Origin of the sequence: Candidatus Methanoplasma termitum, assembly GCF_000800805.1 — an archaeon.
Taxonomy (GTDB): domain Archaea; phylum Thermoplasmatota; class Thermoplasmata; order Methanomassiliicoccales; family Methanomethylophilaceae; genus Methanoplasma; species Methanoplasma termitum.
In genome coordinates this window covers 1325552-1488669 of record NZ_CP010070.1, presented here as the reverse complement: position 1 = coordinate 1488669, position 163118 = coordinate 1325552, and the positions used below count along the sequence as shown (strand labels likewise).

The 163118-nt window shown below is 49.9% G+C and carries 154 protein-coding genes and 6 tRNA genes (1 of these 160 cut by a window edge); 94 read left to right on the top strand and 66 right to left on the bottom strand.

Annotated elements, in window-relative coordinates; genetic code table 11:
- Positions 1–285: 285 nt before the first annotated feature.
- The 4 genes from Mpt1_RS07210 to Mpt1_RS07195 all read left to right on the top strand — a co-directional run bounded on the left by Mpt1_RS07210 (position 286) and on the right by Mpt1_RS07195 (position 4487).
- Positions 286–594, top strand: coding sequence for a hypothetical protein (locus Mpt1_RS07210; RefSeq protein ID WP_048113518.1), 309 nt, complete (start codon positions 286–288; stop codon positions 592–594).
- Between the two features lie 21 nt (positions 595–615).
- The gene (locus Mpt1_RS07205) at positions 616–1947 is read left to right on the top strand and encodes a tRNA(Ile)(2)-agmatinylcytidine synthase (RefSeq protein WP_238603119.1); all 1332 of its coding nucleotides are present in this window, start codon (positions 616–618) and stop codon (positions 1945–1947) included.
- A 54-nt stretch (positions 1948–2001) separates the two neighbouring features.
- Complete coding sequence (locus Mpt1_RS07200) at positions 2002–3180, top strand: thiolase family protein (RefSeq protein ID WP_048113516.1); 1179 nt, start codon at positions 2002–2004, stop codon at positions 3178–3180.
- A gap of 86 nt (positions 3181–3266) precedes the next feature.
- Positions 3267–4487: a M20 family metallo-hydrolase gene (locus tag Mpt1_RS07195; RefSeq protein WP_048113513.1), complete on the top strand. Its 1221-nt coding sequence runs from the start codon at positions 3267–3269 to the stop codon at positions 4485–4487.
- 21 nt (positions 4488–4508) lie between these two features.
- Here the strand turns inward: Mpt1_RS07195 and ftsY are convergent, their stop codons facing one another.
- The 7 genes from ftsY to priS all read right to left on the bottom strand — a co-directional run bounded on the left by ftsY (position 4509) and on the right by priS (position 12452).
- A complete protein-coding gene (gene ftsY, locus Mpt1_RS07835; protein ID WP_082007297.1) occupies positions 4509–6209 on the bottom strand; it encodes a signal recognition particle-docking protein FtsY in 1701 nt (566 codons plus the stop codon).
- A gap of 7 nt (positions 6210–6216) precedes the next feature.
- Positions 6217–6642 (bottom strand): prefoldin subunit alpha, encoded by a 426-nt coding sequence (pfdA, locus tag Mpt1_RS07185; protein WP_048113511.1) that lies wholly within the window; start codon positions 6640–6642, stop codon positions 6217–6219.
- Positions 6643–6644: 2 nt separating this feature from the next.
- On the bottom strand, positions 6645–6869 hold the full coding sequence (gene rpl18a, locus Mpt1_RS07180; protein WP_048113508.1) for a 50S ribosomal protein L18Ae: 225 nt from the start codon (positions 6867–6869) through the stop codon (positions 6645–6647).
- A 67-nt stretch (positions 6870–6936) separates the two neighbouring features.
- Entirely contained in the window at positions 6937–8775 is a 1839-nt protein-coding gene (locus Mpt1_RS07175; RefSeq protein WP_048113507.1) for an ABC transporter ATP-binding protein, read from the bottom strand.
- Positions 8772–10604: an ABC transporter ATP-binding protein gene (locus tag Mpt1_RS07170; RefSeq protein ID WP_048113505.1), complete on the bottom strand. Its 1833-nt coding sequence runs from the start codon at positions 10602–10604 to the stop codon at positions 8772–8774. The genes Mpt1_RS07175 and Mpt1_RS07170 overlap by 4 nt, the downstream gene beginning before the upstream one ends.
- Positions 10605–10705: 101 nt before the next feature.
- Complete coding sequence (locus Mpt1_RS07165) at positions 10706–11146, bottom strand: MarR family winged helix-turn-helix transcriptional regulator (RefSeq protein WP_052399339.1); 441 nt, start codon at positions 11144–11146, stop codon at positions 10706–10708.
- A gap of 82 nt (positions 11147–11228) precedes the next feature.
- The gene (priS, locus tag Mpt1_RS07160; protein WP_048113503.1) at positions 11229–12452 is read right to left on the bottom strand and encodes a DNA primase catalytic subunit PriS; all 1224 of its coding nucleotides are present in this window, start codon (positions 12450–12452) and stop codon (positions 11229–11231) included.
- Positions 12453–12504: 52 nt separating this feature from the next.
- On the opposite strand from priS, the gene Mpt1_RS07155 reads away from it, so the two are divergent.
- Positions 12505–13341: a TatD family hydrolase gene (locus tag Mpt1_RS07155; protein ID WP_048113500.1), complete on the top strand. Its 837-nt coding sequence runs from the start codon at positions 12505–12507 to the stop codon at positions 13339–13341.
- A 40-nt stretch (positions 13342–13381) separates the two neighbouring features.
- Positions 13382–14143 carry an MBL fold metallo-hydrolase gene (locus Mpt1_RS07150; protein ID WP_048113498.1) on the top strand — a complete coding sequence of 254 codons (762 nt, stop codon included), beginning with the start codon at positions 13382–13384 and terminating at the stop codon, positions 14141–14143.
- Positions 14144–14301: 158 nt separating this feature from the next.
- Here Mpt1_RS07150 and Mpt1_RS07145 read toward each other — a convergent pair whose 3' ends face one another.
- Positions 14302–14682: an AlbA family DNA-binding domain-containing protein gene (locus Mpt1_RS07145; RefSeq protein WP_052399338.1), complete on the bottom strand. Its 381-nt coding sequence runs from the start codon at positions 14680–14682 to the stop codon at positions 14302–14304.
- A gap of 146 nt (positions 14683–14828) precedes the next feature.
- Here Mpt1_RS07145 and Mpt1_RS07140 point away from each other — a divergent pair, with 146 nt between their 5' ends.
- Positions 14829–15746 carry a zinc metalloprotease HtpX gene (locus Mpt1_RS07140; protein ID WP_048113496.1) on the top strand — a complete coding sequence of 306 codons (918 nt, stop codon included), beginning with the start codon at positions 14829–14831 and terminating at the stop codon, positions 15744–15746.
- 2 nt (positions 15747–15748) lie between these two features.
- Here Mpt1_RS07140 and hxlA read toward each other — a convergent pair whose 3' ends face one another.
- Complete coding sequence (gene hxlA / locus Mpt1_RS07135) at positions 15749–17041, bottom strand: 3-hexulose-6-phosphate synthase (protein ID WP_048113494.1); 1293 nt, start codon at positions 17039–17041, stop codon at positions 15749–15751.
- A gap of 258 nt (positions 17042–17299) precedes the next feature.
- On the opposite strand from hxlA, the gene Mpt1_RS07130 reads away from it, so the two are divergent.
- The 4 genes from Mpt1_RS07130 to Mpt1_RS07115 all read left to right on the top strand — a co-directional run bounded on the left by Mpt1_RS07130 (position 17300) and on the right by Mpt1_RS07115 (position 21351).
- Positions 17300–18541: an ATP-binding protein gene (locus tag Mpt1_RS07130; RefSeq protein WP_048113492.1), complete on the top strand. Its 1242-nt coding sequence runs from the start codon at positions 17300–17302 to the stop codon at positions 18539–18541.
- Between the two features lie 173 nt (positions 18542–18714).
- A complete protein-coding gene (locus tag Mpt1_RS07125) occupies positions 18715–19191 on the top strand; it encodes an arsenate-mycothiol transferase ArsC (protein ID WP_048113490.1) in 477 nt (158 codons plus the stop codon).
- Positions 19188–19706, top strand: a complete 519-nt coding sequence (locus tag Mpt1_RS07120; RefSeq protein WP_048113488.1) for a DUF367 family protein — start codon at positions 19188–19190, stop codon at positions 19704–19706. The genes Mpt1_RS07125 and Mpt1_RS07120 overlap by 4 nt, the downstream gene beginning before the upstream one ends.
- Positions 19707–19788: 82 nt before the next feature.
- Positions 19789–21351, top strand: coding sequence for a hypothetical protein (locus Mpt1_RS07115; protein ID WP_048113486.1), 1563 nt, complete (start codon positions 19789–19791; stop codon positions 21349–21351).
- A 124-nt stretch (positions 21352–21475) separates the two neighbouring features.
- Here Mpt1_RS07115 and Mpt1_RS07110 read toward each other — a convergent pair whose 3' ends face one another.
- Entirely contained in the window at positions 21476–22105 is a 630-nt protein-coding gene (locus tag Mpt1_RS07110) for a (Fe-S)-binding protein (protein ID WP_158386805.1), read from the bottom strand.
- Between the two features lie 191 nt (positions 22106–22296).
- Here Mpt1_RS07110 and Mpt1_RS07870 point away from each other — a divergent pair, with 191 nt between their 5' ends.
- The 8 genes from Mpt1_RS07870 (at position 22297) to Mpt1_RS07070 (ending at position 28968) form a co-directional block, all read left to right on the top strand.
- The gene (locus Mpt1_RS07870; RefSeq protein ID WP_048113482.1) at positions 22297–22659 is read left to right on the top strand and encodes an ArsR/SmtB family transcription factor; all 363 of its coding nucleotides are present in this window, start codon (positions 22297–22299) and stop codon (positions 22657–22659) included.
- Complete coding sequence (locus Mpt1_RS07100) at positions 22632–23723, top strand: methyltransferase domain-containing protein (protein ID WP_048113480.1); 1092 nt, start codon at positions 22632–22634, stop codon at positions 23721–23723. The genes Mpt1_RS07870 and Mpt1_RS07100 overlap by 28 nt, the downstream gene beginning before the upstream one ends.
- Positions 23724–23827: 104 nt before the next feature.
- The gene (locus Mpt1_RS07095; protein WP_048113478.1) at positions 23828–24067 is read left to right on the top strand and encodes a hypothetical protein; all 240 of its coding nucleotides are present in this window, start codon (positions 23828–23830) and stop codon (positions 24065–24067) included.
- A gap of 4 nt (positions 24068–24071) precedes the next feature.
- Entirely contained in the window at positions 24072–26183 is a 2112-nt protein-coding gene (locus Mpt1_RS07090; RefSeq protein WP_048113476.1) for a minichromosome maintenance protein MCM, read from the top strand.
- 1 nt (position 26184) lies between these two features.
- Positions 26185–26478, top strand: coding sequence for a DUF424 domain-containing protein (locus Mpt1_RS07085; RefSeq protein ID WP_048114051.1), 294 nt, complete (start codon positions 26185–26187; stop codon positions 26476–26478).
- A complete protein-coding gene (locus tag Mpt1_RS07080; RefSeq protein WP_048113474.1) occupies positions 26475–27500 on the top strand; it encodes a 60S ribosomal export protein NMD3 in 1026 nt (341 codons plus the stop codon). The genes Mpt1_RS07085 and Mpt1_RS07080 overlap by 4 nt, the downstream gene beginning before the upstream one ends.
- Positions 27501–27535: 35 nt before the next feature.
- The gene (locus tag Mpt1_RS07075; protein ID WP_048113472.1) at positions 27536–28405 is read left to right on the top strand and encodes a fumarate hydratase; all 870 of its coding nucleotides are present in this window, start codon (positions 27536–27538) and stop codon (positions 28403–28405) included.
- Entirely contained in the window at positions 28405–28968 is a 564-nt protein-coding gene (locus Mpt1_RS07070) for a FumA C-terminus/TtdB family hydratase beta subunit (RefSeq protein WP_048113470.1), read from the top strand. The genes Mpt1_RS07075 and Mpt1_RS07070 overlap by 1 nt, the downstream gene beginning before the upstream one ends.
- Here Mpt1_RS07070 and Mpt1_RS07065 read toward each other — a convergent pair.
- Positions 28955–29818, bottom strand: coding sequence for a carboxypeptidase-like regulatory domain-containing protein (locus Mpt1_RS07065; protein WP_048113468.1), 864 nt, complete (start codon positions 29816–29818; stop codon positions 28955–28957). The two genes, Mpt1_RS07070 and Mpt1_RS07065, sit on opposite strands and share 14 nt — an antisense overlap.
- Before the next feature lie 124 nt (positions 29819–29942).
- Between Mpt1_RS07065 and Mpt1_RS07060 the strand changes: the two genes are divergently transcribed.
- Positions 29943–35306: an ATP-dependent helicase gene (locus tag Mpt1_RS07060; protein WP_048113466.1), complete on the top strand. Its 5364-nt coding sequence runs from the start codon at positions 29943–29945 to the stop codon at positions 35304–35306.
- 54 nt (positions 35307–35360) lie between these two features.
- Here Mpt1_RS07060 and Mpt1_RS07055 read toward each other — a convergent pair whose 3' ends face one another.
- Positions 35361–36710, bottom strand: a complete 1350-nt coding sequence (locus Mpt1_RS07055; RefSeq protein WP_048113464.1) for a hypothetical protein — start codon at positions 36708–36710, stop codon at positions 35361–35363.
- A gap of 179 nt (positions 36711–36889) precedes the next feature.
- Here Mpt1_RS07055 and Mpt1_RS07050 point away from each other — a divergent pair, with 179 nt between their 5' ends.
- Both Mpt1_RS07050 and Mpt1_RS07045 read left to right on the top strand, forming a co-directional pair.
- Positions 36890–37702 (top strand): hypothetical protein, encoded by an 813-nt coding sequence (locus Mpt1_RS07050; RefSeq protein ID WP_148305861.1) that lies wholly within the window; start codon positions 36890–36892, stop codon positions 37700–37702.
- Positions 37686–38213, top strand: a complete 528-nt coding sequence (locus tag Mpt1_RS07045; protein ID WP_048113460.1) for a hypothetical protein — start codon at positions 37686–37688, stop codon at positions 38211–38213. The genes Mpt1_RS07050 and Mpt1_RS07045 overlap by 17 nt, the downstream gene beginning before the upstream one ends.
- Positions 38214–38229: 16 nt before the next feature.
- Here Mpt1_RS07045 and Mpt1_RS07040 read toward each other — a convergent pair whose 3' ends face one another.
- Positions 38230–39042 (bottom strand): DNA-3-methyladenine glycosylase family protein, encoded by an 813-nt coding sequence (locus tag Mpt1_RS07040; protein WP_048113458.1) that lies wholly within the window; start codon positions 39040–39042, stop codon positions 38230–38232.
- Between the two features lie 55 nt (positions 39043–39097).
- On the bottom strand, positions 39098–39604 hold the full coding sequence (locus tag Mpt1_RS07635; RefSeq protein ID WP_048113456.1) for a DUF1697 domain-containing protein: 507 nt from the start codon (positions 39602–39604) through the stop codon (positions 39098–39100).
- Positions 39605–39709: 105 nt separating this feature from the next.
- On the opposite strand from Mpt1_RS07635, the gene Mpt1_RS07030 reads away from it, so the two are divergent.
- Both Mpt1_RS07030 and Mpt1_RS07025 read left to right on the top strand, forming a co-directional pair.
- Positions 39710–40522: a TIM barrel protein gene (locus tag Mpt1_RS07030; protein WP_048113454.1), complete on the top strand. Its 813-nt coding sequence runs from the start codon at positions 39710–39712 to the stop codon at positions 40520–40522.
- 62 nt (positions 40523–40584) lie between these two features.
- Positions 40585–40659: transfer RNA gene (locus tag Mpt1_RS07025), tRNA-Thr, on the top strand.
- Positions 40660–40664: 5 nt separating this feature from the next.
- Here Mpt1_RS07025 and thiC read toward each other — a convergent pair.
- Positions 40665–41957, bottom strand: coding sequence for a phosphomethylpyrimidine synthase ThiC (gene thiC / locus Mpt1_RS07020; protein ID WP_048113452.1), 1293 nt, complete (start codon positions 41955–41957; stop codon positions 40665–40667).
- Positions 41958–42175: 218 nt separating this feature from the next.
- Here thiC and gyrB point away from each other — a divergent pair, with 218 nt between their 5' ends.
- The 7 genes from gyrB (at position 42176) to Mpt1_RS06990 (ending at position 48380) form a co-directional block, all read left to right on the top strand.
- Complete coding sequence (gene gyrB / locus Mpt1_RS07015; RefSeq protein WP_048113451.1) at positions 42176–44077, top strand: DNA topoisomerase (ATP-hydrolyzing) subunit B; 1902 nt, start codon at positions 42176–42178, stop codon at positions 44075–44077.
- A gap of 4 nt (positions 44078–44081) precedes the next feature.
- A complete protein-coding gene (gene gyrA, locus Mpt1_RS07010) occupies positions 44082–46559 on the top strand; it encodes a DNA gyrase subunit A (protein WP_202965146.1) in 2478 nt (825 codons plus the stop codon).
- On the top strand, positions 46540–46860 hold the full coding sequence (locus tag Mpt1_RS07005; RefSeq protein ID WP_048113440.1) for a hypothetical protein: 321 nt from the start codon (positions 46540–46542) through the stop codon (positions 46858–46860). The genes gyrA and Mpt1_RS07005 overlap by 20 nt, the downstream gene beginning before the upstream one ends.
- Before the next feature lie 18 nt (positions 46861–46878).
- Entirely contained in the window at positions 46879–47463 is a 585-nt protein-coding gene (locus Mpt1_RS07000; protein ID WP_048113438.1) for an NAD(P)H-dependent oxidoreductase, read from the top strand.
- 81 nt (positions 47464–47544) lie between these two features.
- A tRNA-Phe gene (locus Mpt1_RS06995) sits at positions 47545–47620 on the top strand.
- A 51-nt stretch (positions 47621–47671) separates the two neighbouring features.
- The gene (locus Mpt1_RS07745) at positions 47672–47833 is read left to right on the top strand and encodes a hypothetical protein (RefSeq protein ID WP_158386803.1); all 162 of its coding nucleotides are present in this window, start codon (positions 47672–47674) and stop codon (positions 47831–47833) included.
- 4 nt (positions 47834–47837) lie between these two features.
- Positions 47838–48380 (top strand): DUF531 domain-containing protein, encoded by a 543-nt coding sequence (locus tag Mpt1_RS06990; RefSeq protein ID WP_048113436.1) that lies wholly within the window; start codon positions 47838–47840, stop codon positions 48378–48380.
- Here the strand turns inward: Mpt1_RS06990 and purM are convergent.
- Entirely contained in the window at positions 48374–49393 is a 1020-nt protein-coding gene (gene purM / locus Mpt1_RS06985) for a phosphoribosylformylglycinamidine cyclo-ligase (RefSeq protein WP_048113434.1), read from the bottom strand. The two genes, Mpt1_RS06990 and purM, sit on opposite strands and share 7 nt — an antisense overlap.
- 436 nt (positions 49394–49829) lie before the next feature.
- Here purM and Mpt1_RS06980 point away from each other — a divergent pair, with 436 nt between their 5' ends.
- Positions 49830–50513, top strand: coding sequence for an RlmE family RNA methyltransferase (locus Mpt1_RS06980; protein WP_048113432.1), 684 nt, complete (start codon positions 49830–49832; stop codon positions 50511–50513).
- Here the strand turns inward: Mpt1_RS06980 and Mpt1_RS06975 are convergent, their stop codons facing one another.
- Positions 50514–53258 (bottom strand): DEAD/DEAH box helicase, encoded by a 2745-nt coding sequence (locus Mpt1_RS06975; RefSeq protein ID WP_048113430.1) that lies wholly within the window; start codon positions 53256–53258, stop codon positions 50514–50516.
- Positions 53259–53298: 40 nt separating this feature from the next.
- Positions 53299–55038, bottom strand: a complete 1740-nt coding sequence (locus tag Mpt1_RS06970) for a heterodisulfide reductase-related iron-sulfur binding cluster (protein WP_238603118.1) — start codon at positions 55036–55038, stop codon at positions 53299–53301.
- A gap of 298 nt (positions 55039–55336) precedes the next feature.
- Between Mpt1_RS06970 and Mpt1_RS07360 the strand changes: the two genes are divergently transcribed.
- From Mpt1_RS07360 to Mpt1_RS06950, 4 genes are all read left to right on the top strand, one after another.
- Positions 55337–58567: a ferritin family protein gene (locus tag Mpt1_RS07360; protein WP_158386801.1), complete on the top strand. Its 3231-nt coding sequence runs from the start codon at positions 55337–55339 to the stop codon at positions 58565–58567.
- Positions 58530–59921, top strand: coding sequence for an InlB B-repeat-containing protein (locus Mpt1_RS06960; RefSeq protein ID WP_048113429.1), 1392 nt, complete (start codon positions 58530–58532; stop codon positions 59919–59921). Before Mpt1_RS07360 ends, Mpt1_RS06960 begins: the two co-directional genes overlap by 38 nt.
- 176 nt (positions 59922–60097) lie before the next feature.
- Positions 60098–62305, top strand: a complete 2208-nt coding sequence (locus Mpt1_RS06955; RefSeq protein WP_048113428.1) for a CDC48 family AAA ATPase — start codon at positions 60098–60100, stop codon at positions 62303–62305.
- A gap of 4 nt (positions 62306–62309) precedes the next feature.
- The gene (locus tag Mpt1_RS06950) at positions 62310–62549 is read left to right on the top strand and encodes a PRC-barrel domain-containing protein (RefSeq protein ID WP_048113427.1); all 240 of its coding nucleotides are present in this window, start codon (positions 62310–62312) and stop codon (positions 62547–62549) included.
- Here the strand turns inward: Mpt1_RS06950 and Mpt1_RS06945 are convergent.
- The 5 genes from Mpt1_RS06945 to trxA all read right to left on the bottom strand — a co-directional run bounded on the left by Mpt1_RS06945 (position 62542) and on the right by trxA (position 66303).
- Positions 62542–64092 carry a tRNA uridine(34) 5-carboxymethylaminomethyl modification radical SAM/GNAT enzyme Elp3 gene (locus tag Mpt1_RS06945; protein ID WP_048113426.1) on the bottom strand — a complete coding sequence of 517 codons (1551 nt, stop codon included), beginning with the start codon at positions 64090–64092 and terminating at the stop codon, positions 62542–62544. The genes Mpt1_RS06950 and Mpt1_RS06945 overlap by 8 nt on opposite strands.
- Positions 64089–64511 (bottom strand): winged helix-turn-helix domain-containing protein, encoded by a 423-nt coding sequence (locus tag Mpt1_RS06940; RefSeq protein ID WP_082007287.1) that lies wholly within the window; start codon positions 64509–64511, stop codon positions 64089–64091. Before Mpt1_RS06940 ends, Mpt1_RS06945 begins: the two co-directional genes overlap by 4 nt.
- An 87-nt stretch (positions 64512–64598) precedes the next feature.
- Entirely contained in the window at positions 64599–65111 is a 513-nt protein-coding gene (locus Mpt1_RS06935; RefSeq protein ID WP_048113422.1) for a transcriptional regulator, read from the bottom strand.
- Complete coding sequence (locus Mpt1_RS06930; RefSeq protein ID WP_048113419.1) at positions 65108–65995, bottom strand: NAD(P)/FAD-dependent oxidoreductase; 888 nt, start codon at positions 65993–65995, stop codon at positions 65108–65110. Before Mpt1_RS06930 ends, Mpt1_RS06935 begins: the two co-directional genes overlap by 4 nt.
- Positions 65992–66303 carry a thioredoxin gene (gene trxA, locus Mpt1_RS06925; RefSeq protein ID WP_048113417.1) on the bottom strand — a complete coding sequence of 104 codons (312 nt, stop codon included), beginning with the start codon at positions 66301–66303 and terminating at the stop codon, positions 65992–65994. The genes Mpt1_RS06930 and trxA overlap by 4 nt, the downstream gene beginning before the upstream one ends.
- 75 nt (positions 66304–66378) lie before the next feature.
- Between trxA and Mpt1_RS06920 the strand changes: the two genes are divergently transcribed.
- On the top strand, positions 66379–66624 hold the full coding sequence (locus tag Mpt1_RS06920) for a PRC-barrel domain-containing protein (RefSeq protein ID WP_048113415.1): 246 nt from the start codon (positions 66379–66381) through the stop codon (positions 66622–66624).
- Positions 66625–66630: 6 nt separating this feature from the next.
- Here Mpt1_RS06920 and Mpt1_RS06915 read toward each other — a convergent pair whose 3' ends face one another.
- From Mpt1_RS06915 to Mpt1_RS06905, 3 genes are read right to left on the bottom strand one after another with little or no spacing between them, the layout of a single operon-like run.
- Positions 66631–67194, bottom strand: coding sequence for an HDIG domain-containing metalloprotein (locus Mpt1_RS06915; protein WP_238603117.1), 564 nt, complete (start codon positions 67192–67194; stop codon positions 66631–66633).
- Positions 67175–67693, bottom strand: a complete 519-nt coding sequence (locus tag Mpt1_RS06910; protein ID WP_048113413.1) for a tRNA 2'-O-methylase — start codon at positions 67691–67693, stop codon at positions 67175–67177. Before Mpt1_RS06910 ends, Mpt1_RS06915 begins: the two co-directional genes overlap by 20 nt.
- Before the next feature lies 1 nt (position 67694).
- The gene (locus tag Mpt1_RS06905) at positions 67695–68195 is read right to left on the bottom strand and encodes an ArsR family transcriptional regulator (RefSeq protein ID WP_048113411.1); all 501 of its coding nucleotides are present in this window, start codon (positions 68193–68195) and stop codon (positions 67695–67697) included.
- A 112-nt stretch (positions 68196–68307) separates the two neighbouring features.
- On the opposite strand from Mpt1_RS06905, the gene Mpt1_RS07765 reads away from it, so the two are divergent.
- Entirely contained in the window at positions 68308–68475 is a 168-nt protein-coding gene (locus Mpt1_RS07765; RefSeq protein ID WP_193354114.1) for a hypothetical protein, read from the top strand.
- A gap of 65 nt (positions 68476–68540) precedes the next feature.
- Positions 68541–68843 (top strand): hypothetical protein, encoded by a 303-nt coding sequence (locus Mpt1_RS06900; RefSeq protein WP_082007286.1) that lies wholly within the window; start codon positions 68541–68543, stop codon positions 68841–68843.
- Positions 68844–68852: 9 nt separating this feature from the next.
- Here the strand turns inward: Mpt1_RS06900 and Mpt1_RS06895 are convergent, their stop codons facing one another.
- Entirely contained in the window at positions 68853–69767 is a 915-nt protein-coding gene (locus Mpt1_RS06895) for a DMT family transporter (RefSeq protein ID WP_048113409.1), read from the bottom strand.
- A gap of 115 nt (positions 69768–69882) precedes the next feature.
- Here Mpt1_RS06895 and Mpt1_RS06890 point away from each other — a divergent pair.
- The 13 genes from Mpt1_RS06890 to Mpt1_RS06830 all read left to right on the top strand — a co-directional run bounded on the left by Mpt1_RS06890 (position 69883) and on the right by Mpt1_RS06830 (position 82384).
- Positions 69883–69958 (top strand) — tRNA-Asn (locus Mpt1_RS06890).
- Positions 69959–69971: 13 nt separating this feature from the next.
- Positions 69972–70045: transfer RNA gene (locus tag Mpt1_RS06885), tRNA-Ile, on the top strand.
- Positions 70046–70208: 163 nt separating this feature from the next.
- Positions 70209–70282, top strand: a tRNA-Lys gene (locus Mpt1_RS06880).
- Positions 70283–70403: 121 nt separating this feature from the next.
- Complete coding sequence (locus tag Mpt1_RS06875) at positions 70404–70670, top strand: DNA-directed RNA polymerase subunit H (protein WP_052399373.1); 267 nt, start codon at positions 70404–70406, stop codon at positions 70668–70670.
- A 4-nt stretch (positions 70671–70674) separates the two neighbouring features.
- Positions 70675–74274, top strand: coding sequence for a DNA-directed RNA polymerase subunit B (locus Mpt1_RS06870; RefSeq protein ID WP_048113402.1), 3600 nt, complete (start codon positions 70675–70677; stop codon positions 74272–74274).
- Complete coding sequence (locus tag Mpt1_RS06865) at positions 74274–77072, top strand: DNA-directed RNA polymerase subunit A' (RefSeq protein ID WP_048113400.1); 2799 nt, start codon at positions 74274–74276, stop codon at positions 77070–77072. Before Mpt1_RS06870 ends, Mpt1_RS06865 begins: the two co-directional genes overlap by 1 nt.
- A complete protein-coding gene (gene rpoA2 / locus Mpt1_RS06860; RefSeq protein WP_048113398.1) occupies positions 77072–78514 on the top strand; it encodes a DNA-directed RNA polymerase subunit A'' in 1443 nt (480 codons plus the stop codon). The genes Mpt1_RS06865 and rpoA2 overlap by 1 nt, the downstream gene beginning before the upstream one ends.
- On the top strand, positions 78511–78795 hold the full coding sequence (locus Mpt1_RS06855) for a 50S ribosomal protein L30e (protein ID WP_048113396.1): 285 nt from the start codon (positions 78511–78513) through the stop codon (positions 78793–78795). The genes rpoA2 and Mpt1_RS06855 overlap by 4 nt, the downstream gene beginning before the upstream one ends.
- A 5-nt stretch (positions 78796–78800) precedes the next feature.
- Positions 78801–79229: a NusA-like transcription termination signal-binding factor gene (locus tag Mpt1_RS06850; RefSeq protein WP_048113394.1), complete on the top strand. Its 429-nt coding sequence runs from the start codon at positions 78801–78803 to the stop codon at positions 79227–79229.
- 199 nt (positions 79230–79428) lie between these two features.
- Entirely contained in the window at positions 79429–80493 is a 1065-nt protein-coding gene (locus Mpt1_RS06845) for a hypothetical protein (RefSeq protein WP_048113392.1), read from the top strand.
- Positions 80494–80516: 23 nt separating this feature from the next.
- Positions 80517–80990 (top strand): hypothetical protein, encoded by a 474-nt coding sequence (locus tag Mpt1_RS06840; RefSeq protein WP_048113390.1) that lies wholly within the window; start codon positions 80517–80519, stop codon positions 80988–80990.
- Between the two features lie 49 nt (positions 80991–81039).
- A complete protein-coding gene (locus Mpt1_RS06835) occupies positions 81040–81678 on the top strand; it encodes a S1C family serine protease (protein WP_158386799.1) in 639 nt (212 codons plus the stop codon).
- A 106-nt stretch (positions 81679–81784) separates the two neighbouring features.
- Positions 81785–82384, top strand: a complete 600-nt coding sequence (locus Mpt1_RS06830; RefSeq protein ID WP_148305860.1) for a hypothetical protein — start codon at positions 81785–81787, stop codon at positions 82382–82384.
- Here the strand turns inward: Mpt1_RS06830 and Mpt1_RS06825 are convergent.
- Entirely contained in the window at positions 82375–83433 is a 1059-nt protein-coding gene (locus Mpt1_RS06825; RefSeq protein WP_238603116.1) for a radical SAM protein, read from the bottom strand. The genes Mpt1_RS06830 and Mpt1_RS06825 overlap by 10 nt on opposite strands.
- 58 nt (positions 83434–83491) lie before the next feature.
- Here Mpt1_RS06825 and pyrF point away from each other — a divergent pair, with 58 nt between their 5' ends.
- The 3 genes from pyrF to Mpt1_RS06810 all read left to right on the top strand — a co-directional run bounded on the left by pyrF (position 83492) and on the right by Mpt1_RS06810 (position 90763).
- Entirely contained in the window at positions 83492–84136 is a 645-nt protein-coding gene (gene pyrF / locus Mpt1_RS06820; protein WP_048113387.1) for an orotidine-5'-phosphate decarboxylase, read from the top strand.
- A gap of 106 nt (positions 84137–84242) precedes the next feature.
- A complete protein-coding gene (locus tag Mpt1_RS06815; protein ID WP_048113385.1) occupies positions 84243–89981 on the top strand; it encodes a hypothetical protein in 5739 nt (1912 codons plus the stop codon).
- A complete protein-coding gene (locus Mpt1_RS06810) occupies positions 89939–90763 on the top strand; it encodes a CARDB domain-containing protein (RefSeq protein ID WP_148305859.1) in 825 nt (274 codons plus the stop codon). The genes Mpt1_RS06815 and Mpt1_RS06810 overlap by 43 nt, the downstream gene beginning before the upstream one ends.
- Positions 90764–90783: 20 nt before the next feature.
- Here the strand turns inward: Mpt1_RS06810 and Mpt1_RS06805 are convergent, their stop codons facing one another.
- Genes Mpt1_RS06805 through hypB form a run of 4 tightly spaced genes read right to left on the bottom strand, consistent with a single transcriptional unit; the run spans position 90784 to position 94143 of the window.
- Complete coding sequence (locus tag Mpt1_RS06805) at positions 90784–91368, bottom strand: translin family protein (protein ID WP_052399334.1); 585 nt, start codon at positions 91366–91368, stop codon at positions 90784–90786.
- A 25-nt stretch (positions 91369–91393) separates the two neighbouring features.
- Entirely contained in the window at positions 91394–92170 is a 777-nt protein-coding gene (gene truA / locus Mpt1_RS06800) for a tRNA pseudouridine(38-40) synthase TruA (protein ID WP_048113380.1), read from the bottom strand.
- Between the two features lie 2 nt (positions 92171–92172).
- Positions 92173–93483, bottom strand: coding sequence for a phosphoribosylamine--glycine ligase (gene purD, locus Mpt1_RS06795; RefSeq protein ID WP_048113379.1), 1311 nt, complete (start codon positions 93481–93483; stop codon positions 92173–92175).
- A gap of 9 nt (positions 93484–93492) precedes the next feature.
- Positions 93493–94143 (bottom strand): hydrogenase nickel incorporation protein HypB, encoded by a 651-nt coding sequence (gene hypB / locus Mpt1_RS06790; RefSeq protein WP_048113377.1) that lies wholly within the window; start codon positions 94141–94143, stop codon positions 93493–93495.
- A gap of 70 nt (positions 94144–94213) precedes the next feature.
- Here hypB and gatD point away from each other — a divergent pair, with 70 nt between their 5' ends.
- Complete coding sequence (gene gatD / locus Mpt1_RS06785) at positions 94214–95512, top strand: Glu-tRNA(Gln) amidotransferase subunit GatD (RefSeq protein WP_052399333.1); 1299 nt, start codon at positions 94214–94216, stop codon at positions 95510–95512.
- Positions 95505–97370 carry a Glu-tRNA(Gln) amidotransferase subunit GatE gene (gene gatE / locus Mpt1_RS06780; RefSeq protein WP_048113375.1) on the top strand — a complete coding sequence of 622 codons (1866 nt, stop codon included), beginning with the start codon at positions 95505–95507 and terminating at the stop codon, positions 97368–97370. The genes gatD and gatE overlap by 8 nt, the downstream gene beginning before the upstream one ends.
- Here gatE and Mpt1_RS06775 read toward each other — a convergent pair.
- The 4 genes from Mpt1_RS06775 to Mpt1_RS06765 all read right to left on the bottom strand — a co-directional run bounded on the left by Mpt1_RS06775 (position 97360) and on the right by Mpt1_RS06765 (position 99571).
- On the bottom strand, positions 97360–97926 hold the full coding sequence (locus Mpt1_RS06775) for a HemK2/MTQ2 family protein methyltransferase (RefSeq protein ID WP_048113373.1): 567 nt from the start codon (positions 97924–97926) through the stop codon (positions 97360–97362). The genes gatE and Mpt1_RS06775 overlap by 11 nt on opposite strands.
- Positions 97927–98010: 84 nt before the next feature.
- Positions 98011–98232 (bottom strand): membrane protein insertion efficiency factor YidD, encoded by a 222-nt coding sequence (gene yidD, locus Mpt1_RS07940; protein WP_394295798.1) that lies wholly within the window; start codon positions 98230–98232, stop codon positions 98011–98013.
- Positions 98233–98251: 19 nt separating this feature from the next.
- Entirely contained in the window at positions 98252–98746 is a 495-nt protein-coding gene (locus Mpt1_RS06770; RefSeq protein WP_048113371.1) for a tetratricopeptide repeat protein, read from the bottom strand.
- A gap of 132 nt (positions 98747–98878) precedes the next feature.
- Positions 98879–99571 (bottom strand): hypothetical protein, encoded by a 693-nt coding sequence (locus Mpt1_RS06765; RefSeq protein ID WP_048113369.1) that lies wholly within the window; start codon positions 99569–99571, stop codon positions 98879–98881.
- 33 nt (positions 99572–99604) lie between these two features.
- Here Mpt1_RS06765 and Mpt1_RS07505 point away from each other — a divergent pair, with 33 nt between their 5' ends.
- The 3 genes from Mpt1_RS07505 (at position 99605) to Mpt1_RS06755 (ending at position 101095) form a co-directional block, all read left to right on the top strand.
- Positions 99605–99766 carry an AbrB/MazE/SpoVT family DNA-binding domain-containing protein gene (locus Mpt1_RS07505; RefSeq protein ID WP_082007282.1) on the top strand — a complete coding sequence of 54 codons (162 nt, stop codon included), beginning with the start codon at positions 99605–99607 and terminating at the stop codon, positions 99764–99766.
- 85 nt (positions 99767–99851) lie between these two features.
- Positions 99852–100427 carry an MBL fold metallo-hydrolase gene (locus Mpt1_RS06760; protein WP_048113367.1) on the top strand — a complete coding sequence of 192 codons (576 nt, stop codon included), beginning with the start codon at positions 99852–99854 and terminating at the stop codon, positions 100425–100427.
- Positions 100428–100432: 5 nt separating this feature from the next.
- Positions 100433–101095 carry an HVO_0476 family zinc finger protein gene (locus Mpt1_RS06755; protein ID WP_048114032.1) on the top strand — a complete coding sequence of 221 codons (663 nt, stop codon included), beginning with the start codon at positions 100433–100435 and terminating at the stop codon, positions 101093–101095.
- Here the strand turns inward: Mpt1_RS06755 and Mpt1_RS06750 are convergent.
- Both Mpt1_RS06750 and Mpt1_RS06745 read right to left on the bottom strand, forming a co-directional pair.
- A complete protein-coding gene (locus tag Mpt1_RS06750; RefSeq protein ID WP_048113365.1) occupies positions 101092–101751 on the bottom strand; it encodes an HAD family hydrolase in 660 nt (219 codons plus the stop codon). The two genes, Mpt1_RS06755 and Mpt1_RS06750, sit on opposite strands and share 4 nt — an antisense overlap.
- 47 nt (positions 101752–101798) lie before the next feature.
- Positions 101799–103049, bottom strand: a complete 1251-nt coding sequence (locus tag Mpt1_RS06745) for an ArsB/NhaD family transporter (RefSeq protein ID WP_052399332.1) — start codon at positions 103047–103049, stop codon at positions 101799–101801.
- A 141-nt stretch (positions 103050–103190) separates the two neighbouring features.
- Here Mpt1_RS06745 and mgtA point away from each other — a divergent pair, with 141 nt between their 5' ends.
- Complete coding sequence (gene mgtA, locus Mpt1_RS06740) at positions 103191–105848, top strand: magnesium-translocating P-type ATPase (protein WP_048113363.1); 2658 nt, start codon at positions 103191–103193, stop codon at positions 105846–105848.
- 18 nt (positions 105849–105866) lie between these two features.
- Here the strand turns inward: mgtA and Mpt1_RS06735 are convergent, their stop codons facing one another.
- Together Mpt1_RS06735 and Mpt1_RS06730 are read right to left on the bottom strand one after the other, a co-directional pair.
- A complete protein-coding gene (locus tag Mpt1_RS06735; RefSeq protein WP_048113361.1) occupies positions 105867–106535 on the bottom strand; it encodes a hypothetical protein in 669 nt (222 codons plus the stop codon).
- Positions 106532–107137: a hypothetical protein gene (locus tag Mpt1_RS06730; RefSeq protein ID WP_048113359.1), complete on the bottom strand. Its 606-nt coding sequence runs from the start codon at positions 107135–107137 to the stop codon at positions 106532–106534. The genes Mpt1_RS06735 and Mpt1_RS06730 overlap by 4 nt, the downstream gene beginning before the upstream one ends.
- 103 nt (positions 107138–107240) lie before the next feature.
- Here Mpt1_RS06730 and Mpt1_RS06725 point away from each other — a divergent pair, with 103 nt between their 5' ends.
- The 4 genes from Mpt1_RS06725 to Mpt1_RS06710 all read left to right on the top strand — a co-directional run bounded on the left by Mpt1_RS06725 (position 107241) and on the right by Mpt1_RS06710 (position 110336).
- Complete coding sequence (locus Mpt1_RS06725; RefSeq protein WP_048113357.1) at positions 107241–107693, top strand: GNAT family N-acetyltransferase; 453 nt, start codon at positions 107241–107243, stop codon at positions 107691–107693.
- A gap of 228 nt (positions 107694–107921) precedes the next feature.
- A complete protein-coding gene (locus Mpt1_RS06720) occupies positions 107922–108266 on the top strand; it encodes a double zinc ribbon domain-containing protein (RefSeq protein ID WP_148305858.1) in 345 nt (114 codons plus the stop codon).
- A 24-nt stretch (positions 108267–108290) separates the two neighbouring features.
- Positions 108291–109052, top strand: coding sequence for a zinc ribbon domain-containing protein (locus Mpt1_RS06715; protein ID WP_082007281.1), 762 nt, complete (start codon positions 108291–108293; stop codon positions 109050–109052).
- Between the two features lie 48 nt (positions 109053–109100).
- Positions 109101–110336: a hypothetical protein gene (locus Mpt1_RS06710; protein ID WP_048113355.1), complete on the top strand. Its 1236-nt coding sequence runs from the start codon at positions 109101–109103 to the stop codon at positions 110334–110336.
- A gap of 36 nt (positions 110337–110372) precedes the next feature.
- On the opposite strand, the gene Mpt1_RS06705 is transcribed toward Mpt1_RS06710, so the two are convergent.
- Positions 110373–111548, bottom strand: a complete 1176-nt coding sequence (locus Mpt1_RS06705; RefSeq protein ID WP_048113354.1) for a ComEC/Rec2 family competence protein — start codon at positions 111546–111548, stop codon at positions 110373–110375.
- Between the two features lie 166 nt (positions 111549–111714).
- Positions 111715–112314 carry a transglutaminase-like domain-containing protein gene (locus Mpt1_RS06700; RefSeq protein ID WP_048113351.1) on the bottom strand — a complete coding sequence of 200 codons (600 nt, stop codon included), beginning with the start codon at positions 112312–112314 and terminating at the stop codon, positions 111715–111717.
- A gap of 164 nt (positions 112315–112478) precedes the next feature.
- Here Mpt1_RS06700 and Mpt1_RS06695 point away from each other — a divergent pair, with 164 nt between their 5' ends.
- Positions 112479–112838, top strand: coding sequence for a cupin domain-containing protein (locus Mpt1_RS06695; protein WP_048114024.1), 360 nt, complete (start codon positions 112479–112481; stop codon positions 112836–112838).
- 14 nt (positions 112839–112852) lie between these two features.
- On the opposite strand, the gene Mpt1_RS06690 is transcribed toward Mpt1_RS06695, so the two are convergent.
- The 6 genes from Mpt1_RS06690 to Mpt1_RS06670 all read right to left on the bottom strand — a co-directional run bounded on the left by Mpt1_RS06690 (position 112853) and on the right by Mpt1_RS06670 (position 116958).
- Positions 112853–113326 (bottom strand): GNAT family N-acetyltransferase, encoded by a 474-nt coding sequence (locus Mpt1_RS06690; RefSeq protein ID WP_148305857.1) that lies wholly within the window; start codon positions 113324–113326, stop codon positions 112853–112855.
- Positions 113327–113355: 29 nt separating this feature from the next.
- Positions 113356–113532: a hypothetical protein gene (locus Mpt1_RS07740; protein WP_158386797.1), complete on the bottom strand. Its 177-nt coding sequence runs from the start codon at positions 113530–113532 to the stop codon at positions 113356–113358.
- 204 nt (positions 113533–113736) lie between these two features.
- Complete coding sequence (locus Mpt1_RS06685) at positions 113737–114738, bottom strand: homoserine dehydrogenase (RefSeq protein WP_052399330.1); 1002 nt, start codon at positions 114736–114738, stop codon at positions 113737–113739.
- A 134-nt stretch (positions 114739–114872) separates the two neighbouring features.
- Positions 114873–115673, bottom strand: a complete 801-nt coding sequence (locus tag Mpt1_RS06680; protein ID WP_048113347.1) for a hypothetical protein — start codon at positions 115671–115673, stop codon at positions 114873–114875.
- A gap of 23 nt (positions 115674–115696) precedes the next feature.
- On the bottom strand, positions 115697–115930 hold the full coding sequence (locus Mpt1_RS06675; RefSeq protein WP_048113345.1) for a hypothetical protein: 234 nt from the start codon (positions 115928–115930) through the stop codon (positions 115697–115699).
- Positions 115931–116355: 425 nt separating this feature from the next.
- On the bottom strand, positions 116356–116958 hold the full coding sequence (locus Mpt1_RS06670; RefSeq protein WP_048113342.1) for a GrpB family protein: 603 nt from the start codon (positions 116956–116958) through the stop codon (positions 116356–116358).
- 158 nt (positions 116959–117116) lie between these two features.
- Here Mpt1_RS06670 and Mpt1_RS06665 point away from each other — a divergent pair, with 158 nt between their 5' ends.
- From Mpt1_RS06665 to Mpt1_RS06655, 3 genes are all read left to right on the top strand, one after another.
- Positions 117117–118304, top strand: a complete 1188-nt coding sequence (locus tag Mpt1_RS06665) for an ATP-binding protein (protein WP_052399329.1) — start codon at positions 117117–117119, stop codon at positions 118302–118304.
- Between the two features lie 102 nt (positions 118305–118406).
- Positions 118407–119372: a hypothetical protein gene (locus tag Mpt1_RS06660; RefSeq protein ID WP_048113339.1), complete on the top strand. Its 966-nt coding sequence runs from the start codon at positions 118407–118409 to the stop codon at positions 119370–119372.
- A gap of 518 nt (positions 119373–119890) precedes the next feature.
- Positions 119891–121153, top strand: a complete 1263-nt coding sequence (locus Mpt1_RS06655) for an ATP-binding protein (RefSeq protein ID WP_048113336.1) — start codon at positions 119891–119893, stop codon at positions 121151–121153.
- A gap of 27 nt (positions 121154–121180) precedes the next feature.
- Here Mpt1_RS06655 and Mpt1_RS06650 read toward each other — a convergent pair.
- Positions 121181–121254: transfer RNA gene (locus tag Mpt1_RS06650), tRNA-Lys, on the bottom strand.
- Between the two features lie 114 nt (positions 121255–121368).
- Here Mpt1_RS06650 and Mpt1_RS06645 point away from each other — a divergent pair.
- Positions 121369–121854, top strand: coding sequence for a CBS domain-containing protein (locus Mpt1_RS06645; protein WP_238603115.1), 486 nt, complete (start codon positions 121369–121371; stop codon positions 121852–121854).
- Positions 121855–121859: 5 nt separating this feature from the next.
- Positions 121860–122621: an MBL fold metallo-hydrolase gene (locus Mpt1_RS06640; protein ID WP_048113334.1), complete on the top strand. Its 762-nt coding sequence runs from the start codon at positions 121860–121862 to the stop codon at positions 122619–122621.
- Here the strand turns inward: Mpt1_RS06640 and Mpt1_RS06635 are convergent.
- The gene (locus Mpt1_RS06635; RefSeq protein ID WP_048113332.1) at positions 122605–123429 is read right to left on the bottom strand and encodes a hypothetical protein; all 825 of its coding nucleotides are present in this window, start codon (positions 123427–123429) and stop codon (positions 122605–122607) included. The two genes, Mpt1_RS06640 and Mpt1_RS06635, sit on opposite strands and share 17 nt — an antisense overlap.
- A 175-nt stretch (positions 123430–123604) precedes the next feature.
- Here Mpt1_RS06635 and Mpt1_RS06630 point away from each other — a divergent pair, with 175 nt between their 5' ends.
- From Mpt1_RS06630 to Mpt1_RS06610, 4 genes are read left to right on the top strand one after another with little or no spacing between them, the layout of a single operon-like run.
- A complete protein-coding gene (locus Mpt1_RS06630) occupies positions 123605–123904 on the top strand; it encodes a DUF167 domain-containing protein (protein WP_048114015.1) in 300 nt (99 codons plus the stop codon).
- On the top strand, positions 123897–124943 hold the full coding sequence (gene tmk, locus Mpt1_RS07500) for a dTMP kinase (protein WP_082007279.1): 1047 nt from the start codon (positions 123897–123899) through the stop codon (positions 124941–124943). Before Mpt1_RS06630 ends, tmk begins: the two co-directional genes overlap by 8 nt.
- Complete coding sequence (coaBC, locus tag Mpt1_RS06615; RefSeq protein ID WP_048113330.1) at positions 124943–126133, top strand: bifunctional phosphopantothenoylcysteine decarboxylase/phosphopantothenate--cysteine ligase CoaBC; 1191 nt, start codon at positions 124943–124945, stop codon at positions 126131–126133. Before tmk ends, coaBC begins: the two co-directional genes overlap by 1 nt.
- Complete coding sequence (locus Mpt1_RS06610) at positions 126130–127014, top strand: pantoate kinase (RefSeq protein WP_048113328.1); 885 nt, start codon at positions 126130–126132, stop codon at positions 127012–127014. Before coaBC ends, Mpt1_RS06610 begins: the two co-directional genes overlap by 4 nt.
- Here the strand turns inward: Mpt1_RS06610 and Mpt1_RS06605 are convergent.
- Positions 126998–127291, bottom strand: a complete 294-nt coding sequence (locus tag Mpt1_RS06605; protein ID WP_048113326.1) for a DUF357 domain-containing protein — start codon at positions 127289–127291, stop codon at positions 126998–127000. The genes Mpt1_RS06610 and Mpt1_RS06605 overlap by 17 nt on opposite strands.
- A 93-nt stretch (positions 127292–127384) precedes the next feature.
- Here Mpt1_RS06605 and Mpt1_RS06600 point away from each other — a divergent pair, with 93 nt between their 5' ends.
- The 3 genes from Mpt1_RS06600 to Mpt1_RS06590 are packed head-to-tail and all read left to right on the top strand — an operon-like array spanning position 127385 to position 130521.
- Complete coding sequence (locus Mpt1_RS06600) at positions 127385–128332, top strand: ribose-phosphate diphosphokinase (RefSeq protein ID WP_048113323.1); 948 nt, start codon at positions 127385–127387, stop codon at positions 128330–128332.
- 4 nt (positions 128333–128336) lie between these two features.
- Positions 128337–129740, top strand: coding sequence for a proline--tRNA ligase (proS, locus tag Mpt1_RS06595; protein ID WP_048113321.1), 1404 nt, complete (start codon positions 128337–128339; stop codon positions 129738–129740).
- Between the two features lie 4 nt (positions 129741–129744).
- Positions 129745–130521 carry a tRNA (adenine-N1)-methyltransferase gene (locus Mpt1_RS06590; protein ID WP_048113319.1) on the top strand — a complete coding sequence of 259 codons (777 nt, stop codon included), beginning with the start codon at positions 129745–129747 and terminating at the stop codon, positions 130519–130521.
- A 38-nt stretch (positions 130522–130559) separates the two neighbouring features.
- Here the strand turns inward: Mpt1_RS06590 and purL (Mpt1_RS06585) are convergent, their stop codons facing one another.
- A complete protein-coding gene (gene purL / locus Mpt1_RS06585; protein ID WP_048113317.1) occupies positions 130560–132860 on the bottom strand; it encodes a phosphoribosylformylglycinamidine synthase subunit PurL in 2301 nt (766 codons plus the stop codon).
- Between the two features lie 205 nt (positions 132861–133065).
- Here purL (Mpt1_RS06585) and purS point away from each other — a divergent pair, with 205 nt between their 5' ends.
- The 3 genes from purS to purQ are packed head-to-tail and all read left to right on the top strand — an operon-like array spanning position 133066 to position 136497.
- A complete protein-coding gene (gene purS, locus Mpt1_RS06580) occupies positions 133066–133305 on the top strand; it encodes a phosphoribosylformylglycinamidine synthase subunit PurS (RefSeq protein WP_048113315.1) in 240 nt (79 codons plus the stop codon).
- Positions 133306–133309: 4 nt separating this feature from the next.
- Entirely contained in the window at positions 133310–135688 is a 2379-nt protein-coding gene (gene purL / locus Mpt1_RS06575; RefSeq protein WP_048113312.1) for a phosphoribosylformylglycinamidine synthase subunit PurL, read from the top strand.
- Positions 135661–136497: a phosphoribosylformylglycinamidine synthase subunit PurQ gene (gene purQ, locus Mpt1_RS06570; protein ID WP_048113310.1), complete on the top strand. Its 837-nt coding sequence runs from the start codon at positions 135661–135663 to the stop codon at positions 136495–136497. The genes purL (Mpt1_RS06575) and purQ overlap by 28 nt, the downstream gene beginning before the upstream one ends.
- Here the strand turns inward: purQ and Mpt1_RS06565 are convergent, their stop codons facing one another.
- From Mpt1_RS06565 to Mpt1_RS06555, 3 genes are all read right to left on the bottom strand, one after another.
- Complete coding sequence (locus Mpt1_RS06565; protein ID WP_048113308.1) at positions 136498–137154, bottom strand: DUF120 domain-containing protein; 657 nt, start codon at positions 137152–137154, stop codon at positions 136498–136500.
- A 91-nt stretch (positions 137155–137245) separates the two neighbouring features.
- Complete coding sequence (locus tag Mpt1_RS06560) at positions 137246–137620, bottom strand: hypothetical protein (protein ID WP_048113306.1); 375 nt, start codon at positions 137618–137620, stop codon at positions 137246–137248.
- 21 nt (positions 137621–137641) lie between these two features.
- Positions 137642–138217 carry a DUF998 domain-containing protein gene (locus Mpt1_RS06555; RefSeq protein ID WP_158386795.1) on the bottom strand — a complete coding sequence of 192 codons (576 nt, stop codon included), beginning with the start codon at positions 138215–138217 and terminating at the stop codon, positions 137642–137644.
- A 142-nt stretch (positions 138218–138359) separates the two neighbouring features.
- Between Mpt1_RS06555 and Mpt1_RS06550 the strand changes: the two genes are divergently transcribed.
- Complete coding sequence (locus tag Mpt1_RS06550; protein WP_048113301.1) at positions 138360–139124, top strand: ATP/GTP-binding protein; 765 nt, start codon at positions 138360–138362, stop codon at positions 139122–139124.
- Between the two features lie 5 nt (positions 139125–139129).
- Here the strand turns inward: Mpt1_RS06550 and Mpt1_RS06545 are convergent, their stop codons facing one another.
- Positions 139130–140326 (bottom strand): proteasome-activating nucleotidase, encoded by a 1197-nt coding sequence (locus tag Mpt1_RS06545; RefSeq protein ID WP_048113298.1) that lies wholly within the window; start codon positions 140324–140326, stop codon positions 139130–139132.
- Between the two features lie 86 nt (positions 140327–140412).
- Between Mpt1_RS06545 and Mpt1_RS06540 the strand changes: the two genes are divergently transcribed.
- Positions 140413–140925: a multiprotein bridging factor aMBF1 gene (locus Mpt1_RS06540; protein ID WP_048113296.1), complete on the top strand. Its 513-nt coding sequence runs from the start codon at positions 140413–140415 to the stop codon at positions 140923–140925.
- Here Mpt1_RS06540 and Mpt1_RS06535 read toward each other — a convergent pair whose 3' ends face one another.
- The 3 genes from Mpt1_RS06535 to Mpt1_RS06525 form a co-directional block, all read right to left on the bottom strand.
- Complete coding sequence (locus Mpt1_RS06535) at positions 140926–141432, bottom strand: DUF2240 family protein (protein WP_048113295.1); 507 nt, start codon at positions 141430–141432, stop codon at positions 140926–140928.
- A gap of 58 nt (positions 141433–141490) precedes the next feature.
- Complete coding sequence (locus tag Mpt1_RS06530) at positions 141491–141826, bottom strand: DUF1266 domain-containing protein (protein ID WP_048113294.1); 336 nt, start codon at positions 141824–141826, stop codon at positions 141491–141493.
- A 69-nt stretch (positions 141827–141895) separates the two neighbouring features.
- A complete protein-coding gene (locus tag Mpt1_RS06525) occupies positions 141896–142378 on the bottom strand; it encodes a membrane protein insertase YidC (protein ID WP_048113290.1) in 483 nt (160 codons plus the stop codon).
- Positions 142379–142594: 216 nt separating this feature from the next.
- Between Mpt1_RS06525 and Mpt1_RS06520 the strand changes: the two genes are divergently transcribed.
- From Mpt1_RS06520 to Mpt1_RS06505, 4 genes are all read left to right on the top strand, one after another.
- Positions 142595–142765: a DNA-directed RNA polymerase subunit K gene (locus Mpt1_RS06520; RefSeq protein WP_048113288.1), complete on the top strand. Its 171-nt coding sequence runs from the start codon at positions 142595–142597 to the stop codon at positions 142763–142765.
- 11 nt (positions 142766–142776) lie between these two features.
- On the top strand, positions 142777–143400 hold the full coding sequence (gene rpsB, locus Mpt1_RS06515) for a 30S ribosomal protein S2 (protein WP_048113286.1): 624 nt from the start codon (positions 142777–142779) through the stop codon (positions 143398–143400).
- 53 nt (positions 143401–143453) lie between these two features.
- Positions 143454–144269, top strand: coding sequence for an AmmeMemoRadiSam system protein B (amrB, locus tag Mpt1_RS06510; protein ID WP_048113284.1), 816 nt, complete (start codon positions 143454–143456; stop codon positions 144267–144269).
- A 166-nt stretch (positions 144270–144435) separates the two neighbouring features.
- Positions 144436–145569 carry an IS110 family RNA-guided transposase gene (locus tag Mpt1_RS06505; RefSeq protein WP_048111096.1) on the top strand — a complete coding sequence of 378 codons (1134 nt, stop codon included), beginning with the start codon at positions 144436–144438 and terminating at the stop codon, positions 145567–145569.
- Positions 145570–145941: 372 nt separating this feature from the next.
- Here Mpt1_RS06505 and Mpt1_RS06500 read toward each other — a convergent pair whose 3' ends face one another.
- The 3 genes from Mpt1_RS06500 to Mpt1_RS06490 form a co-directional block, all read right to left on the bottom strand.
- Positions 145942–146847 carry an RPA family protein gene (locus Mpt1_RS06500; protein ID WP_048113282.1) on the bottom strand — a complete coding sequence of 302 codons (906 nt, stop codon included), beginning with the start codon at positions 146845–146847 and terminating at the stop codon, positions 145942–145944.
- Positions 146844–148169 (bottom strand): single-stranded DNA-binding protein, encoded by a 1326-nt coding sequence (locus Mpt1_RS06495; protein ID WP_048113278.1) that lies wholly within the window; start codon positions 148167–148169, stop codon positions 146844–146846. The genes Mpt1_RS06500 and Mpt1_RS06495 overlap by 4 nt, the downstream gene beginning before the upstream one ends.
- A gap of 232 nt (positions 148170–148401) precedes the next feature.
- Entirely contained in the window at positions 148402–152934 is a 4533-nt protein-coding gene (locus Mpt1_RS06490; protein WP_148305856.1) for a beta strand repeat-containing protein, read from the bottom strand.
- Between the two features lie 360 nt (positions 152935–153294).
- Between Mpt1_RS06490 and Mpt1_RS06485 the strand changes: the two genes are divergently transcribed.
- From Mpt1_RS06485 to Mpt1_RS06455, 7 genes are all read left to right on the top strand, one after another.
- Positions 153295–154368, top strand: a complete 1074-nt coding sequence (locus Mpt1_RS06485) for a formate--phosphoribosylaminoimidazolecarboxamide ligase (RefSeq protein ID WP_048113274.1) — start codon at positions 153295–153297, stop codon at positions 154366–154368.
- Between the two features lie 40 nt (positions 154369–154408).
- Positions 154409–155563 (top strand): pyridoxal phosphate-dependent aminotransferase, encoded by a 1155-nt coding sequence (locus tag Mpt1_RS06480; RefSeq protein WP_048113271.1) that lies wholly within the window; start codon positions 154409–154411, stop codon positions 155561–155563.
- A gap of 86 nt (positions 155564–155649) precedes the next feature.
- A complete protein-coding gene (locus Mpt1_RS06475) occupies positions 155650–156720 on the top strand; it encodes a pyridoxal-phosphate-dependent aminotransferase family protein (protein WP_048113265.1) in 1071 nt (356 codons plus the stop codon).
- Positions 156717–158303, top strand: a complete 1587-nt coding sequence (serA, locus tag Mpt1_RS06470; RefSeq protein ID WP_048113261.1) for a phosphoglycerate dehydrogenase — start codon at positions 156717–156719, stop codon at positions 158301–158303. The genes Mpt1_RS06475 and serA overlap by 4 nt, the downstream gene beginning before the upstream one ends.
- Before the next feature lie 9 nt (positions 158304–158312).
- Positions 158313–158702: a DUF6015 family protein gene (locus tag Mpt1_RS06465; protein WP_048113258.1), complete on the top strand. Its 390-nt coding sequence runs from the start codon at positions 158313–158315 to the stop codon at positions 158700–158702.
- Positions 158702–160609 carry an ATP-dependent DNA helicase gene (locus Mpt1_RS06460; RefSeq protein ID WP_048113257.1) on the top strand — a complete coding sequence of 636 codons (1908 nt, stop codon included), beginning with the start codon at positions 158702–158704 and terminating at the stop codon, positions 160607–160609. The genes Mpt1_RS06465 and Mpt1_RS06460 overlap by 1 nt, the downstream gene beginning before the upstream one ends.
- A gap of 393 nt (positions 160610–161002) precedes the next feature.
- A complete protein-coding gene (locus tag Mpt1_RS06455; RefSeq protein WP_048113254.1) occupies positions 161003–161254 on the top strand; it encodes a hypothetical protein in 252 nt (83 codons plus the stop codon).
- A gap of 6 nt (positions 161255–161260) precedes the next feature.
- Here the strand turns inward: Mpt1_RS06455 and Mpt1_RS06450 are convergent, their stop codons facing one another.
- The 4 genes in view from Mpt1_RS06450 to Mpt1_RS06440 are tightly spaced (at most 6 nt apart) and all read right to left on the bottom strand, a layout consistent with a single transcriptional unit that may run on beyond the window.
- Positions 161261–161887 carry a tRNA sulfurtransferase gene (locus tag Mpt1_RS06450; RefSeq protein ID WP_048113251.1) on the bottom strand — a complete coding sequence of 209 codons (627 nt, stop codon included), beginning with the start codon at positions 161885–161887 and terminating at the stop codon, positions 161261–161263.
- Entirely contained in the window at positions 161884–162063 is a 180-nt protein-coding gene (locus Mpt1_RS07630; RefSeq protein ID WP_148305855.1) for a hypothetical protein, read from the bottom strand. Before Mpt1_RS07630 ends, Mpt1_RS06450 begins: the two co-directional genes overlap by 4 nt.
- A complete protein-coding gene (locus tag Mpt1_RS06445; protein ID WP_048113247.1) occupies positions 162060–162620 on the bottom strand; it encodes an exosome complex RNA-binding protein Csl4 in 561 nt (186 codons plus the stop codon). Before Mpt1_RS06445 ends, Mpt1_RS07630 begins: the two co-directional genes overlap by 4 nt.
- Positions 162621–162626: 6 nt before the next feature.
- On the bottom strand, positions 162627–163118 hold the 3' portion of the coding sequence (locus Mpt1_RS06440) for an METTL5 family protein (protein ID WP_048113246.1). It continues 102 nt past the right edge of the window; the window shows 492 of its 594 coding nt (coding positions 103–594); its start codon lies off the right edge, out of view; it ends in the stop codon at positions 162627–162629.

Below are 163118 nucleotides of genomic sequence, written 5' to 3'. Positions count from 1 at the left end.
AATACTGTATTACATAGATTGATAATAATCACCAATCAAGGAGAATATCAATGAAAGGATACTTGGTCATGGCCGGTTGTGTACTCGGGATAGCGGCGTTCATTCTGATAATTTGGGCCATCGGAAACTTCAGTTAATCATATCTTTTAATAAATTTACAATATTTTTCTTTTATATCGGTAATAAAAAAAGTTCCACTGGAAATAAAGGGGGGAGGGCGTAAATTAAAAGGTAGTATACTTGTAGCTTTATACCTTTAAATCCATCAAAAAAATCAAGCGGTCCATGAAGACATTCGATCGTTATTCTCTGCTTTGTTTTTCGGTTGCGCTGATATTGGTCCTGACCCTGTTCATCGGCGGCGAGGGCCAGGAGAACAAGAAAGAAAGTATAATCGGTATTGTTTATGATATCCACACAACACAGAATGGATACACCTTTTTGCTGGAGGACTGCGATGGCACGGACATAAAGTGTTTCGCTCGCATCGAGCCCACCGGCATGGGAATATATTCTATTGAAGGATCATACTCTGATGACGGCGGTATGTTATTTGTCAGTTCTATGTCGGCTGCCGCCGATAACGAGCTTTAAAGAGTATACGGTAATTAAAGGATGACCGGAATGTATGTTGCAGTCGATGATACCGATTCCCTCAGGGGCAATTGTACAACATTCCTTGCCACCGAGATACTTTCCGTGTTGAGCAAGGAGATGGATCTGATAGGATATCCTAGACTTATCCGCCTAAATCCCGCCGTCCCGTGGAAGACGCGGGGCAACGCCTCACTGTCAATGAGGTTCGGTAAGGGGAGAGGAAAGAAGACGCCGGTAGGCAGCATATCCGGCAGGGACATATTCTGTTTTGAGAGTGCGACATCATACGAACCGGAAGAAGACCACATCCTTGACCGAATCATTCCCGTAATAGATCGGCGCAGAGAGCCGGACTCCGATACCGGCCTGATCGTAAGCAGAAGGAAGCCTAACCCGTCTTTGTATTGGAAAGGGGTCAGGACGATATTGGACAAGAGTGCGGTCGAAGACGAGATAGAGCGGATAGGTGCATTCAAATTCGAGGCCGGGTGCGGAAGAGGGATAATCGGCGCAGCTTGCGGGATGGCGTGGAGGCCAAGAGCCAGCACATTAGAATTGTTGACGTACAGGCCGGAGGCAAGATGGGGCACCGAACGCATCTTCGACCCATTATCGATAAGGGAGGCCGACAGGGTTCTGCCGTCGACTTTCAACAGCTGGGAAGAAAGGACGGAGAAGGTTGCAATGGTTCCCGGGACACCATGCCCGATAATGTACGGTCTTCGCGGAAATGACCCTTCAGAGCTTATGAAAGGCAAGGAAATAATCAACAGCGAACCCATTGAGAGATGGATGGTATTCCTGACCAATCAGGGGACAGACGACCACATAATATATGGGGCGGAAGAATTGATCCCGAACCGATCCTACTATGTCGAAGGACGGATCGTCAAGAGCCGGCACATCTCCGGAGGACATGTGTTGACAGATATGGACACGAGATACGGCAGAATAACGGTCGGCGCATACGAGCCGTCAAAAGAGTTCCGATATCTCTTTGATAACCTGTCGGAGGGCGACACGATCGGAGTGATGGGTGAACTCCGAGAAGAGCCCAGGACCCTCAATGCGGAGAAGGTACATGTCCTCGGGGTCTCAGATAAGTATGAAAAGGTCTCAAACCCGATATGCCAGAGCTGTGGAAGGACAATGGAATCCATCGGAAAGGGAAAGGGCTATCGCTGCAGAAAATGCCACACTTCAGCCGAAACTCCTCAGACGGAAAAGGCGTTGAGGTGGATAAGAGAGGGGTGGTATGAGCCTCCTGCGGCCGCCAGACGGCACTTGTCAAAGCCGCTGAAGATGACAGGGACCGAACCGCCGCTTGAGTTCGTCAATATGCGTATGTGACCCCCGACACCAATATATACTCTTTTTTAATAGGATACGGTAGGTTCGGGCACTATGGAAGAAGTTGTAATACTCAGCGCAGCAAGGACTGCGATAGGAAAATATGGTAAATCGCTCAAAGGCATAAAGGTAACAGAACTCGGAGCGACAACCCTCATCGAGGCTATAAAAAGGGCGAAGCTGAGTCCCGCAGACATTGAAGAGTGCATAATGGGAAACGTTGTTTCAACAGGGGTCGGGCAGAATCCCGCAAGGCAGGCCGCCGTCGCAGCGGGGATGCCGGTAGAGATCGGTTCGTATACCGTTAACGATGTGTGCGGTTCGGGCCTTAAATCGGTGATGAATGCAGCAGACGCCATCAAAGCCGGCGAATACAATGTTATCGCCGCAGGCGGAATGGAAAGCATGAGCAATGTTCCGTACCATGTCGATAATATGAGGTGGGGGGCCGTGATGGGCGACCAGACAATGGTCGATACCATGATCCACGACGGCCTATGGGATATTTTCAGTAACCAACACATGGGGATCACTGCGGAGATCGTCGCAGAAAGATTTGGTATCACAAGGCAGGATGCCGACAAACTGTCGTTCGACAGCAACAAAAATGCCGCAGCCGCGATCGCTTCAGGCAAATTCAAAAAAGAGATCGTCCCATATGTAATAAGATCCAAGAAGGGCGACACAGTGTTCGATACCGACGAAGGAGTGAGGGCAGACACAACAATGGAGGCTCTTGCCAAGCTGAGGCCGGCGTTCAAAGAAGGCGGAATGGTCACCGCCGGCAACTCTTCCCAGTTGAGCGACGGGGCAGCGGCAGTTATCGTAGCTTCCAGATCTTGGGCGGACGAACGCGGCCTCAAACCGCTGGCAAGCGTAGTGGCATACGGCGAGAGGGGGGTTAAGCCGGAATTTGTTATGGAGGCCCCTATTCCCACTACAGAGCACGTCCTCAAGAGGGCCGGGATGAAGATGGACGACATTGACCTGTTCGAACACAACGAAGCCTTTGCGACAGCGTCCTGCGCCGTCAAGAAAGCACTCAATGTGCCAGATGAGATATTCAATGTGAACGGGGGGGCTGTCGCGCTCGGCCATCCGATAGGATGCTCGGGATCGCGCATCCTGACATCCCTGATATATGAGCTTAAACAACGGCATAAAGAGACAGGACTCTGTACGCTGTGCCTCGGCGGCGGGAACGCCGTGACAATGATCATACGCAGAGAATGATCATACGCCACAAAACAGCTTAACCAAACCCCATCTTTGTTCGTTGATAGCAAATCTATATTATCAATATCAGACAATCTCCAATCATGGAACTGGAGCGGATCCTTGCTAAGATCGAAAGGTCTCGGGATGACATGGTGCGGGTGATGTCAGAGATGATCCGCATTCCTGCAATTGCTCCGGAGAATGGCGGAACGGGCGAAGGCAAAAGGGCAGACATGTTGACCAAATATCTGGAAGGGTACGACAGTGTCATAAGGATCGACGCACAGGATGATTTCGACCCCAACGTCATGAGGCCGAACATACTCGCAAAAAAGAATGGTAAAGGTAAAGGGACCGTTTGGATCATCGCTCACACAGACACCGTGCCGGTAGGCGATTTTAATGATTGGGAGACAGATCCGTTCGACCCGGTAGTAAAGGACGGAAAGATATATGGGCGCGGGACGGAGGACAATGGTCAGGCAGTGATCTCGTCGCTGTTCGCTTCCAAGTTCATTCCGAAAGAGATGCTGTCAAAGAGATCCATAGGCATAGCATATGTTGCCGACGAAGAGATGTCCAGCAAGATGGGCATAGACTATCTGATCAAAAAAGGATGCTTCTCCAAAGATGATGTTTTCATAGTGCCGGACTGGGGAAGCCCAGACGGAGATCTTGTCGATGTGGCCGAGAAGAATCTTATATGGCTACAGTTCAACGTCACAGGCAAGTCCACGCACGGATCGACCCCGGACAAGGGCATAAACGCGTTCAGAGTGGGGAACGTATTCCTTACGGACCTGCTCGCAAGGTTCGAAAAAGAATTTCCGAATGAGAACGGCATGTTCATTCCGAAGATGTCCACATTCGAGCCGACCAAATGCAGCAGCACCGTGATGAATGTGAACACGATACCGGGCAACTTCGAGTTCTCATTGGATATCAGGGCCCTCCCGGAATACAAGCAGGACGACATCCTCGCCGTCGCAAAACGTGTCGCAAAGGAACACGAGAAAAAGACCGGGGCGAAGATAGAGATAATCGAACTGCAGAGGCACACCGCAGGCGGCGCATCATCTACAGAGGGGGAGGTGTTCGAAGCCCTTATGGACTCCGTAGAATCGGTCATCGGAATAAGGCCGAGGCCGGTCGGTGTCGGAGGGGCGACATGCGCTAATTTCTTTAGAAAAGAAGGGTACGACGCATATGTATGGCAGAACGGAGGCGGGACACTTCACGGGCCGAACGAGTATGTTGTCATTGACAATATAGTGATAGATGCGAAGGTCTTTGCAACGCTGTTCTTTAAACTCTGTGTTTGAACACTCATAGAGCCAGATGTTTTATTCTTCAAAAAGACGCTCAAGCATCCAATTTGAATCGAAGACCTGAAGGTCCTTATATTCCTGTCCGTTTGATACGAAGGCGATCGGTTTTCCGATGGTATGTGCGATAGAAAGCGCCGCACCGCCTTTTGCATCGGTATCGATCTTTGTAAGGACTATCGCATCGATCCCGATCGCAGCATCGAACACCTTAGCCTGTTCGATAGCATCGTTGCCCGCCAAAGCATCCCCGACGAATACTTTCAACGCCGGCTTTGAGATCCTTGCGATCTTTTTCATCTCGTCAATGAGGTTGTTGTTGGTCTGCATGCGGCCGGCGGTGTCAATGAGGACCGCATCTTTCCTCTTGGATTTGGCGTGCTCTATCGCATCGTATGCGACCGCCGACGGGTCCGCATCCTGCTGATGCTTAACGATCTTCACATTGAGTCTGTCGGCGTGTATGCTCAGTTGTTCGATCGCCCCCGCCCTGAAAGTGTCGCACGCTGCGAGAACGACGCTTCTCTCATGATCCAGCAGCCTTTTCGCGATCTTCGCGATAGTTGTTGTTTTCCCAGTCCCGTTTATTCCGACGAACATTATCACGACGGGTTTAGGCTGTTCTTCGAACCATCTGTCAAAGTCGAACTCGTTGATCTTCAGAACCCTCCTTACGGATTCTTTTACGGCCGTCTCGACGACCTCTTCGAGAGTGTACTGTCTTCCGTATTTTTTGTTGATCAGGTTGTCCCTTACGCCGAGAATTATGTCCTGTACGACTGGATAAGCGACATCGGATTCCAGAAGTATGACCTCTAATTCATCGAGGAGGTCATCAAGTGGGTCATCTTTGATCCTTTTACCCGAGTCGCCGACCATCTCTCCCGCAGGATAGACTTTCTTCTCTCTGGTCTCGGCGGGGTTCTGTTTATTGCGTTTGAGCCACTCTTTCCTCGAGATCGGTTTTTCTTCAACTGCCTCAGGCTTCTTTGGTTCTGCGGCGGGTTTCTCCTTCTCTTTAGCCGGTCTGGCCTTTTCTGCCTCAAGGGCAGCCATCTCTGCGGCAACTCTCTTCTTCTCTGCCGCGGCCTCTTCCTCCGCCCTTTTCTGGGCCGCTAACCTTTCTCTCTCAGCCGCTTCGGCATCTTCCTTTGCCTTTTTCTTGGCGGCTAATCTTTCTTCTTCCGCAGATGCGGCAAGTCTTTTCTTCTCGGCTTCGGCATCTTCCTTTGCCTTTTTCTTGGCTGACGACTTCTCTTTTTCCGCCGCCTTGGCAAGTCTCTTCTCTTCTGCAGCGGCCTCTTCCTCCGCCTTTTTCTTGGCTGCCAACCTTTCTTTCTCCTCTGCCGCCGCTCTTTTTTTCTCGGCAGAGTCGTCGACCTTTGGTGCTACTTTTGCCTTCTCTTCTTTCTTTGGCTGAGGTTTTTCGGACTTTGCAGGGTTTGAGGGGGTCGTCTTTATCGGAGTATAAGTGGAACCGGATTCCTTTGCCCGCTCCTCAAGATAATCATTTTCCAATTTTTCGAAGAAGGCATCGTCGTCGAGGTCCTCATCGGGAACATCAACTTCATCGGCATGGAGTTCTTCTTCTTCATCGGGGGGCTCCTCCTCAATAATTTTATCCTTCTTTTTCGGAGTTTCTTCATAGATCTTCTCGGAGTCCAACTTCGAAGCTGATTTGCCCAGACCTTTGAGCTTGGATTTCAGAGAATCGAACATACCGGTATCACTGTACAGATTGCTCTCTGTATCTATATTCGTTCTGGACGGCGGCCGTCAGTTCAGCGGCCGTTCTCTCTATCTCGCTGATGGCGCCGACAACTTCTCTTAAAGACTTTGAGAGGTCGCTCACCAGATTCTCCATGAAAGTTATGGCTTCATCAAGATCTTTTTCTGTGGATAGCCTGTTGCCGATGCCCACGATCGCCTTCTTGTTGCCGGTGGCCTTTGCGTGAACGAATGAGGATGCACCGACGGGGATCAGAAGGTCATCCCCTTCTTTTGCATCGACCAGTGCTTTGAACGCCTCTTTTGCTCTTGTAGTATCCTCAAGAGAGACCTGAAGCAGTCTGGCCTGCCTGTTAAGAGCCTCTAGCTGGGCGCTGTATGCCTCTAAGACCGCCATCGCCTGACGAAGCTCATCATCTTCCATTTTTATGCCTCGATATCGTATTTTACAACGTGGTTCGTGACCTGATCGGGAGAGAGTTCGACGATCTCTGTGATGTCGATCTCCCATCTCTTGAGTCTGTGTTTGCTGCCGAGAGTGGACAGTGTCTTCTCCCTGCATGCATCCTCATTCTCAGCGGAGACCTCGATGGAGAAAGACTGTCTCTTCCTGGGGTCAGCATATGTGCCTGTTACGCGGAATGCTTTCATAAGGTCTGTGATTTATATTATATTAATAAAGGTTTGGGAAAAAGGTTTGGTTCTTCGCATAGCCGTGTTATCCGTCGCATCCTTCGAATTGGCTGTTGTAAAGTCCGGCATAGAAGCCGTTCTTTGCAAGCAGCTGATCGTGACTGCCGCTTTCGACGACATCCCCATCCCTTATAACCAGGATCTTGTCGGCGTTCTTTATCGTCGACAATCTGTGTGCGATGACGAATGAAGTTCTGCCCACGGTCAACTTATCCATTGCTGCCTGAACTATGCGTTCGGTACGCGTGTCGACCGAACTCGTCGCCTCGTCCAATATCAGCAGAGGCGAGTCCTTGATGATCGCACGCGCGATCGTCAGCAGTTGTTTTTGGCCCTCGGAGAGGCTCATTGATTCATTGAGAACCGTGTCGTACTTGTCGGGGAGGGTCTGTATGAAGTGATCCAGCCCTACAGTCTTGCAGGCATTCTCAACTTGTTCGTCTGTAATGTTCTTTTCCGAATAGATGATGTTCTCCTTGATGGTGCCTTCAAATAACCAGGTGTCCTGCAGGACCATGCCGAATTGATTATGCACGTCTTCGCGAGGGACCTCCGAAGTAGGTACGCCATCGATCAATATCTCTCCGCCGTCTACCTCATAGAACCGCATCAGAAGGTTGACCAATGTGGTCTTTCCCGCGCCTGTCGGACCCACAATGGCTATCTTCTGTCCGGCCTTGACATCGGCCGAGAAGTTATGGATGACGGTCTTTTCTGGAACATATCCGAACTTGACATTCTTGAATTCCACATGTCCTTTCACACCGGTCAGGCGCTTTACTTTTTGGCTTTCATCCTCCATCTCTTCTACTTCAAGGAAGGTGAACACGCGCTCGCTTGCGGCCGCTGTTCTCTGGAGGGTAGTAACTGCCTGCGCCAATTGAGCCAGAGGCTGTGTGAACAATCTTACGAATATCATGAACGTTACGATCGTTCCGAAAGGGATCGAGCCATTCACAACGAGCACGGCTCCGACAATGCTGACCATCACATAACCGAAGTTTCCGACGAAAGACATCAGAGGGAACGTCAGTCCGGAGAAGAATTGGGATTTCCATCCGCTTACGTAAAGCTTGTTGTTTATATCTTCGAATTTTTGCCTGAACGCTTTGCTGTTGTTGTAGGCCTTTATTATCGTGTGGCCTGTGTACGCTTCCTCGACGTGGCCGTTCACGTTTCCGAGATCGCGCTGTTGAGCGGCAAAGTATCTTTGAGACCTTTTTATGATCACTGCCATCAGCGCAAACCCGGCCAAGCTTGACAATATAGCTGTAGCGGCCATTATCCAGTTGGTGAAGAGCATCGCTATCACCGAACCGACAAGCAGCGCTACCGATGTGAATAGTCCAGAAAGGCTCTGGTTCAGGGTCATTCCGATGGTGTCGATGTCATTTGTCAGATAACTCATGACATCGCCGTAGCTTGTCTTATGGAAGAAGCGGAACGGCAGACGGTTGATCTTCTTCGAGACATCTGTCCTCATCTGTTTTGATATCTTTTGAGTGACAGTTGCCAGTATCCACCCCTGAGTGAAGTTGAACATGGCAACGAACGCAAACATGAATATCAGCAGCATTCCTATGCCCACTATGTAATCCATGTCCAAAGGCTTAAGGAAATTCGGACTGTGGAGGTTGATGATGTCGCTGATCGCTGTTGCCATGTCTCCGAGGTAAATTGGAGATATGACCTGTAATGCAGTCGAAACGCACACCACCGCCATCACGATGATAATGAGCGGAAGGAAATTCTTACCATACCTGATCAGTTTGACCCATGTTCCTTTAAAATCTTTTGGCTTTTCTGTTACACGGTTTCGTCCGGGACCGCGGTTGGAGTTGTTTATAGGTCTTTCATCACTCATATTGCCAACTCCTCCTCGCTTAGTTGAGACATAGCAATCTCTTTGTAAATGCTACAGGTCGACAGAAGTTCTCTGTGTTTCCCAATCCCCATAACCTTGCCTTCATCAAGCACAACGATCTTATCCGCATCCATTATGGTACCGATGCGTTGAGCGATGATCATGCTCGTCACACCCCTTGTTTCCTTTTTTAATGCCGTTCTTAGGGCGCGGTCGGTCTTGTAATCGAGAGCAGAGAAACTGTCGTCAAAGATATATATCTCCGGCTTTCTGCAAACCGCTCTCGCGATCGAAACACGTTGTTTCTGGCCGCCTGAAAGGTTCGCACCTCCGCGTACGATCTCGGAGTCATAACCGTCCTTCATGTTTTCGACAAAGTCCTGTCCCTGAGCGATCCTGACGGCCGTCTTCACATCCTCTTCGGTTGCCTGCTCTTTTCCATTCTCACCGAATGCCACATTGGATGTGACTGTTCCAGTGAACAGTACACTTTTTTGGGGAATGTATCCGATCTTGTTGTAAAGTGATTCCAATTTATAGTTTCGAACATCCACTCCGTCAACAAGGACCGAACCCTCACTCACATCATAGAATCTGGGGACAAGATTGACCAAGGTGGTCTTTCCACTCCCTATAGAACCGATAAACGCAATGGTTTCTCCTTGCTTGGCAGAGAAGCTTATGTCCTTCAGAACGTAATCAGACGCCCCCGGATATTTGAAGCTTACATTTTTGAATTCGATAGTGCCCTTCAGACCGGTATCCGGCTCAACAACACCTCCATCTTTGATAGAAGGTTCTGTTTCGATGACCTCATAGATACGCCTTCCAGCCACCTGTGCTCTGGGCAACATTATGAAAAGAATAAGGAGCATCATTACTGCCATCATTATCTGCATGGCGTAAGACGAGAACACTATCATGTTGCCAATAGATGCGCCGACAGCCTCTCCGTAGTCTTGCATAGACGCAAAATCCGCGGGGTTGATTCTGCCGATGATTATCGCACCTATCCAATAAATGGCCAGCATCAGGCAGTTCATGATAACCATTATGAACGGGAACATCACCGCCATGCCGTGTGTAGTGTATAGTTGGGTCTTCACAAGCTCGTCATTCGCTCTCTCAAATTTTTCTTCCTGATATTTCTCTGCATTATAGGCGCGCACAACGGGAAGTCCCATCAAGTTCTCCCTCGCCCGGTCATTGACATTATCTGTAAGGGTCTGCATCTTTTTGAACTTCGGAATCACCGCCTTCATGACAATGACGAACATTACAACGAGCAGAAGCATAGCCATGCTTGTCGCAAGCGTCCATTCGTAATTAGCGACCGTGATCTTGAACAAGGCCCCTATTGCCAGCATTGGTGCGTAAATTATAAGCTGCAATCCAAAGGTGAATATCATCTGTACTTGTGTGACATCATTTGTTGAACGTGTGATCAGACTTGCGATGGAGAACTTATTGATGTCTCCCATCGAGAAAGAGTCCACTCTGTTGAACATGCGGCTTCTGCAATCCTGCGACAATCTTGAGGCCACTCTTGATGCGATGTAGCAGATCACAATAGTTGTGATCAAGCTCCCTATTGAACAAAGGATCATTAATTCTCCATAGGAATAGACCTGGTTCATTACCTCATCCTTCCCAATAAAGAGAGGGTCTCCGGGCGTAATATAGCTGGAATTAGTGATATATCGTGTTATTATGCCCATGTATTCAGGAATCTTAAGATTGAGCCAGACCTGAATTACATTGATAATGCCGATTATCACTATCAAGCCCCATTCTTTTTTCGTTAGGTATTTTAATATACTTTTGAACATAGTTTTACCCTGTTTTTTGTCGTTGTTTAAAGTCAGTATGGAGTCCCGGTCGCAATATCATCCTCTAACGCCGGGTTGTGTTGTGAATATGCATCATCGGATCATCTGTCGCAAAGCGTCGAATCTTTTGAAATGATATCCGACAATCTGCCGACGATCCTTACGAGCTCTGCCGAGTCCTCCTCTCCCAGCAGCGCAAGCATTGCTCCGATCCTCTCAGTGTGCGCCTTTTTGCGTTCTTCCGCAAGCTTCATGCCTTCCGGGGTCAATTCCACGATGATCTTGCGTCTGTCGTCGCTGTCGATCCTCCGAGTGATGAGTCCTTTATTCTCAAGGCTGTTCAATGCGGTCGCGACACGCGCAGAGCTGACACCGATAGCATCACTGATGTCACTGGGAATGATCTTACCATGTCTTTCTTTTATGAAAATAAGAACGAACGTCTCGCCTTGGATGCTGTCCGGAATGCGCCCTTTATGGGTCGCCTTCCGGATCAGTTGCATATTGCGTATGAATTCCGTGGTGAGATCATCGTAATTCATTTCATTCCCTTTTTACTAACGCCATTAGCAATTTACTATATAAGTTATTTTATTGTTGAACTGTTAATCTTGTTAAGAAAACTCAGAACAAGGATTCTTTCTTCTCTGACAGATATCCATAATCAGCGACCCGTCTGCCGACCAGGAATATTGCGGCGAACTCCGGTACTTCCGTCTCTCCGGACAGTTTGAAGTGTTCTCCCTTCATGTCGAACTCATAACCCTTCTTCAGTGTTATCTTGACCGGTTCATCTGAGTATGCGGAAGGTACGGCACTTTGGAGGGGATCGAAATCTGTCAATTCGTCACGTGTGATCGGCGTCACTCTGAGCCCTGTCTTTCCGTGTATCGACCCCGGAAGGCGGATGATCCTTTTGATATCCGGAGTGACCGGTTTATCCACCTCTGCCGTAAGGGTCGGTGCGATATCCTCTTTCATTATCTTTACGAGGGTCTCTTGGTTGTTGCGGTCAAGCGTTGCCATAGTATTCTTTTCGAAGAGCACTTTCCTCGACGCTTTCACGTCCTCCTGCAGTTTTATCACAGTGGCGGTCTTCGATGCCGAGATCGACGGATAGATCTTCCTCAATACTTTCGGGTCAAGGTCGCAGACATCGTTCACAAGGTCCATCAGCCCGACCCGCATCCTTCCTCTCCATCCGCCGGCCTCTGAGTCAGGTATCAGGCGGTCCTTTGCAACGTTGGTCCTGGTACCGGTCGCGGTCTTGACCTGAGATGTTGCGACCTTGTGGAACGGGAATACCCAGTCTATGTTAAGACCGGAACATGTGATGTAGTCGACAAGCTCTCTTCTTTCGTAGGTCCCAAGCGTAAGTACCTCCTGCGAAGGGATGTGGGCATGATATCCGCGGCCACCCGAGAATGTTATGTGCACATCCTTCTCTGAAAAGCCCAGATCGGAGAAAAGGAACGAATCGGTAAGATTGATCATCTCGTCTCTGATCTTGATCATCATCTCGGAATAGGACATCTTGTCCGCGCCTTCAAGGTGATCCGCGTCCAGATCGAATATCAGTTCCGCACCCAGCCACTCCTTCTCCTCCATGGTCGGGGCGCTCGGTTTTCTGTAATATGCGGTGGAATAGTAACTGTGGCTGGGCACCTGCGCGATCATGAATCTGTTCAATTCCTCCGGTGTGGGGAAACCCATATGCCTTTGCACCATCTGTCTATCGAAGAACATGAAACCGAATTCCCTTTTTGTGAAACGGTCCGGCATTATCGGAGGGTTCTCCTTGTAATATTTCCTGAAGGATTTCAGCAGGAAGCGGGAATTGGCGTCCATAGCATACTCGAATCAGGTAATGTATAATTATATTGTCTGCCGCTTTACCGATATGGCCGAAAAGATCCCAGTTTATGACAATCATATCCACATGGACCCGTCCGGTAGGAATGTGGACGCCGTCAGGGAGTTCGAGTCGGCCGGAGGCACAGGATTCACTCTTGTCACGTTGCCGTACAAACAGGTCAAAATAACAAAAGGGAACGATTTCATCGACTCTTACGGCATAACCTTCTCTCTCGCCGAAAAAGCGAGAGCGGCAACAAAGCTGGAAATAAACATCGCCGTCGGCCCGTATCCGGTATTGATCCTGCCGCTTGCAGAGAGATACGGTCTCGAAAAGGCGGAAGAGATCCTGATGGAAGGAATGGATATAGCGGCTAAGCTGGTGGGTGAGGGGAAGGCTTGTGCATTGGGAGAGATAGGAAGGCCTCATTTCGATGTGCCAGCAGACATTTTGGAAGCTTCAAACAGGATCTTGTCAAGAGGTATGGAATACGCAAAAGAACTGGACTGCCCCGTGATAATCCATTCCGAATCCAGGGAAGATACGGATCTGTCGCTTTCAAAAATGGCGAAGAGCGCGAGCCTCGAACCGAGCATGGTGATCAAACATTCATCCCCGCCGTTTGTCACGGACGGGGAGACGCACGGCGTGATGCCATCCATGCCGGCCTCAAAAAAGAATATCAACGAAGCTCTCGGAAAAGGGTCAAAGAGGTTCATGCTCGAGACCGATTACATCGACGATCCCGAAAAACCCGACATGATGATGCCTATAACGACCGTCCCGACGAAAATAAAGATGTTCCTTGCGAACGGTAAGCTCACGGAAGAAGATGTGAACAGGATATGTTCGGACATTCCGAATAGATACTATCGCCGTTGAAACATTATTCAATGAAAAGAGGAATACGGAGGCGAAGGACATGGAGGCAAAGATAACCAGCGTCTACGACGAAGGTGCGGTAGAAGGCACCCCGCTCATCGGAGCGGAAGGATTTTCGGTGCTGATAGAGATAGGCAGCAATAAGATACTTTTTGATACAGGCAGAAGGGGAAGGTACCTTATGCACAATCTTTCGTTCCTTGACATAGAGCCAGAGATGATAAACACGGTTGTGATCTCCCATGGGCACAAAGGCCATGCGGGAGGGCTGGACACCCTGCTCCGGGAAAGGGAGACGCCGTTGCTCATATATGCTCCGAGATTTGCAATGGGCACAAAGACCATGTTCGGTACCGGCGGCGGGATACAGATCGGAGAGGACATCGCAGATAAGGCGGACATCGTCGAGATCAACGATTGGAAAGAAATAGCCGACAAAGTATTCGTCTCCGCTCCGATGGACATCGGCAAAGAAGAGACGGAATCGTTCATTGTGATAAGATCGAGGAAGGGGCCGATCGTGATCTCCTCGTGTTCCCATGCAGGTGCTGACAAAGTTATGGAGGCCGTGAAAAGCAAATTCGGGGCGTACCCGCACGGATACGTCGGCGGACTGCACATGGGCAAAAAAGAAAAGACCAAAGCGGAAGCGGTCGCAAACCTGTTCTCCGAGAAGAATTGTAATTCCCTTTATATCAATCACTGCACCGGCGTCAACGGGATCATGTACATGAGAGCCGTCCTCGGTATCAAAGGAGTTAATAATTTCTACGTCGGTTCAAGCATAAGCGTCGATCTTTGAAAGCGGGATCCGGCGCAACAGATCTCTGTTTACAGCTACTGCCCGATGCCGGCAAACTACGACTCGAAGTAACGAACGGAAACTGCCCCAGACGGTATTGAGCGCATCTGTGTTGGCGCAACACCGTCAACAGATCGCATCGGCAGTCGCCTAAACCATCAAGGTTCCTTGCGCCGTCTCTTTGTCGGTCGTTCCGAAAGCAATGCCGGTTTTATGTCGATTATCCATTCCCCCTTCTTTCTGATGTAGTAAGGGCGCTGCTGTCCGCATGAGACTATCACGCGAACAATATCGTTGTCATCTATTTTATCCGCAACAACGTCGAAAAGACCGAGGGTCTGCGGGCGGATATTGTTGCGTATGAGGTCGACCGCTTTTCGCTGTACGGTGTCTGGGTCATCCACCCCGATTGCTGCGCCGTTATCATCGATGCCGACGATGATCTCACCGCCTCCTGTGTAATTCAGGAAAGAAACAACAGTACGTACAAAGCGTTCGTTCAGCTCTCTCTCGAATTCGATCCTGTTTGTTTCTTGCATCTTTATCACCTTTATGTCATTATAAAACTAATTTATCATCCCATTTAGCAATATAAACACTGTTCACATTAACATTTGCTTTTTGAGCAGTTCTTTTCAAAGATATATTCAAATACGCTCGGAATAGTACCAAGCTGAGTGATACCATGATTTGGCAGGTCAGGACCGCAGTTATGTTCATCGTGATGACAATCATACTTGTTGCCGTAGGATGGCTGGTAGGATGGTTTTTCGGTCAGATGTGGATCGGCATGATCGCAATGTTATCATTGGCGGTCGTGTTCAACGTATATGCGTATTTCTTCTCCAAGAAAAGCGCGCTGAGAGCTAACAAAGTACGCATCGTGTCCGAAGCGGAAGAGCCGAGGCTGTACGCTATAGTTAGGAAAGTATCAGAAAAAGCCGGGGTCCCGATGCCGGAGGTCGGAGTTTCCGAACTGGCTATGCCGAATGCGTTCGCAACGGGAAGGAACCCGAAGAATGCGGCGGTCGTTGCCACAAGAGGCATCCTCGGACTTCTCAAAGATGATGAACTGGAAGGCGTGATAGCACACGAGATCTCCCACATAAAGAACAGGGACATCCTAGTAATGACGGTGGCATCGACTATGGCGGCCGTGTTGTCATTCCTTGGAAGATGGGCGTTCTGGATGGCCTTCACGGGTAATCAGAGGAGCATCTATATGGTCATCGTCGCACTTGTCGTCAGCGTAACCATCCCTATCGCAGCCATACTTGTGCAGCTCGGCATATCAAGAAATCGGGAATACCTTGCCGATGAATCGGGGGCGAAGATCACCGGCAACCCGCGTGCGCTTGCGAGGGCCCTTCAAAGTATCGAGGGTGGTGTAAAAGCACCGAGCAGTGATTACAGCAACACAAGTTATGAGAGCCTGTGGATATCAAACCCAATTTCCAATAAGAATTACTTCAGGAAACTCTTCAGCACCCACCCCCCGATGGATGACAGAATAGCCAGGCTCATGGATCTCGCTGCAAAGATGGACAGCGAAAGGACCCCGAGGCAGACAGACCCCTTCAGCAAAAAGGACAGGCCTTACTGATCCTACTTTACAGGTTCCCACTTTGCGAGTTCGTTGACCTTCGAAAGTGTGGAACCTCTTTTGATCTCTTCCCTGGTCCTGTTCTCCCTTTCATTGATATCAACGGTCCGGTTGGCAACTTCGACAGCGACCTCTTTCGGTACGACCATGAGCCCGTTCTCGTCGCCGATGATCCAGTCTCCCGTACGTACGGTCTGCCCCCCGATGGTGACCTCCATGCCGATCCCGCCGTAACCTTTAGGCTCTCCCGCACACGGTACCACAGATCTTGCGAACGCCGGGAATTTCATTTTCTTTATGTCGTCAATGTCCCTTATCGCACCGTCGATGACAACACCGACAACGCCCATGGTAACTGCAGAGTTGGAGGCAAGTTCTCCCCACACCGCCATCGGAGCATTCCCAACATCGATGACAATGACATCGCCGGGTTTCGCTCTGTCAATCGCTTCCACGGGCTTTGCCCAGTCCCCGTTCGCAGTTTGGACGGTAAGCGCCCTGCCGACCATCCTAACGCCTTCGGCTATGAACGGCCTCAGACCCATTATCACTCCTTTTTTGTGGAATGCGTCGGATATGTTGCAGGTCGAAGCCTTTGAGAATGCCTTGAACAGCTCCTCTTCCCCATATTTCTTTGAGAGTACGGTGCTGACCTTCTGCCCGGACATGGATGATAACATGTCCTTAGCAGATTGTTTCACATCGGCAGCTTTGATGATCCCGCCGCCGACTATTATGATCGAGGCCCCCGCTTTAACGTATGCAGGTGCGGTCTCAACGGTTATTCCTCCGGCTGCCGCAACAGGGATCGATACCTCCTGAGCGATCTTTCTGAGAATGTCGACAGGTGCTCCTTCTCCTTTCATTTGGGTATCGATACCCATGTGAAGACAGATGTATGAAACGCCGAGCTTCTCTACCGCTTTTGCTCTCAAAACACGGTCTGGCACATTGATCATGTCTACCATGATCTCGGCGCCGTACTTCCTTCCGGAGGAAACCGCTTCCGCTATTGTAGAATCGTCGGCAAGGCCCAGGACAGTTACAACATCCGCACCCGCCTTTGCCATCATTTCAACCTCGAGCCCGCCGACATCCATTGTTTTTGTGTCGGCAATGAGCTTCCTGCCGGGGAATTCCCTGCGCAGTGTTCTGACAGCTTCGGCGCCCTCGCTTTTGATCAGCGGAGTGCCCACTTCGATCCAATCCGCGCCGCCCTCTACCGCTTCATGTGCGATAGTGACAGCACGGTTCAACTGCATAAGGTCCAAAGCTACCTGCAAGACCGGTTTCATATCGTAGTGATTAACGGGGCGTTATTTACAGTTATTGAGTGTCGATTAACGAACATGAAAAACAGTATAATTGTGTGGCATTATGCCGACACGACTGTATTTTGAATGGCATATTGCAAGTGTTACACTTGCATGAATGCTGATAATTGTGTTTTGTGCAAGTGTAACACTTGCATTAACGCTAATAATTATGCTTTATGCAAGTGTAACACTTGCACAATAAATACAATAATATACTGCAAAAGTCATATCAAAAATATGGCAGAGATGGAAAAGCTTGTTGAAAGGGAAGTATACACAACTCAGTTAAAGGGATTTATTGATAAGCCGCTGATCAAGGTCATCACGGGCGTAAGAAGGTGTGGGAAGTCGGGGATACTCAATCTAATAAAGCAAGAGATAATGAAGACAGTAGATGAAGATCACATAATCTTCATCAATTTTGAAGACTCTGATTTTGATAACATTGTTTCATACAAGGATCTTAATCAATACATCAAGGAAAAAATGAAGGATGATAAGAGGTACTACATTTTTTTAGATGAGATACAAGAGGTGACAGGTTGGGAGAAGGCCGTAAACTCGCTGAGGCTCAAAAATACCGACATCTATATTACAGGTTCCAACTCAAAGCTTCTGTCGGGGGAACTGGCAACCTTGCTGGCAGGAAGATACGTTTCTTTCGAGGCACGGACTCTGTCCTTTAAAGAGTTCATCAATTTCAGAAAGGAATTTGGCCTCGATGAGGGCATCCAGTACGGCAGGTATGGCCTGTTGGACGAATATATACGTTCCGGGGGATTCCCCTTGCTGTCTTCGATAAGGTTCACAGATGAGCAGGCCAGACAGGTCATTTCAGACATACAATCCGCGGTTGTTCTGAAAGACGTGATCGAAAGAAATAAAATAAAAAACGCACCGCTTTTGGAAAAGATCGTTTCTTTCCTCTATGATAACGTTGGGTTTTTCATTTCAGACAGAAAAATCGCAGACTATATCAAAAGTGGCGGCGGAGGGGTCGACTATGAGACGATAAGCAGTTATATCGGGCATTTGGAGAAAGCCCTTCTGATAAAACGCGTCAGCAAATACGACGTCAAAGGAAAAAGGCTTTTGGACAGTAACGACAAGTATTATTTGGCAGATCATTCGCTGCAATATGCTGTCCGCGATATGAAAACAACAAATAGGTCAGGGGTTTTGGAGAATATTGTCCACAACGACCTAGTCCGCCGTGGTTACAAGGTATATGTCGGCAAGATGGGTACAAAGGAAATAGACTTCGTTGCGGAGAAAATAAACGGCGGTGAGAAAGTCTATGTCCAGGTATGCGCGGAGCTCAAGAGTGCCGAAACTATCGAGAGGGAGTTCTCTCCCTTGGAAGATATACAGGATCACTATCCGAAATATGTTGTAACAACGGACACGTTCTGGAATGAGGACAGGAACGGTGTCAGAGGCATACACTTACACGATTTCCTTCTCAGAGAAAAACTCTGAAAGAAGTATGGGATAAAAAGCCACTCAGCTCGCCCGTCTATCATCAGATATCAGCTCGAAAATGTTCATCATCGTGGCATCTCCCCATCGAATGACGAAGATAAATGATTGTCTGTTCGGGTAAGTGCTAAATCTCTTTAGTTTATACACAGAGGTGCTCAAAGAGGGATCGAATGTTCGGGAAGAAGGAAAAGAAGGTCCGGGTGCTGTTCGTCGAAGAGAAGAACGATCTCGTCTCACAGCTTGCGGAGCATTTCACAAAGGAATATTTCGGAAATAAATATGATGTGTACAGTGCGGGGCCGAAGAAGGACATAATCGACTGTGAACTGATATCTGTGATGTACCAGATGGGAAATGATATGAGGCGGCAGGTCTCGAAGGACTTCAAGGACAGGGACTACTTGAGGGATGAGGAAGACTATGATTTGATCATTTTCCTGCAGAAAAGCACATTCGACGAATGGGCGAAGAGGACACCGTGGCAGGGGAAACAGATACTCTTTGAGTTAGAGAGGACAGAGAACTTCCAAGCGACCGACGACCTTGAGCTTGCGAACTGTTATTCCGAACTGATCGACAGGGTAAGTTCATGGGTCAAAGAGAATATGGCCGATCCCGGAAAACTGAGAACGATGATAAGCGCATGATCCCGGTAATAATACACGACAAATGTCAATGCGACCCGAAGAAATGCACAGCGAAAAGAATGTTGAAATTCGGGCTTGGAAAGGAAGCAAAAACTCTCTCGGCAATACCGTCTGGCTCTATAGTACTGTCTCCGTTTTCAAAGATAGCGCTTTCTCCTGCGGATATCGTTCACGCAAGGAAAGGATTGGTGGTCATGGACCTCACTTGGACGAACATAGACGAATTCCCGAGAGTGAGGGGGACTAACGAGCGAGTCCTGCCGTATCTTTTGGCATCCAATCCGGTCAACTGGGGTAGGCCGATGGAACTTAACAGTGCGGAAGCCGTCCTCGCATCGCTTATGATCCTGGGTGAGAAGGAACAGGCGGAATCATTCCTGGGAAGATTCAACTGGGCGCCGGAATTCATCCGACTGAACGGATCGATGCTTGAGGATTATTCCAAAGCAAAGGACAGTTCCGAAGTTGTGAGGATACAGAACGAATATCTCGAGAGCATACGCGGCAAAGATTGACGATTCTAATGATTCTCTATCGTTTTACTGTCATATCTCTTTATTAATCAAGATAGCGATGTTAATTATCCGAGGAATAAACATGATGAAAAAACCATTGAAAGCATTATCTTTGATGTTAGTGGCGGCGGCAGTCCTGATCCTTCTTTTCGGGGTGCCGACAACAATATCAAATGGAGCAGACGACGCGATCGTCATTGACACACCGTCAAAATGGGCCGATCTCGGAACAACGATAACTTTGGAAAACAACAAAGAGCTTTTCATTTATCCGGCCGCAGGGTCGCCTGCATTTCCCACGGTGATACAGATCGCCGCTAATGCTAATGTGAAGATCAATTCCTTTAGCCAGCTTATTGAAAACCTGCGGATCGCAGAAGGTGCGGACACTGCCGCACACACGGTCAGACTAAGCAACCTTACAATTACAGCCAGCGGAGGAGTAGGGTATCTCCACAATATGGGAGTGATAGAACTTATCGGGGACAACTTGATCAACGGCAACGGTAACATAGCCTTGTACTCAGCCGCCCCAGGCTCCGTTCTTACGATCACATCTTCGAACGGCGGTACACTGATCGCGAACGGTGTCGACCAGACAGGAATACATGCAATGGAACTGAGTATAGAAGGAAATGCGGATGTTTCCGCCGAGACTAGTGGCTCCGCGAAAGACGCACTCGTTTTGGACGGCCCAACGCTAAGATTAAGTGTGGCAGAAAATGCAAAACTGACCGCCACAGGCTCTGAATGGAGAGGAATATTCTTCAACATCACCACCATCCACAGCGTCGAGTGTAAAGGCACGATAATCGCTTCCGGCAAAGCCTACGGAATTGTCAGCCTAGGAAATATGTCAATAACCGGAAGCGGGACGATCATCGCAAGCGGAAGCACAGGCATTAGTACAAATCAAATGGCCGTCAGCGAAACGAATATCGTCGCTAACGGCACCGCTCAATACGGCATCTATCTCGCTACTCCGACAGACATCATCCTGTCGAACAGTGCAAAGATCAATGCGACCGGAGCTAACGGTGCCATGATGACGTTTGGAGCAAAAGGTTTCACGATGAGCTTGGGTACCACCGTTACCCTGAAGAACAGCCTGGCGGCGTGGGAGGTCCATCCGTTCACAATGGGCAGCTCCGGCAATCAATGGGTGCTGTCGGGTAATGCAAGCTTTGGTTCGTCACAAACCCCCGAAAGTTCACCCGCGACAATAGAGATATCGCCGAGCGGAAGAGGCACTGTTGTGCTGGCATCCGTTCCCGGGATCGACGGCCCCACGACCATGACCTTGACCGAGGGTTATGCCGCCGCTTCGTCTGGTGTTTTCACATTGACAGGCACCCCGACACCCACGGTCACGACCACCGGCGATGAAAAGATCACATGGAATGCCGATACAAAGAAGCTCAACATCGCGGCCGGTCTCGCCGCAGGAAGTTATGAAGTGGTGCTGAAAGCAAGCAACGGCGCTACGCCGGATGCGACCGTAACCTTCACTTTGACAGTGACGGAACCCGTTGTCAACGACAGCTCAGGTACCAGCATATGGCTGTGGATCAGCATTGTTGTGGTAATAATCATCGTGGTGGGATATGTTCTGTTCAACTTCGTCCTGAAGAAAAAGGGCGTGTGATACACAACCGCAAATAAACCTTAACAAACAACGCCCTCCGGCAAGGCTGCCGGGGGGTTTAAAATTATTTGACTGCCCGCATCACGGAACCCCTTCTCAACGGAGCAAACTGTAAATTTCTGCCTTAATCATCTGTATTTGCCAGCTGCGTCAAAAATGCGGGAAGTTCGAAACCGCTCTTTGGTCCCACGATGACCTTCCATTTGGTCATGACCTCTATGTTGCGCTCAAGGCCCTCGCAAAGTCCAGGGATTATCATGACCCTTGAATCCACTTTTTGAGAGATCCCCGAATCCGTGAGTGCCCTCATCACGGTCATCGGCGTCATGACCTTCATGGTCATAACATGGTCGATAGTGAAGCCCTTAGTATCGCTCGGTATGATCCAGGCACTCACATCAGGCGCTTTCTCAAAGATCAGCCTCAAGACATACAATGTCACTTCGCAATTACCCGTCAACAGGACCGGCGAATCCCGCGTCGGTTTATTCACAGGGATGATCGACTCCGAGACAGTCGACATAGAAAAATCCGCTTCATGGACCACAAGCCGTATCGACAACCCGCCCTCAAGGGACTTTTTCAGTTTCAGACCGATCTCGGGGCATTCTGTTATTTTTGCCTCGCCTTTGCTCAGGGCTCCTGCGAAATCCTCGCAGCTGTCCTTACCGCAACCTCCGCAATTCTTCCCCGGAAGATATTTCAGGATATCTTCCGGCGGCATCTGATAGAAATCGACTGGCTCTACTACCATATTCTCACTGAAAAGATATTTCTTTATGTAGTATAAATAGATAAATATCAATATGATAAATCGTAGCCAAAGCATTGGAACGGCTATGCAACAGTACTGGAACTATGAGCTGAAACTACAAGCGACACTCAGCAGAGCATAATTTTATAATCCGAAATTAACATATCGAGATGTGTCTATATGAGGCTCACATGACAAGAACAAACACCGAGTGCGCAACCACCTTCAAGGCTTTCTGCGATGAAACCCGCTTGACGATCATCTCTCTTCTGCAAAACGGAGAGAAGTGCGCATGCGTGCTGTTAGAGCGTTTGGACATCAGCCAGCCGACGCTGTCGCATCATATGAAAATTCTTGTCGACAGCGGCATAGTCGATGCCCGCAAAGAGGGAAAGTGGACATTCTATTCTATAAGCGAAGAAGGCAGCACGGCGGCAGCAGAGATGTTGCGCGAGCTCACATCTGTCGTGATCGATGATGACGATGACAGTAATAATGTCTGCTACGAGGCGGGGCCTCCCTGCGGATGTGCGCAGAGAAGGGATTGCTGGTAAAAGAAGGAGGGAGAAACACGGACAAGATAATCGAGGATGTGAAAGAGTATTATGGGAAGAGACTGCAGACAAAGGATGATCTGAAAACAAGCGCATGCTGCTGTTCGGACAGCCCTCCGGCCCTGATCAAACCTATCCTGCCGCTCATCGCTGATGAGATAAAGGACAGGTTCTACGGCTGCGGCTCACCGCTCCCTCCGCTTCTCGAAGGTATGACGGTGTTGGATCTCGGGTGCGGTACCGGCAGGGACATCTATATCGCATCTAAATTGGTAGGAGAATCAGGGTGTGCGATCGGCGTCGATATGACAGACGAACAGATCCGGACCGCAATAAAATATCAAGAGGAACAACGCAAGCGTTTCGGGTACAAAAAGTCCAATGTGAAGTTCATGCAGGGATACATCGAGGATCTGAGGTCTCTGGGAATAAAAGATAACAGTGTCGATGTGGTGATATCCAACTGCGTGATCAATCTCTCACCGGCGAAAGAACAGGTGTTCAGGGAGATATATCGTGTCCTCAGACCCGGCGGCGAACTGTATTTCTCTGACGTATTCGCAGACAGGCGCATACCGGAGGAACTGGCGACAGACCCCGTTCTTCGCGGTGAATGCCTCGGGGGCGCAATGTATGTAGAGGACTTCAGAAGGCTCATGGCAAGGGTCGGATGGAAGGATTTCAGATATACGAGCATACGCGAACTCGAACTGGCCAACGAAGAGATAGAGAAAAAGGTCGGGTTTGCAAACTTCTCGTCAAGGACGGTAAGGGCCTTCAAGCTCGACTGTCTTGAAGACATATGTGAAGATTACGGGCAGGTCGCATGGTATGACGGCAGCATCCCCGGGAACCCCCATTATTTCGATCTGGATGATCATCACAGGTTCTTTACCGGCAAGCCGATGCTGGTCTGCGGGAACACCGCGGCAATGGTATCCGAAACGCGCTACGGTAAGGCCTTCAAGATCGATGGGGACAGAAGCGTGCACTATGGGAAATTCGACGGCTGCGGCGATGAAGGTAAGAAGAAAGATTCCAAATCAACATCCTGCTGTTGCTGAATCGAAATAGCACTACCAGTCCCTCCGAAAGAAAAAGCTTTTTTACTTACCCCTCCACTGGAAGTGCACGTTATATATCCTATTCGGCAATATAGAAGTTTGCGATGCCCGACGATGTAGTTGCGCTTATTTGGGAAGCCCTCGGAAATGATAGGATCACAACCAGAGAAGCGGCAGACAGGCTCGAGTATCTGTTCGGCTACAGGTGCCCGGACGATCTGGCCAAGACCCTTTCCAAACTAAGGAAAGCGGGATCGGTCAAAGGAGAGATCGACATGGATGCCGGAGGATGGATGTGGTGGGCGGACGAAGAGTGCAAAAAAAGCAGAAATCAGGGGGAATGAAGAGATGACGGTAAATTTCCAAGATAGCGAGATAGTGGCAGGATGGGAGGACATCCTCAGTAAGGACAAATACCGCATTATGTTTGCTGACATTGCGGCAAGTTACCCCGACAAAAAGAGTATTTATGTCGATTATGAGGACATTGATGCATACAACCCGGACCTGGCAATGTTCTTTTTGGACAATCCGAGTAAATGTCTGCACAAAGGGGCTGAAGTTGTAAGATCATCGCTCCCGCCGACATGGGATATGAAGGACACGGTCAACCTCAGGATAACCTGTCTGCCGAGAGATGCAAAGGTGGAGGTAAGACACCTCAGAGCAAAGCACCTTGGGAAGCTTGTCGCCGTTGAAGGGCTGGCAAGAAAGGTCACTACAGTTAAGCCGAGGATGACACAGGCGCTGTTCAGATGCAGCAGGTGCGGTGCGGAGATATGGGAGAAACAGCGCGGCGTTCTTATGAAAGAACCGCTCATGTGCTCAAACCCGGACGGCAGTTGTAACAAACAAGCAACCCATTTCGAACTCGATTCAAAGGCGTCCGTTTACATCGACACACAAAAGATCGAGATCCAAGAGAGTCCGGAGGGCCTCAGGGGCGGGGCACAGCCGGAAAGGATATCCGGATTCCTGGAAGACGACATAGCAGGGATCGTGACCGCAGGGAACAGAATAACGATCAATGGGATAGTCAGATCCGCGGAGAAACCCGATAGGGATAAAACAACGATATTCGAGACATTCATGGATGTAATTTCCATTGAGTTCGAAGAGCACGAATACGATGAGATCCAGATAACGGAAGAGGATGAACTTCAGATATTAGAGATGTCGCAGGATCCGAAGCTCTTCGATAACATCGTGGCATCGATCTCCCCCACGATCTTCGGAATGACAGAGGTCAAGGGAGCGATCGCACTGCAGCTGTTCGGCGGATGCAACAAAGAGATGGATGACGGCACCGTAATAAGGGGAGACATGCACGTTCTCCTTGTCGGAGACCCCGGAGTCGCAAAGTCTCAAATATTGAGGTATATGAGCACTCTCGCACCCAGAGGAATATATGCGTCAGGTAAATCTGCATCAGCAGCGGGGCTTACAGCTGCAGCGGTAAAAGACGAATTCGGCGACGGAAGATGGACGCTGGAGGCAGGGGCGTTGGTCCTTGCGGACAAGGGGCTGGCATGCATCGATGAGTTGGACAAGATGACGCCGCAGGACCGTTCTTCGCTTCACGAAGCGATGGAATCGCAGAGGATATCTGTCGCAAAAGCAGGAATAACGGCAACGCTTCAGTGCAGGTGTTCGATGCTTGCCGCCGCAAACCCGAAATTCGGAAGGTTCGAAACGACGGGGACATCGATAACCAGCCAGATCGATCTGCCGCCCGCACTCATGTCCCGTTTCGACCTGATATTCGTTCTGACCGATAAGCCGAATGCAAAGACGGACATGAAACTGACCTCGCACATACTCAATGTTCACAGGAGGGGGGAGGCCAGGCATGTCAAGGACGACGCACCGATGGTCGTGGGCATAGATTTGAAAAAGATAAAAGAGAACACTCAGGCGATCAAACCGGTCTATGACCAGGACATGCTCAGGAAATATGTCGCATATTCGAAACGCATCGTACCGGTTATGACCGATGAGGCCATGAGCATAATCGAGAAAACATATCTTGAGATCAGGGCGCAGGGTGCGGGAGAGAATGATTCCGTACCTATAACAGCAAGGCAGCTGGAGGCCTTCGTCAGGCTGTCGGAAGCTTCGGCAAGGATGAGGCTCAGCTACATGGTCGAGGGTGCTGATGCTCAAAGGGCGGTGGATCTGGTGCAGTATTATCTCGATAAGATCCTGGCACCTAACGGCGGGCAATGGGATATTGATAACTTATCTGCTGACTATACCAAAAAGGACCGCAACGAGCTTAATATTATCTTAGATGTCATAAGAGAGTACGGATCGATAGACGGGCTGTCAGAGGAAGAGATAATATCCCATTCACTGAATGAAGGGCTGTCAGAGGATAAAGCGAAAAGAAGGCTGAGGATGATGAAAGAGGACGGCACACTATTCAGCCCGCGCAATGACGGCCGCTATAAAGGTGCATAAAATGATACGCTGTAAGATCCACACGCATGAAAAAGACAGGATACTCGCCGCATGCGACGAAGAGATCCTGGGTATGACGTTCCGAGGCGACGGTGTGAAGATAAAGGTATCTGAGATATTCTACGGCGGGGAGTCGGTGACCGAGGAAGTTTTCATTGAAAGGACAAAGTCGGTCACGATAATGAATCTCGTCGGCAATCGTGTTGTAGATAAAGCAATAAAGGAAGGGCTGGTATCCGAGCAGAGCGTGATGATCATCGGAGAGGTGAAGCACGCTCAAGTGGTGATAATGTGAACTTCTGTGTAAAGTGCGGGAAAGAGACAGAGAACATCATCGACGGCCTATGTACAGAGTGTTTCCTCGACGGAAAGAAACTGATATCCCTTCCGCACCACGTCAACGTGTTCGTTTGCACTAACTGCGGGGATACCGGCACAGGGGAGTTCTGGGAGACGAAGGATCTTCGGGACGCCATCTTGGATGCCGCCGAAGGCGCATTGAATATCAACAAAGAGGCAAAGAAGCTTGACATCGAGTCGGTCTCTTTGGAACAGGACCCCTATACATTTGTTGTAGAGGTCACAGCGAAACTTGATGTAAAAGGCTGTCCGGCCGAAGACTCGGCAACCACGATCATCAGACTGAAGAATACAGTCTGCAAAAGATGTTCCAGGCAGCTTGGGAATTACTATGAAGCAATACTCCAGATAAGGGGGTCTAAAGAGGTCCCGCATAAGACGATGAAAGAAGCGCTGAGGAAGGTAGAGAACCTTGTCGACGCTCAATCGATAACCAACCGAAGGCTGTTCATCACAAAGGCCGAAGAGGTGCAGGGCGGAATCGACATCTATCTTTCGTCCATATCGATGGGGAAAGCGGCATCAAAAGAACTTACCGATACGTACTGCGCCGAGACAAAGGAAGCCTCAAAACTCGTCGGGCTGACAGAGGAGGGGACTGAGATGTACAGGGTGACGTATCTCGTCCGCCTTCCGGATTTCCAAGCCGGCGACATTGTACAATTCGAAGGGCGCTATTTCAAGCTCGTTCGATTATCCAGCACCGGTGCAAAGGTCATCGACATCACTAACCACCGAGAAAGGTCGGTCAAAAGGTCGGACATCCCCATGTTAAAAGTATTTGTAAAAGCGGGGGACCTGCGCGAAGCGGTGGTAATCAGCAAAGGTAAGGGAGAGGTACAGATCCTCGAACCGTCGAATTACTCAACGGTCGATCTGAAGATCCCGGAAGATGCAGAGATAGGCGATGCTGTCAAAGTGGTAGAGATCAACGACTCGCTTTACTATGTTCCCTGAGTGCATTTTTTATCGGGAACCGCTATAAAGGTATCATGATAAAATTGCCGGAACCCATCGATCAGATAGTCGTCAATCTTCTGAAAGCGGCCAATACGAAACTTCCCAGAGATATCGGCTGGGCGCTGGAGGCCGCTGCGGGATGGGAGGCGGACCCTCTTGCCAAGACACAGCTCGGAGCAATAATGGATAATGTGAAAAAGGCAGAGGTCCTGGGACGCCCGATGTGCCAGGATACCGGTATACCTACTTTTTTTGTTAAGGGGAAGTTTGATCATTCCATCGGCAACGAGATCGCAAAGGGGCTGAAGAGAGCGACCGAGGCGATTCCTCTCAGGCCAAACACCGTGGATCCGCTGACAAGGAAGAATCCGGGCGACAATCTCGGCAAAGGGATGCCTGCGATCCATTACATCCCGACGAACGATAACTTCCTGGAAATAGCCGTTCTGATAAAAGGGGCCGGTTCTGAGAACATGACCAAGTTGGCAATGCTGAACCCGTCAGACGGCATAAACGGGGTGAAAAAGTTCATTGTGAACTCAGTTCTGGACGCCGGCGGAAAGCCGTGCCCCCCCGGTATCATCGGCATCGGCATCGGCGGAACAGCTGATGAATGTGTCATAATGTCAAAAGAGGCCCTCATATCCTCGCTGGACTCAGAGAATGATGACCCGGTGCTCAAGGACCTGGAGGAAGATCTGTTCGTCAGGCTGAACGGCAGCGGCCTCGGTCCGATGGGACTAGGTGGGTCGACAACAACGCTCAGGGTCAAAATAAAGACCGCATACTGCCACACAGCAAGCCTTCCGGTCGCAGTCAGTATTGGTTGCTGGGCCACGAGAAGGGCGGTAGCCCGCATCACCGACACAAATGTCGAGTACAGCCAAGGAGTTGATCTCTGATGGAACTAAGAACCCCCCTCAGTGAGAATGCCGTAAGGAGCCTCAGGATCGGTGAGACCATCCATCTGACAGGTGATGTTATAACCGGGCGGGACGAAGTCCACATCAGGGCAATGGAGTATCTGCATAAGAAAGGGTCAATTCCGAAAGAGATCGATAATTCGGTACTGTATCACTGTGGCCCGATAATTGTGAACGAAGGCAAAGGATGGAAGGTCTTGGCAGCAGGCCCCACTACAAGCGCAAGGATGAATTCTTTAGAGCCAGATATGATAAGGAAATTCAATATCAGAGCGATAATCGGTAAGGGAGGAATGTCCAAGGAGGTCGGAGACGCAATGCGTGAGGCGGGGTGCGTTTATCTCGCCGCGGTCGGAGGAACGGCCGTATCTCTTGCAGAGGCCGTGAAAGAAGTTCGCGGCGTTGAATGGGCGGACCTCGGAATGGCAGAAGCGTTGTGGTTTTTCAGAGTAGAGAGAATGGGGCCTTTGATTGTCGCAGTGGACTCAAAAGGCAACAGTCTTTATGAGAATGTCAGGTCGAAATTGATCAGAGGCCTCTGAGCTCTTCATTATCCTCATTATCATCGATTATTTCGAGCCTGTTCGGTTCGTTCACGCGTCTGCTGAGGAGCCACGCGGCAACCGCCATCAAAATGCCTACAATGACTCCGATCAACATCAATAAATGGGCCACATCCACCCCGGTGTGCGTAGTCGAGTCGGCTTTATCTAAGACAATGTTCTGCACCAGCGGGACTTGTTCGGTATTATTGTTTTTTACTGTTATGGTGTAGTTTCCGCTCGTTATGAAACCTTGTCTGCCGGCACTCACATTGTACGTTCCGGTCGGACAAGATGTCAGATAATCTCCGTTATCATTTGTGGAGACTGTGATATCGCTCCCTCCGGATGTAGGCGTCAGAGTAACAGTGGCATCTTTCACCGGACCGTTGACATAAGAGACGCGACCGCCGACCCATCCGTCCGTGGCGCTCATTATCACATAAAGTCCTTCTGAAATGTAGCCGGTTATTGTGTATGTGTGATTGGCACTGTTGTAATTGTCCTTTGTCAGATTAAGGATAAAGCTGCCGTTTTGCTGCTTCGGACAACTCATGCAGGATATCGCGGTGTATCCATATGCCGTGAAAGATATCGAGAGGCCGGTGTTCACTGCGACGCCGACGCTGAAGAATCCCGTTTCCGAGTCATATGTGCCCGGGTACTGAGTGCTGGAAGCGTCTGTTACAACGATTGTTACGTTGTCGAGCGGCCTGCCAAGCGTATCCGCTAAATACCCCTCGATGTAGTAGTTCGAGGCGTTGACGTTGTCTGCGCCGTCCGACACGAAAGATGTAAGCGGAACCAGGACCGATACTGCGACCAACACTAACAGAAGCTTATACCTCATCGCCTTTTAATGGTCAACTGCATTTAATATATTTTCGCGGTAAAAAGGGCTCCGGAAGTGGTTGCTGTACAGACCTCTTAAATACCTCCTGATTGTAATGGTAAGAAATTTACGGTGAATAATATTGGAGAAGGTCACTAAAGCATACCCGATGGAGGAGGTAATGGGTCTCATGGAACCGCTCATTGCAACGTGGTTCAGAGAAAAATTCGACACCCTTACCGAGCCGCAGGCGAAAGCGATACCGGTAATACATCAAAGGAAGAATGTATTGGTATCATCGCCGACAGGTTCAGGCAAGACCCTCACAGCATTCACAAGCATCATCAATGAGCTTTCTAAGTATGCGGCGGAAGGAAAACTCGAGGAAAGGATCTACTGCATCTACATATCTCCGCTTAAAGCTCTGGCAAACGATGTCAACAGGAATCTGAACACTCCTCTCGCCGAGATGAGAGATGTAGCGGCGGCGCACGGCATGAAAGTTCCCAACATCAGGGTCGCCGTAAGGTCCGGCGATACACCTCAGAACGAAAGACAGAAGATGGTCAAGCACCCGCCACACATTCTTATAACAACCCCGGAGTCGCTTGCGCTTATTCTCGCCGCACCGAAGTTCAAGGAGAGCTTCAAGAAGGTCGAATGGCTGATCTTAGATGAAATACACGACATTTGCGACTCAAAAAGAGGCGCATTCCTATCCCTGACCCTGGAGCGCCTCAGAGACCATTGCGAGACCGACTTTACAAGGATAGGGCTCTCCGCCACATTGGCGCCCATCGAGGAGATCGCCGGTTACTTGGTCGGGTGCGACCCCAATGGCGAAAAGAGAGAGGTAACGTTAATAGAGGCCGACTCGAAAAAGCAGCTGGACCTCGAAGTGGTATGCCCGACAGAGGACATGACCACATTATCCTCCGATATCGTGAACTCTATGATGTATGATAAGGTCAAAGAGATGGTCGACACGCATGAGACCACTTTGATCTTCACCAACACCAGGTCCGGGGCCGAGAGCGTGGTATACAAGCTTAAAGAAAGAGGGCTTGAGAACATCGAGGTTCATCACAGTTCGCTGGGAAGAGAGACAAGACTGGACGTCGAAGAGCGGCTGAAAAGAGGGGAGATCAAGTGCGTTGTTTCATCAACGTCCCTCGAACTGGGGATAGACATAGGCTCCATCGACCTGGTGTGCCAGATAGGTTCCCCCAAGTCGGTCGCAAAGGGATTGCAGAGGATAGGGAGGAGCGGCCACAGTTACGGAAAGGTCGCAAAGGGAAGACTCATTGTTTTCGATCCAGATGATCTTGTGGAATGTGCGGTCATGTGCCGTGCGGCACACAGAGGGGACATAGACAGAGTCGGAATACCGGAGAACTGTTTGGATGTACTGTCCCAGACCGTTGTGGGTATGAGTCTCGATCAAAGATGGGACATCGATGCGGCGTATGATCTGGTTAAAGGGTCGTATTGTTACAGGAACCTCAGGAAGGACAGTTTCATCGACGTTCTGAGATATCTCGGAAGCAAAGACGAGCACGAAGGCGTCTACTCAAAGATATGGTACGACGAGGATGAGAACCAATTCGGCAGGAAGAAAGGCGCCAGAATGATCTATCTGATGAATCTGGGTACGATACCGGAAGAGGCGAATTACAGAGTGGTGACCAACCACGGCACCACTGCCGGCGAGCTATCTGAGAAATTCGTTGAAAGGCTGGCGCCGAGAGATGTTTTCGTTCTCGGCGGGAGGTCTCTCGAGTTCGTAAGGTCCAAGGGGATGGTCGCACATGTCAAAGAGGCAACGGGAAGGAAACCAACTGTGCCATCGTGGGCCGGAGAGATGCTTCCGAGAAGCTTCGACCTGTCAATGGACATCGCCCTATTCAGGAAAGAAATGGCAGAATGGGTACAGGACGACAAGGCCGATCTTATCCCCAAACTCTGCCACGATTTCGACATCGACGGCGGTTCCGCGAAAAGCTTGGTATCATATTTCAAAGAAGAGAAAGCGGTGACCGGAACGATACCGGACATCGACCATCTGGCTATTGAAGAATATATTGACCCGTCAGGCAACCAGAGGATAATATTCCACTTCCCCTTCGGAAGGAGGGTCAACGACGCACTGTCGAGAGGATACGCATATAGATTATCGAACATCATCGGCTCGAACGTCTCTGTCACGATGTCCGATGATAACTTCATGATCGGAACGCCCAGAAAGGTGGACATTGAACAGATCCCGGGGCTTCTGACGTCGAGGGAACTCGACTCGATCTTAAGAAAGGCCATCAAGGATTCCGAGATCTTCAAACTGAGGTTCAGGCACAATGCGGCGCGCAGCTTCATGATACTCAGGAACTATCTCGGCCGTCCGATCTCGGTCAACAGGCAGCAGGTCAGATCGTCTTACTTGTTGGACGCATTAGGCAACATGGAGAATGTTCCAGTTATAGAGGAGACATACCGAGAGGTTCTGGAAGATGATATGGATATCAAGAACGCCGCCATCGTGCTGGAGATGATAGAGAACGGAAAGATGGGGGTCGAGGTTTTCCATTTCAACGGAACTCCTTCTCCCTTCGCACACTCGATAATATTGTCAGGGTTCTCAGACATCGTTCTGATGGAGGACAGATCAGAACTGCTCAAAGAACTGCACCGTAAGGTACTGTACAGGGCGCTCGGAGACTCGGTGAAAGACTTTGAGTTCAACGAGGACCAGGTCATCCCGTATTTCAGGCAGAAAATAGGGCGCGTGGTGTCCAAGAACGACATCGTCCCGCTCCTGAAGAGGACGGGGCCGCTTCAAGCCATAAGGGAAAGAGGGCGCAATATCTATTCGTATTGCGACGAGGACAAGAAGGTCGTCGACGAATGGGTCCATGAGCTGATAAAAGAGGGAGAGATCGGGACCGTGTTCATGGACGAACCGCACATCATGATCAAGAGCGAGATCCCGGCATATGCCGCGGCGACCGCAAAAGAGCGTGAGTTGAACGATATCGATCTGAAGGTTCTGGAGAAGGTCGGCGAGAAGACCGCACTAAGCGACATCACAACGGCCTTGGAGATAAGCGAGGATGTGACATTCAGATCGATGAGGAAGCTCGAGTCGATGTATCTTGTCACAAGATCGGATATCACAGCAAATAACAAATGGTACTTCTCCAGGGCAGAGTATCCCAAGCTCGATAAGAACAAGTGTTTGGATGAGATCGTCCTCAGATACCTGAACTGTTTTGCGCCGGCAACTGTGCCGGAGGTAGCATTTGCCCTCTCGATAACCGAGGACGAAGCACAGAGCGCTTTGGATTCTCTGGTCAACAGCGAAGAGGTCGTCAGAGGACAGTTCCTGATATCTCAAAGCCCGCAGTACATGAAGGTACTCGACCGTATGAGGCTCAGGGCGGGAAAGGAGAACGTGTTCGATTTCGATACCGTCGAGGAATACAGAAGGACAAAGGGAGAACAATTCAAGACGATCGAGGACTACTTCAAATTCTACGGGTCGGCGGGAAGCGAGATAGATGTTTTCAACAGGGTAAAGGACTTCAGTCTTGAGGAATGGTATAAACTGAGGGAATCGGAGAGGCTCCTTTTGGGGAGGTTCGTCAGAGGAAGGGTCAGATACGTACTCTCCGAGGACGGAGGCAGACTCGCCGCATTAAGGCCTTCCGAGATGAACGAATCGGATGAGGAGATCCTCGACCTGATAAAGGGAATGGGTCAGACGACAATGAGGCACCTGGTCTCTGTGACAGGCAGGGATAAGAACGAGATCAAAGAGTCCATACAAAGGCTCGACCGTTCGTTGAAGATAATACGCGCATTCACCGAAAGGGAGGACTGGGGTACCGAGAACACATACAAACCATATTATCCCCAGATACCGGACAGGGATCCGACCGAAGGGCTGATCAGAGAATGCATCAGGTCGTACGGGCCGATACCTGCTCAGGCCCTGCGTTTCCTTGTCGGAGTTACGGGGGATGAGGCAGAGAAGTACGCAGCGTCGGTCGGAGCGGCAACGATATTCGTCGGAAGCGGACAGAGCCAGATGTTCGTTATGCCGGAAGAGGTGCCGCTGATCACGAAGGTAAGGAACAGGAAAGAGAATGTTACGATAAGATCCCTTTTCGACCCGGACCTGGGATCGAAATGGGCGGAACTCGCGGCAAGGTACGGCGACAGATGGATATATCCTATAACAAAAGCGAACAGTGTCATCGGTGCGCTGGAGATATGGGAGATGTCCGGATGCATAGAAGTAAGAAGAATGGACATCGACTCCCCCGGACTCCTCGACGATGTGCTCAAGGCGTTGGACCGCCTGATGGTATTCTTTAACATGAAAGGCGTAGACATCGTAAGAGTAAGGGAAGTTCTAACCAAGGATGCGGCAGAGCTCGACGAAGAAACCGCGAAGTGCCTCAAAAACAACGGATACAGATTCGTCAACGGATTCTATGCCAAAGGAGAATTCATCGAAAGGACGATGTCGGACGAGGAGCATCTGAACTATGTTTTCCAAAAGCAGAGGGTGTCGTATGCATACAAATTCTCCACAGTGGACGAGGCCGTAAAAACAAGAGGATACATAAGGAACGATCAGGAAGCGGTCACCAGAGTTATACAGAAGATATCCTTCAAAAAGATCCTCGGAAAGGGGAACCTCTTCAAAATGTCATTGCTTCCTGGCTATGTAGGATATACTTTAGCGGAATTCGCCCCGATATATCGTGCGGCCAAGCTGGGCGAGATCGGCAAAGATGCCAACTCTCTGTTGGAACTGATCCGCGACAGGCAACCCATATCGAGGAAAGAGATAATCGCGGGATCGCCGTTCTCAGAGGAAAAAACTCTGGAACTGGTATCGGAGCTGTCGAAGGTCTCGGCGATATGCCAGGATCAAGATTCATTTTATTACATTGTCCCGCCGAGCCGCATGGGCAAAGAAGAAGCACTCAAAACAATAACAAAAAAACATTTCAAAGACTTCGGAACATTCTCCGCAGAAGAGCTGGCACAGTTCCTCGGACTCAGAATGGCAGTTGTCAGGAAAATGCTGAAGGACCTTGAGGAAGAAGGGTTCCTTGTCAAAGGGTTCCTTGTAAAAGACGATCCTACATTAAGGTGGATGCTTAAGGACGATGTGGGTCTCAAACCCGAAAAATTCAAGGAGACATTCCTTCTGAACACGCAGGACAACCTGCATATTTATCTCAGAGAGATGATAAAAAGAGAGTGCGGCGCGACCGAGTGCGTTGTTTTTGACGGTATAAATATAATAGGTTCCTTTGAGGGGAAAGTAGCGTCGTCCGGTGCGAAGGTCGAGAACTTCAAAGGCGGCGACAAGGCATACAAATGCATCAGGGACACCGCAAAATCACTCGGAGTGAAGATAGAGGAAAAGAAGTCCCAGGAGGACGACGATTGGGATGTGTCCGAATTCTACTTGAAGACCAATCCCGGAGCGGTTTGATCCCGGGTCGGATAAAAGAATAAAAGTTAAGGGTGGGGGATGCCCCCGGTTTTATTAAGGTGCCTGTTTGGACTTGTTCTTCTTGGATCTCATGTACAACAAAACGGCAACAACGATCACGATGATCACTATTATGATTATCAAGATGTATATCAGCGTCCCAGAACTCAGAGACGAGTTGCTGGAATCATTAGAATGGATTTGATCTCCGCCTATATTGTAGTACCAGCTCAGACCGTTACCCTCGAGGTAATCCACGGAATCATTTGCAGCTGTCATATATGCTGCAAAGGGTGCACGGATCTGATTCATCGTTTGATTGTAGTCGGTTTGGCTGATCTGGCTGCTCATTTCTGACCCAAAGGCATCGATGAATTGAGCATAAGTGGGCAAAGTGCCGTTGTTCCATGCTGTTTTTATAATGTTATTGATCTTTTTGCTGTCTGCAGAACTTGTTCCTGATGTACTGGGAACTGCACTGTTTTTAAGATTGAACGATGTTGTGTCACTGACATTTATGGGTGTGGAGGGGTATCCATTACTTGTTTCCGTCATCCTGATGCTGTATGCCATATCAACGAAAACATCTTCTCCGTTAAGCGCTCTGTCATAATCGGCATTTGTCATATCGGATCCATTGACACTTATTGCAAAACTTGTCGATGCAGTCACATGTTCTGATATATTGTCCACGGTGTTGGGCGTATATGTGTAGTAAGAGGTGTAGGGATAATAGTTGTTGTATCCATATGTATAGTTGCTTGTGCTTTTTCCACTTATGGTGATCGTTGTCTGGGCATCAATCGTTCTGGGTATAAACTCAGATGTAAGATTGATATTCAGGGAACCGCCGGCTTCAATGGACATAGATATTGCATCCGTCGGCTTGACGTTATTGGGGAAGCCGATCAATTGGTAGTACGGGTCGTTATTGACCTCGGTAATGCCAAGATCCCCCCTCAGTGAATATGTCAGGGTCATCTTGTATCCGTTGGAGTTTTTCTCTTTGACCAGGAAATCAATGGAAAGCGAGAGGTTTCCCGAATCAATACTGACGGCATATCCGGAGCCTGACAACTTATTTAATGCTTCATTGAGGTTTTTGCTTGAAGATATCGCATCGACTAATTGTGCCATCGAAGGGTCTTCCTGGACAATGTAGTTTCCTGCGTCTGCCATAATGATCTTTGCTACTTGGAAAGCTTTATCCGAGTTCAAGTTCAACGATATTCCGGCCTTATCGCCTTGGTTTATGTCCGGAAGCATGTTGTTGGCGGAGTTGCCGTTCGCTGCGGACGAGTCTGTGTTTTCATGCAAAGTAAAGGGAATGAACACGAACATTGCCACAATGAATGCCGCTATTATCCATCTGCTGCGTGAAGATGATTTTCTTGTTTTTGACATAAATTATCCTCCTACTTTTTGTAATCAATCGGGGCCATATATAATGCCTCTTTTTAGGTAAAATAAAGGAACAAATATTCAAAATAAAACACACAGAAAAACACCTGTGCACGCACCGTTCTGACAAAAAATATTATTCTAAGTGAAGCTATGTGCAACAGTGTCCAAAAAAAACGCTCGTGCTGAAGGCGTTGCCGTATGCTCTCGTCATAATAATCGCGGCCCTGATACTCTCGGCGGTAGTACCCATCCTGAAAGGGGGTTTGGACATCACGGCGGAAGGCAATATAAATGTCAGCATCAACGGCGCATACATTGTCGCAAACGGCACCTACGTGATAGATTCCGATCTTTCATATGATATCAAGGGTGTTACCGTCAGAGTATATATTGTGGATGAAGTAATGAATTCCAGAGTGAACATCCTTACTATGGACGGGATCACGGTCAAAGCGCACTCGATAACAGAGTTGGAACTGAGGTCGCGCGCATTCATTCCCTCCACTTATCTTATCCTGAGGGATCTCGCTTCCAGAGATGGGTCGGAGATACCGATAAGAGCGGAGTTCAGCGGGAAATACATCTACGGGCTTATCGGGATGGACGTGAGATTGGACACGAACGTGAGATTATCCGAGCCCGGGAGCAAGCTGGAATACAGCATGGGTAGCGACGAAAGCTCGCTTACATTCGGGTTGCGGAATCTGAGTTCCGACATACCTGTCAGCGACTATAACATCTCGATCAAAGGCGGCGGAACAACGCTGAACGTCTCGGTTGCAAAAGAGGGCAACAATGTTTTTGCCTCGGTGGAGGCGGGCGGAAGCTTCGCCGAGTCCGTGAACAAGATAATCGATTCAATGTGGATCGCCCCTCCCGAAGTGATCGATAATCTGACCGGAAAAGCTCTGCGGGTCGATCCTAACGACCTTAAGCTCGTGCTGGATTTTCTTGAATATGTTTGGGAGGGTGCCTATGAGCCAGGCAGTTAATGAACGATTGAAAGAATTTATTGGAGAGGGGGACCCCCGTTCGGCGTTCATATCCGTTGTGATAGGTATCGCAAAGATCGCCGCCGTCGTTTTTTTCATGGTGGCCCTCGCCTACATTCTGCTTTATACGTTCGCAGGGACGCAGGACATCAGTATCAGGATGATCGATATTCTCAAGTCGGCAAAAAATCCGATCCTTCTGTTGATCCCGTACTTCATACTGTCTGGGGTCTGCGGATATTACTACAAAGGAACGAAAAGAAGACTTTATTTTATGATCATCGCCAATATGTATCTTATTCTTGCGATACTCTTCTTCTCGCATACGTTCAGATATGTGATATACAATATTTCGGTGGACGTCGGGATGGAGCTGAACATCGATGCGGTGCACCTTGGTCTGGATATAAGCCTCATTGCATTCATCATGTGCATAATACCGCTAAGTTCAATGTTATTGGCTTACATCGAATACAAAGAGAACAAAAGCGATGCCGCAACATCATATTAGGGATCGGTTCGCAGGGTCAGTCACCATTTTTATTTGTGATGAACGGGCTGTGGTAAAGGAACTCTTGTGCGTATCCGGCATATCTTCCGAACTTCTTCCTGCCGAATTCCGACATCACTTTGTAGCTTCCTGTCACGCCGTACATCTCGTTTAGGCACTTTGAGATCCTGGCGTCCACAGGGAACGCTTCGAGGTGGCCGAACCCGAAAAGGGCTACGCAGTCAGCCACTTTTGGGCCCACGCCGTTTATTTCGATCAGTCTTCCAACACATTCCGAATAGCCCGCCTCCCCTATTGCTTCAAGGTCGATAGCGCCGTTCTCAGTTCTTTCCGCAAGTTCGATGAACCGATCCTGGCGATATCCGAGCCTGCAGCACGGTATCTCTTCCTGTTTATCGAGTATCTGTTTCGGTGTGGGAAAAGCTCTTCTCTCTCCGAGGTTCTTTCCGAATGTGTCGCACACAGACTCCACCATCTTTGCGATCCTTTTGACGTTGACGTTCGTAGCAAGGACATAGGTCGCAAGGCACTCCCACGGCTCCTGTTTCAGGATCCGCATACCCGGGCAGGATGATGATAATGATGCAACATAAGCATCGGCATCCGAGATCTCTCTTATTATTTCCGAAAGGTCGTCCCCGCTTCTGAAGTATTCATTCAGGACACCTTTGTCGGAACAGCCTTCCGCATCGAAGCCGTACGCGTTCTCCCTGAGGTTGACTATGCTCTCTCCGAGGACGCCGTTCCAGCGGTCGCCGACCTTCCTCCACCTGTGGGCTTGGCCGCATCCGAGGGTAGGATCCAAAGAGACATCAAGTTCGATCTGCACAGTCGGGAGTATAGCAGAGCCGACTAAAGGATTTACCGTCTGATCGCACGAAAGTTCACAAATTCAATATTTTACTCACCGTATTCCAGTTGCGCGCTGTGCAGACCACACCCAATTCTTTCTCGAAGAAATTGTTGGACAGTTTTGTTTCATGGTATGGCCCTTTGCAATTCAGATAAATGCAGCCCCCAAGCAGTTTTGCGGCATCTCCGTTGTTCTCCCATTCTCCCGTCCTTTTTGACGCCGTTCCGCTCGTGAGTATGAAATACAATTGCTCAACGGAGGCATCCCGGAAAGGGTTATTGTCGAAGACCGCAGATAATTCATCTTTTGTCAGCACGACGCATGGTATTTTTAAAGCAAGGTTCTTCTCGAGCTCATCCTCGATCATCCCCGCAATGCGCCCATTTCCTAATTCAGAGATGAGGACGAAGTTCCCGCTTCGACCATACGGTCTCACATTGCCGAAATGTCTTTCCAGTATCTGTGTTATTTCCGAGACCTTCACTCTTTTTGTTCTGCCTACATTTATGCCTCTGAGGAACACGGCACATTCTACCATGAACGCACAACCGCAGCAATACTCTTAATGGATTCCTCAGAACGCTGCCGCAGAGCCCGTAAAACGGCTAAGAACTCTGAAATACACGTAAGATATCGGGGATTCATGCGTTTTGGTCCGGCAGGATACCCAAGCGAGGGGAAGACTCCAGAAGGCTCTCTGAAATATACCAAAGGACTCGGTCTTGATGCCCTTGAGGTAGAGTTCGTAAGAGGCGCAAGGATCAGTCAGGAGAGGGCCGAAGCTGTCGGAAAAGCGGCAAAGGATCTGGACATCAGGCTGAGCTGCCATGCGCCATACTTCATAAGTTTCAACTCCGAGGAGCAGGAAACAAGGAACAAAAGCATCGACTGGGTCATGGACACCGTAAGAGCGGCGCATGCACTCGGAGCATATATAATCGTGATACACGCAGCGTCATACGGGAGATCTCCGGGCACGGCAACGGCATCGGCGATCGAAGGGTTGGCCAAGTGCAAAGAGAAGATGGATGACGAAGGTATCAGGGATGTCATCCTCGGCGTGGAAACGATGGGTAAGAAAGGTCAGTTCGGAACACTGAAAGAGATCGCAGAAGTTATGAAAAGCGTGGATGGAGTAAGGCCGGTATTGGATGTTGCACACGTCCACGCAAGAGGTGTGGGATGCCTTAAGACCAAAGCGGATATGGAGAAGCTTGTCAATGAATATTTTCCGTTATGCGGGGAGATAGCGCATTTTCATGTGAGCGGAATTAAGTACGGCGACAGGGGAGAGATATCCCATCTTCCTCTGAGTTCCAAAGAGCCGGACATGCAGATGTTGGCCGATGTTCTTAAGGACTCTAAACAGGACTGTACATTCATATGCGAGTCACCGCTTATCGCCGCCGATGCGGTGGTGTTCAGAGACATGTTCCCGAAATACAGAATATCATGACGTTGCCTGCGAACGAAAGATAGTAAACCTTTTTATCTTAGGTCTCAATCAACGGTTCCGATGCCACTGTGGCTCAGCGGTAGAGCGGCAGTTTCGTAAACTGTAGGCCGGGGGTTCGATCCCCTCCAGTGGCTCCAAATCCTCAACAGTCCTCGTTCGGACCGTTCTTTATGAGATATTTGTTGACTATCTTGACGGCACAGACATCTCCGCACATTGAACATCCGTCCTCTTCTTTGGTGCACCCTCTGGCTCTGTATCGTCTTGCTTTTTCCGGATCGATACAGACCTCGAACATCGTGTTCCAGTCGAGCGCCTTCCTGGCCTTTGCCATCTTTGTGTCCATCTCTCTTCCTCTGCCGAAGCAGAGGTCTCCGACATGCGCTGCGATCTTCGATGCTATGAGGCCCTCTCTCACATCTTCCTCATCGGGAAGGCCGAGGTGCTCGGCGGGCGTAAGATAACAAAGGAAATCCGCACCGTGTTGCGCGGCGACCGCGCCGCCTATCGCACCGACGATGTGGTCGTATCCCGGTGCGATGTCTGTCACGAGGGGCCCGAGCACATAGAACGGCGCGTTGTGGCAAAGCCTTTTTTCCAGATGTATGTTCATCGGAACTTGGTCCAACGGGACATGCCCCGGACCCTCCACCATGCTCTGCACGCCTGCTTCCCTGCACCTTGTGACCAAATGACCCAGCGTCATTAATTCCGACAGCTGCGCCTGATCGGAAGCATCGTCTATGCAGCCGGGTCTGAACCCGTCGCCGAGGGAAAGGGCGAATTCGTATTTGCGGGCCAGTTCCAAAAGATAGTCGAAATTCTTGTAGAGAGGGTTCTCCTCTTCGTTATGGAGGATCCACGCCGTCAGGAACGATCCTCCTCTGGAGACCACATCGGTCTTTCGTTTGCTCTTTTTCAGCCAGGCCACGCTTTCTTTTGTTATTCCGCAGTGAACGGTCATGAAGTCCATCCCGTCCTTTGCGTGCTTCTCTATTCCGTCGAAAATATCGTCTTCCGTCATATTGACGATGGCATCTTTCCTTGCCGCGGTCAATCCTGTCTGGTATATCGGGACCGAGCCCATCATCATCGGGGCCTTTTTGATCAGTGTCTTTCTGATGCGGTCGATATCTCCTCCTGTGCTCAGATCCATCACGGCGTCGGCACCATACTTAATTGCAATGTCTAATTTTTTGAGTTCGCTGCATATGTCCGCAAGGTCTCTGGATGTTCCGAGATTCACATTGACCTTGACCCCCATCCCTTCGCCGATCGCAGCCGGCTCCGGGTTGTGCTTCGGGTTGCAAGGCACCACGATCCTTCCGGAGGCAATGCCGTTCCTTACGAACTCTTCGCTGACCCCCTCCTTCTCTGCGATCCTCTTGATCATCGGGGTGGTCCCGCGGCGGGCCTCTTCCATTATGGTGCTCATGTACCCGTGCATGGGTTGTCAATATTTCAGATTTGCCAAAGATAGGGGGTTAATGAATTATCTGACACAGTTGGCAACATGAAAAATTATTATTTGAATAATAATTATCCAAATAATAATCTTTGCGAGACCGTGTCGCTGGACGCACGCACGCGTACGTGCGTATTTATACGAGATGTGCATAGGTAACGACAGTTTTATAGCAGGAGCTAACAGAAATGGATGGGGAAAAACAGCAGGGGCTATACGATGCAGACAGTATTGTCGCCCTAAAAGGATTAGAAGCGGTCAGAAAAAGACCCGGAATGTATATCGGGAGCACCGACAGCAGAGGCCTTCATCATCTTGTTTATGAAGTGGTCGACAACGGAATAGACGAAGTGATGGCAGGCTATGCCGACAAGGTCAACGTCTACATAAACGAGGACGGTTCGATCACCGTTAACGATGACGGAAGAGGGATACCAGTCGGCCTCAACAAAGAAGAAGGCAAGGATGCGTTGGAGATGTGTCTGACCGAACTCCATGCTGGAGGAAAATTCGATCACAACTCTTACAAGGTGGCCGGAGGGCTGCACGGAGTGGGAGTATCCGTTGTCAACGCATTATCGAAACATCTCATAGCTCTCGTTGAAAGGGACGGGAAGCTGTACAGGCAGACATACCATATCGGCATACCGGACGGGCCGGTCGAGGCGATCGGCGTGTCCGACAAGACGGGAACGACGATAACATTCTGGCCGGATCCGGAGGTATTCGAGACCACAGTCTTCGAGTACGACATTCTTCAGAACAGATTCAGGAATCAGGCATTCCTGAACAAAGAGGCCACGATCTACTTTGAGGATAAAAGGACCGGAAGGTCAGAGACATTCCACTACGAAGGCGGTGTGTCGGAGTTCGTTCAATACCTCAACAAATCAAAGAAAGCTATACACGAACCGCCGATCGCTCTAGCGGGAGAGAAGTACAGCGTGATGATGGACATCGCACTCCAGTACACAGACGGTTACAACGAAGCCATAGACTCCTTTGTGAACACCATCTATACTCCGGAAGGCGGGACCCACATGACCGGGTTCAGAACCTCATTGACAAGGGTCATCAACAACTACGGCAAAGAGAACGGGCTGCTCAAGGACCTTACGCTGACCGGCGATGACGTGAGGGAAGGGCTCACGGCGATCGTCAGCATCAGAATGCCCGATCCGCAGTTCGAAGGCCAGACCAAGGCGAAATTGGGAAGCAGCATCGCTCAGACGGCCGTAACGGAATTCATGAACGAGAAGCTCGCAGAGTACCTCCTGGAGAATCCGGCGATCGCCTCGATAGTCGTAAAAAAAGCCATCTCCGCATTGGAAAGCAGGGAGGCGGCAAGGAAAGCGAGAGATGCCACAAGGAGAAAGAGTGCCCTCGAGTCCGGCAGCCTTCCCGGAAAATTGGCGGATTGTTCGGAGAGGGACCCATCAAAATGCGAACTGTATATTGTGGAAGGAGAGTCTGCGGGCGGAAGCGCAAAACAGGGGAGGAACCGTGCGTTCCAAGCCATACTCCCGCTGCGCGGAAAGATCCTGAATGTGGAAAAAGCAAGGCCTGACAAGATCCTCGACAGCGAGGAGATAAGGAATCTTATGATCGCAATAGGCGGCGGCATAGGGAAAGATTTCGACGTATCCAAAATAAGATACCATAATGTTGTGATAATGACCGATGCGGATGTTGACGGCGCACACATCGGGACATTGCTGTTGACGCTCTTCTATAGGCAAATGAAGCCGCTCATCGAGAACGGCCATGTATATCTGGCTATGCCGCCTCTTTACAGGGTCTCCAAAGGGAAGAAAGAGATATATGCATACACCGAAGCAGAGATGGCAAAGGCTGTGGAAGAGCTCGGACAAGGAGCGAACGTGAGCAGATACAAGGGGCTGGGTGAAATGAACCCGCAGCAGCTTTGGGAAACGACCATGGACCCGGAAACAAGAATGATGAAGAAGGTCGAGATCGAGGACGGAATGCTTGCAGATCAATTATTCTCGATACTGATGGGCGACGACGTCGAACCGAGGAGAGAATTCATCATAGAACACGCTCACGAAGTGGTCAACCTGGATGTGTGATATCATGGAAGAACAGCAAGAGCGTAAGAAGATCATACCCCAGAGTATTGAAAAAGAGATGAAAAGGTCGTACATCGACTACTCGATGAGCGTTATTGTCGGAAGGGCGCTTCCGGACATACGCGACGGCCTCAAGCCGGTCCACAGGAAGATCCTGTATGCGATGTCAGAACTGGGACTGCCGTACAACCGGCCACACAAGAAGTCCGCAAGGGTCGTGGGAGAAGTGCTGGGTAAGTACCATCCCCACGGTGATTCGGCGGCGTATGAATCAATGGTCAGAATGGCCCAGACATTCTCGCTCAGGTATCCGCTGGTGGACGGACAGGGCAACTTCGGTTCGGTCGACGGCGATTCTCCTGCGGCCATGCGTTACACAGAGGCCCGCCTGTCGAAGATCTCCAGCGATATGCTTGCGGACATCGACAAGAACACCGTCGACTTTGTTGATAACTTTGACGGCTCCCTCAAAGAGCCAAGCGTCCTCCCGGCGAAGATACCGAACCTTCTGGTGAACGGTTCCGACGGAATAGCGGTGGGAATGGCGACCAAGATGCCCCCGCATAACTTAACAGAGGTATGCGATGCGATCATTCATGCGATAGACAACCCCGAAGCTGACGTGTTCGAGCTGATGAGGTTCATAAAAGGCCCGGATTTCCCCACAGGAGGAACGGTATACGGCCTGAACGGCATAATATCGGCCTACGCGACCGGCCGCGGAAAAATAAAGGTCAGGGCGAACACCCACTTTGAAGAGATAGGGAACGGTAAGAGCAGCATCATAATCGACGAGCTTCCGTATCAGGTCAACAAGGCCGCACTTCTCGAGGCGATCGCAGAACAGGTCAAGGATAAGGTGCTCGAGGACATCACCGACCTCAGGGATGAGTCCGACAGGGACGGAATGAGGGTTGTGATCGAGCTTCACAAAGACGCCATAGACAATGTAGTCCTGGAGAACCTTTTCAAGAAGACGCAGATGCAGATCACATACGGAATAATCAATCTGGCACTTGTGAACAACAAGCCAACCGTGCTCACACTGAAAGAGATGATCGACAACTACATCTCATTCAGGACAGAGATAGTCGTGCGCAGAACGCAGTTCGATCTGGAAGAGGCGGAAAAGCGTTATCATATCTTAGAGGGTCTGATGAAAGCGCTCGGCATGCTCGACGAGACCATCGCTCTCATCCGTGCATCAAAGGATGCGGCGGAAGCGAATACCGGTCTGCAGGGCCTTCTCAAGATCGACGAGGAGCAGGCAAAAGAGATATTGGCCCTGAGGCTGCAGAAGCTAACAGGATTAGAGATAGATTCGCTCAGGGAAGAGACCAATCAAAAAATAATGCTGATGAAGGACCTCCGCGACATCCTCGGCGACCACTCCCGCGTACTTTCCATTATAAAGGACGAACTCAAGAAGATGAAGGACGACTACGGCGACGAGCGTAAAACGATCATCAACGAGAATGCCCTGGATGTAGACGAAGAGGACCTCATCCCGATGGAGGATGTTGTGATAACGATCTCCGCAGACAACTACATCAAGAGGATCCCGCTCAACACATACAGGCAGCAGGCCAGAGGAGGGGTAGGATTGATCGGCATGCAGACCAAAGAGGAGGACTACGTTTCAAGCATGTTCGTTGCCTCCTCGCATGATTATCTGATGTTCATCACCAATCACGGAAGGCTCCACTGGCTCAAGGGATACCGCGTCCCGGAGGGAAGCAGGCAGTCCAAAGGAAAACCGATAATCAACATGATCTCCGACCTCGAAGAAGGGGAGATGGTTGTCAGCACTATCTGCGTACACGAATTCCCGGAGAATGAGTATCTCGCATTCTGCACAAAGAACGGTTTGCTGAAGAAGACAAGCCTCAGCGCATACAAGAACGTCAGAGCAAGAGGGATCAAGGCGATCAAATTCGACGAAGGCGATGAGCTGATAGAAACATCCATCACCGAGGAGAACGACCAGATCATCATCGCGACCAAGAACGGCCAAGCCGTGAGATTCAACGAATCGGACGTCAGGTCGACCGGCAGGGATACGATGGGTGTCAAGGGAGTAACTCTCAACGAAGGCGATGCCGTCATCTCAATGGCGGTAGTCCGCCCGGAAGATAAACTTCTGACTGTCACAGAGAACGGCTACGGGAAGATATCCGACGTTGCCGATTACAGGCAAACGAACCGCGGCGCAAAGGGAGTGATCACCATAAAGACCGACGAGAGGAACGGCAAGGTCGTCTCTGTCAGGAAAGTCTCGGCAGGGGATCAGCTGATGGTCACAAGCATGTCCGGAAAGATGATACGCATGAGCGTCGACGAGATCAGAGAGACCGGGCGCAACGCGAAAGGCGTGCGCATAATGGACATGAGGGACGGGGACAAGGTCACGGCGGTACAGCCGATAATCTCGGAAGGCGAAGGAGAGGGAGCGGAAGAGAAGAATGAAACAACTGCCCCCTGAGAGGATCTGGCTCATAGTGATGGTCGCCTCTGCGATTGTAGCGGCGATATCTGCGGCAGAACTGATATTGTCGGTCATGAACGGGAACGTGATCCTTGCGGCCCTCTCCGGGGCGGCGCTTGTGGTCTTCGCGGCGTGCGCCGTCATGGCATGGATGATATGGTCCAAGATCGACACAATGAACAGGACGGTCTACTGTCTGCGGCTGAAGAAGCCCGGTCTTGATATTGTGTACAACGAGGAAGACGGCTATGACCGTGAGGACGAGATCGTTCCCAAAGGAAAGATGCCGAAAGAATGATATGGGGAGATGTCGTCAATGAAAGTGTATATTATTGTGGCCTATCCTAACAAGAAAGGCTTGAATTATGCCGCCTTTGAAAAAGCCAGACAGGGATTTCAGAATGCGGGTCATGAGATCAGGACCACAAACCTATATGAGGAAAGATTCAACCCGACCTTAACATTTGATGATGAGCACAGACGGCGCGATATGCAGTTCGATGAAGAAACCAAAGCATATCGCGACAACATCATATGGGCTGACCACTTGGTCTTCGTTTTTCCGATATGGTGGAGCGGCATGCCGGCCATATTGAAAGGCTTCATAGACAGGGTGTTCGCTAAAGGATTCGCATACGACTATGAGGGAGTAAGACCCGTCGGTCATTTGAAGAACAAGACGGCCTGGATCATAAACACGTATGATACCTCGGCAATATATGCAAAGCTTTTCCAGCAGGATTACGGCAGAGTACTGAAAAAGCAGGTCCTGTCAATGTGCGGGGTCAAAACGCTGAAGCACACATCTATGCCTCACACCAGGAACAGCAGTTCGGAGAAGAGGTCAAAATGGTTGGACGAGGTCGAGTCGACCGCGCAGCATCAGCTGCGCACAAAATAAATGCCATATGTTATTGTCGACAAAGCAAATTGCGAACAATCAGGAAACTTTATAATAGGAAACCAGAATAGGGGGAAGTACGCCGTGGTAACTCAGTTGGGAGAGTGCATGACTGAAGATCATGAAGTCGCTGGTTCGAGCCCGGCTCACGGCACCATACTTTCTTTTTATGTAGTACTGATACATTCTATGAAAAGGAGGATATCTCTTGGAATCAGATAAGATCTTCATCGACATAAGGACGAGCGAGCTGACGCTCACACAGGTCCTGCAGGAGATCCAAAAGATACAGGCGGAGAATCCGGATTACGAGATATTCCTGGACGGGGATGCGCATGCCATAGCGGGCAGGATAAAGGCCAGGAGATGAAGGGATGAGAGGAAGGATCACCATCGCATTGTACAACTCATACGACCCCAATAAATTCAGGGAGCCGCACAGAAGGGTCATCGCAAGAACAGGCGATCTCGCAATGGCGTTCGGCATGAATCTTGCTTTGTTGGGATTCCCGATCCCCGAGGATGTAAAGACCCCCGTAGAGATAGCGGAATGGGTTGCTGGCACTACGAGTATCGGCTCCCACGGGGACTACTTTGTGGAACTGGCCGAGAAAGGCAGATTCAATAAATTCCCTTATCCGTCAAAGGGATTCCCCCCGCAGCTTGGGGAACCTATACTAACAACAAGCAAGCCCGACGAGAAGAAAAGAGCAAGCGTCAACGATGTGGCGGAAATGGTCAAAAGCGGAAAAAGCATACTCTTGGTGTTCGGAATAGGGCCGAACGGCGTCCCGAAGGATGTTGCGGCAATACCGAAGTACCACATGGACGTTACCAACGGCGGCGGGTTCTCTCTGGAGACATGCACCGCTCTCGGCGCAGTGTGCGGCGCGCTCAGCTCCAAGCTGGATCAGTAAGAGTCGTAAAAGAGGTTGCCGGGTTCCAACAGAACGCCGTTGCCCTTCTCGACCCTTCCGACGATGTCCGCATTCTTGTATCTCTTGACTATGTCTTCCGCATCCGATTCCGGTGCGATGATCGTAAAGCCCATGCTCATGTTGAAGGTCTTGTACATCTCCCTCTCTTCAATACCTCCGAGGTCTTGAATGATGCCGAAGATCGGAGCGGGCTTTACCGGATCGGATATGATGTACTTCAGCCCCTTCCTCATGCGGTATATGTTCTTGAGACCTCCCCCGGTAATGTCCACAAGGCCATGGATCTCGTGGTTCCCGGTGATCTCAAGCACCTGTTTAACGTATATCTCGGTGGGGGTGAGAAGTTCCAGACCGATCTTTTTCGAGAGACCTTTGACCTTATCGTTCAGGGATACATTGGAAGACTCCAAGACCTTTCTGGCCAATGTGTATCCGTTCGAGTGCATACCGGATGACCTCAGGCTGATTATGACGTCGCCGTCCTCACATTTCTCCCCGGTGATCTCCTTTCCTTTTTCGACGAATCCGAGACATGTGCCGGAGAGATCAAGGCAGTTCACTATCTCCGGCAGAACGGCGATCTCTCCGCCAACGATCTCCATGTTGGACATCTCCGCCCCCTTCTGTAACCCTATCCCGATCTCTTTTGTAACGGCATCGTCCGGGTGGTCAATCGCTATGTAATCCACGAACGACATCGGCTCTGCGTTGACGCATATGGTATCGTTGACATTCATTGCGATGCAGTCTATACCTACGGTGTTCCAGATGTTGAGCTCTTTTGCGATCATCAGCTTCGTTCCGACGCCGTCCGTTGCCAGCGTGAGATATTTGTCGCCGAAGTCGATCAGGCTTGCAAAGAGGTTCGGAATACGGACCATCTGTCCGATGCCTTCCCTTCTGAACTTGAGTTCTTTCACGAGAGAGCTTATTGCCCTTGATTTATCGTCTATATTGACGCCGGCTTGAGAATACGTCCACCCTTTTGGCATTGTTACGATAATGGGCTCATCCTCTTATTAGTTTTCACATGAGTGCCTTGCCCCCTGCTGTTTCGCACAGCTTTATTATTTGTACAGAAGGCCTTCACACAAGAGTTCTAAATGTCTGGACGATGAGATTTGTAGATGTATGCAAAGCGGCAGAGGTTGCTTGCAGCATCTGTTTCCGGAGGTCTGAACTTTGATGACATCAAACTTTACTCCAAAAAATCAAAGTATCATTTAAAGTGTCAAAGTATTACTTTAAGCATCAAAACTTCATTAAAACTTCAAAACTTCATTTAAAGCATCAAAACTTCATTAAAACTTCAAAACTTCATTTAAAGCATCAAACCTTCTTTTTATTTTGACCATTTATGGAACTACCCATAAACTAAACCGACCCCACGCAAAACGGTTTATCGGAAAAGCACATCCCCCTATCGAAATGAGTCTGCACGATCGTTGGGTAGAGGAAAGGAAACATGAGCATTATTACAAATTAGCTAAGAAGCTCAACTACAGGTCCAGGGCATCCTTTAAACTCATCCAGATAGACGACCGCTTTAATGTTTTCAGGGAAGGAGACTCCGTCGTCGATCTCGGAGCATCGCCCGGAGGATGGCTTCAGGTCGCAAAAGAAAGGGTAGGCGATAAAGGGAAGGTCATCGGAGTGGATCTCCGCCCGATAAAGTACCTTGAGGGAGTCACCACTATATTGGGGGACATCACCGAAGACAGCACAATGAGGGAACTGCTGGAGAAATTCGGCGGAAGGGCTGACGTCGTACTTTCCGACATGGCGCCGAACGTCGGCGGTGCATATTCAATGGATCACGCACGGTCCGTGGATCTATGCACGTACGCTTTGAACGTATGCGACAGGATCTTGAAAAAGAACGGAAAGTTGGTAATGAAAGTGTTCATGGGAGACATGATGGACAGCCTCAAAAAAGAGGTCGAGTCCAGATTCGTTTCCGTGAAGGTGCACTCTCCGGATGCATCCCGCGACGAATCGTCTGAATTGTACATAGTGGCGAAAGGGTTCAAAGCATCCAGGAATGTCAAACTGAAGGACATTTCCGAAGAAGAAGAGAGACCGGAATTCACCGTAAAAGGCGGGAAGATCTGATCAGTCCCAGAAACGCTTGTTCTTGGCGTAGAGGACCTCTGCATTCATAATTTCGCGTAGGAAATCATCCTCGTCCGAGTGCATGCTCCTCAGGATCCTTGATGCATTGTCGGGACCTATCCCTCTCCCAGCCAGCACGATGGCCGCTCTTTTCCCGTATTCGTTGACAAGGTTCGCATTCCGCGATACTCTGAGGGCATCTTTCTTTTCCTGTTCGTTGCGTTCCCTCATCTTGATGGTCTTGATGCTCTCTCTTTCGTAGCTCTTCAGTAATGCGACCATGTTCCCCTCGCATCTGGGGCATCTGAAGCGTTCGGGTGCATCCCTGACGGCGACCCTCCATTGGCTTTGGCAGTTGAGGCAGGATGCGAACAACACTTCCTCTTCCAATCTTTTCTTAAGAGCCATCAGAATGGAATGGTCTGCTCTTCTGGGCTGCATGAGCTCTTTCGATCTTACTATTCCTTCGAGGCCGATATGAGATACTCCACCCGTCTCCATCCGGATCTTGCCATCCGAGATCATCTTCACAACAAGTTCGGTATTGTCTATATCCAGATCCTCGAATAGCACCATGCTGATCGCTTCGTTGTATGCGGGGGTATCCTTATGCAGATCGAAAAGCCGGTTGAAGTTTATGAAGCGGTGGTCCGCTCCTTTTTCGATGATGCCGAACTTCTTCGCAACATGAACGAAACGCCATTTCAGGTATGTCGAGTTCAGGATCGTGATCCTGGCGAGTGCCTCTACAGTTCCTGGTTTTATTGATCGGAACGTATCTTCCAGAAGTTTTCTGTCGACGTTCCTGGGAAGTTCAAGTATTATTCTGTACGGGTCTGTGGAAACGCCTACGCTTTCTCCGAGACGAGCCGTTATCAAAGCGGAATAGATCTTGCCGATCGTTTCGTTCACTCTGCTGCCGAAACAGCAGTTGACGATAGCTAATCTGTCCCCGATCTCCAGGGTGATGGTCTCGTCCGTGGGGACCGTCCACTTATCTTTCTGTTTGCTGATGTATTCGTTCACTTTCTTTGTGCAGTTCTTGTCGCCCGGGTATCTGTCGAAGTTCATCTTGCGGCGCATCCTTCCGACCTCCATTGCCACCTCGAAAGGTACGGGGATATCCGAACCCGCCCACGACGGAACGGAACCGACGTCCTTCGCCTCTTCGACAAGGAGCTCATCCTCACGCATTTCGATTATCCTCCACGTTCTTCCCTTTGCGATGAACATGGCGTACGGTTCTGCGAAAGATGCGACAAAACTTTCGTCAAGCGTTCCGATTATTCCTCTGGTGCTGATGTCCCGGATGAGGTATGTCCTCTCATCGGGGATCATTGATATGTTATCGTAGAAGTACTGCATCCCCTTCTTCGAACGCCTGAACCCGTTGTCGTCCTCGAATATCATCTTTATCGATTTCAGCTGTTCGAGAACATCATCCATGTCCGAGCGTGAGAGGGTGCTGAATGAATTGGATCTTCTGAATATCTTATATGCCAGATCCCGATCCATACGTCCTGCCATGGTCATTGCAATAAGTTGATTGGCAAGCACGGTGAACGGATTCTTCCTTCCTTTGAAATATTCCAATTCTTTCGCGTCGCTTCTTCTTGCGACCACAAGCGATTCCGCCACTTCATCGGGGGCGGTCGCAAGAATGACCGAGTGTATCACTTCCCCCATCCTGTGTCCCGCACGCCCGGCACGCTGTATCATTCTGGATACTTCCCTCGGTGAGTTGTATTGTATCACAAGATCGGCGGAGCCGATGTCTATACCCAGCTCAAGGGAGGATGTGGCGATCACCGTTCTGAGATCACCGTTCTTGAAGCGGTCCTCGATGCTCATTCTGTTCTCTTTTGAAAGGGACCCGTGGTGCACATCGATGGAAAAGTCCTCGTCCCACATGTGGTATCTTGCTGCTAACCATTCCGCCGTCTCCCTGGTGTTCACGAAAAGCAAAGTGGACCTTCCCACCTCCATAAGATGTCTGGCCCTTTTCATTACCGCCAGGATGTCGGGGTCGCATTGAAGTCTATCGAGAAGTACGGAATCCTTATCATCGGGCTCCGGGCATTCGACCGCGATATCGAACTCTCTGTGCGTATCGTGTTTGCAAAGCACCACTTCTCTTCCGACGCCCGAAAGGAAACTCTTGACATCATCCACATCTCCGACGGTCGCTGACAGCCCGATCCTCTTGAATTCACCGCACAGCTCCGCGAGCCTCTCAAGGGCGACGCCGAGCTGTGCGCCCCTCTCCGTGCTGGAGAGATCGTGTATCTCGTCGACAACGACCCACTCTATCTTCTTCAGATGCTCCCTCAAACGCTTTCCGGTGAAAAGCACCTGCAGGGTCTCCGGGGTCGTGATAAGGATCTCCGGCGGGGTCTGGGACTGTTTGTTCCGCTCGGCTTGTGTGCTGTCCCCATGCCTTACTCCCACTGAGATGCCGAGGGCCGCGCCGTACTCCTCCATCCTCTTCAGCATATCCCTGTTCAGCGCCCTCAACGGCGTTACGTAGAGGCAGCGTATGCCCGGTTTACCTTTTGTTCTGAATATTGAGTCAAAGATAGGAAGCATTGCCGCTTCCGTCTTGCCGATGCCCGTCGGAGCGACAAGCAGTATGTTCTTCCCGGAAAGTATCTTGGGGATAACGTCTTTCTGAGGGTCGGTTGGTTGCGTTATGCCTTTGTCCTTAAGGGCAGAGACCAATTCGGGACAGAGTTTATCGAACGACATTTTTAAAAAAAAGGATATGCCGGGGATCCCGGCAAATAGTTTACTTTTTCTTCTTTTTCATGGCCTTGAGGTTCTCTTTGACGGCCGCTTTTATCTCAAGCGCTTCCTTCTCGGCATCGGTGACATCTTTCTCAAAGAAAGTGAGGATGGCCCATCCTTCCTCTTCGAGCTTCTCCCTATCCTTGGGGTCGACCTCCCCGTCTTCGGCGAAGACGTATACCGCAACCTTCGGTTTTACGAATGCCACAGGTATCGCCCGCGCTCCGTAGTCCAACCGGCATCTGAGGCCTTTGTTCCAAGCGGCCCTTCTGATAAGAGCCTTGGGAGAGTTATCAGTCCATATGTCATCGCCCATCCCTTCATCCTCGTCATCCCCGTATACGATGATCGGTTCGTCCTCGGATGCCTTGGCAGCCAATGCGGCAGCGATTCTCGCCTTTTCTTCCGCCATCTGTTTCTCTTTTTCAAGCCTTTCTTTTTCAAGTGCGGCGGCCTTTGCCTTCTCTGCCGCAAGTCTCTCCTTCTCGGCTATCTCGGCGGCGCTTGGCTTCGGCGGCTCCGGCTTTGCCTCCGGAGGCGCAGTCACTTTCAGGAGTATCTCCATAAGATCCATGACCTTTATCTTGGAGCCGATCTGTTTCGCACCCTGCGAAAGGTTGACGACGCAGAACGGGCAGCATGTCACAAGTATCTCGGCGCCTGTCTCCTCGGCGTCCCTGATCCTCTCCGCCGCGATGTTAATGGCCATCTCGCCATATTGGCTTTTGTACCCTCCGCCTGCGCCGCAGCATCTGGAGTTCTCCTTTTTGCGGTCCATCTCTACGAGCTCGATACCTTTTACTTTCTTCAGGACATTCCTCGGCGGGTCGAACACTCCCATATGCCTCCCCAGATGGCAGGGGTCATGGAATGTTACCTTCGCTTTGTATTCGTTGTTGAGCGGGAGTCTCTTCTCCGCAATGAGTTTCTCAATATATTGTGAGATGTGGTAGACGTTCTGTCCGGCCTTCGCATAGAATTTTCCGAAGTCGGTCGAAACGGTCTTGTAACAACCGGAGCAGGTCATGACCATGTCCTTTGCGCCTATGCCGTCCGCCCTCTCGACGGTGTGCTGTGCGCAGTCAAGCGAATATTTGTTGATGCCCGTTCTGAGCAGAGGCGATGTGCAGCAGTACTCCTCCGGGCCTAGCGTGTTTATAGTCACGCCGGCTCTCGCAAGTACCTGTACGCCCATCTGCGGTACCTTCTGCTCTCTGTATGAACCGGTGCATCCGGCGAAGAACAATACTTCGGGGACCGCCGTTTTCTCTACTTCCTTAGGCCACCAGTCCCCCCTCTTTGAAGGTCTTTCCCCGTAGGGGTTGTGGACCTCCTCTATTTTCCTGGCCATTCCTTTGTGTGCGGACATCGGGCCCACGCCCTCATCCACCAGCCATTTTCTTACCGTTTCCCAGAACTCTACAAGCGGAATATTCGCATGGCAGACCGCTTCGCAGTTGCCGCATCCGGTGCATCTGTACATCGCATCGATGAAATAGGGACTCAACGAGACCTCTCTTCCGAGGACCTTGTCGGATTGTCCGCCGCCTTGGATAGCTCTGAGATAGTAGATCTTCCCTCTTGGCGTCACCGACTCCCATGGCGACTGTTCGTGCGCCTCGCAGACATCGATACAGTATCCGCATTGGAGACAAGCGGTAAGTTCCTGCTGGATGCGCGGCATTTTCTTTGGCTTCATGTCGCGCATCATCTTTGAAAATGGATTCTCTATCGCTTTCATAATAGGTGAGCGAAGGCGCACGCACATATATTAAGGCTTTTGAATAGTTGCCATGTGCCACCACAGTAATTTTTGCCTAAAACATATGTTTTTTTGTCGCATGCTGTCCGTTCAAGAACATCGTCAATCATCGATCGCATATAGCCTAAGGATTTGTCATGATCGTCTGTGATAAAGAGTAAATGCATAAGGTCTTACATCGAGACGCGGCGCCCTTCTATTCTTTATACCAATAAATATTATTATATATCTCCGAAAAGGGTATGATACTTTAGACGATTTTATGATAACAAAAACGATGAAGATTTTGGCTCTTTTGCTCATAACTGCGATGGCTGTCGGGCTTTTTGTAGGATTGGTACACACTACCGATTCGGAAGGGGCCAACACAATAAACATTACCACACAATCAGACTGGGGTTCTGGATCGATAATGCTGAATGATGGCGACAAATTGATCATTAATCCTGATGCCGGAAACCCAATTTACAACGATGAAATAATCAATGTGATAGGGAACGCCAGCATCGACGGCGGAGGGGGCACATATGATAATCTTCATATAATGGTGCAACCCAGCGTACAACTTGTGCTGGAAAATTACAATTTGGATTATAACTACACTGCGCCAGCGATCGCTCTATCAGACAATTCCAGTCTGGTGGTGAATGGGAGCTGTAACATCACCTCATACATGGCAAGCTCGGTAATATCTGCTGGTTCATCAAATATTGTCCTGTCGGGCGTAATGATAATCAACAGTAACAATGGATGCATATCTTCAACAGGCAATCTGACGATCTCCGGTAGCGGCGCATTGATATCCGTTGCTGGAAGCGGATCGTGCATTCAAGCTGCAACATTATCCGTTGACGGGGCGACAGTCAGCGCCAAAAGTTACAGCGGCAACGGTTTATTGGTGGGGGCATCATCCGACACTGCTGTCAAGAACGGCGCCACACTGAATCTGACGGGTGGCGAGGCATTCTCAAACAGTGCGGGTACATCCTACGGCTTCATAATGGATGTCGGCACGACAGTCGGTATCAATAACAATTATGGATACGACGAAACCCATCAATTAAAAATGGCATCATCCGCGGTCGGGAGCAGCAAGTGGGTCTTAAGCGGTGCTTCCTGGGCCATGCCTGCACTTGACACCGGTCAGACAGCTTCGGACCCATCGGTAGATGTTCTATTCACATATGGGTTTGCGGGAATGGTAAAACTGGTCCCGAGCGGAGGCACACCGATATGCAGGATCGGAACGGCAATGTATTATTCACTAGATGCCGCGATTGCGGCAGTTCCTGCCGATCAGAGCGGAACCTCGCCGACAACAATCACTCTTCTGACCGATATAACATATGCCGGTGAATGCCAGATACTTGAAAAAACCATAACTTTTGACTTGAACGGCCACAATCTGATTTTTAGTAATCTCTGCGGAACTGCGCTTTACGTGGATTATAATAGTGCAGTTGATTATGTGGACGCATCCAACATGGGAACATTCCAGACCTTCGGAGGTCTGCCCTCGTATATGTCGGGAGGCATGGATGTCTACGCGGGCGGTTTGGATGTTATGAGGGGTAGGTGCAGTCTAACATATGCCGAAACAACCGACGGAATAGCGGCATATGCCGAGGACGGCGGACACATCACTGTGAACGGAAATGTGGTCGCGACCGGCAACGGGATCGGTGCCTCTGCGATCGGCTATGCCGACGTTACCGTAGAAGGTACAATTACCGCACCGGTGTATGTTGTTGTGAATCAAAAGGAATTTGCCTTTGGAGATGGTGTTCAAGATCCATACTATCCTGGCTATTTAACGTATGAAAATATTGGCGGCTACGTGTGGGTGAAAGCAACAACAGGTGCCGCACCGACGATCACAACGACAACCCTGCCCGACGGCAAAGTCGGAGTTTCCTATAGCTATACAATTACAGCAACAGGCGATGTGCCAATAACCTGGAACGTGTCTGCAGGTAGCCTGCCCGCAGGTCTGAATATAGATGCGGCCACAGGTGCAATAACCGGGACGCCGAACGGCACACCGGGAACAGCGAACTTCACAATAAAGGCATCTAACGGGGTGCTTCCCGATGCAACTATGTCGCTATCGATAACGGTCGCTGCGGCCTTTGTTCCAGTAACTAATATAACCGGTATCCCGACGACGGCAACGGCGGGAACGCCCCTGACTCTGGTGGGAACGGTGGCGCCACCCAATGCAACGAACCAGAGTATAATCTGGTCTATCAGCTCTGCGGGGACCACCGGAGCAACGATAACCGGTAGCACGCTTAACGCTACTGCAGCAGGGACTGTCATTGTGACAGCAACTGTTGTCAATGGCCAGACCTCCACTACCGATTACACGCAGAACTTCTACGTTGATGTTGTACTCTCACCCATCGCCCAGACGTACGAAGATCTCTATGTTGCCATGCAGGGCGAGCTCAATGCTAACGCGCATTTCACGGCATTCGCAGCCAAGGCGAAGGATGAAAGCTATCCGATGGTGGCACGCATATTCCAAGCGATGGCAGATGCCGAGGCCAAGCAAGCCGAGGACGCATGGGTGATCCTGCAGAGCATGGGCGCAACGGTCAAGCCGGTGGCAGCGACCCCCACAGTGGGAACGACGGCCGAGAACCTTCAGGCGTCGATCGACGGTGCGACCTATGAATATACTGTCATGTATCCGGGTTTCCAAACGAACGCACAGGCAGCCGGCCTGACGGCCGCAGCCGATTTCTTCAAGTTCGCCGGCAAAGCAGCCCAGACGTATGCGACCATCACCACCGACGCGTTGCAAAACCTGAGCGATTGGTCCTATATGGAGTCCAATTTCAACGCGGTATACCGCTGTCCGACATGCGGGGAGGTTGTAAAGGCCCGTCCGACAACATGCCCGATCTGCGGAACGGCAGGCACGGACTTCGTGTTGTACAGCCAAACTTATGACGATCTCTATGTTGCCATGCAGGGCGAGCTCAATGCTAACGCGCATTTCACGGCATTCGCAGCCAAGGCGAAGGATGAAAGCTATCCGATGGTGGCACGCATATTCCAAGCGATGGCAGATGCCGAGGCCAAGCAAGCCGAGGACGCATGGGTGATCCTGCAGAGCATGGGCGCAACGGTCAAGCCGGTGGCAGCGACCCCCACAGTGGGAACGACGGCCGAGAACCTTCAGGCGTCGATCGACGGTGCGACCTATGAATATACTGTCATGTATCCGGGTTTCCAAACGAACGCACAGGCAGCCGGCCTGACGGCCGCAGCCGATTTCTTCAAGTTCGCCGGCAAAGCAGCCCAGACGTATGCGACCATCACCACCGACTGCGTTGCAAAACCTGAGCGATTGGTCCTATATGGAGTCCAATTTCAACGCGGTATACCGCTGTCCGACATGCGGGGAGGTTGTAAAGGCCCGTCCGACAACATGCCCGATCTGCGGAACGGCAGGCACGGACTTCGTGCAATATATAGAAATAACACACGCCGTCACCTTTGACTACGCCGACGGCACCGCAGCTGTTACAGTAACGGTAAGCGATGGTTCCACGGCGGCAAAGCCCGCCGACCCCACCAGAACGGGATACACCTTCGCAGGGTGGTTCAACGGTACAGCTGCATATGTATTCAGTACACCCGTGACAGGCGACCTTACGCTGACCGCTCACTGGATCCAGATAACGTACACAGTGACCTTCGATTCCGACGGCGGAAGTTCGATCGTGTCCGCCACAGTGAACTACGGTTCCGCCGTGGCAAAGCCGGCTGATCCGACCAAGACGGGATACACCTTTGCGGGATGGTTCAACGGTGCGGCCGCATATGACTTCAGCACGATCTTGACCGGGGACATTACGCTGACCGCTCACTGGACGGCCGTTATATCTGTTGCTCCGGGTATAACCGGCCCCATGACACTGACGCTGGCAAAGAATTACACAGCAACCTCCACGGGCGTGTACACAATAACCGGCACAGCCCCGGTCACGGTGGCAAAGACGTCCGGAGATGCGAAGATAACCTGGGACAGCGGCACAATGAAACTGAACATCGCAGCAGGCCTGCCGGTCGGAACATATGTTGTAGTATTGACAGCAAGCAACGGAACATCACCCGATGCAACGCTTACGTTCACATTGACCGTCCAGCCCGGTAACAGCGGCACGGCGGTCGTGATCTCAAGCGTTTCTGTGTCGCCATCGACAGCAAATGTGAAGACAGGTTCAACGCAGCAATTCAGTGCGTCGGTAAAGGTATCTTCCGGAAACCCGTCAAAAGATGTTATCTGGAGCATATCCGGCAACAACAACGCCGGCACCACAATATCTTCCACGGGGCTGCTTACAATAGCGGCAGGCGAGACCTCGACCACAATAATTGTCAAAGCGACATCTCTTGTGGATCCCGCAAAGTCGGGAACTTCTTCGGTCTCGGTGAGTCCGGCGAGCGGCAACGCAGGAGGGAAGAAGTTACCAGATCAGATCATGGTGATAACAAGCGGCGACCCCGCAAGCTTTGTGATCGACGTGCCACTGAGCGAGTTCCTGTATTTGTCGTATAACGATTCCATACTCCCCGGCGAGAACTATGTTCTTACAAGCGGCAGTACGATCATCACCTTCACAGAAAGCTATCTGAACTCTCTTGCTCCCGGTACATATGTGTACAACGCAGTATTCAACAGCGGAACGGCCAACCTTACGTTGACCGTGGAACCCGCCGGTGCAGGGCCGGACAACGTTAGCGACAGCAGCAACGACAGCAACGTTGTGCTGTGGGTTGCGATAGCGGTCGCGGCAGTGCTCATCGTCGCCGGACTGGCGGTAGCGGTATCCAGGAGGGCTAAGGCGTAAGCAAGGTAAGTAAAACCATAATAAAGAACACCAACCCGGGTCGTGTGTCGGTTGGTGTTCCAGCTCTTTTTTTCAATACGACAAAGCAATGAAAAGCAATTATAAGGGTTAGGCGGAGCAGATTTGTTCAACTGAACAATTAAATGAAATAATTTGAACAGCATGTCATTCTCGAGATGGAAAAATTTCTTGAACTCAAGGTCGCAATGGCGCAGAGGCAATCCGAGGCAGGATACGGCAGGGCCAGGTTGGACAATGATGCCCGTAAGAAACTCGGTCTCGACCTCGGGGACGTCATCGAGATAATAGGAAAGAAGACCGCCGTTGCAAAGGTGTTCAAAGGCGAGGCGGGCGATGATGGCATGAAGCTCATCCGAATCGACGGATTAACAAGGACAAGCGCAGAGGTCAGCGTCGACGAGACTGTGAAGATAAAAAAATGCATCCCTGAAACAGCTCAGAAAGTGGTACTTTCCCCGAACATCTCCGAGAACAAAAGGATAAGTTACGAGGCAGGCATCGACGATGTGTTCAGAAGCGGACTGGAAGGAAGACCGCTCATTGTCGGCATGGATGTGATGATACCGAACATAGCCCTTATGGGGAACCGAGCAACGTACCATGTGCAGTCCACCGTCCCCAGAGGTCCCGTCATCGTCAGCACCGCCACGGAAATAGTAATAAAAAGCGAGCCGGTCAAAGCAGAGAAGGACTCTGAAACCCCCGTGCGCACAGGCCGCACAACATATGACGACATAGGCGGATTGGATGACGAATTGAAAAGGATAAGGGAGATGATCGAGCTCCCGCTCAAGCATCCGGAACTGTTCGACAGGATGGGGATATCGGCGCCGAAAGGTGTGCTCCTTTACGGGCCGCCCGGTACCGGAAAGACCCTGATCGCAGAAGCCGTCGCCAATGAGTCAGGCGCATCGTTCTACTCGATACGCGGGCCGGAGATCATGGGCAAATACTACGGCCAAAGCGAAGAAAGGCTTAGGAAGATATTTGAGAACGCCGAGGACAAGGCTCCGAGCATAATCTTCTTGGATGAGATAGATTCGATCGCACCGAACAGGGATTCCACATATGGGGAAGTGGAAAGGCGCGTAGTTGCTCAACTCCTTACGCTGATGGACGGCATGGGCGGCAGGGGGAACGTGATCGTGATAGGGGCGACCAACAGAGAGGATTCCATAGATCCGGCACTGAGAAGGCCGGGAAGATTCGATCGGGAGATTGAGATCGGTGTTCCGAACATGCAGGGAAGGAAGAGCATCCTCGAAGTCCATACAAGGGACATGCCGTTGGCCGATGATGTGAAGATAGACGAGATCGCCTCGATGACACAGGGGTTCGTGGGCGCGGATCTTGCGTCGCTTGCAAGGGAATCCGCAATGAAGTGTCTCAGCAAGCACATGTCCAAACTGGACCTTGACAAGCCGGTGCCGCAGTCCACATTAGAAGCTATGAAGGTCGACATGGCGGACTTCGCCGACGCTCTTGCGGAAGTTGAACCTAGCGGAATGAGAGAATTGTTCGTTGAGATCCCGAAGGTCCGCTGGAAGGATATCGGTGGGTTGGAACACATTAAAAAGGAGATACAGGAAGTGTTCATCCCCATAGAGGGCCAAAAATCATTCGAGAGACTCGGCATAGAGCCGGGCAAGGCCGTCCTTCTATATGGCCCCCCGGGTACCGGTAAGACGCTGATCGCCAAGGCCGTGGCGAACGAGTCCGGCGCGAACTTCATTTCGATCAGCGGCCCGGAGATAGCCAGCAAGTGGATGGGAGAGTCGGAGCAAGCCATCAGAAAAATATTCAAAAAAGCCAAACAGATGGCTCCGTGCATAATCTTCTTCGACGAGATCGATTCAATAGCGCCCATAAGGGGGGAGGGTGACTCCCAGACTTGGGAAAGGGTCGTTGCGCAGCTCCTTACTTCAATGGACGGCATTGAAAGCATGAACAGAGTGATGATAATGGCGGCCACCAACCGTCCTGACATGATAGATCCGGCGCTTCTCAGGCCAGGCAGGATGGACCGCATGATACTGGTTGGGAAACCGGACCTGGAAGCAAGGAAGAGCATACTCAAAGTACACACTGAGAAGATGCCGCTGAAGGACGTGGATCTTGTTGCAATAGCAAAGATGACCGATGGGTTTGTGGGAGCGGACATCGCCGCATTGTGCAGAGAGGCGGGATTATCCGCATACCGCAGGGACAACAACGCACAGTATGTGACCGAAAGGGATTTCAAGGACGCAATGGAAAGGGTGCACCAATCTGTCGACGAATCAACGTTCGTCAAGTATGAAACACTGAGCAAAGAGATGAGAAAGCTTCACACTGGCTGGAAGGACCAGCCATTCTATGGGTGATCCAATGGACAATAAGATCTTCAGCAGAGAAATTATCGGCAAGGAAGTGGAGACCATCACCGGACGGACGGTGGGAAAGCTCGAGGATCTGGTCATCGATACCGTCGATGGTTCGATCAAATATCTCCTGGTCTCGGCATCCGGGAAAGTCATCGGAGAAGAGCACAAGGTCGACGACAAAGGCAGGTTGGTGGTCGAGACGGACCGTATAAGATTCGACGGGAACAAAATAATAATCAACTGAGGTCCTTGACCATATACGGCTCTTCCAACACGTACCCCAATGCCCTGTAGTATCCTCTTACGCCGATGCCGCTGTTGATCCTCATCCTTTTCTTACCGTCAAGAACTGCTAGACGTTCAGCCTCAAGCATCAGCTCCTTTCCGAACCCTCTGTGCTGCCAGTCCTCTCCTTCGGAGCCGATAGAGGCGATCTTTCCGAAAACTTTCAATTCTCTGATCGTTGCGGTATCGGTATCATCTGTTCTCAGTCTGACATAACCGATGAGCGAATCATTGTATTCCAACGAGACGAACCTTTCAAACCCCTCGCTCGCTTCATACTCCATAGCCTTTTGGTTGACAAGATCTGGGTCATCAAGAACTTGGTTAGTATGTCCCACTTCTCTGCACCTGATGCACCTGCAGGACATCCCATGGGCGGCCATGTTCTCCTGGACCACCTGGCGTATGTTACTGGTCTTTATACCCGCTGTTATCTGCGGTGCCGGGATGTCCCTTTCCACCCTCTGTATCCTGGTGTATTCGGGAACGATCGACTTCATCTTTGACAGGAGGTCGACCGCCGTACTCTCGTCGTATGGAGTGTATTCTCCTTTCTTCCACAGGTCAAAAAGTTCTGTGCCGGATATAACAAGCGTCGGGTAGAATTTCAGCATATCCGGGCGGAAGTCCGGATCTTCGAACACTCGCTTAAAACATTCCAGGTCCTTTTCCGGGGTCGAGCCCGGCAGTCCGGGCATTATGTGGTAGCAGACCTTCAGGCCATGGTCCTTACACGACCTGGTGGAATCGATTATCTCTTTTACACCATGGCCTCTTTTTGACAGTGCCAGGACATCATCGTCAAGTATCTGTACGCCGAGTTCAACCCTCGTCGCGCCGAGCATCATCGCCATTTCAATTTGTTCATCGCCGAAGACATCCGGCCGGGTCTCCACTGTCAGGCCGATGCACCTGTGTTCGGAGGTCTCGTTCCTTTGCTTTGCATTTTTGATATCCTCCGAATCCTCTCCGTTCATCGCATCAAGACATCTTTTTACGAACCACTCTTGGTATTCTCTTTCTCTCGAAGTAAAGGTGCCGCCCATTATGATAAGGTCTATTTTGTCAGTCTTATGGCCGATGGCGGTCAGTTGGTCTATCCTGTCCTTTACCTGAAGGAACGGATCGAAGTTGTTCCGCTCCGCTCTTCTTGCGGCAGGCTCTTTCCCTGTATATGATTGAGGAGAGCCGCTGTCGACCCCTCCCGGGCAGTATGCGCATTTTCCGTGCGGGCACGGATGGGGGGAGGTCATAACGGCAACGACGGCAACGCCGCTCATGGTCCGCATCGGCTTTTTTATTAAGAAGGGCTCTATCAACTTTCTGTCCTGCGGAGCAACCTCTTTGAGGATGCTTGAGTTAGCTGGCACATCGGTGAGACCGAGTTCTCCGCAGAGCTCGATCTTCATTCTTTGGACGGCTTCCCGATCCTTTACATCCCCCTTCTTGATTGCCGTGATGATCCTCAGGCCGAGTTCTTTGATCTTTTCATCCTGGCTCATTCTTTCTCTGCCTTCGCAAGGGATTGAAAATGAGACACGGTCCGCTTATAGTTCTCCATTGCCATGTTCACATTGGCCTCGGTGAAACTCCACGCCTTGGAGAGATCCCCGTATCTGATCCTGTATCCTTTCCTCATCGCCCCGTCGAATTCAACGTCGATGCTTTCCAAAAGATCCATTGATTTCAGTTTGTTTATGTGGCGGTAGATCGTAGGTTTCGTTGTTTCCAAAAGAGCGGCAAGCTCTTCGACCGCCCACGCTTTGCCCATGTTCTTCATGAAGAAATCCATAAAAAGTCTGTAAGGGACGCTGTCCCTCACGCTCGAGGCCGATGTTTTCGGATCATATCCTTTAGGTATGTACCCGATCTGTACCAAGAAGGTCTCTGCGACAATGTCTTTGTCCGCTACTGCATTCATCGGTGTATTGCTGACAACCTGTAATTCGAACAGAATTACACACTCCCCTATTGTCGATTAAATAGTTAAGCTGGTATTTTAATTTGTTCAGACCAGACCTTTAACGATATCAAGTGCTTTGAGGACGCTTCCGAGGGGCATGACCGGCGAGACCGGGATGCGCAGGATCTTCTTCACAGTGACCGCTATTATGGGCGCACACACTATAGCCAGCGCGCCGTCGCGCTCTGCTCTCACGGCCGCTATTATTGCGTCCTCCACTGTTGAAATGGGGTATTCTTTGATCTTTATCGTCCGGCCTTCAACCTCCATTGTCTTCGGAAGGGACTCAAAGAAAGTGGACGATGCGATGACCGCAACGAAATTATCGTCCTCGGACCTGCTGATGACATTCAGGGCATGGATTATCTGCCGTATGGTTCTCAGATTTGGCTCGCGGTTCTCTTCAAGTATCTTGTACATCGTGCTTTGGGAGATGCCGGATATCGAGCAGAACTCGCTCAGCGATATTTCCAATTCTTCGTCAAGCATGCTCTTGAAGGCTTTCTGGAACCCGCCTTCTTCCCTGAGCATGCTGGAGATAATGTCCTCGACGGTCATTTTATGCCCTTTGCTCTGCCTGCGGCGTTGTTTCCGGCAACCGCCCCCTCGCCGACGGCTTTGGCCAGCTGCCACGGTTCTCCCGTTATGTCCCCGCATGCGAATACGCCCGCAACCGAGGTTTCTGCTTTTTTGTTGACTTTGATCGAGTCATCGACCTCCGGCACAACTCCCAGATCCATCGCTATATCGGAGGACGATCTTCCTCCCAATTCAATGAACACGCCGTCGACGCCGATCGCACTGCCGTTGTCGAGAAGCAGGGAGCTCACATTCTCTTTTCCGATGATCTCTTTTGCCCCCCTGTCGATGATCTCAACTCCTGCGGCCAATGCTTTGTCCACAAGCTTCCTGTCTGCCGAGCTGTTCTTAGTTACCCAGTACACCTTTGAGGCATACTTCGTCATGAGCTCGGAAGATATCGCAGCCTTTGACTCGTTTCCGATCACAGCAACCCTCAGGCCTTTAAAGAAATTGCAATCGCACTCTGCGCAATAGCTAACTCCCTTGCCGAAGAATTCTTTCTCACCGGGGATGTTCAGTTTCATTCTGGAGACGCCCGTTGCGATCACGACCGATCTGCAGTGTATATTCTCTCCGGATTCGATCGTCACTCTGAATCCATCGCCGTCCGCACTGGCGCCGATGACATTTCGGTCGATGTGTCTGCATCCGAAAGATAATGCCTGTTCTAACCCGGCCTTTAACAGTACCGAGCCGTCGGTCTTCCCGCCGAGTCCGAAGTAATTCTCGATATGTGCGCCGGAAAGAGCGCTGTTCTTCAGCTTGCCGACTATCACTGTATCCGCTTTCCTTCGGGAAGAGTGTATGCCCGCCTGCAGACCCGCGGGACCGCAGCCTATCACCACGACGTCTGCGTTCATAACGAACGTATGATGTCAAGGAAGTCTTCTTTCCCTCTCAGTCCGACGAGGGTCTCAACCGGGACGCCGTCCTTGAACAGAAGGACGGTAGGTATGGCCCTTATACCGAACCTTGCCGATATCGCCTGGTTATTGTCAACGTTGAGTTTCGCAACGCCGGCTTTTCCTTTAAGATCGTTCGAAAGTTCTTCGATTATGGGGCCCATTCTTCTGCACGGGCCGCACCAAGGTGCCCAACAGTCTATTACCGCTATTCTGTTATCTTTGACAAATTTGTCAAAAGTGCTGTCTGTAAGTTCTGTTACCATATGTTTTCGCCTCTTCTGAGTGATTATTATTAATAGTTAAATAAGTTTAGAAGGGACAACAAAAGAGGAGAGAGGATGCTGGAGAGCGTCGGCAACATAAAAGGGTTGGAAATATACACCCCCGAAGGCATATTCGTAGGGATAGTCGATGAGGTAGTGATCGACATTTCGGAGATGGGCATAAAAGGGTTATTCGTTTCCGATGCGAATCCGGCGCTCGTCGAAGATGATGTTTCGATCAGCATCCCGTTGAGATGGGTCCAGAGCATCGGCGACGTGATCATTCTTAACAGATTTCCGAATGAGAGGATATGCGGCTGACCGGTTCTATATCCACTTGAGCTTCGGGTATTCTCCGATAATGTCGCGGATGATGTCCAGATCCATTCCGTAAAGCTTTGAGAGTTCCCAATGAAGGGCCTCCATCCTGTCGGCGCCTCTGAGCGCACCCCTCTCCCTTAATCTGTCGACGGATTGTTTATGCGATATCACTCTGTTGTCGCTGACGAGGTTATCCGCATGTGCGACGAGCTTCTCTTCTATAGTCCTCGGAATATAATCGCCGGGAGGGAGGTTCATTTCAGCAACGTCAATGGAATCCAGCCCGGCGCCTGTGTGCTTTTTTACGATCTTGACCAGATCCTCTGGGAGCCCCAGGCTGCTTAACATATCCCCGCCGGTCATCGCATGCGTAATGCTGTGGTCTTTGGAACGCCCTATGTCATGCAGGAGAGAACCGGCAATCACCAGTTCTTTGTCGGCATCGATCTTACCGAGCATCTCTTCCGCTACGGCGCAGACCGTACAGCAGTGGATAATCACTCTGTCTCTGCATCCTGCTTTTTTGAGGATGTTGACGCAGCTCGGTCCGTCAGGAATGTTTTTCGACAACTGTCTTCCCTCTTTCGTTCGGTATTACCGTCAGGTTCCCATTGCGGTCTGAGTATAGATTTCTGCCGTCCGTGAATGAGTAAAGTAATATCGCCAGCGCCGCGATCTCCGAGTGCGGCTGATTCCCGACAGATATGTTGAAATCCGCCGCTTGATATACCTCGGGAGGGACCTTCTCCGCTCCCACAACGATAAGCAGATCCTTTTCTCTGGATATTTTCGGCAAAGACTCATCGAACCTCTGCCCGTACATTGTGAGATGCACTATCTCTCCGTCGAAATCCTTCAGCAATTTTTTCCATTGGATGCCGGTCTCAATAGTGTAATCCCCTCCGAACCTGTCCACCACGCTGCGGATGTTCTCTTCAAGAACACGATCCGCTGTGTCAACATATATTCCGGAGGCGCCAAGCGCACGCGATGAGAGGGCAACATGCGTTGTAACTCTTTTATCTCTCTGCGGACGATGGCCAATCCTCAATATCCAGATGTTCGGCATCTTACTCTTCTCTGATAGGTTCTATCCTGTGGCCGCGATAGTCCATTTTCACAGACCTTCTTACGAGGCTCTTCAGCATTGTCGAAGAGAGCCCGAGGACCTCCGCCACATCTCCCGAGAAACGACCGCTCTTCCCCACTTCCGCAAGGATCTTTGTTTCTATCTCCGCATATTCTTCATCATTCATCATCGCCGCGGTCAGAACGTCGCTTATCTCATAGACGGGCCACTGTGCGTTTATGTTGAACGATGTGTAATATGTGTGGTATGATTTTTCTGGATATCCGCCGTTCACGGAAAGCCAACGTGTTTCAACAAGTTTCATCTTCTCAAAAAATACCAAGGCATCCCTGCCCGCCGGGCCGAACTTTTTCTCAATGTCGTCCGCGGTCCTCCATTCCAAGGTCACCTCTTTCAATACATCTCTTTTTATGGGAGTATCAACTGACCTCAGCATCGGAACAAGCTCTGACGGTTCATTAATGACCTTGATTCTGTTCATAAAGGTTCTCCCTAATCTGAATAAACGTATATAACAGTTCTTAAATAAATTACTATATTTTTGGTAGGACAGCTTGCCAAGTTTTATTAACGGAATCAATGATTTAGGGACGATGGCGAAGAACAAGCCCCTTGAACTGAGATGGCAGTGCTTAGGCTGCTATAAGACCCACCGCGGTCCGAATGCCGAGAAGAAAGCATTGGACTGCTGCGGATCGTTCACGCAAGGATATTGGGTGAATTATACGAAGTGGGGCACACAGAAGTGGTACGGCCGCTGAAGATCGTCAAGCGGGCGTTACACCGTTGGCACTATGATTAATAACAAACAGTGCTATTCATTATCATGGCGGGAGTGGCATCTATCTTCGATCGTGCTTTTGAAGAGGTCGACCTTATCGAAAGGCACATCGAGATGCTCAAGGTCACCAAAGAGAAGCAGCCGATCGGGATAATCAAGCTTTCAGAGGTCCTTGGGATACCTAAACATAAAGTAAGGTATTCGCTCAGGCTCCTTGAACAGGAAGGTCTGATCATTGCGACGAACGACGGTGCGATGGTGTCCGATAAGTACGAAGAGTTCATGGAAGAAGTGTCTGTCAGATTTGACGAGTTGATAGAACGGATCAACAAAATAAAACAGAAATGATCTTAGTTTTTAGGAAATAAGAGTTCTTCTCTCATATATCGACGAAAGGACGGTGGAGGCGACGATCAGAACAGCGCCTACGAACAGAGGTATGGTTATGATGTCGTAACCGAGCGCCCATGAGAATATCACTGCGAAGACCGACTCTGTGCAGCACATTATCGCTATCGTCGTCGAAGGGATCTTCTTTTGGGCCGCGGTCTGCACATAGAACCCAAGACCGGTGACGATGAAACCCATGAAAACAAGACCGAGCCAGGACCCTATCAGGCCCATATTGTTGTATTGGCCGTTCTCGAAGACCAGACTGACGGCTATACCTATGGCCGCGGCCGTGATCATCTGCACCAGCGTAAAATTCACGGCATTAAGGCGGGGAGAATATTTCTCAAGGGCTACGAACTGCATGGCGAACATCACGGCGCAGATTATCGTCAGAACATCCCCGATGTTCATCGAAGCATCACCGCCGGTGATCCCGGACATGATCAGCACTCCCATGAAGCCAATTAACGCAAATAAGACGGAAAGCCATGATATTTTTTTCTGGATCAACGCGATTATTATCGGAACGAACAGAACATACAGTACGGTCAAAAGGCCGCTTTTGGCAGGTGTCGTATACAAAAGTCCCACTGTCTGGAGCCCGAAGGCCAGGAAGATTATCGCCCCGACCAACGCTCCGTATCTCCATTCGTCCCTGCTTATTTTCGGGACGGACCTGAATGCGAACTTCGCGGGAATAAGGGTCACCGCACCGAGGCCGTATGTCACCGCTATCAAAAATATCGGCGGGATCCCGGTATCGAGAAGGTCATATGCAACGACGAGGCTGAGGCCCCATACCATACATATCGTCAGAAATGCTGACAGATACGGCAGTCTTTCCTTTTCAAAGATCAAATATTCACTTGGGGTCAGCATCACGGAACCTTTATTTTAATGTGCATATTGTTGGGTTTATGTATTTTTTAATGCTCAAGGTGCCGGCGGTGAACGTAATTATTTAATATGCGGCACACTTTCGCTTTTTCCACAGGCCGTTGTAGCTCAGTAGGTAGAGCGTGTGACTGTTAATCACAAGGTCCACGGTTCGATCCCGTGCGACGGCGCCATACTCCTTTTAAGGGGCTCATAGCTTAGACAGGTAGAGCGCTCGGCTCATAACCGAGTGGTCGCCGGTTCAAATCCGGCTGGGCCCACCTAATCTTCCTGTTAAGCGAATTGTAAGAAACAGAGGTTGACGATAAAAGATGTCCTCGGTGGCGCTTTACTTTGTTTTGTTTGCATGGAACGGCAAAAACTTCAGCGAGATATTATATACAATGAAGGATTGCTCACGCATTACAAGCTTAAGATATCTAAGGGCCTGTAGCTCAGCTAGGTAGAGCATCTGACTTTTAATCAGGTGGTCAAGGGTTCGAATCCCTTCAGGCCCGCTGAGAGTCTTCATGAGCGATCAGTGGCAAGATCAAGTATGAGGAAAGGAATGACAAAAGCGTATTTCTTAAACGGGGGTTCCCGCTGACAAAGCGGATATTAATAGTGGCAGGTGTAAAAGTGGCAGCAGACAATATTTCATTTAACGTGCTCAAGCACGACCTTGTACCCGAACACCATCTTTTATCGGAGGAAGAGGCCAAGAAGATCCTTACAGAAATGGGGATGACTTACGACCAGCTTCCGAAGATAAGGAACAATGATGCGGGCATCAGGGTGCTTGAAAGCATACATGGGCCGATAGCCGAAGGGCGCGTGGTCAAGATCGTGAGAAAAAGCGAGACAACGCAGGAATTTGTGGCCTACAGGCTTGTGACGAAGGGGTGATCATTTGAGAGAGTTGGTTAAGTTATATTTCGCAGAGAAGAACATTGTGAACCACCATATCGCATCGTTCGATGATTTCCTCGCCACAAACAGGAACCCGAACAGCAGGATGCAGAAGATCGTGGACGACATCAGGGTCCCCACGGACGACGCCGAGCGCGGTGTAATTAAGTTAGATCCCGAACGCACAGGCGGGAAGAACATAGAGATAAGGATCGGAAGGAAGAGGGATGAGGACGGACACATCGACCCCCAGTCGAAGCCCACTATCAAAATAGACCAGCCGAAGGTCATGGAGGCCAACGGCTACAGCCACGAGCTCACACCTATGGAGGCCAGGCTCAGGAACCTCAACTATCTTTCGCCTGTTTTCGTCAGATTCGAAGTTTACGAGGACGGCGTTGAAAAAGAAATGCCGGAGAACGAGAGATGGGTCCATGTCGGCGACCTTCCGATGATGGTGAAGTCGAACGGATGCAACCTCAACCACAAGGTCATGGAGGAGAACATGGAACGCAAACTCTCCGAGGATGAATATCTGGCCGAGTTGGTGAAACAGAAAGAGGATCCCAAAGAACCCGGAGGGTACTTCATTATCGGCGGGACAGAGAGGGTCCTGATCACGCTTGAGGATCTGGCCCCCAATAGAGTGATGGTCGAATACAACGACAAGTACGGAGCCTCCGTAGAGCTGGCAAAAGTGTTCTCCCAGAAGGACGGATACCGTGCGCTGACGCTCGTCGAGAAGAAGAAGGACGGGATGGTCATGGTATCTGTCCCTGTCGCATCCGGCTCGATACCTCTTATCGCTCTTATGAAAGCGCTCGGAATGGAGTCCGATGCGGAAATTTATGATACAATAGTCTCGGACGATGCGATGGCCAACATAGTCTATGCGAACATCGAGAACTCGCTTGACAAGAAAGCCTACCCGCCGAACGGATACCACACAAAAGAAGATGCGATACTCTTCCTTGAGAGGAACTTCGCCGCCGGGCAGGCAAAGGAATACAGGACAAAGAAGGTCGAAAGCATCCTGGACCGCTCGCTTCTGCCCCACCTCGGGGACACAGAGGCCGACCGCATGAAGAAAGCGATCTTCCTCGGACGCATAGCCAGATCAGTACTCGAGCTGTCGCTCAAAAAGAGGAAAGAGGATGACAAGGACCACTATGCGAACAAGAGGCTGAAACTCTCCGGCGATCTGATGGAAGACCTGTTCAGAACAAGCTTCAGCAGCTTGATGAAGGACCTTAAATATCAGCTGGAAAGGAACTGGGGCAGGAAGAAGAGCGAGTTGAACATATCCTCATCGATAAGGCCGGATCTTCTGACGCACAAACTGCTTCACGCGCTCGCAACGGGTAACTGGGTGGGCGGACGCGCCGGTGTATCTCAGCTTCTGGACAGAACATCGAATCTGTCGGCGATGTCCCACCTGAGAAGGGTGACATCCTCCCTTACAAGAAGCCAGCCTCACTTCGAGGCTCGTGACCTGCACCCCACTCAATGGGGCAGACTGTGCCCGTCGGAGACCCCCGAAGGACAGAACTGCGGTCTTGTCAAGAACGTTGCATTGATAATAGATGTCTCGGAAGGATTCTCCGAGAAAGATGTGAAATGGATGCTCAGGGAGCTCGGTCTCGGTCCCGTTAAAGAGGAAGGGACCAGGATATACATCAACGGTGACCTGGTCGGAACACACAGGGATGCCGACAAACTCGTGTCGGAGATAAGGGACCGCAGAAGATACGGTCTCCTTTCGAACTGCATCAACATACGCCACGACGATGAAATGAAAGAAGTGATCATCAACTGCGACGAGGGACGTCTGAGACGTCCGCTCCTGATCCTAAAGGACGGCAGAACCATGCTCACGAGGAAGCACCTCGAGGGAATACGCGAAGGAAAGGTCACATGGAACACCCTCTTCAAAGAAGGGATAGTCGAGTGGATGGACGCCGAGGAAGAAGAGGACACACTCGTTGTCGTGGACGCCTATGACGTACCTAAGAGATGCGAGCACTGTAAACATGCCCTGTCGGAAATGGACGTCGACTGGCTGAACCCCGGACAGGAGGAATCCCCCGTTCTCAGGTGTAAGTGGTGCGGAGAGGATTTCGCGGTCAAAGCGAAGATAACAAGGGACCACACGCACATGGAGATAGACCCGATGGTCATACTCGGCGTTGCGTCGGGAATAGTCCCGTATCCGGAATACAACTCCGCACCCCGTGTGACAATGGGGGCGGGAATGGCGAAGCAGGCTCTCGGTATACCCGCATCGAACTACCGTATCAGGCCGGACACAAGGGGACATGTTATGCATTACCCGGAGGTACCGATGGTACAGACCCAGACAATGGAGTTCATGGGATACAGCCACAGGCCCGCGGGGCAGAACTTCTGCGTTGCCGTCCTGTCATACCACGGCTACAACATCGAAGATGCATTGGTCATGAACAGGAGCTCGGTGCAGAGAGGTCTCGGAAGGTCAAGCTTCCTCAGATCGTACCGTGCGGAAGAGCGCCGCTACCCGGGCGGACAGGAGGATCATTTCGAGATCCCGTCGCCCGACATAATGGGTGCGCGTGCCGACTTCGCATACGCGTCGCTCGGCGAGGACGGACTCATATCTCCGGAATCGGAAGTTTCCGGAAGCGATGTCCTGATAGGAAAAACATCTCCCCCCAGATTCCTGGAGGAAGAGACGGACTTCCTGACCCCTCAGAAAAGAAGGGAAACATCCGTGACCGTAAGGCCCGGAGAAAAAGGATACGTCGACTCTGTGATGGTGACTGAGTCGGAGAACGGTTCAAGACTTGTGCGTGTTAAAGTAAGGGACGAAAGGATCCCGGAGCTCGGCGACAAGTTCTGTTCCAGATTCGGACAGAAAGGTGTCATTGGAAGACTGGTGGACCAGTGCGACATGCCGTTCACAGCGGAAGGTGTGACTCCGGATCTTGTTGTCAACCCCCACGGGATACCGTCCCGTATGACCATCGGACACGTACTGGAAATGATAGCAGGTAAGGTCGGTGCGATGGAAGGCCGCATCATCGACGGAACGGCATTCTCCGGAGAAAGAGAGGGTGCGATACGCGATGCGTTGGTAAGGAACGGTTTCGGCATGCACGGGAAGGAAGCGATGTACGACGGAAGGACAGGAAAACTGATCCAGACCGAGGTCTACACGGGAGTGATCTTCTACGAGAAGCTGCACCACATGGTCAGCGGAAAGCTGCATGTACGTTCCAGAGGGCCGGTCCAAATACTCACAAGGCAGCCCACCGAGGGACGCTCCAGACAGGGAGGTCTAAGATTCGGTGAGATGGAGCGTGACTGTCTGATCGGTCACGGCGCCGCAATGGTGATCAAGGACCGCCTGCTCGATGAGTCGGACGGCACACAGCAGTACATCTGCGGCAACGCCACATGCGGGCACATCGCAATAATGGACAGGCACGGCTCGCTGTACTGTCCCGTATGTAAGAACAATTCAAGCATATATCTCGTGCAGACATCCTATGCCTTCAAACTGCTGATGGATGAACTTCTGTCTCTCGGTGTTGCTATGAGGCTTCAGCTGGAGGACCTAACATGATGCGCGGTATAACGAAAAGGATAGGGTCGATAAAGTTCTCCTGCGTCTCGCCCGACGAGATAAGGAAGATGTCCGCAACGAAGATCATCACCGCGGACACGTACGATGACGAGGGATACCCCATCGAGATGGGATTGATGGATTCGCACATGGGTGTGATCGAGCCCGGACTCAGGTGTAAGACCTGCGGACGCAAGGTCGACGAGTGCCCCGGACACTTCGGCCACATCGATCTGGCCATGCCGGTGATCCACGTCGGTTTCATAAAAGATATAAAACTGATGCTTGAGAGCACATGCCGCAACTGCGGCAGGATCATGCTCACAGCCGAACAGATAGAGTCCCGCAGAGACGACATGTCCGAAATGAAGGACCTCGGCGGCGGAACGATCGATCTGAAGAACTTCTCCAAAGAGACGGCAAAGGACGCATCGACCAAAGGCATCTGCCCGCACTGCGGAGCAGAACAGATCAAGATCAAACTCGACAAGCCCACGACATTCAGGGAAGTGGACGATAACCACAAACTCACACCGAAAGAAGTGCGCGAAAGGTTGGAACGCATTCCCGACGAGGATCTGAAGACGCTCGGAATGGACCCGGCGACCTGCAGACCTGAATGGATGGTGCTGACAGCTCTCGCCGTGCCCCCGGTGACGGTAAGGCCGTCGATCACTCTGGATTCCGGAGACAGGTCAGAGGATGACCTCACGCACAAGCTCGTGGATGTCCTGAGGATCAACCAGAGGCTGAGAGAGAACCGTGACGCAGGCGCGCCTCAGCTGATCGTCGAAGATCTTTGGGAGCTTCTGCAATACCACGTTACAACATACTTCGACAACCAGACATCGGGAATACCTCCGGCAAGGCACAGGTCCGGCCGTCCGCTTAAGACGCTGGCACAGAGGCTGAAAGGCAAAGAGGGGCGTTTCAGGTCGAACCTATCGGGTAAGCGTGTCAATTTCTCGGCCCGTACAGTGATATCTCCCGACCCCCTTCTTTCTATTAACGAAGTAGGAGTCCCATACCTTGCGGCGAGGGAGCTGACCGTTCCGGTACATGTCAACGAGCACAACATCGGAAAACTCAGGACGCTCATCGCACGCGGGCCCGAACCCTCTATGGAGAAAGGCTATGTTCCCGGCGTGAACTATGTGATAAGGTCCGACGGAAGGAGGATCAGGGTCACGGAACGTAATGCGGCGGAGGTCGCCGAGAACATCGCCGTCGATTATGTGATAGAGAGGCAGCTGATGGACGGGGACGTTGTTCTGTTCAACAGGCAGCCGTCGCTTCACAGGATGTCCATGATGGCGCATCGCGTCAGGATAATGGACGGAAGGACCTTCAGGTTCAACCTTTGCGACTGCCCGCCGTACAATGCGGATTTCGACGGGGACGAGATGAACCTTCACGTCCTGCAGTCGGACGAGGCACGCGCGGAGGCACGCATTCTGATGCAGGTCCAAGAGAACATCCTCTCTCCGAGATACGGCGGACCGATCATAGGCGCCATCCACGATCACATCACCGGGGCGTATTTCCTTACACACAACAACCCGAAGTTCGGCAGCGCAGAGGCTATGGACATACTCTCTAAGCTCAAAGACATAGAGATACCCAAGCCTATGGTCGACGAAAAAGGGAATGAGTACTGGACCGGGAGGCAGTTGTTCTCGATAGTACTTCCCAGCGACTTCAGGACCACCTTCAAAGCGAACATCTGCCAGAACTGCAACGTATGCAAGAGGGAGAACTGCGAGTTCGATGCATATGTGAAGATACGCAACGGACAGCTGCTGTGCGGTACGATCGATGTAAAGGGGATAGGTAACAGTAAAGGAAAGATCCTGGACAGGATCGCACGCGACTACGGCTCCGAAAGAGCGGCCAAGTTCATCAACGAAGTAACGAGGCTGGCTCTCGGCGCACTTATGAACCACGGGTTCAGCACAGGCATCGGGGACGAGGACATCCCGGAAGAGGCGGCGCTGCAGATAGCGATCAACATCCAGGAACGCGTCGACAGCGTGACGGAACTCGTCGAATCATATCAGAACGGGACCCTCGACCAGATGCCCGGACGTTCTCTCAGGGAGACGCTTGAGGTAAGAGTGATGAGCGAACTCGGCCAGGCGCGTGACCAGGCGGGAAAGATCGCAGGAACTCATCTGGGTCTTTCCAACCCCGCAGTAGTGATGGCGAAAGCGGGCGCCCGCGGATCGATGCTCAACCTATCGCAAATGGCAGGCTGCGTCGGTCAGCAGGCAGTTCGTGGAGAAAGGCTGTCCAGAGGATACTGGAACAGAACACTCCCCCACTTCCAGAAAGGGGATCTCGGAGCACATGCGAGAGGCTTCTGTTCGAACTCATATAAATCGGGTCTGACGCCTACGGAGTTCTTCTTCCATGCTATGGGAGGAAGAGAGGGACTTGTCGATACCGCGGTCAGGACGTCAAGGTCCGGTTACATGCAGAGAAGGCTTGTTTCCGCGCTTGAAGATCTCAAACTGACAGCGGACGGCACCGTCAGGAACACAGTCGGCACGGTCATACAGTTCAAGTACGGAGAGGACGGAGTGGATCCGTCCAGGACCGTAAGGGGAAAAGCGATAGATCTCGATGATCTATTCGCGGAAGTGCTCGGCGACGAAGCGGACACCCTTCTCAAGATAGATAATTCGGCCTCCGGGGACGACTACGGATCGAGGGAGAAGGACGAAATGGAATATACGGAAGAGGAAGAAGGGGAAGAGTACGACGACATCGAGACGGACTTTGAAGGAGGGAGCGAATAATGGCAAAGAAGGATACGCTTAAAGCACTTACAAGCAGAGATATCAGCGAAGAGGTCGCAGTGCTTCTTCTGACCAAATACAGCACCCTGAGCGCCATTTCCGCGGCAAGCATCGAGGAACTCGTCGCTCTCGGAATATCGGAGGCGGAAGCGGAGGCGACCCAGTCAAAGATAGGCAAGCGCACCACACGCACTGCCGCAGCACCCGTGAAGACTAAGAAACCGGTACCCGAACCGAAGAACGAGGTAATGGAGGAGGTTTACCGCGAGTATGTGTTCTCGGTAACCGAGAACAGGCTCAATGCCATCATCAAAAAGCTTGGGATATTCCTCCCGATGAAGATCGTAACCGACATTTCGAGTGCGATCGAGGCGGCGGATCTCAGCGATGAGATATGCGAAAAACTGATCGTGACCGCTAACCGTATGTACACATCCCACCTGATGGACAAGAACGAGTCCACCGGAGTGATGGCGGCGCACTCGCTCGGAGAACCGGGTACACAGATGAACATGCGTACCTTCCACTACGCCGGTGTGGCGAACATCAACGTTACTCAGGGTCTGCCCAGGCTGATCGAGATCGTGGATGCGAGACGCGTTCCCAGCACGCCGTCCATGGACATCCCGCTTACGGGAATGGCCGCAGAGGATGAGGGAGTGGCAAGGCACGTAGCATCGGAGATAGAGGTTACGTCGCTCCTTGATATCGCTTCTGTCGAGACGGACATAACGAATATGCGCTTAGTTGTCACGCCGAACACAAGGAAGATGGAGCAGCGCGGCCTGGAGGCCGAGGACATAGTCGACCGCCTGAATAAAATAAAACAGGTACGCGGAATGGTAAAACTTTCGGGATACCAGATAGTGATAACCTCCGACGAACCTTCATACAAAAAGCTGCAGGCGATGTACGATGCCGTCAAGACCGCCAAGATAAAGGGAATAGACGGAATATCCAGAGCGGTCCTCAGCAGGGTCGGGGGATCCTGGAAGATCATCACCGAAGGAAGCAATCTGAAAGAAGTTCTCAAGATAGAAGGGGTGAACGCCAACAAGGTCATGACTAACAGCATACTCGAAGTGGCCGACGTCCTGGGAATAGAGGCGGCGAGGAACTCCATCATCCGCGAGGCCATGGGAACTCTGGGCGAAGCCGGTCTGGATGTGGATATAAGACACATCATGCTGGTGGCAGACCTCATGACCAATGACGGTCAGGTCAAAGCGATCGGAAGGCACGGAGTATCCGGAAAGAAGTCATCGGTCCTGGCCAGAGCGGCATTCGAGATCACCGCCGCGCACTTGTTGCATGCGGCGATGGTCGGAGAGGTCGACAGTCTGGAAGGAGTGACCGAAAACATCATAGTAGGACAGCCGGTAACGTTAGGGACCGGCGCAGTAAACCTTATTTACACACCCAAAAAGGGGGAGAATGAATGAGCGAGAAAATCGATATAAGCAGAGCATTGAAGTCCGCGATCACCACCGGAAAGGTGGAGTTCGGGATCGACCAGACAGAGAAAGCAATAAAGGCGGGAAAGGCCCAAATGGTCATCCTGTCAAGGAACTGCCCCAGCAAGATGCTGACGGGGGACATAGACGTGAAAGTCCACGTCTTCGAAGGAAACAATATGGAGTTGGGAGCCCTTTGCGGTAAACCATTCTCAGTTTCAGCCCTGGCCGTCATTGACAAGGGTTCTTCCAACATCTTAACGCTGTGAGAGCCATGTCAACAGATATCGTACTAAATGAGGATACCCTCAGATACATAGCGCTGTTCTCAGCAATAACCAAGGCCAGCCCGATCGACTGCATGGATGCCGATGATAAATTGGTGTTCGTGGTGGAGAAAGGACAGGGGAACATCGCGGTCGGAAAGAAAGGGGAACACGTCATAAAACTGAAAGAAAAGACCGGGAAGAACATCCAGGTCGTAGAGTATTCGGAGGATCCCGAGCAGTTTGTGAAAAACGTGTTCCACATATACAATCCTCAAAAGGTCGTTATCGAGCAACGCGGGAACATCACCCATGCCACGATCACAGTGGACCCCAAGCTCAAGGGGCGTGCGATCGGTAAGGCCGGAAAGAATCTTCGCATCGCAAGGGATATCGTGAACAGACACCACGAGATCCAGAGCATCAGCGTAGATTGAAGGACTCCCCCGCCGACCGGTGTGAAAAACCTCTTTCAATACCTTTCTTTATTTCTACGTTTCTCTTTATCCAGCATGGCCTTAGGCGGCAAATTGCTTGCGCATAATTTACTTTAAGGATTATCACAATTATGGTGGTTATTGTTTTTGGTAAACACAATAAGATTATATATATATATAATATAGTTCTATAATTATCATGAAGGCAACCACCGTCAACTTCACGATTCTTGCCTCCGTGTTGCTGCTTTCAGCAGCATTTCTTGGAGCAATAGTACCGAATATCAACAATGAGAATATTGTTGGCGAACAATATGTCAAAACAGTAGATTTTGACACACCTATACAACAAATCGATCCATCTGCATTTGAAAAATTCACAGAATACGATCTCTCAACAAACGATGACGGCTCAATGACCTTTGTTGGAAGCACGCCGTCAAACCCTTCAGACCTATCAACGGAACAAATGAAGAATGAAAAAACAAACAACGATAAAAATCATATCGATGTCAAATTGAAAACCAGCTCAAAAAGAACAAGTGCCGAAGGAAGTGCGGATGTTTATCAGGATGGAGAACTCCTCGAGACAGTATCCTTCATAGCATGGAGCGTCCCCGACGACGTTCTATTCTCAATAGGCGGGGTCACATACTCTGTTAAAGAGGTTCAATTACAAGAAGGCGTTGAAGAGTGCTTTGCATTTCTTATTGTTCTTATACCAGTAATTGTGGCAGTTTTGGCTCCTATAATTGTCCCGTTAGTTGTCGTTGCAGTTGTAGCAGCTATCGCTTACGTGGCAACCGGATACATCATTGAACAAAAAGAAAAATATAACGATGGTTCTGAAAAGACAGTTGCAAAGCTTAAAGTGAATTTTTCCGACAATACTGCAGAAGTAGATGGCGTAAAGTATAATCTAGTAACGATTCAAAGCAGTAACCCACAGACAGGAAAATACTATTTTGCTGCGATTAATACAGCAAATGGCTTTGTATACATTTCAACTGTGAGTATTTCCGAACAAGCTGCACTCTCGATCATGAAGATTGAGCTAACCGCTGATTTGATAGGAGTTTATTCGCTAAAGGAAATGGATGCCAGGAATATAGCCCTCAGGGCAGCAAATTTGGGCGCTGATTTAGTTGGGCCAGAAAATCACTATTTTAATAATACGAACAAAGGGTATTATTATGACCACTACCATAAGAGCCGCACTAACCATATACATGCATTCTTTGGATTCCCAAAAATAAGGAGTTAAGATAGTAGATGTCTTCACAAGTAATGTTCTTTACAGACGAATCCGTGACGGAACTGGCAAGGTATATTGGGGGGGAGTACCCAAACTATGATTACAAGGGCATGGTGTTCAGTCAGCCTGGTTTGATAGAGCCTGTAGAGATAATTCCGGGCATGATACAACATGGTTTAGCATTATGGGCAGATGTTCTGCGTATATTCGATCTGGCTAAAGAATATTATGAAAAAAATAAAGGACAATTTATTGTGGTTGAAATTTGGTTGGGATATCCCATACCGCCCCACACTCTGATGCACGAGACTACAATTGATTTAAAAGATCATGTTTCAGGTAAATGGCCGAAGCCTCTAATAGACACACTACCTGATGAAAAATTGTTGAAAGATTATAGGCTAGAAAAAGGTGCTGAAGATTTCTTTGGGTATACTCCAACAAAAACAAATCCATATTTTGAATGGTTCACAAAATATCGTTTAATCGACTCGGGGATCAAGTGATATGAAAAAAGATTATTTGATCCCCATTTCTATTTTTTTATCCGCAATCTTGGTTTCCTGTGTAATTGTTTACGTGACAAACAATGATGAGAAACCTTTCTCCGGCAATGATGCGATGGCATCCGCCGTTGAGATCATATGCGGAGAGGGGATAAACGAAGTAACTGGGACAGGGTTCATTATCGACCACAACGGACCGATCGTCATTTCCAACAGTCACGTTGTTGTTACGAACGGAGTTGTGAATGAAAATATCTTTGCTGTGTTTTACAACAGTGAAGAAAAGTATCCTCTTTCCGTAATATCGTTCGATGAGGCCTTAGACATTGCAGTGTTAAAGTTTGACAACGCAATCAAAACCAATGTATTCATTTTCGGAGAGAGCGGCAGACTTAGCTACGGTCAGAACGTTTATGCGATAGGCAACTCAATGGGTTATGGACTGTCTCTTTCTAAAGGAATAATATCTGTTCCTCTGATAAATGTCAAATATTCAGGGAATGAAAGACTGATGATACAGGTCGACATAGGACTCAACAGGGGAGGGAGCGGCGGACCGTTGCTTGACGAAGGAGGGAAAGTGATCGGAATGATGACTTTCAGGCTCAACGGCGGCGATTACTTAGTACAAGGAATGAGCTACGCAATACCCTCAGACGTTATTCAAAAATATCTCGATTCGTTATGAAATAAAGAGGTTCATTCCATTTTTTTCCAGAACGAATCTTATTTCTGATGCTTATACGTATGTTTATTTATGTACGATTAAATCATTGTGCGTGACTTTTCAAATAGTGTTCTTAACCGATAAACAAGTGGATGATGTGGCATCACTAATCGAAAAAAATGATGACTATACGCTTTTTGAGTACAGAGATACGAGATTCCATACTGCAAGCATAAACGATATTACTCCCGATCAGATTGAATACTGGAACCCAAACGGCATTAGAGATAGATCCATTCCTGATATGTTTGAATACTGGATCGCATACGGATCAACAAGTTGGTCAATTTTTGATTTTGCAAAGGAATATCTGAAAAGAGTAGGTGATACAGTTATTGTTATCGAGGTGTGTCTAGGGCACCCAATACCCCCGTACTCCATTATGCCGGAGATAACTGTAGACATAAGGGATTTTGAGCCAGTCCCTTCATCCGCCTATGAGCCAAAGGTGGTTTGGATGATAGATGTTAATGGCGAAGGTGATCATTGGCATTGTCCGCAGTCTTTCATTGATACGTTCCCAGACGAAATGACTTTGAATAACAACTGGCCCGATGATACTAACTATTTTGAAGCTTATTCTTATTCAAAAAGTCACCCTTACTTCAGTGCATTTAAAAGATACCGTCTTATTGATACAGGAGTCAAACGAACAAGTCATTCATGACCCAAAGGCATCCTTTCAACTTCCATCCTATCGAAGGTCGGATACTCTTCTACTATGTACGACTTGTATGGCAGCTTTTTCGCTATCTTTTTCAATTTCCAAGACGCCACCTCTATCCTGTTCCTTTCCTCATCAACGAACATCAGATCCTTCGGGACCCTCAATCTTATCAAAGCTTCGGCGGCCTCCCGCAGATCATCGGCATAAACAACACCTTTCAGGATTGTGCCGTCCTCTGTTATGACATCATATTCCTTTGCGATCACGTTGGCCCTTCTGATGAATCGGTTCCTAAGCTGTACGCCGTCCTTGAATGTGGATGAGCAGAAATGGATCGGTATCTCGGGATATTTCTTCATCAAAGCTATTGTCATCTCTTCTGAACCGGCAACCGCCGAAGACAGGTCGTCTTTGACCCTGAAGCCCAGATCTTCCATCATATTCCAGTTGCTTTCGGAGAACTCGAACTCATTGATATTGATGCAACCGATGCCTGCCTTTGCCGCAGCGACGACGACCTTCTCGAGTTTTTCTTCGTTTCCGGGTATCGCCGGCACTTCCATACCGACATCCAATGAAGTATCCGAGATGATCTTTGACACAACGTCGAAGCTCATTGTCTCCCACTGGCTCATGGGAGGATGGAACCTTATCTCATCAAGGCCCGCGTCGCAGAGCTTCTTCGCTTTGTCAAGGTCGATCATCGAAGTGTAAAGGTGGATATGGTGTTCCGACCCGAAATGTTCTTTGAGCATTTTTATTGCCGTTATGGTTCGATCCATATTGGAAAGAGGATCTCCGCCGGTTATCCCGGTGCCTGCGGCATCCATTGATTCCGCCTCTTCCAGCATTTCGCTCAGTTCAGAGATCCTTCTTTCGTTGGCGAATATGACATCCTTCCCTTTCTTTTCCGGAGAAACTGGACAGTAGAAACAATCCGTGCCGCATTTTCCTGTAATGAAAAGGACCATCTTCGATCCGTTCACACAGTGTTTGCACCCTTCCGGAAGAGGGCAGTTGGAGGCTGAGCCATAGTCGTAGATCTTCAACTCGATCGATATGAGATGGTGCGATGTCTTAATAAATATTGGAGGGATTGAGATAGCAATGAGGAGAGAGACGGGACTCATAATCGCATTGGACGAGACCGATCCGGCAAAGGCGCTCAAGACAGCGAAGGCGGTCTCCGGTATGGTCGATGCGATCAAGATCAATTGGCCGCTCGTTCTGTCTGCGGGACCGAATATGATTACCCAGCTGTCTGAGTTCTCCGACGTTATATGTGATTTCAAGGTCGCCGATATCCCGAACACGGTGCGCCTGATCGTCGAAGGAGCGGTGTCAAGGAAAGCTTCCGGGGTGATAGTGCACGTATTCACGGGAGAGGACTCTCTCAGAGAGGCCGTCAAAGCGGCGGGAAAGGCCGATATATTCGCTGTGACGGAGATGAGCCATCCCGGCGGCGCGGAGTTCACCGCACTCCACGCGGAGGAGATGGCGGAGTTAGGTGTAAGGTGCGGAGTGGCGGGTTTCATCGCTCCGGCGACCAGGCCCGAAAGGGTCCAGGCCATAAGGTCGATGATAGGGGATCTGAAGATACTTTCTCCCGGTGTTGGGGCGCAAGGAGGAAGCGCAGCTTCGGCGATATCCGCAGGCGCGGATTATGTGATAGTCGGAAGGACGATATACGGTGCAAAAGACCCAGCACGCGAGGCGGCCGTCATAAGAGATGAGATAAAGCCGTTCTTGTGAAGGTCGCGGCAGGAGTTTTGTTAAAATTAATGCGCGCGAATCTCTATAAAGCTATAAATACGCAGTCAGGTATGAGCCACCACTCTAATAAACGGAGACAATTAGAATGCGCAAATCTACAACTAAGTCAGCCAAACCCACTTCGGATGGGGGCTTCCTGCCGGCATCGGATGATTCCCAGGAGTCATGGTTCAAAAGAGAGTGGCGCCTGATAGCACTTTTAGCGATAATGGTGGTGGCCTTTATCATAAGGTTCATTTTCGCTTTCGGCATTTCTGCGGGCAACGATTTTGCTCTGTCCGGCGGAACCGGTGCATCAAGCCACGCACACATAATCGGAAATATGCTGAACGGTTCGTTCTCTTTCACCGACCCGGCACTTAACTATCCGTACGGATCAACCGTCGTCTACCCTGTGTTCATGGATGTCATCCTCGCAGGCGTCGCAGGCGTAGTGTCCATGTTCGGTGTATCCGCAGGAACCGCTGCGGCGGGAACTCTGGCATTTGCGGCGCCCATATTTGCGGCCCTTACATGCTGGCCGGTCTATCTGATCGGAAGGAAGATGTTCAATGATGAGAAGATAGGTCTCCTCGCAGCGCTCTTGTACGCATTCTTTGCGCTGATGATAATGACAACCGTCTTCTCCAACGGTACGGAATTCGCATTTGTCGGGTTCCTGTTCGCATTCATGATATACTTCGTGCTCAAAGCTCTGGAAGGCGTCGATAAGGATCAGCCGAGCGGATTCGGCGTGTTCGCAAGCAGAGGAGTACTAAAATACACGATCATCGCAGGAGTGTTGTTCCTGCTTATAGCGCTTTCATGGAGCCAGTTCCGCGTGATACTCCTGATGCTTCTGTTGTTCATGGTCTTCCAGGCGATAGTTGACCGTATCAGGGGAAAAGAGGTCATGCCGACGGTCATGGTCTATTCGGTGATCGTACTGATCGGACTTTTGATATCTCTCCCGTACTATCTTATGGCGGGCCTTTGGAACCTTGCGTTCTCGGGGCCGTTCGTACTTGGAATAATTACTGTCGCACTCAGCTTGTTCTTCGCACTCACCGCAAAAAGGTCGTGGGTGATTATGATCCCGGTGACGATAATAATCGCCGTGGTCGTGTTCGCTGTTCTTGCTGTCTTTGCCGGGGACATATTCTCCGCCGTCATAAACGGCAATTCATTATACACTAATCCGTTGATGGCCAGCCTGTCGTCGCGGTCAACGACCACATCGGTCTCATCAATGGCGGCATTCTTCGGATGGGTAACTGTCTGGTTACCTCTTGTGATGTTCCTGTATATGTTGTACAAGTACCGCAAGAACATGGACTCGAGAAAATACACTTTCATCATGCTGTGGATTATGGCAATGTTCTGCATCGGATGGTATTCGTCATCCTATGCGGCGGTAGCAGGCGCCGGGTTCGCAGTAGCAGGCTCGGCGCTGATACTCATGGTCATGAGAATGGCCGGCCTGAAGACCTACTTCCACGACATGAGAGGTAACGGAGTGAAATTCGCTTTGAAGAAAGCTCTGAAGCCTATACCGCTTGTAACGGTCATTGCGGTCGTCGCATTGATCGCAGCACCCAATCTCATATATGCTGTGGATGCAAGCACCCCGACGAACTCTGAGAACGGCGGGTACTTCGGCGGTCTCGGATATACGATAATGACAGACGATGTGAATTCTATCAACAAAATGTGGAGCGACTTCCAAGGCACAGACACAGAAGGCGCAATAATAACCTGGTTCGGTAATTCCACCACCGCGGTCTCCAACGGCGGATTCGATTCCGTTACGGATGCATACGGGGGCGGTGCATCAGCCATGTCGGCAGTATTGCTGGCAAGCAGCAGCGCCGCAGCCACGGCAGCCATGGCCGTGCGTTTGCTGATGAGTAAGAATCTGTCAGATTATTCAGGGATCATAACCGATGCAGGCCTGTCGTTCGATAAGATAAACGGATACATCAGCGACCCATCTTCCGCCGCTCAGTTCGTTAAAGACAATTTTGACGTATTCAGCGGAATAAGCCCCAACGTAACGGATGAGAATGCCGTTTATCTTGCGGTCACGAACTACATCACGACCACCATCCCGGAGCCGAGCATAGGCACACTTTATGATAAGATATGCGACAAGAGCGGCGAGTCGATAAGATATGTGGCGGTCGACATGACAATGCTTCCGCTGTACTACAGGGACAACTCGAACTTTGCGACGGTCGCATACTTGGGAAGCTATACCATCGGAGCATACGGTGCGCCGACACAGTTCTTCTCATACGATACAACAACAGGTTATGCAACCTACACAGACGCAATGTACACAACGTTCTTCTGGAAGTCGCTGATCGGAATGTCCCCATCTGAAGCGGGATACTCCTCAGCCGTGGCATATCTGAATGCTCTTGCGGTCAGCGATGGGACGGTGAAGGCCAACCCCGGATATGGGCTCTCCAACTACAAGATCTCTTACTGGCATGTTTACTACAACCCAGACAAAAATGCGACGGGCGCATCAAGCGGGTGGGTCGACATGGACGCACTCGGTCCCGAGGGCGCGATAGCACTCCAGAGCGAAAAGGGAGGGCTGATCAACTATGTTAACGGAGTGGTCGTGCTTGAGTATGACACTTCTGCAACCAATACGGTCACTGGGACAGTGAACTACGAATCGTCGACAGGAAACATCGGTGCAAACGGAATACAGGTCTCTGTATTCGTCGAGTCTGCCTCCGGCTCTTCGGCATCCGGAGAGGCCGGATACGTGAAGAGATCGACCGCATTCACCGACTCAAATGGAAACTATGCAATATCGGTTCCGAATGACGGCACCTCTTATTATGTAGTATTCTCATCAGGAACAAGCACGATTGCAACAGGTTCCATAATCGAGACACGCTGGAACATGACCCAGTCCAATGCAAATCTGAACATCCCGGCAACAAACCTGTCAGGTACGGTCACCGTCAAAGACGGCCTATACACACAAAACTCGTATGTTGTTATAGAAGGAAAAGCATCCGGAATGAAATATCAGTCTAACGTCAACACGGCGACAGCAGGATTCAGTTTCGGCAACATCGTTCCAGATATATACAAGATTACGGTGTTCTCTCCCAACGGGACGGTGATCAACTCCGCAACCGTTACAGTGAACGTAGGGGACAACTCAGGGTATCAGATATCCGCAACGTCCGGTACCATAACTGTGACCGTGACAAACGACGTAGGTGCGAGCGCACCAGACGGAACGGTCATTTCGGCTAAAGATACTCTCACGGGTATCGTGTACACCGGAACCGTGGCCGACGGCAAGGCAACGATCCAGGTCGTGCCGGCAACATATATTGTGTATGCGGCAGGTTCAAAGATCTCGACCACAAACCCGTCATCGACGGTGTCCAGCGGCGGGTCATCGTCGGCATCCCTGACAGTGTTCGATGCAAAGAACATATCTGTCTCAGGGGCCCCGGCCGGAAGCCTTGTGACGGTCATGTCATACGGATTCACCACATCTTCGACAACATCGCCGATCGCAGTACCGATGAGCGGCGGAAGCACCAACGAGACATACACCGCATACGCAGTAAGCGGCGGCAATGTTTACTATGGCGTGACCAACGGCACCAGCATATCACTCAGCCAGGCAACCGGATATAATGTATCAGGTACTGTGAAGAGCAGCAGCGACGGTGTGTTCACAGGAACCGTTTCATTCATAATGTCGAACGGTACAACGTTCATATTTGCCACAGGCTCGGATGGTAAATTCAATGTCACTCTGCCTGCCGGAACATATACGATGTATATCTTCAGTTCCACTAGCATGAGCGCATCGCTGTCGACAGTGACCATTTCCGGTAATCAGGATATGGGCAACATTTCGACATCGAGATCACGCGACCTGACCGTTACGGTGAACTACAAGACGAATATGTCATCCCCGTCGACAAGAGGGATCGGGTTCGTCGATCTCACTCTGCTGGTACTCAACGTCGATGGCCATGACTACAGCATAGTCGCGAAGACCGACTCGACAGGAAAAGCAGTATTCACCATCCCACAGAATGTTGCCGCAAAGGTGACATCCGCAGGATTCAGCACAGAAAAATTCAATATGCCTGCCAGATCGAACGACTTCGTTCCAGGCACAGGGGCGGCATCATATACGTTCACACTCGAAGCGGACGGTTCAAGCACAAACACCAATGCCGCAACGAACGGATATGTTAGGTCGGTCAGCGTGACAAACGGCGTAACGGTGAAGTTAACGCTTTACGGCAACTCAAACGTCACCTACACAGGTACAAGCTTTGCAAACATCCAACCGGGACAGTACACCGCGGTCATCGACGGCAGCACCGGTTCCTATTTCAACGGAACGGTCTATATTTATCCCGGACAGAAAGGATCCCTCAACATACAGGCTACTAGCGTGGCGAAGGTCACGCTCACCGGGACCTCGGACACGGACAAAATCGCAGTAACGCCAACAGACGATGATAAAGGAGCATATTATAAAGACGCAAACGCTCCATCCGTTTACTATCTCCAAAGGGGCAAGAGTTTCTACTTCACCTCAGTATCTAACGACAATAAGAAGATCGCTTATGCGACCGCAACAAATGTCTCGGGTCCGCTGACCCTGGATCTTACAGGCGTGGCCAAAGCGGAGATAAAAGGATATATGGGAGTCATTGCGGACGGAACGCTTACAATGACATATGGCAACGTAAGGGTCCCGTTCACAGTGTCCGGAGGAACATTCGACATTGTTGTGCCTTCCGGAACAGCGATGACGCTCACTTCGAACCTAAGCCAGACGATCGGCGGCATGAAATATACATACACAGGAGCAAAATCATTGACAGCCAGCCAAGTGAAGGACGGTGCCGATGTGCGCTTCCACTCGACGACATCCTCATCTGTCAGCACAGTCCCCGAACTTACCGGAACGGGATTCAACTTTGCCGATGGGCGCGGTTCGTTCACACTGAGCATAAAAAACACTGGTACAGTCAAAGCTACATACAATATTACTGCGGGGCCGGCATGGGTTCTTAACAAAGCGTATTCGGTCGTTGTAGACAAAGGGCAGACTGCCACAATATTGATTGAAGGTCGTTACGATGCCAGAACAGTAGGTGCGGGCAACCCCAATCTTTCTGTAACGGTAACATCGATAAACGGAACATCGGTCGGAACATATGTGTTGGATGCCGGTGCGTTCCCGAGAACCGGTACCAATGTAACAACAACGGATACATACGCAGACATAAGAGGGACCGCAGGAGCCAGTGCAGATGCGGTTAACAGCTTTGAATACATGTATGCAGTGACGATAACCAACAACGACAGCTATCTCAAGGCAGTGTCAGTCACTGCAACAATGGTAGGTGCTAGCGGCAGCTGGTCGATGGTATACTCCGACAAAAACGGAGGCAACATTGCGCCGGCGACAGGAACGAACACGTTCAATGTCAACGGCTTCGGAGCCACCGTTGTATATGTGAAGGTCATGTCAACGGATGCATCGGATACAAGCGTCCCGAAGGTCAATATATCGGTCACAATGCTGACGCCCGGTCAATCTCTTAAGACCAGCAGCATCGGCGGAACGTCTGACGGCACAACTGTCAGTATAAGCGGACTGGAAGCGCTTCCCGCTACGCTGGAGGTGCAAGAAATGTCTGCATCAGGGGACAACATATACAACGAACCGAGCGGAGTGCCGATCCTGACACTCGTGTTGATAGTGCTGTTAATCGTATTGGTGATTGCAATGGTATGGCTCGGGATGAAGAAGGGGGTGTTCGTACGCAGAAGATAATCGCTGCTATCGCAGTTCTGGTAATGATCTTCGTAGCAGGAGCGGTCCTGGTCGAAGAATCATCGAATGTAGATGCATCGACATCTTACATCCACGGAGATACAAATGTGGTGGCGGTCAAAGGCAGTCTGACACATCAGATAATGTTCTTTGAACCGGAAGCCACAACGATCAGCATTAACTATACGGCTGTGCTGAATGACAGTAGAGGTAATGCTCAACCCAATGCAGTATCTCCCTCATCTGGGTCGCTGACCAACGGCGTGGAGTCGACCCTTACCATCACCGCACCCGCGACAGCAGGAAAGTACACTCTTGTGGTCACATTCAAGGTTGCCATCGATGGAGCCGCTGCAGAGAACACAGAGAGGACCCAGACAATATCGGTCGTGAATCCGATCGTGTTGAGTGCGCCAGCGCGTAACAATGGCAATGTGGACTTTACCGACTTTGCCGTCTACTTCAAATTAGACGGAAAGTTGTTGGAAGAAAGCAAGACCTTGGTATCAGCCACTGCGGGCAGTACGACCACAGTGACATACAATCTGGTAGTGGACAATCTGTCAAGCGGCAGGCACGACTATGAACTCGTGGCGGGGACCGAGAACATCGGAGGGCAAGCGTCATTCGTCGGCGGGCACGACACATTCTATGTCGGTCACTCCGACTACGGTCTGTTCAACATCCTGTTGTTCATACTGTTGATAGTGCTTCTCATTGTTGTGATCTATCTGTACCGCAAACCGGTCAAGAACTACGGCAAGCCGAAGTCAAGGCGCTGAACGCGCCCCTTAAAAACATTTTAACTTTTTACTTTCAGCATGATTATTGCATTTGTGATGTCGGTGCGTGTTCTTTCCATAACACCTCTGGCTATGTCCTGTTTCCTTCTGATTGGAAGTATTTGGTCAGGTATGTCGAACATCATTATCACATAGAATATCTCTTCCATTTCCGAAAATACCGACGTTGCACGCTGCATATCCTCCGAGACAAGCGACGTTAATACAATACGTCTCATCTCGCCGAGGCAATCAGCAAGGCCCAGGATCCACGGCCCGGGACCGATCCCAAGCTCTTTGAACGAAGGCATATCATCGCCATTGATGACAGACTCGAATATGATCGCTTCGGCATATTCTGCCAACGCATCATCTGCAGGACCGTTCTCAAACAAACCTCCGTCCATATATCCGACGAGATCGGCGACAAGTTTGCGCAGGTTCTCTTTGTTGACAGAACAATCTTCGGAGTTGTGTATCGAATGGATCATTCTCTTTGTCTCTCGGATTATCGATCTGGAACATCGGATCGTATTCTCTCTTTTAGATTCGGCATTGCGAAATATCGCAACCGCTTCCTCGGCGGTCTCTGCAAGTTTATTCATGAAGCGATAATCGCATCCGGGATTATTACAATGATGCAAAGAACAGATTCTTTAATTTATCTTTGAACATCTCTTCTTCGATCCTTCGATCCAAAACATCTGCCGAAGGCGTCATGAATTCAACATTTTTGTAATAGACATCGGTGAGTGTAAGCGCATCTGGTCTTGCGATGCCGAAGGTCATGTCCTTTCCGTCAAGCACATCCTTTACGTCGGACAAGGACGAATCCCCCCCTCCCACCGATGCGATGGCGGCAACTATGCGACGCACCATGTTCCAAAGAAAATACCGGGCGGCGAAGTCCAAAATGATCACACCATCTTCTTTCCGTATGTCGACGGAGTTCAGCACAGCTGTTGTGGACTTCCCGTCAGGCTTGCAGAATCTTACGAAATCATGTTCCCCCACGAACAGCTCGGCGCATTCTCTCATTGCAGGCAGATCCATTCCGTCGGAACGGAGAACATATCTGTACCGCCTCATTTCGGCGAATCTCGGATTGAAATCGTCATTGACGAAGGCGACGCTTCTGTAGAAAATGTCCTTTGAAACCGCATTCAACGCCTTCAGTATTATGTCTGGGTCTTCGATGTTACTGCTGAACACAGCGACGTTGCCCAGAGCGTTGACTCCTTTGTCTGTTCTGCTTGCGAGTTTAAGATCTATCTCTTCATCATGCATCTTTGTGATCGTCTTCAGGTCGGAGAGGATGTCGCCCCCGACAGTCCTGAAGCCGGGCTGCATCTGGGAACCGGAGAAGCATTCCCCGAGATAGGCTATTTTCACAGCGGTTCTGATCATGATCAGAGACTCTTCATGTGATCCACTCTTTTCTGGATCAAACTGCGTTTGCCTATGTCATGACGTACGCAGATGCCGCTGCCTGAAATGAATTTCAGGGCAGATTCGCATCTTTGCTCAGCTTCCTCGATCGTCGCACCGATCCCGACCAAACCGATCGCTCTGGATGTCCCTGTCAGAAGTTTACCGTCGACCATATCCACATTGGCATAGAACATTTCCGCACCGCATTCACTGACGCCTTTCTCGTTAACGCTTATCTCATGCCCGGACTGGGGAGATGTCCCGTAGCCGATAGGGACAATGTATTTGCACACTGTGGCAAGAGGCTTGAACTTTATGTCATCCTTGAGCTTTCCGGATACCATATCCTTGATGATGGAAAAGAACCCGGTCTCCAATATGGGAAGGACATTCATTGCCTCCGGGTCTCCGAATCTTGCGTTGATCTCTATGATCTTTGGGCCGTTCTTTGTGAGCATGAACTGACCGTACATCGGGCCGACATAAGGGCATCCTTCGGCACTCATTGCGTTGACTATTTGCTGAAGTATCGCCAGGGACTTCTTCCTGGCTTCTTCGGGAACGAACGGAAGAAGGTGGTTCGCATCAGAATATGAACCCATTCCCCCGGTGTTGGGGCCGACATCTCCCTCATAGGCCCTTTTGTGATCTTGTACCAAAGGCATCGGCGCTATGTGCTTGCCGTCGACGAAGACCATCTGGGTGAACTCTTCACCGACCGCCTTCTCTTCGATGATAACGCCGCCCATACTGCTTACGCTCAGAACTTCTCTGACGTACGCCATCGTCTCTTCATGGTTGTGGAGGTGTTCTCCCTGGACCTTCACTCCCTTCCCCCCCGTCAATCCGATCGGCTTGACGACGATCTCGGAGGCCTGCGCTCTGATGTATTTCTCGGCATCGCTCGCATTGTTGAATGATGCGTATTTGAGGTTACCATCGATGTTATGCTTCGAAACAAGCTCTCTCATGAAAGCCTTGGAGGTCTCTATCCTTGCCGCCGCTTTCGTAGGTGCGGCACATTTCACCCCTATATTCTCCAGGGCATCAACGAGGCCGACCTCTAAGGGAGCTTCCGGTCCGATGAATGCGTAATTGATATCGTGTTCTATTGCAAACTCGCAGATGTCGTCGATACGTTTTTCGTCGACGATCTTATATTTTTTTGCTCTGCCTATTATTCCGGGGTTGACATTCCTCATCACCGAATATATCTCGGCGCCGGAGCGGAACAATGCCTCAACAGCGGCATGTTCTCTCCCTCCTCCGCCGACAGTTAAGATCCTCATAGTTCCACCTCACAATCCCAGCGCAGACATTATCTCGTCCAGGCCGTCCTCTGTTCTCACACTGCATCTGTACATGGTCTTCAGTCCGCCGGTGAGTTTTCTGTAATCGTTCAAAATGATCTCCGGGTCGACTCCCACGGCATCGGCAATGTCCATTTTATTCAAGATCGCAACATCCGAATGCAGGAATATGTCGTGGTGTTTTCTCACCATGTCGTCCCCTTCCGTCGTTGAGATAACAACGACCCTGTAATCAGCCCCCAACGGAAAGTCGGCGGGACACACCAAATTCCCTACGTTCTCGATAAGTATGACATCATATCTGTCCAGATCTATTTTCTCAAGGCTCTTCTTGATCAGGTTCGCATCAAGATGGCATTCGTGGCCGGTGTTGCAGTTAACGGATTCGAGGCCGGACGCTTTCATTCTCCTTTGGTCATCGTCCCCCGTAACGTCCCCTGCGATAGCACATGCTTTGAGGCCCTTCTTTCTCATCTTCTCTGCCAATTTTATTATCAGAGCGGTCTTGCCGGATCCGATCGAACCCATGAACTCTATCGTCTTGATGCCGTGATCCTTAAGCAGGCGGTAATTGGAATTAGCGATCTTGTTGTTCTCTCTGAGAACATCGTATTCCATACCTACTTGGACAATGTGCATAAGGGTAGGATGTCTTCTATAATAAAAACACTATCCTTATACATTAGACAGTACTACGCGAAGTGAGCAAATGAGCTATTCGGTCTCTTTATCCAAATTGCTGGAAGGCATCGGAGCTAAGGAAGGTTCCAAACTATCGGTGGCATCCAAAGGCAAGACATACACAGGCATACTTATGCCGCATCATGATTTCAGCGGCAAAGATATCATCGTACTGAAACTAAGCAGCGGCTACAACGTAGGCGTAAAGGTAGAACCGGGAACTGAAATAAAGGTCCTGGGACAGCAGGAGCCCCGCCGGATAAAGGAAAGCAAAGAGGAGGGCAAACCCGGACTTCCAAAGATATCTTTCATCGGTACAGGCGGCACCATAGCATCTAATACAGATTATAGGACAGGGGCACTGCATCCCGCACTCTCAGCGTCGGAGATCGTTGACATCGTGCCGGGACTAAGAGATGTTGCCAACATCTCGGCAAAGATGCTGTTCTCGGTATTCTCAGAAAATATGAGTGTGGAACATTGGCAGAAACTTGCCGAAGCTGTGGCAAGCGAGATTAACGGCGGCGCAGACGCGGTCATCATACTTCATGGGACGGATACCATGGGATACACAGCCGCCGCACTATCTTTCATGCTCGGAGACGTCCCGAAACCGGTCGTACTCGTCGGAGCGCAGCGTTCTCCGGACAGACCGTCCTCGGACGCTCCGTCCAACATACTCGCTGCGGCAAGGTTCTGCGTCAGCGGAAGGACGGCAGGTGTGTTCGTTGTAATGCATAAAGGTCTCGGGGACGATCTGTTCGCGGTCCATGCGGGAACAAGAGTAAGGAAGATGCACACGTCCAGGCGCGACGCGTTCGAAAGCATTAACGTTCCGCCGGTTGCGATCGTCGACGAGAACGGAAAGATCGAATTCAAAATGAAAGGAAAGGATGTCACTTCGGAGAAGGTTGTCGCAAAGACGAAGATGGAGAGATCGACGATACTCCTGCAATATTATCCCGGTATGGATCCCGCACTCTTTGAAGGGATCATGATGAAGAGCAAAGGTATCGTAATTTCAGGAACAGGCCTCGGGCATGTGGGTGAAAGCATGGTCCCGCTGATAAAGAAGGCCTGCGACAACGGCTCGGTCGTAGTGATAACATCGCAATGCCTGAACGGCCGCACCAATCTCAATGTATACGACACGGGAAGGGACATGCTCACCGCGGGTGCGATAGCGGTACTCGACATGCTCCCCGAAACAGCTTACGTAAAACTCATGTGGGCATTGGCCAACTCAAAGAACGCCGAAGGAGCGAAGAAGCTTATGATGGCCCCTATCGCAGAGGAAATGGGAGACAGGAGGTTCGTCGATGAGTAAAGAGAGAGAGCTCAAATGCGGCATAGAGATCCATCAGCAGCTTGACACGAAAAAGCTGTTCTGCGACTGCGAAAGCACCCTTATGGATGAAGGGTACGGCGCATTCTACCGCAGACTGAGGCCCACGGCAGGCGAGTCCGGAGAGATCGACAGAGCCGCGCTGGCACAATACGAAAAAGGCGAAGGTTTCAGATACCAATGCTGCGAGAGATGTACCTGTCTCTGCGAGCTTGATGAAGAGCCGCCGCACAATGTGAACGAGGAGGCTATGGACACTTCGCTGACATTCTCGATGATGCTGAACGCTAACATTGTGGATGAAGTGCATTTCATGAGGAAGATCGCCATAGACGGCTCCAACACCACAGGCTATCAAAGAACGGCACTGATATCAATGGACGGAGCTGTCGAGGTCAATGGTAAGAAAATAGGGATATCATCGGTCTGTCTGGAAGAGGATTCCGCAAGGAAGGTCGAAGCATCCGGGAATGTCGTATTATGGAGGATGGACAGGCTTGGGATACCGCTTATCGAAGTGGCGACGGCACCGGACATGGAGACCCCCGAGGAGGTCATGGAGGTCGCACTCAGACTCGGTTCCATTCTGAGAGCGACGAAGAAGGTAAAACGCGGAATAGGAACAATAAGAGAGGACATAAACATCTCGATCCCGGGAGGGGCAAGGGTCGAGATCAAAGGAGCTCAGGAGCTCAGGCTGCTTCCAGACTATGTAAGGAATGAGATGGAGAGGCAGAAGATGCTCATAAAAATAAAGAGCATCCTGAGCGAGAGGAAAGCGAAGACCGTCGAGTTCCTGCCCGTCGATGTTACTGAAATGTTCTCAAGGAGTTCCTCCAAAGTTATCAAAAGCGCACTCAGTGACAAGGGAAAGGTCATCGCCGTAAAACTTCCGGGGTTCGCCGGCGTACTGAACGGAGACAACGGAAAACTCAGACTCGGTTCGGAGATGGCCCAATATGCCAGGACCAGAGGAGTGAAAGGAATATTCCATTCGGACGAACTTCCCAATTATGGGATAGAGAAGGAATATGTCGACGCGCTGAGAGCACATTTCAAACTGTCTTCCGAAGATGCGTTCGTAATATGCGCAGAGAAAGAGAAGAAAGCCACCGATGCGTTGAAAGTAGCGGTTATGAGAGCGAACTTCGCCATTAACGGCGTGCCCGAAGAGACCAGGGATCCTCTCCCGGACGGTACGACAAGGTTCTCAAGGCCGCTTCCCGGAGCCGCAAGGATGTACCCGGAAACGGATGTTCCGCCGATATCGATCACCGAAGAAAGAATGAAACGCCTGAAAGAGAATATGCCGGAGTATCCCGAAGAGATAGCCAAGAGGCTTGGATCGACATACGGTATAAACATACAACAGGCCGCACAGATAGTAAGGCAGAGCCGCGATGAGTTGTTCGTAAAGGTTGCCGAGAAGACAGGAATGACCGCGGCGGCGGCCACCACGCTGACGAACACTTACACTGAGCTGGAACGCGAGAATATAGATCCGGATTCGATAAGCGAAGCAAAGATCATAGAACTGTTCAAACTGTTGAAAGAGAACAAATTCTCGAAGGAAGCATTGCCGTCTTTATTGAGAGAGATCGCCGAAGGGACAGAGATAAAAGAGGCGGTCTGTAAGTTAGGATTGGAGGCTGTCGATTGCGGCGAGGCCTCGAAGATCATCGCATCGATCATAAAAGAACGCGAGGAATTCGTGAGATCGAAAGGCATGGATGCCATCGGACCTCTGATGGGACCGGTAATGGCCGCTCTGAGAGGAAAGATAGACGGCAAGCAGGCGAACGAGCTGCTGGCACAAGAGATAAAGAAGCTCATGGGATGATCTCAAGGACGCTGAGTTCCTCAAAGAAGAGAGGCAGCTCCGCCAAGGTCCTTACCTCAAAGCCTTCAAGTATAGATCGCAGAGCTTCCTGGTCCATCAACGACGAGACAACAACAATTATCCGCCCGCCGGGCAGAAGGTGGCTCGGCGCACCATAGAGCAGCTTCGGAAGCGGCCCGAGACCGTCCTCTCCCCCGGACCATGCCTTTGCCAATTTTCCCTTCTCATTGACCGGAAGATACGGGAGATTGAATATGATCGTGTTGAATCTTGAATTTACGCCGGAATATACGTCGGTCTCGACGACGCTTGCATAAAGCGAATTGAGTTTCATGTTCTTTTTTGTCAAGGCCACGGCTTTTTCGTTGATATCCCCGCACGTTACAACTCCGCCGTAAAGAACACAATGCATCGAAACAATCCCGGAACCGCACCCGATCTCCAGTATCCTTTCTCCTTCTTTCACATCAAAAGATCCTATCAGGAGGATGCTGTCATCTGAAGGAGGGTAGACCTCATCATCCTTTTCCACGATAAGATCTGGGCGGTATTCCATGCTAAGTAATGAAATTCCAGAGATAAAAAAGAACATAACGGCAAAGTCGCTTAATTAATCTACAATTTGTTGTTTGGATAATTTTTATGGCCAATCTTCATAGGGGATATCTGCCTTTGAATCTGGCCTACAATTCATCCATCGGTAGATTGATTTATACAACGCCTTAAGGAACCCATATTTTTTCCATGCAAGTATCATATATTCAGTACACGAGGGATAATGCAAACACCTATGGTCCCTATCATGAGTTAGTAGTTGATACATCTTTATTAATCCAATTGCATAATAATTTAAAGGATTCATCATTGAGCTTGCATCCATATTATTTATTGCTAGCAAAACCAGCGCGATCTTCGAAGCAATCTGGCATTTCTACTTTTAACAGATCAAAAATGCTGTACACATCTTCCTTGGAAATGCCAATCGAGTGTGCACGATCGAGGTGATGTTGGTAATCAGGCTTTATGTTGAGAAATTTACGGCTATAATAATCATATTTGATATACGCCATCAAATATTGAAAAATCCCAAAATCTTCAATCATTATTGCTGCGTTTAGATATTCTATCGACTTATCTATTGTTTTCTTCTCACACAAAAATGCTGGCTTTCCCTTTAATAAGCATATTGCCATGGCATAGTATCCGAAACTCCCTTCTGGGTTGATATCAATGACTTTTTCAAAGCACGCACATGCTTTTTCGTATAGTCCAAGGTAAGTAAAGCAAATACCCATTGATCGATTCAATGTAGAATCTATCGGATTGTTAGCTAATGCTTTGGAAAACGCATCTCCAATTTTTTTGATTTCCGACATGCTATTTTTTGAAAGTGAAGAAAAAGAGGAGATAACATATTCTCTACCACAATATTCGCATTTTATTGAATTGTTGGATATTGGTGCAGCACAGTAGGGACAAACAAGCGTAAAGACATTCAAGCTAAACACTCATTGCATCTTTTTGTCGCGTATTAGATTCTTTACAGCCTGGATGTGCCGGTCATTCAATTTTCCTTGGGGCACATAGCCGGATGAGAAACTATCACTCCCTGGCACTTGCAGTGTAAGTATACAATATTTTCTATCACCCACAGTTTCATCCCTTACATTAATTGATACAACATCTCTGTAGAATATTTCCTCTGTTCTGACACTAATGTCGAAATCTTCAACGTTCCAAACCTTAATGTATAATGCAATTTGTTTTTCTGTAAATCCCATAATGTATGTGCTCGAGGAATACCCCCTCATTATGCCATCTCGTCCTACTTTAAAAAGAGCCCTTTTTTTTATTCCACCGTTTTGTAAATGGATGGTTTCAGTAGCTTCTATCGGACCCGTAATGACGATTGGTTCGATGAGGTTCATCTCCTTTCTATCAAAACCCCATTTGTTGAGCGCATCAATGAATTTTGGAGCCTCAGATATATTTATTAAATCAATATCTTTCTCAATCCTTGAATTGCCTCTGCTTGAAAAGCCGCACCCTCCGCCATAAAAATATTTTTTATTTCTAAGTCCTCCAGGCCTTAATGTCATGTCCTCAACTTCCTTTGTATTAGATATGCTCCAATCTAAAACATGAAGGGAAACAAAGTATAAATTTATTACTTGTTTATTTGTTTCTTTGTTACTTTGCATTTAAAATATCAGTAGGAAGTGCGATAGCCTCCTATGGACGAACATATCGCTCAGGCGCTTGTCTCTGGGAAACTTCAGATAATGATACCTAAGAAGATAAAAGATATGTTGAACGTTGAAGAAGGAGATTACATCCTGTTCTTCGAAGAGGACGGGAAAGTTTACATCGATGCAGGGAAACTTGTACGAAAATGATTCTTCTGCAGTGGTTTATAGGTCTCCAGACTTATTTCCGTAAAGTCAACAACACACTTCTATATGCAAAGACATTCAGAGTGCGATGATAAAACTGGACGTACTGGCGATCGGGGGTCTCAAAAGAGATGAAGAGGGGAAGGTGTATGATGCGTTCTCCACATCCGTCCTGATACGAACCGATGAAAGGATCATCGTGGTCGACACCAGCACGCCGTTCATGAAGCCTGCGATAAAAACCTCATTCAAGCAGATAGGTGTTTTTCCGAAGGACATTGACACGATAATATTGACGCATTCCCACCACGATCACATCGGAAACAACGACATGTTCGAGAACGCTGAGATCCTAATGCATCCGGCCGAACAAGGCAACGTTAGCGGAGCGAAGCCGATAGAGATAAACAAAGAGATACTCCCCGGAGTGAAGATCGTTCACACACCCGGGCACACGGAAGGTTCGATAAGCATTTTCGTAAAAGCGGATCAGAAGTACGTGATCTCGGGCGACGCATTACCCAGACACGGAAATTATGAGAAAATGACACCACCCATGATCAACATCGACCCCGGCCTGGCGATGGAAAGTATAAAGATGATAACCAAGTATGCCGATGTGATAATACCGGGGCACGACCCCCCCTTCTTGGTGAACAGGTGATAAAAATGAAGAACAGAGAGATGCCGGAGAGTCTGTACATAAAATGTCCCGACTGTGAAGACATCACAGAGCATGATATACTGAAGGGGAGGATGGGTAAGGACAACATCACCGGAACATTCAGGTGCACCGAGTGCGGCAGGGTATTCTCGGATACGGTCAGGATCCCGAGGATCCTGAAGGTGAAGGTGCTTTTCAGCGATGCAGATAAAACAGAGACGATCGATACGGAACTGGAATCGAACGAGATCCTGAGGATCGGCGACGAATTCTATCTCGAGGACGGAAGGAGAGTATGCATCACTCAGATCGAGGCGATCGACGGCAAGAACGGTAAAAAATTCCAAGCGGACCAGATAAAGGCCCTTTGGGTAAAGCAGTTCGATGTGCTCAGCGTCAAGGTGTCCGTCAACGACGGGCAAAAGACATATTCGGTAAGAACTCCCGCAGAGCCGGACGATGAGTTCGCCACAGGCATGATCCTATCCTTCGAGAACTTTGACACTATTGTCCACGCGATAAAAACGAAGGAAAAACTCATCAAGAACGGGACCGCAGAGGCAAGGGAAATCACGAGGATATACGGAAAGATGCGCAAGAAGAGATACGAGGTACTCGATCTCGAAGAGGACAATGATCCCGACGGTTTTGACTTCGACGATGATTAAGGCTCTTCCTGCGGAATAATATAATCGAGAACGTCCGAGATGTTCTTCGATTCCACAACGTACGTGGCGGCCTCTCTAGTGGAGTCGTCGGTGGGGTTGAAAGCTATCGACATCCCGGAGTTCCTGAACATCGGTATGTCTGTGTGCGAATTTCCGATGGAGACCGTCCTTTCCTTCGTTGTGCCGTACTTTTCGATGAAATGTCTGACCGTGATGCCCTTGTCTTTCAGATCCACGTGGAGCTTGCCCTCGCCGACAAGGACCCCGTTGGCAGTACAGCATATCTCGTCCGCTGCGTAGTCGTCGAATCCGAATTCTTCTTTGATCATTCTCGCCGCAAGGTCAATGCCTCCGCTGACTATCACGCACTTTATTCCGCTGCTGTTCAGGCATGCGATCGTTTCCTGTATCCCCTCGTTGAGCGGAAGTTCCTGAAGGAATCTTATGATGTCCAGAACCCGGATATCAGGCTTGACCTCTTTCCATCTGGCTATATCCCTTCTCATGAATTCGGATTGATCGATCTGACCTGTGACGAAAGCAAAGAAAGTATCATCGTTATTGATGTTAAGGCACAGGTTGATCCAATGCCACGAGCTCCTTATGGATGTCAAGACTCCATCCATGTCGAAGCATACAAGGTCGTATTTCCTCATTGGCGGGGTTATTGTCTGAGAGAGATAAAATTATTGGCCGGATGTGTTCAGAACATCAGCGTAAGAAGGCCGATTGCAATAAGCAAGGTCACGAAAGCGACCGGAACACCTATCAATGCGAACTTCCAGAAGTTGAAATGGACGTTGTGGCTCTCTGCGCGTTCGGAAACGATCACGTTGGCGGCGGAGCCGATGATCGTTGCGTTGCCCGCAAGCGTCGAAAATGCAGCCAAAGCGAACCAAAGCATTGTGTCATTGGGAGGGATCATACTTCCGAGAAGCATTACACCGGGAACATTGCTTACAAGGTTGGAAAGAAGCGCTGAGAATCCTGCCACACCGACCAGTGAAGGCGTCTCGCCCGGTCCGAACCCCGGGAAAAACGATGCGATCTGAGCCAGCAATCCTGATTTTTCGACAGCGCCCATTATTATGAACAGACCAATGAAGAACAAAAGAATGCGCCAGTCCACCTTCTTTGCGACCCAAACGATGTTCTTCGGAGCCCTCGTCATAACTACTACAAGTGCCAGAATGCCCGCGACAAGGGCTATTGCTCCGGTAGAGATCCCGATACTGCTTGAAACGATAAAGCCGGCCAGCGCGCCGAGCAGGATAATAATGACCGCCCAGAGTCTGTTGCGGTCGACCTCCATCTCTATGTCGGCAGGCGGAACGATCTCTTCTGAGGAAAGCTTCTTTCTGAATATCAGGTATATCATCAAGAATGCTACCGGCAGACACACCAATGATATCGGGAGAGCGTGTGCGGAGAACTGGATGAAGGAGAGCCCCGCCTTGGAGGCGATGTATGCGTTCTGCGGATTGCCGATAGCTGTGGAAAGGCTTCCGATGTTCGCGGAGAACATAACGCCGATCAGGTAAGGGATGGGGTTGGAATCGGTGATACGGCAGCATCTTATGACGATCGGAGTGAATATCAGGACAATAGCATCGTTCAGAGCGACGGCCGAGAGCACCGCACACAGGACCATGACGTATCCGAGCAATTTCACCTTGCTTCCCGAACGCGCCACAAGCATGTTGGAAACAATGTGGAAAAATCCGGAGAACTCAAGGCCCGCAACGAGCATCATCATGCCCAGCAGAAGAAAGATCACGTTGAAATTAATGAGACCGAGCACATCGAAGATCGGAACTATGCCGAGCAGGATCAGCAGGATGCCGCCCAGAGCCGCCGCAAGACCGCGGTTGATCCTTAACTTAGGAACGTTACCCATTGAAATAAGAGCGTAAGTGAAGAGGAATACTGCCGCCGTAACAAGTATCGCGTCCAAAATGTGTGCCCAGACAGGATAAATGTAACATCGATGATTAATCTTTCCAGAGCACGTGCCACATCGGCTCAGAGAGCGTATATATGTTCAGGGAATACAGGGTTACACACACGAGGTGCGTTCAAAAAGGGAGGAGTCTGAATGCTGGGGAGGAAAACTATTGCCAAGACCGCTACGCAAGCGGGATCAAACAAGAATCTCCTCTCTGCGGCGCATAAGACCCCAGACGATGTTCTGAGCGAGTACGGAAACACTTTTGACGGATTCACGGAAGAATCGGTAGAGGCCTCGCGCGACAAGTACGGAAGGAACGTGATTACAAAGGCAAAAAGGACCTCCGTACCCGTGCAGTTGTTCGGGGCGTTCGTCAGCCCATTCACAATGGTCCTCATCGTCCTTGCGGTGATATCTTTCGTTACGGAACGGGACATCCCGACCGTCTCCATTATAACCGTCATGGTCGTGTTAAGCGGAACGCTCAGGTTCATCCAGGAGGGCAGGAGCAACAAGGCCGCCGACAAACTGTCGGAGATGGTCGAGACCACCATCGCAACTTACCGCGGCTCCTCAGAGTACCATGAGATACCTATTGATGAGCTTGTTGTGGGTGACGTAATACGGCTTGTTGCCGGAGATATGATACCCGCCGACGTGCGAATACTCAAAGCAAGGGATCTTTTCGTAAGCCAGTCATCGATGACAGGTGAGAGCGAGCCCGTCGAAAAGTTCTCGAAGATATCAGAAAAGTTATCAAAGAATCCTCTTGACTATGATAATTTGGCATTCATGGGGACCACCGTTGTGAGCGGCTCCGCCATAGCCATCGTGTGTTCGGTCGGGGATTCGACAATATTCGGAGGAATAGCGAAAAAGCTCGTCGCTAAGAAGGAGCCGACAAGCTTTGAGAAAGGAGTATCGTCGGTATCGTGGGTGTTCATACGCTTTATGCTGGTGATGGTGCCTATAGTGCTTTTCATTAACGGTTTCACAAAAGGGGACTGGACGCAGGCCCTTATGTTCGCTTTGTCTGTTGCGATCGGCCTTACGCCGGAAATGCTCCCTCTTATCGTCTCCACAAACCTTGCAAAGGGAGCGGTCTCCATGTCAAAGAAAGACGTGATCGTGAAGGACCTGAACTCCATCCAGAACTTCGGCGCCATGGATATTCTGTGCACCGACAAGACAGGAACGCTCACTTATGACAAGATAATATTGGAGCTCCATCTGAACATAAACGGCGACGAGGATCTGCGAGTATTGCGTCATGCTTACCTCAACAGCTATTATCAAACAGGCCTGAAGACGCAGATGGACATAGCGATTATAGAGCGCGCCATTGCCGAGAATCTGTCGAACGTATTCGAGAAATACAAAAAAGTGGACGAGATCCCTTTTGACTTTAACAGAAGAAGGATGAGCGTCGTCGTATCAGATGGAAAAGGTAAGACCCAGCTTATCACTAAGGGTGCGATAGAGGAGATGCTGATGATATGTTCGGATGCCGAATATAAGGGTGTGTTGGAGCCAATGACGAACAGTCTCAAGGAAGAGATAATGAAGAAGGTCAACGGCTACAACAGAGGCGGGATGCGGGTGCTCGGACTTGCCCATAAGAATAATCCGCCGTCGGCAGGCACATTCAACTCCGACGACGAGACAGGCATGACGCTCATCGGGTATCTGGCCTTCCTTGACCCGCCGAAAAAGAGTGCCGCAGAGGCAATACGCTCTCTGAACGAGTACGGCGTAGGGGTAAAGGTGCTGACCGGGGACAACGATGCGGTCACAAAGTGCATATGCCAGCATATAGGCATACTCTCCGAAACGGTCACTCTGGGGTCGGATATTGAGAACATGGACGACAAGACGCTCAGCGAAGTTGTCGAAAGGTCGGACGTGTTCGCAAAGTTATCTCCCGATCAAAAATCGCGCATCGTGACAACGCTTCGCAAAAACGGTCACACGGTCGGGTTCATGGGTGACGGGATCAACGATGCGACCGCCATGAAGGCGGCGGACGTCGGGATATCTGTGGACACGGCCGTTGATATCGCAAAGGAATCAGCGAACATAATCCTGCTCAAGAAGGACCTGATGGTGCTTGAGAAAGGGGTGATCGAAGGACGCATAATCTATGCGAACACGATCAAATACATCAAGATGACCGCGAGCTCGAATTTCGGGAACATGTTCTCCGTTCTGGTCGCAAGCGTCTTCCTGCCGTTCCTGCCGATGCTAGCGATACAGATACTGATGCTCAATCTGATCTATGATATATCATGTATTGTGATCCCCTGGGACAATGTGGATAAAGAATACCTCAAGGTCCCGAGGAAGTGGGACGCCTCTTCTATAAGCAGATTCATGCTTTGGATAGGCCCGACCAGCTCTGTTTTTGATATTACCACATATATTCTGTTATTCTTCGTTGTATGCCCCGCGGCAATAGGCGGCGCCTACGGTGCTATCGGGGCCGAACAGCAGGCGGCATTCGCAGTGCTGTTCACGACCGGATGGTTCGTCGAATCACTTTGGACGCAGATGTTCGTTGTACACATGATCCGCACGCCGAAGATCCCCTTCCTGCAGAGCCGTGCTTCGCTGCCGCTCCTCCTCGGAACAACAATAGGGATCACCGTAGGCACGGTCATCCCGTATACGGCCGTGGGCGATGCCCTCAACATGTCGCCGCTTCCGGGAATGTTCTATCCTCTCTTGCTGCTGACGATACTCGGGTATATGATACTTGTAACGATCGTGAAGAGGCAGTTCGTAAGAAGATATTCGGAATTGTTGTGATCAGCGCAGTCGGATCGATCAATGTTCGATGTGCTTTCTGCCAAGGCGCACCATAATCGCGATCTCTTTTGGGGTTCTGATGCCAAGCATCAGCCACGCAATGCCCGTCATAAACACCGCGCCCAAAGCATCCGCGGCAAGGTTGCCCATCGTATGCTGTGCGCCGTACGACATGTAGTCGATGCCAGTGAGGATATCCGTCATACCTTCCATTACTTCCCAAACGGCTCCGAAGCTAAGTGCCAGCATGAGCATCATCAGTATGGTGCCGCCCCTTGTTCCCTGAGTAACATGCGAAGGCGAGCGGGCCTGCACGGCACACAATGCGATGAAGATTATCGATGCAACGACCATTGTGGAGATCACATGCGTGAAGTTTGCCCACCATTCAAGATTAAAGTAGAAACCCTCGCAGAGACTGATAACATACAGATACATATTCGCATACAACAACGCCAGGAACCAGTACGGAAGCGCGACCAATCGGATGAGGCGCATAATCGGCAGGATCGTCATGATCACTCCCCATAGGAAGCAGGTCATTTGCAGATACTCTTCGGGATGTCCGGCGGCGAGACCGCGGGCATATCCCAGTGTCACATATATGAACATCAGGGCCATGGTCAGCGGACAAAGGATGAGCATCGCCCAAGCGACGCGCCTTTCTTTTTTATCAAAGGCGTTCATTGTCTTCTCACCAACCCGTTCTTTGTTATGAGGTATAAGTTCTTCTTGAAAACCCGGCGGAGGTATAGAGAGAATACAATGAACATGACCATGTTCACTAACATAGTTAATGTGAGGGTGGTGTTCGAGATGACCCCGCTTTCAAAATCCGAATATTGCACAACGTAGACCATAAGATACTTAGGGACCTGGAAACCCGTTCCCACTAACCAACTCAGTCCGGGCATCAACACCCAGTTGTATGATGCGTCGAAGAGAGCCGCGGTCACGAAAAAGAACATGACGGTGAGCGGGATCATCGCCGCTCCGTGGATGGCGCCAGACAGGTATATCCACCAATAGTCAGACATCGCCTTCCCGTTCACAAGCGTATCGTATGAGGCGACAGTGATCATCAGGATAGTGCAGATGAGCACGGACACGGACATTATCACGGAATATTTGTAAACGGTCTCGGAACAGCGCATCAAAGACACGATCGAAAAGACCACGGCAAAGCATGACAGGGCGATCATCGCACCGTCCCGCCCCCATATTCCAAACGCAAGGGCTATGATAGCGGCAAATATGCTGAATATGGCCCAGGCCTTAGTGCTTTCCATGTACACATGATATGGTGTCAATATTTTTGAGTTTCGTTGAATAAGCTGAAAGGGTGCGTCGTATCCGGTAAGTCTTTATAAACAGGCATAAGAATGAACCTTCATGCCCGCAGGGAGCACCGATGCGATAAAGGTGAAGGAAGCCGAGAAAGCGGATTTTGAGAAGATCTTCCCGCTTCTGGAACAGCTTTGGCCGGATAGGAAATTAAACTACGATGCGCTTGGGCAGATATACAAAAACGAACTCGCCAACGATAAAGCGATCATGCTTTGTGCATGGTCAGGCTCGGACATCGTCGGATATCTGGCGGGAAACACGAACGAGAATTTCTACCACGTGGGGAAATACATTCACTTACACGTCCTCATTGTGGACGGGACAAAAAGAGGTACGCACGTCGGCACTCGTCTTTTAGATGAGGTCATTGAATATGCAAAGAAGAACGGCTGTAATTCGGTCGAGCTCGACTCGAACTTCCACAGACTCGCGGCGCACGAGTTCTATGAGCACTATGGCTTCCACAAGCGCGCCTTCACCTTTACGATAGATGTCTGAGACATCAGGGCAATGTCAGAACCGAAGGCGGAGAGAATGGTATTATATCTGCTATGAAGATTACATATTGAGATAACCAATGTTCCAAGTTTTCCGGCCAAATATGGAGCAAAGTACGGGGTCTTTTGATGAAGCCGAACGCCTTTTTGGGAGTTCTTATCAACGATATAGGGGGAGACCGAGAGTTTCAACAAACGTAAAAAATTCACAGGGAGGTCTCAAAGGAAAATGGCAACATATAAACAACCATGTATCCGCTGCGGCGAGATGATAGAGAGAGACGGCCACTACTGCCCCAAATGCGGCAGCAGGAGTCCGTTCGGATATCACTGCCCGACATGTCTGAAACCGATTGTAAGAGGCGATGCGATATGTTCGGGATGCGGCAGGGCACTGACAGTAAAATGTCCGTTCTGCAGCGGAAGCCTGTTCGCAGGCGATGAGAAATGCGGCAGTTGCGGCAAATCGATTTTGATAAAGTGCGAGAACAAACGCTGCGGGGAGTTGCAGTTCTTCGAGAACACAAAATGCACTGTATGCGGAAAGAAGATCAAAAAGAAGGAATTCGTTTAAGAAATAAGAAAAGGGGACCAAAACATGCTTCAAGCATTCACAAGAAATTATCAAGACAACAGTACGGATGCGGGATTCCAGTTCACGTTCTATTGCGACGTATGCAATGACGGCTATAAATCCAGTTTCATTGAGTCAGAGACATATAAGAAAAAGAAGGCAAGCCGCCTATTTGGGCAGAGTGCCAGCGTTATAGGGAGCGCCATTGGCGGTGCAGTGGGCAGGGCCGGCAACACCGCCAGTCAGAGTTCAAATGTTTTGTCCGAACGCTTCGAGAATAAAACCCCAGAATGGCACAAAGAGCATGAGAATGCGTTCGTAAAGGCGCAGAACGAGGCAAAAGAACACTTCCACCGCTGCCCCAGCTGCAATCAATATTCATGCGACCAATGCTGGAATGAGGACGCAACGCTTTGTACGAAATGCGCCCCAAGGACTGAAGTATATGTAGCTAAGGTGCACGCCGACGCCACAAGGCGCAACATCGACGAAGCGGGCAAGGATGCAAAGGTCTGGGAAGGGAAGATCGAGAGCAAGACCACCATGTGCCCAACATGTGGCAAACCTGCGGGATCCGGCAAGTTCTGCAACAACTGCGGAGCAAATTTGGAACTGAAAACATGTCCGAAATGCGGTGCCAAGAATGCACAGTCCGTCCGTTTCTGCAACAACTGCGGCGAGAACCTTCAGCAGACGTCAGCCCCAGCGGGAAAATGCTCGGCCTGCGGACAAGCGAATCCTCCCGGAACAAAGTTCTGCGGCGGATGCGGGAATAAACTGAGCTGATGAGCCAGATACACTGTCGGCGAAGCATCGGACAAAGAGGTTGAACACATGGCATCAGCACCAAAGGACGAACAAAAACCTGGATTCAAATATACAGCACAGCTAGAATCATCACTCGTAAAAGGCGAGGTCAAGATGGAGGTCGGGGAGAATGCGCTGATCGTAACGGCATTGTTCGATGTGTTCGAGATACCTTATGCAGAGCTGAATGCGCTTTTGCTTGCGAACTATGTGATCACTGTCAAAGCGGACAGCGGGGACTATGCCTTCTCAAAGATGGGGAGCTGGTGCCAGCCATTCTATGATAAATTGTACGAGGCGTACAACAAAGCCGTTCTACGCTCTCTTTTTGTAAAAGGCAGCCCGATCGTAAGAACGAACGGCGAGGTAAGATTCACCGAATCGGGAGCAAAGAGCAGCAATGCAGCTCCTGTGCATGTATATGGGAACAGCGTGGTCTCGCTCCCGCCGAACCTTGAGGCCAGGCGCGTACCTTTGTGTTTTCTCACCGGAATGGAAAAAGGAAGCTACGAGCTTACACTGAAAGTGGACGCGGATGAAACATACACCTACAGTAAGATGGGATATGACTTTGAGCCCGTGGCGGACGCAGTGGAGAAGGATCTGCGTGAGATACGCGATAGGTCTCTGGCTGATGTCAAGGAGATATGTCCATCTCTGACGTCAATGCAGGCGTCGCAGATCGCAAAGATCATGCCGAAAGGTGCCGCTGCATCCTTTGGCCAAATAACCGCAATAGCGCCGCCCTTTGCGGCCGCGATGGAAGAAAGAATCTCAAAGACAAGGGCCGCGGAAACATACAAAGCGTTCAAAGAAATGTGTAATCCATCCCAGATTTACGTAGGGTTCAAGAAGAAAGAAGGTTCGGCGGAGAATACAACGGAAGCAAGCGAGGGGGAAGAAACCGAAGCGCAGAAACCCAACGATTTCTTGCTCTGGCTCATCGCACCGTCCCAGGACGGAAGATTTGTCGCCGTTGAGTTTGCCGTAACAGATGCGGCAACATTCGTCTACCGCACCGGCGGCGACTTTAACAGATTCGCAAGACAGCTGAACAGGGCGCTGGAGGCCATCGACTTCAAGCGCGAGGTGATCTGGATGTCTGATGCGGATCTTAGGAAACCGGAGAATGTGGACTATTTCATGGCGGCTAAGCGTACAGCTGCTCTGAGATACGTGCGTTCCAGCTTTGTCGGAAGAGTGATCCACTTGGGCGCCGAAGCATGGAAAAACAATTTGAAAGAACTTTGGAGCGGAAAGTGACGTTACTGCGGGTTGTGCACTCAAAACAAGCTACCGTCAGGTCCAGGCCGCAGGGGCCGCCCTGTTCTCTTTGAACCAATCCGTATCTTTCAGCACTTTGTCGCTGCCGCTGCACGTAACTGTCGGCTCCCCGTCCTTGACCGAAAAGATGACATTGCCGTTGAACGACTCATAGACGCCTTTGCTGAAATCCACCATAAGCGTTGTGATGTAGACTTTATCCGTATACGATGCGATCCTATTGATGAATTCCTGTGTTGGGAACTGATTTGACTTGGTAGAGGAATATTCAGGTGAGCCGGCACAAGTACAGATTATGACATAATCGGGAGTGATAGCATCCAACAACTTTATGTTGGAAGATGTCGACGAGCCGTGATGTCCCCCTTTGTAAAGTACGCAATGACCCAGGCCGCCGCGGTCGTTTTTATAGAAGTCCACCATCGCATCTTCGCCCGCCTTTTCAAGATCGCCCGTGAATAGGTATTGTTTACCGTTTTCTGTGATCATTATGCAAACAGAATAATTATTTTCGGTGGTTGCTTTTTTCTCATAGAATGGTTGGTATAAGACCTCCATTGTCACACCGGGACCCAACTCGTATACACGCTGTGCACCGTCCTCGTTGTTGTAACATTGCAGTGCAGTATAGTGAGCGGTGCCATCCTCTGCGACCAGTTTATCTCTTGTAGTCTCATAGTTGCCGCGGACGGTAAGATTGCCGGCAGAGGTGAGAGTACTGTTATCCGAACGGGGATAATCGATTATTGTCCCTATTTCAAAAGCGTCGAGGACCCCTGTTGTGGTTTTTGTGCTGTAGAATCCAGAAATATGGTCTTCATGTGCATGGGTCGCGATAACGTATTCTATTTTGTTGTCTTGTATATAAGGTCTAATGTAATTGATGATCGTGGGTGATGAAGCGGTCTTCGAACCTGCGTCGATCAGGATATCGATGTCCCCATAATCAATAAAGACGCAATCTCCCGTATATTTGGTGCCCAACTCTAAGAAATGGATGCTCATGCCGTTGCCATCGATCACTGTTGTACCCGGATCCGTGTCGCCGGGATCCAAGTGTCCCGGGTCAGTGTTATCTGCCGACTCGGGGCTATCTGTTTCGTTAGGCAAAACATCTGTGGCCAATACGGCACCGCCCCCTACCAGAGCGAGCACCAGAACAACAGCGACAGACGCAGATTTCTTCTTCATGTTTGCCTCTTACCGCCCATGAAAATCCCACCTCGATATTCAGCAGGCATATGCAATATATCAATATCATTCAATACATATTTAAGCGGCATTCGACAGATATGAATGAACAGTTGTTATGGCGATCGTATTTTCACCGTTGCCACAGTGCCAGCAATAAAGTGGGTCACAGATCGATGCTGTCAAAGCTGTATTCCATCGGGTTCTTGCATTTATCCAGCGCTTCGATCACAGACAAAGGCGGCTTTGCATATATCATCGGGAAATCCATCTCTCCGTATCCGATCCGAACGGTATAGGCGATCATTTCATTCTCTGTGGAGAATTGGGCATTTACATTTTGCTTATTCCCTCTGGCATCCAAACGTATCCATCTCTCCTCATCTGAGAGAAATACCGCATTCAATCCGTGAACGAAGTATCCTGCTCTGGGGCTGCTGCCTGCGACCAATCTTTGGTAGCAAAGGCCGGCAGGTATACCGCTACACCTTAACAAAGCGGCCAGAAGCATTGATTTTGAAAGACATAGCCCTTCTTTATGAGCCAGCACCTCGGAGGCGCACCTCGTTACCCTGTCGCTGTTTATGTCTCTTGAGTGTCGTATCTCATCGCGCACGAACTCGTACGCTGTTTTGATGTTCTCCATATCCGAAGGTGAAACGAACAGTTCATCTGCCTTTTGCCGTATCGACTTATTTGTGAAATCGATGTGTTCGTCTGCCTTAAGGTAATCTTTTATCTCCATGCTTTCTTGTATGAATTTCATAGACGAACACCGTTAGATTCCTGATGGCATTGTTGTTTTGGTTATTTAACTTCAACAACATATTTTCTATTTTGGGAAGTTGGGGTTGAAAATATGTAACCATCACAAAAACCTGTAGTTTCACAATGATTATAACTCCCAAAAAATATCAGAAAACGATACCGATGGAAAAACTAATCAAAAATATCGATCACCGCACGGTACTGCCCTTGGCAGACCAGGTCGGGTACCAAACGGGTCAGGTCGTAAGCAAAACGCTGGCGCAGAACAGCCGCCACAGTTTGACATTGTTCGCTTTTGATAAGGGCGAAGAGATCAGCGCCCACAAATCGGGCGGCGACGCCATGGTGTTCGCGCTTGACGGCGTCGGGAAGATCACGATAGACAAAAAAGAATACATCCTCAAAAAAGGCGAAGCGATCATTATGCCTGCCGGGATCCCGCATGCTGTCTTTGCGGAAGAGAGATTCAAAATGATGTTAACGGTATCATTCCCCGAACCCAATGTAACGACGGTAAAATAATCTTTTTGAAAAGATCACGGGGGACTGTTCTTTTCTTTTCTCATACGGACGAAGCAAAGCGTTTCGGTCTCCCAGAACTTCTCGCCGGTGAGAACGTAACCCACTTTCTTGTAAAGATGGATGTTCTTATCGTCCAGATATCCGGTCTTGAGCTCAAACACCCGCACTCTGAATTCATCCTCGATCGCATCCAGGAGTTTATGCGCTATGCCTCGGTTCTGGTGGTCAGGAAGGACCATAACCTTACTTACTCTGCATATCTCTCCATCCATATGGCCTCTGATGGTGCCTACTATCTTACCGTTCTCAATGGCTTTGAGAAACACTTTACCCTTGGATTCCGCACGCAATTCGTCAAGGGTCTGCGGCATCGGAGGCATGTTCGGGTCACCGTAACGTATGCTGTTATCGTAGAATGCCAGCCTCTGCAATGCGAGTATCTCTGGAAGATCGTCTTCGCAAGCCCTCACTATCTCCAAACGTAACACCTGGGTCGGGTATGCGGCTCTCCTTTAAATCATTTATAGGTGCAGGTCACTGGCGCTGATAATTTACAACGAAAAATTTCATTTTGCCGGTGAACGGATTCATCGTTAGCTGAATTTTTTTCTTTGTCTTTTTTTGCCGAGTAAGTGCATTTTCTGAAGCTGCATTTTGCGGTGATGATGCAATCTTCCTTGATCTCAAGTTCCATGTGCCCCCTTTTTCTAAATTCACGGGGTATGTATTGTCTTTGTATGTCTGTACATTTGGGGTTGAAAGGAAATCATCTCTGTAGCCATAAATATGCAGCTTTTCTTTTTCGGGTGAATCATTAATGACGAAACCACAGTGTATGCACTGTTTTACGGTGTCTGATATTTCCTTTTTGCATTCGGGTCGGGCATGAGTGTAATATTCACTTGTTCTTGCTGTGTGCGGCTGTGATCCTGGCGATCTCGATGACATCGCCCATGACCGCGCTGGCGGTCGCTGCCCCGCCGGCACCCGGCCCGTAGAACATCACGTCGCCGATAAAGTTGCCTCTGACGGCAATGGCGTTGTAAACATCGTCGGCAATGGCCATCGGATCGTTCAGAGGTATGACTTCGGGTGCGACCGTGCAGCGGACCTTTCCGCCAGTGAACTTGGCCCTGCCGATCAATTTGATCACTTTACCGGCGGCTTTTGCTTTTTTAATGTCCTCAACGGTGATATTCGAGATCCCTTTCCTGTCGATCTTTTCAATAGGGACAAGCTGTCCGGAAACGGTCCAGGCCAAAATGGCTATTTTTCTGCCTGTATCATAACCTTCGATATCAGCGGTGGGGTCGTTCTCGGCGTAGCCTTTGGCTTGTGCTTCCTTAAGAGCTTCTTCAAAGGATTTCCCTTCCTCACGCATCATTGTGAGGATATAGTTGGTGGTTCCGTTAAGTATGCCGTATATCTCTTCAAATTCGTTAGCGGCCAAGCATTGTTTGAGCGGGCGGATTATGGGGACACCGCCGCCGACGCTGGCCTCGAAAAGGTAGTGGACGTTGTTCTTCTTCGCGAGGTCCGTAAGTTCCACGCCGTGCGTCGCAACAAGCTCTTTGTTGCTTGTTACAACGCTTTTGCCGCCTGCCAGCGCACGTTTTGTAAACTCGTAGGCGGCCCGCACTCCGCCGATCGTTTCGATAACGATCGATATCGTGGGGTCATTCATAACATCGTCAAAGTTCTTACTCAAAAGTTCCGGTGCAGGGTGATTAGGAAAGTCGAGTATATCTACTATTTTTTTAACTTTGACCGAATCGCCTACACGTTCCCTGATCAACTTAGCGTTCTTAACCGCAAGTTCATATGAGGCGGAACCGACTATACCAAACCCGATTATCGCAATGTTTATCATGATGCCCACTTCAATTTTTCCACTTACCAAAGCGTATTAGCCAGTTGCGTATGTGTTTTTGATATATATTGTCAACTCTGCCGCGGGATGAACATTCGCATCATTTTGCGGACGCAAACTCGGCCCGAACCGGTTCGGACACTGATTATGCACGGTCCGAATCTTTAGAACAGAACGATCGCTAAGACAGCAATGATCAACGAAGCTGCGGCGATATAGAAACGGCGGCGGTTGAGTCTGTCAGACGCTTTCTTGAATCCGAACTCGGACTCGCGCATATTGTCGTCGTACGCTATTTTTGCTTTGTCGCACCAAGCGTTCATCATTCTATTCAGTTCGTCCACTCTTTGGGGCGTGAATTCATTGCGGTATATGTCCAAAAATCTTCTAAAGTAAAGTTGGTTCGCATTTGAGACATTTTGCAGATTCCTTGATTTGTTCCACAAGGTCTCCCACCCGCTGGTGGTTTTTGTATTCTTTTCTCTTATTATGCGCCCGACTATGCGGTTTGCAAAGTCAGTTTCGTGCTCTATTGTCTCAATGAACACCTCAGCGATCTTTTCGTAGAGCGATTCGCCAGGATTCAGATAGATCGGTACCATGGCGGTACAGTCACAAACGGTGTCTGAGCACCCATCTATCATCTCTCTGAATCCCCTCCAGACCTCTGCGATCCAGACTTTTGTTCCCTTATCGTTTTTTATTTTATTCTTTGTTATGTTAAGGGAACAGAGGCCGCCTTCATGGAGGATATTGATCTCGACAGTTCCGCATAGGTCATTCGAGACCACTATCTTATTTCCGGAAATGTCGTATTCATATTCACAAAAAATATTCAGGACCGACGTATTCTCTCTTTTGGGATAACTCAAAGAGGCTTCGTCAATCTTTGATTTAATATTTGCCGGGTTACAGACATTGCCTCTTATGTTGGGAACCCAACCGTATATGTTTTCCACCGACATTGTAAATCCACCACATCAAAATCTCAGGAAGTAGTTTTTTGCGAACCGGACAACAGCTCTTTTCCCAATTGGTTCGTTTTGGCATAGACGATGCCGCCCTCTTTGAGCGAATATTCAATGCATTTTGCCTGGACCAGCAGGTCCAATATTTCTTCGTCAGCTTCATCGACCACACTTTCCTCAATGTATTTGGAGAGGATCTCAAGCATCTTGTCTCCCTCTCCTTTGAACTGCATGGTCTGTTCCTCCTGAAGCATTACGTCACTGTCAAAATAATTTGTATAGCTCGTATTAACGCAATCTCATCAGAGAGTGGATATTTAAGGTTTGTTGACCTATATTAACAGCATCCGACGGAGTGCCAGATATGTTAAGGATCGTATGTCTGGCCGGAGATTTTAGTGATACGATCGCGATAGATAGGTCGAAAAATATATGTTAAGATAAAACACTCATTATGTTGAAGTGCACATTATGACACTGGCAGTAAGGGTTGTTATCATTGTGGCGGTCACCTTGATCATCATCGCGGCAGTAACCCCAATGAAAAGCAGATATAAGAGATCAGACCGTTGACGATCAGGGAAAATTGTTGACCCAGACATGCACACTCCGGTCGTATGTGAATACAGGAATAAAGGCATCATTTGAGATAAAAGTGAGGAGTTGAGAGTAAGTTAGCTTAAGGCGGTCTACTTTCTTCTTTAATGATGCTTTTCGCTTCCTCTCTGGCTCTGTTTGTATGTTCTTTTACAAACTCCCCCTTTGCTGTCGTATATCCGTCGCGGTCATGTTCATAAGCATTGAGTAATCTTCGCTTCAAAGCAGCGTATTCGGAGGCGATGTCGGGGCGGGCTGCCAAATAATCACGGAAATACAACTCATCCCAATCGCCGGGGTTTCTCACATGGATGTGGAACACTCTTTCAGAGAAGCCAGTATTGGCATATCCTTTCAGGAAAATAACGCGGTCAACAGTTGGGATCGTCTGTTGCCGAAGGCAGATATACTCATGCACCGGCAAAGCGGCGATCAGATCTTCAATATCAACACTTTCGGCGACCTCCAACAAAATATCCACCGTTGGCTTTGCCGTCATTCCCGGGACGGATGTGCTTCCGATATGTGTAATTCGGATGATATTTTCGCCACCGATCAAGCTGATCAGCCGCGTCCTTTCTTCGGCGTACCATTGCGACCATTTAGGATCGTACTCACTCAATATGATAGGATAGATTCGGGCTCGCCGTCCCTCATCGGTCTCAAGGTCCGGGTGATTATCCACAGGTTGTCATCCGCTCTTATCTATAATATTTTTTAGAAAGCGGGGCCCTATTCTGATAAAAATGAAATTTTTAGGAAACATTTCCTATCTTTTTCATTTTTTAAAACTTTTAGGAAAGATATCCTAATATTTATATCATTGAAAGCATGTCTCCAACTATGGCAAAAGATATCGTCATCCGCAGCGACTATCTGGAAAAATTATCAAGGTATAAGGATCAGGTCGACCTTGTAAAAATAATCACGGGGATGAGAAGGTGCGGAAAATCGACGCTTATGCGCCAATACAGAGATCTTCTTGTCAAGAATGGTGTCAGTAAAGAGAGCATACACAACATAGATCTCAACTCGAAGACCAACGAACATCTTCTCGATGCGGACACGCTGTATGAACATCTGATGTCAAAGGTGTCTGTTGAAAGAAGCTATTTCCTTTTGGATGAGATACAGAACGTGACCGGATGGGAGAGAGTGATCGACTCTCTGCTGGTCGATACAGACGCGGACATCTATCTCACCGGATCGAACGCACGTCTGCTGTCGGTTGAGCTGGCTACACATTTGACAGGAAGGTCGGTCTCGATCAATATGCTTCCTCTTTCATTTAAAGAGTTCAAAGAACTGAATGCTCTCAAAGATGACGAGAGTGCATTCAATGACTACCTTTCGATAGGTTCTATGCCGATCATAAGGAAAAGTATGTCCGGAGAAGACGCATTCGACATCCTCGGCGCAATACGTTCGGACATAATGGTCAACGATATCTCTGTTAGAAAGAAAATGACCGACGTGTCAACGCTTCGGAGGGTCATTGATTATCTTTTTTCTGAGATAGGCAACCCGATATCAGGGAACTCCATTTCAAAGCAGCTGAGAATAGACAACAAAACCGCTGAGAGTTATCTGGAGGCGATATGCGAGGCTCTGATGTTCTATCAGGCGAAACGATATGATATGCGCGGAAAGATGATTCTGACGACACCGTCAAAATATTACTGCACGGATATGGGAATGAGGAACGCTTCAATAGGTGAATATTCCCGGGACATTGGTCGATCCATAGAGAATCTGGTCTTCCTGGAACTTCTCAGAAGGGGATATAACGTACAGGTCGGAAAGCTTGGCGATGCAGAGATCGATTTTGTTGCGGACAAAGGCGGACAAAGGGAGTATTACCAGGTATCCATGACTGTTCTGGATGAGAACATAGAAAAAAGGGAGACCAGGCCGCTGGCAGGAATGAATGACGGGAACGCAAGAGTGATCCTGACAATGGACCGGGTAGGTCTCGGAACTTATAATGGGATACAGCGTGTGAACATCATAGATTGGCTGCTTAGCAAATAACAACAGTTCTGCAAAATGAATCCAAGTCGTCCGGAAAACGGATAACAAGCGGGATCGAAGGGACTTACCATATTTTTATAGTTACAAACGGTACATAATCACATGGGCGATCTCAGGACGGAAAAGCTTCTATCTGTAAGTGAGCCGTGGCTTCAATTCTCAATAAGACATAATCTTCTGAATGAAGATAAAAAGATGTTATCAGAACTGAAAAGTGAAGCACTGAGAGACAAGAGGATCCGAGCGTACCTCAAAGGCGTTTCAGACTTTCATGGTATACTGGTAAGCAATCACAAAGCGCCCGATCTCCCGATAAATCAGCTTCTGTTCCTACTCGACAATGGCTTCAACACAGAGATCACGGAAATAGAGAACGCAGTGAAACAGATAATGAGCCACAAGGATAAATTTGGAGTTTATAAGTCCAAGACCAACATCCCTAAACATTACGGCGGAAAGGGCGAGGATGTGTTCGGATGGTGCTTGTGCGACGCACCTTTGCTGCTCCGTGCGCTTCTCCTCGCCAAAATCGACTACAGAGAGCATGTAAAACAGGGGGTCGATCATTTAACGACACTGATCAACGAACAAGGGTTCCCCTGTTCGGTCTCCGAAGAGCACGGCTCATTCAGAGGACCCGGACGGAAAGGAGACTGCTGCCCCTTTGCAACGCTTTCGATGCTGAATCTTTACGCAGAGATCGATGAATACAGAAAAAGCGATGTCGCAAAAAGAGGGATAGATGCTATTCTGTCCCTTTGGGAGAACAGTCTCGAAAGACATCCGTACATGTTCTACACAGGCACGGATTTCAGAAAACTGAAAGCTCCCGCCATGTGGTATGACATCGTGAGCGTCACAGACTGTCTCAGTAAGTTCGAGTGTGCGAGGAAGGATACAAGGTTCTGTGAAATGATCGAGATCATAAAAAGCAAACAAGATCCGGACGGATTGTTCATTCCGGAATCCGTATATCAGAAATGTAAGGATTGGGACTTTGGGCAAAAGAAAACTGTGTCGCCGTATCTTTCATTCCTATGTATCAGGCTGTTAAGCCGTCTTGAGTGACGAAATATGTCAAAATATAGGCGGAACGTTTTGTGTTAATTCGCCAGAAGGGATTTAGTACAGTATAGAATCTGGTGGAGTTGAGGCTGCGCTTTTATTGGTGAGTTTGACACATTATTCGTGGGAAAAAATAGTAATAATTACTATTGGCAAAATATTTGTTGAGTGGAGGGGAGTAGAGCATTATCCTTTGTCTGCTGCGGTGCTTCTTTTTGAAATCGAAATGAAATGATCTTTGGTGGTCGACAAGCGAGCCTGAAGGGATTTGACCTTCGACTCCATTTTGGAGTCAACTAAACATTAATTGGATACACATTCCGCAGTCAGAAAATATTTTCAAAATGCATAATATTTTATTGTCAATTACAACAACAAAACATTGTCAATTACAACAACAAAACATTGTCAATTACAACAACAAAACATTGTCAATTACAACAACAAAACATTGTCAATTACAACAACAAAACATTGTCAATTACAATAATTATATATGTCTGGATATTAATGACAGATATATGAAAGACTACAGGCCTAGAATAGCGGATCGGCAGCTGAGAGATATGTTGGAAGCATTCGGTGCCGTATCTATTGTTGGGCCGAAATATTGTGGCAAGACCACGACCGCCGAGCAGGTCGCAAAGAGTGCCGTCTATATGCAAGATCCTGATAAAAAAGAAACATACAAACTGATGGCCGCCGTCAAACCTTCTCAGCTTTTGGACGGGGAAAAACCGAGACTGATCGATGAGTGGCAGGATGAAACTAACATCTGGGATGCGGTGAGGTTCAGTGTGGATAAGCTGTCTGAGGAGGGCCTGTATATATTGACAGGGTCCGTCACTATCGACGAGTCGAAGATAATGCACTCCGGCGCTGGAAGGATCAGCAGGATGCGTATGTATACGATGAGTCTTTTTGAATCGGGTGATTCCACAGGAGAAGTTTCCCTATCGGAAATGTTCTTGGGGAAAGAAGTGTCCGGTATCTCTCGTCTTTCCTTAGAGGATATTGCTGAACGGATCACAAGGGGAGGATGGCCGAATTCGGTCGGAAAAAGCCCATCCGTTGCACATAATCAGATAAAAGGTTACTGCGAGACCATACTCGGATCGGAAGTCAAGACAGCAGACGGAGTGGAACGTGACCGGGACAAGATGCGTCTGGTGCTGAGGTCGATTTCAAGGAACATATCCACATCGGCAACGGATACGACTATTGTGGCAGACCTACAAAAAAAGGATAAAGGGGCGGTTCACATCAATACTCTGAGGTCATACGAAAAGGCTCTGAGAAAGATACACGTCATAGATGACCTGCCAGCATGGACGCCGAATCTGCGTTCCAGAACAACAATCAGAGTGACAGACACCAGACATCTCACGGATCCGGCCATTGCAGCATATTTTTTAGGCGCATCGGCGAGAGACCTGATGAACGATCCGAGAACATTCGGACTTCTTTTCGAATCACTTGTCATTAGGGATCTGAGGGTCTACGCAAGTTCGCTGGGAGGCGAAGTGTTACATTATCACGACCGCAACGGGCTGGAAGCGGATGCAATAATTCATCTTCATAACGGAAAGTGGGGGGCGGTTGAAGTCAAGCTCGGAGCCGGAATGATCGAAGACGCGGCGAACAACCTTCTGAAAATAAAAGAAAAGGTCGAGAGCGAGACGATGGGTTCACCATCATTTCTGGCCGTTGTAACAGCCACAGAATATGCATACACACGCAAGGACGGGATACACGTCGTGCCGATAGGGTGCTTAAAAGACTAATGCAGAAAAAACAAGATTTTGTAAAAGCGGGCCTGAAGGGATTCGAACCCTTGGCCGATCGATTAAGAGTCGATCGCTCTACCTAGCTGAGCTACAGGCCCCGTGAGCCTCTTGATTACATTATTGTAGATAAAACTGTCTGTTTTTATTTATTCAGGGGGTACGGCAATCAGCGTATACAAACTCATATATTGTCGAGGTTATATTACGAATCAATGAAGGAATTAAGGGTTAGGGATCTAATGACCACACAGGTGCTGACCGTCAAACCGACGGATACAGTTAAACGTGCCATAATCAAGCTTGCAGTCGATAATGTGACCGGCGCAGCGGTAGTGGACAACAGGAACCATGTCATTGGAATGATAACCGAGTTCGATGTTCTCAGCCTCATAATAAGGTATCAGGACAAGTTGGACAAAGACCCGAGCACCACTCAGTCCCTTCTGAGCGTTCCCATGGACGGTGACGTTGCCGATCCGGCCTTGGTGGAAGCGAATAAAGAGATCTCCGAGATGAAGGTCGAGGACATAATGATAAGAACGGTCCTCTGCACAGCACCGGATGAGGTGATCTCCCGTGCCCTTCAAAAGATGATGAAGCTCAACGTCAATCGCCTGCCGGTACTGGAACAAGGTATTCTGGTGGGTATCCTGTCCAGGTCTGACATCATATTCCACATTTACAAGAAAAAGATCTGAAAGCGATGTTTGAGGTACACGTACTCGCAAGCGGAAGCGATGGGAACTGCACCATTATACAGTTCGAGGACGAAGCCATAATGATCGATGCCGGCATCAGCTGCAGGAGGACCAGAGAGCTGATGGAGAAAGAAGGCATAGATCAAAGGGCGTTGAAAGCGCTGCTTATCACCCACGAACATTCCGATCACATCGCAGGCGCCGGTGCGGTATCAAGGAAGTTCAACATCCCGGTTTTCTGCAACAAAGCCACATACGACAGCAGCGGTCTCAGCAATGTCGAGTATTCCGAGATAAAAACGATGGGGTCGTTCTGTATCGGGAATATGGTCGTAATCCCACTTCCCACCTCCCATAACGCGGTGGATCCGAACGCCTTTTTTGTCGAGGCAGAGGGGAAAAAGGTCCTGGTCGCGACCGACACTGGAAAGATTACGTTCCAGGTGGAACATGCATTGAAACAGGCGGATGTGGCCGTCATCGAATCCAACTATGACAAGAAGATGCTTGCGGAAGGCCCCTATCCGCCGTATCTGAAAAAACTCATAGCAAGCGAAATGGGGCATTTAGCGAATGTCGATTGTGCAGGAGCCATAAAACGGACAATGAACGAACGCAGAAAGATATTCCTGGCACATCTGAGCAAGACCAACAATGCCCCGGACATTGCGAGAGAGACGGTTGCGGAGCTGACCGGGATAAAAAGATTGAATATCGACTGTCTTGAGTTCCCCGGGGACACAAGGACCATCAAGGTCCGGGATTGATCAGCACGGCCTTTTCTCTGTTTACAAGGGCCATGGCCATTGCCCTCGGCATCCTGACCACATCTTCCTTGGTGAGCTCATAATTCCTGTCCGGGCCAGAGAAAGGCGGAAGATCCTCCAATATCCTTATCACGACAAGCTCATCTTCCTTTGCCGGTTCTTCTTTTTGTTCTTTCTTAGCGGGTTTATGTTCCTTGACAACGGCAGGAGCATAACCGTAGTCTTCCTGAGGCAGTTCCTCGGCCTCGTCTTCCGGTATGACCTCTGCTTCCGGCTCCGGGCGGAGGGGTTCTTTGAAAACAGGTTTCGCAGGCGGCACCGGCTCTGCAACGACAGGTTTTTCCTTTATCGGTTCGGCAGCTTTCCTTTCTTTTTTTGGTCTCTCATCTATTTCGGGTATCTCATATTTTTTCTTCCCGCTCAGTTTGTCAACTATCTCGACATGCTTCCTTGAGATGTCAAGGACCATGGTATAGTATTCGCGCTCTTCGGGAGTGAGATGGTCCAAGAGATTCTGCCCGCCTCTGGCGCCTATCAGAGCGAGCGAAGCGATCTTACCCATCCTCATTTCTGTGATCTCTTTGGACATAGAAACCGCTTTCTTGCGTCGTTGGTTGGCCCCCTCGCAGATTATCGAGTCGGGGTCTTTGGAAAGACATCCTTCATATTCGGACTTCAAAGTCATTATTAAGCCGGCCATCGCCGGATACAGATCCTTCCTTATTGGAGATAATGTGGGAGATTTCTTCTCCACCCTGTATATTGCGCCAAGGTCCTCGAATGACATGGAATCCGAATTCTTCAACATCAGCACCCCTATTTTCCCTGCAATTAATTATGATTTATTCTTTCCCAATTCTCGGGAAATACAAACCATCCATCCTGTTGTAACGGTATGGGCTTATCATATTAAACACATATTTTTACATATCGGGAACTCAGAAGAAACAAAGATAATAACCATCGGAGACATCTTACGCAGGATGCCGATCGAGGATGTCATCAGAATAAAGGGGTCGGGGGTCGAAGCAGACGTGCTGGTATCTCCGGGATCAAGCAGGCACGGTATCGAGGGCATAGACGGCTGGCGCAAGAGGCTTACAGTGAAAGTGACGGCCCCGCCGCTTGACGGGAAGGCAAACGCAGAGGTGGAAGAACTCTTCAGCGAGGTCACAGGGGCGCCGTCCTCAATATTATCGGGGCACACGAGCAGGCAGAAGACCGTTTTCATCAAGGGCGACCCCGTAATGATCGTTTCAAAACTGAGGGGTCAAGTTGAATGACGAAGAGAGGCTGGCCGAGATCGAAGCGATCCTGGAAGAATTAAAGGAACTCTCGGCGGACCACATTATTCTTGTTGAAGGCATCAAAGATAAGAAAGCTTTGCGGCGTTTGGGAATAAACAGGCACATCTTCATGATACAGGCCGAGGCCGGGCCTATAAAAGCCGCCGAATATGTCTCCGCTCATGGCAAAAAAGCGATCATTCTGACGGATTGGGATCATAAAGGCGGGGTCATAGCTCATGAGACGGAACGTCAGCTGGCATCTTTGGACTCCGCATACAACACGGAAATAAGGGCGAAGCTGTCGCATCTGTGTAAAAAATATATCAAGGACGTAGAATCGCTGGATACGCTGGTGGAAAGGCTGTCTTTCGGCACAAGCGGTATTAAATCAGGATATGATACGGTTACGGATGGTGAGTCTCTGAAAGCAGGTGCGTTCCTCGTTATCGAAGGCATAGACGGTGCGGGCAAATCCACACTCTGCGGTATTCTTGAAGAAAGGCTCACTTCCGAAGGTTATTCGGTCAAGGTCACCCAGGAACCCACACATGATGAGATAGGCAGCGTCATAAGGGGAGGGAAGATAAAGGGCATATCCCAAAAAGCCGAAGCTCTCCTTTTCACAGCCGACCGCGCAGTGCACACGCAGCAGATAATAGAGTGGGTGTTCGAAGGACTTATAGTCATTTGCGACAGGTATTTCGCATCCACGGTCGCATATCAGTCATCGGGCCTCAACGGAGAGGCGCTGGACAGAGAGTGGCTGATATCCCTGAACAAGCAGATAATGACAACACCCGACCTCACTGTGCTATTGGACATAGATGCTAAAAAGAGCCTGAGCAGGATCGGAGATCGGGACGAGCTCAGCAAGTATGAGCAATTCGAGTATCTGGATAATGTAAGAAGGGAATATCTGAGGCTCGCCGACGAGTTCGATTTTATGGTAATAGACGCCGAAGGCAGCCAGGCAGAGATAGCGAGCAAGATAATCGCAGAATTAAAAGAGATATTTTCAAGGAGAAGGTTTTGATGCATCCGTCAGAAGAGATATATTGTGAGAAAAGCAACAGACTGAGAGGAAAGACAATAGTGATCGGAATAACCGGAAGTATAGCTGCGGTCGAGTGTTTTTCGGTGATAAGGGAGCTTGTAAGGAATGGGGCAAAGGTGATCCCTGTAATGACCCAGAATGCCATTAAGATTGTGGCGCCGGATGCAATAGAGTTTGCTTGCGGAGTGAAGCCGATAACAGAGCTGAGTGGGCAGACAGAACATATAACGCACATCGGCGACCCCTCCGCGGCGGACCTTTTCATTGTATATCCCGCCACGGCGAACACGATCTCCAAGATGGCCAATGGAATAGACGACACAGCCGTGACGTCTATGGCGAGCGTAGCATTGGGAAGCAAGATACCCGTTGCGGTGGCACCAGCGATGCATGAGCACATGATCAACAACCCCGCGGTCTCGAAGAATCTCGGGACCCTAGCGGAGTGGGGCGTGCACATAATCGGACCCCACAGGGACGGTGTAAGAGCAAAGGTCGCCTCCAAGGAAGAGATCGTTTCATGGGCGATCAGACTTTTATCGAGAACAGATCTTTCCGGACGCAGGATACTCATCATCGGAGGACGGAGCGAAGAACCGATCGACTCCATGAGGATGATAACGAACAGATCCACGGGAATGATGGCTCTGGCACTCGCAAAACGCGCATTCGAGAGGGGAGCGGACGTCGAACTCTGGATGGGAGGGTGCAGTACGACGCTGCCCGATTTCTTAAAAACAAAAAGGTTCACAGAAGTGTCCGATCTGGTCGAAATGTTGGACATGATCGATCACGACCTTGTGATAATGCCGGCCGCGTTGGCCGATTTCACACCCGCAAAGAAGGTAGACGGGAAAATACCCAGCACGGCATCTTTCGACATAAAATTAAAGCTGGTCCCGAAGGTGCTTCCGATGATAAGGAAGAGATGCGATAACGTAATAGGATTCAAGGCGGAGTCCGGCCTCACAGCAGAAGAACTCGAAAAGAAGGCGAGGCAAAGGCTGGAAGAATATGACCTCAAGGCGGTGGTCGCAAACGACATCGACGTGGCGGGCAGGTCAACGTCATCCGCCATATTGGTCTGCCGCGACGGGTCGAAGAACATCACCGGCACTAAGATAGAGGTGTCCGATGGGATACTGAATTACTGTGCCGAGATCCTATGACATCAGCATACTGTCCGGCACACATAACCTGTTTCTTCAAACCATCCGAATCCTTCCGCAATATATTGGAGAGGGGGTCGGAAGGAGTCGGCATCAGGCTAGGGGCCGGCTCCATCGTTCACGTGGATGAGATCAAAGGAAGAACAAAGGTCATTATCGACGGAAAAGAGGATGAAGCAAAGATAACGAGACATGTCCTGGGTCATATGGCATCGGGCCGTACTTTCGAGGTAAATGTCGAGTGCAGGGTCCCGCCGGGGCAAGGGTTCGGAATGAGCGCATCCGGAGCGGTCGCAGCGGCCTTGTGTTTAGCGGAGATGACCGGGAAGAGCAGAAGGGAAGCATTCGAAGCGGCGCATGCCGCCGATGCCATATGCGGAGGCGGACTCGGGGATGTCTCGGGGCTTATGCATGAAGGCGACGTTCCGATAAGGATCAAGGCAGGTCTCCCGCCGGTCGGCAGAGTATATGATATGAAACTTTCCTTTGAAACAATGACCGTTGTTGTGCTGGGCGATAAACTCAGCACGGCGGGAGTTCTCGGGAATGCCGGCAAGCTCAGATCCATAAGCGAAGCGGGCGGCACAGCCATGTTGGAGTTCAGGACTAACGATATGACAAAAAATGACAGTGATGCGGTAAAAAGGTCGCTGTTCGAGATATCAAACAAATTTTCGGCCGAGGCCAATGTCCGAGGTCAGGCTGTTGATGCAGCGATCGAGCTGCTCAAAAAGAACGGAATAAGGTCTGCGATGTGCATGCTCGGAAACAGCATTTTCACTGATGCACCGGAGAAAGAAGTCAGGGAAGTATTGGGCGAAGGAAAAATATTCTCGACATCGTCCACCAATGAGCCAGCACACATCATTCAAAGAGTGTGAAGAGGACGTCGTCCTCTCCGACATCGAACAGACCTATCCTCGCACCGCAGTCCAACCACCCGTGTGCGTAATTGACGGCTGCGAATGCCGTGACAAGATCCCCCACGTCTCTGAAGTGCTTCGCATCGTTGTAATATGATGTTGCCATATCAAGGAAGTCATCGGCAAGTCTTTTCCCGAAGGACCTGTCAGGGGCCGCTATCTTGAGCTTTTCCAGCGCTTTCTTTGTTATCTCAAGATATCTGTCGATCTTTTCTTCGGAAACGGTGTTGTTCATCGGCAGTGATTATGCCTCCCGATGATAAAAAGATTGACTGCGCGGCAGCCCTCTGGGGACATTTAATTATAATATTATGCTTATGCGGGAAACATGATAATAGTAGGGGGATCGTCTTCCAAGGATCTTGCAAAGGAGCTCTCGACCAAACTCGGTTGCGCATATATACGAGCAGCTACAACAAAGTTCCCGGACGGCGAGTGCTATACAAGGATCGATACCGAATCGCTAGGAAAGGATGAGTTGATCGATGATGTGGTGATAGTTCAGAACACCTATCCCGATTCTAATATGATCGAGATGTTCCTTCTTCAAGATGCGGTAAAGAAGATGGGTGCGAAAAGGGTGATCCTGGTGATCCCGTATTTCGGATATGCCAGACAGGACAGGATATTCAAACCAGGAGAGCCTGAGAGCGCCAAAGTAATGGCAAAACATCTTGGCTTGGTATGCGACAGTGTATTCACCATCGATATCCACAAGGAAGCGATACTCGACTACTTTGATTGTCCGCATAAGGATCTCAAAGCGGCACCCGCGATCGCAGAACACTTCAAAAATAAAAAAATAGACATGGTTATGTCTCCCGACAAAGGTGCAAAGGACCGTGCAAAAGCTGTCGGTGAAAAACTTGGTCTGGAATATGATTATTTCGACAAGACCCGTCTTTCCGGTTCAGAAGTGAAGATAGACTCAGATCCGACGATAGATTGCAAAGGAAAGAACATCCTCATTGTGGATGATATGATATCCACAGGCGGTACGATAATCGCCGCAAAACAAGCACTCAAGGAAGCGGGTGCGGGGAGCATATCGGTCGCTTGCACACACGGCGTGTTCGTGAATAATGCTCTTGAGAGGCTTACCGGGAACGCATTCGCAAACATTCTCTGCTGCAACACGCTTGAGAACGAAGTATCGCTCATCTCGGTCGCCGACATAATCTGCGATGCGTTGAAAGAAGATGTTGCGAGGAACAAGAAAAAACCCCGCGGTTCTGTAAAAGGAACTATACGCGGCGCACTGAAAAAGGAAAAGTGATCTTATGGAAAAGGAGGATAACTTCAGTGACTGGTACTTGGAGATAGTCGAGAAGGCCGGTATGTCCGACAAAAGATACCCGATAAAGGGAATGAACGTTTGGACCCCCTACGGCTGGAAAGCCATGAAGCATATTGACGAGTTCATTAGAAAAGAACTGGATGCCACCGGTCACGACGAAGTATGTTTTCCTCTTATGATACCGGAGACCGAGTTCAAAAAGGAGAAGGACCACATCAAAGGGTTCGATTCGGAGGTGTACTGGGTCACGCATGCCGGCCTTAACGAACTCGACGTAAGGCTCGTTCTGCGCCCCACATCCGAGACGGCAATGTATCCGATGTTCGCTCTCTGGATAAGATCACATCAAGATCTTCCGCTGAAGATATATCAGATCGTGAATGTGTTCCGCTATGAGACGAAGCAGACAAGAGCGTTCATGAGAGTGAGGGAGATCCATTTCTTCGAATCACACACCTGTCATGTATCCGAAGAGGACGCACAAAGGCAGATCGAAGAGGACACCGAAATACTGTCCAAGGTTGCAAAAAGGCTCTGCCTGCCGTACTTCTTATCTGTAAGGACGGAGTGGGACAAGTTCCCCGGCGCATATTACACGGTCGGTATCGACACCGTCATGCCAAACGGAAAAACGCTGCAGATGGGGTCCATTCACCACTACCGCACTAATTTCTCGATACCGTATGAGATCACCTATGAGGATGACAAAGGCGAGCACAAGCATGTTCACCAGACAACCTATGGAATGAGCGAAAGGCTTCTCGGAGGAATAATAGGTGTGCATTCGGACGATAAGGGATTGATAATGCCGCCTGACATAGCACCGTTCCAAGCAGTCATTATTCCGATACAGTCAAAGGACAACGGTGCGATGGTCGCAGAAGCGGCACGCAGCCTCGCCTCTAAACTCACAGAGCACGGAATAAGAGTGAAAGTAGACGACAGGGACATCAGACCGGGAAGCAAATACTACGATTGGGAGATCAAGGGCGTACCGCTCAGATTGGAGTTGGGCGGAAGGGACATCGACAACAAAGTGGTAACATTTGCCAGAAGGGACACCGGAGAGAAGGGGACGATCGACATCAGCACAGTAGGGAGCGGCGTGGACCTGATCCTGAAAATGATCAGCTCAACGCTCCTTGAAAGAGCAAAGAAGATACAAATGTCCAGAGTGAGTGAGATCAGCTCACTCGATGACATTCCCGAAGATAAGGTCCTGAAACTCGGGTGGTGCGGTTGCGAAGAGTGCGGCCACGCTTTCGAAGATAAGACTGAAATGAAGATACTCGGGAAGCCGTATCCGAAAGAGAAAGGATACAAGGGCAAATGCATAATATGTGGCAAAGAGACAGATGAGTACACACTTGCCGCACGTACAATGTGATCACATGCCATTCCTGGAAGGCGAAACGGTATTTCTTGCGGACAGGTCAGGAAAAAGAACATGGCTGAGAGTGTCTTATGAGATGCTTAAGATCGCTTCGTTAGGGACTGTAGATGGGTCAAGATTCAAAGAACTTAATGACGGCTCTGTTATTACTATCGTCGGAAAAGACTATTATGTTTTCAGACCTGGCACTGTAGAATTGATGGAGTCATTGGATAGAGGTGCGCAGATAATAGGTCCGAAAGATGCGGCAACAATACTGTTGAATTGCGATGTGAGTTCCGGCAAGACCGTCCTCGAAGTAGGTGCAGGGTCCGGAGGTCTGACGACCGCTCTCTTGAGTGCAGTAGCGCCTTCCGGCATTGTGCATACTTTAGAGTTCAAAGAAGAGAATGCCAAGCTCGCACTCAAGAACGTAAAGCGCACAGGATTGGATAAATGCTGGAAGTATACGATAGGCGACGCCAGGAACACGAAGGTAGACATTGTTGCGGACGCTCTTATCATGGATATGCCGGACCCGTGGCTTGCTTTGGACAATTTATATGGGAATCTGAGGATGGGCGGCCGCCTATGCTCATATGTACCTAACATGAACCAGGCGGAGAGCATTGTTCACGCCATGAGGGAAAAGGGGTTCGTTGAAGTATATGCGTTGGAGAACATACAGCGCGGGCTCGAGGTACATCCCGGCGGCGTCAGGCCGTCGTTTGACACGTTGGGCCATACGGGATATTTAATTTTTGGAAGAAAGGCGGCGACCGGTCCAAAAAGCTGATCGCCGTTTTTATGAGATTGGAAAGGTCGGGGCTGTGTTCAGCCCTTCATTATTTTGCTGAGGGGAGCCTTCCACGCTTTCAGCATGTCCTTGACTGACAGGTTTACCGTGTTGTCGATCTTCAGCTTTGTTCCGCCGGTCTTTCCTATGCAGGCGGCTTTTCCTCCCAGAGCTTTCTTAAAGGCAGCTTCATCATCCTTTGAGACCTCGACGATCCATCTTGTGTGGCTTTCGGAGTACAGCTTCACAACATCTTTGCCAGCGATCTCTGAGAGGTCTACTTCGGCGCCGATGTCGCCCGCAATGCACATTTCCGCCATAGCGACGGCAAATCCCCCATCGGAACAGTCGTGGCAGCTTTTGACAAGTCCCTTTCCGATGGCTTTTAACATACTGTCGATGAGACTCTTTAGGTTGGCAGGTTCGACATCTGGCACACGGCCTCCGACACCTCCGAACTTACGGAATAACAGCGAACCGCCCATCTCGTCCTTGGTCTCACCGATCAGGAATATCAAGTTGTCTTTTTCTTTCAGATCCGATGTTACGGCCTTACCGCTATCTTTGATCAATCCCGTACCGATGACCATCGGCGTCGGCAAAATACAGGCGCCGTTGGATGATTCGTTGTACAAACTTACATTTCCGGAAGGGATAGGGACACCAATTATGCGTGCGACCTCGCCGAGTCCTCTGACAGACTCTCTTAACTCCCCCATACGATCCGGCTTTTCCGGGTTGCCGAAGTTTAGACAGTCGGTGAAGGCATGAGGTCTCGCTCCGACCGCCACCAGATTGCGGCATACTTCGTCCATGCATCCCATGCTGCCGCGGTAAGGATCTGCGGCGACCAACCATGGGTTGCATCCGACCGTCACGGCAAGACCTTTTACAGAGTCTTTTACAGGAGTCATTATGCTCGCATCTCCGGGTCCCTTCCCTGCCATAGGTCCGGAAACAGTCTTCCTGCCTTTCTTTTCGAATTGATCGATCGCCCATGCTCTGGATGAGATGTTCAGGTCGGACAACATTTCCATAATGATCTCGTTATTAGAGGGTAGTTTCGGCATCTTTTCCTTTGCCTTCGTGGAAACTTTCGGGGCGGTGAAAGGTCTTTTGTACATCGGACCGCCTGTAAGGAACTTCAGGTCCATATCGAATATCTGTTCGTTTTCCCAGAATATCTTTGTGCGCCTTGTATCCGTGCTCTTTCCGACGACCGTGGCCGGGACACCGTGTTTCTTGAATATCTCCAGGACCTTCTTGACATTCTTCTCTTTTACGGAGAGCATCATTCTTTCCTGTGTCTCCGAGACCCATACTTCCCACGGAACAAGGTCCTTGTCTCTGAGCGGGACCTTGTCGAGGTACACTTCGGCGCCGCAACCCCCGCCCAATGCCATTTCGCCTACGACGCAGCTCAATCCGCCCCCGCCGAGGTCCTTCATCCCGGTCAAAAGACCGGCTTTGTTCGCATCTAAACAGGCGGCAAGAACGAAGCGTTTGGGTATCGGACTCACACCATGTTTGGCACCTTTGTTCTCAACTGCTGTTGAGAGGTCGGCCGAAGCGAAGTTGACCCCATGTATGCCGTCGCGTCCCGTGGGCTCGCCGCACAGTATGAATGTCTCTCCCGGACCGCTGACGAAGTTGTTCCTGAGGTCTTTGTTCTTTACTATGCCAAGTGCACCGACGTTGATCAGACAGTTTTCAGTGTATGTCTCATCAAAGAAGAATGCTCCCGAGATCGCCGGTACTTTTACGGTATTGCAGTAGTCCCTTCCTCCGTCCACTGCTTTTTTAAGGAGGTCCCGCGGGTGTATAGTGCCCGCAGGCAATTTCTTTTCTGTATCGACCATACCGATGCAGAACGGATCTACGATCGCGACCGGTTCCGCACCCATGCACACAACATCTCTCAGGATCCCTCCGACACCTGTTGCGGCACCTCCGTAAGGCTCTACGGCGGAGGGATGGTTGTGGCTTTCTATCCTAAGGGCATATCCATGCTTTTTGTCGAACCTCATTATCCCCGCATCGCCTCGCGACATGACATCCGGGTGATCGATGCCAAATACGAACTCTTTCAATATCGATTTGGAGCTTTTGTAACAGCAGTGCTCACTCCACGCCTGCCCCAAAGATTGCATCTCGATATCTGTGGGGTTCCTTCCTTCTTTCTTGAAGTAATCTTTGATCGTTTTCATCTCGTCGACCGAAAGGCCAAGGCTCAGGTCCTTCGAGATCTTTTTTAGGTCGCTGTCATCAGCGTTTTTGATCTTAATTTCATACAACTCGAAAGTAAGTTTGCGTTTTTCAGTAAGCTTGTTATTATTCATGAAGTTGCCTCGCGGATACTGATTGTATGCACGAGCATTTATTAAAACCTCAACTCTATAAAACGGGAGGATGCTGACGTCTAGCTTTTTATATGGCGGCTTTCGCTTTTTTCGGACAATTGACTCTCCTATCTCCGATAGAGCCATCGGGAAGTTATTGGGCCGCGGTGGAAAATTTAATTATGCGCGCACGTTACGTCACTCAATGGCAGTGATCGATATCAGAATAGATCTCAAAAAGGGCGTTGCGGACCCGGAGGGAAGCAACACAAAGAAAACGCTCGAGTCCCTCGGATTCAAGGGAGTTATCGATGTTAAAGCGGTCAAGGTCTTCGAAGTGACCCTGGATATGCCCGCCGAAGAGGCAAAGAAATGCGGCGAGGAGATGTGCAGAAGGCTCCTGGCGAACCCGGTGATACAGAGTTTCAGCGTTACCGTGAGATGAACAAATGTCAGAAAAAGGGTTCGCAGTAAAAAGAAAGGTCCCATTCGAGTTGCATGACATCGATATTCTTTCATCAAACGACAGGGGCCTGAAGAAGATATCGGAGGACATGAGCCTTGGACTGTCAGTAGATGAGATGAAAACGATCAAAGATTACTTCAAGAAAGAAGGAAGGAACCCAACCGATGTTGAAATGCAAGCGCTGGGACAGGCGTGGAGCGAACACTGCTGTTATAAAAGTTCGAAGAAAATATTGAAACAGTTCGTTTTCGGGATAGACCGCGAGGATGTGCTTTCCCGGGGGGATGCGGGGGTCATGGTATTCGATGATGAGCACGGATATGCCCTCAGAGTAGAGAGCCACAATCATCCGTCGGCCATAGAGCCATACGGGGGAGCCGCGACCGGGATAGGAGGGATACTCAGAGATGTCGTCTGCATGGGGGCTCAGCCGATCGGTCTTGCGGACCCGTTGTGCTTCGGCCCTATTGACAAAGAGATAGACGTACCGCCAGGAGTGAAGCAGCCCAGATATCTGCTCGGCGGAGTAGTGTCCGGGATAAGGGATTATGGGAACAGATGCGGCATCCCGACTGTAACGGGCGGGATGTTCTTTGATGAGAGATATACCGGGAACTGTCTTGTAAACGTCGGATGCTTCGGCATAGTGAGGAAGAAGGACCTGGCACGCAATTACGCAGGCGGCAGAGGAGAGGTAATGATCCTGATAGGCGGCCGCACCGGCAGGGACGGCATACACGGAGTGAACTTCGCATCACAGGACCTAACGACAACTTCAGGTGAGGATTCAAGGGGCGCCGTGCAACTCGGAGATCCTATAACAAAAGAGCCGGTCATACATGCCTGTTTGGAAGTGAACGGAAAACATCTGATAACCGGGATGAAAGACCTCGGCGGCGGAGGATTGAGCTGCGTGGTCGGTGAGATGGCGCTTGCGGGAGGATGCGGCGCGGATGTCGACCTGGAAAAAGTACCGCTTAAAGAAACGGGACTTGCTCCGTGGGAGATCTGGGTATCCGAATCTCAAGAGCGTATGATGTGTACCTGCAAGCCGGAGAACGTGGAAAAGATCCTGGAGATATTCGACATGTGGGATGTCTTGGCCACACCCATTGCAAAGACGACAGACTCCTCGCGCATGAGGCTGTTCTGGAAAGGGGAGAAGATATTCGAGATGGACCTTGAATTCCTTACAGGCGGACCGCAGTACGACCGGCCGTTCATCATGCCGAAAGTATCGACAAAAAAGGATGAAGTCTTCCCAAAGCTTCCGAACGGCAACGAAGTTCTCTTAGCTCTGCTGTCTGACCCGAATGTAGCATCCAAAGAATGGGCCATAAGACAATATGACCATGAAGTAAGAGGGGCAACGGCTGTACACCCTATGGTGGGGAAGCTTAACATGACCGGGCCCGGAGATGCGGCCATATTGCTGCCCGTAAGCGGAAGCATGAAGGGTCTGGCTGTCGCAACAGGATGCAACCCGTGGTTCACCGCTCAGGACCCATATAGGGGTGGTATGGCGGGGATAGATGAGGCCTGCCGCAACATAGTGGCAGTAGGCGCAAAGCCTAATGCATTCACCGACTGCCTCAATTTCGGCAATCCGGAGAGGCCGGAAAGGCTCGGGGAGCTCAGAGAGGCGGTAAGAGGCATCGGTGACATCGCAAGAGGACTCAATATACCGATACCGTCCGGAAACGTAAGTTTATACAACGAGGGGTCAGGGGGAATAGGGATACTCCCTACACCGATGATCGTCGGCTGCGGACTGATCGATGATGCAAGGAAAGCAGTCACCGCCGATCTAAAGAAAAATGGCAGCAAGATCTTCCTGATCGGTAAGACAAAGGATGAGATGGGCGGATCACTGCTGTTCCGTAAATTCAGAGGGAGATCCGGCGATGTGCCAGATGTAGATGTGGCTTCATTGAAAAGGTCAATGGAGAGGCTTTTGAAGGCAATGGAAGGCGGATTGGTGCTCAGCTGCCATGACTGTTCGGACGGAGGCATGGCAGTCTCGATCGCAGAGATGTGCATATCCGGAGACATGGGTGCCGAGGTGAATCTGCCATCGGGCGGCATGGATATCGAACGTACGCTTTATTCGGAAAGCAACTCCAGATGGCTGGTCGAGGTGGATGGTAAAGATGTTACCGCGTTCAGGAAGATATTGAAAGATGATGCGACCGAGATAGGGACCGCAGGCGGCAGGAACCTTCGCATCATGAAGGTCAGCAGCTCTGCCAAAGGGCTCGCTGATAATGTCGCCGCTAAGGATACACAGATCAATGTCACTGTAGAAGAGCTTAGAAAGGCCTGGAATGACCCGATATGGTCGATCATGGGGGGGTCCAAGTGAGACCGAAAGAAGTCAAGGTGTGCGTCCTTAGGATAGAAGGTACGAACTGCGAGGATGAGATGGCATATGCTTTCCGTGCGGTCGGAGCGCAGGCGGAACTGGTACACCTTAAACAACTGACAGGAGCAGTGCCGGGAGAAAAGAGAAGAAACCTGGAGGAGTATGATGTTCTGGCACTTCCGGGAGGTTTCTCTGCGGGAGATTACGTTCGTGCGGGAGCAATATTCGCCGCGAGGATGAAGAGTGCGATAGGCACGGACATAACGAGGTTTGTCGAAGACGGGAGGCCGGTCTTGGGAGTATGCAACGGCTTCCAAGTGCTCGTGGAATTGGGATTGCTTCCGGCGTTCGATGAGACAATGTCCAAAACAGCAACGGCCGCGCTATATACGAATAACTCAGGGAGGTTTGAATGCAGGCCGACGATCCTCAGGAACGATAACAGAGGAAAATGCATATTCACCTCATCAATAGCAAAAGGAAAGATCCTGATGATACCTTCGGCGCACGCAGAGGGCAATCTTATGAGCCTGGATCCGGATTTCATACAAAAACTGGAAGACAACGATCAGGTAGTGTTCAGATATGTCAAAGAGGACGGAAGCAAGGCAGAATATCCGTGGAACCCGAACGGCTCAAGATCGGACATAGCAGGAATATGCAATCCGGCAGGAAACGTGATGGGTATGATGCCGCATCCGGAAAGGGTCATTACAAGATACACTCATGCCGATTGGACAAGGAACCGTCCGTCCGCAGACGGTGACGGTCTACCTATATTCAGGTCCGTAATAGAGAAGTTAAAGTGATCAGATCTTTACTTTGATCTCGACGCGGTCGCCGTTCCCTATTCCAAGGGTCCTTCTTAGGTGGTACTGGCAGACGATCTCAACGGTGTTGTCATGATGTGTCCTCTCGGGAATGATTATGGCACAATCTATGCTTTTGATCTTTGCCTTATGTGCGACGGCGCTTCCGAAGGTCCTGCCCTCTTGTGTGAATCCCTGTATCGTCTCTCCGGGTGCGCTTCGGATGATATCTATCTTACTTACGTCCTCCCTGTCGACCTTGACATTCAGGGTCCCTTCGTAGGGCTTGAACCCGAGTTTTTCTTCGAACTGGTTGGAGTATCCTATCTGGCACATGTAGTATTTCCCTTCACCTATGCCGTCTGCGATGACGCCGCGCAGAGTTATTTGGTCGTTAATCTCGAAGATCCTTCTGTATTCGCTGTATTCTTGTTTCAGTTCTTCCACTCCTTTCGGAGTAAGTTTTATACGCTGTCTCCTTGCGCCGAGATCCCTTATGATGAGTTTCTCATCCAATAACTCCAAGATCCTCTTTGAAGCAGATTGCTGACTCATCTCCAGAGCTTCGCCGAGCTCTCTTGACGATAACACTACATAATCATCAATGCCCCCCAGTAATGCGATTCGTCTAAGTGCGAATGAATACTTCGAGTCCACACGGCTAAAGCGCTTACATCTGATTTAAACGTATCTGATTTAAACGTATCTTATGTTGAAAAAGGAAAGTGGCCCTTGCGGGCCGTGAACATCAGGCTTTTGCCAAATTCGCCCAGATCTTCGAGGATGGCATCACAAGGCTGATGATGATGAGCGCACCTAACACGACCAGTATTATTGCGACATATAAGTCGACAATACCGAAAACTACTGAGCAGCCTACTGCACTTATTGTCAGGAACGTCATTAGCAGAAGGACATTCCATGTCCACTGTCCGCCCTTAGAAAGGCCGCCTGCCAAAGCAAAGAACATGACTGCGAGTAGCATATACACCCCCATGCGGGACAGCATGCTCTCATCTGCTTCAAAGAAGAAAGCCAGACAGAAAATGCAGAGCAGCCCTCCGATAAACCCGAGTGCGGATCCGATCTTAATTATTCTTGGTGTTGCATTGAACGTTTTCATTTTTGCACCTTCATTTTAAATTCAACCCTTCCTGCTGGAAACAATCATATTCACACTTTCCGTGATGAACCATATCCCCGCCAGGATAATGCCGTATGCTTCAAGGCCGGCAGTATCGTATGCAAAGAACATCGCCGCCAATAAAAAGACGATGATGATGCTCACTCCGGCGAAGATCTTGCGATCCGCCGCCCAGTTCCCTGCTGCAACGGCGATCATCGCCAAGAAGATAAACAACGCTGCACATGTTGCAATGAATTTGTGTAAGTCCCCGTCATCGGCTGTGAACCAACCCACCAGGGCAAACGCAACGCTCCCGAATACGATTAGGACTCCGCCGGCGATGTGCCCGGCATTCTTTGCGTATGCCACGCGCCCTACGCCCATTATTGCGAGAAGTATTCCTGCGATAATGCAGCCATAGTTGAAGTAGAGTTTAGCGTCCGTGTCTGAGACGCCAAGATCCGAGAGATTATTGACGCCGAATTGCCAGGCAGTATCGATAGAGTCTGCGCAGATCCATGCGATAATGAACGCCGCAACTCCGATAAACCCGAACCAGGCGAATGCGATGCTGCGGTCTTTTGAAACTTTCATAGCCCTGAACATACTTATTGTTTAATTATACTTGCGCCAGAAAGGAGAGAGATCGAAAGGGGACAGGACGTTCTCGCAGCAACAAATTCGAACGACGCAAAAGCAATTTATTAATGTGGCAGCAGGATATCATGGCGGTCTTATGAGGAATATCTACTTCGTCGGCACGGCAGGGAGCGGAAAGAGTACGATGGTGGGGGCGTTCAAACAATGGCTCGATGATAACGGCATCGATGCAATAATCATAAATCTGGATCCCGGAGCCGACAGACTGGCTTACGAAGCCGATATCGACATAAGAGAGTGGATATCCCTGTCAGAGGTGATGGACGAGTACAATCTCGGACCGAATGGTGCGCAGGTCGTTGCCGCAGACCTTATGGCAATGAACATACACAAGTTGATCTCTGTCCTCAACGAATACAAAACGAAGTACGTCCTTATCGACACTCCCGGGCAGCTTGAGTTATTCGCATTCAGAGAGTCCTCAAAGATGATCGTTGAGGCGCTGGGTAAAGAGAGGTCCATGTTGGCATACCTTTCAGATCCGATGCTTTGCAGAAGCCCGAACGGGTTTGTGTCATCAATGATGCTTTCTGCGCTGGTACAGTTCAGGCTGCAGCTTCCGATGATGAATCTTCTGTCGAAGATCGATACCATGTCAGAGGAAGAGAGTCAGAGGATGATAGATTGGTTCGAGAATCCGGATGCGCTTTACGGCGATTTTTTGGATGAGGACTCAGATCCGCAAACAGTTGTGGGGATGGAGCTTTTCAAAGCACTTGAGAACACCGGGATCTTCGGAGAAATAAGAGGAGTATCCGCCGAAGCAGACATTGGATTAGAAGAAATATACGCATCCGCACAGCTTGCATTCTTCGGCGGAGAGGATGCGGATAGTGATTAAAGGGTTTATCCGAACATATGGGTCGGAGCACTTTTGATCTTGTTCCTTCCCGCTTCCATGACCTTCTCCTTTGCCTGGAAAAAGTCTCTCTCGGTGACCGTGTCCCTGCCGTCGCGTATGGCAAGCATTCCGGCCTCGGTGCAGATACTCTTGATCTCCGCTCCGGAGGCTGTGTCGGTCACCTCCGCCAGCTTTCTGGGGTTGATGGCCTTATCTATGCTCATGTGGGACATGTGGATCTTGAATATCTGTGTCCTCCCCTCAACATCCGGAAGACCGATCTCGATGATACGGTCGAACCTTCCGGGTCTGAGGAGCGCATCGTCAAGTATGTCGGGTCTGTTCGTCGCGCCGATGATCTTTACGTCGCTGGTGGGGGTGAATCCGTCCAGCTCGGCGAGAAGCTGCATCAGTGTTCTCTGAACTTCCCTGTCGCCTGATGTTGCGACATCCATCCTTTTGGCGCCGACCGAATCAAGCTCATCTATGAATATTATGCTGGGAGCCTTCTCTCTCGCAAGTTCGAACAGTTCCCTTACAAGTCTGGCTCCCTCTCCGATATACTTCTGGACCAACTCCGATCCGACGAACCTTATGAACGTTGCATTCGTAGCGTTCGCCACCGCTTTTGCCATAAGGGTCTTGCCGGTCCCCGGGGGACCGACGAGCAGGACGCCCTTGGGGGGCTCGATACCGACCTTGGCATACAGCTCCGGTCTCAGAAGCGGATCTTCTACGGCTTCGCGCAGCTCAAGCATCTGCTTGGCGAGACCGCCGATGTCTTCGTATGAGATGTCAGGCTTCTCTACGATCTCTGCTCCTGTAACCACCGGGTCGAGGGGCAGAGGCAGCACGTTCATTACAGCGAGCGTCTGTTTGTTCAAAGTGACCCTCGCACCCGCTACGAGGTCCTCCGGAGGTATGTACTCCGACACGGAGACAACAAAGTCCGGCCCGGTCGAACTCTTTACTACGACGCGGTTGTCCGGAAGGACATCGCGCAGCGAGCCTATTATCAGCGGAGGACTCTTCAGCCTCTCCAGCTCGGCCCTTATCCTGCTGTGGTCCTTCTGTAATCTAAATAGTTCTCCCTCCGAGTAGCGTTTGTCATTCTCGGCGGTCTGAAGATCTTCCATTAATCTGATGTTCCTCTCTTCAAGGGTGATGATTTTCGCCTTCAGTTCTTCTAAAGTATCTTCCATTAAGCTACCACTCTATGGTACATGTATCCTTTATCTTTATTACTTTTTCGCGTACCTACAATATTTTAATAACAACTACGCCAATCATGTGTGCGATGATTTGTGAAATGTGCGGGAAAGAAGTTCCCGTTACCAAACCAATGATGGTCGAAGGCACCAAACTGAACCTGTGCCAGAATTGTGCCAAGTTCGGGGATGAATACAAGCAGACGAATTCTCCTTCTGGCTCATCCGCTGCCCCGGTCTCAAAGACAGTGATAGACGAAAGGCTTCAAAGAAGAGAAAGGAGGATGCAGACCAAGGATATCTATTCAACGACCACCAGGGAGCTGATAGATGACTACGGCCCCACGATAAGGAAAGCCAGAGAATCGAAAGGGATGGATCTGGACGAGTTCGCTAAATCAATCTTCGAAAGGAGGAGCATCCTTGCCAGGATCGAAGCGAATGAACTTGTCCCGGATGACAAGATGATCGCAAAGCTGGAAAAGGCGCTGAACATCATCCTCAAAGAGGATGTTCAGTCGGGCGGCGCAGTCGGAAAAGGCAACCAGAAGTCCGACGGCATGACACTAAGCAATTTCATTAAGAAAGAATGATCATCTGATAAGGACGGATGATCGTGCGTCATCTATAAAGGGCGAGATATCAACGCCTTTCTCACGCAAGATCATCAGTGCTGCGACCTCTGTACTTACATCGATCCTCTTGCTGACCTTATTGCACTCGGAAACGAATGCCCCCTTTTCCATCCCCGATTCCAGTGCTTTTTGGATGAGCTTCGTTAGCAGGTCGGAGGAAACATCTTTTTTCTTGGCCGGTTGCTGCTTGGGAGTATGTTCCTTCAGCATCTTCAGGAGATTGTCTGACGGCCTATAAGCGACTGGCACATTAACGGAAGAAGTGTCTATGGCGGGCCTGAGATACTCGTTTGTTTTACTCATGAGGCCCTTTTCGACCAGGATATTCATGAGGGTTTCAGCGTCTCGGTTGGGCATCCACCTCAGGTCAAGCGAAGCATACATTGTGAACTCTTTGGTCGTGAGGACATCCTTGCCCTTGTTAAGGAATATCGCGGCGAGGCAGGTCTCAAGCTCATCGGGCATATCGCATCATCCTCATCGGTGTAAAAATACGTTGCCGTGGCGAACGGCAGACGCAGGTTCACAAAGCCGAGAACGGATGGCTTTTCATGAATTCTTTATTCTCAACGAGTATCTCGTAAACAGCGGCGATCACTTCCGGATCGAAGCCCATATGTATCGCACGTCCGACAAGGATCGAGGCAAAGTATTCTTCCCACTTGGTAAAACCGGAAGCTTTGATCTTTGCTGCGACCTTTGCGATCCAGTCAAAGGATTCTTTTTCGTCTATCCACCCTAAGTGAACGAATATCCTTGCAAGATATCCGGCTCTGTCGAGATCCCATGCTATCAGAGTTTTGCATTTCCCTATGTAAGGGGCAAGTGTCGGAAGATATTCGCCCGCGGCCTCGACCAATGTTTCATAACTTTCAATGCTGTCTTCATCCAGTTCGTTCGGCTTTTTTGCTTTGAAATTACGATAATCCTATCCCAAAACGGACTCATGCCTGCCGTCAAGAAGAGATGCCAGCATTTCTCTTCCGTCTTTGGCATTTTTGATCCCCCAAGCTTCTTTCATCGCATCCTTCCAGTCGCTCTTCTCGCCGGTCATGGCAAAGACCTGGTACGGCTCGTAGTTGGTGCAGAGGAGCATTGCCCCGATCGGCAGATACTTGGCCTTGTCTGCGGGCACCGGGTGATCTTTGATGAATTGTTCGAGCTCTTCGTCACCCTCATCCGCATCAAAGTCAAATGACTCCGGGCGTACCTCCGCACCTTCTGCCACCGCAATGTATTGTGCGGTAAGATTTGCCATCTTTTGTTGGACAGCCATCATTTCCTGCTGCATTTTCACAAGGTTCTCAGGCGTCGGGTTGGCAATGTACTTTGACTGTATCGCCATCATCTCTGCCCGGAACTTCTCTGTTTCGGCCTGTATCTGTTTCATATCCATTTTTTCACTCTTCATTTGACAAAATCGTTCGTTCCCTCTATAACGGATGAATATCGTTGTATTGAGACACATACGCAGATTATCAGATAAAATATATTTGCTACAATTTGCCTCTCGCTCGCGCGTGCGTTGTATGTTTATTCACTAACAGAATAAAATAAAAGGAAGCCGATTCTTTAGAAAGATTTATAATGGGCGTCATATTAGCCTGTCATCCTGTATGGTGACTAAATGATATACACAAGGTTCGAGAAAGCAAGGATCATAGGTGCAAGGGCGCTTCAGATATCGTATGGTGCTCCTGTCCTCGTTGATTATCCCGAGGATATGCTGGACCCAATAGACATCGCCATGCTCGAGTATGAGAAGGACCTCATACCGATCACAGTAATCAGAAATTAAGAGGAATCACAATGAGCGAAGAGGAGAATGTAACCGTTAACGACGACCTGCTTGTCGCAGAGGACCTGTATCTTACATCTGGTGTACACATCGGTACCCAGCAGAAAAGTGCAGACATGAAGGACTTCATCTATAAGGTCAGGCAGGACGGTCTGTATGTACTGGATGTCAAGAAGACCGACGATAGGATAAGGGCTACCGCAAGTTTCCTTGCAAAGTACGATCCGAAGAGGATCCTAGTCGTTTCCGCAAGACAGTATGGTCAGAGACCCGCAAGGGAGTTCTCCAAAGCAATAGGCGCACCCGCATTTGCAGGGCGTTTCGTTCCGGGTACACTCACGAACCCCTCCAACGATGGGTTCATCGAGCCGGAGATACTGATGGTCACAGACCCCGCAGCCGACAAACAGGCACTTAACGAAGCACTCAACCTCGGCATACCGATAATCGCACTCTGCGATGCCAACAATGAGACCAGGAACGTCGATCTTGTTCTTCCCACAAACAACAAAGGAAGAAGGGCGCTTGCCTGCATTTACTGGCTCCTCACAAGAGAGGTTCTTTTCGCAAGGGGCGATATAAAGGACCGCGCCGACTTCCAGATGGAGATCGAGGACTTCGAAGCCAAGCTCTGATCTCCAGATCGGGGAAAGCAAACATTTTACCCTTCAAACCCATTTATGCTTTTATGAGACCTCCGGCCATGGCGGGCAGGTTCTATCCCGCGAAAAAGGATGATCTGCTGGCGAACATCAGAGACTGTTTCAACCATCCTATCGGCCCCGGGCTCCCTAAGCGCATCGGAAGCGATAGGATGATATCTGCTGCGATCGCTCCACACGCAGGATATATGGCATCGGGGATGAATGCCGCCCACACATACAAAAGAATAGCCGAGGACGGACTTCCCGATGCCTACATCGTGATCGGCCCCGACCACGTCGGGGTACCGTTCGAAGCCGTCATGTGCGACGAGGATTTCATGACCCCTCTGGGGCCGTGTAAGATACATGAAGAGATCGCAGCCAAGCTTAAGAGAACGATACCGTGCAACTGCGGCGCGCACCGATATGAGCACTCCATCGAGGTTCAGATACCGTTCCTGCAATTCATCGACAAGGACCCCAAGATCGTACCGATAATAATGGGCGATCAAAGTAAATCTACCGCAGAGAGACTGGCACATGCGATTAAAGAAGCATGCAAGGGAAGAGATGTGATAGTTATAGCGTCCAGCGACATGTCCCACTATATTCCCAAAGAAGATGCGGAGAGACTGAATACCATGGTCTTGAGAAAGATCGAAGAAATGGATGTTGACGGAATGTATTCGGTCATAGAAAGCAAGAAGATATCCGTGTGCGGATTCGGCCCGATGGCGACAGCAATATTCGAGTCTGAACCGTCAAGGGTAGAGATCTTGAAATACTCTGACTCATGGGACTCTCTGAGATATGACGTCATGTCGGTAGTAGGATATCTGTCGGCCGTTATGTGCAGGTAACACAGAAATAGAAAGAAAATCCGCCCTCATTAAAAGTTGGTCTGTGATATTAGTTTACCACAACAGAAAACCACAGACCGTATGTATGATGGGCGGCAAGGTTATAAAATAACCGATTTCCGGTGCGTACGGAAGCGGTCCTCTGTTTTGGAGGAGGAACGCATAGATGAAAATAGCGATCGGGATAGATGTGCATAAGGAAAAATGTGCGGCGTTTGCAGTGTACGCAGGCAAAGAAGAGCCGAGAAAGAAGAACCTGGATTTTTTGGAAAGATTCAACGCCGATTTCCGGAGGTTCCCTTCGGACGCTGCGGGAATGGTAGGACTGACGAACCGTCTTCACGGTCAGGATGCGTATATTCTGATAGAGAATTCGACCAAGTCTCACGACGTCTATTGGATGCTGACCAATCTCGGGTTCAGAGTGACGGTGGCCCATGCCGCCGACCTGTACAGGATAACCAGGTCCAAAACAAAGAACGATGATAACGACGCTGCTGAACTGGCGGGGTATATGCGCAGGCGGCTGATGGGGGAGATCGAGTTCGCCGTCGCCCATATGCCTTCGCGGGAGGTGCTGGTGCAGAGGGAATTGTGCAGGTTCGATATCAACGACAGGAACGATCTGACCGCTTTGAAAAAACAGATCAGATCCCATCTTCTGATAAGAGGAATGAAGCTGTCCCGCGATTACTCCGACATCACCTGTGTTCTTGCCCTCAGGGAGCTGAAGGCAACGGGGGACCACATTCTCATTCTGGATGCGGCGAAGGCCGAGAGTATCAAAGCGAGGAAGTCTCAGACGGAGAAGATGATCCGATACAGGATGGAAGGCAACAGGATGTTCGATATCGTTTGGTCGGTCCCCGGATTCGGTATCCTGTCTGCGGCGTATGTCACGTGCATGGCCGATGATATGACACGTTTCGTGGATGGGCGGGCATTCGCCGCATCTGCCGGTATAACTCCCAAACTTGACGAATCCGCCGACAGACCGAAGAACTGCGGGATCAGCCGCAGAGGGGACCCAGAACTCAGGAGGCTGTTGTGCCAGGCAACGTTCGTTCACATAAACCATGCGGACTCGTTCATATCCGAGAAATACAAACGTCTGAAGGCCAACGGCAAACATCACAACGAGGCGTTGGTGGCATGTGCGAATTCCATGGCCCGTATGATCTGGGCCATGGTGACCCGGGACAGGAAGTATTCCGCAGACCCGACAGTGATGGCTGTGACAAGATATCTCGCCGATTCCGACGAGATAGAGGATGAGATGGAGGCAGCGCAGACAGAATGATCATGAACGATCGGGATGCGGTGAAGCACAGCCGGACGGGAAAGGATGTCGGCTTCTTTTTGGCCTTCGTGGTCGCTTAGAAAATCGATACAGTATCGTCGGGCATATCGGGAACGCGGAAATGGCCTTCGGGGCCGGGCAATAAATCGATGATGCGGAACTGCGGGGGACCCGACCGCATGGGTTAATGGATATCACAGACCGATGCCTCCACGGTCGGCATCGGAACATGGGGACGACCTTAGGTTGTTTTTATGGGTAGGATCAGCGGATGCGGTAACAACCTTTATCAAAAACGAGTGGCTATAGTGGTGACAGACCAACTTTTAATGGAATAAAAGGGGCGTATGCCCCGTAAAAATTAAACACGTTTTAAATGCGTTTAAGATATCTCAGATTGGGTTCGTATACCAATCCCTTATCCATCAGAACATTGGAGATCTCTTCTAGCTCCATGCTCGATATTCCCTCCGATTCCGCTCTTCTTTCGAGCTCGTCCCTGGGCGCACCTTTGCCGTCGGTGTCCAATTCTTCCAAGAGAGACATGATGATGTCCTCCATGTCTGCGTTGTTGCGGTTGGACGATCCGGGCTCGATATCGATCTCATCGGGCATATCGGCCATGTCCTCCGGAAGACCCAGATCGATGTTCTTCTCAGGAAGTATTGTCCGCAGAGCGGTCTGTATCGATTTGAGATAGACTGTCGAGTTAGGAATGTCGTATTGATCCAAAGCAGTTATTATTCCCTTTGCATCCTTCTCGCTCAGCCCCCCCTCTAAGAGTGCTTTCTCCGAAAGATCCCCGCCGAGAGCTGATGCCTTCCTCATTTTGTTCATTCTGTCCCAGGTCGATTTTGCGGCATCGAGGATCCACTGAGCCCTGATTTCCTCATTGATCCTCACAACGGATTCAGGTCTTATCGAAACAAACACTTTCCCCTCATCGGTCGTATATGTCCTTACTTTCCCGACAACCGCAACGAATGCCGGCGCCTCAATGTCGGCCATTGCCGCAGACGCTTCCGGCTGGTATCTTCCGACATTTATGAAGAAATTGCCGCTGGCAAGATCTTGTATGCGGCCTCTCCACATCGGCTCGTCATCGGTGCCGACGTTCTCCTTCTCAGTAAGGACGCCGGCAACGAGCACTCTGTTGACCATTGCGCCGAGTCTCGAGACCAAATATGAGGGGGATTTATCATCGTCACCCTTGATCTCATAGGTAGCGGTGTTCAATTCAGAGGAGAATAACCTCCAAGCGGTCTCTCTGGCATTCACAGTGCCGCCTCCAGTTCGTTGTAGAGTTCTTCGGCCTCTGCATGGACATTGACGGCCTCGACCTTAGCTTCGTTGACTATCATCATCGGTCCATAATCGTCGCTCAGGACATTACCGGTGACCGTCATCTTTTTCATTATTATCAGTCCAGCTATCTCCCTTGCTACCACCTCGGAATCCCCCCTCGCTTTGGCCAATCCTTCCGCTGCGGCGAGCGTTATCCCGGTAAGTCTTTCTGTGTCCTGACGGTTGACGACAGCGCTTATCGCACCCGTACCGTCGTCAAGTATGAGTTTCATTCTCAGATCGGGTATCGGCTCCACCCTGCCGTGTGTGGTGCACTCGCCGTTCAGTACGGATCTGTTGCAGTCGGGGCATCTCCAGATCAGCCCGCTTCCGGTCCTCAGATCGACGACCGTTCCTGTAACAGATATATCCAGGCCGCCCCCGACCTTAATCAGATCCGCGATGGTCTTCTTTGAGACGGCAACATCTATTTCTCCGAAGCTGTCATCGACCCTGCTCACTTCGCACTTGTCGCCGAGGTTCAATTGCGGGATGCCCTTCCATGCTCTTATATAGGCGTTCTTGACGCAGATCGTCTCTCCCGCCTTCAGGCTGTAGTCGTTCCATGCGGAATATTGTATCTTGCCCGTATCATCGGCGATCAATCCTGAATAGACGGTCTTGGGCTCCCCCTTCACAGTTATATTCCTTTGTTCGACGGTCATGATGCGGCCGGTCACTGTGATGTTGCCCACACCTTCTCTGATATCCCCTATCTTTATTTCTGTGGATTCTGCGGTCAATGTGCGCTCCGGCACATCCACACGGACCCCCTCCGCCTTCTCGACCTTTCCGCGTGAACCGAGATTGATCTGAACCTTTTCGTTCCACAGTTTGGTGTATGCGTTCTTGAAAACGTAGACAGCCCCCTTTTCAAGTTCAACGCTGTCCCCCTCCCAGATCGTAAAAGGAGCCGTACCGGTCTCATCCCCGAGAATTCCGGAGACTATTGTTTTCGGAGTGCCTCTTACGGTTATTTGTTTCTTGTCAACGAATATTGCCTTCGCAGTTATGTCGACATTCATCTCTGTACCTTTGAGGTCGGATACTTTCTTGGATAAAGTATCGGCCGTCAAAAACGAGGAAGAACCGTCCGCCCCATATTTCCTCTTGATCCCCCTCTTTGCGGCTTCCGGCGTAACACGATATTCGTTAAGATAGGTGTTCAGTTCCTTCATCAGCTGGGCGTCGTCGATCTTTCCGTTCAGCTCTTTTTTTAGTTCATCAAAATAGATTTGCAGTTCTTCTTTGTTCATTGTATCGACCTCTTTGTTTTCCCATCTTGAGGTGTTTCATTGTACTCATTGATGGTATAAAAGCTTAAGTGGGGGGTGTCCGAAAGTACCCGAAAGTGGTCCATTAAAGCAGTGATCCTCTTATGTTGTGGCGCAAAAATAGACAAAGAAAGATCGATATGAAAGGACGCGTTAGATCGGGGGGTGCCGTCATGGGCGTGACGGCTGTGCCCCCGATCACATTATGGCCCCTTTATTGTCTCGACCGCCTTTTCCGGTATAGGTATATCAGGATCAGGGTGGCTGCGACGATCAGCAGGATGCAGATCATACAACACCATAGTGGGCTGTTGCCGTGGTCGGCGGGGCCGCTTTCGGCCTTGAAGTGCAGGTCGAGGCTCATCGATGTCGAGACATTCTCGAACGCAACTTCCGGCGATGTGTACGTCTGTCCATCCACATTCCACTTGTTGAAGACGTAGCCTTCGTCCGACGTTGCCGTCACGGTGACATCGGAACCAACTGCGATCCTGACGGGGTCGGTGTACTTGATTGGAGGCGAACCGTCAACGCTGTACGTCGCAAAGCCGCTGCCCTCTGCGGTATTTATCGTCAGGGTGATCTCGTTCCCCGGACCGGATGTGACACTCTTCACCTGTATTGTGTGGTTGGACATCACGTTGGGGAAGGTGTACGATCCGCTGTCGATCTCGGTTTGTTTTAATGGATACAGACCATCTATCAGCACTTCGGTTATCTTGTAACCTTCCTTCGCCTTGAAGGCGAACGTTTGGTTGTCGCCCTGCTGCACCGTTACCTTTCCGCTCGGGGTTATTGTGGAACCTGAGTCGGACATCGCCCAAATGGTGTACATTTTCGGTCCGGTGGACCCGGCCTCAAATGTAGCGGTGACCGTATCGCCGTTTGCCATTGGGAAAGTGACAGGGCCTTGGTTGACCGCGGGATCGTTGTTCAGCCTGAAGCTGACGGAACCGGCAGAATTCTCCGCGGCGAATGTCAGCTCAGACGTTCCCAATGAAATGATGAAGGGATAGGTCCCCGGCCCGCTGTAGATCTCATTGAAATCTGTCCCTGTGACCCTTACCGAACCGTTGCCTATTATCTCCAAATTGATCATATTGCCGACAAAGGCTATCAGTTGGTTGGCGTCCGGCATGCCGAGAGGATAGGCTCTGGTCGTGATCCTATGCGGAGGCTGCATGGAATTATATTCCGTGACCTGTCCGTCCGGAGTTCCGTCTATTAGGATGAGCGCCTCGGTCTCTTTCACTCCGGCCGGCACGTCGAATATCACCGTCGTGTCGGCAGAGATGCTGCCGATCCCCGTGACCTTGGAATAAACAAGGTCCGCATTGGGGGTGCCGGTGAAATATAACGTTGAACCCGCGGCGGAGGCTGAGATATCAAAATCGCCGTCTATCGTGCTTCCCACGCCGAAGGTCACGGTGTTAAGGGTATCTGTGAGCAGAACGTCGCCGCTTACGTTGCTGTTGTTGGTGAATACAACGGAGGCATCGGCGATTATGCCGTTCGAAGAGGCTTGGATGAGTCCCGGGTCGCCGATGGAAACACCATTGATAATGGTGGCTATGTCCTTTGTGATTATTCCGTTATCGCTTACGTACGTGCCGTCAGACCCGATAATGCCGCCCCGGGCGTTGGTGACGGAGCTTCCTCCGCTGCCCGTATCGAGCATTATGGCTGCGGATGCGCCGTAGATGTATGCAGTGCCTATTGTGAACCCGTTGCTGATCACCACCTGACTGTCCGAGTATATGCCCTGACCGTTACTGTCCGTTGCCATGATAATTCCGTAGTTGGCGACCGCACCGCCGGTCGCAATGAACGTACCGTACGAGTTGCCTCTGATGATGCCTGTTACTCCGTTCACGATTATGTCGAGAGCGTCCGCGTAGACGCCGCTGCCGCGAGAGGTATCGGGTGCTTCGGCATTGACCTCCGCGGTATTGGTGATTGTGCTGTTGGGCTCGGCCTCGATGCCGCAGACATCTCCGGTCGCGGCGGTCACAGACAACACGCCGCGCTCGCCGCTGTCGATCCCGCCTAAAGTGTTAGACAACAGCGTGGCCGTGTATCCCGAGCGGACCAATAAACCGATGCTGCCGTTCACAGTGACTTTGCTGCCATCGGCCAAGATCACGTAAACGAGATTGCTGTCAATGACGATCTGAGAGTTGAGAGTGACATTTCCTTCAACAATGTACCAGCCGTTGTTCGGATCTCCAGGATTATTTCTCAGGGCATATGAGCCATACAGCTGTAACAAGGTATCGAAAGCATCCTGGTCGAGCACCATCGGCGGGAAAGGAACGGGGACCTCTGCGCCGCTTCTGCTGACATAGGTCGTACCAATGTCCGCATATGGATGGGCGATCAGGGTCTCGCCGCCTCTGGTCATTATCATGAAGTACTGAGCCGTACCTCCGGGCGGCGGGGACGGAGAGGACAGATGGCCCATCGCCATGGAGCCTCCCCCTATCAGTATGATCCAGTCGGTATCGGCTAAGGTCGGCATTGTCCAACTGTTGTCCACATTGAAGGACACGTTCGTCGTCATCATGATCGACGAAATTCCGGTCACTGTTGAGTATAAATACATGCCGATTCCCCCAACCGTATGGGGTTCCCCGATGAATCTGAGAGTTGAATTTCCCGTACCGATGTTAAAGTCGCCCTCGATTCTACTGCCGGCCGAGAATGTTACCTCATTGTATGCGTTGGATAGGGCGACATTGCCAATGATTTTGCTGTAATTGGTAATATTGACAGAAGCACCAGCGAAAATGCCGTTTGTGGTTCCCGATATCAGATTTTCGTTAGTGATCGTCCCGCCCGCACCGAGGTAGAAACCGTTGGTGCCGCCGTCGATCGTGCCCGTGGTGTAATTATTGATGATAGTGCCCGCGGCAACGGAATAAATGCCGCCGCCGGTGGCACCGGTTCCGTTACCGGTTATGACGCCGTAGTTGTCAATGGTGCTGTTCGCCGCACCTGCCGCAGAAAGATATATGCCTGTGGCACCGCCGTTTATCGTGCCTCTCATATTGTTGGTGATAACGACATTAGTGGCTGAGTTTATGCCATAGCCGGATGTCAATGTCCCGTCTATACTGCCGTAGTTGTCGATGGTGCTGTTCGCTGCGCTTGATAGATTTACTCCATTGGTACCGCCCGTTATTTTACCGTCATCTTTGTTGGTGACCGTTGTCTTGCCGCTTGAATTGATGCCATATGAAGTGCCTGAGATCAGATTATAATTGGTGACAGTCCCGCCCGTGATAAGTAGTATGCCGGTGACGCTTGTTATCTTGCCCGTGGCGTAGTTGCTGATGACGATGATCACCAAGGAATAAATGCCGCGGTATCCTCTACCGATTATCTCGCCGTAGTTGTCTATGGTGCTGTTCGTTGCGCCATAATTCGCATTCACGCCGTCGGAGCCGCCCGTTACCGTACCGCCCTCATTGTTGGTGAACGACACCGTGCCTCTGAGATAGAGGCCATAAGTGGTGCCTGAGATAAGATTATCGTTGATGATCGTTCCGTTAGAAGAAAAGGAAATGCCGTCGTATCCGCCGGCGATCGTGCCCGTGGCGTAGTTGTTAACGGCGGTACCCGCTACAGATGAAAAAACGCCGCCGCTCCCTTCTTGAATCCCGGTACCCTTTATCATACCGTAGTTGTAAATGGTGCTGTTCGCTGCATTAACCTTAAAAATAATGCCGGTGCCGCCGCTGGTTATCGTGCCCCCATCATTGTTGGTGACCGACGCCTTGCCGTTGGAATTGATGCCATAGTTGATGCCGGAAATCAGATTATCGTTGGTGATGGTCCCGCCTACCAAGAGGTTTACGCCGTTGTATCCGCCGGTTATTGTACCCGTAACGTAGTTGTTTACGACGGTGCCTGTGCCACCGGAATAAATGCCGCCATTGGAGTCAATGGAGTTACCATTGCCGGTAATCCCACCGTAGTTGTCGATGGTGCTGTTGTTCGTTGCCCCTGTACCCAGAAATATGCCGGTGGCGTCACCGGTGATTGTGCCGCCCGCATTGTTGGTGATCGACACCTTGTTGTTGGAAGAGATGCCGTACGCAGTGCCAGAAATCCGATTCTCATTGATGATCGTCGTGTCCGCAGTAAGATAGATACTGCACCATGCACTTATTATCGTGCCTGATACGTAGTTTTTAATGACGGTGCCCGCGGCAGCGGAACGAATACCGCCGCCGGTGTAAGTTGTTCCATTTCCTGTTATTCCGCCGTAGTTGTCAATGGTACTGTTAGTTGCGGCCAAAGCGATGTTCACGCCGGCATTACCGCCCGTGACATTTGAGACATTGGTGAGTTTGCATTCCGCGCCGTTAATATTGATCACTGTGCCCGCAGATGTCAGTTTTCCGGTCTTTGCGACCGTTGATGTTGATGACCCAGGATATATCTGAAGGGTCGAACTTGCGTTCATGTTAATTGTGGTAACTTCCAATGTGAAGCCGTCCATGATGATCAGATGCACATCGCCGCTGACGGTGACCGAGCCCGCGGTGATGTTGTTGTCGATGTAATACCAACTGCCGTCATCCATTGCTGTGGTTGCAACTGTGAACTGTGTAAGTGGTTCGCTCGTGACGGCGACGGTGTTGCCCGTCTCGTCAATGTAATAGGCGGGTGCTGCCGCTTCAGTGCTGCTGCTGTGTGTGGGTATTGAAACAAGTGCTGCGATTATCACAGCAAAAAGTGTCAAAAGTATCAACATTCTAACGTTGTGTAAAAAAATTTCATTTTTCATCTGAACCCCCCCTTTATTTATAAAGTCAATATAGATATTATATATATAATACATTCGATTGCTTGAAATATGCCGCCGTTCAGGGAGGACCTATTCGGCAAACGGCAAGCGGTTCGAATGTTCCCTTGATCATAGGCCGCCGTTATAAAAAAAACGTTCGGGAACCAACCTCCTATTAGAAATATTTTTGAGAAAACGAAGACGATCGGCGTAATAACGAGGTTGCCGCTCTTGAAAAAAGTGGCTGTTAAGGCATGGCACAAGAGACGTTTGCAAATATCGCAATATTTAAAAGTATAATTGCAATAATCCGATATGGTTCCCAAGAAGAGGATAGACGAGATTCTTGACGGATACGACACCAGCGAAATAACCATCGCCACGGTGTGTTCGCACTCGTCGCTGCAAATTTTTCACGGAGCGCGCAAGATGGGCTTCAAGACCTTGGGGTTGACCACAAAAGACAACACGAAGCACTATGATGCATTCCCGCTGGCAAAGCCAGATGAGATAATAAAATACTCCGATTACGATGAAATGTCCGAAAGGAACGGAGAACTTCTCGATAGGAATACGGTGATAATCCCCCACGGTTCGTTCGTTGAGTACATGGGGGCGAACAAGTTCGAGGATTTCGAGGTCCCCTCTTACGGCAACAGAGCGGTCCTGCAATGGGAGTCCAACCGTGAGAAACAGAGGAACTGGCTCACTTCGGGCGGCGTCCCGATGCCGAGGCTCATCACCGACGCGAGAGAGATAAACGAGGTCGTGATGGTAAAGTACCACGGAGCGAAAGGCGGACGCGGATTCTTCATCGCAAAGGATTACCCGGATTTCAAGATGTCCATCGACAGTACCCAGCCGTACACGATACAAGAGTACTGTATGGGCACCAGATACTATCTGCACTTCTTCTATGACCCGCTGAAAAAGGACGGATACATGTGCAAGCACGGAGGGTCCCTTGAACTCTTATCCATCGACAGAAGGGACGAGAGCAACATAGACGAGATGTACAAGATGGGTTCGATCGAAGATGCGAAAAGACGCGGACTCTACCCATCATTCGTTGTGACAGGCAACACGCCGGTTGTGATAAGGGAATCCCTTCTCCCGAAAGCGTTCGAGATGGGAGAGAATTCGGTCAACCGTGCCTATGAGCTATTCGGAGGCATGTGGGGGCCGTTCTGTTTAGAAACTGTGGTCACTGACAAGCTCGACTTCAAGGTGTTCGAGATCTCCACCAGGATCGTTGCCGGAACGAATCCGTTCATTTCCGGCTCGCCTTATGCAGACCTTATATATCCGGGGTTAAGCACGGGCGGAAGGATCGCAATGGCGATAAGGGATGCATCGGTGTCAAACGATCTGAAAACACTGATGACTTAAAAATAAAGGATAATATACTAAAATCACTTGGGGTAGAACGATGGTATCAAAAAGGCTGATGGGCGTTCCTGCGTCTGGAACTATAGCACTCTCCAATCTTGTGAGCTTTATGAAATCTAAAGGAGCAGATATAATTTCCTTTTCGATGGGAGAGCCGGACTTCACAACCCCTCAGAACATCATCGACGCATGTAAGAAATCCCTCGATGACGGTTTCACGCATTATACGAACTCCGCCGGCATTCCCGAGCTGAGGAAGGCAATATCAACAAAGGCATTTTACGAAAATAACATTCACTGCACGGCGAAGAATGTGTTGGTAACACCAACAAAACATGCAATATTCATGGCTGCGCTGGCATTCCTCGACCGCGGGGACGAGGTTATCATGGAGGATCCGAACTGGGTCACGTATGATGCGGCAATAAGGATAGCTGAGGCAAAGCCGAAATTTGTCACGACAAGTTTCGATGACGGTTTTGTCGTAGACCCAGCAAAGATCGAGGATTCCATAACGCCGAAGACAAAGATGATAATTCTCAACTCGCCGTCCAACCCGACAGGCAATGTGATACCTCGCGAAACATTAGAAGAGATAGCGAATATAGCTATCGAGAACGACCTCATGGTCCTTTCCGATGAGATATATGAGAACATCATCTACGAAGGCAATCATTTCTCCATCGCATCGATACCGGAGATGTTCGACAGGACGATCACGGTTTCCGGATTATCAAAGACGTATGCGATGACAGGATGGAGGCTCGGCTGGGCGATAGCCTCGGAAGAGAACCTTAAGGCGCTGGACATTATCCAGACCCATTCCATATCCTGCTGCACCTCTTTTGCTCAGCCGGCAGCCGTAGAAGCGATCACGGGACCGCAGAATGAAAAAGAAGCCATGGTAAAAGAATTCAGGAAACGCCGCGACCTGGCAGTCGATCTGATAAGGGAGATCAGAGGGCTGGAAGTGAATGTACCACAAGGGGCTTTCTACCTGTTCCCCAGGTATGCGCCGAAGATCAGGTCGGAGATAATGTGCACAAAGATGCTTGAAGAGGCACAGGTCGCCGTGACACCGGGATCCGCATTCGGGCCGAACGGCGAAGGCTGTTTCAGACTTTCCTATGCGACCAGCGAAGAGCAGATAATCGAGGGCCTGTCTAGGATAAAGAAGTTCATGTTCACACTGTGATGTCTGAAGTAACGTCAGAAGAGCGTGTGCGTTAAAATAAATATAGGTTAGCAGATAGCGGAGCCATCACATCCCGAGGGATAATATTGAGCAGAACACTTTTCACAGTAGGACCGGTCAACGTTGAACAAGAGGTCCTTCAAGCGCAGACGAAACCGATGATAACACACAGGTCCAAAGAGTACAAGGCTCTGCACCAAGCCGTCGAAGAGAAGATGAAGAAAGCGCTGGAAACCGACATGGACATTCTGATGGTTGGCGGGTCCGCATCAGTATTCCTTGAGGGGATGATAAGGAACGGCGTTAAAGAAAAGACCCTCGGCATAACCAACGGTTCATTCGGCGACAGATCGATCGAGATAGCCGAACTCAACGGCAAGACCGTTGACAAAGTACAGGTCGGATGGGGCAAGGCGATCCGTGCGGAACACATCAAAGGAAAGGTCAAGAAGGACATCGAGGCTGTGCACTGGGTCAGCAACGAATCGTCGACCGGAGTGTTCAGCGACTCCAATGAGATAGCCGACGAAGTAAGGTCACAAAATCCGAACGCATTAGTGTTCATCGACGCCGTAACATCCGCATTCGCAATGGATCTGAAACTGAAGAAACTGGATGCAGATGCCGTAGTGTTCGGGACACAGAAAGCACTGGCGCTCCCTCCGGGCATATCGATGATGGTCATGTCTGAAAAGCTGCTTAAGAAGGCCGAGACGGTACCGAACAGAGGTTTCTACACCGACCTTATCAAGGTCAAGAAGCAGAATGACGAGAACTATGCGCTCACGACGATCCCGGTATCACTAATGTTCGCATTGGACTTCCAACTGGACCGCATCCTCGCAGAGGGGATGCAGGCAAGATACAGAAGGCACAAGGAGATGGGAGACATCGTCGAAAAGTGGGCTGACAAGAAACTCTACGGAATATTCCCGGAGAAAGGGTACCGCTCAAACACGATCAGCGTCCTCAACAAGGGCGAACTCGACTTTGCGAAGTTCCATTCAGCCCTTAAATCAAGAGGGTATGAGATATCCGAGGGATACGGGAACATAAAAGACAAAACATTCAGAATAGGGAACATGGGAGACACCACGCCCGCAGGCGTGAAGAAACTGCTCTCAGTAATGGACGAGATATTGGAGGAAAAAGCATGACCAGGATATTGGTGTCAGACCCTCTTGACAAAGAAGGCCTGGATATACTGAAAGGATCCGGCTTTCCGGTAGACGAGAAGGCGGACCTGACCGAAGACCAACTTTGCCAGATCATAGGGGGTTACGACTGCCTTATCATAAGGTCCGGAACAAAGGTCACGAAAAAAGTGATAGACGCAGGGAAGAAACTGAGGGTCATAGGAAGGGCCGGCGTGGGAGTGGACAATGTCGATATTCCATACGCAACGGAGAAAGGTATCCTGATAATGAACACTCCCGCGGCAAACATCCTTTCAGCTGCGGAGCACTCATGCGCAATGCTGCTGGCACTTGCTAGGAACATACCCTTCGCACATGAATCCATGCACAAGGGCGAATGGAAAAGATCCAAATATACGGGAGTGGAACTCAACGGAAAGATCCTCGGAATAGTGGGAGTGGGAAGGGTCGGAGGAGAAGTGGCCAAGAGGATGAAAGCCTTCAACATGACCATGATCGGTTATGATCCATACCTCCCCAAAGAGGTCGCAGACGAAATAGGAGTAAGACTCACGACATTCGAAGAAGTGATACAGACGGCGGACTTCATGACGATCCACACTCCTTTGCTCCCCGAGACGAAGAACATGATCAGCCTTCCTCAATTCAAGATGATGAAACCCAATGCCAGGATCGCAAACGTGGCAAGAGGCGGGATCGTGAACGAGGACGATCTGTACACGGCGCTCAAAGAGAAGATAATCGCCGGCGCAGCATTCGACGTATGGTGCAACGAACCTCTTGAAGAGAATGAGAAGAAACTTCTGACGCTGGACAACCTGGTAACGACCCCCCACCTCGGAGCAAGCACGGTGGAGGCGCAGTTCAGGGTCGCCGTCGAGGTCGCCGAGGCAGCCGTCAGGTATCTCAAGAACGGAGAAATAACCAATGCGATCAACGCACCGCGCGGAAAGCTCGATCCCGAGACGGAAGTGTTCGTACCTCTCGCCGAGCGCATGGGGGTCTTCGCCCACCAGATGAGCGGGACCAACCCCATCGACGGGTTGGAGATAACATATTGCGGGGAACTGGCGGCAAAACCGACAAAGATGCTCACCGTGTCGTTTGTGATCGGGCTGTTGCAGAAAATAATCGGCCGCGAGAACGCGAATATAATCAACGCCCTGCCTATAGCAAAACAGAAGGGCATATCAATAAAAGAGTCAACGACAGAGCGGTCCGCCGACTATGCGAATATGATCGAGGTAAAGATCAGCTCTAAAGGGAAGACGACCTCCATACGCGGGACAGTGTTCGGCAACCTGCCTAGGCTTGTGGGATTCAACGAATTCACATTCGATGCCCCGATGAGCGGGGACATGATCCTGGTAGCGTACAAGGACTCCCCCGGCATAATCGGTGCGGTGGGCACCGTCTGCGGCAACAACAACATCAACATAGCACAGATGTCTGTCGGCAGATCGAATGACGATGCGCTGATGGTCATGACGGTAGATCAGCATGTCCCCGCCGAGGTGCTGAAAAAGATAGGCAAGGTCGCAGGCACCACTGATGTTAAATTTGCGGACCTCGTTGACAACTGAGAGGATATCATGGATGACACTGTAACCGTCGAGGATCTCACAAATGCGATAAAGAACAGCATCGACAAGAATATGGAGATGGAAGAAGAGCAGGCATACATGCTCGCCAGGCACGTCCTCAACTTCTTCGGTTATTCGGACAGGATAATCGACAACATTCTTGAACCCGAGGATAGGGATGCTTTCTATATGCTCGAGGACGCCGGCCTTCTTACGACCGAAAGGGAAGAGACCACCCTTTACGACGGAAGGGAGTGGAGAATACACTACTGGCTATTCAGAAAGGATAAGATAATGGAGAATGCCGAGTCGGGCCCGTCAAAGGCCGCGGAAGAAACGGCCGACGAATCCGCCGTTTACAACGATCTCCCCGCCGATATCTGGCGCAGAAAAGAGTGATGACCGGATCTCCAGACGTCAGGGACATTTTCCCATATGATTTCAGAGGATATCAGGAAGAGATAGCCGAGCTCATAGCGAATACCACGAACAACGGTGTTGCCGCGGTCATAGAGTCCGGCACCGGCACCGGCAAGACCGTTGTCTCGCTGACGGGCGCCCTCAAGACGATCATCGGTACGGACAGTAAGATAATCTATCTTACAAGGACCAAGTCCCAGCAGAAGCAGATCGTATACGAAGCAGGCGCAATATCTCAGAAAAAACAGATAATCTGCATAGGCGTGCAGGGCAGGGGCGTAAGTACATGCCCCATGATGTCAAAGGATCCGGAGAACGCATCGGGCACATCCGAAGAACTGTCTAAGCTATGTTCGGAGTACAAGAAGGATGACGGCACGGGAAGGCCCTGCAAATATTATGAGAACATCGGAAGAACAGATCTTCAGGAGATCTTGGACCACGTAAGGAATGTTCATCCGGAACCGGAGAAACTTTCGGAATACTGTCTGAAAAAGGAGTTATGTCCGTACGAGACGGTCAAACATCTGATCAAACATGCGGATGTGGTCGCCGCTCCGTATTCGTTCATCTTCATGCCGCACATCCGCGAAAGGTTCCTCGAATGGGCCGGAACTCCCCTGTCAAAGATGGTCATGATCGTCGATGAGGCTCACAACCTTCCGGACTATTTGCGGGAAGTGATGACGCTGGAATACAGTATGAAGGCCATGGACCTTGCGGAGAAGGAAGCAATGGAATGGAACGACCCGGAGGTGTATTCCGGACTTTCGGTGTCTGACATCATCGCGGTATTGAGAGAATGTTTGAATGAAGCGTTATCGGAATATCTCACAGGCGACGACGGAATGATACCGTATACTTTCCTTCAGGATGAGCTCATGTACAGATTGGGAGTATCGTCGCATGCCCTCGATATGATATACAAGGGGCTTATAGACCACGGAGAGATGATAGCCAACATAAAGAAGGCGAAAAAGAAACTCCCACGATCGTTCATCCGATCGATGGGAGCGTTCCTCACGCTGTGGAACACCGCGGATGAAGAAATGAATATATTCTTGGTTCTGGGAGGAGAGAATCCGAAGTTCCAGGCATACTGTCTCGATCCGAGGGTCGCCGCCGAGCCGCTGAGATCGTGCAAGGCATCCGTCCACATGTCGGGGACGCTGGCACCTCTTTCCGATTATACGGAAGAGATAGGTCTGGAGGAGGTCGCGGAACGCACTTTCCCGTCCCCATTCCCGCCCGAGAATCTGAAGATCGTTTATGTCAACGACGTTTCCACGAAGTTCGACGAATTCAACAATATTCCAGAAATATATTCGAGGATGAAGGAACACATAATATCTCTGGCAAGAGTTGTGAATAAGAACACCGCGGTGTTCTTCCCCTCGTACTCTTTGATGGAAAGGTTCCTTAGGGATGGGATAGAAAAAGATATCGGGAAACCCCTTTTCATTGAAAGAAGAGGAATGACCCAGCCCGAACTTATGGAAGAGGTCTCTCAATTCAAGCTCTCCGAAGGAAGCATACTTTTTGCGATAACCGGGGGAAGGATAAGCGAAGGTCTTGACTTCCCCGACAAGGACATGGAGATGGCGATACTCGTAGGAATACCATATCCTAAACCGACCGCTAAGCAGGAAGCACTACGCAGATACTACGATATGAGGTTCGGCAACGGATGGGAGCACTCGTCGAAGATCCCCGCGATGAGGAAGATGAGACAGGCCATCGGCAGACTGATCAGGTCCGGGACGGACAGGGGCATGGCGGTGATCCTGGACCGCAGGGTGTTCAACCTCGAGGACATAAAAGCCGAGCCCACGGACGATCCGTGCGGAGATGTCATGGAATTCTTCGGAAAAGGCTCTAAATCATGAGTTTTTTCTAACGAACAAAGTATTTAATTATCGAGAGCATCGTTTGAGCGAAAGGGAAGGTGTAACGACCCCTTTGGGATCCCAAAGGAGCCGGGCCCTTAACGCGGTGCCATACGCGGTACTCAGTTAAGGCCAGTCAAGATCTGTCGTAATGATAGATCCGCCAACACGTATCTGGATACGGAGACCGCCTTTACGGCGGAATATGGATACTTCCAAAGCATCACCTTCCTCCGAGGCAGTCCCGGATTTGCCGCGTGGTGAGCGGATATCCGGGCTCACTCCCTCGGCACTTCATTTATTTCCGTTCGTATTTTTAATGGGCTGGTACTACAATTATACTACGTTCCCATTTGGGCAAAGGTAATAAACGAGTCTGTCCTGAGGGGGTTCATGGAAATAGCTGTGGACGATGATGTCAAAAGACTGATAATGTCCGAAGGGCGGGACTACAGGGTGTGCACGGCGTGTTCAGGCCCGGCACTGGTCCCGACGACAGTCAAAAGGCCGAAGGAATCCGATATAAAGATACCGGTCGGGAAGAACACCCTCTACATATCGATAGTTCAGTCAAGATATATCAGAAGGGTCACCATGGATATGTTATACAGCAGCGAAGAGACCGAATACTGTTCTGTTTTCTGACCGAGCTCAGGAAAGTCTCAGGGCGCCGTCGGCGGCCTTTTTCACAAGGTCATCGATACCTGCCGACTCGTCGAATTTTTCTATCTTCTTGATATCGGCTTCGGTTATAGGCTTAGACGGAACGACCATACACCCTTCGGACCGAATGATGGAAATCTCGTAGGTCCCGATCTTTTTTGCTATCTCTTCTATCTCCAATTTATCGTAGCCGATGAGAGGTCTCACTATCGGTATCCGAAGGCCGAAGCTTGAGTACCTTATGTTCTTCAAGGTCTGCGATGCGACCTGACCCAGCGAGTCCCCCATTATGACCCCGCCGCACCCCAGTTTACCGGCCATCTCCTGTGCGACCCTGAGCATTGTCCTTTTGCACATTACGCACTGATAGTTCGTGTCGCAATTCTTGGATATCGATTCCTGGGACATCCCATGCGGCGCCGAATAAAGAGGGAAGGCGGAACCGGTGACCGTTCTGAGCTGCTCTGCGATCTTCTTTACTTTCTCTACCGACTTCTCATCTGCGAAGGGACGGTTGTCCATATGCAGCAGGAAAACATCCGCACCGGCGCGATCCATTATGTAAGCTGCGACCGGAGAATCGATCCCCCCCGAGATGAGGGTGATCAGTTTCAAGTGTTGAATCTCCCAAACGCGGAATTGCCGAAGAGACCCGGAGGCTCTTCGTATTCCTCTCCCTCTTCGCTCATCATCGAGTACATCGCCTGTATGAACTCCATGAGTCCGGCAACTTCTTTTTTGAGCTCTTTCACTTCGGCTCTGAGCACTACGACCTCATCCTTCTTCATCATAACTTAACATCACCGTAGTCATCGGCCAGCTTTCTGGAGAACGAGCGTTCGCACTCTGGGCAGTACAGTCCTTTCCCCTTTTTTACAAGTTTTGTTTTGCATGTTCCGCACAGGGATCTTATCACACCGAGATGATCGTCCTTGGTCGTGAGCTGGAGTGACGGCGAGATACCGGTTACCCTTGCGCGTATGAAATCTCCCTTTCTCAGCTCTTTGGAAACATCGTCTGTGTATCCCTGCGATATCTTGGATACGTGGATCGTTGCATAAGTTTCCCCGCCGAGCCCCCTCTTCGTTCCGTCTTTGGCAACTACATCCGCCGTTGCCATTGTGTTCCTGATGTCCGAGACCACCGCATATACGGTGTCCCCTATCCTCAGAACATTCGGAGGGTTGGGTGAGATGACCCTTGCGACGCACTCATCATCATCCAATACGAGAATGCCCATCTGCGAGGCGTATATCTTTCCGTCTTCTGCGAAAGTCCCGTCCGAGGCAAGATACTCTTCTTCTACCGCAACCTCGTCGCCCGGGAATACTTCAATGTTCTTTGTCATTAATTTTCACCTAATGTTGACAACCACAATGTCAACGCTGTGTCTTTCTTTACTGTGGAATGTAAAGGTATGGGGAATATCATACTTATATATTTTATCGTACACAATCTCTCTATTGTTTTTCTTTACGTACTCTTTTACGAAATCCAACGTTTCCGACATATGGAAAGAGTAGATGCATTCGGCTGATTCCATCGCCTTTTTGAGGAAATCGCGGTCTGCGCGGCGGGTCTGACACCCGAATGGCGGGTTCATGACGACGGTGTCGGCGCCTTCGTTCACATCGTTTACATCCGACAATTTGAATGATATGTCGGCATTGACAGAGGAAGCGTGGCTAATGGCAAGATCGAGTGCTTTTCGGGAGGTGTCGAAACCGACGACCGACCCTGCGCCGAGCAGCCACGAGCCGAATGAAAGCATTCCTGTGCCGCAGCCCAGATCCATTACTTTGAGACCCCTGATATCGCCATTCGCATATGCATTGAAAAGAACGTC

Bases quoted from the DNA above. Each gene is read 5' to 3' on its own strand.
- Mpt1_RS06665 (WP_052399329.1), top strand. From the start codon at position 117,117: ATGGCAAAAGATATCGTCATCCGCAGCGACTATCTGGAAAAATTATCA.
- Mpt1_RS07870 (WP_048113482.1), top strand. From the start codon at position 22,297: ATGACAAGAACAAACACCGAGTGCGCAACCACCTTCAAGGCTTTCTGC.
- pfdA (WP_048113511.1), bottom strand. From the start codon at position 6,642: ATGGAAGATGATGAGCTTCGTCAGGCGATGGCGGTCTTAGAGGCATAC.
- gatD (WP_052399333.1), top strand. From the start codon at position 94,214: ATGAGCTATTCGGTCTCTTTATCCAAATTGCTGGAAGGCATCGGAGCT.
- Mpt1_RS06715 (WP_082007281.1), top strand. From the start codon at position 108,291: ATGCTTCAAGCATTCACAAGAAATTATCAAGACAACAGTACGGATGCG.
- rpsB (WP_048113286.1), top strand. From the start codon at position 142,777: ATGAGCGAAGAGGAGAATGTAACCGTTAACGACGACCTGCTTGTCGCA.
- Mpt1_RS06555 (WP_158386795.1), bottom strand. From the start codon at position 138,217: ATGAAAGTTTCAAAAGACCGCAGCATCGCATTCGCCTGGTTCGGGTTT.
- Mpt1_RS06600 (WP_048113323.1), top strand. From the start codon at position 127,385: ATGATAATAGTAGGGGGATCGTCTTCCAAGGATCTTGCAAAGGAGCTC.
- Mpt1_RS06445 (WP_048113247.1), bottom strand. From the start codon at position 162,620: ATGACAAAGAACATTGAAGTATTCCCGGGCGACGAGGTTGCGGTAGAA.
- Mpt1_RS07740 (WP_158386797.1), bottom strand. From the start codon at position 113,532: ATGGAACTTGAGATCAAGGAAGATTGCATCATCACCGCAAAATGCAGC.
- Mpt1_RS06775 (WP_048113373.1), bottom strand. From the start codon at position 97,926: ATGGAATACCGCCCAGATCTTATCGTGGAAAAGGATGATGAGGTCTAC.
- Mpt1_RS06810 (WP_148305859.1), top strand. From the start codon at position 89,939: ATGGCTCGGGATGAAGAAGGGGGTGTTCGTACGCAGAAGATAATCGCT.
- Mpt1_RS06605 (WP_048113326.1), bottom strand. From the start codon at position 127,291: ATGAACAACACCGTTTCCGAAGAAAAGATCGACAGATATCTTGAGATA.
- serA (WP_048113261.1), top strand. From the start codon at position 156,717: ATGACCAGGATATTGGTGTCAGACCCTCTTGACAAAGAAGGCCTGGAT.
- Mpt1_RS06975 (WP_048113430.1), bottom strand. From the start codon at position 53,258: ATGTCGTTCGATAAACTCTGTCCCGAATTGGTCTCTGCCCTTAAGGAC.
- Mpt1_RS06910 (WP_048113413.1), bottom strand. From the start codon at position 67,693: ATGCCGAACATCTGGATATTGAGGATTGGCCATCGTCCGCAGAGAGAT.
- Mpt1_RS06990 (WP_048113436.1), top strand. From the start codon at position 47,838: ATGAGAGGAAGGATCACCATCGCATTGTACAACTCATACGACCCCAAT.
- Mpt1_RS06900 (WP_082007286.1), top strand. From the start codon at position 68,541: ATGGCGGGAGTGGCATCTATCTTCGATCGTGCTTTTGAAGAGGTCGAC.
- priS (WP_048113503.1), bottom strand. From the start codon at position 12,452: ATGGACGCCAATTCCCGCTTCCTGCTGAAATCCTTCAGGAAATATTAC.
- pyrF (WP_048113387.1), top strand. From the start codon at position 83,492: ATGAGGAGAGAGACGGGACTCATAATCGCATTGGACGAGACCGATCCG.
- Mpt1_RS06680 (WP_048113347.1), bottom strand. From the start codon at position 115,673: ATGTCGGTGGAAAACATATACGGTTGGGTTCCCAACATAAGAGGCAAT.
- gatE (WP_048113375.1), top strand. From the start codon at position 95,505: ATGAGTAAAGAGAGAGAGCTCAAATGCGGCATAGAGATCCATCAGCAG.
- Mpt1_RS07155 (WP_048113500.1), top strand. From the start codon at position 12,505: ATGGCCGAAAAGATCCCAGTTTATGACAATCATATCCACATGGACCCG.
- ftsY (WP_082007297.1), bottom strand. From the start codon at position 6,209: ATGTTCGATTCTCTGAAATCCAAGCTCAAAGGTCTGGGCAAATCAGCT.
- Mpt1_RS06895 (WP_048113409.1), bottom strand. From the start codon at position 69,767: ATGCTGACCCCAAGTGAATATTTGATCTTTGAAAAGGAAAGACTGCCG.
- Mpt1_RS06655 (WP_048113336.1), top strand. From the start codon at position 119,891: ATGAAAGACTACAGGCCTAGAATAGCGGATCGGCAGCTGAGAGATATG.
- Mpt1_RS06485 (WP_048113274.1), top strand. From the start codon at position 153,295: ATGGTTCCCAAGAAGAGGATAGACGAGATTCTTGACGGATACGACACC.
- purD (WP_048113379.1), bottom strand. From the start codon at position 93,483: ATGAGGATCTTAACTGTCGGCGGAGGAGGGAGAGAACATGCCGCTGTT.
- Mpt1_RS06610 (WP_048113328.1), top strand. From the start codon at position 126,130: ATGACATCAGCATACTGTCCGGCACACATAACCTGTTTCTTCAAACCA.
- Mpt1_RS07145 (WP_052399338.1), bottom strand. From the start codon at position 14,682: ATGCAAGAAACAAACAGGATCGAATTCGAGAGAGAGCTGAACGAACGC.
- Mpt1_RS06675 (WP_048113345.1), bottom strand. From the start codon at position 115,930: ATGCTTCAGGAGGAACAGACCATGCAGTTCAAAGGAGAGGGAGACAAG.
- Mpt1_RS07005 (WP_048113440.1), top strand. From the start codon at position 46,540: ATGAAACAACTGCCCCCTGAGAGGATCTGGCTCATAGTGATGGTCGCC.
- gyrB (WP_048113451.1), top strand. From the start codon at position 42,176: ATGGATGGGGAAAAACAGCAGGGGCTATACGATGCAGACAGTATTGTC.
- Mpt1_RS06545 (WP_048113298.1), bottom strand. From the start codon at position 140,326: ATGGAAGATACTTTAGAAGAACTGAAGGCGAAAATCATCACCCTTGAA.
- Mpt1_RS06935 (WP_048113422.1), bottom strand. From the start codon at position 65,111: ATGACCGTCGAGGACATTATCTCCAGCATGCTCAGGGAAGAAGGCGGG.
- Mpt1_RS06845 (WP_048113392.1), top strand. From the start codon at position 79,429: ATGAAGGCAACCACCGTCAACTTCACGATTCTTGCCTCCGTGTTGCTG.
- Mpt1_RS07200 (WP_048113516.1), top strand. From the start codon at position 2,002: ATGGAAGAAGTTGTAATACTCAGCGCAGCAAGGACTGCGATAGGAAAA.
- Mpt1_RS06630 (WP_048114015.1), top strand. From the start codon at position 123,605: ATGCCGATCGAGGATGTCATCAGAATAAAGGGGTCGGGGGTCGAAGCA.
- trxA (WP_048113417.1), bottom strand. From the start codon at position 66,303: ATGGTAACAGAACTTACAGACAGCACTTTTGACAAATTTGTCAAAGAT.
- Mpt1_RS07120 (WP_048113488.1), top strand. From the start codon at position 19,188: ATGATCCCGGTAATAATACACGACAAATGTCAATGCGACCCGAAGAAA.
- Mpt1_RS06905 (WP_048113411.1), bottom strand. From the start codon at position 68,195: ATGAACAGAATCAAGGTCATTAATGAACCGTCAGAGCTTGTTCCGATG.
- Mpt1_RS06590 (WP_048113319.1), top strand. From the start codon at position 129,745: ATGCCATTCCTGGAAGGCGAAACGGTATTTCTTGCGGACAGGTCAGGA.
- thiC (WP_048113452.1), bottom strand. From the start codon at position 41,957: ATGAGCACCATAATGGAAGAGGCCCGCCGCGGGACCACCCCGATGATC.
- Mpt1_RS06970 (WP_238603118.1), bottom strand. From the start codon at position 55,038: ATGAAAGCGATAGAGAATCCATTTTCAAAGATGATGCGCGACATGAAG.
- Mpt1_RS07055 (WP_048113464.1), bottom strand. From the start codon at position 36,710: ATGTCAAAAACAAGAAAATCATCTTCACGCAGCAGATGGATAATAGCG.
- amrB (WP_048113284.1), top strand. From the start codon at position 143,454: ATGAGACCTCCGGCCATGGCGGGCAGGTTCTATCCCGCGAAAAAGGAT.
- Mpt1_RS06940 (WP_082007287.1), bottom strand. From the start codon at position 64,511: ATGAATGCAGTAGCGGACAAAGACATTGTCGCAGAGACCTTCTTGGTA.
- Mpt1_RS07630 (WP_148305855.1), bottom strand. From the start codon at position 162,063: ATGATGAAGAAGGATGAGGTCGTAGTGCTCAGAGCCGAAGTGAAAGAG.
- Mpt1_RS07075 (WP_048113472.1), top strand. From the start codon at position 27,536: ATGATAAAATTGCCGGAACCCATCGATCAGATAGTCGTCAATCTTCTG.
- Mpt1_RS06640 (WP_048113334.1), top strand. From the start codon at position 121,860: ATGTTTGAGGTACACGTACTCGCAAGCGGAAGCGATGGGAACTGCACC.
- Mpt1_RS06805 (WP_052399334.1), bottom strand. From the start codon at position 91,368: ATGAATAAACTTGCAGAGACCGCCGAGGAAGCGGTTGCGATATTTCGC.
- Mpt1_RS07505 (WP_082007282.1), top strand. From the start codon at position 99,605: ATGGACGAACATATCGCTCAGGCGCTTGTCTCTGGGAAACTTCAGATA.
- hypB (WP_048113377.1), bottom strand. From the start codon at position 94,143: ATGCACATTGTCCAAGTAGGTATGGAATACGATGTTCTCAGAGAGAAC.
- rpoA2 (WP_048113398.1), top strand. From the start codon at position 77,072: ATGGCAAAGAAGGATACGCTTAAAGCACTTACAAGCAGAGATATCAGC.
- purQ (WP_048113310.1), top strand. From the start codon at position 135,661: ATGGTCGATCATGGGGGGGTCCAAGTGAGACCGAAAGAAGTCAAGGTG.
- truA (WP_048113380.1), bottom strand. From the start codon at position 92,170: ATGATCAGAACCGCTGTGAAAATAGCCTATCTCGGGGAATGCTTCTCC.
- Mpt1_RS06520 (WP_048113288.1), top strand. From the start codon at position 142,595: ATGATATACACAAGGTTCGAGAAAGCAAGGATCATAGGTGCAAGGGCG.
- coaBC (WP_048113330.1), top strand. From the start codon at position 124,943: ATGCATCCGTCAGAAGAGATATATTGTGAGAAAAGCAACAGACTGAGA.
- Mpt1_RS06495 (WP_048113278.1), bottom strand. From the start codon at position 148,169: ATGAACAAAGAAGAACTGCAAATCTATTTTGATGAACTAAAAAAAGAG.
- Mpt1_RS06945 (WP_048113426.1), bottom strand. From the start codon at position 64,092: ATGAGCCAGGATGAAAAGATCAAAGAACTCGGCCTGAGGATCATCACG.
- Mpt1_RS07165 (WP_052399339.1), bottom strand. From the start codon at position 11,146: ATGAATTACGATGATCTCACCACGGAATTCATACGCAATATGCAACTG.
- Mpt1_RS07635 (WP_048113456.1), bottom strand. From the start codon at position 39,604: ATGGTAGAATGTGCCGTGTTCCTCAGAGGCATAAATGTAGGCAGAACA.
- purS (WP_048113315.1), top strand. From the start codon at position 133,066: ATGGCAGTGATCGATATCAGAATAGATCTCAAAAAGGGCGTTGCGGAC.
- Mpt1_RS06760 (WP_048113367.1), top strand. From the start codon at position 99,852: ATGATAAAACTGGACGTACTGGCGATCGGGGGTCTCAAAAGAGATGAA.
- Mpt1_RS06540 (WP_048113296.1), top strand. From the start codon at position 140,413: ATGTGTGCGATGATTTGTGAAATGTGCGGGAAAGAAGTTCCCGTTACC.
- Mpt1_RS07030 (WP_048113454.1), top strand. From the start codon at position 39,710: ATGCGTTTTGGTCCGGCAGGATACCCAAGCGAGGGGAAGACTCCAGAA.
- Mpt1_RS06465 (WP_048113258.1), top strand. From the start codon at position 158,313: ATGGATGACACTGTAACCGTCGAGGATCTCACAAATGCGATAAAGAAC.
- Mpt1_RS06725 (WP_048113357.1), top strand. From the start codon at position 107,241: ATGCCCGCAGGGAGCACCGATGCGATAAAGGTGAAGGAAGCCGAGAAA.
- purL (WP_048113317.1), bottom strand. From the start codon at position 132,860: ATGAATAATAACAAGCTTACTGAAAAACGCAAACTTACTTTCGAGTTG.
- Mpt1_RS07110 (WP_158386805.1), bottom strand. From the start codon at position 22,105: ATGGTAGTAGAGCCAGTCGATTTCTATCAGATGCCGCCGGAAGATATC.
- Mpt1_RS06480 (WP_048113271.1), top strand. From the start codon at position 154,409: ATGGTATCAAAAAGGCTGATGGGCGTTCCTGCGTCTGGAACTATAGCA.
- Mpt1_RS06950 (WP_048113427.1), top strand. From the start codon at position 62,310: ATGGACAATAAGATCTTCAGCAGAGAAATTATCGGCAAGGAAGTGGAG.
- Mpt1_RS06635 (WP_048113332.1), bottom strand. From the start codon at position 123,429: ATGTTGAAGAATTCGGATTCCATGTCATTCGAGGACCTTGGCGCAATA.
- Mpt1_RS07115 (WP_048113486.1), top strand. From the start codon at position 19,789: ATGATGAAAAAACCATTGAAAGCATTATCTTTGATGTTAGTGGCGGCG.
- Mpt1_RS06550 (WP_048113301.1), top strand. From the start codon at position 138,360: ATGAGGAATATCTACTTCGTCGGCACGGCAGGGAGCGGAAAGAGTACG.
- Mpt1_RS06505 (WP_048111096.1), top strand. From the start codon at position 144,436: ATGAAAATAGCGATCGGGATAGATGTGCATAAGGAAAAATGTGCGGCG.
- Mpt1_RS07360 (WP_158386801.1), top strand. From the start codon at position 55,337: ATGAAGATTTTGGCTCTTTTGCTCATAACTGCGATGGCTGTCGGGCTT.
- Mpt1_RS07175 (WP_048113507.1), bottom strand. From the start codon at position 8,775: ATGAGTGATGAAAGACCTATAAACAACTCCAACCGCGGTCCCGGACGA.
- Mpt1_RS06645 (WP_238603115.1), top strand. From the start codon at position 121,369: ATGAAGGAATTAAGGGTTAGGGATCTAATGACCACACAGGTGCTGACC.
- Mpt1_RS06455 (WP_048113254.1), top strand. From the start codon at position 161,003: ATGGAAATAGCTGTGGACGATGATGTCAAAAGACTGATAATGTCCGAA.
- Mpt1_RS06840 (WP_048113390.1), top strand. From the start codon at position 80,517: ATGTTCTTTACAGACGAATCCGTGACGGAACTGGCAAGGTATATTGGG.
- Mpt1_RS06920 (WP_048113415.1), top strand. From the start codon at position 66,379: ATGCTGGAGAGCGTCGGCAACATAAAAGGGTTGGAAATATACACCCCC.
- purM (WP_048113434.1), bottom strand. From the start codon at position 49,393: ATGCCAAAAGGGTGGACGTATTCTCAAGCCGGCGTCAATATAGACGAT.
- Mpt1_RS06460 (WP_048113257.1), top strand. From the start codon at position 158,702: ATGACCGGATCTCCAGACGTCAGGGACATTTTCCCATATGATTTCAGA.
- Mpt1_RS06850 (WP_048113394.1), top strand. From the start codon at position 78,801: ATGTCAACAGATATCGTACTAAATGAGGATACCCTCAGATACATAGCG.
- Mpt1_RS06755 (WP_048114032.1), top strand. From the start codon at position 100,433: ATGAAGAACAGAGAGATGCCGGAGAGTCTGTACATAAAATGTCCCGAC.
- purL (WP_048113312.1), top strand. From the start codon at position 133,310: ATGTCAGAAAAAGGGTTCGCAGTAAAAAGAAAGGTCCCATTCGAGTTG.
- Mpt1_RS06955 (WP_048113428.1), top strand. From the start codon at position 60,098: ATGGAAAAATTTCTTGAACTCAAGGTCGCAATGGCGCAGAGGCAATCC.
- Mpt1_RS06730 (WP_048113359.1), bottom strand. From the start codon at position 107,137: ATGGAAAGCACTAAGGCCTGGGCCATATTCAGCATATTTGCCGCTATC.
- hxlA (WP_048113494.1), bottom strand. From the start codon at position 17,041: ATGAAACCGGTCTTGCAGGTAGCTTTGGACCTTATGCAGTTGAACCGT.
- proS (WP_048113321.1), top strand. From the start codon at position 128,337: ATGGAAAAGGAGGATAACTTCAGTGACTGGTACTTGGAGATAGTCGAG.
- Mpt1_RS07095 (WP_048113478.1), top strand. From the start codon at position 23,828: ATGCCCGACGATGTAGTTGCGCTTATTTGGGAAGCCCTCGGAAATGAT.
- Mpt1_RS07170 (WP_048113505.1), bottom strand. From the start codon at position 10,604: ATGTTCAAAAGTATATTAAAATACCTAACGAAAAAAGAATGGGGCTTG.
- Mpt1_RS06710 (WP_048113355.1), top strand. From the start codon at position 109,101: ATGGCATCAGCACCAAAGGACGAACAAAAACCTGGATTCAAATATACA.
- Mpt1_RS07045 (WP_048113460.1), top strand. From the start codon at position 37,686: ATGAGCCAGGCAGTTAATGAACGATTGAAAGAATTTATTGGAGAGGGG.
- Mpt1_RS06770 (WP_048113371.1), bottom strand. From the start codon at position 98,746: ATGTCGGAAATCAAAAAAATTGGAGATGCGTTTTCCAAAGCATTAGCT.
- Mpt1_RS07205 (WP_238603119.1), top strand. From the start codon at position 616: ATGACCGGAATGTATGTTGCAGTCGATGATACCGATTCCCTCAGGGGC.
- Mpt1_RS06660 (WP_048113339.1), top strand. From the start codon at position 118,407: ATGGGCGATCTCAGGACGGAAAAGCTTCTATCTGTAAGTGAGCCGTGG.
- Mpt1_RS07210 (WP_048113518.1), top strand. From the start codon at position 286: ATGAAGACATTCGATCGTTATTCTCTGCTTTGTTTTTCGGTTGCGCTG.
- Mpt1_RS07140 (WP_048113496.1), top strand. From the start codon at position 14,829: ATGATTTGGCAGGTCAGGACCGCAGTTATGTTCATCGTGATGACAATC.
- Mpt1_RS06855 (WP_048113396.1), top strand. From the start codon at position 78,511: ATGAGCGAGAAAATCGATATAAGCAGAGCATTGAAGTCCGCGATCACC.
- Mpt1_RS06705 (WP_048113354.1), bottom strand. From the start codon at position 111,548: ATGAAGAAGAAATCTGCGTCTGTCGCTGTTGTTCTGGTGCTCGCTCTG.
- Mpt1_RS07070 (WP_048113470.1), top strand. From the start codon at position 28,405: ATGGAACTAAGAACCCCCCTCAGTGAGAATGCCGTAAGGAGCCTCAGG.
- yidD (WP_394295798.1), bottom strand. From the start codon at position 98,232: ATGAATCCTTTAAATTATTATGCAATTGGATTAATAAAGATGTATCAA.
- Mpt1_RS06930 (WP_048113419.1), bottom strand. From the start codon at position 65,995: ATGAACGCAGACGTCGTGGTGATAGGCTGCGGTCCCGCGGGTCTGCAG.
- Mpt1_RS06735 (WP_048113361.1), bottom strand. From the start codon at position 106,535: ATGAACGCCTTTGATAAAAAAGAAAGGCGCGTCGCTTGGGCGATGCTC.
- Mpt1_RS07085 (WP_048114051.1), top strand. From the start codon at position 26,185: ATGATACGCTGTAAGATCCACACGCATGAAAAAGACAGGATACTCGCC.
- Mpt1_RS06980 (WP_048113432.1), top strand. From the start codon at position 49,830: ATGAGTCTGCACGATCGTTGGGTAGAGGAAAGGAAACATGAGCATTAT.
- mgtA (WP_048113363.1), top strand. From the start codon at position 103,191: ATGCTGGGGAGGAAAACTATTGCCAAGACCGCTACGCAAGCGGGATCA.
- Mpt1_RS06750 (WP_048113365.1), bottom strand. From the start codon at position 101,751: ATGAGGAAATACGACCTTGTATGCTTCGACATGGATGGAGTCTTGACA.
- Mpt1_RS07150 (WP_048113498.1), top strand. From the start codon at position 13,382: ATGGAGGCAAAGATAACCAGCGTCTACGACGAAGGTGCGGTAGAAGGC.
- Mpt1_RS06525 (WP_048113290.1), bottom strand. From the start codon at position 142,378: ATGAAGAGTGAAAAAATGGATATGAAACAGATACAGGCCGAAACAGAG.
- Mpt1_RS06695 (WP_048114024.1), top strand. From the start codon at position 112,479: ATGGAAAAACTAATCAAAAATATCGATCACCGCACGGTACTGCCCTTG.
- Mpt1_RS06720 (WP_148305858.1), top strand. From the start codon at position 107,922: ATGGCAACATATAAACAACCATGTATCCGCTGCGGCGAGATGATAGAG.
- Mpt1_RS07765 (WP_193354114.1), top strand. From the start codon at position 68,308: ATGGCGAAGAACAAGCCCCTTGAACTGAGATGGCAGTGCTTAGGCTGC.
- Mpt1_RS06560 (WP_048113306.1), bottom strand. From the start codon at position 137,620: ATGAAAACGTTCAATGCAACACCAAGAATAATTAAGATCGGATCCGCA.
- Mpt1_RS06765 (WP_048113369.1), bottom strand. From the start codon at position 99,571: ATGCAAAGTAACAAAGAAACAAATAAACAAGTAATAAATTTATACTTT.
- gyrA (WP_202965146.1), top strand. From the start codon at position 44,082: ATGGAAGAACAGCAAGAGCGTAAGAAGATCATACCCCAGAGTATTGAA.
- Mpt1_RS06815 (WP_048113385.1), top strand. From the start codon at position 84,243: ATGCGCAAATCTACAACTAAGTCAGCCAAACCCACTTCGGATGGGGGC.
- Mpt1_RS06535 (WP_048113295.1), bottom strand. From the start codon at position 141,432: ATGCCCGATGAGCTTGAGACCTGCCTCGCCGCGATATTCCTTAACAAG.
- Mpt1_RS06865 (WP_048113400.1), top strand. From the start codon at position 74,274: ATGCGCGGTATAACGAAAAGGATAGGGTCGATAAAGTTCTCCTGCGTC.
- Mpt1_RS07065 (WP_048113468.1), bottom strand. From the start codon at position 29,818: ATGAGGTATAAGCTTCTGTTAGTGTTGGTCGCAGTATCGGTCCTGGTT.
- Mpt1_RS07195 (WP_048113513.1), top strand. From the start codon at position 3,267: ATGGAACTGGAGCGGATCCTTGCTAAGATCGAAAGGTCTCGGGATGAC.
- Mpt1_RS07000 (WP_048113438.1), top strand. From the start codon at position 46,879: ATGAAAGTGTATATTATTGTGGCCTATCCTAACAAGAAAGGCTTGAAT.
- Mpt1_RS07130 (WP_048113492.1), top strand. From the start codon at position 17,300: ATGGCAGAGATGGAAAAGCTTGTTGAAAGGGAAGTATACACAACTCAG.
- Mpt1_RS06700 (WP_048113351.1), bottom strand. From the start codon at position 112,314: ATGAAATTCATACAAGAAAGCATGGAGATAAAAGATTACCTTAAGGCA.
- Mpt1_RS07090 (WP_048113476.1), top strand. From the start codon at position 24,072: ATGACGGTAAATTTCCAAGATAGCGAGATAGTGGCAGGATGGGAGGAC.
- Mpt1_RS07125 (WP_048113490.1), top strand. From the start codon at position 18,715: ATGTTCGGGAAGAAGGAAAAGAAGGTCCGGGTGCTGTTCGTCGAAGAG.
- rpl18a (WP_048113508.1), bottom strand. From the start codon at position 6,869: ATGAAAGCATTCCGCGTAACAGGCACATATGCTGACCCCAGGAAGAGA.
- Mpt1_RS07100 (WP_048113480.1), top strand. From the start codon at position 22,632: ATGTGCGCAGAGAAGGGATTGCTGGTAAAAGAAGGAGGGAGAAACACG.